At 68.9% G+C, this 225,606-nt stretch carries 215 protein-coding genes (2 of these 215 only partly in view); 103 read left to right on the top strand and 112 right to left on the bottom strand.

What is annotated here, in order from left to right:
* Positions 1–107: the start of an adenylate/guanylate cyclase domain-containing protein gene (locus ACEWX3_RS08915; protein ID WP_374159215.1), read on the bottom strand. It extends 1,015 nt beyond the left edge of the window; 107 of the gene's 1,122 nt are visible here — the first part of the coding sequence; its start codon is at positions 105–107; the stop codon falls past the left edge of the window.
* Positions 108–142: 35 nt separating this feature from the next.
* Between ACEWX3_RS08915 and ACEWX3_RS08910 the strand changes: the two genes are divergently transcribed.
* Genes ACEWX3_RS08910 through ACEWX3_RS08900 form a run of 3 tightly spaced genes read left to right on the top strand, consistent with a single transcriptional unit; the run spans position 143 to position 1,560 of the window.
* The gene (locus ACEWX3_RS08910; protein WP_374159214.1) at positions 143–634 is read left to right on the top strand and encodes a DNA-deoxyinosine glycosylase; all 492 of its coding nucleotides are present in this window, start codon (positions 143–145) and stop codon (positions 632–634) included.
* A 17-nt stretch (positions 635–651) separates the two neighbouring features.
* Positions 652–1,089 (top strand): HIT family protein, encoded by a 438-nt coding sequence (locus ACEWX3_RS08905; protein ID WP_221363137.1) that lies wholly within the window; start codon positions 652–654, stop codon positions 1,087–1,089.
* Positions 1,090–1,092: 3 nt separating this feature from the next.
* Complete coding sequence (locus ACEWX3_RS08900) at positions 1,093–1,560, top strand: nitroreductase family deazaflavin-dependent oxidoreductase (RefSeq protein WP_207066911.1); 468 nt, start codon at positions 1,093–1,095, stop codon at positions 1,558–1,560.
* Here the strand turns inward: ACEWX3_RS08900 and ACEWX3_RS08895 are convergent.
* Positions 1,557–2,606 (bottom strand): LLM class flavin-dependent oxidoreductase, encoded by a 1,050-nt coding sequence (locus tag ACEWX3_RS08895; protein ID WP_374159213.1) that lies wholly within the window; start codon positions 2,604–2,606, stop codon positions 1,557–1,559. The two genes, ACEWX3_RS08900 and ACEWX3_RS08895, sit on opposite strands and share 4 nt — an antisense overlap.
* 69 nt (positions 2,607–2,675) lie before the next feature.
* Entirely contained in the window at positions 2,676–3,557 is an 882-nt protein-coding gene (locus tag ACEWX3_RS08890; RefSeq protein ID WP_374159212.1) for a uracil-DNA glycosylase, read from the bottom strand.
* A 148-nt stretch (positions 3,558–3,705) separates the two neighbouring features.
* On the opposite strand from ACEWX3_RS08890, the gene ACEWX3_RS08885 reads away from it, so the two are divergent.
* Together ACEWX3_RS08885 and ACEWX3_RS08880 are read left to right on the top strand one after the other, a co-directional pair.
* Complete coding sequence (locus ACEWX3_RS08885) at positions 3,706–4,386, top strand: sensor domain-containing protein (protein ID WP_207066914.1); 681 nt, start codon at positions 3,706–3,708, stop codon at positions 4,384–4,386.
* Positions 4,387–4,881: 495 nt separating this feature from the next.
* Positions 4,882–6,156 (top strand): MFS transporter, encoded by a 1,275-nt coding sequence (locus ACEWX3_RS08880; protein WP_207066915.1) that lies wholly within the window; start codon positions 4,882–4,884, stop codon positions 6,154–6,156.
* Here the strand turns inward: ACEWX3_RS08880 and ACEWX3_RS08875 are convergent.
* A complete protein-coding gene (locus ACEWX3_RS08875) occupies positions 6,131–6,475 on the bottom strand; it encodes a hypothetical protein (protein WP_374159211.1) in 345 nt (114 codons plus the stop codon). The two genes, ACEWX3_RS08880 and ACEWX3_RS08875, sit on opposite strands and share 26 nt — an antisense overlap.
* Before the next feature lie 69 nt (positions 6,476–6,544).
* Between ACEWX3_RS08875 and ACEWX3_RS08870 the strand changes: the two genes are divergently transcribed.
* From ACEWX3_RS08870 to ACEWX3_RS08860, 3 genes are all read left to right on the top strand, one after another.
* Positions 6,545–7,906 (top strand): FAD-binding oxidoreductase, encoded by a 1,362-nt coding sequence (locus ACEWX3_RS08870; RefSeq protein WP_374159210.1) that lies wholly within the window; start codon positions 6,545–6,547, stop codon positions 7,904–7,906.
* Positions 7,907–7,979: 73 nt separating this feature from the next.
* Positions 7,980–9,221 (top strand): cytochrome P450, encoded by a 1,242-nt coding sequence (locus ACEWX3_RS08865; protein ID WP_374159209.1) that lies wholly within the window; start codon positions 7,980–7,982, stop codon positions 9,219–9,221.
* Entirely contained in the window at positions 9,221–9,808 is a 588-nt protein-coding gene (locus ACEWX3_RS08860; RefSeq protein WP_207066919.1) for a TetR/AcrR family transcriptional regulator, read from the top strand. Before ACEWX3_RS08865 ends, ACEWX3_RS08860 begins: the two co-directional genes overlap by 1 nt.
* Positions 9,809–9,844: 36 nt before the next feature.
* On the opposite strand, the gene ACEWX3_RS08855 is transcribed toward ACEWX3_RS08860, so the two are convergent.
* The 3 genes from ACEWX3_RS08855 to ACEWX3_RS08845 all read right to left on the bottom strand — a co-directional run bounded on the left by ACEWX3_RS08855 (position 9,845) and on the right by ACEWX3_RS08845 (position 13,494).
* Positions 9,845–10,561, bottom strand: a complete 717-nt coding sequence (locus tag ACEWX3_RS08855) for a siderophore-interacting protein (RefSeq protein WP_374159208.1) — start codon at positions 10,559–10,561, stop codon at positions 9,845–9,847.
* Positions 10,562–10,630: 69 nt separating this feature from the next.
* Positions 10,631–11,800: an acyltransferase family protein gene (locus ACEWX3_RS08850; protein ID WP_374159207.1), complete on the bottom strand. Its 1,170-nt coding sequence runs from the start codon at positions 11,798–11,800 to the stop codon at positions 10,631–10,633.
* Positions 11,797–13,494 carry a DEAD/DEAH box helicase gene (locus ACEWX3_RS08845; RefSeq protein WP_221362379.1) on the bottom strand — a complete coding sequence of 566 codons (1,698 nt, stop codon included), beginning with the start codon at positions 13,492–13,494 and terminating at the stop codon, positions 11,797–11,799. Before ACEWX3_RS08845 ends, ACEWX3_RS08850 begins: the two co-directional genes overlap by 4 nt.
* Before the next feature lie 86 nt (positions 13,495–13,580).
* On the opposite strand from ACEWX3_RS08845, the gene ACEWX3_RS08840 reads away from it, so the two are divergent.
* The 3 genes from ACEWX3_RS08840 (at position 13,581) to ACEWX3_RS08830 (ending at position 19,158) form a co-directional block, all read left to right on the top strand.
* Entirely contained in the window at positions 13,581–14,144 is a 564-nt protein-coding gene (locus ACEWX3_RS08840; RefSeq protein ID WP_374159206.1) for an LppP/LprE family lipoprotein, read from the top strand.
* Positions 14,145–14,260: 116 nt separating this feature from the next.
* The gene (locus ACEWX3_RS08835) at positions 14,261–17,752 is read left to right on the top strand and encodes a TM0106 family RecB-like putative nuclease (RefSeq protein ID WP_374159205.1); all 3,492 of its coding nucleotides are present in this window, start codon (positions 14,261–14,263) and stop codon (positions 17,750–17,752) included.
* Between the two features lie 11 nt (positions 17,753–17,763).
* Positions 17,764–19,158, top strand: a complete 1,395-nt coding sequence (locus tag ACEWX3_RS08830) for an NAD(P)/FAD-dependent oxidoreductase (RefSeq protein WP_374159204.1) — start codon at positions 17,764–17,766, stop codon at positions 19,156–19,158.
* 1 nt (position 19,159) lies between these two features.
* Here ACEWX3_RS08830 and ACEWX3_RS08825 read toward each other — a convergent pair whose 3' ends face one another.
* Positions 19,160–20,926: an MFS transporter gene (locus tag ACEWX3_RS08825; RefSeq protein ID WP_374159814.1), complete on the bottom strand. Its 1,767-nt coding sequence runs from the start codon at positions 20,924–20,926 to the stop codon at positions 19,160–19,162.
* 213 nt (positions 20,927–21,139) lie between these two features.
* The gene (locus ACEWX3_RS08820) at positions 21,140–22,411 is read right to left on the bottom strand and encodes a multidrug effflux MFS transporter (protein WP_374159203.1); all 1,272 of its coding nucleotides are present in this window, start codon (positions 22,409–22,411) and stop codon (positions 21,140–21,142) included.
* 179 nt (positions 22,412–22,590) lie between these two features.
* Here ACEWX3_RS08820 and ACEWX3_RS08815 point away from each other — a divergent pair, with 179 nt between their 5' ends.
* Both ACEWX3_RS08815 and ACEWX3_RS08810 read left to right on the top strand, forming a co-directional pair.
* Positions 22,591–23,334, top strand: coding sequence for a hypothetical protein (locus tag ACEWX3_RS08815; RefSeq protein WP_207066925.1), 744 nt, complete (start codon positions 22,591–22,593; stop codon positions 23,332–23,334).
* A gap of 278 nt (positions 23,335–23,612) precedes the next feature.
* Positions 23,613–27,416 (top strand): multifunctional oxoglutarate decarboxylase/oxoglutarate dehydrogenase thiamine pyrophosphate-binding subunit/dihydrolipoyllysine-residue succinyltransferase subunit, encoded by a 3,804-nt coding sequence (locus tag ACEWX3_RS08810; RefSeq protein ID WP_374159813.1) that lies wholly within the window; start codon positions 23,613–23,615, stop codon positions 27,414–27,416.
* A gap of 156 nt (positions 27,417–27,572) precedes the next feature.
* Here ACEWX3_RS08810 and ACEWX3_RS08805 read toward each other — a convergent pair whose 3' ends face one another.
* On the bottom strand, positions 27,573–28,013 hold the full coding sequence (locus ACEWX3_RS08805) for a RidA family protein (protein ID WP_374159202.1): 441 nt from the start codon (positions 28,011–28,013) through the stop codon (positions 27,573–27,575).
* A 65-nt stretch (positions 28,014–28,078) separates the two neighbouring features.
* Between ACEWX3_RS08805 and ACEWX3_RS08800 the strand changes: the two genes are divergently transcribed.
* Positions 28,079–28,573 (top strand): MarR family winged helix-turn-helix transcriptional regulator, encoded by a 495-nt coding sequence (locus ACEWX3_RS08800; RefSeq protein ID WP_374159201.1) that lies wholly within the window; start codon positions 28,079–28,081, stop codon positions 28,571–28,573.
* 9 nt (positions 28,574–28,582) lie between these two features.
* Here the strand turns inward: ACEWX3_RS08800 and ACEWX3_RS08795 are convergent, their stop codons facing one another.
* On the bottom strand, positions 28,583–28,939 hold the full coding sequence (locus tag ACEWX3_RS08795; protein ID WP_221362404.1) for a DUF732 domain-containing protein: 357 nt from the start codon (positions 28,937–28,939) through the stop codon (positions 28,583–28,585).
* 132 nt (positions 28,940–29,071) lie between these two features.
* Between ACEWX3_RS08795 and ACEWX3_RS08790 the strand changes: the two genes are divergently transcribed.
* Complete coding sequence (locus ACEWX3_RS08790) at positions 29,072–29,902, top strand: SDR family oxidoreductase (protein WP_207066929.1); 831 nt, start codon at positions 29,072–29,074, stop codon at positions 29,900–29,902.
* Between the two features lie 2 nt (positions 29,903–29,904).
* Here ACEWX3_RS08790 and ACEWX3_RS08785 read toward each other — a convergent pair whose 3' ends face one another.
* Entirely contained in the window at positions 29,905–30,711 is an 807-nt protein-coding gene (locus ACEWX3_RS08785) for a glycine betaine ABC transporter substrate-binding protein (RefSeq protein ID WP_374159812.1), read from the bottom strand.
* A 50-nt stretch (positions 30,712–30,761) separates the two neighbouring features.
* Entirely contained in the window at positions 30,762–31,970 is a 1,209-nt protein-coding gene (locus ACEWX3_RS08780) for an NADP-dependent malic enzyme (RefSeq protein ID WP_374159200.1), read from the bottom strand.
* A 130-nt stretch (positions 31,971–32,100) separates the two neighbouring features.
* On the opposite strand from ACEWX3_RS08780, the gene corA reads away from it, so the two are divergent.
* On the top strand, positions 32,101–33,198 hold the full coding sequence (gene corA / locus ACEWX3_RS08775; protein ID WP_374159199.1) for a magnesium/cobalt transporter CorA: 1,098 nt from the start codon (positions 32,101–32,103) through the stop codon (positions 33,196–33,198).
* Positions 33,199–33,302: 104 nt separating this feature from the next.
* Here corA and ACEWX3_RS08770 read toward each other — a convergent pair whose 3' ends face one another.
* The 3 genes from ACEWX3_RS08770 to ACEWX3_RS08760 form a co-directional block, all read right to left on the bottom strand.
* Positions 33,303–33,896: a suppressor of fused domain protein gene (locus tag ACEWX3_RS08770; RefSeq protein WP_374159198.1), complete on the bottom strand. Its 594-nt coding sequence runs from the start codon at positions 33,894–33,896 to the stop codon at positions 33,303–33,305.
* Complete coding sequence (locus tag ACEWX3_RS08765) at positions 33,893–35,086, bottom strand: sn-glycerol-3-phosphate ABC transporter ATP-binding protein UgpC (RefSeq protein WP_207066932.1); 1,194 nt, start codon at positions 35,084–35,086, stop codon at positions 33,893–33,895. Before ACEWX3_RS08765 ends, ACEWX3_RS08770 begins: the two co-directional genes overlap by 4 nt.
* Positions 35,087–35,226: 140 nt before the next feature.
* Positions 35,227–35,754, bottom strand: coding sequence for a general stress protein (locus ACEWX3_RS08760; protein WP_207066933.1), 528 nt, complete (start codon positions 35,752–35,754; stop codon positions 35,227–35,229).
* A 147-nt stretch (positions 35,755–35,901) separates the two neighbouring features.
* On the opposite strand from ACEWX3_RS08760, the gene ACEWX3_RS08755 reads away from it, so the two are divergent.
* Positions 35,902–36,549: a DUF4190 domain-containing protein gene (locus ACEWX3_RS08755; RefSeq protein WP_207066934.1), complete on the top strand. Its 648-nt coding sequence runs from the start codon at positions 35,902–35,904 to the stop codon at positions 36,547–36,549.
* Positions 36,550–36,566: 17 nt separating this feature from the next.
* Entirely contained in the window at positions 36,567–36,968 is a 402-nt protein-coding gene (locus tag ACEWX3_RS08750) for a DUF4190 domain-containing protein (protein WP_374159197.1), read from the top strand.
* Here the strand turns inward: ACEWX3_RS08750 and ACEWX3_RS08745 are convergent.
* Complete coding sequence (locus ACEWX3_RS08745) at positions 36,965–37,921, bottom strand: CoA ester lyase (protein ID WP_374159196.1); 957 nt, start codon at positions 37,919–37,921, stop codon at positions 36,965–36,967. The two genes, ACEWX3_RS08750 and ACEWX3_RS08745, sit on opposite strands and share 4 nt — an antisense overlap.
* A 26-nt stretch (positions 37,922–37,947) precedes the next feature.
* Here ACEWX3_RS08745 and ACEWX3_RS08740 point away from each other — a divergent pair, with 26 nt between their 5' ends.
* The 4 genes from ACEWX3_RS08740 (at position 37,948) to ACEWX3_RS08725 (ending at position 42,457) form a co-directional block, all read left to right on the top strand.
* Positions 37,948–39,243 carry a magnesium transporter MgtE N-terminal domain-containing protein gene (locus ACEWX3_RS08740; RefSeq protein WP_207066937.1) on the top strand — a complete coding sequence of 432 codons (1,296 nt, stop codon included), beginning with the start codon at positions 37,948–37,950 and terminating at the stop codon, positions 39,241–39,243.
* Positions 39,240–39,776 carry a DUF1003 domain-containing protein gene (locus tag ACEWX3_RS08735; protein ID WP_207066938.1) on the top strand — a complete coding sequence of 179 codons (537 nt, stop codon included), beginning with the start codon at positions 39,240–39,242 and terminating at the stop codon, positions 39,774–39,776. The genes ACEWX3_RS08740 and ACEWX3_RS08735 overlap by 4 nt, the downstream gene beginning before the upstream one ends.
* Positions 39,777–39,862: 86 nt before the next feature.
* A complete protein-coding gene (locus ACEWX3_RS08730) occupies positions 39,863–41,263 on the top strand; it encodes a lytic transglycosylase domain-containing protein (RefSeq protein WP_374159195.1) in 1,401 nt (466 codons plus the stop codon).
* Between the two features lie 57 nt (positions 41,264–41,320).
* Positions 41,321–42,457 carry an Mrp/NBP35 family ATP-binding protein gene (locus ACEWX3_RS08725; RefSeq protein WP_207068262.1) on the top strand — a complete coding sequence of 379 codons (1,137 nt, stop codon included), beginning with the start codon at positions 41,321–41,323 and terminating at the stop codon, positions 42,455–42,457.
* A gap of 102 nt (positions 42,458–42,559) precedes the next feature.
* Here ACEWX3_RS08725 and tatB read toward each other — a convergent pair whose 3' ends face one another.
* The 4 genes from tatB to sigE form a co-directional block, all read right to left on the bottom strand.
* Positions 42,560–42,985: a Sec-independent protein translocase protein TatB gene (tatB, locus tag ACEWX3_RS08720; protein ID WP_207068263.1), complete on the bottom strand. Its 426-nt coding sequence runs from the start codon at positions 42,983–42,985 to the stop codon at positions 42,560–42,562.
* A gap of 3 nt (positions 42,986–42,988) precedes the next feature.
* Entirely contained in the window at positions 42,989–44,476 is a 1,488-nt protein-coding gene (locus ACEWX3_RS08715) for a S1C family serine protease (protein ID WP_286183419.1), read from the bottom strand.
* Positions 44,477–44,575: 99 nt separating this feature from the next.
* Positions 44,576–44,971, bottom strand: coding sequence for an anti-sigma E factor RseA (gene rseA / locus ACEWX3_RS08710; RefSeq protein ID WP_207068265.1), 396 nt, complete (start codon positions 44,969–44,971; stop codon positions 44,576–44,578).
* 72 nt (positions 44,972–45,043) lie between these two features.
* Complete coding sequence (sigE, locus tag ACEWX3_RS08705) at positions 45,044–45,856, bottom strand: RNA polymerase sigma factor SigE (RefSeq protein ID WP_374159194.1); 813 nt, start codon at positions 45,854–45,856, stop codon at positions 45,044–45,046.
* Between the two features lie 179 nt (positions 45,857–46,035).
* Between sigE and ACEWX3_RS08700 the strand changes: the two genes are divergently transcribed.
* The 7 genes from ACEWX3_RS08700 to ACEWX3_RS08670 all read left to right on the top strand — a co-directional run bounded on the left by ACEWX3_RS08700 (position 46,036) and on the right by ACEWX3_RS08670 (position 52,862).
* Complete coding sequence (locus tag ACEWX3_RS08700) at positions 46,036–46,752, top strand: O-methyltransferase (RefSeq protein ID WP_374159193.1); 717 nt, start codon at positions 46,036–46,038, stop codon at positions 46,750–46,752.
* Between the two features lie 143 nt (positions 46,753–46,895).
* Positions 46,896–48,095 carry an IS30 family transposase gene (locus ACEWX3_RS08695; protein WP_374159811.1) on the top strand — a complete coding sequence of 400 codons (1,200 nt, stop codon included), beginning with the start codon at positions 46,896–46,898 and terminating at the stop codon, positions 48,093–48,095.
* Between the two features lie 285 nt (positions 48,096–48,380).
* Complete coding sequence (locus ACEWX3_RS08690) at positions 48,381–49,058, top strand: TetR family transcriptional regulator (RefSeq protein ID WP_374159192.1); 678 nt, start codon at positions 48,381–48,383, stop codon at positions 49,056–49,058.
* Positions 49,036–49,950 carry an ABC transporter ATP-binding protein gene (locus ACEWX3_RS08685; RefSeq protein ID WP_207068268.1) on the top strand — a complete coding sequence of 305 codons (915 nt, stop codon included), beginning with the start codon at positions 49,036–49,038 and terminating at the stop codon, positions 49,948–49,950. Before ACEWX3_RS08690 ends, ACEWX3_RS08685 begins: the two co-directional genes overlap by 23 nt.
* Positions 49,947–51,569 carry an ABC transporter permease gene (locus tag ACEWX3_RS08680; protein WP_374159191.1) on the top strand — a complete coding sequence of 541 codons (1,623 nt, stop codon included), beginning with the start codon at positions 49,947–49,949 and terminating at the stop codon, positions 51,567–51,569. Before ACEWX3_RS08685 ends, ACEWX3_RS08680 begins: the two co-directional genes overlap by 4 nt.
* Positions 51,566–52,240 (top strand): isoprenylcysteine carboxylmethyltransferase family protein, encoded by a 675-nt coding sequence (locus ACEWX3_RS08675; protein ID WP_221362362.1) that lies wholly within the window; start codon positions 51,566–51,568, stop codon positions 52,238–52,240. Before ACEWX3_RS08680 ends, ACEWX3_RS08675 begins: the two co-directional genes overlap by 4 nt.
* 19 nt (positions 52,241–52,259) lie before the next feature.
* Positions 52,260–52,862, top strand: coding sequence for a DUF4126 domain-containing protein (locus ACEWX3_RS08670; RefSeq protein WP_374159190.1), 603 nt, complete (start codon positions 52,260–52,262; stop codon positions 52,860–52,862).
* A gap of 86 nt (positions 52,863–52,948) precedes the next feature.
* Here ACEWX3_RS08670 and glgC read toward each other — a convergent pair whose 3' ends face one another.
* The gene (gene glgC / locus ACEWX3_RS08665) at positions 52,949–54,163 is read right to left on the bottom strand and encodes a glucose-1-phosphate adenylyltransferase (RefSeq protein ID WP_152518190.1); all 1,215 of its coding nucleotides are present in this window, start codon (positions 54,161–54,163) and stop codon (positions 52,949–52,951) included.
* 128 nt (positions 54,164–54,291) lie between these two features.
* Here glgC and glgA point away from each other — a divergent pair, with 128 nt between their 5' ends.
* Entirely contained in the window at positions 54,292–55,455 is a 1,164-nt protein-coding gene (glgA, locus tag ACEWX3_RS08660) for a glycogen synthase (protein ID WP_221362358.1), read from the top strand.
* 78 nt (positions 55,456–55,533) lie between these two features.
* Here glgA and ACEWX3_RS08655 read toward each other — a convergent pair whose 3' ends face one another.
* The 7 genes from ACEWX3_RS08655 to ACEWX3_RS08625 all read right to left on the bottom strand — a co-directional run bounded on the left by ACEWX3_RS08655 (position 55,534) and on the right by ACEWX3_RS08625 (position 61,346).
* A complete protein-coding gene (locus tag ACEWX3_RS08655) occupies positions 55,534–55,701 on the bottom strand; it encodes a DUF3117 domain-containing protein (protein ID WP_068532479.1) in 168 nt (55 codons plus the stop codon).
* A 153-nt stretch (positions 55,702–55,854) separates the two neighbouring features.
* The gene (locus ACEWX3_RS08650) at positions 55,855–56,481 is read right to left on the bottom strand and encodes a DNA-3-methyladenine glycosylase I (RefSeq protein WP_207068273.1); all 627 of its coding nucleotides are present in this window, start codon (positions 56,479–56,481) and stop codon (positions 55,855–55,857) included.
* On the bottom strand, positions 56,478–56,951 hold the full coding sequence (locus ACEWX3_RS08645; protein ID WP_374159189.1) for a DivIVA domain-containing protein: 474 nt from the start codon (positions 56,949–56,951) through the stop codon (positions 56,478–56,480). The genes ACEWX3_RS08650 and ACEWX3_RS08645 overlap by 4 nt, the downstream gene beginning before the upstream one ends.
* Before the next feature lie 33 nt (positions 56,952–56,984).
* Entirely contained in the window at positions 56,985–57,944 is a 960-nt protein-coding gene (locus ACEWX3_RS08640; RefSeq protein WP_207068274.1) for a glucosyl-3-phosphoglycerate synthase, read from the bottom strand.
* A complete protein-coding gene (gene folP / locus ACEWX3_RS08635; RefSeq protein WP_286183454.1) occupies positions 57,941–58,765 on the bottom strand; it encodes a dihydropteroate synthase in 825 nt (274 codons plus the stop codon). The genes ACEWX3_RS08640 and folP overlap by 4 nt, the downstream gene beginning before the upstream one ends.
* Positions 58,766–58,887: 122 nt before the next feature.
* On the bottom strand, positions 58,888–60,687 hold the full coding sequence (gene fadD6 / locus ACEWX3_RS08630; protein ID WP_374159188.1) for a long-chain-acyl-CoA synthetase FadD6: 1,800 nt from the start codon (positions 60,685–60,687) through the stop codon (positions 58,888–58,890).
* Positions 60,688–60,773: 86 nt separating this feature from the next.
* Complete coding sequence (locus ACEWX3_RS08625; RefSeq protein WP_286183424.1) at positions 60,774–61,346, bottom strand: TIGR00730 family Rossman fold protein; 573 nt, start codon at positions 61,344–61,346, stop codon at positions 60,774–60,776.
* A 29-nt stretch (positions 61,347–61,375) separates the two neighbouring features.
* Here ACEWX3_RS08625 and ACEWX3_RS08620 point away from each other — a divergent pair, with 29 nt between their 5' ends.
* A complete protein-coding gene (locus ACEWX3_RS08620) occupies positions 61,376–63,376 on the top strand; it encodes an AAA family ATPase (protein WP_374159187.1) in 2,001 nt (666 codons plus the stop codon).
* 73 nt (positions 63,377–63,449) lie between these two features.
* Positions 63,450–64,151, top strand: coding sequence for a type VII secretion target (locus tag ACEWX3_RS08615; RefSeq protein WP_374159186.1), 702 nt, complete (start codon positions 63,450–63,452; stop codon positions 64,149–64,151).
* Between the two features lie 77 nt (positions 64,152–64,228).
* Here ACEWX3_RS08615 and ACEWX3_RS08610 read toward each other — a convergent pair whose 3' ends face one another.
* The 5 genes from ACEWX3_RS08610 to ACEWX3_RS08590 all read right to left on the bottom strand — a co-directional run bounded on the left by ACEWX3_RS08610 (position 64,229) and on the right by ACEWX3_RS08590 (position 70,727).
* Positions 64,229–65,863: an ABC-F family ATP-binding cassette domain-containing protein gene (locus ACEWX3_RS08610; RefSeq protein ID WP_374159185.1), complete on the bottom strand. Its 1,635-nt coding sequence runs from the start codon at positions 65,861–65,863 to the stop codon at positions 64,229–64,231.
* A 119-nt stretch (positions 65,864–65,982) separates the two neighbouring features.
* Positions 65,983–67,047: a succinyl-diaminopimelate desuccinylase gene (gene dapE, locus ACEWX3_RS08605; protein ID WP_221362345.1), complete on the bottom strand. Its 1,065-nt coding sequence runs from the start codon at positions 67,045–67,047 to the stop codon at positions 65,983–65,985.
* Between the two features lie 84 nt (positions 67,048–67,131).
* Entirely contained in the window at positions 67,132–68,172 is a 1,041-nt protein-coding gene (locus tag ACEWX3_RS08600) for an aminotransferase class IV (RefSeq protein ID WP_374159184.1), read from the bottom strand.
* A 23-nt stretch (positions 68,173–68,195) separates the two neighbouring features.
* Entirely contained in the window at positions 68,196–69,704 is a 1,509-nt protein-coding gene (locus ACEWX3_RS08595) for an APC family permease (RefSeq protein ID WP_207068283.1), read from the bottom strand.
* A 102-nt stretch (positions 69,705–69,806) separates the two neighbouring features.
* Entirely contained in the window at positions 69,807–70,727 is a 921-nt protein-coding gene (locus ACEWX3_RS08590) for a LysR family transcriptional regulator (protein WP_207068284.1), read from the bottom strand.
* 79 nt (positions 70,728–70,806) lie between these two features.
* Between ACEWX3_RS08590 and dapD the strand changes: the two genes are divergently transcribed.
* Together dapD and ACEWX3_RS08580 are read left to right on the top strand one after the other, a co-directional pair.
* Positions 70,807–71,760, top strand: a complete 954-nt coding sequence (gene dapD / locus ACEWX3_RS08585; RefSeq protein ID WP_207068285.1) for a 2,3,4,5-tetrahydropyridine-2,6-dicarboxylate N-succinyltransferase — start codon at positions 70,807–70,809, stop codon at positions 71,758–71,760.
* 89 nt (positions 71,761–71,849) lie between these two features.
* The gene (locus ACEWX3_RS08580) at positions 71,850–72,818 is read left to right on the top strand and encodes a diguanylate cyclase (protein WP_374159183.1); all 969 of its coding nucleotides are present in this window, start codon (positions 71,850–71,852) and stop codon (positions 72,816–72,818) included.
* Here the strand turns inward: ACEWX3_RS08580 and ACEWX3_RS08575 are convergent.
* Both ACEWX3_RS08575 and ACEWX3_RS08570 read right to left on the bottom strand, forming a co-directional pair.
* On the bottom strand, positions 72,815–73,531 hold the full coding sequence (locus tag ACEWX3_RS08575; RefSeq protein ID WP_374159182.1) for a M15 family metallopeptidase: 717 nt from the start codon (positions 73,529–73,531) through the stop codon (positions 72,815–72,817). The genes ACEWX3_RS08580 and ACEWX3_RS08575 overlap by 4 nt on opposite strands.
* 41 nt (positions 73,532–73,572) lie before the next feature.
* Positions 73,573–74,991, bottom strand: coding sequence for an acyl-CoA synthetase (locus ACEWX3_RS08570; protein ID WP_374159181.1), 1,419 nt, complete (start codon positions 74,989–74,991; stop codon positions 73,573–73,575).
* Positions 74,992–75,024: 33 nt separating this feature from the next.
* Between ACEWX3_RS08570 and ACEWX3_RS08565 the strand changes: the two genes are divergently transcribed.
* The 3 genes from ACEWX3_RS08565 to ACEWX3_RS08555 all read left to right on the top strand — a co-directional run bounded on the left by ACEWX3_RS08565 (position 75,025) and on the right by ACEWX3_RS08555 (position 77,987).
* Positions 75,025–75,573: an NUDIX domain-containing protein gene (locus tag ACEWX3_RS08565; RefSeq protein ID WP_374159180.1), complete on the top strand. Its 549-nt coding sequence runs from the start codon at positions 75,025–75,027 to the stop codon at positions 75,571–75,573.
* Positions 75,574–75,736: 163 nt separating this feature from the next.
* On the top strand, positions 75,737–76,228 hold the full coding sequence (locus tag ACEWX3_RS08560) for a hypothetical protein (RefSeq protein ID WP_207068289.1): 492 nt from the start codon (positions 75,737–75,739) through the stop codon (positions 76,226–76,228).
* A gap of 97 nt (positions 76,229–76,325) precedes the next feature.
* Positions 76,326–77,987, top strand: a complete 1,662-nt coding sequence (locus ACEWX3_RS08555) for a nucleobase:cation symporter-2 family protein (RefSeq protein WP_207068290.1) — start codon at positions 76,326–76,328, stop codon at positions 77,985–77,987.
* An 83-nt stretch (positions 77,988–78,070) separates the two neighbouring features.
* Here ACEWX3_RS08555 and ACEWX3_RS08550 read toward each other — a convergent pair whose 3' ends face one another.
* The 3 genes from ACEWX3_RS08550 to fdxA are packed head-to-tail and all read right to left on the bottom strand — an operon-like array spanning position 78,071 to position 83,007.
* Positions 78,071–81,493, bottom strand: coding sequence for a proline dehydrogenase family protein (locus ACEWX3_RS08550; protein WP_374159179.1), 3,423 nt, complete (start codon positions 81,491–81,493; stop codon positions 78,071–78,073).
* 49 nt (positions 81,494–81,542) lie between these two features.
* The gene (gene dapC / locus ACEWX3_RS08545; RefSeq protein ID WP_374159810.1) at positions 81,543–82,646 is read right to left on the bottom strand and encodes a succinyldiaminopimelate transaminase; all 1,104 of its coding nucleotides are present in this window, start codon (positions 82,644–82,646) and stop codon (positions 81,543–81,545) included.
* A 37-nt stretch (positions 82,647–82,683) separates the two neighbouring features.
* Entirely contained in the window at positions 82,684–83,007 is a 324-nt protein-coding gene (gene fdxA, locus ACEWX3_RS08540; protein WP_152518213.1) for a ferredoxin, read from the bottom strand.
* Between the two features lie 280 nt (positions 83,008–83,287).
* On the opposite strand from fdxA, the gene ACEWX3_RS08535 reads away from it, so the two are divergent.
* Together ACEWX3_RS08535 and ACEWX3_RS08530 are read left to right on the top strand one after the other, a co-directional pair.
* On the top strand, positions 83,288–83,848 hold the full coding sequence (locus tag ACEWX3_RS08535; protein WP_207068292.1) for a PadR family transcriptional regulator: 561 nt from the start codon (positions 83,288–83,290) through the stop codon (positions 83,846–83,848).
* Positions 83,845–85,872, top strand: coding sequence for an FAD-dependent oxidoreductase (locus ACEWX3_RS08530; RefSeq protein WP_374159178.1), 2,028 nt, complete (start codon positions 83,845–83,847; stop codon positions 85,870–85,872). Before ACEWX3_RS08535 ends, ACEWX3_RS08530 begins: the two co-directional genes overlap by 4 nt.
* On the opposite strand, the gene ACEWX3_RS08525 is transcribed toward ACEWX3_RS08530, so the two are convergent.
* Entirely contained in the window at positions 85,790–86,530 is a 741-nt protein-coding gene (locus ACEWX3_RS08525) for a YitT family protein (RefSeq protein ID WP_374159177.1), read from the bottom strand. The genes ACEWX3_RS08530 and ACEWX3_RS08525 overlap by 83 nt on opposite strands.
* 60 nt (positions 86,531–86,590) lie before the next feature.
* On the opposite strand from ACEWX3_RS08525, the gene ACEWX3_RS08520 reads away from it, so the two are divergent.
* Entirely contained in the window at positions 86,591–88,036 is a 1,446-nt protein-coding gene (locus ACEWX3_RS08520) for a PLP-dependent aminotransferase family protein (RefSeq protein WP_374159176.1), read from the top strand.
* Between the two features lie 184 nt (positions 88,037–88,220).
* Positions 88,221–88,766, top strand: a complete 546-nt coding sequence (locus ACEWX3_RS08515) for a YceI family protein (RefSeq protein ID WP_374159175.1) — start codon at positions 88,221–88,223, stop codon at positions 88,764–88,766.
* 56 nt (positions 88,767–88,822) lie between these two features.
* On the opposite strand, the gene ACEWX3_RS08510 is transcribed toward ACEWX3_RS08515, so the two are convergent.
* From ACEWX3_RS08510 to ACEWX3_RS08480, 7 genes are all read right to left on the bottom strand, one after another.
* On the bottom strand, positions 88,823–89,287 hold the full coding sequence (locus ACEWX3_RS08510) for a DUF2231 domain-containing protein (protein WP_374159174.1): 465 nt from the start codon (positions 89,285–89,287) through the stop codon (positions 88,823–88,825).
* A gap of 9 nt (positions 89,288–89,296) precedes the next feature.
* The gene (locus ACEWX3_RS08505; RefSeq protein ID WP_374159809.1) at positions 89,297–90,208 is read right to left on the bottom strand and encodes a fumarylacetoacetate hydrolase family protein; all 912 of its coding nucleotides are present in this window, start codon (positions 90,206–90,208) and stop codon (positions 89,297–89,299) included.
* 141 nt (positions 90,209–90,349) lie between these two features.
* Positions 90,350–92,929, bottom strand: a complete 2,580-nt coding sequence (locus tag ACEWX3_RS08500) for a bifunctional FO biosynthesis protein CofGH (RefSeq protein WP_374159173.1) — start codon at positions 92,927–92,929, stop codon at positions 90,350–90,352.
* A gap of 114 nt (positions 92,930–93,043) precedes the next feature.
* The gene (locus ACEWX3_RS08495) at positions 93,044–93,481 is read right to left on the bottom strand and encodes a hypothetical protein (RefSeq protein WP_207068299.1); all 438 of its coding nucleotides are present in this window, start codon (positions 93,479–93,481) and stop codon (positions 93,044–93,046) included.
* Positions 93,482–93,596: 115 nt separating this feature from the next.
* Positions 93,597–94,448, bottom strand: coding sequence for an N-acetyl-1-D-myo-inositol-2-amino-2-deoxy-alpha-D-glucopyranoside deacetylase (gene mshB, locus ACEWX3_RS08490; protein ID WP_374159172.1), 852 nt, complete (start codon positions 94,446–94,448; stop codon positions 93,597–93,599).
* An 81-nt stretch (positions 94,449–94,529) separates the two neighbouring features.
* Complete coding sequence (locus ACEWX3_RS08485) at positions 94,530–95,465, bottom strand: DUF5996 family protein (RefSeq protein WP_374159171.1); 936 nt, start codon at positions 95,463–95,465, stop codon at positions 94,530–94,532.
* Entirely contained in the window at positions 95,462–96,187 is a 726-nt protein-coding gene (locus tag ACEWX3_RS08480) for a flavodoxin family protein (protein WP_374159170.1), read from the bottom strand. Before ACEWX3_RS08480 ends, ACEWX3_RS08485 begins: the two co-directional genes overlap by 4 nt.
* Positions 96,188–96,329: 142 nt before the next feature.
* Between ACEWX3_RS08480 and ACEWX3_RS08475 the strand changes: the two genes are divergently transcribed.
* The 3 genes from ACEWX3_RS08475 (at position 96,330) to ACEWX3_RS08465 (ending at position 100,790) form a co-directional block, all read left to right on the top strand.
* Positions 96,330–99,035, top strand: a complete 2,706-nt coding sequence (locus tag ACEWX3_RS08475; protein WP_374159169.1) for an AAA family ATPase — start codon at positions 96,330–96,332, stop codon at positions 99,033–99,035.
* 87 nt (positions 99,036–99,122) lie between these two features.
* Positions 99,123–99,512 (top strand): GNAT family N-acetyltransferase, encoded by a 390-nt coding sequence (locus ACEWX3_RS08470; protein WP_286183458.1) that lies wholly within the window; start codon positions 99,123–99,125, stop codon positions 99,510–99,512.
* Between the two features lie 27 nt (positions 99,513–99,539).
* Positions 99,540–100,790: a chloride channel protein gene (locus ACEWX3_RS08465; protein ID WP_374159168.1), complete on the top strand. Its 1,251-nt coding sequence runs from the start codon at positions 99,540–99,542 to the stop codon at positions 100,788–100,790.
* Between the two features lie 96 nt (positions 100,791–100,886).
* Here ACEWX3_RS08465 and ACEWX3_RS08460 read toward each other — a convergent pair whose 3' ends face one another.
* Together ACEWX3_RS08460 and typA are read right to left on the bottom strand one after the other, a co-directional pair.
* Positions 100,887–102,722 (bottom strand): ABC transporter family substrate-binding protein, encoded by a 1,836-nt coding sequence (locus ACEWX3_RS08460; protein WP_207068364.1) that lies wholly within the window; start codon positions 102,720–102,722, stop codon positions 100,887–100,889.
* Positions 102,723–102,803: 81 nt separating this feature from the next.
* Positions 102,804–104,705, bottom strand: a complete 1,902-nt coding sequence (gene typA, locus ACEWX3_RS08455) for a translational GTPase TypA (RefSeq protein WP_173012087.1) — start codon at positions 104,703–104,705, stop codon at positions 102,804–102,806.
* Positions 104,706–104,761: 56 nt separating this feature from the next.
* Between typA and ACEWX3_RS08450 the strand changes: the two genes are divergently transcribed.
* Both ACEWX3_RS08450 and ACEWX3_RS08445 read left to right on the top strand, forming a co-directional pair.
* The gene (locus tag ACEWX3_RS08450) at positions 104,762–104,929 is read left to right on the top strand and encodes a hypothetical protein (RefSeq protein ID WP_207068305.1); all 168 of its coding nucleotides are present in this window, start codon (positions 104,762–104,764) and stop codon (positions 104,927–104,929) included.
* 62 nt (positions 104,930–104,991) lie between these two features.
* Entirely contained in the window at positions 104,992–105,264 is a 273-nt protein-coding gene (locus ACEWX3_RS08445) for a hypothetical protein (RefSeq protein ID WP_152518230.1), read from the top strand.
* Here the strand turns inward: ACEWX3_RS08445 and ACEWX3_RS08440 are convergent.
* Complete coding sequence (locus tag ACEWX3_RS08440; RefSeq protein ID WP_221362323.1) at positions 105,258–105,683, bottom strand: (deoxy)nucleoside triphosphate pyrophosphohydrolase; 426 nt, start codon at positions 105,681–105,683, stop codon at positions 105,258–105,260. The two genes, ACEWX3_RS08445 and ACEWX3_RS08440, sit on opposite strands and share 7 nt — an antisense overlap.
* Before the next feature lie 25 nt (positions 105,684–105,708).
* Here ACEWX3_RS08440 and ACEWX3_RS08435 point away from each other — a divergent pair, with 25 nt between their 5' ends.
* Entirely contained in the window at positions 105,709–105,990 is a 282-nt protein-coding gene (locus tag ACEWX3_RS08435; RefSeq protein WP_207068307.1) for a 4a-hydroxytetrahydrobiopterin dehydratase, read from the top strand.
* Between the two features lie 198 nt (positions 105,991–106,188).
* Positions 106,189–109,176 (top strand): EAL domain-containing protein, encoded by a 2,988-nt coding sequence (locus tag ACEWX3_RS08430; protein ID WP_374159167.1) that lies wholly within the window; start codon positions 106,189–106,191, stop codon positions 109,174–109,176.
* A 2-nt stretch (positions 109,177–109,178) separates the two neighbouring features.
* Here ACEWX3_RS08430 and ACEWX3_RS08425 read toward each other — a convergent pair whose 3' ends face one another.
* Positions 109,179–110,408 carry a mannosyltransferase gene (locus ACEWX3_RS08425; protein ID WP_207068309.1) on the bottom strand — a complete coding sequence of 410 codons (1,230 nt, stop codon included), beginning with the start codon at positions 110,406–110,408 and terminating at the stop codon, positions 109,179–109,181.
* A gap of 139 nt (positions 110,409–110,547) precedes the next feature.
* On the opposite strand from ACEWX3_RS08425, the gene ACEWX3_RS08420 reads away from it, so the two are divergent.
* Positions 110,548–111,126: a hypothetical protein gene (locus ACEWX3_RS08420; protein ID WP_207068310.1), complete on the top strand. Its 579-nt coding sequence runs from the start codon at positions 110,548–110,550 to the stop codon at positions 111,124–111,126.
* A gap of 62 nt (positions 111,127–111,188) precedes the next feature.
* Complete coding sequence (locus ACEWX3_RS08415; protein WP_221362319.1) at positions 111,189–112,304, top strand: hypothetical protein; 1,116 nt, start codon at positions 111,189–111,191, stop codon at positions 112,302–112,304.
* A 7-nt stretch (positions 112,305–112,311) separates the two neighbouring features.
* On the opposite strand, the gene ACEWX3_RS08410 is transcribed toward ACEWX3_RS08415, so the two are convergent.
* Complete coding sequence (locus tag ACEWX3_RS08410) at positions 112,312–112,458, bottom strand: DUF1059 domain-containing protein (protein WP_152518237.1); 147 nt, start codon at positions 112,456–112,458, stop codon at positions 112,312–112,314.
* 49 nt (positions 112,459–112,507) lie between these two features.
* Between ACEWX3_RS08410 and ACEWX3_RS08405 the strand changes: the two genes are divergently transcribed.
* The gene (locus ACEWX3_RS08405) at positions 112,508–113,167 is read left to right on the top strand and encodes a nitroreductase family protein (RefSeq protein WP_221362317.1); all 660 of its coding nucleotides are present in this window, start codon (positions 112,508–112,510) and stop codon (positions 113,165–113,167) included.
* Between the two features lie 31 nt (positions 113,168–113,198).
* Positions 113,199–113,597, top strand: a complete 399-nt coding sequence (locus ACEWX3_RS08400; RefSeq protein WP_374159166.1) for a recombinase family protein — start codon at positions 113,199–113,201, stop codon at positions 113,595–113,597.
* A gap of 72 nt (positions 113,598–113,669) precedes the next feature.
* Here ACEWX3_RS08400 and ACEWX3_RS08395 read toward each other — a convergent pair whose 3' ends face one another.
* Positions 113,670–114,257, bottom strand: coding sequence for an HhH-GPD-type base excision DNA repair protein (locus tag ACEWX3_RS08395; protein WP_374159165.1), 588 nt, complete (start codon positions 114,255–114,257; stop codon positions 113,670–113,672).
* Between the two features lie 165 nt (positions 114,258–114,422).
* On the opposite strand from ACEWX3_RS08395, the gene ACEWX3_RS08390 reads away from it, so the two are divergent.
* From ACEWX3_RS08390 to ACEWX3_RS08355, 8 genes are all read left to right on the top strand, one after another.
* Entirely contained in the window at positions 114,423–115,259 is an 837-nt protein-coding gene (locus ACEWX3_RS08390) for a sulfite exporter TauE/SafE family protein (protein WP_221362315.1), read from the top strand.
* A gap of 133 nt (positions 115,260–115,392) precedes the next feature.
* Positions 115,393–116,619: a sensor histidine kinase gene (locus ACEWX3_RS08385; RefSeq protein WP_374159164.1), complete on the top strand. Its 1,227-nt coding sequence runs from the start codon at positions 115,393–115,395 to the stop codon at positions 116,617–116,619.
* Positions 116,616–117,443: a LytTR family DNA-binding domain-containing protein gene (locus ACEWX3_RS08380; protein ID WP_207068317.1), complete on the top strand. Its 828-nt coding sequence runs from the start codon at positions 116,616–116,618 to the stop codon at positions 117,441–117,443. Before ACEWX3_RS08385 ends, ACEWX3_RS08380 begins: the two co-directional genes overlap by 4 nt.
* Positions 117,436–117,810: a hypothetical protein gene (locus ACEWX3_RS08375; protein WP_152518244.1), complete on the top strand. Its 375-nt coding sequence runs from the start codon at positions 117,436–117,438 to the stop codon at positions 117,808–117,810. Before ACEWX3_RS08380 ends, ACEWX3_RS08375 begins: the two co-directional genes overlap by 8 nt.
* A complete protein-coding gene (locus ACEWX3_RS08370; RefSeq protein WP_374159163.1) occupies positions 117,807–119,561 on the top strand; it encodes a cation acetate symporter in 1,755 nt (584 codons plus the stop codon). The genes ACEWX3_RS08375 and ACEWX3_RS08370 overlap by 4 nt, the downstream gene beginning before the upstream one ends.
* A gap of 165 nt (positions 119,562–119,726) precedes the next feature.
* Entirely contained in the window at positions 119,727–120,077 is a 351-nt protein-coding gene (locus ACEWX3_RS08365; RefSeq protein ID WP_152518246.1) for a DUF485 domain-containing protein, read from the top strand.
* Positions 120,074–121,705 carry a cation acetate symporter gene (locus ACEWX3_RS08360; RefSeq protein ID WP_221362312.1) on the top strand — a complete coding sequence of 544 codons (1,632 nt, stop codon included), beginning with the start codon at positions 120,074–120,076 and terminating at the stop codon, positions 121,703–121,705. The genes ACEWX3_RS08365 and ACEWX3_RS08360 overlap by 4 nt, the downstream gene beginning before the upstream one ends.
* 114 nt (positions 121,706–121,819) lie before the next feature.
* Positions 121,820–122,974: an MFS transporter gene (locus ACEWX3_RS08355; RefSeq protein ID WP_374159808.1), complete on the top strand. Its 1,155-nt coding sequence runs from the start codon at positions 121,820–121,822 to the stop codon at positions 122,972–122,974.
* Between the two features lie 7 nt (positions 122,975–122,981).
* On the opposite strand, the gene ACEWX3_RS08350 is transcribed toward ACEWX3_RS08355, so the two are convergent.
* Positions 122,982–123,164: a DUF5302 domain-containing protein gene (locus ACEWX3_RS08350; RefSeq protein WP_221362311.1), complete on the bottom strand. Its 183-nt coding sequence runs from the start codon at positions 123,162–123,164 to the stop codon at positions 122,982–122,984.
* A 17-nt stretch (positions 123,165–123,181) separates the two neighbouring features.
* Positions 123,182–123,625, bottom strand: a complete 444-nt coding sequence (locus ACEWX3_RS08345) for a PPOX class F420-dependent oxidoreductase (RefSeq protein ID WP_374159162.1) — start codon at positions 123,623–123,625, stop codon at positions 123,182–123,184.
* Between the two features lie 57 nt (positions 123,626–123,682).
* Between ACEWX3_RS08345 and ACEWX3_RS08340 the strand changes: the two genes are divergently transcribed.
* Both ACEWX3_RS08340 and ACEWX3_RS08335 read left to right on the top strand, forming a co-directional pair.
* Positions 123,683–124,207, top strand: a complete 525-nt coding sequence (locus ACEWX3_RS08340; RefSeq protein WP_374159161.1) for a DUF1697 domain-containing protein — start codon at positions 123,683–123,685, stop codon at positions 124,205–124,207.
* Between the two features lie 25 nt (positions 124,208–124,232).
* A complete protein-coding gene (locus ACEWX3_RS08335; protein WP_207068323.1) occupies positions 124,233–125,057 on the top strand; it encodes a class I SAM-dependent methyltransferase in 825 nt (274 codons plus the stop codon).
* 37 nt (positions 125,058–125,094) lie between these two features.
* Here ACEWX3_RS08335 and ACEWX3_RS08330 read toward each other — a convergent pair whose 3' ends face one another.
* Positions 125,095–125,460, bottom strand: coding sequence for a GntR family transcriptional regulator (locus tag ACEWX3_RS08330; RefSeq protein WP_207068324.1), 366 nt, complete (start codon positions 125,458–125,460; stop codon positions 125,095–125,097).
* Between the two features lie 36 nt (positions 125,461–125,496).
* On the opposite strand from ACEWX3_RS08330, the gene ACEWX3_RS08325 reads away from it, so the two are divergent.
* Positions 125,497–126,210, top strand: a complete 714-nt coding sequence (locus ACEWX3_RS08325; RefSeq protein WP_207068325.1) for an NAD-dependent deacylase — start codon at positions 125,497–125,499, stop codon at positions 126,208–126,210.
* 43 nt (positions 126,211–126,253) lie between these two features.
* On the opposite strand, the gene ACEWX3_RS08320 is transcribed toward ACEWX3_RS08325, so the two are convergent.
* From ACEWX3_RS08320 to ACEWX3_RS08310, 3 genes are read right to left on the bottom strand one after another with little or no spacing between them, the layout of a single operon-like run.
* Complete coding sequence (locus ACEWX3_RS08320) at positions 126,254–126,886, bottom strand: class I SAM-dependent methyltransferase (RefSeq protein WP_374159160.1); 633 nt, start codon at positions 126,884–126,886, stop codon at positions 126,254–126,256.
* Positions 126,867–127,571, bottom strand: a complete 705-nt coding sequence (locus ACEWX3_RS08315; RefSeq protein ID WP_207068327.1) for a TetR/AcrR family transcriptional regulator — start codon at positions 127,569–127,571, stop codon at positions 126,867–126,869. The genes ACEWX3_RS08320 and ACEWX3_RS08315 overlap by 20 nt, the downstream gene beginning before the upstream one ends.
* Position 127,572: 1 nt before the next feature.
* Positions 127,573–129,882, bottom strand: coding sequence for an MMPL family transporter (locus tag ACEWX3_RS08310; protein ID WP_374159159.1), 2,310 nt, complete (start codon positions 129,880–129,882; stop codon positions 127,573–127,575).
* A gap of 176 nt (positions 129,883–130,058) precedes the next feature.
* Here ACEWX3_RS08310 and ACEWX3_RS08305 point away from each other — a divergent pair, with 176 nt between their 5' ends.
* Together ACEWX3_RS08305 and ACEWX3_RS08300 are read left to right on the top strand one after the other, a co-directional pair.
* On the top strand, positions 130,059–130,598 hold the full coding sequence (locus ACEWX3_RS08305) for a DoxX family protein (protein ID WP_374159158.1): 540 nt from the start codon (positions 130,059–130,061) through the stop codon (positions 130,596–130,598).
* Positions 130,599–130,705: 107 nt separating this feature from the next.
* The gene (locus ACEWX3_RS08300; protein ID WP_152518257.1) at positions 130,706–130,837 is read left to right on the top strand and encodes a hypothetical protein; all 132 of its coding nucleotides are present in this window, start codon (positions 130,706–130,708) and stop codon (positions 130,835–130,837) included.
* A 61-nt stretch (positions 130,838–130,898) separates the two neighbouring features.
* Here the strand turns inward: ACEWX3_RS08300 and ACEWX3_RS08295 are convergent, their stop codons facing one another.
* Genes ACEWX3_RS08295 through ACEWX3_RS08285 form a run of 3 tightly spaced genes read right to left on the bottom strand, consistent with a single transcriptional unit; the run spans position 130,899 to position 133,807 of the window.
* Positions 130,899–131,897, bottom strand: coding sequence for a nitronate monooxygenase family protein (locus tag ACEWX3_RS08295; RefSeq protein WP_207068330.1), 999 nt, complete (start codon positions 131,895–131,897; stop codon positions 130,899–130,901).
* Positions 131,894–132,646, bottom strand: a complete 753-nt coding sequence (locus ACEWX3_RS08290) for a 3-hydroxyacyl-CoA dehydrogenase (RefSeq protein ID WP_207068331.1) — start codon at positions 132,644–132,646, stop codon at positions 131,894–131,896. Before ACEWX3_RS08290 ends, ACEWX3_RS08295 begins: the two co-directional genes overlap by 4 nt.
* 42 nt (positions 132,647–132,688) lie before the next feature.
* A complete protein-coding gene (locus tag ACEWX3_RS08285) occupies positions 132,689–133,807 on the bottom strand; it encodes a CaiB/BaiF CoA transferase family protein (protein WP_374159157.1) in 1,119 nt (372 codons plus the stop codon).
* Between the two features lie 121 nt (positions 133,808–133,928).
* Between ACEWX3_RS08285 and ACEWX3_RS08280 the strand changes: the two genes are divergently transcribed.
* The 3 genes from ACEWX3_RS08280 to ACEWX3_RS08270 all read left to right on the top strand — a co-directional run bounded on the left by ACEWX3_RS08280 (position 133,929) and on the right by ACEWX3_RS08270 (position 136,971).
* Complete coding sequence (locus ACEWX3_RS08280) at positions 133,929–134,750, top strand: enoyl-CoA hydratase (protein ID WP_207068333.1); 822 nt, start codon at positions 133,929–133,931, stop codon at positions 134,748–134,750.
* Positions 134,751–134,901: 151 nt separating this feature from the next.
* A complete protein-coding gene (gene tet(V), locus ACEWX3_RS08275; protein WP_374159156.1) occupies positions 134,902–136,179 on the top strand; it encodes a tetracycline efflux MFS transporter Tet(V) in 1,278 nt (425 codons plus the stop codon).
* A gap of 72 nt (positions 136,180–136,251) precedes the next feature.
* A complete protein-coding gene (locus tag ACEWX3_RS08270; RefSeq protein WP_374159155.1) occupies positions 136,252–136,971 on the top strand; it encodes a maleylpyruvate isomerase family mycothiol-dependent enzyme in 720 nt (239 codons plus the stop codon).
* A gap of 15 nt (positions 136,972–136,986) precedes the next feature.
* Here ACEWX3_RS08270 and ACEWX3_RS08265 read toward each other — a convergent pair whose 3' ends face one another.
* Genes ACEWX3_RS08265 through ACEWX3_RS08255 form a run of 3 tightly spaced genes read right to left on the bottom strand, consistent with a single transcriptional unit; the run spans position 136,987 to position 139,431 of the window.
* Positions 136,987–137,703, bottom strand: a complete 717-nt coding sequence (locus ACEWX3_RS08265; protein ID WP_286183441.1) for a CPBP family intramembrane glutamic endopeptidase — start codon at positions 137,701–137,703, stop codon at positions 136,987–136,989.
* Entirely contained in the window at positions 137,700–138,848 is a 1,149-nt protein-coding gene (locus ACEWX3_RS08260; RefSeq protein ID WP_374159154.1) for an NAD(P)H-binding protein, read from the bottom strand. Before ACEWX3_RS08260 ends, ACEWX3_RS08265 begins: the two co-directional genes overlap by 4 nt.
* Positions 138,849–138,903: 55 nt before the next feature.
* Positions 138,904–139,431 carry a gamma carbonic anhydrase family protein gene (locus ACEWX3_RS08255; protein WP_152518265.1) on the bottom strand — a complete coding sequence of 176 codons (528 nt, stop codon included), beginning with the start codon at positions 139,429–139,431 and terminating at the stop codon, positions 138,904–138,906.
* A gap of 75 nt (positions 139,432–139,506) precedes the next feature.
* On the opposite strand from ACEWX3_RS08255, the gene ACEWX3_RS08250 reads away from it, so the two are divergent.
* A complete protein-coding gene (locus ACEWX3_RS08250) occupies positions 139,507–140,460 on the top strand; it encodes an SDR family NAD(P)-dependent oxidoreductase (protein WP_374159153.1) in 954 nt (317 codons plus the stop codon).
* 225 nt (positions 140,461–140,685) lie between these two features.
* Positions 140,686–141,435 carry a fasciclin domain-containing protein gene (locus ACEWX3_RS08245; RefSeq protein WP_221362295.1) on the top strand — a complete coding sequence of 250 codons (750 nt, stop codon included), beginning with the start codon at positions 140,686–140,688 and terminating at the stop codon, positions 141,433–141,435.
* Between the two features lie 85 nt (positions 141,436–141,520).
* Here ACEWX3_RS08245 and ACEWX3_RS08240 read toward each other — a convergent pair whose 3' ends face one another.
* The 4 genes from ACEWX3_RS08240 to ACEWX3_RS08225 form a co-directional block, all read right to left on the bottom strand.
* Positions 141,521–142,663 carry an acyl-CoA dehydrogenase family protein gene (locus tag ACEWX3_RS08240; RefSeq protein WP_207068340.1) on the bottom strand — a complete coding sequence of 381 codons (1,143 nt, stop codon included), beginning with the start codon at positions 142,661–142,663 and terminating at the stop codon, positions 141,521–141,523.
* 31 nt (positions 142,664–142,694) lie between these two features.
* Entirely contained in the window at positions 142,695–143,489 is a 795-nt protein-coding gene (locus ACEWX3_RS08235) for a crotonase/enoyl-CoA hydratase family protein (protein WP_374159152.1), read from the bottom strand.
* Positions 143,486–144,631, bottom strand: coding sequence for a thiolase family protein (locus ACEWX3_RS08230; RefSeq protein WP_207068342.1), 1,146 nt, complete (start codon positions 144,629–144,631; stop codon positions 143,486–143,488). Before ACEWX3_RS08230 ends, ACEWX3_RS08235 begins: the two co-directional genes overlap by 4 nt.
* A 91-nt stretch (positions 144,632–144,722) precedes the next feature.
* Positions 144,723–146,036 carry an acetyl-CoA hydrolase/transferase family protein gene (locus tag ACEWX3_RS08225; RefSeq protein WP_374159151.1) on the bottom strand — a complete coding sequence of 438 codons (1,314 nt, stop codon included), beginning with the start codon at positions 146,034–146,036 and terminating at the stop codon, positions 144,723–144,725.
* 153 nt (positions 146,037–146,189) lie between these two features.
* Between ACEWX3_RS08225 and ACEWX3_RS08220 the strand changes: the two genes are divergently transcribed.
* The 3 genes from ACEWX3_RS08220 (at position 146,190) to ACEWX3_RS08210 (ending at position 149,597) form a co-directional block, all read left to right on the top strand.
* Positions 146,190–147,296 carry an AMP-binding protein gene (locus ACEWX3_RS08220; protein ID WP_374159150.1) on the top strand — a complete coding sequence of 369 codons (1,107 nt, stop codon included), beginning with the start codon at positions 146,190–146,192 and terminating at the stop codon, positions 147,294–147,296.
* Positions 147,297–147,298: 2 nt separating this feature from the next.
* Entirely contained in the window at positions 147,299–148,672 is a 1,374-nt protein-coding gene (locus ACEWX3_RS08215) for an aldehyde dehydrogenase family protein (protein ID WP_374159149.1), read from the top strand.
* A 133-nt stretch (positions 148,673–148,805) separates the two neighbouring features.
* Entirely contained in the window at positions 148,806–149,597 is a 792-nt protein-coding gene (locus tag ACEWX3_RS08210; RefSeq protein ID WP_207068346.1) for a FadR/GntR family transcriptional regulator, read from the top strand.
* On the opposite strand, the gene ACEWX3_RS08205 is transcribed toward ACEWX3_RS08210, so the two are convergent.
* Positions 149,587–151,323 carry a DUF3556 domain-containing protein gene (locus ACEWX3_RS08205; protein WP_221362288.1) on the bottom strand — a complete coding sequence of 579 codons (1,737 nt, stop codon included), beginning with the start codon at positions 151,321–151,323 and terminating at the stop codon, positions 149,587–149,589. The genes ACEWX3_RS08210 and ACEWX3_RS08205 overlap by 11 nt on opposite strands.
* Positions 151,324–151,476: 153 nt before the next feature.
* Here ACEWX3_RS08205 and ACEWX3_RS08200 point away from each other — a divergent pair, with 153 nt between their 5' ends.
* Positions 151,477–152,334, top strand: coding sequence for a GAF and ANTAR domain-containing protein (locus tag ACEWX3_RS08200; RefSeq protein ID WP_374159148.1), 858 nt, complete (start codon positions 151,477–151,479; stop codon positions 152,332–152,334).
* An 88-nt stretch (positions 152,335–152,422) separates the two neighbouring features.
* On the top strand, positions 152,423–154,537 hold the full coding sequence (locus ACEWX3_RS08195) for a catalase (protein ID WP_374159147.1): 2,115 nt from the start codon (positions 152,423–152,425) through the stop codon (positions 154,535–154,537).
* A gap of 91 nt (positions 154,538–154,628) precedes the next feature.
* Here the strand turns inward: ACEWX3_RS08195 and ACEWX3_RS08190 are convergent, their stop codons facing one another.
* Together ACEWX3_RS08190 and ACEWX3_RS08185 are read right to left on the bottom strand one after the other, a co-directional pair.
* A complete protein-coding gene (locus tag ACEWX3_RS08190) occupies positions 154,629–155,156 on the bottom strand; it encodes a DoxX family protein (RefSeq protein WP_207068350.1) in 528 nt (175 codons plus the stop codon).
* A 58-nt stretch (positions 155,157–155,214) separates the two neighbouring features.
* A complete protein-coding gene (locus ACEWX3_RS08185; protein WP_221362280.1) occupies positions 155,215–156,654 on the bottom strand; it encodes a carotenoid oxygenase family protein in 1,440 nt (479 codons plus the stop codon).
* 66 nt (positions 156,655–156,720) lie between these two features.
* Here ACEWX3_RS08185 and ACEWX3_RS08180 point away from each other — a divergent pair, with 66 nt between their 5' ends.
* Positions 156,721–157,392: a TetR/AcrR family transcriptional regulator gene (locus ACEWX3_RS08180; RefSeq protein ID WP_221362279.1), complete on the top strand. Its 672-nt coding sequence runs from the start codon at positions 156,721–156,723 to the stop codon at positions 157,390–157,392.
* Positions 157,393–157,401: 9 nt separating this feature from the next.
* Here the strand turns inward: ACEWX3_RS08180 and ACEWX3_RS08175 are convergent, their stop codons facing one another.
* The 11 genes from ACEWX3_RS08175 to ACEWX3_RS08125 are packed head-to-tail and all read right to left on the bottom strand — an operon-like array spanning position 157,402 to position 169,750.
* Positions 157,402–158,691 carry a WS/DGAT domain-containing protein gene (locus ACEWX3_RS08175; protein ID WP_374159146.1) on the bottom strand — a complete coding sequence of 430 codons (1,290 nt, stop codon included), beginning with the start codon at positions 158,689–158,691 and terminating at the stop codon, positions 157,402–157,404.
* Positions 158,692–158,707: 16 nt separating this feature from the next.
* On the bottom strand, positions 158,708–159,490 hold the full coding sequence (locus tag ACEWX3_RS08170) for a hypothetical protein (RefSeq protein WP_374159145.1): 783 nt from the start codon (positions 159,488–159,490) through the stop codon (positions 158,708–158,710).
* Positions 159,487–160,266 (bottom strand): Mce protein, encoded by a 780-nt coding sequence (locus tag ACEWX3_RS08165; RefSeq protein ID WP_207068355.1) that lies wholly within the window; start codon positions 160,264–160,266, stop codon positions 159,487–159,489. The genes ACEWX3_RS08170 and ACEWX3_RS08165 overlap by 4 nt, the downstream gene beginning before the upstream one ends.
* Positions 160,230–161,690, bottom strand: a complete 1,461-nt coding sequence (locus ACEWX3_RS08160; RefSeq protein WP_221362276.1) for an MlaD family protein — start codon at positions 161,688–161,690, stop codon at positions 160,230–160,232. The genes ACEWX3_RS08165 and ACEWX3_RS08160 overlap by 37 nt, the downstream gene beginning before the upstream one ends.
* Position 161,691: 1 nt before the next feature.
* Positions 161,692–162,846, bottom strand: coding sequence for an MCE family protein (locus tag ACEWX3_RS08155; RefSeq protein ID WP_207068357.1), 1,155 nt, complete (start codon positions 162,844–162,846; stop codon positions 161,692–161,694).
* Positions 162,843–164,252, bottom strand: a complete 1,410-nt coding sequence (locus ACEWX3_RS08150; RefSeq protein WP_374159144.1) for an MCE family protein — start codon at positions 164,250–164,252, stop codon at positions 162,843–162,845. Before ACEWX3_RS08150 ends, ACEWX3_RS08155 begins: the two co-directional genes overlap by 4 nt.
* Positions 164,249–165,607 (bottom strand): MCE family protein, encoded by a 1,359-nt coding sequence (locus ACEWX3_RS08145; RefSeq protein WP_374159143.1) that lies wholly within the window; start codon positions 165,605–165,607, stop codon positions 164,249–164,251. The genes ACEWX3_RS08150 and ACEWX3_RS08145 overlap by 4 nt, the downstream gene beginning before the upstream one ends.
* On the bottom strand, positions 165,604–166,635 hold the full coding sequence (locus tag ACEWX3_RS08140; RefSeq protein ID WP_207067018.1) for a virulence factor Mce family protein: 1,032 nt from the start codon (positions 166,633–166,635) through the stop codon (positions 165,604–165,606). The genes ACEWX3_RS08145 and ACEWX3_RS08140 overlap by 4 nt, the downstream gene beginning before the upstream one ends.
* 29 nt (positions 166,636–166,664) lie before the next feature.
* Positions 166,665–168,128 (bottom strand): MCE family protein, encoded by a 1,464-nt coding sequence (locus tag ACEWX3_RS08135; RefSeq protein WP_152518288.1) that lies wholly within the window; start codon positions 168,126–168,128, stop codon positions 166,665–166,667.
* A gap of 3 nt (positions 168,129–168,131) precedes the next feature.
* Complete coding sequence (locus ACEWX3_RS08130; RefSeq protein ID WP_152518289.1) at positions 168,132–168,986, bottom strand: ABC transporter permease; 855 nt, start codon at positions 168,984–168,986, stop codon at positions 168,132–168,134.
* Positions 168,983–169,750: an ABC transporter permease gene (locus ACEWX3_RS08125; protein ID WP_152518290.1), complete on the bottom strand. Its 768-nt coding sequence runs from the start codon at positions 169,748–169,750 to the stop codon at positions 168,983–168,985. Before ACEWX3_RS08125 ends, ACEWX3_RS08130 begins: the two co-directional genes overlap by 4 nt.
* Positions 169,751–170,052: 302 nt before the next feature.
* Here ACEWX3_RS08125 and ACEWX3_RS08120 point away from each other — a divergent pair, with 302 nt between their 5' ends.
* Entirely contained in the window at positions 170,053–170,628 is a 576-nt protein-coding gene (locus ACEWX3_RS08120) for a TetR/AcrR family transcriptional regulator (RefSeq protein WP_374159142.1), read from the top strand.
* A gap of 12 nt (positions 170,629–170,640) precedes the next feature.
* Here the strand turns inward: ACEWX3_RS08120 and ACEWX3_RS08115 are convergent, their stop codons facing one another.
* Both ACEWX3_RS08115 and ACEWX3_RS08110 read right to left on the bottom strand, forming a co-directional pair.
* Positions 170,641–171,117 carry a VOC family protein gene (locus ACEWX3_RS08115; protein WP_207067015.1) on the bottom strand — a complete coding sequence of 159 codons (477 nt, stop codon included), beginning with the start codon at positions 171,115–171,117 and terminating at the stop codon, positions 170,641–170,643.
* 76 nt (positions 171,118–171,193) lie between these two features.
* Positions 171,194–171,799: a TetR/AcrR family transcriptional regulator gene (locus tag ACEWX3_RS08110; protein WP_207067014.1), complete on the bottom strand. Its 606-nt coding sequence runs from the start codon at positions 171,797–171,799 to the stop codon at positions 171,194–171,196.
* A 100-nt stretch (positions 171,800–171,899) separates the two neighbouring features.
* On the opposite strand from ACEWX3_RS08110, the gene ACEWX3_RS08105 reads away from it, so the two are divergent.
* Together ACEWX3_RS08105 and ACEWX3_RS08100 are read left to right on the top strand one after the other, a co-directional pair.
* Complete coding sequence (locus ACEWX3_RS08105) at positions 171,900–172,766, top strand: alpha/beta fold hydrolase (RefSeq protein WP_374159141.1); 867 nt, start codon at positions 171,900–171,902, stop codon at positions 172,764–172,766.
* Complete coding sequence (locus ACEWX3_RS08100; protein WP_374159140.1) at positions 172,763–175,720, top strand: aminotransferase; 2,958 nt, start codon at positions 172,763–172,765, stop codon at positions 175,718–175,720. The genes ACEWX3_RS08105 and ACEWX3_RS08100 overlap by 4 nt, the downstream gene beginning before the upstream one ends.
* Here the strand turns inward: ACEWX3_RS08100 and ACEWX3_RS08095 are convergent.
* A complete protein-coding gene (locus ACEWX3_RS08095) occupies positions 175,717–176,682 on the bottom strand; it encodes a hypothetical protein (protein ID WP_374159139.1) in 966 nt (321 codons plus the stop codon). The genes ACEWX3_RS08100 and ACEWX3_RS08095 overlap by 4 nt on opposite strands.
* Between ACEWX3_RS08095 and ACEWX3_RS08090 the strand changes: the two genes are divergently transcribed.
* A complete protein-coding gene (locus tag ACEWX3_RS08090) occupies positions 176,681–177,463 on the top strand; it encodes an adenylate/guanylate cyclase domain-containing protein (RefSeq protein WP_221362264.1) in 783 nt (260 codons plus the stop codon). The two genes, ACEWX3_RS08095 and ACEWX3_RS08090, sit on opposite strands and share 2 nt — an antisense overlap.
* Here ACEWX3_RS08090 and ACEWX3_RS08085 read toward each other — a convergent pair.
* Positions 177,460–177,633: a hypothetical protein gene (locus tag ACEWX3_RS08085; protein ID WP_207067009.1), complete on the bottom strand. Its 174-nt coding sequence runs from the start codon at positions 177,631–177,633 to the stop codon at positions 177,460–177,462. The two genes, ACEWX3_RS08090 and ACEWX3_RS08085, sit on opposite strands and share 4 nt — an antisense overlap.
* A 41-nt stretch (positions 177,634–177,674) precedes the next feature.
* Between ACEWX3_RS08085 and ACEWX3_RS08080 the strand changes: the two genes are divergently transcribed.
* From ACEWX3_RS08080 to ACEWX3_RS08070, 3 genes are all read left to right on the top strand, one after another.
* Positions 177,675–178,352, top strand: coding sequence for a guanylate cyclase (locus tag ACEWX3_RS08080; protein ID WP_374159807.1), 678 nt, complete (start codon positions 177,675–177,677; stop codon positions 178,350–178,352).
* Between the two features lie 115 nt (positions 178,353–178,467).
* Positions 178,468–179,106 (top strand): hypothetical protein, encoded by a 639-nt coding sequence (locus ACEWX3_RS08075; RefSeq protein ID WP_374159138.1) that lies wholly within the window; start codon positions 178,468–178,470, stop codon positions 179,104–179,106.
* A 57-nt stretch (positions 179,107–179,163) separates the two neighbouring features.
* Positions 179,164–179,421, top strand: a complete 258-nt coding sequence (locus ACEWX3_RS08070; protein WP_374159137.1) for a hypothetical protein — start codon at positions 179,164–179,166, stop codon at positions 179,419–179,421.
* 127 nt (positions 179,422–179,548) lie between these two features.
* Here ACEWX3_RS08070 and ACEWX3_RS08065 read toward each other — a convergent pair whose 3' ends face one another.
* The 3 genes from ACEWX3_RS08065 to ychF all read right to left on the bottom strand — a co-directional run bounded on the left by ACEWX3_RS08065 (position 179,549) and on the right by ychF (position 181,789).
* Positions 179,549–179,947: a VOC family protein gene (locus ACEWX3_RS08065; RefSeq protein ID WP_374159136.1), complete on the bottom strand. Its 399-nt coding sequence runs from the start codon at positions 179,945–179,947 to the stop codon at positions 179,549–179,551.
* A 104-nt stretch (positions 179,948–180,051) separates the two neighbouring features.
* On the bottom strand, positions 180,052–180,678 hold the full coding sequence (locus ACEWX3_RS08060) for an HNH endonuclease (protein WP_374159135.1): 627 nt from the start codon (positions 180,676–180,678) through the stop codon (positions 180,052–180,054).
* Between the two features lie 37 nt (positions 180,679–180,715).
* Positions 180,716–181,789, bottom strand: a complete 1,074-nt coding sequence (gene ychF / locus ACEWX3_RS08055) for a redox-regulated ATPase YchF (protein WP_207067005.1) — start codon at positions 181,787–181,789, stop codon at positions 180,716–180,718.
* A gap of 82 nt (positions 181,790–181,871) precedes the next feature.
* Between ychF and ACEWX3_RS08050 the strand changes: the two genes are divergently transcribed.
* Entirely contained in the window at positions 181,872–183,029 is a 1,158-nt protein-coding gene (locus ACEWX3_RS08050; protein WP_374159134.1) for a DUF6542 domain-containing protein, read from the top strand.
* Here the strand turns inward: ACEWX3_RS08050 and ACEWX3_RS08045 are convergent.
* Both ACEWX3_RS08045 and ACEWX3_RS08040 read right to left on the bottom strand, forming a co-directional pair.
* Positions 183,026–184,771, bottom strand: a complete 1,746-nt coding sequence (locus ACEWX3_RS08045; RefSeq protein ID WP_374159133.1) for a penicillin-binding transpeptidase domain-containing protein — start codon at positions 184,769–184,771, stop codon at positions 183,026–183,028. The genes ACEWX3_RS08050 and ACEWX3_RS08045 overlap by 4 nt on opposite strands.
* Before the next feature lie 100 nt (positions 184,772–184,871).
* The gene (locus tag ACEWX3_RS08040) at positions 184,872–185,888 is read right to left on the bottom strand and encodes a 4-hydroxy-3-methylbut-2-enyl diphosphate reductase (RefSeq protein ID WP_207067002.1); all 1,017 of its coding nucleotides are present in this window, start codon (positions 185,886–185,888) and stop codon (positions 184,872–184,874) included.
* Between the two features lie 53 nt (positions 185,889–185,941).
* On the opposite strand from ACEWX3_RS08040, the gene ACEWX3_RS08035 reads away from it, so the two are divergent.
* From ACEWX3_RS08035 to ACEWX3_RS08020, 4 genes are all read left to right on the top strand, one after another.
* Complete coding sequence (locus ACEWX3_RS08035) at positions 185,942–186,514, top strand: lipid droplet-associated protein (protein WP_207067001.1); 573 nt, start codon at positions 185,942–185,944, stop codon at positions 186,512–186,514.
* Between the two features lie 22 nt (positions 186,515–186,536).
* On the top strand, positions 186,537–187,805 hold the full coding sequence (gene xseA, locus ACEWX3_RS08030) for an exodeoxyribonuclease VII large subunit (RefSeq protein ID WP_374159132.1): 1,269 nt from the start codon (positions 186,537–186,539) through the stop codon (positions 187,803–187,805).
* Positions 187,792–188,004: an exodeoxyribonuclease VII small subunit gene (locus ACEWX3_RS08025; RefSeq protein WP_163678137.1), complete on the top strand. Its 213-nt coding sequence runs from the start codon at positions 187,792–187,794 to the stop codon at positions 188,002–188,004. The genes xseA and ACEWX3_RS08025 overlap by 14 nt, the downstream gene beginning before the upstream one ends.
* Positions 188,005–188,068: 64 nt before the next feature.
* Positions 188,069–189,181, top strand: coding sequence for an NAD-dependent epimerase/dehydratase family protein (locus tag ACEWX3_RS08020; RefSeq protein WP_374159131.1), 1,113 nt, complete (start codon positions 188,069–188,071; stop codon positions 189,179–189,181).
* A 1-nt stretch (position 189,182) separates the two neighbouring features.
* On the opposite strand, the gene ACEWX3_RS08015 is transcribed toward ACEWX3_RS08020, so the two are convergent.
* Complete coding sequence (locus ACEWX3_RS08015; protein ID WP_374159130.1) at positions 189,183–191,549, bottom strand: arylsulfatase; 2,367 nt, start codon at positions 191,547–191,549, stop codon at positions 189,183–189,185.
* Positions 191,550–191,601: 52 nt separating this feature from the next.
* Complete coding sequence (locus tag ACEWX3_RS08010) at positions 191,602–193,989, bottom strand: arylsulfatase (protein ID WP_374159129.1); 2,388 nt, start codon at positions 193,987–193,989, stop codon at positions 191,602–191,604.
* A gap of 273 nt (positions 193,990–194,262) precedes the next feature.
* On the opposite strand from ACEWX3_RS08010, the gene ACEWX3_RS08005 reads away from it, so the two are divergent.
* From ACEWX3_RS08005 to ACEWX3_RS07995, 3 genes are all read left to right on the top strand, one after another.
* A complete protein-coding gene (locus ACEWX3_RS08005) occupies positions 194,263–195,807 on the top strand; it encodes an arylsulfatase (RefSeq protein WP_207066996.1) in 1,545 nt (514 codons plus the stop codon).
* Positions 195,808–195,838: 31 nt separating this feature from the next.
* Positions 195,839–196,744: an HAD family hydrolase gene (locus ACEWX3_RS08000; RefSeq protein WP_374159128.1), complete on the top strand. Its 906-nt coding sequence runs from the start codon at positions 195,839–195,841 to the stop codon at positions 196,742–196,744.
* Positions 196,745–196,830: 86 nt separating this feature from the next.
* Entirely contained in the window at positions 196,831–197,718 is an 888-nt protein-coding gene (locus ACEWX3_RS07995) for a formylglycine-generating enzyme family protein (RefSeq protein ID WP_221362250.1), read from the top strand.
* 19 nt (positions 197,719–197,737) lie between these two features.
* Here the strand turns inward: ACEWX3_RS07995 and ACEWX3_RS07990 are convergent, their stop codons facing one another.
* The gene (locus ACEWX3_RS07990; protein ID WP_221362249.1) at positions 197,738–198,202 is read right to left on the bottom strand and encodes an SRPBCC family protein; all 465 of its coding nucleotides are present in this window, start codon (positions 198,200–198,202) and stop codon (positions 197,738–197,740) included.
* Between the two features lie 118 nt (positions 198,203–198,320).
* On the opposite strand from ACEWX3_RS07990, the gene ACEWX3_RS07985 reads away from it, so the two are divergent.
* From ACEWX3_RS07985 to ACEWX3_RS07975, 3 genes are read left to right on the top strand one after another with little or no spacing between them, the layout of a single operon-like run.
* Positions 198,321–199,106, top strand: a complete 786-nt coding sequence (locus tag ACEWX3_RS07985; RefSeq protein ID WP_374159127.1) for an SDR family NAD(P)-dependent oxidoreductase — start codon at positions 198,321–198,323, stop codon at positions 199,104–199,106.
* The gene (locus ACEWX3_RS07980) at positions 199,103–199,942 is read left to right on the top strand and encodes an SDR family NAD(P)-dependent oxidoreductase (protein WP_374159126.1); all 840 of its coding nucleotides are present in this window, start codon (positions 199,103–199,105) and stop codon (positions 199,940–199,942) included. The genes ACEWX3_RS07985 and ACEWX3_RS07980 overlap by 4 nt, the downstream gene beginning before the upstream one ends.
* A gap of 30 nt (positions 199,943–199,972) precedes the next feature.
* Positions 199,973–201,223 carry an AI-2E family transporter gene (locus tag ACEWX3_RS07975; RefSeq protein WP_374159125.1) on the top strand — a complete coding sequence of 417 codons (1,251 nt, stop codon included), beginning with the start codon at positions 199,973–199,975 and terminating at the stop codon, positions 201,221–201,223.
* Here ACEWX3_RS07975 and ACEWX3_RS07970 read toward each other — a convergent pair.
* Complete coding sequence (locus ACEWX3_RS07970) at positions 201,204–202,001, bottom strand: dienelactone hydrolase family protein (RefSeq protein WP_207066989.1); 798 nt, start codon at positions 201,999–202,001, stop codon at positions 201,204–201,206. The genes ACEWX3_RS07975 and ACEWX3_RS07970 overlap by 20 nt on opposite strands.
* Before the next feature lie 25 nt (positions 202,002–202,026).
* On the bottom strand, positions 202,027–202,758 hold the full coding sequence (locus ACEWX3_RS07965) for a DUF4245 domain-containing protein (protein WP_374159124.1): 732 nt from the start codon (positions 202,756–202,758) through the stop codon (positions 202,027–202,029).
* 54 nt (positions 202,759–202,812) lie between these two features.
* On the opposite strand from ACEWX3_RS07965, the gene glpX reads away from it, so the two are divergent.
* From glpX to ACEWX3_RS07945, 4 genes are all read left to right on the top strand, one after another.
* Positions 202,813–203,844 (top strand): class II fructose-bisphosphatase, encoded by a 1,032-nt coding sequence (gene glpX / locus ACEWX3_RS07960; protein ID WP_221362242.1) that lies wholly within the window; start codon positions 202,813–202,815, stop codon positions 203,842–203,844.
* An 82-nt stretch (positions 203,845–203,926) separates the two neighbouring features.
* Positions 203,927–205,336, top strand: coding sequence for a class II fumarate hydratase (locus tag ACEWX3_RS07955; RefSeq protein ID WP_207066986.1), 1,410 nt, complete (start codon positions 203,927–203,929; stop codon positions 205,334–205,336).
* Positions 205,337–205,557: 221 nt separating this feature from the next.
* The gene (locus tag ACEWX3_RS07950; RefSeq protein ID WP_207066985.1) at positions 205,558–205,734 is read left to right on the top strand and encodes a hypothetical protein; all 177 of its coding nucleotides are present in this window, start codon (positions 205,558–205,560) and stop codon (positions 205,732–205,734) included.
* Positions 205,735–205,953: 219 nt separating this feature from the next.
* On the top strand, positions 205,954–207,267 hold the full coding sequence (locus ACEWX3_RS07945; RefSeq protein ID WP_207066984.1) for an Nramp family divalent metal transporter: 1,314 nt from the start codon (positions 205,954–205,956) through the stop codon (positions 207,265–207,267).
* Between the two features lie 5 nt (positions 207,268–207,272).
* Here the strand turns inward: ACEWX3_RS07945 and ACEWX3_RS07940 are convergent, their stop codons facing one another.
* The 5 genes from ACEWX3_RS07940 to ACEWX3_RS07920 all read right to left on the bottom strand — a co-directional run bounded on the left by ACEWX3_RS07940 (position 207,273) and on the right by ACEWX3_RS07920 (position 213,417).
* Positions 207,273–207,941: a polysaccharide deacetylase family protein gene (locus ACEWX3_RS07940; RefSeq protein WP_374159806.1), complete on the bottom strand. Its 669-nt coding sequence runs from the start codon at positions 207,939–207,941 to the stop codon at positions 207,273–207,275.
* A gap of 104 nt (positions 207,942–208,045) precedes the next feature.
* Positions 208,046–209,344, bottom strand: a complete 1,299-nt coding sequence (locus tag ACEWX3_RS07935; RefSeq protein WP_207066983.1) for a PhoH family protein — start codon at positions 209,342–209,344, stop codon at positions 208,046–208,048.
* Between the two features lie 223 nt (positions 209,345–209,567).
* A complete protein-coding gene (locus ACEWX3_RS07930; protein WP_207066982.1) occupies positions 209,568–210,395 on the bottom strand; it encodes an acyl-ACP desaturase in 828 nt (275 codons plus the stop codon).
* Positions 210,396–210,458: 63 nt separating this feature from the next.
* Positions 210,459–211,925 carry a glycine hydroxymethyltransferase gene (locus ACEWX3_RS07925; RefSeq protein WP_152518328.1) on the bottom strand — a complete coding sequence of 489 codons (1,467 nt, stop codon included), beginning with the start codon at positions 211,923–211,925 and terminating at the stop codon, positions 210,459–210,461.
* A gap of 274 nt (positions 211,926–212,199) precedes the next feature.
* Entirely contained in the window at positions 212,200–213,417 is a 1,218-nt protein-coding gene (locus tag ACEWX3_RS07920) for a DUF885 domain-containing protein (protein ID WP_374159123.1), read from the bottom strand.
* Positions 213,418–213,448: 31 nt separating this feature from the next.
* Between ACEWX3_RS07920 and coaA the strand changes: the two genes are divergently transcribed.
* Entirely contained in the window at positions 213,449–214,387 is a 939-nt protein-coding gene (gene coaA / locus ACEWX3_RS07915; RefSeq protein WP_152518330.1) for a type I pantothenate kinase, read from the top strand.
* Between the two features lie 63 nt (positions 214,388–214,450).
* Here coaA and ACEWX3_RS07910 read toward each other — a convergent pair whose 3' ends face one another.
* The 4 genes from ACEWX3_RS07910 to ACEWX3_RS07895 all read right to left on the bottom strand — a co-directional run bounded on the left by ACEWX3_RS07910 (position 214,451) and on the right by ACEWX3_RS07895 (position 217,643).
* Positions 214,451–214,858: a hypothetical protein gene (locus ACEWX3_RS07910; protein ID WP_374159122.1), complete on the bottom strand. Its 408-nt coding sequence runs from the start codon at positions 214,856–214,858 to the stop codon at positions 214,451–214,453.
* Between the two features lie 125 nt (positions 214,859–214,983).
* Positions 214,984–215,400, bottom strand: coding sequence for a hypothetical protein (locus ACEWX3_RS07905; protein WP_207069385.1), 417 nt, complete (start codon positions 215,398–215,400; stop codon positions 214,984–214,986).
* A 90-nt stretch (positions 215,401–215,490) separates the two neighbouring features.
* Positions 215,491–216,840: a hypothetical protein gene (locus ACEWX3_RS07900; RefSeq protein ID WP_374159121.1), complete on the bottom strand. Its 1,350-nt coding sequence runs from the start codon at positions 216,838–216,840 to the stop codon at positions 215,491–215,493.
* 11 nt (positions 216,841–216,851) lie between these two features.
* Positions 216,852–217,643: a (2Z,6E)-farnesyl diphosphate synthase gene (locus tag ACEWX3_RS07895; protein WP_207069387.1), complete on the bottom strand. Its 792-nt coding sequence runs from the start codon at positions 217,641–217,643 to the stop codon at positions 216,852–216,854.
* A gap of 55 nt (positions 217,644–217,698) precedes the next feature.
* Here ACEWX3_RS07895 and ACEWX3_RS07890 point away from each other — a divergent pair, with 55 nt between their 5' ends.
* Positions 217,699–218,430, top strand: a complete 732-nt coding sequence (locus tag ACEWX3_RS07890) for a hemolysin III family protein (protein WP_374159120.1) — start codon at positions 217,699–217,701, stop codon at positions 218,428–218,430.
* 52 nt (positions 218,431–218,482) lie between these two features.
* Here ACEWX3_RS07890 and ACEWX3_RS07885 read toward each other — a convergent pair whose 3' ends face one another.
* From ACEWX3_RS07885 to mca, 4 genes are read right to left on the bottom strand one after another with little or no spacing between them, the layout of a single operon-like run.
* Positions 218,483–218,851 carry a nuclear transport factor 2 family protein gene (locus ACEWX3_RS07885; protein WP_152518336.1) on the bottom strand — a complete coding sequence of 123 codons (369 nt, stop codon included), beginning with the start codon at positions 218,849–218,851 and terminating at the stop codon, positions 218,483–218,485.
* 11 nt (positions 218,852–218,862) lie between these two features.
* Positions 218,863–220,854 carry a thioredoxin domain-containing protein gene (locus tag ACEWX3_RS07880; protein ID WP_374159119.1) on the bottom strand — a complete coding sequence of 664 codons (1,992 nt, stop codon included), beginning with the start codon at positions 220,852–220,854 and terminating at the stop codon, positions 218,863–218,865.
* A gap of 5 nt (positions 220,855–220,859) precedes the next feature.
* A complete protein-coding gene (locus ACEWX3_RS07875) occupies positions 220,860–221,111 on the bottom strand; it encodes a hypothetical protein (RefSeq protein WP_152518338.1) in 252 nt (83 codons plus the stop codon).
* Positions 221,112–221,120: 9 nt separating this feature from the next.
* A complete protein-coding gene (gene mca / locus ACEWX3_RS07870; RefSeq protein ID WP_152518339.1) occupies positions 221,121–221,990 on the bottom strand; it encodes a mycothiol conjugate amidase Mca in 870 nt (289 codons plus the stop codon).
* A gap of 130 nt (positions 221,991–222,120) precedes the next feature.
* Here mca and ACEWX3_RS07865 point away from each other — a divergent pair, with 130 nt between their 5' ends.
* The 3 genes from ACEWX3_RS07865 to ACEWX3_RS07855 all read left to right on the top strand — a co-directional run bounded on the left by ACEWX3_RS07865 (position 222,121) and on the right by ACEWX3_RS07855 (position 224,052).
* Positions 222,121–222,543, top strand: coding sequence for a DUF4307 domain-containing protein (locus ACEWX3_RS07865; RefSeq protein ID WP_173012090.1), 423 nt, complete (start codon positions 222,121–222,123; stop codon positions 222,541–222,543).
* A 247-nt stretch (positions 222,544–222,790) separates the two neighbouring features.
* On the top strand, positions 222,791–223,285 hold the full coding sequence (gene greA / locus ACEWX3_RS07860) for a transcription elongation factor GreA (RefSeq protein WP_152518341.1): 495 nt from the start codon (positions 222,791–222,793) through the stop codon (positions 223,283–223,285).
* A gap of 98 nt (positions 223,286–223,383) precedes the next feature.
* Positions 223,384–224,052, top strand: a complete 669-nt coding sequence (locus ACEWX3_RS07855) for a GPP34 family phosphoprotein (protein WP_374159118.1) — start codon at positions 223,384–223,386, stop codon at positions 224,050–224,052.
* A gap of 65 nt (positions 224,053–224,117) precedes the next feature.
* Here the strand turns inward: ACEWX3_RS07855 and ACEWX3_RS07850 are convergent, their stop codons facing one another.
* Both ACEWX3_RS07850 and ACEWX3_RS07845 read right to left on the bottom strand, forming a co-directional pair.
* Positions 224,118–225,308 carry a cystathionine gamma-synthase gene (locus ACEWX3_RS07850; RefSeq protein ID WP_374159117.1) on the bottom strand — a complete coding sequence of 397 codons (1,191 nt, stop codon included), beginning with the start codon at positions 225,306–225,308 and terminating at the stop codon, positions 224,118–224,120.
* A gap of 77 nt (positions 225,309–225,385) precedes the next feature.
* Positions 225,386–225,606: the 3' portion of an RDD family protein gene (locus ACEWX3_RS07845; RefSeq protein ID WP_207069392.1), read on the bottom strand. It continues 280 nt past the right edge of the window; only the last 221 of its 501 coding nucleotides appear in the window; the start codon falls outside the window, past its right edge; it ends in the stop codon at positions 225,386–225,388.

Raw genomic sequence — 225,606 nt, 5'->3', positions numbered from 1 at the left:
ACCCCCTGGTCGAGGAGCCAGCTGATCAGCTCGGCGCGCTCGACGCGCGCCTGCCCGTCCAGCCCGTCGAGCAGCCCGGACGCCTCGAGATCCCCATGGTCGGTCACGTGCCCAACCTACGTGGGTGCGCTACACAGGAGCGATGGCCTCACCGATCCTGAACAGCTTCGCCCCGCTGGTCGCCACCGGGGCGCGGGACCTGATCCTGGGCAACATGCCCGGTGTGCGGTCGCTGCAGGACCAGCAGTACTACGCGCACCCCCGCAACGCGTTCTGGGCGATCACCGCCGAGCTGTACGGCTTCGACGCGGCCGCACCGTATCCCGAGCGGGTCGACGCACTCACCGGCGCCGGGGTCGCGGTGTGGGACGTGCTGCGATCCTGCCGCCGGGTCGGCAGCCTGGACACCTCCGTGGAACCGGACAGCATGACGGCCAACGACTTCGGCCGGTTCTTCGCCGGCCACCCCACCATCACCCGGATCTGCTTCAACGGCGCTGCCGCGGAGAAGAACTACCGGCGCCTCGTCGCACTCCCCCACCCACCCGGCCAGCGACTCCCGTCGACCAGCCCGGCGCACACCGCGGCGTTTTCGGCCAAGCTCGCCGCCTGGCGAGCGGCGCTCACCGGATGACCGGCTACGGTGGCGGAATGTCCTGCGTGTTCTGCGCCATCGTCGCCGGCGACGCCCCAGCCGTCCGGATCTGGGAGGACGACGAGCACCTCGCCATCCTCGACATCAGGCCGTTCACGCAGGGACACACGCTGGTGATCCCCAAGCGCCACACCGTCGACCTGACCGACACCCCGCCGCACACCGTGGCGACCATGACCACCATCGGGCAACGCATCGCCAAGGCCGCGCGCGCATCCGGGCTGCACGCCGACGGCAACAACATCGCCATCAACGATGGTAAAGCCGCTTTTCAGAGTGTGTTCCACATTCATCTGCACGTGGTTCCGCGCCGCGACGGTGACAAACTGAAGTTCGCCAAAGGCATGCTGGTGCGCCGTGACCCCGACCGGGAACAGACCGGCCGACTGCTGCGCGAGGCCCTGGCGCGGATCGACGCCGACGAGAAGGAGTGACCCTTGAACATCACGCGCTGGCTCGAACAGAACATCGGCGTCCGGATGCTGATGCTGCATGACACGCTCTACAAGAAGAGCAACGGCCGCATCGGGCACCGCATCCCGCTGCCCGGCGTGCCGCCCAGCCTGCTGCTGCACACCGTCGGCGCCAAGACCGGCAAGCAGCGCACCAACACGCTGTCGTACTTCCCCGATCGAGGCGACTACCTCGTCGTCGCCTCCAAGGGCGGCGACCCCAAGGCCCCGGGCTGGTATCACAACCTCAAGGCCCACCCGGACATCGAGGTCAACATCGGTCCGCAGCGGGTCCCCGTCACCGCCAAGCCGGTACTGCCCGACGATCCCGACTACGCGCGCATGTGGGACAAGGTCAACGAACAGAACTCCAACCGCTACAACGGTTATCAGAAGCGCACGACGCGGCCGATCCCCATTGTGCGGTTGACACCCCGATCGAGCGGGTCTTAGAAGAGCTCCTTGGCCAGCAGCTCCAGCGTCGTCTCCCGCGCCGGGGCGGTGTCCGGGTCGGTGCCACGGAACGCGGCCGCCACCGGGTTGACCATCACCTCGTCCACCCCGAACCGCTCGGCCAGCGCCCGCAGTTGATCGGCGGCCTCGGCCGGCGCGCCGACGACGGCCTGGCGCCGACCCGCGTCGACCACCGCCAATTCGCGCGGACTGAGCTGCCGGGCCTCGGCGTCCTCGACCAGGTTCAGCGGGCCCAGCGGCTGCCCGGTGCGCAGCCGCGCCATCATCTGCAGGTTCGGCAGCAGCAACCGCTCCGCCTCCGCGGCGGTGTCGGCGACGGCGGCATTGACCGTCAGGAACGTCAGCGGTTCGGCCGCCAGGTCACTGGGGCGGAATTCGTCTCGGTAGGTCTGCAAGGCCTCCTCGGTGCCCTGGCCGGAGAAGTGGTGGGCGAACACGTAGGGCAGGCCCTTGGCCGCGGCGAGATGCGCCGAGTACATGGACGAGCCGAGCAGCCACAGCTTGGGTTCGGTGACCGCCGCGGGGGTGGCCTTGAGGATGTAGTTCTCCCGCATCAGGTCCCGGGGCAGAGGCACCCGCACCCCGGCGCTGCTCATCAGCGCCACCACGTCGTCGAGGTAGGACGGGAACGCCTCGATGTCACGGTCGTCACGGCCCGCAGCACCGCGCAGCGCCATCGACGTCACCGGATCTGAGCCCGGTGCGCGCCCGATGCCCAGATCGATGCGCCCGGGATGGGCGGCTTCGAGCAGCGCGAACTGTTCCGCCACCGCCAGCGGCGCGTGATTGGGCAGCATCACCCCGCCCGAACCGAGCCGCATCGTCGAGGTGTGGGCGGCCAGGTGGGCGATCAGCACCGGCGGGCTCGTCGCGGCCACCGCGGGCATGTTGTGGTGTTCGGCCAGCCAGTACCGCGTGTAACCGAGCTGGTCGGCGGTCTGGGCCAGCAGCGTCGTCGCAGCCACCGCATCCGAGGTGCTCTGGTCGGTGCGGACGGGGACGAGATCGAGAACGGAGAGACGCATTACTCGGTCAACGCCACGCGGCCGCACCCGTGTTCCCGGTGAATCGGGCGCGCAATGCGACACTGAGCGTCACTGTGCGCGCCCGATCCGCAGAGCAGTGGCGAAGATGTCGTCCATCATCGCCGGAGTCAACCGCCCGGTGAAGGTGTTCTGCTGGCTGGGATGGAAACAACCCAGCAAGGACAGCTCGCGCACCTCGCGACCGGAGCGTCCGGGCACCGTCACCGTCGTCAGTGCGCCGTGCCCGAACCGCGGCACGGGTGTGGGCACCACACCGCCGGCCCGACGGATCAGCGCCAGCGCCGACTGCCAGGCGAAGCCGCCGAGCGCGACGATCACCTGCGCCGACGCGCCGGTCAGCCGCCACTCGGCATCCAGCCAGGGCGCACACGTCGCCCGCTCGGCGGGCTCGGGCGCGTTGGCCGGAGGGGCGCATCGCACCGCAGCCACCACCCGAACGTCATTGAGTGTCAAGCCATCTGCGCTGTCGGCAGCGGTCGGCTGATTGGCCAGACCACTGCGATACAGCGAAGCGAACAGGAAGTCACCGGAGCGGTCCCCGGTGAAGACCCGGCCGGTGCGGTTGGCGCCGTGTGCCGCGGGCGCCAGGCCGAGCACCCACACCGACGGACGCACCGAACCGAGTCCGGTCGCCGGACGGCCCCAGTACGGTTCGTCGGCGTAGGCCTTGCGCTTACCGACCGCGACGTCCTCACGCCAGGTCACCAGCCGTGGGCACGCCCGACAGACCGATACCCGCGCATCGAGCTGGGCGACGGTTCTGGTGGATGCGGCCAGCTCAGCCACCTCGGCGGGCTCGGCAGCGACGGCCGTACGCGCGGTCGCCGGGTCCCCCGGCCAGCCCGAGCCGGGCCGTACCGGGGAGGTGAACAGCCGGCCGGTGCGGGGATGGGGCAACGCGGCTCCGGCGGTATCCGAGGAGCGACCCATCATTTGTTACCAAGAAGCACCGTTCATCGTTACCACGAAACGCCGTGGTCCTCGGCGTCGGGGCGAGACCGTTGGCGCACCATTGATCTCCAGGCTTTTCGTTGTTCCGGCGGGGGCGCCGGGCGATCAGGCTGATTGGGGAACACACATGCGACTGTCGACCGCCGCGATCGCGGGCCTCTGCCTTCTCGTCGCCGGCTGTGGCAACACGATCAGTAGCGCCGACACGGTGACACCGACGCGAACGACGATCCCACGTCCCCTCGTCGAGCGGGAGCTGGGCGGACTGCTGCTGCCACCGGAGCAGGTAGCCGCCGTGATGGGTACACCTGCGATGACAGTGACCGAGTCGAATGACGCGATGACCGACCACAGCGCGATCATGTCGCCGCCGGAATGTCTGGCGATCGACGGCGCCGCCGAAGCGCAGGTTTACGCAGACAGCGGATTTCGCGCCGAACGAGACGAGAGCCTCAACGACGGAGACGACTTCGCCCACTACGCGAAGCAGGCAGTCGTGCTGTTCCCGTATCTGGAGAAGGCCGCCGAGTTCTTCGACGTCTCCGCCGAGCGGTGGCCCGCCTGCCAGAACTACACCCACACCCAGAGTGGATCGCAGTGGACCGTCACCCACATGGCCAACGCCGACGGCGCGCTGACAGCGAACGCCGTCTACACCGAGGCCGCGGCTCCGGGATGGGCCTGCGGGCGGGCGTTGATGCAGCGCAACAACATCATCATCGACGTCAACACCTGCAGCGCCAATCCCGGTGATACGGCCCGCAGACTGGCCGATCAGATCGCCGCCAACGTCGACGCGGCCTGGTAGCGCTCTCGGCGGCGGTCGCGGCGGGCCATGGCGGTCACCGCGCTGGCCGTCGCGGTCACCGCGGCTGCCGGCCGAGGCGGCCGCGGCCAGCCGCGCCGCGCCGAGCGTGAATCCTCTGCGAAATCCAGGCCGCTTTTTCGCACGGAGCTCACACTCGGCGAGCCCCCGGGTACTGGCGAGCCCTCGCAGCTGGCGGCCGGCCGGAGGTTCAAGCTGGCGGCCGTAGGTCCGGGCCGCCGGCCGGAGGTTCAAGCTGGCGGCCGTAGGTCCGGGCCGCCGGCCGGAGGTTCAAGCTGGCGGCCGTAGGTAAAAGCCGCCGGCCGTAGGTAAAAGCTGGCAGCCCCAAGCCGGCAGCCGTAGGCCGGGCTGGCGGCGCCACCGGAAAGCAGGCGGCGGCGGGGCGCGACCCCGACGACGCCGCCAAGCACCGGCGGAGCCGCATGAAAACCGGTGGTGGCGGCGCCCGCTGCGCTGCTAGATTCCCGTCGATACGCCATGACCCCACGCGATGCGCCGTTGAGCAGGCGCGGTCCTCTGCTGCTGATCCTGTTCGCCGCGCTGATGGCGGGCACGGGCAACGGCATCTCGATCGTGGTGTTCCCGTGGTTGGTGCTGCAGCGCACCGGCTCGGCCCTGGACGCGTCGATCGTGGCGATGGCCGGGACGTTGCCGCTGCTGGCCGCGACGCTGATCGCCGGCGCGGCGGTCGACTATCTGGGCCGGCGGCGGGTGTCGATGATCTCGGACGCGCTGTCGGCGCTGTCGGTGGTCGCCGTGCCGGTGCTCGCGTTGCTGTTCGGCGCCGACGTCGTCAACGTGGCGGTGCTGGCCGTGCTGGCCGCCCTGGGCGCGTTGTTCGATCCGGCGGGCATGACCGCGCGCGAAACGATGCTGCCCGAAGCCGCCGCGCGGGCCGGCTGGTCCCTGGACCGGGCCAACAGCTACTTCGAGGCGGTGTTCAACCTGGCCTACATCGTCGGGCCGGGGATCGGCGGCCTGCTGATCGCGACGCTGGGCGGCATCAACACGATGTGGGTGACGGCGGGCACGTTCGTGCTGTCCATCGCGGCGATCTCGGTGCTGCGCTTGGAGGGTGCGGGCATTCCGGATCGCTCGGCGCTGACGGGCAGTGTGTGGGCCGGCATCCTCGAAGGGTTGCGCTTCGTGTGGCACAACCGGGTGCTGCGCACGCTGGCGGTCGTGGATCTGGTGGCCACCGGGCTCTACATGCCGATGGAAAGCGTGCTGTTCCCCAAGTACTTCACCGACCGTGACGAGCCCGCCCAGCTCGGCTGGGTGTTGATGGCGCTGAGCATCGGCGGTCTGGTGGGCGCGCTCGGGTACGCGGTGATGGCGAAGCTCATGAAGCGCCGCACCGTCATGTTGATCGCGGTGATCACCCTGGGCGCGGCGATGACGGTCATCGCGTTCCTGCCGCCGCTGCCGGTGATCCTGGTGCTGTGTGCGCTGGTCGGATTCGTCTACGGTCCGATCGCGCCGATCTACAACTACGTAATGCAAACTCGTGCACCCGCGCACCTGCGGGGACGCGTTGTCGGCGTGATGGGGTCACTGGCCTACGCCGCGGGCCCGCTGGGACTGATCCTGGCCGGGCCATTGGCCGATGGGGCCGGGCTGCACGTGACGTTTCTGGCGCTGTCGCTGCCGATGCTGGCGTTGGGGGTGGTCGCGGTGTTCCTGCCTGCGCTGCGCGACCTCGACACCCAACCGGCCGCGCCGGACGCTACAGCGGGCTCAGGTATTCCCTGAGGAATCCGCCGACCGCCCGCAGCCAGCGCCGGCCGGTCGGCTCGCCGAACCGCTCGACCAGATCGAGGTCGGCGATCACGTAACCGTCGGTCGCGCGGTACCACAGACCGACCAGGCACAGCTCGAGGGCGGCCATGGTGGTGACGGGCCCGGGCGCGATCGCATCCAGGCGCTCGTCGGCGACGAACGCCGGATACGCCGTGCCGGCGCTGTCGGCCGCGGCCCGCACATGGATCTCGAGCGCGGTGCCCGACAGATGCGCTGCGTGGCGCTTCCGTTTCAATGACTTCACCTGGGCGAAGACGACGCTGTCCCGCATGCGCCAAACCCTAGCCGTAACACCCCTGTAACACCGAATCGTCGCGCTCGGCTCTCTAGACTGGCGGCTGTGTCCGTGTTGCAGGAATTGATCGCCGCGCTACCCGACGGCACGGTCGTCACCGATCCGGACATTCTCGAGTCCTACCGGCACGACCGCGCCGCTGATCCGTCGGCGGGAACACCGATGGCGGTGGTCCGTCCGCGGCGGACCGACGAGGTGCAGGCCGTGCTGCGCTGGGCCAGCGCCCATCGCGTCGCGGTGGTCCCCCGCGGCATGGGCACCGGCCTGTCCGGCGGTGCGACCGCGCTCGACGGCGGCATCGTGCTGTCCACCGAGAAGATGCGGGACATCTCCGTCGACCCGGTCACGCGCACCGCGGTGGTGCAACCCGGCTTGCTCAATGCCGAGGTGAAGAAGACGGTGGCCGAGTACGGCCTGTGGTACCCGCCGGACCCGTCGTCGTTCGAAATCTGCAGCATCGGCGGCAACATCGCCACCAACGCCGGCGGGCTGTGCTGCGTCAAGTACGGGGTCACCACCGATTACGTGCTCGGGCTTCAGGTGGTGCTGGCCGACGGCACCGCGGTGCGTCTGGGCGGGCCACGGTTGAAGGACGTGGCCGGGCTGTCGCTGACCAAGCTGTTCGTCGGCAGCGAAGGCACTCTGGGGGTGGTCACCGAGGTCACGCTCAAACTGCTGCCCGCCCAACAGTCGGCCTGCACGGTGGTGGCCACGTTCGACTCGGTGGAGGCTGCGGCCAACGCGGTCGTCGCGATCACCGGCCGGATCCGGCCCTCGATGCTGGAGTTCATGGATTCGGTCGCGATCAACGCAGTCGAGGACAAGCTCCGCATGGGGCTGGATCGCCACGCGGCCGCGATGATGGTCGCCGCGAGCGACGATCGCGGGCCCGCCGGCGCCGAGGACGCCGCGTTCATGGCCGCGACGTTCACCGAACACGGTGCGACCGAGACGTTTTCGACCTCTGATCCGGATGAGGGCGAGGCCTTCGTGGCCGCGCGCCGGTTCGCGATCCCCGCTGTGGAGGCCAAGGGGTCGTTGCTGCTCGAAGATGTCGGGGTGCCGCTTCCGGCGCTGGCTGAACTGGTCAGCGGGGTGGCCAAGATCGCCGCCAACCACGACCTGGTGATCTCGGTGATCGCGCACGCCGGGGACGGCAACACGCACCCGCTGATCGTCTACGACCCCGCCGACGCCGCCATGGAGCAGCGCGCGCAGCTCGCATTCGGCGAGATCATGGATGTCGCGGTCGGACTGGGCGGCACCATCACCGGCGAACACGGGGTCGGGCGGCTCAAGCGCCCCTGGCTGGCGGGTCAGCTGGGCCCGGAGGCGATGGAGCTGAATCGGCGGATCAAGCAGGCACTCGACCCGGAGGGCATCCTGAACCCGGGCGCCGCAATCTGAGTCCCCCGCCCGGTTGGCGGCGATCTGGTCACCGCTATTGACACACATGCGCTACATGTCGTACCCATAAGACATGACAGCGATGTTGTCTCAAGACTCCCCGGCGCGGTTCCAGCTCGCCGATGCCAGCACCTGGCCGAACCCGTGGCCGATGTACCGCGCGCTGCGCGACCATGACCCCGTCCATCACGTGGTCCCCGATACCCACCCCGAAAACGACTACTACGTGCTGTCCCGGCACGCCGACATCTGGGCCGCCGCTCGTGACCACGAAACGTTCTCGTCGGCGAAAGGCCTGACGGTCAACTACGGCGAGCTGGACCTGATCGGGTTGGCGGACAACCCGCCGATGGTCATGCAGGATCCTCCGGTACACACCGAGTTCCGCAAGCTGGTCTCCCGCGGCTTCACCCCGCGCCAGGTGGAAGCCGTCGAACCGAAGGTCCGCGAGTTCGTCGTCGAGCGCATCGAGCGCATGCGCGCCCACGGCGGCGGGGACATCGTCGCGGAACTGTTCAAGCCGCTGCCGTCGATGGTGGTGGCGCACTACCTGGGCGTGCCGGAGGCGGACCGCGGAAAGTTCGACGGCTGGACCGACGCGATCGTGGCGGCCAGCACCGCCGAGGGCGGCGTCGGCGGCGCGCTCGGCACAGTCGGCGATGCACTCGGCGAGATGATGGGCTATTTCACCGCGCTGATCGAGCGTCGGCGCACCGAGCCCGAGGACGACACGGTCTCACATCTGGTTGCCGCCGGCGTCGGCGCCGACGGCGACATCTCCGGGGTGCTGTCGATCCTGGCGTTCACGTTCACGATGGTGACCGGCGGCAACGACACGACGACCGGCATGCTCGGTGGGTCGGTCCAGCTGCTGCACCAGCGCCCCGACCAGCGACGCCTGCTGGTCGAGGACCCCGGCCTGATCACCGACGCGGTCGACGAGTTCCTGCGGCTGACCTCGCCGGTACAGATGCTGGGCCGCACCGTCACCCGCGACGTCACCATCGGTGACGTCACCATCCCCGAGGGCCGTCGAGCGATGTTCCTCTACGGTTCGGCCAACCGCGACGAACGCCAATACGGCTCGGATGCCGGCGAACTCGATGTCACCCGGCGGCCGCGCAACATCCTGACATTCAGCCACGGCGCGCACCACTGCCTCGGCGCCGCGGCCGCCCGGATGCAGTCCCGCGTCGCGTTGACCGAACTGCTGGCGCGGATTCCCGAATTCACCGTCGACGAGGACGAGATCGTCTGGTCCGACGGCAGTTACGTGCGTCGCCCGCTGTCGGTCCCGTTCACGGTGACCGGCTGATGGCCGGCGACTGGCTCGCGGCGCGCCGCACCGAGGTGGCCGCCGACCGCATCCTGGACGCCGCGGGTGAACTGTTCGCCGAGAAGGAGGCGGCGTCGGTCGGCATGCACGAGATCGCCTCAGCGGCAGGGTGTTCGCGGGCGACGCTGTATCGCTATTTCGAGAACCGCGAGGCGCTCTACACCGCCTATGTGCACCGGGAGAGCTACCGCCTGTACCAGGAGATGACCGAGCAGATCACCGCGCTCACCGATCCGCGGGAGCGCCTCATCGAGGGCATCCTGGCGTCGTTGCGAAACGTGCGCGAAAGCCCGGCGCTGACGTCGTGGTTCGCCACCACCCAACGCCCGATCGGCGCGGAGATGGCCGAGAACTCCGAAGTGATCAAAGCGCTGACCGAGGCGTTCGTGATCTCACTGGGTTCCGACGGGGACAATCCGGCCGCGGTCGGCCACCGCGCCCGCTGGCTGGTGCGGGTGATGACGTCGTTGATGCTGTTTCCCGGACACGACGACGCCGACGAGCGGGCCATGCTCGAGGAGTTCGTCGTGCCGATCATGTTGCCGAGCCGACAGGCGCTTCCGTGAGCCCGGCAGCCCCGGCGCCCTCGTGCAGCCGGTCTGTCAGGCGACCCAGTAGGCCTGCGCCTTGATCGACTTGCGGGGGATCTTGTAGGTCTCGCGCAGCACCTTGGCGACCGCGCGGGTGGTGCGGTTGTCACAGGCGACCCACCCGAAGTGGTCGGCGGCGTCGAACGCGGCCGCTTCGACGGTCTGCACCAGCGCCGCCCCGGCGTCGCGCCGATCCACCCACGTCACCTCGGCGTTGCGGGCCACCGGAAGTTGTTTGTCGTCGTCGTGGGCGGCTTCGAGGAAGACCCGCGCGGGCGCGTCGCCGATCGCCGCGAGCAGCGAGTTGATCGCCGGAAGCGAGGCGGTGTCACCGATGATGACGTATCCGGCGGGACGTGGTTCGGGCAGCGCGAAGTGGCTGCCCAGCACGGTGACCTCGATCGTGTCACCCGGCTGCGCCTGTTCGGCCCAGCGCGAGGCCACCCCGTCGTGCAGCGCGAACTCGATCTCGACGGTGTCGGCGACCGGGTCGGGGTTGACCAGCGTGTAGCCGCGCTGGTGCAGCTTGTCGCCATCGGGGAACCACATCCTGATCCACTGGGTCGGATGTGGCGACCGGTCTTCCAGCAAGCCGCCGGCGGCGAAGCTCAGCCGTACATAGTGCGGGCTGACCTGGGTGCGTCCGGTGACGGTCAGCTCGTAGTCGCCCGCGCGGAGCAGCTTGAGCACGGCGCCCGCGAACCCGCGCGATTGCTTCGTATCCGTCATGGCACCTCGATTCTCACAGCATTTGTTAGGCGAGCTTAACCTAACTCAACGAGAGAGCGGGCGGTGCCGTCAGGCCCGGACGCGGGTGAACCGGTGCAGCAGCCACGCCAGTGGGATCGTCACCACCATCGTGCCCACGAACAGCCACCACACCGATCCGGTGTAGATCGGGTAGCGCACGATCTCCACCATCACCAGCTCCATCGTGATGAGGTGAATGAGGAAGATCTCGTAGGAGATCTCACCGAGGAAGACCATCGGGCGGCTGGCCAGCAGCCGGGCATACCAGCCGCGCGCGGTCCCCCCGTCCCGGCGCGGCCCCAGCGCGAGCGGCGCCACCACCAACGTGGCGATCACGGCATAGAACGCGGTCTTGGCCAGCGCCTCACGCAACTCGGCCGGCGAGGTCGTCGGCTCCCCCGCGATCGGTGTCGACGCGATGAAGTAGCACGCCACCGCCAGCGGCACGCACACCCACGCGTAGGCGCGCACCCCCATCGGCTGCAGCGCCGCGAGCGCCATCCCGCCGACGAACCAGGCCAGATAGCCGGGCAGCCACAGCCGCGCCCCGTCGGGCAGCCAGTCCACGCTGTGCACCAACATCAGCCAGGCCGGAGACACCAGGGCCAGCACCACCAACCCCGACAACAGCAGCCTTGGACGCCAGCGCCGCCGGCACAGCACCACGAGCAGCAGGTAGGCCAGCAGCGGGAGCACCACATAGAACGCGACTTCGACAGCCAGACTCCACATCTGCGTCAGCCCTTGGTGCAGAAAGGAATACAGGTAGTCGTCGGTGTAGATCTGGGTGAGCGTCAGGTTGCGGAACAGGCCCTCCCAGGTGTGGCCGGGGTTGGGTCCGGCCGTCCGGAAGTGGTAGACGAGGTAGGCCGCGACCACGGTGACGACATAGGCGGGCATGATGCGTCGGACCCGGTGCCAGGCATAGCGGCGCACCGACGGCGCCGGGCTTCCGGCGAAAGCGGCGTTCACCCACGGCGAGAACAACAGGAAGCCCGACAGCACGAAGAAGATCGGCACTCCGATCTCCATGCGCGAGTACACCAGACCGACGTAGCCCTGCGGGTACTTCCCGGTGGTGTACGCGGCATGGGTGAGCACCACCAGAAGTGCTGCCACCGCGCGGATTCCGGTCAGCGACGCGACCCGCCGCGAAGTGGTCACCGATTCCAGACCGCCGACATCGTCGACACCGGCAGGCCTGGACGGCACCGTCACTTCGACTTGGGCTTCCCCCGATGCGGTTTGGGGCCGCGGTCGGCTTGCAGGTTGATGAACTGGCCCTGGATCTTGGTGTGCTCGAGCGCCTTCAGCGTCTTCCTGGACAGTTCGGCCGGTAACTCGACCAGCGAGTAATCCTGCCTGATCGAGATGTGGCCGAAGTCGCTGCGGTGCAGCCCACCCTCGTTGGCGATCGCGCCGACGATGGCGCCGGGAGCGACCTTGTGGCGCTTGCCGACCGCGATCCGGTAGGTCGCCAGGTCGCTGCGCCTCTCCCGCGGACCGCGTTGCTCGCCGGAGCGGGCCGGCCGATCAGCGCGCTCACGCCTCTTCTCCGGCGGCGGTTCGGTCATCAGGAACTCTTCGCCGTCGCGGCTCTGCAGCGCCAGCGCGGCGGCAATGTCGGCCATCGGCACGTCGTGGTCACGTTCGTAGGTCTCGATGAGCTTGCGGAACAACTCGATACCCGGCGACGACAACGCCGCGGTGATCGAGTCGCTGAACTTGGCCACCCGTTTCTCGTTGACGTCGTCGACCGACGGCAGCTGCGATTCGACCAGCTTCTGCCGGGTCACCCGCTCGATGGCGTTGAGCAGGTGACGCTCGCGCGGCGTGACGAACAGCAACGCGGTACCCGACCGCCCGGCGCGCCCGGTCCGCCCGATGCGGTGCACATAGGACTCGGGATCGTGCGGGATGTCGTAGTTCAGAACATGAGAGATGCGTTCGACGTCCAACCCGCGCGCTGCGACGTCGGTGGCGATCAGGATGTCGATCGATCCGTCCTTGAGCGAGTTGATCGTGCGCTCGCGCACCGCCTGCGGGATGTCGCCGTTGATGGCGGCCGCCGAGAACCCGCGGGCACGCAGCTTCTCGGCCACCTCTTCGGTGGCCTGCTTGGTGCGCACGAAGACGATCATCGCCTCGAAGGGCTCGACCTCGAGCAGCCGCGTCAGCGCATCCATCTTGCGCGGCCCGGCCACCTGCACGTAGCGCTGGGTGATGTTCTCGGCGGTCTGGGTCTTCGACTTGACCGTCACCTCCACCGGGTCGTGCAGATACTTGGCGGTGATCTTGCGGATGCCCGGCGGCATCGTGGCCGAGAACAGCGCGACCTGCTTGTACTCCGGGGTGTCCGAGAGGATGCGTTCCACGTCCTCGGCGAAACCCATCTGCAGCATCTCGTCGGCCTCGTCGAGCACCAGGTAGTCCAGGTGCGAGAGGTCCAGGCTGCCCTTCTCCAGATGGTCGATGACCCGCCCGGGGGTGCCGACCACGATCTGCGCGCCGCGCTTGAGTCCGGCCAACTGGGGTCCGTAGGAGCTGCCGCCGTAGACGGGCAGCACGTTGACCCGCAGATGCGCGCCGTAGCGGCTGAACGCCTCGGCGACCTGCAGTGCCAGTTCCCGCGTCGGGGCCAGCACCAACGCCTGGGTGGCGCGGCTGTCGGTGTCGATCTTCGACAGGATCGGGATCGCGAACGCGGCCGTCTTCCCCGTTCCGGTCTGGGCGAGACCCACCACATCAGAGCCCTCGAGCATCGCGGGGATGGTGGCGGATTGGATCGGTGAGGGCGACTCGTAGCCGACGTCACCGACGGCCTGCAGCACCGCGGGGTGAATCTGCAGGTCAGCAAAGGTCAGGTCGCCGGCCAGATCGTCACTGTCGGGCGCCTCGTCAGAGGGCGTCATCGTGGGTGAAGTCTAGTGCCAATCGGCCGGCTCTCCCGCCGCGCGCCTTCTTCGGCGCCGTCGGGCGTCGGGTACGGTGCGCTGTTGTGCGGAGGACGGCGGTGATTGTGGCGGCGTCGGGCGCCCTGCTGCTGGCCCTCACCGGCTGCGGATCGGGAGATTCGACGGTGTCCAAGACGCCGGGACCAACGGCGCCGTCCCCGACGCAGGCCGACGCCCCTGCGCCGCCCCCGACGATCGACACCGCCGTCCCGGGCACCGCGCCCGCCGACGACCCGTGTGCGGTGAACCTGGCCGCCCCCGAGGTGGCCCGGGCCGTCTCCGAGCTTCCCCCCGACCCACGCAGCGGCCAGGGGTGGCGGGCCGAGCCGATGGCCGGCAACTACAACGAGTGCGCCCAGTTGTCGGCCGTCATCGTCAAGGCCAACACCAACTCCGAGAACCCGAACACCCGGGCGGTGATGTTCCATCTCGGCAAGTTCATCCCGACCGGCGTACCCGACACCTACGGCTTCAACGGCCTGGACAGCTCGCAGACCACCGGCGACACGGTCGCGCTGCAGTACTCCAGCGGCATGCCCGGCCTCGACAGCGTCGTCAAGTTCCGGTGGAACGGCAGCGGCGTGGAGCTGATCGGCAACACCGGCTGACTTTCTCGCCGCGCTGAAGTTCGCGAAAGAGGATTCCCGGCTGCAGATCAGGCCCAGATCACGACCAGGAATGCTGATCCGCGGGGGTGTCGGCGCGCTCCCCTACAGTGGCTCCCGTGTTCGTCGCCGGCGACAGCGGTCCTGTCATCTACAGCGCCTCCGACCTCGCCGCCGCGGCACGCTGCGAGTACGCGCTGCTGCGGTCGTTCGACGGGCGGCTCGGCCGCGGGCCCGCGGTGGTCGGCGATGACGAACTGCTCATCCGCACCGCCGAGCTCGGCGACGATCACGAGCAGCGCCACCTCGCCGGGCTGCGCCGCGACCACGAGGTGGTCGTCATCGGTCGTCCCGACTACACCGTCGCGGGCCTGATTGCCGCGGCCGAGCAGACGCTGCGCGCCATCGAGCGCCGCGCCCCGGTGATCTTCCAGGCCGCGATGTTCGACGGCCGCTTCGCCGGTTTCGCCGACTTCCTCGTTCTGGAAGACGGACCCGACGGCACACCCCGCTACCGGCTGCGCGACACCAAGCTGGCGAGGTCGGTCAAGGTGGAGGCGCTGCTGCAGATGGCGGCCTATGCCGAGACCCTGGCCGGAGCCGGAGTTGCGGTGGCCCCCGAGGTCGACCTCGTCCTCGGGGACGGCACCGCGGTCAGCTATCCCCTCGATGAGATCACGCCGGTGTACCGCCCGCGCCGCGACGCGCTGCAACGCCTGCTCGATACCCACCACGCCGGCGGCAGGCCGGTGGCCTGGGAGGACGACACCGTGCGGGCGTGTTTCCGGTGCGCCGAATGCGAGGCTCAGGTCCGGGCCACCGACGATCTGCTGCTGGTCGCCGGCATGCGGGTCAGCCAGCGCGCGCGGCTGATCGATGCCGGGATCACGACCGTGCACGACCTGGCGGCGCACAGCGGGCCGGTGCCGGAACTGGCGACCCGCACCGTGGCGGCGCTGACCGAGCAGGCCCGGCTGCAGGTGACCGACCGGCCCGACGGACTGCCGCCGTACCGCGTGGTCGACGCCCAGCCCTTGATGGTGCTGCCCGACGCGGACAAGGGCGACCTCTTCTTCGACTTCGAGGGTGACCCGCTGTGGACGGCCGACGGGCACGAATGGGGATTGGAGTACCTGTGGGGCGTGCTCAGCATCACCGATGAGTTCCATCCCTTCTGGGCCCACGACCGCGCCGAGGAACGTCAGGCGTTGTGCGACTTCCTGACCCTGGTGCGCAAGCGGCGCAAGCGTCATCCGGGCATGCACATCTACCACTACGCGGCCTACGAGAAGAGCACGCTGCTGCGGCTGGCCGGCCGCTACGGGGTCGGCGAGCAGGAGGTCGACGAACTGCTGCGCGACGGCGTGCTCGTCGATCTGTATCCCTTGGTGCGCAAGAGCATCCGGGTGGGTACCGAGAACTACAGCATCAAGAGTCTCGAGCCGCTCTACATGGGCAACGAGCTGCGCGACGGCGAGGTCACCACCGCGACGGCGTCGATCACCGAGTACGCCCGGTTCTGCGAGCTGCGCGACGCCGCAGACGCCGACGGCGCCGCGACGGTCCTGAAAGCCATCGAGGACTACAACCGCTACGACTGCCGCTCCACCCGTCGGCTGCGGGACTGGCTGATGGCGCGCGCCATCGAATCCGGGGTGCCTCCCCGCGGCCCGCAGACGATCGCGCGCGGCGCCGACACCGCCGACCCCGCCCCCGTCGACGACGTCGAGCGGACACTGCTCAAATTCGCCGGGGACGGCGTCGAGGCCCGTAATCCTGAACAGATCGCCGTCGCGATGTACGCCGCGGCCAAGGGCTTCCACAAGCGCGAGGACAAGCCGTTCTGGTGGTCACACTTCGACCGGGTCAACAATCCGGTGGAGGAATGGGCCGACAGCAGTGGCGTGTTCATCGCCGAGCGGCACGAGGTCGTCGCCGACTGGCACACCCCGCCGAGGGCGCGCCGTCCGCAGCGGCACCTGAAGCTGTTCGGCGGTATCGCCTCCGGTGAGCTGTCCCGCGAGATGTATGCGCTCTACGACCCGCCCGCACCGCCGGGGCTGGCCGACGATCCGGACCGCCGCGGCTTCGCCTCGGTGGCGGTTCTCGAGTCCGACGACCCCGACGTCCCCAGCGAGGTGGTGATCGTCGAACGCCAACCCAAGGACGGCGAGCCGTTCACCGCCGCGCCGTTCGCGTTGACGCCGGGACCGCCGATCAACACCGCGCCGCTGCAGGAGTCGATCGCGGTGGCCGCGGCGGCGGTGGCCGAGCGTCTGCCCACACTGGCCCCGTGCGCGGTGACCGACGTGCTGCTGCGGATCGATCCGCGGACCCGTAGCGGACACCCGTTGCCCCGCACCGGCGACATCGTCGCCGACATCACCGGTGCGCTGCTCGACCTCGACGACTCGTATCTGGCCGTGCACGGGCCGCCGGGCACCGGCAAGACGTACACCTCCGCCCAGGTGCTGGCGACGCTGGTCAACCGCCACCACTGGCGCATCGGGGTGGTCGCCCAGTCGCACGCCGTGGTGGAGAACCTGTTCGGCGACCTGCTGGCCGCCGGGGTCGCCGGGGACCGGGTCGGCAAGAAGCAGGCGGCCGGCGCGGCGTGGACCGAGCTGGGCCGAGACCAGTACGCGGAGTTCATCACCGGGCGCGACGGATGCGTCGTCGGCGGGACGGCGTGGGACTTCGCCAACGCCAACAGGATCGCACCGCAGAGCCTGGATCTGCTGGTCATCGAGGAGGCCGGGCAGTTCAGCCTCGCCAACACCATCGCGGTGTCCCGAGCGGCCCGCAACCTGTTGCTGCTCGGGGATCCGCAACAGCTGCCGCAGGTCAGCCAGGGCACCCACCCCGAACCGGTGGACGGCTCGGCTCTGGGCTGGCTGATCGACGGGCACCACACCCTGCCGCTGCGACGCGGCTACTTCCTGGACCGCTCCTACCGCATGCATCCCGACGTGTGCCGGGCCGTGTCACGTCTGTCCTACGACGGACGGTTGCGCTCGCACGACCAGGTCACTGCCGCCCGCCGGCTCGACGGGGTGCCGCCGGGGGTACAGGTGCTGACCGTCGAGCACACCGGCAACGCCACCGAGAGCCCCGAGGAAGCCGCGGCGATCGTCGCGGGGATCCGCGGACTACTCGGCGTGCCGTGGACCGACGAGAAGGGCACCCGGCCGCTGGGGCCGTCCGACTTCCTCGTCGTCACCCCCTACAACGCGCAGGTCGTCACCGTGCGTCGCCGGCTCGACGACGCCGGGCTCGGCGAGGTGCGGGCCGGCACGGTCGACAAGTTCCAGGGTCAGCAGGCCCCGGTGGTGTTCGTCTCGATGACCGCATCCTCGATCGACGACGTCCCCCGCGGGATCGCGTTCCTGCTCAACCGCAACCGCCTCAACGTCGCCGTCAGCCGGGCCAAGTACGTCGCGGTCATCGTCCGGTCAGCGCAGTTGACCGACTATCTTCCCGGCACCCCCGACCGGCTGGTCGAACTGGGCGCCTTCCTCGCGCTGGGAACCGCCGGCGCCGACACCACCGCTCTGCCCGACGTCACGCACGATCTCGCCGGGCGCCCGAATCCCGCCACCGCGTTCGGTTAGCGTGATGGCCCATGCCCGGCATCGAAGCTGACTACCTGGTCATCGGGGCGGGCGCCATGGGGATGGCGTTCGTCGACACACTGCTGACCGAAACGGACGCCACCGTCGTGCTCGTCGACGGCAATCTGCAGCCCGGCGGGCACTGGAACTGGGTCTATCCGTTTGTGCGGCTGCACCAGCCATCGGCTTACTACGGCGTGAACTCCGAGGCGTTCGACAACGAGGACGCCATCGACCGGGCGGGCCCCAACGAGGGCTTCTTCGAGCTGGCCACGGGTAACGAGGTGTGCGCCTACTACGACCGGGTGATGCGCCACCGGCTGCTGCCGACCGGGCGGCTGTCGTACTTCCCGATGGCCCGCTACCTGGGTGACAACACGTTCCGCACCCTCGGCGGACAGACCCACACGGTGACGGTGCGCCGTCGGGTGGTCGATGCGACCTATCTGCTCACCGAGGTGCAGTCGATGCGCTCGGCCCCGTTCGAGGTCGGTGACGGCGTCGACGTGGTCACCCCCAACGAACTGCCGAAACACGCCCGCGACCACGAGCACTTCACGATCGTCGGCGGCGGCAAAACCGGGATGGACTGCTGCCTGTGGCTGATGCGCAACGGCGTCGCTCCTGCGCAGCTGCGCTGGGTGAGGCCGCGCGAGGCGTGGCTGATGAACCGGGCCTACATCCAGCCGGGTCAGCAGTTCGCCAAGCAGATCCGGGGAACCATCAACACCCGGCTGGCCGCGATCACCGAGGCCGCCGACCTCGACGACCTGTTCGCCCGGCTGGAAGCCGACCAGAACCTGCTGCGCCTCGACCCCACGGTGCGGCCCACCATGTACCACTGCGCGATCGTGTCCCTCGGAGAGCTCGCCGAACTGCGGCGCATCGACGACGTCGTGCGACTGGGGCACATCGACCGGGTCGATGAGGGTCGGGTGGTGCTGCGCGGCGGCGAGATCGACGCACCGCCGCGGTCGCTGTACGTCGACTGCACCACTCCGGGCCTGCCCCGCCCTCCCTCGGTGCCCGTGTTCGCCGATCGGCACCTGACGCTGCAGAGCGTGCGGGGATGTCAGCAAGTGTTCAGTGCGGCGTTCATCGCCCATGTCGAGACCGCCTACGGCGACGACGCCGTCCGCAACGAGTTGTGCGAACCCATTCCGCATCCGGACACGCCGGTCGATTGGTTGCGGATTCTGGCCGCCGACAACCGCGCGCAGCTGCGGTGGCTGCAGGACCCCGAGCTGATGGATTGGCTGCAGTCGGCGCGACTCAACGTGCTACGCGACGTCATTCCCCCCATCCCGGACAAGCCGAGGATTCGCGAGAAGGCCATCGGCGCGCTGACGGCAGTGCTGGCCAAGACCAACGAACGACTCGACTCGCTGATGGACGCGGCTCGCTGACTCAGTCCGCTGCCCGCGAGTGCCTGCCGTAGCCGGTGGGTCCGTCACCGAGATCCTCCCGCTCGGCGGCGGCCAGCAGCTGCTCGGCGATGCTGCGCCATTCCGGCTGGTCCGCCGCCGTCGACCGAGCCGCGGGCGGCGCGCCGACCAGCGGTTCGGTGACCGCCTCGGTGACCGTTTCGTCGTCGCCGCCTCGGCCGTTGCCGCTGTGCCCGTCCCAGTGGACGAGGTACTCGACATAGTCGTCGTCATCGTCGGCGAACTCGCCATCGTCGGCATGGTCGACATGGTGGGCAGGGCCGGCAGGAGCGGCCAGGCCGGCAGGGTTTGCGAGGCTGGCAGGGTCGGCATCGCCGGAGTGGTCGGACCCGGGAACCGGTGTCGGTGTGGCGCGCGTGCGGACGAATCCCAGCAGGAACAGAGCCGCCACCACCCCGAACAACGCGACGAACGCCGGCAGCAGCATGGCCTGCGACATCGCCGCAGCGAACGGCGCGTGCAAGAACTCCGGCAGCTGGGCCGCCGCACCTTCCCCACGTGGCGCCGCATCGGCTCCACCCGGGATCTCGGCCGACAGTCGGGACGCCAGGAACGCCGCCATGCCGGCGCTGCCGAGCACCGACCCCACCTGCCGAGTGGTGTTGTAGACCCCCGAGCCGGCACCCGCCAGCTGCGGCGGCAGGTTGCGCGTGGCGGTGGCGGCCAGCGGTGACCAGATGAACGCCATCCCGATGCCCAGCGCGGTCAGCGGCAACACGAGTCGCCAGATGGGCGTCGTCGGGGTCATCTCGATGGACAGCCACGTCAACCCGATCGCGATCACGGAGAAACCGAATCCGACAACCGGGCGCGGATGGGAGCGATCGACGATGCGACCGACGAGCGGCGCCAGCACACCGGTCGCGACCGCCATGGGGGCGGTGAGCAGCGCAGCGCGGGTGGGCGTCAGACCACACACCGACTGGGCGTAGAACATCAGCGGCAGCAGCATCGACGTGGCGACGAAGCCGATGGTCGCGACACCCACATTGGACATCGAGAAGTCGCGGTCTCCGAAGATGACCAGCGGGATGAGCGGCTCACCGGTGTTGATCGACTGCCAGTACACGAACACCGCCATGGTCACCACGCCGACGGCGATGGTCCCCCAGATCCACAGCGGCCAGTCGAACGCCTGCCCTTCCTGCAGCGCGAAAACGATCAGGAACATGCCGACACCGGACAACACCACGCCGGGCATGTCGAAGCGGTGCGACACCGTGGGCAGGGTCGGGACCAGCCACACGGCCAGCACCAGGCCGACGATCCCGACCGGGACGTTGACGATGAAGATCCACTGCCAGCCCAGGTGATCGACCAGAACGCCGCCGGCCAGCGGACCGACCAGCGTCGCGACGCCTGCGGTGGCGCCCCACACGCTCATGGCCACCCCGCGGCGGTGCGGCGGGAAGATGCGGGTGATCACCGACAGCGTCTGCGGCGTCAGCAGCGCCGCGCCCACCCCCTGAACCACGCGCGCGGCGACCAGCATCCCGATGCTGCCGGACAAGCCACACCACAACGAGGCAGCGGTGAACACCACCAACCCCAGCAGGTAGACGTTCTTGGGTCCGTACCGGTCCCCGAGGCGGCCGGCCACCAGCAGCGGCACGGCGTAGGCCAGCAGATAGGCGCTGGTCACCCAGATCACTGCGTCGTAGTCGACGTTCAGGTGGGCCATGATCGACGGGTTGGCGACGGCGACGATGGTCGCGTCGACCAGGATCATGAAGAACCCGATCAGCAGCGCCCACAATGCGTGCCACGGGTCGGCGTCCCGGGCACGGGTGGCGGTGGTGTCGAGCAGCGGCAAGGTCGGCACGGAAGTCGGCGAAATCTCCAGCTAGAGGTCGAAGTACGCAGCGCAGGCCGCGAAATGGTCCGGCCCGACGCTACGGATCGGCGCGGGGCCCGACAAGTCGGTGAGCGTGGCGGCGGCGGGTCAGACGCGTTCAGTGTGGACGTCGGCAGCGCCGGCGGGGCGGACGCCCTTGTGCGCTCCGGTCAGCACCAGTGCCATCAGCGCGACGACGACGCCGGTGGCCATCACCGTCGCCATCGCGAACTCGTCATTGCCGAGCACACCGACGACGGGTGCGACGGCAGCGCCGAGACCGAACTGGGCCGCCCCGAGCAGCGCCGCGGCGGTCCCCGCCGCGTCGGGGTGGCGGGTGAGCGCGACCGCCGGTGCGTTGGGGATCACCAGTCCCATCGCGCCCAGGATCGCCCACACCGGCACGACGAATCCCGGCAGCCCACCGATCCCCGCGGTCGCCAGGCCCACGAACACCAGTCCCGACACCGACGCGGCGAACAACGCCCACACCATGATCTGCTGCGGGGGGAACCGGCGCAGGAGCACGACGTTGAACTGGGTCGAGCCGATCAACGCGATGGCCCCGGCGCCGAAGACGAGTGCGAACGTGCCCTGGCTCAAGCCGTAGCGACCCTGCAGCACGAACGAGGCGCCGGAGATGTAGGCGAACAGCCCGGACATGCCCAGCGCGGCCACGAGAACCAGGATCACGAACCGGACGTCGCGCACCAGCTCCAGGTAGGTGGCCAGGATGCCACGCACCTTCAGTGGTCGCCGGTGGCCGACGGCCAGCGTCTCCGGCAGCGCCAGCACGGCCATCACCAGCAGCGCACCGGCGAGCACGACCAGCGCGGCGAACACCCAGTGCCAGGAGGCGTGCAGCAACACCGCGGCGCCCAACGAGGGCGCGACCACGGGCGCCACTCCGAGCACCAGCATCAACCGCGACATCACGGTGGCCGCCACGGAGTCGGCGAACAGGTCACCGACGACCGCGATGGCGACCACCATGGCTGCGGCGGCCCCGACACCCTGCAACCCGCGGGCGATGCCGAGGACCGCGATGTTCGAGGCGAACAGGCACAGCAGCGAGGCCGCCATGTGCAGCAGGATTCCGGCGATCAGCGGTTTCTTCCGCCCCAGGGAGTCCGACAGCGGACCGACGATCAGCTGCCCCAGCGCAAGGCCGGCCAGCGTGCCCGTCAGCGTCAGCTGAGCCACCGAGGAGGACAACGACAGTTCGTCGGCGATCTTCGGCAGCGCCGGCAGGTACATGTCGATGGTCAGCGGGCCCAATGCGACGAGCAGGCCGAGGACGATGATCATCCGCGTCCGGCTCGGCTGGGCCGTCTGAGAGCGTTCGGGCTGCCTTTCGTCCACGTCCCGGAATGGTGCCATGAATATCGTTAGCGTCGCTTCCCAATATTTTCTTCCCGGTATCCCAGACAGTGACCGCGGTCACGTTCGGGCACCGGCTTTGCTGTGCCGATCGTTTCACCTGTAGCGGTTCAGGTGACAGGGACCAACCCGAGTGCCGTTAACCTGGTGATATCGCGCCGAAGGGAAGGGGCCTGCCGATGAGCGCCCGGTCACGCGCCAAGAGTCAGTCACCCGCGATCGATCAGGACGACCCCGGCGCGGCGGCCAAGGTCCTCTCGCAGATCCTGGAGCGCGGCGCGCGAGTGCAGGCGCCGGCCGTCAAGGCGTATGTGGCCAGGCTGCGCGCCGCCGATCCGAGTGCCACTCCCGCGGACATCGTCACCAGACTCGACAAGCACTACCGCGCAGCGGTCATGGCCAGCGGGGCCGCGGTCGGTTCTGCTGCCGCGTTCCCCGGCATCGGCACCTTGGTGGCGATGTCAGCGGTCGCCGGCGAAACCGTCGTCTTCCTGGAGGCGACTGCGGTGTACGTGCTCGCCGTCGCTGAAGTCCACGGCATCCCGGTCGACCACCGGGAGCGGCGACGTGCGCTGGTGCTGGCTGTCCTGGTGGGCGAAGACAGCAAGCGCGCCGTTGCCGACCTGATCGGCTCCGGCCGCACCAGCGGTGCATGGGTGTCCGACGGCGCGGCCACCTTGCCGCTGCCCGCGCTGTCGCAGTTGAACTCGCGGCTGCTGCGCTACTTCGTCAAGCGCTACACGCTCAAACGCGGGGCCATGGCATTCGGGAAGCTGCTGCCCGTCGGGGTGGGCGCCGTGGTCGGCGGCGTGGGCAACCGGCTGATGGCCAAGAAGATCATCGCCAACGCCCACTCGGCGTTCGGCACCCCGCCGGCACGCTGGCCGTCGACGCTGCATCTGCTGCCCGCACCGCGCCCCTGAGCGACCGCCTGCAGCGCTCGTTCACCCGCTCGACGGCATCAGTTCAGCCGCTCGGCGCCGACCCAGCGCCGACCACAATGACCATAAGGACGTTGCGTGGTCCGGCCGGAGGCAGAAGCGCTAGCCTTGTTACGGCGGAGACGCGGGACAACCGCACACCGGGTTGACAAGGGGTGGCCGGCCGCTGCGGGGCGCTGGCCAGAAGCGAAGAATTGAGGCGAATAGCAGCCGTGAGTTCACCTTCACCATTCGGTCAGAACGAGTGGTTGGTCGAAGAGATGTACCGCAAGTTCCGTGAGGATCCCTCATCGGTCGATGCCAGCTGGCACGAGTTTCTCGTCGACTACTCCCCCGAACCCACCGATGCCGCCCCCGGCAACGGCAAGCCCGCGACACAAGGGAACTCGGCGCCGACCGCTCCTCCCGAACCCGCGCCGGCGCCGGCCCCCAAGTCCGCAGGAAGCAACGGCACGTCGTCGTCTGCGTCGAAGCCCGCAGCGAAGCCGGACAGCAGGAAGGACGAGTCGAAGTCCACCTCCACAGCCGAGACGAAGTCCAAGTCCGAGGCCAAGCCGAAGAGCGAGAGCAAGTCCGAGAGCAAGTCCGACGCCAAGACCAAGCCCGCGGCCAAGCAGGACAACGCAGCGTCTGCCAAGGCTGAGCCGGCGAAGAGCCGGCCCGCAGCCGACGAGGACGAGAACCAGGTGCTGCGGGGCGCGGCCGCGGCGGTCGCCAAGAACATGTCCGCCTCGCTGGAGGTGCCGACCGCGACGAGCGTGCGCGCCATCCCGGCCAAGGCGATGATCGACAACCGCATCGTCATCAACAACCACCTCAAGCGGACCCGCGGCGGCAAGATCTCGTTCACCCACCTGCTGGGGTACGCGATCGTGCAGGCCGTCAAGCAGTTCCCGAACATGAACCGGCACTTCGCCGAGGTCGACGGCAAGCCCAACGCCGTCACACCGGCACACACCAATCTCGGGCTGGCCATCGACCTGCCGGGCAAGGGCGGTCAGCGGGCCCTGGTCGTGGCCGCGATCAAGAACTGCGAGACGATGACGTTCGGCCAGTTCATCGCGGCTTACGAGGACATCGTGCGCCGGGCCCGCGACGGCAAGCTCACCGCTGAGGACTTCTCCGGGGTGACGATCTCGCTGACCAACCCGGGCACCATCGGCACCGTCCACTCGGTGCCACGGCTGATGCAGGGCCAGGGCGCGATCATCGGCGCCGGCGCGATGGAGTACCCGGCCGAGTTCCAGGGCGCCAGCGAGCACCGGATCAATGAGGTCGGCGTCGGCAAATTGATGACGCTGACCTCGACCTACGACCACCGCATCATCCAGGGCGCGGAATCGGGTGACTTCCTGCGCACGATCCACAAGCTGCTGCTCGACGACGACTTCTACGACGAGATCTTCCGCGAGCTGGGCATCCCCTACGAGCCGGTGCGTTGGCGCATCGACAACCCGGATCCCATCGAGGACAAGAGCGCCCGCGTCATCGAGTTGATCGCGGCCTACCGCAACCGCGGTCATCTCATGGCCGACATCGACCCGTTGCGACTGGACAACACCCGCTTCCGCAGCCACCCCGACCTCGACGTCAACACCCACGGCCTGACGCTGTGGGACCTGGACCGGGAGTTCAAGGTCAACGGCTTCGCCGGGCAACAGCAGAAGAAGCTGCGCGACGTCCTGGGCCTGCTGCGCGACGCGTACTGCCGCCACGTCGGGGTGGAGTACACCCACATCCTCGAGCCCGAACAGCAGAAGTGGCTCGAGGAGCGCATCGAGGTCAAGCACGAGAAACCGACGGTCGCCGAGCAGAAGTACATCCTGAGCAAGCTCAACGCCGCCGAGGCGTTCGAGACGTTCCTGCAGACCAAGTACGTCGGTCAGAAGCGGTTCTCCCTGGAGGGCGCCGAGACCGTCATCCCGATGATGGACGCGGCGATCGACCAGTGCGCCGAGCACGGCCTCGACGAGGTCGTCATCGGCATGCCGCACCGCGGCCGGCTCAACGTGCTCGCCAACATCGTCGGCAAACCGTACAGCCAGATCTTCACCGAGTTCGAGGGCAACTTGAACCCGTCGCAGGCCCACGGCTCCGGCGACGTCAAGTACCACCTCGGTGCCACCGGAACCTACATCCAGATGTTCGGTGACAACGACATCGCGGTGTCGCTGGTGGCCAACCCCAGCCACCTCGAGGCGGTCGACCCCGTGCTCGAAGGCATCGTGCGCGCCAAGCAGGACATGATGGACGTCGGGGAAGAGCCCAACGGCTCGAACCAGTTCACCGTCGTGCCGATGATGCTGCACGGCGACGCGGCGTTCGCCGGACAGGGCGTGGTCGCCGAGACGCTGAACCTGGCGCTGCTGCGCGGCTACCGCACCGGCGGGACGATCCACATCATCGTCAACAACCAGATCGGCTTCACCACCTCGCCGTACGACTCACGGTCCTCGGAGTACTGCACCGACGTGGCGAAGATGATCGGCGCACCGATCTTCCACGTCAACGGCGACGACCCCGAAGCGTGCGTGTGGGTGGCCAAGCTGGCGGTGGACTTCCGGCAGAAGTTCAAGAAGGACGTCGTCATCGACATGCTGTGCTACCGCCGCCGCGGTCACAACGAGGGCGACGACCCGTCGATGACCCAGCCCAACATGTACGACGTCATCGACACCAAGCGCGGTGTCCGCAAGACCTACACCGAAGCCCTGATCGGCCGCGGCGACATCTCGATGAAAGAGGCCGAGGACGCGCTGCGCGACTACCAGGGCCAGCTCGAACGCGTCTTCAACGAAGTCCGCGAGCTCGAGAAGCACGAGATCGAGCCGAGCTCGTCGGTGGAGTCCGACCAGATGGTGCCCGCCGGAATGACCACCGCGGTGGAGAAGGCGCTGCTGCAACGCATCGGTGACGCGCACCTGGCCGCCGGCGAGGAGTTCAGCATCCATCCCCGCGTCAAGCCGGTGCTCGAGAAGCGCCGCGAGATGGCCTACGAAGGCAAGGTCGACTGGGCCTTCGCCGAGCTGCTGGCCCTGGGCTCCTTCCTCGCCGAGGGCCGGACCATCCGGCTGACCGGTCAGGACACCCGGCGCGGCACCTTCACCCAGCGCCACTCGGTGATCATCGATCGCAAGACGGGCAAGGAGTTCACGCCGCTGGATCTGCTGACTGTCGACTCCGACGGCAACCCGACCGGCGGCAAGTTCATGGTCTACGACTCGGCGCTCTCGGAGTTCGCCGCGGTGGGCTTCGAATACGGCTACTCGGTCGGCAATCCCGACGCGATGGTGCTGTGGGAAGCCCAGTTCGGCGACTTCGTCAACGGCGCGCAGTCGATCATCGACGAGTTCATCAGCTCCGGTGAAGCCAAGTGGGGGCAGCTCTCCGACGTGGTGCTGCTGCTGCCGCACGGCCACGAGGGCCAGGGCCCCGACCACACCTCGGGTCGCATCGAGCGGTTCCTGCTGCTGTGGGCCGAGGGATCGATGACAATCGCGATGCCCTCCACGCCGGCGAACTACTTCCACCTGCTGCGCCGCCACGGTCTCGACGGCATCCACCGCCCGCTGATCGTGTTCACCCCGAAGTCGATGCTGCGCAACAAGGCCGCGGTTTCCGACCTGAAGGAGTTCACCGAGGCCAAGTTCCGCTCGGTGATGGAGGAACCCACCTACGAGGAGGGTGACGGCGACCGCTCGAAGGTCACGCGCATCCTGCTGACCAGCGGCAAGTTGTACTACGAGCTGGCCAACCGGAAGAACAAGGACAAGCGCGACGACGTGGCGATCGTGCGGCTCGAGCAGCTGGCGCCGCTGCCCAAGCGGCGACTGGCCGAGACACTGGACCACTACCCCAACGCGAAGCAGTTCTTCTGGGTGCAGGAAGAGCCGGCCAACCAGGGTGCGTGGCCGACGATGGGGCTCACGCTCCCCGAGGTGCTGCCGGACAAGCTGACCGGCATCACGCGCATCTCTCGGCGCGCGATGTCGGCGCCGTCGTCAGGTTCGTCGAAGGTGCACGCCGTCGAGCAGCAGGAGCTGATCGACGAAGCGTTCGGCTGACCCGAGGCCTTTCCCTGCGAAGGCCGTTCCTGGCGAGGGCCTTTCCCCGGAAGGGCGCGCGTCTGCACGCCGACGCGCCGCGACCGCGCGGTCGCGGCCGGGGTGGCCAGCCGCGACCCATCCGCATGGTGACTTTCTGGTCAGGGCGCGGCTCGGCTAGGGCCTCGCTCCGAGGATCGCGGTGACCCGGATCTCCACGCGCATGCCCGGCGCGGCGAGCGCGGCGACACCGGTCTCGGTCCATATCGGTGCGTGGTCAGGCATCCACTTGCGCATCTGGGCGATCATGGCGTCGTTGTGCGCGTCGAAGATCGGGTCCGACCCGCTGGCCAGGTGATACGAATTCAGGTGGATCACGTCGCGCCAGGAGGCACCGGCGGTGGCCAGCGTCCGCTCGACGTTCTCGAAGGCCCGCGCGATCTCGTCTTCCAGCGAATCCGGAAAATTCAACTCGTCGTCCCAACCGCCCTGTCCGGAGATCTCGACCCGGTCCCCCACTCGCACCGCCTGGCTGTAATGCCGCTCCCTGCGCAACATCTCGCCGTACCCCGGCGTCACGAAGAACTCGACATCGTCAACTGACTTCACTTCATCCATGAAGTGAAAATACCCCGTATGACTTCACGTGTAAACTCATCTCCCGGCGACGGACAGGAGGCGCAATGCCAGGCACCGACGAACCGCGATGGCTCAGCCCCCAGGAGAAGGACGCTTGGACCAGCCTGATCTCGATGATCCTGCTTCTGCCCGGAAAGCTCGAAGCGCCGCTGCGGGAGGTCGACCTCACGCTGTTCGAGTACCTGACGTTGAGCCACCTCTCGGAAGCCCCCGACCGTCGTATCCGCATGAGCGAGTTGGCGTTCCTGGCCAACGGCTCGTTATCGCGGCTGTCGAATGTGGTCAAGCGTTTCGAGCAACGCGGGTGGGTCGTCCGCTCGCCGGACCCCGCCGACGGCCGCTACACGATCGCCGAACTCACCGGCGCCGGCCACCGCATCGTGGTCGATGCCGCACCGATCCATGTGAACTCTGTTCGCGAACTGGTGCTCGACCGACTCACCACGTCCGACAAGCAGGCCTTGACCCGGATCGCCGCCAAACTGCACGTGGTCAAGCGCAACACGGCCACCGGTAGCAGCTTGGAACCAGAAGCCTGACCCGATCGCTCAGCCCAGGAACGAGAACGGGCGCCCGTCGGTCAGCGCGGTCACGGCGCGGGGGCAGAAGATCTGGATCGCCAGACCGGTGAACATCGTCGCCGGCCCCAGCGGTCGGCCCAGCGCATCGGCAACGTCGGAGGCCACGTTGGCCATGTTCTGCCCCGGCTCGACCAGCATCGGGCACACCGCCTCCCCGACCCGCACCGCGGTGGCCGGGTCGATGCCACCCAGCCCGTAGTCGCCCAGCATCGCCAGGAACACGTCCGCACCGGTGTCGGCCTGCGCGGCAGGCGCCGAGACCGTCGCCGTGAGGGCGGTCGCCGCCAGCACGGAGGCGGCGACCGCGAGCTTGAAGCACGTCATACCGTTGATGTCGCCGGCACGGCCCACGGCATTACGCCGCGACCCACCCGGGCTTCGCCGGTACCCGCGGTACCGGCTAAACTGGGCGGCACTCAACACGCGTACAACAACGAGCAGCACGAGGGAGTGTCCATGGAAGGCTTCGCGGGAAAGGTCGCTGTCGTCACCGGTGCCGGGTCGGGTATCGGCCAGGCCCTGGCCATCGAACTGGGGCGCTCCGGCGCCCACGTCGCCATCAGCGACGTCGACACCGAGGGCCTGGCCGTCACCGAGAAGCGCCTCAATGACATCGGCGTACACGTCAAGTGCGACCGGCTCGACGTCACCGAACGCGAAGCGTTCCTGCTCTACGCCGACGCCGTCGCCGAGCACTTCGGCAAGGTCAACCAGATCTACAACAACGCCGGCATCGCCTTCACCGGTGACATCGAGGTCAGCCAGTTCAAGGACATCGAGCGGGTCATGGACGTCGACTACTGGGGCGTGGTCAACGGCACCAAGGCGTTCCTGCCGCACCTGATCTCCTCCGGCGACGGCCACGTGGTCAACGTCTCCAGCGTGTTCGGCCTGTTCGCCGTCCCGGGCCAGGCCGCCTACAACTCCGCGAAGTTCGCGGTGCGTGGCTTCACCGAGGCGCTGCGCCAAGAGATGGCGCTGGCCGGGCATCCGGTCAAGGTCAGCTGCGTCCATCCGGGCGGCATCAAGACCGCGATCGCCCGCAACGCCACCGCGGCCGAAGGCCTCGACCCCGGCGAACTCGCGAAGGCCTTCGACGCCAAGCTGGCCAGCACCACCCCGGAGAAGGCTGCCGAGGTGATCCTCGACGGCGTCCGCAAGAACAAGGCCCGAATCCTGATCGGCCGAGACGCCAAGATGTTCGAGATCGTCATCCGCGCTTTCGGACCGCACTACCAGTCGCTGTTCCCCAAGGTGGTTTCGCGGCTGGTCGGCCCGTCGCGCTGACGTCAGTTGCCGACGCCCAACGGATGCTCGTCGAGCCACCGGCCCGCGACCAGCCCCGGGTCGGCGCCCTCGGCCACTTGACGGCGCATGTCGGCCAGTGAGCCGGTGTCCAGCACACCCGCGATTTCGTTGAGCGCCAGCACCTGGGATTCGGTCAGCTCGTTGCGCCGGTACAGCGGGACGACGTTCTCGGCCCGCACCAGCGACGTGGTGTCGGCGAGCACCGCGACGTCCTCGGGGACATCCGGCGCGGCAGTGGTCGTCCACGCCGCGTCGACGTCGCCGGCCTGCAGCGCAGCGAACATCGCTGCATCGTCGGGGAATTCGCGCGGGTCGGACAGTCGACACGTGCCCAGCATCTGCGGAACCGACTGGCCGTCCACCGCGCCGACAGTGAGATCCGGGCAACGCGGCAGCACGTCGGACACGTCGTCGCCGGCCCACGTCTCGGCCGCCTGCTCGGTGACCGCCAGCGCGGGCTCGTCCTGCGCCGAGATCGTGTAGTCGCCGGCGGCGATCCCCTCGGGAAGTGACGACAGCAGGGTCCGGTAGACCTGCACCTCTGAGCGCGCCGGCGACTGGGGGTCGAGCCGGTGCAGCAGTCTGCCGGTGAAGACCGGCGCCACCGTGATGTCCCCCGAATCCAGCCCGCGCAACGGATCCTGCGCTTCCTGCACGTGGGCCGGGTTGCCGTAGAAGCGCAGCGCGGCGACGTACAGATGGGCCAGCACCTGCGACTCCGGATCCGACGACGCCCCCACGGGGATCGAGGGAGGCGGCGCCTGCCCTGCGCATCCCACCGCCAGCATCGCGACGAGCAATGCCAGGACCAGCCTCAGCCGGGCACTCCGGGTGCGGATCAGCCCGCCGACTCCTCGGACGCAGCGGCGACCGCAGCCGCCACCGCCGGACCCACCCGGGGATCCAGCGCGCTGGGCACGATGTGGTCGACAGCGAGCTCGTCACCGACCACCGAGAAGATCGCATCCGCGGCGGCGACCTTCATCCGTTCGGTGATGCGGCGGGCTCCGGCGTCCAGCGCCCCGCGGAACACGCCGGGGAAGGCCAGCACGTTGTTGATCTGGTTCGGGAAGTCGCTGCGACCGGTCGCGACCACCGCGGCATGCTTGCGCGCCGCATCCGGGTGGATCTCCGGATCAGGATTGGACAGCGCGAACACGATGCCGCCGGGCGCCATCGTCGCGATGATCTCCTCGGGGACGACGCCCGCCGACAGCCCCAGGAACATGTCGGCACCGTCGACGGCTTCGGCGATCCCACCCGTGCGACCACCGGGGTTCGTGCGCTCGGCGAGCTCGGCCTTGAACGTGTTCAGATCCGAGCGACCGGTGTGGACGATTCCCTTGGAATCCAACACCGTGACATCGGTGATGCCCTTGGCCAGCAGAATGTTCGCGCAGGCCACACCTGCCGCGCCGGCGCCGGAGATCACCACCCTCAGCTCGTGCATGTCGCGGTCGAGCACCTTGCACGCGCCCTGCAACGCACCGAGCACCACAATCGCCGTGCCGTGCTGATCGTCGTGCATCACCGGGCAGTCCAGCGCCTCGATCACCCGCCGCTCGATCTCGAAGCAGCGTGGCGCCGAGATGTCTTCGAGGTTGACCGCGCCGAACGTGGGACGCAGCCGGATCAGCGTTTCGACGATCTCGTCGGGATCCTTGGTGTCCAGCACGATCGGAATGGAGTCCAAGCCACCGAACTCCTTGAACAGCGCGCTCTTGCCCTCCATGACCGGCAGTGAGGCGGCCGCGCCGATGTCGCCGAGACCCAGCACCGCGCTTCCGTCGCTGACCACCGCGACCAGGCGATTGGCCCAGGTGTACTTGGCGGCCAGTGTCTTGTCGGCCGCGATCGCGCGACTGACCTGGGCCACACCCGGCGTGTACGCGATCGACAGCGCGCGCTGGGTGTCCAGAGGAGACTTCAGAGCCACCGAGAGCTTGCCACCCTCGTGCGCTGCAAAGATCTCGCTGTCCTCGATGACAACCTGGGGTGTGCGCACCTGCGGCGAGCCTTCGCGCGCGGTGACGACGTTATCAGCCACGGCCGTCAGGGTAACCGACCTCGGAATCTCACATCGATAGGTTCCCCCTCGGTGATCACGCCACGGCCACCGAGGTCCGCGCTATCAGCGCCGTCCCACCAGGGTGGACGGCATCGAATGGAGACACCACGTGCCGTCATTCCGTCCGCACACACCGTCCCTCGTCCGTCCAGGCGGCCGGGCACGCAGCGCCGGCCAGGACGAATCCGCCCCGGTGTCGGCGGCCATCAGCGACTGCGCCGTCTACGAGGACGGCTCCCGGTTGTCCGGTGAATTCGCCCCCGCCGCCGCACTGCAGCAGGTGCGCGAGGTCGAGACCGGCAGCGGAAAAGCGTTCGTCTGGGTCGCACTGCACGAACCCGACGAGGGTCAGATGCAGTCGATCGCGGACGTGTTCGGTCTGCACCACCTGGCTGTCGAGGACGCGGTCCACGCACACCAGCGGCCCAAGCTGGAGCGGTACGACACCATGCTGTTCCTGGTCCTCAAGACCATGAAATATGTGAAAGACGATCCGGCGGGCGGCTCGCGCGAGATCGTCGAAACCGGCGAGATCATGATCTTCGTCGGAGCGGACTTCGTCGTCACGGTCGGTCACGGCGAGCATTCCGACCTGGCCGCAGTGCGCAGGCGCCTGGAGGCAGCTCCCGCGTCCCTCGAGCTCGGGCCGTATGCGGTGATGCACACCATTGCCGACCACATCGTCGACTCCTACCTCGACGTCACCGACCTGATCGAGACCGACATCGACGCGATGGAAGAGGAGATCTTCTCCACCCAGGCGAAGACCGACATCGAGAGCATCTATCAGCTCAAGCGTGAAGTGGTGGAGTTACGTCGCGCAGTCGCTCCGCTGGCCACCGAACTGCAGCGCATCAGCGGCGAGCATGACGATCTGGTCGACGTCGAGATCCGCCGCTACATGCGCGACGTACTCGACCACACCATCAAGGCGTCCGAACGCATCGCCAGCTACGACGAACTGCTCAGTTCACTGGTGGAAGCCGCGACAGGCAAGGTCGCAATGCAACAGAACGTGGACATGCGAAAGATCTCGGCGTGGGTCGCCATCGCTGCCGCGCCGACGGCCCTTGCGGGGATCTACGGGATGAACTTCGAGAACATGCCCGGGCTCGACTGGGCCTATGCCTACCCGACGGTGCTGGTGGTGATGGCGGTGACATGCCTGCTGCTGTACCGGACCTTCCGGCACAACGACTGGCTGTAGCCGCTCACGCCGGACTGGCGGCCCGCCGCTCACGCCGGACTGGCGGCCCGCCGCTCACGCCGGACTGGCGGCCCGCCGCTCACGCCGGACTGGCGGCCCGCCGCTCACGCCGGACTGGCGGCCCGCCGCCGCGGGTCCGCCGTATCGACCCCGTCCTGCACCCACGCCTCCCGCATCGCGTCCGCACCTTTGAGCCGCACCCACGCCGCCTCTGTCTGAGTGATCGGAATCGCCGACAGGATCACCACCGGCGAAAGAGGTTCCGGCAGCACGACGTCGTCGATCGTGCTGCGCCCCAGAAGAAATGCCGTGAACGGGGCGCCCTGCCACAACGGCGTCTCGAGATCGATCAGCGAATCGGGTTCCAAGATGAGCCCCTCGACCGCGGGAGCGGCTGCCAGCACCGCGATGGAACGCGCCAACCCGACCGGCACCGGCCCCCGCAGCGCGACGACCACCTCGGCGCGCGGGCCGCGCACCGGATCGGTGATCAACTCGGCGGGATCCACCATCGGCTGCCTGGCGCAACCCAGCGAAACATACTGTGCCGCGCCGTCATCGGGGAGCGCGAACCGGAGGATGCCGAAACGTTCGGTGCCGAGGAACGTGACACTGGCCTCGTCGGGTTCGGCGAGCGCCCCGACGCGAGCGAAATGCTCGGTCAGGTGGGTGCGGACCTCGCCGAGGACGTCCGTCATCGCGGACCCGCCGCCCGGGTGAGGTTCGCCCCGGTCCGGGGATCGAAAACCATGACCGCAGCGGGGTCCAGCGCCAGTCGCATCGTGTCGCCGGCCCGAGCGGCGGACTGCGCCGGAACCCGGGCGACGAACTCGTTGCCGGCGGAGCCAGAGGCCAAAGACGCGAGCGCGGAATCGGCCGCCTCGGTCAGCTGGGCCGCCTGCACGGCAGGCCCGTCGGTGGTGAAGTACGCGTACTTGTCGGCGCCGAGTGACTCGACCATCTCGACCGTCACGTCGAAGCACAGCGCGTTGATCCTGGCGTAGGCGTCGATGACGTCGGCATCCTGCAGATGCTCGGGGCGCACCCCGGCGACGAGATCGTTGGCCGACCGGTGATCGCGGATCCGCTCGTAGGATTCGCCCGTGAGCGGAACCTCACCGAAGGGCAACCGCACCCCGAGGCCGGTCGCCGCGGCGGGGAAGAAGTTCATCGGGGGCGAGCCGATGAAACCCGCGACGAACAGATTGAGCGGATCCCGATACAGCTCATCGGGCGTACCGATCTGCTGCACCGCACCGGCTGACATCACCACGAGCCGGTCACCCAACATCATGGCCTCGGTCTGGTCGTGGGTGACGAAGACCGTGGTCGTGCCGAGCCGCTTCTGGAGGCGGGCGATCTCCGAACGCATCTGCACCCGCAATTTGGCATCCAGATTCGACAGCGGCTCGTCCATCAGAAACGCCTTGGGGCTGCGCACGATCGCGCGCCCCATCGCCACCCGTTGCCGCTGCCCACCCGACAACTGGTCGGGCTTGCGGTCCAGAAGATCAACCAGATCAAGGGTTTTCGCGGTCTGCTCAACCTTCTCGCTGATCTGCTCGCGCGCGAGTTTCGTCAACGTCAGCGGGAAGGCGATGTTCTGGCGCACCGTCAGATGCGGGTACAGCGCGTACGACTGGAACACCATCGCGATGTCGCGGTCCTTCGGCGCAAGGTCGTTGACCCGGCGGCCGTCGATCAGCAGGTCTCCGGAGGTGATCTCGTCCAGGCCGGCGATCATGTTCAGCGTCGTCGACTTCCCGCACCCCGACGGTCCCACCAGGACGACGAACTCGCCGTCGGCAATGGTGATCGACAGGTCTCTGACCGCCGCCACGCCGTCGGGATGAGTCTTGGTCACCCGATCGAGAACGATCTCAGCCATCGAGGGCACACCGTAGAGCGCGCGCCGCTGATTGCGCAACATCTTCGCAGCGCAACGCCCGTTCGGCGAACGAACAAGGGTGCGGAACCTGCCGAGGATCAGCGGCGCGCCGTGCGCAGACACGCACTGTCGCGGATGATTCAGAGAGTCAAGCGCGCCAGCAGATCACGTCCGCGCTCGGCGCTCTGCGGGTCGCAGAGCACGTCGTAGCGTCCGGCGACCAGCTGCATCGTCGAGCTGAAATCTCTTGTGCCCCGTGCCATCGCATACGGGATCGCGGAGGTGATGAGGCCGAAGAACACACCGGCGATCAAGCCGGTGATCAGCGCGCTCCACGGGTTGGGGCTGAAAAAGCCGAGAATCAGGCCGATGAACAGGCCCAGCCAGGCTCCGGTGAGCACACCGCCCCCGAGCACCTTGGGCCAGGACAACCTGCCGGTCACTCGTTCGACCTGCATCAGGTCGACGCCGACGATCGTCACCTGCTGCACCGGGAACTGCTGGTCGGACAGGTAATCGACGGCGCGTTGCGCCTCGGCGTAGGTCGGGTACGAGCCGATCGGCCACCCCTTGGGAGGAGTCGGCAGACCGACCGGGCGGCCCCGTCCGGCAGCGGGGACGCCCGAGGCCACACCGGGATTCTGTCCGGGTTGGAACGGGCTGGTCATCTCCTGCAACTCCTTCGCGTCAGCGGCGTCACCACAGTCTCTTCGACGGTCGCTGGGACCGTCCGCATTGTCAACGCCTGACGCGCCGCAAAGGTGCCCGAACCGACGAGCACCGCGCCCCGCAACTCTTAGGCTAGGTTGATCAGCATGACCAATCCGGACGACGACGCAGGCCGAAACGAGCGTTCCGAGCCCCCCGCCGGTGGATCTGAACCGCAGTTCAGTGGGCATGAAGCGGCCTCTGGCGAGGAGTCTCCCGCCCCCCGGGCCGATGACGACACACCGCCGGCATACAGCCCGCCGCCTTCGGGCTATTCGCAGTCGCCGGGCTATTCGCAGCCACCGGGCTATTCCGAGCCCTCCGGCTACTCGCAACCGCCGGGCTATTCACCATCCGGCTATCCGCCGCCCTCCGGCTACACCCCACCGCAGTCGTCCGGATATCCCCCGCCGTACGGCGACGCCGGCTCGCCGCCCTATCAGGGTTACGGTCAGCCGTCCTACCCGCCCCCGCCCCCCTACGGTCCGGGTGGTTACCCGTCGGCCGACCTGGGCTACGGCGCTCCGGTGTCCCGGGGAACCAATCAGCTCGCGATCGCGTCCCTGGTCGCGTCGATCCTCGGCGTGTGCTGCGGTATCGGCTCGATCGTGGGCATCGTGCTCGGCATCGTCGCGATCAACCAGATCAAGCAACGCGGCCAGGACGGGCAAGGTCTGGCCGTCGCGGGCATCGCGGTCGGCGCGGTGACTCTGCTGATCAGCCTGGTGTGGACGCTTTCGGTTCTCGCGAGCTGACGCAGCGGTGACGGGCGATGAGCGACCAGCGACCGCCTGACGGCTTCGACCGGCCGCTGGACTACCCGGAGGACGCCGGGTTACCGCCGCCGGTCTACCCGACACCCCACCCCGGGTTGCCCGGATCCGGTTACTACACGTCCTACCCCAGCTTCGGCGGGTATCCGCCGCAGCCACCTCCGGGCACCAACGGCAAGGCGATCGCCGCGTTGGTGTGCGCGGTGGCCGGGCTGGCGTGCTGCCTACCCGCGCTGGCCGGCCTGGTGCTGGGATTGATTGCGATGAACGACACCAGACGCAGCGGCCAGAGCGGACACTCGCTGGCCGTGGCCGCGGTCATCATCAGCTCACTCGCGATCGTGGGTTATTTCGTCTACGTGCTGGTGTTCGCCATGGTGTCGGGCCCGTCGACCGGTTAGGCGGGCGGGCTGAACCGCTCGCCGGAGCGCTGCATCCCCGCGGCGCGTCCCTGACCGGCGATGACGAGCGCCATCTTGCGGCTGGCTTCGTCGATCATCTCGTCGCCCAGCATCACCGCTCCCCTTGCGCCACCGGCGCGCGACGTGTGCCACGCGTAGGCCTCGAGGATCAGCTCGGCGTGGTCGTAGGCCTCCTGGCGGGGACTGAAGATCTCGTTGCCGGCCTCGATCTGGTCGGGATGCAGAACCCATTTGCCGTCGTAGCCCAACGCCGCCGACCGCCCGGCCACCCGGCGGAACGCAGCGACGTCGCGCACCTTGAGGTAGGGCCCGTCGATCGCGGCGACACCATGGGCGCGGGCGGACACCAGGATGCGCATCAGCACGTGATGGTAGGCGTCGCCGACGTCGTAGCCCGCGGGCTGCTCCCCGACCTCGAGGGTGCGCATGTTCAGGCTGGCCATCAGATCCGCGGGGCCGAGCACCAGCGCCTGCACGCGCGGCGCGGACGCGATCGCGTCGATGTTGGTCAATCCCCTGGCGTCTTCGATCTGCGCCTCGATTCCGATGCGCCCCACCGGCAATCCGTGGGTGGCCTCGAGTTGGCTGAGGAGCAGGTCGAGCGCGTGGACGTGGGCGGCTTCGGTCACCTTCGGCAGTACGACGACGTCCACCGAGGCACCGGCGCGCGCAACCACCTCGATGACGTCGGCGTGGGTCCAGGGCGTGGTCCAGTCGTTGACGCGCACGCCGCGCAGCTGGCCCGCCCATCCGTCCTCGGCCAGCGCTGCCGCCACCTGAGCGCGGGCTTGGCCTTTCGCATCCGGTGCGACCGCATCCTCGAGATCGAGAAAAACCTGATCGGCAGGCAGCGTTTTGGCTTTCTGGATCATCTTGGGGCTGCTGCCCGGCACGGACAGACAGGTGCGGCGGGGGCGATACCGGTTTTCCACACCAACACTCTCTACTCTTGACAACCATGGCATCGGTCAACCGGGTCTATGCGGCCCGACTCGCGGGGATGGTGGTGCTGGGCCCCGACGGCGAGTCGATCGGCCGCGTGCGCGATGTGGTGATCGGCATCAGCATCGTGCGCCAGCAGCCCCGCGTGCTCGGCTTGGTGATCGAGTTGCTCAGCCGCAGAAGAATTTTCATGCCCATTCTCAGGGTCACCGCGATCGAACCCGGAGCGGTGACCCTCTCCACGGGCAATGTCTCACTGCGCCGCTTCGCTCAGCGGCCCGGCGAGGTCCTCGTCCTGGGCCAGGTGCTCGAAACGCGGGTCCGCGTCGACGACCCGGACCTGACCCAGCTGGCCGGCATCGACGTCATCGTCGTCGACCTCGGCATCGAACAGACGCGCAAGCGCGACTGGATGGTCACGAAGGTGGCGGTACGCCCCCAGCGTCGCCTGGGCCGGCGCAGCAACGTCTACACCGTCGACTGGCAACACGTCCACGGACTGACCCCGTCCGGGCTCGCAATGCCCGACCAGGGCGTCGCCCAACTGCTGGAACAGTTCCAGGGGCAGCGTCCCATCGAGGTCGCCGACGCGGTGCGGGAGCTGCCGGCAAAGCGGCGTTACGAGGTGGTCAACGCCCTCGACGACGAGCGTCTGGCCGACGTGTTGCAGGAGCTACCCGAGGACGAACAGCTGGCGGTGCTCAAGCAGCTGCAGACCGACCGCGCAGCCGACGTGCTGGAAGCGATGGACCCCGACGACGCCGCCGACCTACTCGGGACCATGACTCCGGCCGACGCCGAGCAGTTCCTGCGCCGCATGGATCCCGAGGACTCCGAGGACGTCCGTCGTCTGCTCAGCCATTCGCCGAACACGGCGGGCGGCTTGATGACCTCCGAGCCGGTGGTGCTCGCCCCCGACACCACCGTCGCCGAAGCCCTTGCCCGCGTGCGTGATCCGGATCTCACCCCGGCGCTCGCGTCGCTGGTGTTCGTCGCGCGACCACCCACGGCGACCCCCACCGGACGGTATCTGGGCTGTGTGCATCTGCAGCGTCTGTTGCGCGAGCCCCCCGCGGCGCTGGTCAGCGGGATTCTCGACACCGATCTGCCCAGCCTGCGCCCGGAGGACTCGCTCGGAGCGCTGACGCGCTACTTCGCCGCCTACAACCTGGTGTGCGGTCCTGTCGTCGACGAGGAGAGCCATCTGGTCGGCGCCGTGTCGGTCGACGACGTCCTCGACCACCTGCTGCCTGACGACTGGCGCGAACGGGAAGCCGAACCCGTCATCGTGACTGCCGAGACGCCGACATGAGCGACTCGTCGGCCCGCCAGCGCCTGGACACTCCGCGAGTCTCTCGGTCCTTCGGTCCGCGCCTGGACGTCGAGGCCGTCGGCGCATTCAGCGAGAGCATCGCGCGGTTCCTCGGCACCGGGCGCTATCTGGCGATCCAGACGATGGTCGTCATCGCCTGGATCCTGCTGAACATCGGCGCCTTCGCCTGGCAGTGGGACCCCTACCCGTTCATCCTGCTCAACCTGGCGTTCTCCACCCAGGCCGCATACGCGGCGCCGTTGATCCTGCTGGCTCAGAACCGCCAGGAGAACCGTGACCGGGTCTCCCTCGAGGAAGACCGCCGGCGCGCCGAGCAGACCAAGGCAGACACCGAATACCTGGCACGGGAATTGGCCGCGCTGCGTCTGGCGGTCGGTGAAGTGGCCACTCGCGATTACCTCCGCCGCGAGCTGGAGGAGATCCGCGAGCTGATCGCCGACCTTCAGCCCGCCGCCGGCGCAGAACGGCCGAGCAAACAGCAGTCGGAGAAGCGGCCCAAGAAATCAGGGTGACGGCTGTGGCGATAGTTGTTACACAGCCGTGGCCCAATAGGTATGGTGGCGAAGTTCACAGGCGATCACACAGCTAGGACGGTTGAGTGCATATAGGGGGAGTCTCGGCCCTCCGAGCAGCGCGGCGCCGAGCAACCGACGTTGTCCGTATGCCGGTGTTCGGCGTCGCAGCGGTGATCACCCCCCTTGTGCTGGCCGGCGCGGTCGGCGGATCTCCGCCGTCGGCGCACGGCGGGGCAGCACGCGATTCGGCGGTCGTCCCCATGGCCGCGGTGGTGGCCGCCCCCGCCGACGACTCCGGCGCCTCGGTCGTCGCGGTGATGAAGACGCCGACCCCGCTGCGGGTCGCCGGTGTCACCGCATCCGCCCCGCCACCGTCGGCGGTCGTCAACGCCCCGGGCACCCTGCGCATCCCGTCGATGGCGCTGGCCGCCTACCGCAACGCCGAATCGATGATGGCCACCGCCTACCCGGGCTGCGGGGTCAGCTGGAATCTGTTGGCCGGTATCGGCCGAATCGAGTCGATGCACGCCAACGGCGGGGCCACCGACGCGCGCGGCACCGCCGTGCGACCGATCTACGGCCCGGCGTTGGACGGCACACTGCCGGGTAACGAAGTCATCGTGCAGAGCCGCTCGGCCGACCGGGTGGTGTACGCCAGGGCCATGGGGCCCATGCAGTTCCTGCCCGGCACCTGGTCGCGCTACGCCTCCGACGGTGACGGCGACGGCAAGGCCGACGTGCAGAACCTGTTCGATTCGTCCCTGGCCGCGGCCCGCTACCTGTGCAGCGGTGGCCTGAACCTGCGCAACCAGGGCGATGTGGTGGCCTCGATCCTGCGCTACAACAACTCGATGGCCTATGCGCGAAACGTACTCAGCTGGGCGGCCTCCTACGCGACCGGCGTCGTGCCCGTCGACCTGCCGCCGATCACCGGGCCGGTTCCGGAGCTGAGTCCGGCGGCCACCGCGGTCAACATGCACCTGCTCGAGGGCTCCCAGGGACTCGGTCCGGGGATGCCGCTCAATGCCACCGGGTTGCCCGCCGACGATCCGATGTCGCTGCTGCCGATGATGGGCCGCACCGACGCCGCCGGCCTGCTCAACACCAACGTCCCCGGTTTCGCACCAGGCCAGTCGCTGGGTCCGCTGCCCGGCCCCGCGCCCGAGGCGCCGCCCGAACCCGCACCGGCGCCCCAGCTGAGCTGGCTGCCGCCGTGGATGCAGCCCCAGCAGAAACAACCGGACTGCGCGGTGTTCTGCATCAAGGATTCCGTCCCGCCCGCGCCTGCGGCGGCGCCCGGCCCGGTGCCGCCGGGGCCGGCGGCCCAGCCGCTGCTGCCCCCGGGACCGGCCGCGCCACCACCGGCTCCGGGACCGGCCGCGCCGCCGCCGCCCGCTCCGGGCCCGATGCAGCTCGCCCCGCCCCCGGCACCGGCAGCGGGATTGCCGCCTGGTCTGGGGCCCGCCCCCGGCCCGGCCGGCTGAACCCGGCCCCCGGCCGAATTCGGGTCCGCACGGGTCGGCGGCCTAGACTCGACGGCGATGTCATCGAAGTCCTCAGTTCCCCATGACCTGGAATCGGCGGTCCGCGCCGCCCTGTCCAAGGTGGTCGACCCCGAGCTGCGCCGTCCGATCACCGAAGTCGGCATGGTCAAGAACGTCACCGTCGACAGCGACGACTCGGTGCATGTCGAGATCTATCTCACCACCTCTGCCTGTCCGAAGAAGACCGAGATCTCCGAGCAGGTGACCCGGGCGGTCAGCGACGTGCCCGGCACCGGTGCGGTGCGGGTGAGCCTGGACGTCATGAACGACGAGCAGCGTGCCGAGCTGCGCAAGCTGTTGCGCGGCGATTCGCGGGAACCGGTGATCCCGTTCGCCCAGCCCGGCTCGTTGACCAAGGTCTACGCCGTCGCGTCCGGCAAGGGCGGGGTCGGCAAATCCAGCGTCACGGTCAACCTGGCGGCGGCGCTGGCCGCACGGGGCCTCTCGGTGGGCGTGCTGGACGCCGACATCTACGGGCATTCGGTGCCCCGGATGATGGGGACGACCGACCGACCTACCCAGGTCGACTCGATGATCCTGCCCCCGATCGCCCACAACGTGCGGGTGATCTCGATCGCGATGTTCACCCAGGGCAACACACCGGTGGTGTGGCGCGGTCCGATGTTGCACCGCGCGCTGCAGCAGTTCCTCGCCGATGTGTACTGGGGTGACCTGGACGTGCTGCTGCTGGACCTGCCGCCCGGCACCGGTGACATCGCGATCTCGGTCGCTCAGTTGATCCCGGGTGCTGAGATCCTGGTGGTGACCACGCCGCAGATGGCGGCGGCCGAGGTGGCCGAACGGGCCGGCGCGATCGCGCTTCAGACCCGGCAGCGCATCGCCGGTGTCGTCGAGAACATGGTCGACGGTCCAGTCGTGAAGATGTTCGGCGAGGGCGGCGGCCGGCATGTGGCCGACAGCCTGTCGCGCTCGACGGGCACCGATGTGCCGCTGTTGGGCCAGGTGCCGCTGGATCCCGAGCTGGTGGGCGCCGGCGACACCGGTATCCCGCTGGTGCTCAGCGCCCCGAACTCCGCGGCCGGCCAGGAGTTGCACAAGATCGCCGACGCCCTCTCGAACCGCAAGCGCGGCCTGGCCGGCATGTCACTGGGACTCGATCCCGCCGGCCGCTGAGCCGCGCCGCAATCAAGCCGCGAGCCGCCGGCCGGTGAGGCACGCGGCAACCGAGCCGCGAGCCGCTGAGCCACGCACAACCGAGCCGCCGGCCGCGAACTTCTAGGTGGCGTCGGTGTCGAACTTCGTCGCCGCGGACGTGTCCGCCGGCGGCGTGACCGCGGCCGGGCCGGGGCCGGACTGAGGCTTTTCGGGCTTGTCGGGCCTCCCCGGCGCCTGGGCCTTCGGGTCGCCGTCGAACTTGCCGGTGAAGATCGAGTCGTCGCCGTCGAGCAGATGCTTGGTCAGCGCCGCGCGCGGCGTCATCCCCCGGAGCTTCTGCAACTCCGACAGCGGCTCGCGCAGGTCGTCGAACTCCGGGCCGAAATCCTGGCGCAGCTGGCTGGTGGCACCGGTGAGGTAGTCCCGTGCCTGCTTCACCGCGCCCGCCGTCCACCGGATGGCACCGGGTAACCGCTCCGGCCCGAGGATCACCAATCCGGCGATCACCAGGACCAACATCTCGCCCCAGCCGACGTTGGCGAACATGGGCTAGGTGCTGGTATCCGCGCCGGGCGTCACCGTCAGCGTCACGGTGCGGCCTTCCCGGACCACCTCGATGGGTGCCGGTTCGCCGATCTTGAGCTGACGGACGGCCACGACGAACTCGTCGGCGTCGGCGACCGTGCGGTCGCCGACCTTGACCACCACGTCGTTCTCCAGGATCCCCGCCTGCTCGGCGGGACCGCCGGCGGCGACGTTGGCGATCTGGGCCCCCTTGGCGAGGTCGTTGCTCACCGAACGGGCGGTGAGACCCAGCGTCGGATGCGAGATCTTGCCGTTCTCGATCAACGTCTCGACGACCTGCTTGACCTCGTTGACCGGGATCGCGAACCCGAGACCGCTGGCGCTGTCGGACAGCGACTTGCCGGCGGTGTTGATGCCGATGACCTCGGAGCTCATGTTGATCAGCGGCCCGCCGGAGTTGCCGTGGTTGATCGAGGCGTCGGTCTGCACGCCGTCGATGACGGTGTCGGTGTCCGAGCCGTCGCCCGACAGCGGCACGGGCCGGTTCAGCGCGCTGATGATGCCGTGGGTCACGGTGCTCCGCAGCCCGAGTGGGGCACCCGCGGCGATCACTTCCTCACCGACGGTGAGCTTGTCCGAGTCACCCATCCGGGCCACCACCAGGTTGTCGACGTTGTCGACCTTGAGCACCGCGAGATCGGTCTTGGGGTCGCGGCCCACCAAGTTGGCGGGGACCTCAGTGCCGTCGTTGAACACCACCGACATCTGGAACTTGCTGGGGTTGGTGGCGGCCTCGGAGATCACGTGGTTGTTGGTGACGACGTAGCCCCGTTCGTCGACCACGACGCCTGAACCCTGGGATCCCTCGGTGTCACTGGTCGCCTCGATCGTCACCACCGAATCGGCCACCGCGGCAGCGACCTCCGCGAACTCGCCACCGTGCACGGCGGGATCGTCGGTGGTCTCCAGGGTCACCTTCGACGTGGTGAACGCCTCGACGACCTCGGCAGTCTTGCGACCGACCCAACCGCCTGCGACACCGATGACCAGCGCCACGATCGCCAGCAACGCCAGCGCGGCGAAGGACACCCTGCCACCGAAGAGCACATCGCGGACGCCGAGCTTGCCGGCCGGTGCGCTCTGGACCTGCGGGCCGCTCGGGGCCAGCGCCGGGGTGCCCAGCCCGACGGGTGCGCCCGGGTTGCGCCACGGATCGTCGACGTCGTCGACCCCGCCCTCACGTTCGGCATCCAGCGCGCCGGCATCGGTGGGATGGCGCTGCAGCGAATCACCGCCCGCGTCCGGGCGTCCGAAGGCCTCGGCGAGCACCGGGTCGGGCGCCTGGTCCTTCGGGGTGTACTCACCCTGGTCGCGGTGTTGCTCGGCGTTCAGGAACGAGCCCTCGACGCCGGACGGCCGGCCGAACGCGCGCTGGGCCGCCGGATCGACCGGCGGACGCGACACCGGGCGCGGCTCGAGACGCTCCCGGCCGGTCTGGTCCAGATTGCTCACGGGTACATGATCCTTCTTTTGTCGCGGCACCTGCTCGCTCATGTTCACTCGGCGTCAGCAACCGTCGACGCAGGCCGCCGGCCGAAATATGTCTCTACCCTACCGGCGTCTGCGGCGAGCGCGCCGCGCGTCCTCAGCTAACGGCGACCCATCGTCAGCCTCAGGAGGCTCTACCGGTGAGTGGTTCGGGATCTGCGACAACAGTCCCAGCAACGAACTGGGCATGTCCACAGGAAGGGAGTCCCGCAACGCCGCGCGGGCCTGCCGCTGGGCATCGACCTCCATCGCGCAGTCCGGACACAACGACAGATGGTGCGCGGCGCGCAGGTGCGCACTCATGCGTAGCTCGCCGTCGACGAACGCGGCAATCGCCTCGATCGACAGATGCTCGGTGGATCCGAACTGGCGCGGACCGACGGGTGCGTCGCTCTGCGAGGCGAAATGCGACGGAAGCCAGGAGAAGGCGCGCCGGAAAGCGTGTCCGGGATCGAACATCGCCCAACTCCTCTCGGCTCGACAGGACTGCTTCGAATGTAGCGCGCCAAGCTGTGGGTCAGCGCATGCCACTCAGGCCGGGCGTGCCTCGTCGAACATCTGGCCGCTGGCGTTCGCCTGATGCGCCAGGTAGTCGCGCAACGCCTGGCGGCCGCGGTGGATGCGGCTGCGCACGGTGCCGAGCTTGACGCCCAGTGTCGCACCGATCTCTTCGTAGGACAGCCCTTCGATGTCGCACAGGACCACAGCGGCACGGAACTCGGGCGGCAGCGAATCCAGCGCCGCCTGCAGGTCCGGACCGAGGCGGGAGTCGTGGTAGATCTGCTCGGGATTCGGCTCGTCGGCGGGCACCCGGTCGTAATCCTCGGGCAGGGCTTCCATCCGGATTCGGCCGCGGCGGCGCACCATGTCGAGGAACAGGTTGGTGGTGATGCGGTGCAGCCAGCCTTCGAACGTTCCGGGCTGGTAGTTCTGCACCGACCGGAAGACGCGGATGAACGTCTCCTGGGTCAGGTCCTCGGCGTCATGCTGATTGCCCGAGAGGCGATAAGCCAGCCGGTAGACCCGGTCGGCGTGCTGGCGGACCAGCTCGTCCCAACTCGGCATCGCGGCGTGGTCGCCGGTGGCGTCGAACACCGCTGTTCCGGTCAGTTCGTCGGACGGCTCGACCCACTCGGCATCGGTGTACTGCTCCAGGTGCGCCATCGACACCGGGGCGGCAACGGATGAAGTCGCGGGGGCGGAGTTGGTGGTCGTCGGATCCTCCAGGTCGTGACGGTCGCGATCGTCCTCGGACGGCCGCTCGGTTCGCACAACACGGTGCAGCAGGGGGTTGTTCCCGAAGCGCCGGTGGTCACCGCGTGCGCTGGGTGCGCCGTCTGTCATGCGCTTACCGTCTCCCGTGCTGGTGTGCCAGGCATATGAGATAACTGAACATTTCCTGAGAACATTCGCTACCCCTTTTTTCACCTGCACAAACGGGTCACCGGAACCGGATATTTATCGCCGCCGGGGCCGGGCGTGTCGGGGTGTCGGCCGCCGCTCGCGCGCTCTACGCTGCGGGCATGTCCAGCACCGACGAGCCCGCCGCCGGCCCCCAGGAGTCTCAGGGGTCCCGAGAGGCCCGGGAGTCCCGGGAGTCCTCGGCCCCGGCGAGCCAGGCCGAGGCGATCGTCAACCACGCCGAGCACTCGATCTCCGAGGACGCCATCGTCGCTGCCGCCCGCGAGCGCGCAGTGGACATCGGCGCCGGGGCGGTCACTCCTGCGGTGGGCGCGCTGCTGTGCGTGCTGGCCAAGCTCACCGATGCGCGCGCCGTGGTCGAGGTCGGCACCGGCGCCGGCGTCAGCGGGCTGTGGCTGCTGTCGGGGATGCGCGAGGACGGGGTCCTGACCACCATCGACGTCGAGCCCGAGCACCAGCGCATTGCCAAGCAGGCGTTCACCGAGGCCGGGGTGGGGCCGGGCCGGACCCGGCTGATCAGCGGCCGCGCCCAGGAGGTGCTGACACGGTTGGCCGATGAAACCTACGATCTGGTGTTCATCGACGCCGATCCCGCGGATCAGCCGCAGTTCGTGGTCGAGGGCATTCGCCTGCTCCGTGAGGGGGGCGCGGTCATCGTGCACCGTGCCGCACTGGGCGGCCGGGCCGGGGACGCGTCGGCCAACGACGCCGAGGTCAGCGCGGTGCGCGAGGCCGCCCGGCTTATTGCCGAGGACGAACGGCTCACCCCGGTCCTGATTCCGCTGGGCGACGGCCTGCTCGCCGCGGTGCGCGGCTGAGCGACCGGCGCGGCTGAGCCCCGCTTGCCTGGTGCGCGGCTGGCGCTGTTGCGCCGCCCCTTGCGCCGAGCGTGAAGCTACTGCGCAGGATCCGCGGGCAGATTCATACGGTCATCGCAACATCCGTTGATCTGGAGGTTGTCATGCCCAGTGGTTATCCGCATCCGCGATCGACACGGCGGGAGTTGTTCGACCGCGTATGTCAGGGGGATCCCTTGATCCGGACGGCGCGAGAGATGGGCGTGTCGACGACCGCGGCGTGGCTGTGGTGGCGTGACGCTGGAGCGATGGAGCTTATTGCAGGCGGTAGCGGCGTGTGTGGGGTGGTCTATCCCGGGGATCCTCAGAGCCCCGGTGGGCGGGGGCATCGGCTCAGTTTGGATGAGCGCATCGCGATCATGCGTGGACTCGACCAGGGGCGGAACTGCGCCGAGATCGGCCGTCAGATCGGCCGCGATCGCACTGTGGTGTGGCGCGAGGTACAGCGGAACCGCAACACCGACGGCGATTACCACGCCCGCATGGCCCATGCCCGTGCCGCCGACAAAGCCCGGCGGCCTAAGGCGTTCAAGCTTGACGACCCCGCCTTGTGTGCAGCCATCGCGACGTGGATGGACGATGGTTGGAGCCCGAGGCTGATCGCCGCGATGTTGGCCCGCGAACACCCCGATGACAGGCTGGCACGGGTGAGCCACGAGACGATCTACCAGTGTCTCTATGTCCAGGGCCGCGGCCAGCTGCGCGCGGATCTCAACAAGTGCTTGTCGACCAAACGCGCCGCTCGCAAACCCCGAGGTCACACCGAGCGCCGCGGAAAGTTCAGTGACGTGATCACGATCAGCCAGCGCCCCGCCGCAATCGCCGACCGCGCCGTACCCGGGCACTGGGAAGGCGACCTGATCCTGGGTACCGGCTGTCGCAGCGCGATCGGCACCCTGGTCGAGCGCAGCACCCGTTTCACCATTTTGCTGCACCTGCCCAACGACCACACCGCTGACTCGGTGGCCACCGCGATGATCGCGGCCATGAACGAACTGCCCGCTCATCTGCGCCGCACCATCACCTGGGACCGCGGTGCGGAGATGGCCGGCTGGCAGAACATCAGCCTGCAACTGCAGGCCCCGGTGTATTTCTGCGATCCGCATTCGCCCTGGCAGCGCGGCAGCAACGAGAACACCAACCGACTGCTGCGGTTCTGGTTTGAGAAGGGCACCGACCTCAGCGGCTACACCAAAGCCGACCTCAAACAGATCCAAGACAAACTCAACACCCGCCCCCGACCCACCCTGGACCTCGACACCCCAGCCCAACGCCTGGCCGCCCTCCTTCACCAAGCCGCCTAAGCCGTGTTGCATCAACCACTTGACTTTGGGGCGGAATTTTCGCAGAGACTTCACGCTCGGCGAGCTCGCCGGCACCCGTGGCTGCCTGGCCGATCGGCGAGCCCGTCGGCGCCCGTGGCCGCCTGACCGATCAGCTGGCCCCCGTAGCCGGCTGACCGATCGATGGCCCCCGCGGTCGCCTCACCGATCGATTGGCCCCCGACCAGCTCGCCCGCGATCAGGTGGCCACCGACACCCGCGGAAGACCCTTGACCGCACGCTGAACGAGCGTTTAGTGTACTGAACATGCGTTCAGGCGACGATCTGACCGCGGTGGCGCGGATCCGGGACGCGGCCATCGAGACTTTCGGCCGCGAGGGCTTCGCGGTCGGGATCCGGTCGATCGCGGCGGCAGCCGGGGTGAGCCCCGCGCTGGTGATGCATCACTTCGGATCGAAAGACGGGCTGCGAAAGGCCTGTGACGAGCACATCGCCCGGACCGTCCTCGAATCCAAGACCGAGTCGATCCAGACCACCGACGCCGCGACATGGTTCGCGCAGCTGGCCGAAATCGAGGACTACGCCCCGATGATGGGCTATCTGGTTCGCAGTCTGCAGACTGGTGGCGAGCTGGCGAAAACGTTGTGGCGCACCATGATCGACAACACGGAACAGTACATCGAAGCCGGCGTGCGCGCCGGCACCGTCAAGCCGAGCGCCGATCCGCGGGCCAGGGCCCGCTTCCTGGCCATGACGGGCGGCGGGGCCTTCCTGCTGTACCTGCAGCTGCACGACGACCCGTCGGATCTGCGCGCCGTGCTCCGCGACTACAGCGAGGACATGGTGCTCCCCGCGCTCGAGCTGTACACCAACGGCTTGATGACGAGCTCGACGATGTACGAGGCGTTTCTGGCCAGACGCGAGCAGGGCCTTGCCTTCACACCGACAGAAAGGGATGACGATGGCCGACACCCACGGCGGTGAACTCGCCGTCGACATCCGGGGGCTGACCAAGTCCTTCGGACACACCAAGGCGCTCGACGGTCTCGACCTCAGCGTCGCCGCCGGCAGCGTGACCGGCTTCCTGGGCCCCAACGGGGCCGGCAAATCCACCGCGATCCGGGTGCTGCTGGGCCTGCTTCGCGCCGACCGGGGCACAGTGCGGCTGCTGGGCGGCGACCCGTGGCGCGACGCGGTGAACCTGCACCGCCGAATCGCCTACGTCCCGGGCGACGTGACGATCTGGCCCAACCTGACGGGCATGCAGGCCATCGACTTCCTGGCCCGGCTGCGTGGCACCGAGAACGTCGACACGAAGCGGCGTGACGACCTGATCGAGCGCTTCGAACTCGACCCGAGCAAGAAAGCCCGCACCTATTCGACGGGCAACCGGCAGAAGGTTGCGATCGTGGCCGCGTTCAGCACCGACAGTGAACTGCTCATCCTCGACGAGCCCACCGCCGGCCTGGATCCGTTGATGGAACAGCGGTTTCAGGAGTGTGTCCGTGAGGTGGCCGAGCGCGGTGCCGCCGTGTTGCTGTCCAGCCACATCCTCGGCGAGGTCGAAAAGCTCTGCGACACGGTGACGATCATCCGTGCGGGACGCACCGTGAAATCGGGGACCCTGCAGCAGATGCGTCATTTGATGGCGACCACTGTCTCCGCGCGCACCCGCGGCGATGCGCAACGGCTCCGAGACGCGGACTACGTCAGAGAACTCGAGGTCGACGACGGCCGGGTGCGGTTCGCGGTGGACCGTGGCGATCTGGACCGGGCGATGGCCGACCTCAGCGGACTCGGTATCGAGGACCTGACCGTGGCACCGGCCTCGCTGGAAGACATGTTCCTGCGGGAGTATCAGCGGGCGGGGTCATGAGCGCCACCGCCACCGCACCTACCCGGCCCCGACATCACGCCGCCCCGTCCGCGTCGCGCTGGACCGGCACAGCCCACCTGGTCAGGCTGGCGCTGCGCCGCGACCGCGTCCGACTGACGGTGTGGATCTCGGTGCTGACCGCGATGATGCTGTACACCCCGAACGCCCTGGAGCTCGCCTATCCCGACGAGGCGCAGCGGCGCACCCGCGTGCAACTTCTCCAGACGCCGGCCGGAATCATGATGGGCGGGCCGATGTTCGGCCGCAACGACACCGATCTCGGGGCGATGATGGCCAACGAGTTGATGCTGACGTTGATCGTTGCCACGTCGATCCTTGCCATCCTCACCGTGATTCGACACACTCGAGCCGAAGAAGAAAGTGGGACAGCCGAATTGGTGCTGGCGTCCCCGGTCGGCCGGTATGCCCGCACCACGGCCGCCCTGCTCGTCGTCGGCGCCGTGAATGCCGTGATCGCCGTGACGATGACCGCGGCGATGGCGGCCAGTGGCTTCGCCGTCGCGGACACCGCGGCGATGTGTATCGGCGTCACGGCCGTGGCCACCGTGTTCGGTGCAGTCGCCGCGGTGACCGCCCAGCTGTGGCGGGTCGCTCGGACCGCCAGCGGCGCGGCGATGGCGCTGCTTGCGCTGGCCGCGCTGATCCGAGGTGTCGGGGACGTCATCGACCATTCGGGAAGCGCGCTGAGCTGGTTCTCCCCCATCGCCTGGGCCCAGCAGATGCGCGCGTTCGTCGATCTGCGCTGGTGGCCGCTCGCTCTTCTGCTGGTGGTGACGGTTCTGCTGATCGCGCTCGCGGCCGTGCTCGAAGCGCGCAGGCAGTACGACGACGGCATCCTGGCCACCGGCGGGGAACGACCCGACGCGAAGCCGATCCGCGGCGTGACCGGTCTACATCTGGCGCTGCAGAGGGGCGCGCTGATCGGCTGGACGGTGGGCCTGTTCCTGGCGGGGTTGGCGTTCGGCTCGATGACCAAGTCGCTGCGCGACGCCGCGCAGACCAACGAGCTCATCGCGCGAATGCTGGCCGCGCAGGGCAACGACGGCATCTACACGACGATGTCGCAGTTCCTCGCCGCCGTCGCGGCGGCCTATGTGACCACCGCGGTGCTTCGGGTGTACTCCGACGAGCAGGCCGGGCTCGGCGAGTCGGTCCTGGCGGGCGCGGTGTCCCGTTGGTCCTGGCTGGTGGGTGCGGTCATGACCGCCGTCCTCGGCGGGACGGTGCTGATGTTCTTCGCGGGCCTGGGCAACGGCCTCGGCGCGGGCCTGACGATCGGCGAACCCCAGACGGTGGTGAAGCTGACGCTGGCCGGGCTGGCCTATGTGCCTGCCCTGGCGGTGATGGCCGCCGTCGCCGCGCTGGCGGTTGCCTTGCGCCGGACGTGGATCGGCTGGCTGGCCGTGACATTCGTGATCACGGCGCTCTACCTGGGTGCACTGCTGCGGCTGCCGCAGTGGCTGATCGACCTGTCCCCGGTCGGGCAGACCACCGTGCCCACCGACGTCCCCGTCGGCGCCATGGTCGTGATGGTGGCGGTGGCGGCACTGATCACGCTGCTGGCCGGCTCGACGTACCGACGCCGTGATGCCGCATGACGGCGCTGCGCGTCGCGACGTCGGCGATTCTCGGCCTGATGCTGTTCGCTGCCCTGGTTTTCGTGCCTGCCGGCACGCTCAGGTACTGGCAGGCCTGGGTTTTTCTCGCGGTCTTCGCAGTGTGCACGCTCGGGCCGAGTATCCATCTGGCCGTGCACTACCCCGCAGCGCTGGACCGCCGGATGAAGGTCGGCCCGACAGCCGAAACCCGGCCCGCGCAACGCCTCATCATCGTCGGAGCGTGGCTGATGTTCGTCCTGATCGTCGTGGTCAGTGTGCTCGACTGGCGGATGGGCTGGTCGAGCGTGCCGGTCTGGGCGGTGATCGTGGGCGACGTTCTGGTGGCCGCCGGCCTGCTGAGCACGCAGCTGGTGGTGGTCCAGAACAACTACGCCGGGGCCAGTATCCGGATCGAGGAGGGCCAGCCGCTGGTCTCGACCGGTCTCTACAGCGTCGTCCGACACCCCATGTACAGCGCAGCGCTGGTGATGACCGTCGGCATCCCGCCTGCGCTCGGATCGTGGTGGGGGCTGCTTGTGGTCGCCGCGACGTTCCCGCCGGTCTTCGTCGCCCGCATCCTCGATGAGGAGCGGGCACTGACCGCCGAACTTGCCGGATATCCGCAGTATCAGGCCCGGGTTCGCTACCGACTCGTGCCCGGGGTGTGGTGACGCGCCGCATACTGGTGTGATGGAACTGCTGACCGGCTTCGGGCTGGCGGCCGCGGGGTTGAACGCCTACATTCCGCTGCTCGCGCTCGGGCTGCTGGCCCGCTTCACCGACCTGGTGACGCTGCCGGCAGCGTGGGCCTGGCTGGAGAACGGCTGGGTCATGACGATCGTCGCGGTGCTGTTGTGCGTCGAGGTCGTCGCCGACAAGGTGCCCGCGCTGGATTCCGTCAACGACACCGTCCAGACGCTGGTGCGCCCCACCGCCGGCGGGATCGTGTTCGGCTCGGGAACGGCCGCGCAGACGTCGGCGGTCGCCGATCCGGGGGCCTTCGCGCAGTCGGGGCAGTGGGTTCCGGTGGCGGTGGGCGTGGCCGTCGCGCTGATGGTGTCGCTGACGAAGTCGACGGTGCGTCCGGCGGCCAATGTGGCGACGGCGGGCACCGCGGCGCCGGTGCTGAGCACGCTGGAGGACGTGGCCAGCGTGGCGCTGGTGTTCCTGGCGATTCTGGTGCCGGTGCTGGTCCTGGTGGCCGTCGTCGTGATGATGTGGGCGGCGGTGCGGGTGATCCGCAGGCGCCGAGGCCGCTCCCGCAGTGCGTCCGCCGCCGAGGCTCCTGGCTGAGCACCGGGCCTCCCGGCGTCATGCCCTGACTCGGCACACCACCTGCCGTACGTGCGGTCGGGGCGACCGCGCCCGGTTCCGGTGGGTCAGACCCAGACGCCTTTACCGACGGCCACGACGCCACCGGAGCTGACGGAGAAACGCTCCCGGTCCTTCTCGACGTCGACACCGACCATCTCGCCGGGGCCGACCACGACGTTCTTGTCCAGGATGGCGTGGCGCACCACCGCGCCGCGTCCGATGCGGGCGCCGGGCATGACCACGCTGCCCTCCACGATCGCCCCGTCTTCGACCACGACGTTGCTGGACAGCACCGAATTGCGTACCGACGCAGCAGAAATGATGCTGCCCGCACCGACGACGGACTCCTGCGCGGACCCGCCGTTGACGAACTTGGCCGGCGCCAGGTTCTCCGAGCTGCCCCGGATCGGCCAGCGCTTGTTGTAGAGGTTGAACACCGGGTGCACCGACACCAGGTCCATGTGGGCGTCGTAGAACGCGTCGAGCGTGCCGACGTCACGCCAGTAGGCGTGGTCGCGTTCCGTCGCGCCGGGGACCTCGTTGTCGTTGAAGTCGTAGACCGCGGCCATGCCGTCGGCGACCAGTCGCGGGATGATGTCGCCGCCCATGTCGTGGTCGGAATCGTCGTCCTCGGCGTCGGCGCGGATCGCGTCGATGAGCACCTTGGTGGTGAAGATGTAGTTCCCCATCGACACGAAGGTCTGGTCGGGGTCGTCCGGCGTCCCCGGCGGGTCGGCGGGCTTCTCGATCCAGCCGCGGATGCGGCCCGATTCGTCGGCGTCGATGCACCCGAACGCGCTGGCCTCCGAGCGCGGCGCCCGGATACCGGCGACCGTCGCACCGGCTCCGCTCTCGATGTGTGCCTGGACCATCTGCTCGGGATCCATCCGGTACACGTGGTCGGCGCCGAAGATCACGATGTAGTCGGGGTCCTCGTCGTAGATCAGGTTCATCGACTGATAGATCGCGTCGGCCGACCCGGTGTACCAGCGCGGCCCCAGCCGCTGCTGCGCCGGCACCGGGGTGATGTACTCCCCGGCAAGCCCCGATAACCGCCAGTTCTGCGAGATGTGGCGATCCAGCGAATGAGACTTGTATTGGGTGAGTACACAGATTCGCAGGTATCGGGCGTTGACGAGATTCGACAGCACGAAATCGATCAACCGATAGGCACCCCCGAAGGGCACGGCGGGCTTGGCTCGGTCGGCCGTGAGCGGGTACAGCCGCTTGCCCTCTCCGCCTGCGAGGACGATGCCAAGCACATGTGGCGCTTCCCTCATGCTGCCAACCTATCCGCACGTGGGGACAGGGGCCAGCCATTCGCTCTATTGGGCGGGGTGTCGGACTGTCCATCAAGACAATTGGGGATGCGGCGCGGCGCTCTTCGATACCGGCTACCGTCGACAGCATGCGGGTGGCGATGATGACTCGGGAATATCCACCCGAGGTCTACGGCGGAGCAGGAGTGCACGTCACAGAGCTCGTCGCTCAACTGCGGCATCTGTGCGAGGTGGACGTGCACTGCATGGGCGCTCCGCGGCCCGAGGCGACCGTCGCGCAGCCGGACCCTGCCCTGCAGGGCGCGAACTTCGCCCTCACCACGCTGTCGGCCGACCTGAACATGGTCAACGCCGCCTCGTCGGCGGCCGTCGTGCATTCCCACACCTGGTACACCGGCATGGCCGGGCACCTGGCGGCCCTGCTCTACGGCGTCCCGCACGTGTTGACCGCGCATTCGCTGGAACCGATGCGTCCGTGGAAGGCCGAGCAGCTCGGTGGCGGCTACCGGATCTCGTCCTGGGTGGAGAAGACGGCGGTCGAAGCGGCCGCCGCGGTTATCGCTGTCAGCTCCGGGATGCGCGCCGATGTGCTGCGTACCTACCCGGCGCTGGACCCGAACCGGGTGCACGTGGTCCGCAACGGCATCGACACCGACGTCTGGTACCCCGCATCCCCGCCCGACGACGGCTCGGTGCTGGCGGAACTCGGCGTCGACCCGTCCCGACCCATCGTCGCGTTCGTCGGCAGGATCACCCGACAGAAGGGGGTCGCGCACCTGGTCGCCGCCGCGCACCACTTCTCCCCCGACGTCCAACTGGTGCTCTGCGCCGGTGCGCCGGACACCCCGGAGATCGCCGAGGAGGTGTCCGCCGCGGTCCAGCAGCTCGCGGCCGCGCGCACCGGGGTGTTCTGGGTACAGGAGATGCTGCCGACCCACAAGATCAGGGAGATACTGTCGGCGGCAACCACATTCGTGTGCCCCTCGGTCTACGAGCCGTTGGGCATCGTGAACCTCGAGGCGATGGCCTGCGGCAGCGCGGTCGTGGCCTCGGATGTGGGTGGCATCCCCGAGGTGGTCGACGATCAGCGCACCGGAGTGCTGGTCCACTACGATCCCGACGACACCGAGAGCTTCGAACGCGGTCTCGCGGCCGCGGTCAACGCGCTGGTCGCGGAACCGCAGCGGGCCCGCGATTTCGGGGCCGCGGGCCGCCAGCGCTGCATCGACGAGTTCTCCTGGGCGCAGATCGCCGAGCAGACGCTACGGATCTACCAGCACGTTCTGACCTAGCTCTACTGACCCAGCCCGCCGGCAAGGCCCCACAGCAAAGAACCGGCCGCGCGCTACGCGACCGGTTCCTGCTTCGGGCTAGCTCGTGACGCCCCTCAGTTCCTCTCCGAGAGCGGCTGCCTCGTCCGGGGTGAGTTCGACCACCAGTCGGCCACCGCCTTCCAGTGGTACCCGCATCACGATGCCGCGCCCCTCCTTGGTTGCTTCCAGTGGACCGTCTCCGGTCCGGGGCTTCATCGCCGCCATCGAGTGCTCCCTCCACAAAGGCGTGCCCGTCTGGGCCCGGTCTGTTCCCGGAGCCGGCACTGCCCGCTCATCTGCCGCGGACAGCAACCGGCCTTGAACTGCTACAGAGTCTTATTGTTCCCTATCCTGGCCTGCTCGTGTGCAAAGACCCGCCTATAGCTGCTCCGATGGTGTTTCACCGAGGCGCGGAACCCAGCAGTCGGCGACATGATCGTCGACCATTCCGGTGGCCTGCATCAGGGCGTAGGCCGTCGTGGGCCCGACGAAGCGGAAGCCGCGCCGCTTGAGGTCCTTGGCCATCGCGGTCGACTCCGGCGACACTGCGGCGACACCGGCCAGATCGGCAGGCCGGTCGCGGGTGAGCCGGTCGGGTGGCGCGAACGACCAGAGCAGCTCGCTGAGGTCGACACCGGCGTCGGCGAGGTCGGCCACCACCCGGGCATTGGACACCGTGGCTTCGATCTTGGCCCGGTTGCGCACGATGCCGGTGTCGGTGAGCAGTCGCTCGATGTCACCGTCGGTGTACCGGGCCACCCGTTCGACGTCGAACCCGTCGAACGCGGCGCGGAAGTTGTCGCGCTTGCGCAGGATGATCAGCCAGGACAACCCGCTCTGGAACGCTTCCAGGCTCACCCGCTCGAACAGCGCCGCCGAGCCGTACAGCGGTCGGCCCCACTCGGTGTCGTGGTAGTCCCGGTAGAGCACGAAATCCTCTGCGGAAAGCCGGGATTGGTCGATCCAGCCGCATCGGACCCGGCGATCGTCAGTGACCGACGTCACCGGCCCTCCCACTCGGCGTCGGGCACCTGCACGTCCTCGACGTGGGAGGCGTCGTCGGCGTGCGAGACGCGGGACACGTGGGAGCCGTCGTCCACGTGGGAGAAGTCGTCGACGTGGGAGCCGTCGTCGACATGGGAGACGTCGTCACCGCCGAAGGTGGTGCCCGTCTCCGCGCCGAGGCCCTGCCGGGCGCGCACCGCGGCCAGCTCGCCTCTGAGCTGGTCGAGTTCGCGACCCAAGCGGTCGAGCACCCAGTCCACTTCACCGGCCTTGTAACCGCGCAGCGTCTGGGTGAACTTGAGCGCCTCGACGTCGGCGCCGGTCACTCCGGAGGCGGGCAGCACGGTCGCGGTGGTGGACTGCGGAAGCGGTGGTAACACTTCACCGCGGCCGAACAAGACGCTGCCGATGGCGAACAGCACGATGCCCACCAACACGAACACCACGAGGTAGAGCAGGACGAGGGTCACACGTCGATAGTGCCCGACGCCGCCGACACGGGGTCAGCGCGGGCGCAGCGTGTTCATCGGCGGGCGGTCTTCCAGGCAGACCTCCGAAGTGCGTGCGCTGTAGTTGTTGCCGTCGGCGAAGAACTGCGTGAGCCCCACGCCAGAGTCCTCGATGCCGCACCGCGACAGCAGGGTGGCGATGACCTGGCGGCTCATCGACGCCAGCTCGGTCAGCGGCCGGTTGCGGTGGGTCCGCACACCCAGATTCACCTGGGCCAGCGCGTCGAGGCCCAACCGGTCGTAGGCGTCGATCAGCAGGCCGATCTCCACCCCGTAGCCGGGCGCGAACGGTACCGCGGTCAACAGCTCGCGGGTGCCGGCGTACTCGCCGCCCAGCGGCTGGTAGAGGCAGGTCAGCTCGGGTCGCAGCGCCGCGAGCAGCGGGCGGGCCACCAGTTCGGTGACGCGGCCACCACCGTTGGCGTCCTCTTTGCCGCTGACCCGCAGCGGCCGCCGGTAGAAGCCCTTGACCAGGTGCACACCCTCGGTCGTCAGCAGCGGCCCCAGCAGCTTGGGCACGAACATCGGATCGGGATCGAGCAGATCGGAATCGACGAATGCGACGATGTCGCCGGTCGTGGCGGCCAGCGACCGCCACAGCACCTCACCCTTGCCGGGCTGCGTCTCGACCTCGGGTAGCGCGACCTCCCGGCTGACCACCCGCGCTCCGGCGGCGACCGCCCGGATCTCGGTGTCGTCGGTGGAGCCGGAGTCCAGCACGATCAATTCGTCGACGAGTCCGCCCAGCAGCGGGGTGATGGTCTCGACCACCCCGGCGACGGTTTCCTCCTCGTTGAGCGCAGGAAGCACGACGGAAACCGTGCGGCCCCGCTTGGCGGCCTCGAGCTCGGCGACCGTCCACGACGGGCGGCTCCAGCTGTGATCGGTCAGCCACCGGTGGTCGGCCACATCGTCGATGGCCAGTCCCGTGATTCGATCAGACAAGACAGTCATGCCAGTCCCCTCACCGTTCGTTTCGGCTGACGGGCGCCCTTGATTGACGCAACCATCTCCAGTACTCGACGCGTGGGTCCCACCTCGTGCACCCGGAACATCGCCGCGCCCTCGGCGGCGGCCATCGCCGTCGCTGCCAGGGTGCCTTCGAGGCGTTCGGTGAGGCCCACACCCAGAGTCTCCCCGACAAAATCTTTGTTGCTCAGCGCCATCAGGACGGGCCATCCAGTATTTACAAGCTCTTTTACGTGGCGCAACAAACTAAGACCGTGGTAAGTGTTCTTGCCGAAATCGTGGGTCGGGTCGATCAGGATGCCGTCGCGGCGGACCCCGAGTGCGGCCGCGCGCTCGGCGGCGGCGGTCACCTCGGCGATGACGTCGTCGACCACCCCTCGCTCGGAGATCCCGTAGTTGACGCGGAACGGCCGGGTGCGCGGCACCGCGCCCCCGGTGTGGGAGCAGACCAGGCCCGCCCCGAACTCCGCCGCGACGCCCGCCAGCTCGGGATCGACCCCACCCCAGGTGTCGTTGATCAGATCCGCACCCGCCGCGCAGGCCTGCTTGGCCACCTCGGCACGCCAGGTGTCGACGCTGATGAGCTGCTCGGGAAAGGTGCTGCGCAGCCACTCGATGAAGGGCACCACCCTTGCGATCTCTTCTGCGGTGTCGACGACCTCGCCGGGGCCCGCCTTGACCCCGCCGATGTCCACGACGTCGGCGCCGTCGGCGATGACCCGGTGGGCGGCCTCTTTGGCCGCCTCGTCGGTGAAGGTGGCGCCGCGGTCGTAGAACGAGTCCGGCGTCCGGTTCACGATCGCCATGATCAGCGCACGGTCACCGGCCACCGGCCGGCCCAGAAACGTCGACTCCACGCCATTCAGGCTACGTTCCGGCCGGACCCGTGGTTCCGGCCGGAATGCGCAGATCGCAGCGCTGGCGGGCGCTACTTGGGTTTCTTGCCCGAAGCGACCTCGTCGGGGTACTCGTCGTAGAACGGGACGTAGCCCTCGTCCTTGCCGGAGAGCACGTACAGCGGGTCGTCGATCGTGACGTCCTCGCTGTCGTCGTCATCGCCGCTGGCCTTGCCGTAACCTTCTTTACGCAGGTCGACCTTCTGGCTCTTGAACGTCGACGTGTGCGCCAACTCCGTCACCACCCGCACGAACAGCGGCACCGCGTAGCCGGGCAGCTTGTCGTAGGCGGCCTCGGCCAGCGCCTTGCCGTCGAGCTCGTCACCGTTCTTCAGCTGGATCGCGGCCATGCCGGCCCGACCACCCGCACCCGGCACCTCGACGCCGAAGACCGTCGCCTCCTCGATCTGCGGATGCGTGGAGATCGCCGCCTCGACCTCCGTGGTTGCGACGTTCTCGCCCTTCCAGCGGAACGTGTCGCCGAGCCGGTCGGTGAACGCGGCGTGCCCGAAGCCCTGCGCCCGCATCAGGTCCCCCGTGTTGAACCACACGTCGCCCTCCTTGAAGGCATCGCGGACCAGCTTCTTCTCGGTGGCTTCCTTGTCGGTGTAGCCGTCGAACGGCTGGAAGTTGCTGACCTTGGACAGCAGCAGACCCGGCTCGCCGTTCTCGACCTTGTGCACACGGCCGTCGGGACCGCGTTTCGGTTCGCCGGTGTCGTGGTCGTACTCGACGAATGCGATCGGGCTGGGACAGATGCCGGTCGTCTTGTCGATGTTGAAGACGTTGACGAACGCGGTGTTGCCTTCACTGGCCGCGTAGAACTCGCAGACCCGCTTGATGCCGAACCGCTCGGTGAACTCGTCCCAGATCGCAGGCCGCAACCCGTTACCGCAGATGACCCGCACCTTGTGCTGGCGATCCGTCGGCTTCTCCGGCTGGTTGAGCAGATAGCCGCAGATCTCGCCGATGTAGACGAACGCGGTGGCGTCGTAGCGGATGATGTCGTCCCAGAACTTCGACGCCGAGAACGACTTGCCCAGCGCCAGGGCCGCACCGGAGTTCAGCACGGACGACAGCGCGACCGTCAGCGCGTTGTTGTGGTACAGCGGCAGGCAGCAGTACAGCGTGTCGCTGCTGTTGAGCCGCAGTCCCAGACCACCGAACCCGGCCAGCGCGCGCAGCCAGCGGTAGTGGGTCATGACGCTGGCCTTCGGCATACCGGTCGTGCCCGAGGTGAAGATGTAGAAGGCCTTGTCCTTGGCCAGCACGGCATCGGTGGTGGCGGGATTCGTGGTGGGCGCCGTCGCCGACATCGTGATGACCTCGTCGACGGTCAGCAGGCCGCTGGTGTCCGCGCCGCTCTCGTTGATCTCGTCGATCAGGTCGACCTCGGCGACGACGACCTTGGCCTCCAACAAGCCGAAACTGTGCTTGAGCACCTCGCCGCGCTGGTGGAAGTTGATCATCCCCGCGACGGCGCCACACTTGACAGCGGCGAGCATCAGCAACACCGACTGGGGCGAGTTACGCAGCATGATGCCGACCACGTCGCCGTGCCCGACCCCCTTGGCCGCCAACACCGCGGCGTAGCGGTTGACGGTCTCGTTGGCCTCGCGGTACGTCAGCCGCTCATCGCCGAACTTGATGAACACGTGGTCGCCGTAGCTGGCCGCCCGGTCCTGGAAGATCTTGCCGATCGAGGTCTTGGCGGACGGCCGGGCACCGAACCCGGTGATCACTCCGCGCAGAATCGTCGGGGTGTCTTTGAGGAAGCCGGGAAGCTGTTTGGCGACGTCGAGGACTCCGACGCTGCGGCGCGCCCCACTCATTTCATCTGCCCATCGATACACGTCGTCATGTCGGTGCTTTCTTCCTCCGGTCGTTTGTCGGACACCTTAGTTGCGGCCGATGCGGGTCAGCGGGTCGGTGCGCACGCGGCCAGTGCGGCGTCCACGTCCTCGACGACGATGAGGCGCCGCAGCGCCTCGTCGGCGACGTAGCCGGTGTCCGCCAGCTGGCGCAGCCAAACCAGCAAACCCTCGTAATGCCCGAACGGGTCGAGCATCACGATCGGTTTCGAGTGCATACCCAAATACGCCGCTGTCCAGGCTTCGAAGAATTCCTCCAGCGTGCCGATGCCGCCGGGCAGCGAGATGAACGCGTCGGCGCGGTCCTCCATGACCTGCTTGCGTTCCCGCATCGTGTCGGTGACGACGAGTTCGTCGGCCTCGGTGTCGGCCACCTCGCGATGGACCAGCGCCTTGGGGATCACGCCGACGGTGTAGCCGCCGTGCGAGCGCGCGGCCGAGGCGACCGCGCCCATCGCCGAGACGTTGCCGCCTCCGGAGACCAGCGTCCAGCCTTGATCGGCGATGGCTTTGCCGAGCTGGTGGGCCAGGTCGAGCAACTCGGGATGCGTCGGGCTCGACGCGCAGTACACGCAGATCGCCCATTCGCGGTCGGGTTCTGGGGACGCTTCTCGGGACACACGGACAAACCTAGCCATACACTCCGGCGATGCCCGTGCGCGCACCGATCGGATGGGTGACCGGACGGTCGGATCCGGCACTCGAGTTCGTCGAACGCGGCGTGCATGCGCAGGCCGGGGCCGTGTTGGTCGGCCCGGCCGGCGTCGGCAAGTCGACGCTGGCCCGCCGCGCGGCCGAACATCTGTCGGCCGAATTCGACCGGGTGGACTGGGTGCTCGCGACGGCGTCGCCCCCGGACGTGCCGTTCGGGGCCTTCGAGCATCTGCTGGATGTGCCGGAATCCGGCAAAACCGCCTCGGTGTTGGCGACCGCTCGGCAGATCGTGGGCGACGGCAGGTTGTTGGTGATCGACGATGCGCATCATCTGGACGCGCTGTCGGCGGCTCTGGTCTACCAACTGGCGGTGAGCCGGGCGGTCCGCGTGGTGCTCACCGCCACTGTCGGACAGTGGCCGGTGCCGGCGGAGGTCGCCGCTCTGTGGCACGACGACGTCGTGGCGCGGGTGGACGTGACGCCGCCGGGCCATGAGGACAGCCGGCTGCGGGCGCAGGTCGATACGTTCGTCACCGGGCTGTCGAGCACGACCCGCCGCGTGCTGGAGTTCCTGGCGGTCGCGGATCCGCTGAGCCTCGAGGACGCCGCCGCGCTGACCAGTGCCCACGCTGTCGACGACGGCATTCAGGCGGGCGCCGTGATCATCAGCCAGGACGGGGTGCGCCCCGCGCATCCGCTGTTCGTCGACTCGGTGCGCGACCGGCTCGGCGGCCCGGACCTGCGACGCCTGCGGTCGGCGGTGGTGGGCCGCTTGTCGTCGGCACACCCGCGCGGGGTGGTGGGCCGGCTGCGGGTGGCCGCCCTGTCGATCGGCAGCGACAGCCCGCTCCCGGCGCCCGACCTGTGCGCGGCCGCCCGCGAGGCACTGCGGCTCGGCGACCTGGAACTCAGCGAGCGGCTCGCGCGGGCGGGGCTGGGCGGCGGGCACGACCTCGACGCCCGATTGACCGCCGGCTACGCGCTGGCGTGGCAGGGCCGCGGACGGGAGGCCGACGCGGTGCTCGCCGGTCTGGACCCCGCATCGCTGAGCGACGACGAACTGATCGCGTGGGCGCTGCCCACCGCGGCCAACCAGTTCTGGATGCTGTCAGAACCCGCGCGGGCGACCGCGTTCCTGCAGTCCATCCGCGCGAAGGTGGACGATCCGGCGGCACGCACCGCGGTGGACGCGCTGTCGGCCACGTTCGCGATGAATGCGGGCAACCTCGAGCTGGCCCGTGAGGTGGCCGAGCAGGTACTGGAATCCACTGACCCCGACGAGACCGCGGTCGGCTGGGCGGCGTCGGCGGCGGCGCTGTGCGCGGCGCGCACGGGCCGGTTCGACGACGTGGACGCCCTCGCCGAGCGCGCCGTCTCGGCGGGCCAACCGGGCCTGCTGCGCTTCACCAGCGGGTTCGGACAGACGACCGCGCTGCTGATGACCGGCGAGTCGGATCGCGCGCTGACGCTGGCGCAGCGGCTCACCGAGTTCGCCCAGCGCAGACAGCCCGGCCGCGCAATCGGCGAGGTCCTCACCGCTGACGTGCTGCTCGCCAGAGGTGAACTCACTCAAGCGGTCTCGCTGTTGCGGGACGCTGCAACCACGCTCGCGCCGACCGGATACTCGTGGGGGCCGCTGGCCTGGATGCTGCTTGCGCAGGCGTTGGGCCGGCTCGGCAGGCCGGCTGATGCGGGTAAGGCGCTGGCACGCGCCGAGGCACGACATGGCCTCAAGTCGATGCTCTTCGCCCCGGAACTGAGCCTGGCTCGCGCCGCGACACTGGCCGCCCAGCACGACACGCACGGCGCCGTCGAAGCGGCCCGAGCCGCGGTCAAGGCCGCGGAGCGGGGCGGGCAGACCGCGGTGGCGTTGCGGGCCGCCCATGTCGGTGCGCGACTCGGGGATGCGCGGGCCGGTGAGACGCTGGCCCGGCTGACCGGTGAGCTGGACTGTGCGTTCGGCCGCGATGCGCTTGCGGAGATCAACGGGTCGTGACGACGATTTGGTGATCGGGCGCCACGCCCGGCGGCCCTAGACTCGGTGCGGAGCAGGCATTGGGAGGCAAGTGATGGTCGAGCCGTTGTCGGTGGACACCGACGGTGTGCGTTCCCTCTCGGAAATCCACACCGGCGTGGCGACCGGGTTGGGGTCGCTGAATGCGGCGGCCCCGGGGTCCGCCGCCGTCGCGACCTCACACGGCACCATCGCCCATGCGGTGCAGACGGCACTGCAAGCCGCACTCGGTAGCCGCTCGGGCACCATGACGGCCACCCAGGACAGCGGCGCCCGGATCTCGGAACTCCTGCAGCAGGCGGCCGTGGCGTACGAACACGGTGACCAGCGCGGCGCCGCCGCCATCAAGGCCGCCGCCGAAGCGCTCGCCGACGGAGGACCGGCCGGGGCCGGCGCGGCCGGTAACGCCGGCGGCGCGCCCGGAGCCGGTGGGGCATCCGGAGCTGCCGTGTCGGGCTCCGACGCGGTCGGCCAGGTGGTCGGTCAACTCGGACAGCTCGGGCAGATGGGGCAGCAGCTCGGCGCGCCGTTGGCGGCGCTCGGACAGCCGTTGCAGCAACTCCCCCAGCAGGTCATGCAGGGTGTTCAGCAGGTCTCCCAGAGCACCGCGGCAGACACGTCGGAGGACAGCGGACCACCTGGAGCCGGCGACGCCGAACCTGCCGACGGCGCAGCGCCGGGGACGGAGCCGGGCACCGGTACCGCACCCGTCGAGTCCCCGGGTTCCGGCGCCGGTGAGGCCCGGCCCTCGACCTAGGTCGTCCCGGCGTCCCTGCGCCCCGGGCGTCCTCGTCGGCCCGGGTGTCCTGGCCGTCCCAGCCGTCCCAGTCGTCCCTACTCGTCCTGGCCGTCCTGGTCGCCGCCGGTTTCGCTGACCCGACCTCCGGTGAGCCGCACCCGCCGCTGCACCCCGATCCGGTCGAGGAACACCTCGTCGTGACTGACGACGATGAACGCTCCCCGGTAGGCGGCCAGCGCCGACTCGAGCTGCGCCACGCCGGCCAGGTCGAGGTTGTTGGTCGGCTCGTCGAGCATCAGCAGCTGTGGGGCCGGCTCGGCGAACAGCACGCAAGCCAGCGTGGCACGAAGTCGCTCCCCGCCGGACAGTGACCCGGCGGCGGTGTCGACGCTGTCGCCGCGAAACAGAAACTGCGCCAGCAGATGCCGCTGCCGGGTCAAAGACAGGCTCGGCGCCGCCGCGGCCAGGTTCTCCGCGACCGAGCGGCCGTCGTCGAGTAGGTCCAGCCGCTGCGACAGGTACGCGACCCGTCCGGCGGCGACGTGGACCTCGCCGCCCTCCGGCTCGATCTCCCCCATCAGCACGCGCAACAACGTGGTCTTGCCGGCCCCGTTCGGACCGGTCAGCGCGATCCGCTCCGGCCCCCGCACCGCGAATTCCACCTCGTCGAGCACCGCGCGACCGCCACGCGACACGCGTACACCACTGGCGTGCAACAGTGTTCGACCGGCGGGCACGGCGGTGTCCGGCAGGTCCAGCACCAGAGTGTCCTCCTCGCGTAACGCCCGCTCGGCATCGTCGAGTCGGTTCCGAGCGTCGTCGACACGCCGGGCGTGCACGCCGTCGCCCCGGCCTGCGGTCTCCTGGGCGCGACGTTTCATCGCCCCGGCCACGATCTTCGGCAGGCCGGCGTCGGAGAGTGTGCGCTTGGCGTTGCCGGCCTTGCGGTCGGCCCGCTCACGGGCCTGCTGACGCTGCCGCTTCTCTCGTTTCAGGTGCTGCTCGGCGCCGCGCACCGCCTCCGCGGCGGCGCGCTGAGCCTCGTCGACGGCGGCCAGATAGCCACTGAAATTCCCGCCGTAGGTGGAGATCCGGCCGTCGCGCAGCTCGGCGATACGATCCATGCGATCGAGCAGGGCGCGGTCGTGGCTGACAACCACCAACAACCCGGTGTAGTCGTCCAGCGCCGCGTCCAGTCGCTGGCGGGCAGCGGTGTCGAGGTTGTTGGTGGGTTCGTCGAGCAGCAGGATGTCGGGGCTTCGCAACAACTCTCGCGCCAGCCCGAGGCTGACCACCTCACCGCCGGACAGTGAGCGCAGCGATCGGTCCAGGCTCACGTCAGCCAGGCCGAGGCGGTCGAGTTGGGCGCGCACCCGCGTCTCGACATCCCAGTCGTCGCCGATCGCGGTGAACACCCGCTCGCTGGAATCACCGCCCGCCAGCGCCTCGAGTGCCTCGATCACCGCTGCCACGCCGAGCAACTCGGCCACACTGCGGTCATCGAGCAACGGAAGTGTCTGGGGCAGATAGCCGACGGTGCCGTCCACGACGATCGAACCGCTCGACGGCGCCAGTTCACCGGCGATGAGCCGCAGCAGCGCGCTCTTGCCGGTGCCGTTGCGGGCGACCAGGCCGGTACGTCCCGGGCCGGGCGCGAACGACAACTCGGTGAACAACGCGGTGCCGTCGTCCCAGCGCAGCGAGACGTCGGACAGGGTGAGAGAAGACATGCGGGAAGGCTCCGAGACAAGGGCGCGAGATGGCCCGGACGGGCGATTGGATGCGAGCTCCGGGGAACTATCCGGAGATGTCTTCTGCTCCCAGCATGGTTGTCACGTTATCGGCTTCGTCAACCGGTTAAATAGCGGCGCAGGGTCTCGGTGACGGCGCCGATCTGGGCGGCATCGACCCGTTCGTCGGCCCGATGGGCCAGGTTGGGGTCCCCGGGGCCGTAGTTCACCGCGGGCACGCCCAGCGCCGCGAACCGGGACACATCGGTCCAGCCGTACTTGGCTCGCACCGCCCCGCCTGCGGCATTGACGAGTGCCGCCGCTGCCGGTTTCGTCAGCCCGGGTAGGGCACCGGCAGCTGAGTCGGTGAGTTCGATGCCGACGTCGAGTCCGTCGAGGACGTCGCGGACGTGGTCGTAGGCCGCCTCGACGGTGCGATCGGGGGCGAAGCGGAAATTCACCGTCACCGACGCCGCGTCGGGCACCACGTTACCCGCGACACCGCCGTCCACGCGGACCGCCGACAACCCCTCGCGGTAGACGCAGCCGTCGATGTCGACCTCGCGGGCCTGATAGGTGTTGAGCCGGGCGAGCACGGGCGCGAGTTTGTGAATCGCGTTGTCGCCCAGCCAGGATCGGGCGGAGTGCGCCCGGGTCCCGGTCGCGGACACGATCACGCGCAGCGTGCCCTGACAACCGGCCTCGATGAAGCCACCCGAGGGCTCGCCGAGGATCGCGACGTCGGCCGCCAGCCACTGCGGCAGCTCGCGTTCGATGCGACCCAGCCCGTTGGCCGAGGCCTCGATCTCCTCGCAGTCGTACATCACCAGCGTGATGTCGTGGGCGGCATCGGCGACGGTGGCGGCCAGGTGCAGGAAGACGGCGTCGCCGGATTTCATGTCGGAGGTGCCGCAGCCGTGCAGCACCCCGTCCTCCAGCCGGCTGGGCAGGTTGTCGGCGGCGGGCACGGTGTCGACGTGGCCGGCCAGCAGGACCCGCGACGGCTTGCCGAAGTCGGTGCGGGCGAGCACCGCGTCGCCGTTGCGGACGACTTCGAAGCCGGTGGTCTGGGCGCGCAGCGCGGCCTCGATCTCGTCGGCGATGCGCTTCTCGTGCCGGGATTCGCTGGGGATGTCCACCAACGCCGCCGTCAGCGCGACCGGGTCACCGTGTAAGTCGAGCACAACAGACCACGGTAGCGGGTCGGCGCGCCACTTCCCCGGAGCCATCGACGGGGCCGGGAACGCCCGGCCCCGTCGGTGGCCTCGTCAGCCCTCGTAATCGATGGCCTCGATGAGCGGGGACGGCTCGTCCATCAGCGCCCAGAACCGGTCCCGGATCGCCACCGTCAGCGGCCCGGGCTGACCGGCACCGATCGCCTCACCGTCGAGGGTGTTGATGGGGGTGACCCCGCCTGCGGTGGTGACCGCCATGATCTCGTCGGCCTCGTAGAGTTCGTGGCTGGTGACGTCCCGCAGGGTCGCCTCGACACCCATCGAGTCGGCGATCTCGAACACCGTCTTGCGGGTGATGCCGGGCAGCGCGTTGCGCGACGGTGAGGCCAGCTTGCCGTCCTTGACGATGACGACGTTGAAGCCGGGGCCTTCAGCGACGCAGCTGTCGGAGTCCAGCAGGATCGCGGTGCGCGCGCCCCGATCCTTGGCTTCGAAGCTGGCCGCGGTCAGGTCGCCCCACTGGTAGTTCTTGATCGTCGGGTCGACGGTGTTGCGACCGGCCCGCCGCACGTGCCGGGGCACCACAGCGCTGGTGCCGAAGATCTGTTCGTGGGGCGGAAACGCCCACAGGTAGGGAATCGCGTAGATGTAGACCTGGTGGGTCAGCTTGGAAAGGTCTTTCTCACCCCGGCGGTTGCCGTATCCGCGGGTGACGGTCAGGTTGACGAACGACTCCCGCAGCTGTGACAGCGCCACACAGCGTTTGGTGATGTCCGCCAGTTCGGCCTTGGAGAGGCCGGCGTCCAAGCGCAGCTTGGAGGCGCCGTCGAGCAGCCGGTCGAGGTGGTCGTCGAGCCGGAAGATGTTGCCGTGCCACACATGGGCGACGGTGTAGGTGAGATCCGAATGACCGAAGCCGGTGTCGAAGATCGAGATCTTCGCCTCGGAGGCGGGCAGGTACTCCCCTTCGATCCACGCGACCCCGCCGGCGAACGGGCTCGAGCTGTCGAGTTCGTAGTCGCTGTACTGGATCACCGAACCGGGCGGGGTGTCTTCCCGGATGGCGCCGGGCTCCACGGCGACGAGGTTGGAGGAGCCGGCGTGCGAGGTGGTGAGGTCGGAAACAGAAGTCATGACAGGGTTGTCCTTTTCGTCGATCAGATGCCGTGGGTCTTGGCGAAGTGGGCGCCGGCCTCGCCCTGGCGGAGCCGGGACCGTAGCCCGGTCATCCACCAGATGGCCGCGACCACGACGATGCCGAGGAAGACCCACTTGTTGGAGGTGAACTGCGGGAGGAACAGCAGCGCGATCGCGACACCGATGAAGACCACCAGCGCCGTCACGTACAGCGGCAGCCGGAACCGGCCGAGGTCGAAGGTGCCTGGTTCGCCCTGCGGGATGGTGCCTCTGCGGTAGCCCACCAGCAGGCCGATGGTCTGCAGGATGTACACGGAGAAGAACAGCAGCGAGGCGATCCCGATGATGTAGTTGAACGCCTTCTCGTTGACCAGGGCCGACAGCAGCAGCACCGTGGACAGGCAGCCGAGTCCCAGGACGGCATAGGTGGGCGCCTTGCTCTTCGCCGAGACATGGCGCCAGACATGCGAGAACGGCAGCATGTTGTCGCGCGCCATCGAGTAGGTCAACCGGGTGGCCACCAGGATGTTGGCCAGCAGGCACGCCAGGATGTTCGTCAGGGCCACCGCGACAATGACTTTGGTGACCACCGGGCCGGCCTGTTGGGTGATGATCTCCTCGATCGGAGCCGCGGCGTTCGCCTCGACGGCGTCGACGTCGCGGATCGCGAGCACGAAGACCATGTACATCAGCAGTTCGATGACGATCGAGGCGACCAGCGCGCAGAACATCGTCTTCGGGACGACGAAGCGGGCGTTCTTGGTCTCCTCGGCCACGTCGGCGCCGGACTCCACCCCGATCAGGCCGAAGAACGGTCCGAGTGCGGCCGCCAGCCAGGCCAGCACGTAGGCGTCCTTGTCGCCGGCCTCGCCACCGGTGAACAACACCGACAGCGGCTGGTGGTTCTCCGGCGCCGAGAACGCGATGATCGCGACCAGCGCGGTGGCTCCGACGGTGATCACCAACTCCAGGCTGACGCCGATGTTGTTGACCATCGTGGCGAACCGCACACCGTAGATGTTGATGAGCACGCACACGAACACCACGGCGATCGCGACCAGGATCTGCGCGCTCTGGCTCATGCTCCAGCCGAACAGGCCACCGAGGTAGCCGGAGAGGATGAACCCGACACCGGTCATGCCGCACACCCAGCCCATCAGCGCGATCACGCCGGTGAACCAGGCCAGATTGGGGCCGTTGATCCGGCTGACCCACTGGTAGGAGTAGCCGGCCAGCGGGAGCTTGGCGGTCAGGTCGGCGGCGATGAACGCCCACAGCGCGAACACCGCACCGGCCAGCAGCAGCGTCCAGACGAACGGGCCGCCGGCGGTGAAGTAGCCGGCGCCGAAACCGGTGAACACCGCGGTGGTGGCGCTGATGGTGGCGAAGCCGATGGCGAACGAGGCCAGCGTGCCGACCGAGCGGTCCAGCTTCTGGGTGTAGCCCAGCTCGGCGAGCTTGGCGTCTTCGGCGTTCTTCCCGTCCTTCGGCGGTTGTGAATGAGTGGTTGCTGCCACTGCGTCAGTCATGGGCACTCCAGGTCAATGCGTGGGATCGGATACCTGAAGACAGAGAACAGTCATCCGTACGACAGCGGAAGTTCGATCATTTGATGTGGTGATAAACGCAGGTTATAAGTCCGCGTCCGGTGGCTCCCGATCACCGGTCTCCCCGAAATTCCACTGTGTTTGGACATGGCGGACCAGGGCCTCGGCCTGCGGACTGAGTACGGCCGGATGCCAGGCGAGCGCGGTGTGGCTCGGGGGACGGTCGGCGATCGGCACGTAGACGATCCCGGGCCGGTCGTAGAACCGGGCCACCGAGGACGTGGTGAAGCTGATCCCCAGACCGCGTGCGATGGCCGTCGTCTCTGCCTCGTATGTCGCCGCGACCGCCGCGATGTTCGGCGGCCGGTTACCGCGCACGTCCATGGCCAGCCAGTAGTCCCGCCAGCTACCCGCGGTCAGGGGCGCGCACACGATCGGGTCGTCGAGCAGTTCGGTGATGGCGACCTCGGATCGCTGCGCCAGTCGGTGATCGCGCGGCAGGCACGCCACCCACGACTCGGAATCCAGGATGAGCATGCGGTGCTCGGGCAGGTCCACGGGCGGGCGGATGATGGCGACCTCGGTGGTGCCGTCGGCGAGACCCGCGGTCGGATCGGCGAAGTCGAACTCGATGGGCTCCACCCTGACGAACGGATAGGCGGCCTCGAAGTGGCGGACCAGCCGGAACAACAGGTCGGCGCCCGTACCGATGAGGTAGCCGACCCGCAGCACACCCCGGCGGGTGCCCGACAGCATGACCAGGTTGTCCACCACCGCGTCGACACCGGACAGGGCCTGCCGCACCTGGGGCAGCCACGCCGCGCCGAGGTCGCTCAACGCGACCTCGCGGGTGTTGCGCCGGAACAGCACGACGCCGAACTGCTGCTCGAGTTGTTTGATCGCTGTCGACAGCGCGGGTTGGGTGATGAACAGTTTCTCCGCCGCCCGCCGATAGTTCAGCTCCTCGCCGAGGACGGCGAAATACCGCAGCTGGCGCAGCGTCACGTCGACGGTCGTGATGGGCCTCCTACCTGCTCGCGGACGGTGTGAAGCGATGCTAGGCGCACCGGTAACCTGAAGCACCGTGACTTCTGCATCTGGTGCATCTGGGATTGGGCTGGCGACGGTCGCGGCGGACGGATCGGTCCTGGACACCTGGTTCCCGGCTCCCGAACTCAGCGCCGACGGCCCGTCGGCCACGGTGCGGCTGTCGGTGGCCGAAGTACCCGACGACCTCGCCGAACTGGTCGGCACCGACGACGACCGCGGCGTCGAGGTCATCGCGGTGCGCACCGTGATCGAGTCGCTCGACGACAAGGCCGTCGACGCCTACGACGCCTACCTTCGCCTGCACCTGCTGTCGCATCGGCTGGTGCCTCCGCACGGGCTGAACGCCGACGGATTCTTCGGCGTGCTGACCAACGTGGTGTGGACCAACCACGGCCCCTGCGCCGTCGACGGCTTCGAGATCGTGCGCGCGCGGTTGCGCCGCCGTGGCCCGGTCACGGTCTACGGCGTGGACAAGTTCCCCCGCATGGTCGACTACGTGCTGCCGTCCGGGGTGCGCATCGCCGACGCCGACCGGGTGCGCCTGGGCGCGCACCTGGCGTCGGGCACGACCGTGATGCACGAGGGCTTCGTCAACTACAACGCCGGCACGCTGGGCAACTCGATGGTCGAGGGCCGTATCTCGGCGGGCGTCGTCGTCGGCGACGGATCCGACGTCGGCGGCGGCGCGTCGATCATGGGCACCCTGTCCGGCGGTGGCACCGAGGTGATCTCGGTGGGCCAACGCTGCCTGTTGGGTGCCAACGCCGGGTTGGGCATCTCGCTCGGGGACGACTGCGTGATCGAGGCCGGCCTGTACGTGACCGCCGGAACCAAGGTGCAGACCGGCGACGGTCAGACCGTCAAGGCCCGCGAGCTGTCGGGAGCGAACAACCTGTTGTTCCGCCGCAACTCGGTGACCGGGGCCGTCGAGGTCGTCAAGCGCGACGGCACCGGCATCACGCTCAACGAGGCCCTGCACGCCAACTGATCTCCCGCGGGCGCGGGAGATCACCCGCGAGCAGGCGTGGCGACGGCACGCTGTTGACGGTTCGCGCCGGCGCAGGCAGATTGAGCAACGTGTATCGCCCCACCTCCCTCGCCGGCGCAGACAGCGGCGGTCTGGGTGAGCAACGCACGCGATTGCTGCGAATCTATCTGGGCGCTACCACATTCCTGTATCTCTACGGTGTGGTGTTCACGTTGTTCCCGGTGCGCACCGATCTACGTTTCGCAAACCCGGCCGGCGGCATCGTCGCCATCGCACTCGGTCTGGCGGCGCTCGGGTGGCTCGCGTTCCGGCCAGATCGGGTGGCCCCGGCCATCGTCTGCGCTGTCGCCGCCACACCCCTGGTGATGGCGTTTCACGTCACCCTCACCGCCGAATACATGTGCCTGATCGCGCCGATGTTTCTGGCGATGTACCTGCGGGCCTTCTATCCACCCGGGCAGGCGTGGGCCATGATTGCTGCCCTCACGCTGGCCTGTCTGGTCGCCGTGGCTGTCGCGCCGGCCCCGCACGTCGGCGTGATCACCTTCCTCATCATCGCGGTGGCGATCGTCGGCGCTGCCGAGTCGTTCGGCGTGCTGATCCGGGCGATGTTCGCCGCCGCCTGCACCGATCCGCTCACCGGGCTGCTCAACCGGGCAGGCTGGGAGGTCGGAACGACGTCGCTGCTGAAGCGATTTCAGTCAGATCCGGTGACGGTCACCGTCGTCGCCCTCGACATCGACGGGCTCAAGACCCTCAACGACACCTACGGACATCTGGCCGGGGACCGTCGCATCACCGACTACGCCGACCACTGGAAGCACGCCCTGCCCCGGGACGGGGTACTGGCCCGTCTCGGAGGAGACGAGTTCGCCGCCTGCATCACCGGGGATCGCATCCAAGGATTCTTGGACGCGATCGAACGGCATACCCCTGAGGTCAGCGTCGGGGTCGCGACGCGGAGCTCTGTGGATGCCCGCGTCGCCGAGATGTATGCCGAGGCCGATGCCGCGCTCTACCGGAGCCGAGGCCGGCCGCTGCGCGACGAGCGCCGCTAGCCCGCGGCGTTGGGGAGCAGCGGGGGGCAGTTGCCGTACTGGTCGGTGGCGAGCTCGAAATGCCAGATCTCGTTGGCATAGATCTGGCACAGGCCGAACTGTCTGCCGTTGGCGATCAACCACATGTCGGCTTCGACCGGCGCGATGTCCACCGCCTGGCCGGTGACGTGCTTGGACACGTCGGGGCCGGCGACCAGCTCGGCCGCCGCGGCCACACTGCCGTAATTGCGCACGGCGTTGTCGAACAGCCTCTGCTGGAAACCTTTCGAGCGCCAGCCGGAGTTGACCCTGATGTCCACGCCCTGACTCTGGGCCGCACGGGCGGCATCCTGGACCGCCCGCAGCAGCGCCGGATCCAGTTGCGAAAGAATCGGATTGGAAACATCAAACGGCGAGAGCGTGGCGCCGTCGGGCAGCCAGCCGCCGGTGGTGTCGACAGCGGCGTCGCCGATGCGCAACGGATCTGACGGCACCGGGCCCCCGGGCGGTGGGGCCAGCGGTGCGAGTGGAGGCGTCAACGCCAGCGGCTCAGACGGCGACGGGGGCACCGGCGTCGGTGGTGGTGGCGTCACCGGAGGCTGTGGTGTCGCCGGCGGAGGTTGCTGCGGCGACTCCGGAGTGGCGTGGGACGGCGCGGCTCCGGTGGCGCCGACCGTCAACGCGACGCACAGCGCGCCGCCGACGGCAGCGAGCGCGCGCAGAATGCCGGACATGCGGGGCGCGTCGCGTGCAGACGCGCGCGGTCGCGGAGTCGTCAGAGCCATTGGGTGAGTTCCTTTTTCAGGACCTTGCCCATCGCGTTCCGGGGCAGGCTGTCGACGATGCGGACCACCCGGGGCCGCTTGTGCACCGACAGCTCGCGGGCGACGAACTCGATCAGTTCCTCGGGTTCGGCGTCACCGACGACGAACGCCACGATGCGCTGACCGAGATCCTCGTCGGGCGCGCCGATCACCGCGGCCTCGCGCACCCCGTCGTGACCGAGCAGCACGGTCTCGATCTCGCCGGCCCCGATCCGGAAACCGCCGCTCTTGATCAGGTCCACCGACTCGCGCCCGACGATGCGGTGCATCCCGTCACCGTCGATCGTCGCGACGTCACCGGTGTGATACCACCCGTCGTCTGACAGCACCTCGGCCGTGGCGTCGGGACGGTTGAGGTAACCGTCGAACAGCGTCGGGCTCGACACGTACAGCCGCCCGATCGACTCGCCGTCGTGTGCCACCTCACCGCCGTTCTCCGAGCGCAGCCGGGTCCGAACGCCGTTGAGCGGCAGCCCCACCGAGCCGGGTCGACGCTCCCCGTCCACCCGGGTGCTCAGTGTGATCAACGATTCCGTGCTGCCGTAGCGCTCCACCGGCTGGTGCCCGCTGAGTGCCGCCAGCCCGTCGAAGACCGGCACCGGCAACGCCGCGCTGCCGGAGACCAGCAGGCGCGCAGGAGCCAGCGCCCGCGCAGCGGCGCCGTCGTCGACGATGCGCGACCACACCGTCGGCACCCCGAACAGCAACGACCCGCCGTACTCCGCGACGGCGTGCGCGTAGGCCTCCGGCGCGGGTTTGCCGGTGTGCACGAAGCGGTTGCCGATACGCAGCGAGCCGAGCAGTCCGAGGACCAGACCGTGCACGTGGTACAGCGGCAAGCCGTGCACCAGGGTGTCCGCCGGCGTCCACTGCCAGGCCTCGGCCAGCATGTCGATGTCGGCGGCGATCGCGCGCCGACTCACCAGCACGCCCTTCGGCAACCCGGTGGTCCCCGAGGTGTAGATGATCAGCGCCGTCGCATCCAGCGACGGTTCGGCGTAGCGATGCCACGACCGGGCGTGCAGCCGCACCGGGATGTGACCGATACCGCCCAGGTCGTCGGGCTTGTCCCCCAGCCACGCCTGCGCGCCCGAATCGGTGAGGATGTGGCGGCGTTCGGCGGCCCCGACGTCGGCAGGCACGGGCACGACCGGCACCCCGGCGATCAGGCAGCCCGTGATCGCCAACACGGTGGCCGCGGTGGGCCGGGCCAGCACGGCGACCTGACGCGCGCCGGCCACCCGCTCGGCCACCGACGTCGCCGCCCCGACCAGATCGCTGCGGCTCAGGGTCACGCCGTCGATGCGCACGGCGTCGCCGATGTCGGCGCCGGCGGCGACGGCCGCGGGGTTCAGGGAGTCCAGCAGCACGGCAACTGAGGCTACTCCCCGCATACTGGGGCGGTGGATTCCATCCGAGCCGTCGGGTCACGTGAGGTGTATCGGAACAGCTGGTTGACGATCCGCGAAGACGACATCCGCAGACCGGACGGCAGCCCCGGCGTCTACGCGGTGGTCGACAAGCCGACGTACGCGCTGGTCATCCCCCGCGTGTCTGACTCCGACGGGGAACGCTTCCATCTGGTCGAGCAGTTCCGCTATCCGCTGGGCCTGCGGCGCTGGGAGTTCCCGCAGGGCACGGCGCCGGACCGCGCGGACCTCGACGGCACCGAGCTCGCGGCCCGGGAACTGCGTGAGGAAACGGGACTGCGGGCCGATTCGCTGACCGAGCTCGGGCTGCTCGACGTGGCCCCGGGCATGAGCAGCCAGCGCGGCCGTGTCTTCCTGGCCACCGGCATCACCGAGGGCCCGCACGATCGCGAGCACGAGGAGCAGGACATGCGCAGCGCATGGTTCGCCCGCAGTGAGGTGGAGCAGATGATGCGCGACGGTGTGATCACCGACGCGCAGTCGATCGCCGCGTGGACGCTGCTGCTGTTGGCCGGCGCCTGACGGCTGACACCGAAGCCCGTTCCCGGGGAACGTCATTGGCCCACCCGGGACCGAGACCAACCCGTGACGCAACCGTGGCCCAACCGGTCGTGTCGGGTGACGGTCCCGATGATCGGGGCAATTAGGTTGGGGTGGACATCTCTTGACTCGACGTGAGGTAACCATGCCCGCCCTCCGGACCGCTGTTGTCTGCGCGGCGCTCGTCGCCGCGGCCGGTGGGGTCACCGCAGGCCCGGCCCAGGCGGCACCGCTGTGGAGCGGTCGCTACACCGTGGTCACCTACGCCTCGGAGAAGATCGGCACCAGCGTCGCCGCCCGCCAACCCGAGCCCGACTTCAGCGCGCAGTACACGTTCAGCACCAGTTGCACCAGCACGTGTGTGGCGGTGGCCGGCGACGGCCCCGCGCCGACCAACCCCACCATCCCGCAGCCCAGCCGCTACACCTGGGACGGTAAGCAGTGGGTGTTCAACTACACCTGGCAGTGGGAGTGTTTCCGCGGGTCCGACGTCCCCTCCGAGTACGCCGCCGCGCGCTCGCTGGTGTTCTATGCGCCGGCTCCCGACGGCACCATGTACGGCACCTGGCGCACCGAGATCCTCGAAGGACTCTGCCGCGGCACCGTGATCATGCCGGTGGCGGCCTACCCCGCGTAATTCAACGGTCACACCGTCACAAAGCGGCAGAAACGCCCTTCTTCCAGGATGGGTCCACCGGTCGCGCTGCCGCGCGGCGTCTGACAGGTGGGGAGACATGGCGACGTTCACCAAGATCTTCAGTGAGGGCAGCCCCCGACCGCGCCCGGTCGACGAGATCCCCCCGCTGAGACGACTGCTGCCGCTCGGTGTCCAACACGTCCTCGCCATGTACGCCGGGGCGGTGGCGGTCCCCCTGATCGTCGGCGGCGCCATGGTCGGCGCCGGCCAGCTGCAGCAGTCCGACATCGTGCACCTGATCATGGCCGACCTGTTCGTCGCCGGGATCGCGACCATCATCCAGGCCGTCGGGTTCTGGCGGTTCGGGGTGCGCCTTCCGCTGATGCAGGGCGTGACGTTCGCCGCCGTCGGCCCGATGATCACCATCGGCCTCAACCACGGCGTCACCGCGATCTACGGCTCGGTGATCGCCTGCGGACTGTTCATGATGCTGATGGCGCCGGTGTTCGGCAAGCTCATCAGGTTCTTCCCGCCGCTGGTGACCGGCACCATCATCCTGATCATCGGGGTGTCGCTGATGCGGGTGGCGGCCGGCTGGTTCGGCGGCGGCACCGGCAACGGGGCCGATTTCGGCTCGCCCGCGTCGATCGGGATGGGGTTCTTCACGCTGGTGGTGATCATCGCGATCGAACGGTTCGCGCCGGAGAGCGTGCGGCGGGTGTCGATTCTGCTCGGCCTTCTTGTCGGCACCGTCGTCGCAGTGCCGTTCGGGATGACCGACTGGAGCCACATGGCCGATTACGGCTGGGTCGGCATCGTCACGCCGTTCCAGTTCGGCGTGCCGACGTTCGAGATCAGCTCCGTCATCGCGCTGCTCATCGTCGCGATCGTGATCATGACGGAGACGACCGGCGACATCGTCGCCGTCGGCGAGATCGTCGAGGAGAAGATCACGCCCCGCCGGCTGGCCGACGGACTGCGCGCCGACGGCCTGGGCACTGTCATCGGCGGGGTGTTCAACACCTTCCCCTACACCGCGTTCGCGCAGAACGTCGGGTTGGTCGCGATCACCGGGGTCAAGACGCGCCACGTCGCGACCGTCGCCGGCATCATCCTGGTTCTGCTGGGACTGCTGCCGAAGATGGCCGCGGTGGTGGAGGGAATCCCGCTGCCGGTGCTGGGCGGCGCCGGGGTGGCGTTGTTCGGGATGGTGGCCGCCAGCGGTGTGCGCACGTTGACGAAGGTGGCGTTCAACAACACCAACATCCTGGTGGTGGCGATCTCGGTGGGCGTCGCGATGCTCACCGAGGCCAAGCTGTACTACACCGACCGGGCGCTGGCCGAGGCACCTGTCAACGTGGCGCTGGACCTCTATCACCAGTTCCCCGACTGGTTCCAGACCATCTTCCACTCGGGGATCTCGGCGGGCGCGATCACCGCGATTCTGTTGAACCTGCTGTTGAACACCCGCCGCACCGAGGACGACGACGGCGACCTGGCCGCCTTCGACGCGCCCCGCGGCGCGCTGCCCGACCCCCGCGACGCGCTGCGCGCCGCGGACCCGTCCACCCCACCCGAGGAGCTGGAGGCGCTGGCGCACAAGGACTCCGGCCTGCACACGATCATCGTGACCAATCCGTCGACGTATGTGACGACGTGCGAGTGGATCCGGGCGCAGGGCAGTCCGCAGGTCGATCAGGTGTATCTGAAGTGGGACGCGGTGACCGAGGGCAGGTTCTCCCGGCGTAGCCGCGAGTAACCACAAGCCTCGTTCAGACTGCATCCAGCGCGGACTTGTGCGAGTGGACGCCGCGCTGAGCGCAGTCTCAACGCTTAAATGGGCTAGGGGAACAAGCCTTCGGTGAGGGCGGTCGGCGAGCCGAACCGGTGGGCGGTGATCGCCACCGCCTGCTCGCGCAGGAACGTCAGCAACTCGACACGGCCCGCCTCGACCACCGGGTGGGCGTAGAGCGCGACGTCGGGCCTGCCGTCGCTGGCCTCGGCGAAATCCGCTCTGCTGCCGCCGAGCAGACGCACCCGGGCCGGCGGATCGGTGCGCAGCACCGCACGCCACGCGTCGGCGTCGTCGACGCGATAGGTGACCCCGCACGACCGGAGCCGTTCGGCGACAGCGCCGTCGAGCGGCGCCGGCGTCGACACGGTCACGTCGGAGCCGGCGAGAAGACCCGCGCCGACGACCCGCAGCAGAGCCGCGAGATGGCCGTCCTCGGCGCGGACCGTCACCGGCACCGGCCGGTACCTGAAGACGTTGCGCTCGGCGGTCAGGCCCGAGACGTCACGGGCCACCCCGAACTCCTCCGACCAGGCCAGCGCGTCGGAGTGCAGCGACCTCGCCAGGAAATCACGATCGGCGTCGTCGAGAACGAAGTGCTCTGCGTGGTCGAGGAATTGGCGAAGTTCGCGACGGAGCTGCCCGCGCCTGGTCGCGGCCGCGCTGCGCCAATCACCGAGCCCGATCAGATAATTCGGGCCGCCCGCCTTCGCGCCGGGCCCCACCGAGGACTTCTTCCAGCCGCCGAACGGCTGCCGCCGCACGATGGCACCGACGATCGACCGGTTCACGTAGGCATTTCCCGCTTCGACGCGCTCGAGCCAGCGTTCGATCTCACCGCGATCGAGCGTGTGCAGACCCGCCGTCAGGCCGTAGTCGACCTGGTTCTGGATGGCGATCGCGTCGTCGAGGTCCGCGGCGTCGATCAGACCGAGTACCGGACCGAAGTACTCGGTGAGGTGGTATTCCGAGCCGCGACGGACACCGGTTTTCACGCCGGGCGACCAGAGCCGGCCGGTGTCGTCGAGGCTGCGCGGCTCGACCAGCCACTGCTCCCCCGGCGCCAGTTCGGTGAGCGCGCGCAGCAGCTTGCCGTCGGCCCGTTCGATGATCGGCCCCATCTGCACGGTCGGGTCGGCCGGATACCCGACCTTCAGGGACGTCACGGCGTCCACGAGCTGGTCGCGGAACCGCGCCGACCGCGCGACGGATCCCACGAGGATGCCCAGCGATGCCGCCGAGCACTTCTGACCGGCATGCCCGAACGCCGAGTACACCAGGTCTTTGACCGCCAGGTCGATGTCGGCGTGCGGGGTGATCACGATGGCGTTCTTGCCGCTGGTCTCGGCGAGCAGGCACAGCTCGGGCCGGAAGCTGCGGAACAGCGCGGCGGTGTCGAACGCGCCGGTGAGGATCAGCCGGGCGACGCGCGGGTCGGACACCAGCTGGGTGCCGAGGTCGCTCTCGTCGACGTGCACCAGTTGCAGCACGTCGCGCGGCACTCCGGCGTCCCACAGTGCCTGCACCATCACCGAGCCGCACCGGCGAGCCTGGGTGGCGGGTTTGATGATGACCGGGCTGCCCGCCGCGAGCGCGGCCAGTGTGCCGCCTGCGGGGATGGCGACCGGGAAGTTCCACGGTGGTGTCACGACGGTCAGGCCCACCGGCACCGCTGTCGCCCCGTCGACGTGATCGAGCTTCTCGGCGAGGCTGGCATAGTAATTGGCGAAGTCGACGGCCTCGGAAACCTCGGGATCGCCCTGGTCGAGGGTCTTGCCGGTCTCGGCGGCCATCACCTCGAGCAGTGCCGGTCGGCTGGCCTCGAGGCTCGCGGCCGCGCGGCGGAGGACGACGGCGCGCTGGGCGCCGGTGAGCGCCGACCAGTTCGCCCCCGCACGGACGCCGTCGGCGATGACCGAGTCGAGTGCGTCCGCGCCGGTGATGGTGTGCTCGTCCACCAGAGCCACCCCGGCGCTCGAGTCCGCAATGTGCCCGGTGATCGTCCGCCCCCACTCCCGGTTTCCGGGCAGCGCGGGATCGGTGTCGGCAACGTTGGAGAACGGCTCGCGCACCGCGGCCGACGGGTCGTCGCTGCGCCGGTCCTGGCGGCGCTTCGGCGACGGTACGTCGGTCATCGCAGCGTGGTCGTCGAGAGCGGCCAGCGACGCCACGAACCTGTCCTTCTCACGCTGGAAAAGTGCGTCGTCGCTGTGCAATTCGAACACCGCGGACATGAAGTTGTCCTGGCTGGCGCCCTCCTCGAGCCTTCGTACCAGGTAGGAGATCGCGACGTCGAAGTCCTGCGGATGCACCACGGGCACGTAGAGCAGCAGACCGCCGACCGTCCCGCGCACCGCCTCGGCCTGCGCCTCGGCCATGCCCAGCAGCATCTCGAACTCGACGCCGTCGCGGACCCCGCGGCGCCCGGCCAGCGTCCACGCGTAGGCGATGTCGAACAGGTTGTGACCGGCGACGCCGATCCGCACGTTCTCGGTGCGGTCAGCGTGCAGCGCGTAGTCCAGGACTCGCTTGTAGTGGGTGTCGGTGTCCTGCTTGGTGTCCCAGGTGGCCAGAGGCCAGCCGTGCAGTGACGCCTCGACGTGCTCCATCGGCAGGTTGGCCCCCTTGACCAGACGGACCTTGATGGCGGCGCCGCCCCGAGCCCGGCGGGCCCGGGCCCAGTCCTGCAGCCGGATCATCGCCGCCAACGCATCGGGCAGGTAGGCCTGGAGCACGATGCCGGCTTCCAGCCTCAGCAGCTCGGGGCGGTCCAGTAGTCGGGTGAACACAGCGAGCGTGAGCTCGAGATCGCGGTACTCCTCCATGTCCAGGTTGATGAACTTGCGCGTCGATGACGTGGCCGCCTGCGTGAACAGCGGCAGCAGGCTGGCTTCGATGTGGTCCACCGCTTCGTCGAACGCCCACGCTGAATGCGGCGGGACCGTCGCCGAGACCTTGATCGACACGTAGTCGACGTCGGGTCGCGCGAGGAGCTTCTCGGTGCCGCTGAGCCGGCGCTCGGCTTCGCGGCGGCCGAGCACCGCCTCGCCCAGCAGGTTGATGTTGAGTCGGACGCCGCGTTCGCGGATCCGGGCGATCGATCGGCCCAGCCGAGCGTCGGTGGCATCGACCAGCAGATGGCCCACCATCTCGCGAAGCGCCCGCTGCGCGATCGGGATGACGACACCGGGCGCGACGAGCGACGCCACCGCGCCGAGTCTGATCAGCAGGCGCAGATGCCAGGGCAGGAAGCGCGGCGAATGCCGGGCCAGTTCACGCAGGTTGGCCGCCGCGACGCGATGGTCGTCCGGGCGGATCACCCGGTCGACGAACCCGACGGTGAAGTCGAGTCCGGAGGGGTCGCGCAGCACGTCGGCCAGGCGACGCGCGGCAGGGGCCACCGGCCGGCCCGCGGCGTCGTCGAGCCAGTGCCGGACGAGATGTTCGACCTCCGCCACAAGCTGATCGTCCATCCACCCATGATGGTGCGAATCGGGCGCGTTGTGCGACGCTCCGGGTGTTTCAGCGCGCCGGATCTGCCAGTCGCTGCGCCGCCGCAGCGATCCGTTCATCGGTGGCGGTCAGCGCCACCCGCACGTGCCGGGCGCCCTGCGGTCCGTAGAACTCGCCGGGCGCCACCAGAATGCCCCGGTCGGCGAGCCAGGCCAGCGTCTCGCGGCACGGCTCGCCGCGGGTGGCCCACAGATACAGCCCGGCCTCGGAGTGGTCGACGGTGAATCCGGCCGAACGCAACGCCGGGAGCAGCATGTCCCGGCGGCGGGCGTAGCGACGGCGCTGCTGGTGTTCGTGCTCGTCGTCGTCGAGGGCAGCCACCATCGCGGCCTGGATCGGGGTGGGCACCATCATCCCGGCGTGCTTGCGCACGGCCAGCAACTCGGCCACCACGTCAGGGTCGCCGGCGACGAAGCCGGCACGGTACCCCGCCAGCGACGACGTCTTGGACAGCGAATGGATAGCGAGCAGCCCGGTGTGGTCACCACCGCAGACCTCGGGGTGCAGGATCGACACGGGCCGCGAGTCGTCCCACCCGAGCCCCAGGTAGCACTCGTCGGACGCGACGAGCACGCCCCGCTCCCGGGCCCAGCCGACCACTTTGCGCAGATGGTCGACGCCGAGCACCCGGCCGGTGGGGTTGCTGGGCGAATTGAGGAACACCAGCGCCGGAACGCTGGGGCCGAGCTGGGTCAACGAATCGGCCCGGACCGCACGGGCGTGGGCCAGCAGGGCCCCCACCTCGTAGGTCGGGTAGGCCAGCTCAGGCACCACGACGGTGTCGGCGGGCCCGAGGTCCATCAGGGTGGGCAGCCACGCGATCAGCTCTTTGGTGCCGATGACCGGGAGCACGGCGGCCGGGGTCAACCCGGTGATGCCGTAGCGGCGGTGCAGCGAGGCGACCATGGCCTGGCGCAGGGCCTGCGTGCCTGCGGTGGTGGGGTAACCGGGCGCCGAACTGGCCGCGGCCAGCGCCTCCCGGATGACCGGGGCCACCTCGTCGACAGGGGTGCCCACCGACAGGTCGACGATGCCGTCGGGATGCGCGCGGGCGGCCGCGGTCACGTCGGCCAGGGTGTCCCACGGGAAGACCGGCAGCGACGCCGACCTCAGTGAACGCCGGGTGACCTCGGACAACGGGGCGGGGCGCTCAGTCCTCACCCTGCGGAGGCATGTCCTTGACCACCTGCGGGTCGTTGTCGGTCTGGCCGACCTTGGACGCGCCCCCGGGTGAACCGAGCTCGGCGAAGAAGTCCGCGTTGATCTGCGTGTAGCCGCTCCACTGGTCCGGCACATCGTCCTCGTAGTAGATGGCCTCCACCGGGCACACCGGCTCGCAGGCGCCGCAGTCCACGCACTCATCCGGGTGGATGTACAGCATCCGAGCACCCTCGTAGATGCAGTCGACGGGGCATTCCTCGATGCACGCCTTGTCTTTGACGTCGACGCAGGGCTCGGCAATCGTGTACGTCACGGAACGTCTCCTCAAGTCCTCTCGAAATACCTGTCCAGTGGGCTGCTGTCCGGGCAGGGGCTTCGCTGGTCTCCCCAACAGTCTGGAGCAAGTATCCATGTCGGTTGTCGGACGGCTGTCTCAGTGTGCCCTAACTGCACGCGCAACCCTCAGTAAGGGTTGCGCGTGGTTACAGATACTAGACGTCGCACATACCCCGCGCCTAGTACCCACGCCGCTATGCATTCGGGTGCAGTGCAACTAGTTGCATAGGGATTCCGTCGACGCCTACGCTGCGCGGGTGGCGTTACCGCACGCGATCCTGGTGTCGCTGAGCGAGCAGTCCGGATCGGGGTACGAGCTGGCGCGGCGCTTCGACCGATCGATCGGGTTCTTCTGGGCGGCCACCCATCAGCAGATCTATCGGACGCTGCGAACGATGGAGAACGACGGCTGGGTGCACGCCACCGCCGTGACTCAACACGGCCGCCCGGACAAGAAGGTCTACACCGTGGCCGACGCCGGCCGCGCCGAGCTCGCGCGGTGGATCGGGGCTGCGCTGGTGGGCCGAGGCGGCTCGGTGGGCGATCACCGCATCCGCGATCTGGCCGTCAAGGTCCGCGGCGCGGCCTACGGCGACATCGCCGAACTGCGCGCACAGGTGAGCGCACTGCGCCGCGAACGCGCCGAGCTGTTGGACACCTACCGGGGTTTCCAGCAGCAGCAGTTCCCCGAGCCGGAAGCGCTGACCGGCGCCGAGCTGCACCAGTACCTCGTGCTCCGTGGCGGCATCCGGGCCGAGGAGAGCGCCGTGGGGTGGCTCGACGAGGTGACGACCGCACTGGAGGACAACAGAGCATGACCCAGCCCTATCCGCGTCTGCTCTCCCCGCTGGATCTCGGCTTCACCACGCTGCGCAACCGCGTGGTGATGGGATCCATGCACACCGGGTTGGAAGACCGCTCCCGTGACATCGGCCGGCTGGCCGAGTATTTCGCCGAGCGGGCGCGTGGCGGTGTCGGACTGATCATCACCGGCGGCTATGCCCCCAACCGGACGGGCTGGCTGCTGCCGTTCGCCGCCCAGATGACCTCGAGCGCCGATGCGCGCCGGCACCGGCGCGTCACCGCGGCCGTGCATGCGGCCGGGCCGGGGACCAAGATCCTGTTGCAGGTCCTGCACGCGGGACGCTATGCGTTCCATCCCTTTTCGGCGAGCGCCTCGTCGATCAAGGCGCCCACCACACCGTTTCGGCCGCGGCGGTTGTCCAGGCGCGGGATCGAGGCCACGATCGACGACTTCGCTCGCGCGGCGACGCTGGCCCGCGAGGCCGGTTACGACGGCGTCGAGATCATGGGTAGCGAAGGTTACCTGCTCAACCAGTTCCTGGCGCCACGGACGAACAGGCGCACCGACGCGTGGGGTGGCAGCGCCGAGAAACGCCGCCGACTTCCGGTCGAGATCGTGCGCCGCACCCGCGAGGCCGTCGGAGCGGACTTCATCATCTGCTACCGGTTGTCGATGGCCGACTTCGTCTCCGACGGCCAGAGCTGGGACGAGATCGTCACGCTGGCACAGGAAGTCGAGGAAGCCGGGGCGACGCTGATCAACACCGGGATCGGCTGGCACGAAGCGCGGGTCCCGACCATCGTGACGTCGGTACCCAACAGCGCGTTCGTGGGCATCACGCACGCCCTGGCCCAGCATGTCGCAGTCCCGGTCATCGCCTCCAATCGCATCAACATGCCCGAGGCGGCCGAGCAGATCCTCACCGACACCGACATCAGCCTGATCTCGATGGCCCGGCCGCTGTTGGCCGACCCCGACTGGGTGCGCAAGGCCGGCGCCGACGCTGCCGACGAGATCAACACCTGCATCGCCTGCAACCAGGCCTGCCTGGACCATGTGTTCGTCCACAAGACGGTGTCGTGCCTGCTCAACCCACGGGCCGGGCACGAGACCACGCTGACGCTGCAACCCACCCGCAGCGCCCGACGCGTCGCCGTGGTCGGGGCGGGTCCCGCGGGCCTGGCCGCCTCGGTGACCGCCGCGCAGCGCGGCCACCTGGTGACGCTGTTCGAGGCCAGTCCCCACATCGGCGGCCAGTTCGACCTCGCCCGAAGGATTCCCGGCAAGGAGGAGTTCGCCGAGACCATCCGCTACTTCACCCGCATGCTCGACAAGCACGGTGTCGATGTCCGGCTGGGCGTCCGCGCCACCGAAAGGGACCTGGCGGGATACGACGACGTCGTGCTCGCCACCGGGGTGACGCCGCGCATCCCCGCCATCGCGGGCATCGATCATCCGATGGTGGTGTCCTACGCCGAGGCGCTCACCGGCGCACCCGTCGGCCGGACCGTGGCCGTGATCGGCGCGGGCGGAATCGGATTCGACGTCAGCGAATTCCTCACCACGGCACACTCGCCCACGCTGAATCGCCGGGAGTGGCTGGCCGAATGGGGTGCGGTCGACCCCTGGGAGGCCCGCGGCGCGGTGACGACTCCGCTGCCCACCGCCGCGGACCGCGAGGTGTACCTGTTGCAGCGCAGCCCCGGCCCGCAGGGCCGCCGCCTGGGCAAGACCACCGGTTGGGTACATCGGGCGTCGTTGCGCGCCAAGGGCGTCCATCAGCTGTGCGGCGTCAACTACGAGCGTATCGACGACTCCGGGTTGCACATCAGCTTCGGCTCCGACCACCGCGACCCACGCCTGCTCGAGGTCGACAATGTGGTGATCTGCGCGGGGCAGGACCCGGTGCGCGATCTCGACGCGGCCTTGCGCCGAACCGGTTTGTGCGCCCACATCATCGGCGGCGCCGCCGAAGCGGTGGAGCTCGATGCGAAGCGGGCGATCGAGCAGGGCACCGTGCTGGCGGCGCGCCTGTAGATTCGGCGGCGGCCACGACAGGCACGGTCAGGTAGCGCAGGAAGAACTGGGTCAGCGGGCCGACGGCGAAGGCGAACACGACGGTGCCGAGTCCGACGGTGCCGCCCAGGACGAAGCCCGTCCCCAGCACCGAGACCTCGATGCCGGTGCGCACCCGGCGAAGTGGCCACCCGGTGCGCCGTGCGAGTCCGGTCATCAGGCCGTCGCGGGGGCCGGGTCCGAGTTGTGCGCCGACGTAGAGTGCGGTGGCCAGCGCGCACACCACCACGCCGGCGATGGCGTAGCCGCAGCGGGCGACCAGCGCGTCCGGCGTCGGAAGCAGCATCAGGTTGAGGTCGGCGAACGGCCCCAGCAGCACGGTGTTGAGGACGGTGCCCAGGCCGGGTTTCTGGCGCAGCGGTATCCACGCCGCCAGCACCGCGCCGGCGGTCAGGATGATGATCACGCCCAGTGTCAGCGGCAGGTGTCGCGCCACGCCCACGTGGAAGACGTCCCAGGGCGCCGCCCCGACCGCCCCCTCGATCATCAATGCGATCGACAGACCGTACAGCCAGAGGCCGATGACGAGCCGACTGACGCGTTCGGGCAGACGTCCGGCGGTGAGCTGTGCCAGCGGACCGAGATTGGCCAGCTGTGACTCGCTATTGGTTATTGCCATGCGGTCAGATTGCTCAGTATTGGCCTTTTGGTATATAGCCAATTGGGTAATACTGGCTTCGTGTCCACCACGATCAGCCCTGACCGTCTCGCCCGATTGGTGGGTGACTTCGACCGGGCCCCGGCCTACCGCGGCCTCTGCGAGGCACTTCAGGAACTGATCGGCGACGGGCGGATCCCGATCGGCACGCGGTTGCCCAGTGAACGCACCGTCACCGCCGCACTCGCGGTGTCACGGTCGACCGTCACCCGGGCCTACGCCGAGCTCGCGGCGGCCGGCTTCGCGGTGGCGCGGCAGGGGTCGGGTACTTTCGCCGCCGTTCCCGTGGACCGCCGCAAGGTCCACGACCGTGTCCGCCACCCGCTCGGCATGCCGTCGAGCGGCGACTCGGTGGATCTGAGTATCGCCGCGGGCGCCGCCACCCCCGGGACGATGACCGGCGTCGAGCGGGCGCTGGCCGCGCTTCCGTCGTATCTGGCCGAGGACGGCTATCTGCCGTCGGGACTGCCCGACCTGCAGTCGCGGGTGGCCGAGTCGTTCGCTGCCCGCGGGCTGCCGACCGAGCCCGAGCAGATCGTCATCACGACCGGCGCCCTGGCCGCCGTCGCCACCGTCGCCCGGGCGCTGACCCGGCCCGGCGACCGGGTGATGGTCGAGTCTCCGGTCTATGCCAATGCGATCGACGCTCTCCGCCTGGGCGGCGCCCGGCTGGTGAGCTCGCCACTGGCCGACCCGCTGGGCGATGCGGGGTGGGATCTCGACGGCGTCGATGCCACGCTGCGGCAGTCCTCACCGAAGCTCGCGTACCTGATCCCGGACTTCCAGAACCCGACCGGGTTCCTCATGAGTGAGGCCGACCGCGACCGCTACGGCGCCGCGCTGCGTCACACGCGCACCACGGCGATCGTCGACGAAACACTGCAGCCACTGTCGTTCACCGACGAGCCCATGCCCGCACCCTTCGCGTCGTTCGAGCCGTCGGCGGTCACGATCGGCAGCGCGTCCAAGGTCTACTGGGGCGGACTGCGGGTGGGGTGGATCAGAGCGCCGCGAGCTCTGGTCGATCGGTTGATTGCCGCCCGGGTGCGCGCCGACCTGGGCACGTCGCTGCTCGATCAGCTCGTCGTTGCCGAGCTCCTCGGCGCCGACGGCATCGTCGCGCAGCGTCGCGCCGAGTTGCGCAGCCGGCGCGACGTCCTGGCGGCCGCGCTGCACCGGGACCTGCCCGACTGGCGGTTCCGGGTCCCGCAGGGCGGATTGAGCATGTGGGTCCGGCTGCCGCACGGCAGCGCGACACGGCTGGCCGTCGAGCTGGAGCGGCACGGCCTCAAAGTGGCGCCGGGGCCGGTGTTCACCGTCGAAGGTGGCGCCGACGGGTGGCTGCGCATCCCGTTCGCGAAGCCGGAGGACGAGCTCGCCGGGGCGGTGCGGCTGATGGCCGAGGTGTGGCCGACCGTCTCCGGTGTGGCTGGCCGCACCCAGACCACCCGCACCCTGATCGCCTGACCACGTTTGTTCCGCCTGCGCGCGGGTCTGCACAGGACACGCCGGACCGACGTGGCTTTCACCGCGCTGTCGCGACCTCCGGCGGTGCAGTGTGCGCCACTCGGGAATGTAATCGGACCATGGTCCGTTTGATTGGGATGTACCCCGCCGGCCCATCCGGCTCCACCCCGAGAAAGAGACACCCATGACCACCGCCACCGCAGCACTGTCCACCGGCACCTGGACCATCGACCCGGTGCATTCCGCCGTCGGCTTCTCCGTACGCCACCTCATGGTGAGCAAAGTCCGCGGCGAGTTCGAAACGTTCAGCGGCACCATCACGGTCGGCGCCGACGGTGTGGCCTCCGTGCGCGCCGAGGTCGCCGTCGACTCCGTGAACACGCGTAACGACCAGCGCGACGCGCACATCAAGTCCGCGGACTTCTTCGACGTCGAGAACCACCCGGTGGCGTCGTTCACCTCCACCGGGGTACGGCAGAGCGGCGACCACTACGTCCTCGACGGCGACTTCACCCTCAAGGGAGTGACCAAGCCGATCTCCCTGGAGCTCGACTTCAACGGCGTCAACCCCGGCATGGGCCACGGCGAGGTCGCCGGCTTCGAAGCGTCAGTGGTCTTGAACCGCAAGGATTTCGGCATCGACATCGACATGCCGCTCGAGACGGGCGGCGCCGTCGTCGGCGACAAGGTCACGATCACCCTCGAAATCGAGGCCGTCAAGCAGGCCTGAGGCACGCAGCGTGACGCCACCGCGACGGTACCCGTCGTCGCGGTGGCGTCACGCCATCACTCCGAGATCACGCCCCACTTCGCCTCGGTGCCCGTATGACCGATCCGCACCACCTGCACCGTCGTCGCAACCCCGATCACGAGAGCGACAACCGTGACCACGACGGCGGTCAGCTTGGGGGTGGCGTCGGACCTGACGGTGCGCACATGCAGGAACGCGACCGCCAGCGCCATGACGAGCAGCGCGATCGAGAAGTAGATCATGGTTTCGCCACGTTCCTCGTGCGTCTCCAGAATCGCGCTGTGGGTGGGAAAGCTGTCGTACAACCACTCGCCGGCCGACGTGGTCAACGGCGTGAGCGCAAGGTTGACGGCCGCGAACGCGACGACGAGCCAGACGAATCGGCGGCGGGCGGCGGGCCACACGGCACACAGAATGCCGAGCAACGCAGTCAGCGGCGCCAGAACCACGATGGCGTGTACCAGCAGCGCGTGCGCGGGTAGGCCGGCGACAGTCGTCATGGTGTCTCCTCAACTACTCGAGATCGGGTGGCTGATTTCCCCGATCTGGTCGATGGCCAGCGTCAGCTGATCCCCGGGCCGCAACCAGTGCCCGGTCTCCATTCCGCTGCCGCCCGGCAGGGTGCCGGTGGCGAACAGCTCACCGGCGTAGAGGTGTTCGTCGCGGGAGGCGTGTGCGAGCAGCTCGCCGAGGGTCCACCTCATCCCGTGGCTGGACACGGCGCTGACGGCGTCGCCGTTGATCGCGACGAATCCGGTCAGGTCGTCGATGCGCGGCAGGATCTCGTCTGCGCTGACGGCGTGCACCGACATCGACGACGTGAAGTGCTTGGCTTTCTGCGGCCCCAACCCGGTCGCCATCTCCGCACGTTGCACGTCGCGGGCGCTGAAATCGTTGACGACGACGAATGCGCCGATGGCATCCAGCGCCTCGGCCGGCGCGGCATTGAAAAGCGGTGCGCGCAGGACGAATCCGATCTCCAACTCGTAATCCAGAGCGGTCGAGTACGAGGGGACGGCGACCGTGGTGCCGCTGGGGACGAAACTCAGATGGTTGGACATGTAATAGATCGGTTGCCGGTAGAACAGCGCCTTGGGCTTGAACAACGGAAACGGCTTCCTGGTCAACCGCTCGACGCCTTCGGCGGCCCTGGACTGGCCGGGATGGAAACGGCGCACCAATCCGCGCGCGGCGTCGACCGCGTGCTGTTCGTAGAGCATGAAATCGCGAAAGGACACCGGCTGGAACGGCAGCACATGGCCGGCCGCGTCGTGGTGTCGACGGGCCCTGTCCAACTCCCAGGCGGGGTCGAACACCGCGCCACCGAACACACCGGCATCAGCGCCCGAGGCCCACGACCCGTCGGATTGCAGTGACTGCAGCTCCAGCCGGTCGCCGGAGTACACCCGTCGCAGCTTCACCCTCAAAGTCATACCACCACGGGCATGCTTCCTGCGCGCAGTCGGCAGCTGCGACGGCGCGCAGAATGCCATGATTCGCGGCGCGCAGCGTTGCGCAAACTCGCGCCCTCGCGAAGACAGGCACGTGCTCGCGGAGAAGGCTCAGGCGGCCAGGGGTGCGTAGGTCGTGGTGCGCTGACGGGCCGGGCGGCCGATGCCCTCCGCGATCGCCGACAGTTCCTCGATGCTCTTGTAGGAGCCGAATTCCGAGCCGGCCATCCGCGAGATCGTCTCCTCCATCAAGGTTCCACCCAGATCGTTGGCACCGCCGCGCAGCATGACCTGCGTGCGCTCCACGCCGAGCTTCACCCAGCTGGTCTGGATGTTGGAGATCCTGCCGTGCAACATGATCCGCGCCAACGCGTGCACCGCCCGATTGTCGCGGTGCGTGGGGCCCGGCCGCGCACCGCCGGCCAGGTACAGCGGCGAGGACTGGTGCACGAACGGCAGCGGCACGAACTCGGTGAAGCCGCCGGTGCGGTCCTGGATGCCGGTCAGCACCCGCAGGTGCCCCACCCAGTGCCGGGGCGTGTCGACGTGTCCGTACATCATCGTCGAACTGGAGCGCAGTCCCACCTCGTGCGCGGTGGTGATCACCTCGATCCACTCCGAGGTGGGCAGCTTGCCTTTGGTGAGCACCCAGCGCACCTCGTCGTCGAGGATCTCGGCGGCGGTGCCCGGAATGGTGTCCAGCCCGGCCTCCCGCAACGCGGTCAACCACTCCCGAATGCTCGAGCCGCTCTTGGTCACCCCGTTGACGATCTCCATCGGCGAGAACGCGTGCACGTGCATCGAGGGCACCCTGGCCTTGACCGCACGCACCAGATCGGCATAGCCCGTCACCGGCAGATCGGGGTCGATCCCGCCCTGCATGCACACCTCGGTCGCGCCGGCGACGTGCGCCTGCCAGGCCCGGTCGGCCACCTCCTGGGTGGACAGCGAGAAGGCGTCCGCATCCCCTTTGCGCTGGGCGAACGCGCAGAACCGGCAGCCGGTGTAGCAGATGTTGGTGAAGTTGATGTTGCGGTTGACGACGTAGGTTACATCGTCGCCGACAGTGTCGCGGCGCAACGAATCAGCCAGCGCTGCAACAGCGTCGAGCGCCGGGCCGTCGGCGGTGGCCAACGCCAGGTACTCGTCGTCGGTGCAACCGGCGGGGTCACGTTCGGCGGAGCGCAGGGCGGCCAGCACATCGGTGTCGAGGCGTTCGGGCGCCCGGGCGGCCAGCTCGCTGACCTTCTCCCGGATGGCGTCCCAGTCACCGAACGCGCTGCCCAGGTCGCTGCGGGTCTCCGTCCGGCGCCCCTGGGAGTCGATCTCTTCGTTCAGGTCGACCCGGCCCAGCGATTCGGCTGCCTCGTCGGGTTCCTGCCAAGGACGACCGGCCGGGTTGATGTCGCGCGCGAACCCGGTCTGCGGGTCGGCCAGCGCCGCGACGTGGCCGGCCACGCGCGGATCGATCCAGGCCGCACCGGCGGTGACGTAGGGCGGTTGGGCGGTCAGCCGCTGGACCAGGTCGTAGCCCGCCTCGGCGGTGACCGCGGCCAGTTCGTCCAGTGCCGGCCAGGGCCGTTCGGGGTTGACGTGGTCGGGGGTCAGCGGCGACACCCCACCCCAGTCGTCGACCCCCGCACCGATCAGTGCCAGGCACTCCGCGCGTGAGACCAGGTTGGGGGGCGCCTGGATGCGCATCTTGGGACCCATCACCAGCCGCGTCACCGCCAGAGTGGCCAGGAACTCGTCGATGTCGGCGTCCGGCGTCGACGCCATCGCGGTGTGGTCCTTGGCCCGGAAGTTCTGCACGATCACTTCCTGCACGTGCCCGAACTCGCGGTGCACCCGGCGGATCGCGTGGATGGTGTCGGCCCGCTCGGCACGCGTCTCCCCGATGCCGACCAACAGGCCGGTGGTGAACGGAATCGAGAGCCGGCCCGCGTCGGCGAGGGTGCGCAGCCGCACCTCGGGATCCTTGTCGGGGCTGCCGTAGTGCGCCTCCCCCTTGGTCTCGAACAGCCGCCGCGAGGTGGTTTCCAGCATCATGCCCATCGACGGCGCAACGGGCTTGAGACGGGAGAGCTCCGACCAGCTCATCACCCCGGGGTTCAGGTGGGGCAGCAGCCCGGTCTCCTCGAGCACCCGGATGGCCATCGCGCGGACGTAGTCCAGCGTCGAGTCGTAACCGCGTTCGTCGAGCCACTGCCGGGCCTCGTCCCACCGCGCCTCCGGCCGGTCGCCGAGAGTGAACAACGCTTCCTTGCAACCGAGTTCGGCGCCGCGGCGCGCCACCGCCAGAATTTCGTCGGGCTCCATGTACATGCCCTTGCCCGCCGCGCGCAGCCGGCCCGGAACGGTGACGAAGGTGCAGTAGTGGCAGGTGTCCCGGCACAGATGGCTGACCGGGAGGAAGACCTTGCGCGAATAGCTGACCGGCAGGCGCCCGGTGGCCCCGCGCCGGCCGGCGGCCTCCAGGCCCGCGTCGCGGACACGGGCCGCGCTGACGCACAGGTCGGCGAGGTCGGCACCGCGCGCACCCATGGCGACTGCGGCTTCGTCGATGTTGAGGGCGACGCCGTCGCGGGCACGTCGCAGGACGCGCCGCATGGCGGCCGGACTGGCCGTCTCGACCTTCGGGGGTACCACCGGAGTGGGCAGCTGCGCGCCGTGCTGGGAGTTCAGAGCCACGCCTCTGTAACCCCACGGCTGTCGCGGATCATCCGCGCGTCTCACTATTTGAAACCGGTGCGCCTGGCATAGGGGTCACAGTAGTAGGAGTCCCCCGCTTCGGTGCGAGGCCCGTCAGCGGGCAACCGGCGGGCGCCGCAGTAGCAACCACCCCGCGGGCAGTGCACCCAGAACGAGGAGCAGCAGCAGCCCGTACTCCATGACACCGGGCCCGCCGAAGACGATGTCGTCACCCGGGCCACCCAGCGTGAAGACCCCGACAGTCGCCAGCCAGGCCCACAGCGGCAGCGCCGCCCAACGCGGCGAGGCGTGCAGTTGCAGCGCCGCCCACACCAGTGCCGCGTTGAGCAGACCGCTGAGCAGGGCACTGATCGGGATCCACACCGACCCCAGATGTACGGGAAGGAAGAAGATGGCCATCAGCGCCGACAGCACACCGTCGACCGCGAGCAGACCCAGCAGGAACGGCCGACGCCGATCCGACGCCGGCGGGGCGGCGGCCGTCAGGTCGGGATGCTGTCGAGCAGCGACACCAGCGAACCGACCACCCACTGGAAGTTGTCCAGCCGGTCCTGCCAGTGCTGCAGGTTGGGATCCAGGTCCGGGTCCATGTGTTTCCCTTCCGCGCGGGTTCGGTTGCCGGCAGCTTACCCGCCTCGATGGGAAGTTACCCCAGGCTCAGCCCGGCGAGCAGATCGGTTTCCCATCCGCGTCCGTCGCGCTCCCCGGTGGACCCGGCGGCCAGCGTGTAGAACTCGGTCGCTCCGACGGGCAACGCGACGCCGTTGGACAGCGCGCACGCCCGGCCGTCCGGGGACACCTGCACCTGGGTGGCGTGGGCGCGCAGCGCGGCGACCTTGGCCGACAGGTGCTCGGTGATGTCGAGCGCGGCGTCGATCGCGTCGTCGGGAACCCCGAACCAGATGTCGTCACCGCTGACCCGGGTCCATCCGGCGGGCACGTCGGCCAGCGCCGCCAACTCGGCGGCGATCGCCGTGGCCGACGTGACGGTCCAGTAGAACTTCGGCACCTCCCACTGCGCGGCGTCGACCGCCGCTGTCGTCACCCGGTGGGTGTGGATGTGGTCGGGGTGCCCGTAGCCCCCTTGCGGGTCGTAGGTGACGACGACATGGGGGCGCAGGTCGTCGATGGCCGCGGCCAGTGCGGCGGTCTGCTCGGCGACGTCGCCGTCGACGAAGCGCCGCCCGCGGCGCGGCGGCGTGTCGGCCATTCCGGAGTCGCGCCACCGGCCGGCACCGCCGAGGAAGCGGGGCTGATCCACACCGAGTTCGCGCAGCGCCGCGGTCAGCTCGGCGATGCGGTAGCCGCCGAGCTGGTCGGCGTGGTCGACGGCGAGCTGCGCCCACTGCTCCCCGATCACCTCGCCCTCTTCGCCCAGGGTGCACGTGATCACCTGCACCTGCGCACCCAGGGCGACGTAGCGGGCGATCGTCGCCCCGGTGGTCAGGGTCTCGTCGTCGGGGTGGGCATGGACGAACAGCAGCCGCGGGGTCTCCATGTCACCAGCTTGCCCTCACGCGGCGACCCTTGTGAGCCCCAGGGCGCCGCGCCGTCGACGAGCGATCGGACGCCGACCGGGTCAGCCGATCCGCGCGCCCGGCAACCGCGTCGGGTCGTCCTCCAGCGTTGCGCGGTCCCAGCCACCCAGCTCGGCGGCGGCCGCGTAGGTGCTGTGCAGGAATTCGGCGACCGCCCGGTCCGGGTCAGGGGCCGCCCGGGCGACCTCGTAGGGCAACAGGAACTGCTGGAAATCATTGCTGTAGAACGCGCCATCGGGGCCGACGGGCTGGTCGGCGAATCCCTCGGGGGCCGGGTAGGCGTAGGAGTAGAAGGCGCCTTCATCCCCGCCGCCGGGCCAGAAGCCGCAGCTGGACAGCTCATGCGAGTAGCCCTCGACCATGACCCAGTCCGCACAGTTGGGCGCTCCCCCGGGGTGCGGCGGCGCCGAGTTACCAGAGAAGCGGGTGCACGCCAGATCCATCGCACCCCAGAAGAAGTGCACCGGGCTGACCTTGCCGACGAAGTGCGACCGGAACTCGCCGATCGTGCGGTTGGCCTGGAGCAGCTGACGCCAGAACAGCGTGACTGCCTCGGCGTCGTAGGAGGCGTGCTCATGATCCTCGGCGAACGGGATCGCCGGGTCGACCTCGTTGGGCACCGCCCGGATCTGCGCCTCGATACCGAGTGCATCGAGGCGCTCCATCAGCCGGGTGTAGAACTCTGCCACCGACATGGGCTGCAACGGCAGACTCTCGACGCCCCCGTCGCTGCTTCGGATATCGAGTCGGTGGCTGATGAAGTCGAACTCGATCTCGAAGGCCCCACCGCGGTACGGGATCGTCGATGTCGTCAACCCGCGCGGGCTGACGTAGAGCGTTGTCTGCCACCAGTGGTTGAGCAACGGGGCGTGTCTCATCCGGATCTTGCCGACGATCTGCGTCCACATGTGCAGGGTGTCGCGGGTGGGGGTCCAGTCCGACACCCGCAGTGTCGGCCAGCTCGTGTTCGTGGTCATCGATACTCCGGATTCGCGTGGTCGGGGTGCGTACCAGCATCCCAGGCGGTGCGCTGATTGCCGTAGGCCGGAATCCCGCCGGCGGCGCGGAGCATGGACGCGAGGTGCATCAGGTTGTAGGTCATGGCCGCGATGTTGCGGTTGGTGAAGTCGTTCTCCGGGCCGCCGGACCCCTCGTCGAGGTAGGACGGACCGGGGCCGACCTCGCCCAGCCAGCCCGCGTCGGCCTGGGGCGGGACGGTGTACCCGATGTGCTGCAAGCTGAACAGGATGCTCATCGCACAGTGTTTGAGCCCGTCCTCGTTTCCGGTGAGCAGGCATCCACCGACCCGCCCGTAGTAGGAATACTGCCCCTGTTCGTTGAGGACGCCGGAGTAGCCGTAGAGCCGCTCGATGACCCGCCGTGTCACAGAACTGTTGTCGCCCAGCCAGATCGGTCCGCCGATGACGAGGATGTCGGCGGCCAGTACCCGCGGCAGCAGGTCAGGCCAATCGTCGCGCTCCCACCCGTGCTCGGTCATGTCAGGACGGACACCGGTGGCGATGTCGTAGTCCACGGCGCGCAACTGGTCCACCGCCACCCCGTTCGCCGCCATGATCGCCGCGCTGCGGTCGATCACGCCCTGGGTGTGGCTGAGGGTGGGTGAGCGGTTGAGGGTGCAGTTGACGTACAACGCGCGCAGCCCGGAGAAGTCGGGTCGGTCGCTGCGGGAGTCGGGCATGAAGTCCTTCCACGGACGTACGTTGACACGCGGTGCCGAGCCGGGGCTCTGGTGGCGCCGCCGTGCCCAGTGTCGGGCAACGCCGGTGGCGGCGAATCGGTCAGTGAATCGGTCGGGGCGCCGAGCGGCTACTTTCGGAGTCATGGAGCTGTTCGGGCGGCGGACCGAGACCGCGGCCCTGGACGGGTTGCTGGCACAGGCAGCCGGCGGCGCGGGATGCGGGCTTGTCCTGTGGGGTGAGCCGGGAATCGGCAAGTCCGCGCTGCTCGATTACGCCGTCGAGACAGCTGCCGCGGCGACGGTGCTGTGTTGCCGGGGCACCCGGATGGAGGCGAGTCTCGCCTTCGCGGCGCTACACGAACTGCTGTGGCCGGTGCGCGACCGGTTGGAGACGCTTCCGGCGCCGCAGGCCGCCGCCCTGCGCTCGGCGCTGGGGATGAGCGGCGAGCCGGCCAACCGCTTCCTGATCGGCGCTGCCGTGCTGTCCCTGGTCGCGGACCTGGCCCGGGAGGGACCGGTGCTCGTCGTGGTGGACGACGCGCAGTGGGTCGACGAGGAGACCGCTCAGTGCCTGGGCTTCGTCGCCCGGCGGGTGCGAACCGATTCGGTCGCGTTGCTGGTCGCTGCACACGAGGAACCCGACGCGGGCCCGTGGGAGGGCCTGGCGTCAATGGAGATCAAGGGCCTGGCCGACGATGACGCACGGTGTCTGGTCGACGCTGTGACACCGGATGCCGACGAGAGCCTGCGCCGCCGCACGGTCGAGATCGCGACGGGCAACCCACTGGCACTGCGCGAGCTACCCACCCTGAACCGGGACGAGGTGCTGCCCGGTGCGATCCCGGTCGGCCCCCGGCTGCGGCGCGCGTTCTGCGCGCGAGCCGACACACTGAAGCCCGCCACGCGTGCGCTGTTGCTGCTGGCGGCAGCGGAGGAGCGCGGCGACCGGCACCTCGTGCAGCGAGCGGGCGCAGGGTGGGGTGTCGATGCGTCCGCCTGGGAGGAAGCGCTGCGTTCCGGTCTGCTCGAGGCGTCGGGGGCGCAGGTACATTTCCGGCATCCGCTGATCAGAGCGGCCCTCTACGACGGAGCGCTGTTCGGCGAGCGCCAGGCCGCGCACCGGGCACTCGCTGCGAGCTTGCCGAGCAATGCCGTCGGAGAACGGGCCTGGCATCTGGCCGCCGCGGCAGACACGGCGGACGAGCACGTGGCGGAGCTGCTGGAACAGACGGCACAGGCATGTCTGCAGCGTGACGCGGGACCGACGGCGGCGCGGGCGCTGCAGCGCGCCGCGGAGCTGTCACCGGAGCGGGCCGACGCTGCGCGCCGGCTCGCCATGGCTGCGCGCGCCAGCTGGGGCGCCGGGAATGCCGGGGCAGCACAGAGATTGCTCGACGACGCGGAGCGCCTGGTCGGCCAAGAAGCGGTCGTCCGTCTGAGCGCTGGGCTGCGGGGAATCCTCGAGTTCAGCCACGGCGTGGTCGATCGAGCCCACCGCTACCTCATCGGCGACATGGCGGTCGTCGGCGGTGGTCGGGCTGCGGTGGAGCTGGGCGCGGTGGCGGTGCGGGCGGCATGGTCGGCCGGTCGGACCGACCTCCAACAGGACGCGCTGAACCGGCTGCTGTCGCTGCGCGCCGACGACGACCCGGACCTGTCGCCGGTCATGCCGGCGCTGCAGTCCTGGTGGGCGTGCTACGACGAGACCGGGGAGCTGGCCGGCTCCTCCCCCGGCGGGGGCGGCGACACGGTTGATCTGCTCGGCGTCGTCCCCTGGGCGCTTCTTCCGCCGACGCTGCTGGTGTGGGCCTGGGGAGCCGAGGGCCCGCTGAGAGACGTGCTGGGCCTGCAGGTCGCCGCGCTGCGGCGGCGCCAGGAGCTTCCCGCACTCGCGATGGCGTTGTCCCAGACGACGGTCCTGGACCTTTTCTCGGGCCGCTGGGACACCGCCGCGGCGGCCGCGGACGAGGCGCTACGGCTGGCCGAGGAGGTCGGCGCCGACCACGTCGCCACCCAATGCCGGCTCTCCCTGGCCAGGCTGGCGGCGGGCCGGGGCGACCGGGCCGTCGTTCTGGAGAACACCGAACGGGCCCTGCTCGGTTCGATTCCGCGGGGGGTCCGGGCCCTGAGCGCCTCGGCGTACTGGATTCGCGGGCGCGCTGCGCTGTTCAGCGGTCAGCCGCAGGAAGCCTTGCATCATCTGACGCCGCTCCACGAACCCGGTCACGATGCCGCGCACCGAACGACGGCCTTGCTGGCCGCGGTGGACACTGCCGAGGCGGCGGCGCAACTCGATCGTCTGGATGTGGTCGGGTCCGAGCTCACAGTGATGGACGCCTGGGTCCGACGGACCGGAGCGACCTGGGCCCGCGCGGCCGCACACCGGCTCCGCGCCCTCGCCGGATCCGATGCCGAGCCCCACTTCCGGGCGGCCCTCGACGCCGGCGCGGGTGACGACCCGTTCGAGCTCGCCCGCACCCGGTTGCTGTACGGGGAGTGGCTGCGGCGAGCGCGTCGGCGCGCGGACGCCCGCGAGCACCTCGGCGCCGCCGCCGAGACTTTCGGCCGGGTCGGCGCGACGCTGCTGCGGGACCGGGCGGTGCGCGAGCTCGACCTGGCCGGCGGGGCGGGCACCCATCAAGACGCGGCGGGCCTGACCGTTCAGGAGTTCCGCGTCGCCCGGCTGGCCGCCGACGGCCTGACCAACCGCCAGATCGCTGCGCAGCTGCTGATCAGCCACCGCACCGTCGGCCACCACCTGTCCAACGTCTATCTCAAGCTCGGGGTCACCTCACGCGCCGAGCTCGCCCGGGTCGACATGTCCGGCGATTTCCACCTTCGCGGATGACGGATTGGCTGCCCGATTCGCGGGAACGCACGCGCCCATAGCGTCGACCTTCGTGACCATGACCGAGGGATTGACCGTCCGGTGCGCGTGACCGACCGGACCGGCGCCGCAGTGACGATCAGATTCGACGACACGAGCCCGATCGGCGCCTACACCATCGGATTCGACGACGGGGCGCCGGTCGGCAAGGCCGAGTTCATGGATTCGCCAGTCCAGCGGGGCGAACGGATCTTCTTTCACACCGAGGTCGACGAGGAGTTCGGCGGTCGCGGCCTGGCCGGCCTGCTGGTGCGGGAGGCGCTCGCGGACAGCATCCGCCGGAATCTCACCCTGGTGCCGGTGTGCCCGTTGTTCGCCCGCCATCTGAAGGCCCACGGCGACGAGTTCGTGGCCGCTGGTGGCGCGTTCCGCCGCGCGAACCGTGACGACGTCGCACTGGTGACGCGGGTGGCCCGGGCCCGCCGGGACGGCACGTAGTCGCCAGGATTGGCATAGATTCGGCGCGTGCGACGACGTGCCGTTCAGTTCTGGTGCGCCATCGTCATCGTCGGGCTGCTCGCCGGGGTGGCTGGTGCGGCGACGACGCTGCTGCTGCACGCGATCGAACACGCCACCTATCACTACAGCCTGGGAACCCTGCTGTCCGGCGTGGAAGGCAGCGGCCACCTGCGCCGCGCGCTGGGCCCGATGCTCGGTGGCGCGCTGGCCGGGCTGGGTTGGTGGTGGCTGCGTCGGCAGCGCGAAGTTCCGACGTTGGGGGCGGCGATCCCCGAAGCGGTCGGCACCGGTGGGCCGCTGCCGCGGCGCGCATTGTCGATCGACGCCGCGTTGCAGGTACTGCTGGTCGGGTCCGGGGCGTCGCTGGGCCGGGAGGGCGCGCCCCGTCAGCTGGCGGCGTCGTGGGGGGATCTGGGTACGTCGAAGTTGGCGTTGACGGCCCGCGACCGCGACATCCTGCTCGCGTGTGCGGCCGGCGCCGGCCTGGGCGCCGTGTACGCCGTGCCATTGGGCGGGGCGTTGTTCGCCGCGCGGATCCTGATGGGCACGTGGCATCCCCGGGTGTTGGGCGTCGCACTGATCACCTCCAGCCTGGCGGTCGCGGTGGCGGCGCCGGTCACCCATTTCGAGCACGCAGTGCAGTGGCCTCAGGCCGACGTGTCGTATCTGTTCGTGTTCCTGGCTTTGGCCCTCGCGCCGCTGGCGGCGGCGGTCGGTTTGACGTTCGACGCGGTGATGGCCAACGCCCGTCCGACAGTGCAGCCGCGGTCCTGGCGGTTGATCCCGGCGATCGCGGCGGCCGGCTTGCTGACCGGTGTCTGCTCGCTGTGGCTGCCCGAGCTTCCCGGCAACGGCCGCAGCATCCTTCAGGTGAGCGTCAACAGCGGGCTCACCCTGGTCGCCGCGGTGGCGATCCTGGTGCTCAAGCCGCTGCTGACGGCGCTGTTCCTGCGGGCCGGCGCCGTCGGCGGGCTGATCACCCCGGCGTTGGCGACCGGAGCGGCGGCGGGGTCGATCGTCGCGCTGGCGCTCAACCAGTGGGCCGGGGCCGGGCTGAACGTCGCGGCGGTGTCGTTGACGTGCGCGGCCGGGGTGCTGGCGATCACGCAGCGATCACCGCTGTTCGCGGCGTTGTTCGTGTGGGAACTCGCCCGCCCGCCGCTGTGGCTGCTGGCGGTGTTCGGGCTGAGCGCGTGGGGCGCGCACGTGATCGCACAGCGGCGAGCCGCTAAAACAAACCCAGCGGCGAGCCGCTAAAACCGGCACAGCGGCGAGCCGCTAAAACAGACCCAGCGGCGAGCCGCTAAAACAAACCGAGCCGCGAGCCGCTGAAACAGACCCAGCGGGGAGCGGCTACTGACGGAGCTTGACCCACTCGCCGGCGTCGCCGACGATGCCGACGGGCACCGCCCCGCTCAGGCTGACGTTCCGCACGCTGGGCCCCGCGGCGACGATCGTGGTGTCCTGCAGGATCGGCAGTACCGCCGCCATGTCCCACAGCACCGGCTCGACGTCGTCGATCACCTCGCCGACGGGCCGGGCGCCACGCAGCGCCGCATCGATCAGCGGCTGGATGCTCGGATCACAGATCCCGGTGATGTTGCTCGGCGCCTGGATGAGTTCGTCGGATTCCGGGGCCGGCGCGGGCGTCACCGCGGTGGTGGTGCCCGGCGGCTCCGGAGGAGGCGCCGGCCTTGCCGGGGTGGTCGTCGAGGAGGCCGGTGTCCCCGAGGGCAGCGCCGTGGTGGTCGGCACGGGGGTGGCCTGCAGCGCCGGGCAGCCGTACCGCGAAGCCAGTGCGGTCGCCAGATCGCCGCCCGCCTGCCGCCACCCGACGACGGCGTCGACGGTGTTGTTGGTCAGCGCGTCACCGTAGAGAACGACAGGATCCAGCGCCGACACCGATGCGTCGATGCCCACCGAACGCAACTGGTCGGCGGCGGTGTTGGCAACGGCCGCCGACGTCGGATCGTCGTCGGCGACCCCGATCACCATCGTCAACGGCTCGCCGTCGCGGGTGAGCCTGCCGCGGTGGTTCTCCGGCGGGCCGGGGACAGGCGAGGGCGGGGCGGAGGTCTCGACCGAGTCGATCTGGTAGCCCTCCTCGACCAGCATCGACAGCGCTTCCTCCTGCGACATCGCCGGTGGGGCCGTGGGCACGTAGCCGGGATCGGACGGGGAGCGCACCTGGGCCTGCGCCAGCGTGACCGTGTTGTCGTCGCCGGCACCGACCGCGGCCAGCAGGTCCACGTCGAGCAGGCCGAGAATCGCTTCACGCACCCGGGTTTCGCCCAGCGCGGGCTGCCGGGCGCGCAGCGTCAGCTGCATGACGCGGGGGGTGACGATCCGCGCAGTGCGCACATCGGGGATCGCCGAGAGCTGCGCGAACGCCGCGGCGCCGCCGTGCACCTGCGCGACCTGGGTGTCGCCGTTGCGGATCGAGTCGGCCAGCGCGGCGGAGGCACCGGCACGGCGGAACAGGATCAGATCGGGTGTGGCGGGCTCACCCCAGTACCGGTCGTTGCGGGCCAGCAGGATCTCGTCGCGCTGCGGGTCGATCGTCTCGACGCGGAACTGCCCACCGGTGACGGGCATCGCGCGGGACAGCCCGGCGGCGAACCCGCCCGGGATGTCCTTGACGATGTGCGCCGGCAGGATGTCGTTGAACAGCTCCCGCCACGCCGGATAGGGCTGCGAGAACGTCACCACCGCGGTCTTGCCGCCTTCGACGGACTGCACCCCGGTGATCAGGTCGTAGCCTGCGGGATCCACGGTGCCGGGCTGGCTGACCATCTGGCGCCAGAGGTACCAGAAGTCGTCGGCGGCGATCGGCGCGTTGTCGGTCCACTGGGCTTCCGGCCGGATCTTGTAGGTGACGGTGAACGGGTCCTGGCTGGTGACCTCCGCGGATTCCAGCAGCGAGCTGTCCATCTCCCAGCGCGACCCCGTCGGCGTCCGGGGATCCGGGACGGGGCGGAAGGTGCTCGGCAGCACCAGCGAGCTGATCGCGGCGTTAACCGGCGACTGGTCAGAGAGCAGATGGGCGTTGAAGCCGGGGCCGATCGAGTCGATGCCCATGATGATCTGGGTGACCTTGACCGGCGGCGGTGGCGTCGACTCGGTGGTGTCGGTGCTCTGCGGGGCGGGCGGCGGGCTGACGGTGCAGCCGGACACCACGGCCAGCACCATCGGGATCACCACCAGCGCCGACCACCGGACGGCGCTGACGCGTCGCGGAGTCGTCGGCACGCTGTACAGGGTAGCTATCGACTATCCCCGCGCCTTGGCCCGAGCTTTGGCCCTGGCGCGCAGCGACGCGGTCAGCTCGACCTTGCGAACCCGCACGATCTCGGGAGTGACCTCGACGCATTCGTCGGAGGCGCAGAACTCCATCGCCTTCTCGAGGTCCAGCTCCAGCGGGCGGGCCAGGGTCTCGATGACGTCGGCGGTGGAGCTGCGCATGTTCGTCAGCTTCTTTTCGCGGGTGATGTTGATGTCGAGGTCCTCGGCGCGGGGATTGATTCCCACCACCTGGCCTTCGTAGGTGTCCTGACCGGGTTCGACGAAGAACTGCCCGCGGTCGGCGAGCTGGATCATCGCGAACGGCGTGATGGTGCCCGAGCGGTCGGAGACCAGCGACCCGGTGTGGCGGGCCCGGATCTCCCCGGCCCAGGGCCGGTACCCGTCGAACACGGCGTTGGCGATGCCGGTGCCGCGGGTTTCGGTCAGGAAGTCGGTACGGAACCCGATCAGGCCGCGGCTGGGGACGATGAAGTCCATGCGCACCCATCCGGCGGCGTGGTTGGCCATCTCCTCCATGCGGCCCTTGCGGGCGGCCATCAACTGGGTGATGGCGCCGACGTACTCCTCCGGGCAGTCGATGGTCAGTGCCTCGAACGGCTCATGCAGCTTGCCGTCGATGGTGCGGGTGACGACCTGCGGCTTTCCGACGGTCAACTCGAAGCCCTCGCGGCGCATCTGCTCGACGAGAACCGCCAACGCCAACTCACCACGGCCCTGGACCTCCCAGGCGTCGGGGCGGCCGATGTCGACGACCTTGATGGACACGTTGCCGATGAGCTCGGTGTCCAGACGGTTCTTCACCATGCGCGCGGTGAGTTTGTGCCCGGACACGCGCCCGGCCAGCGGGGAGGTGTTGGTGCCGATGGTCACCGAGATCGCGGGTTCGTCGACGGTGATGCGCGGTAGCGCGTGCGCATGTTCGGGGTCGGCGAGCGTGTCGCCGATCATGATCTCGGGGATGCCCGCGATCGCGACGATGTCGCCGGCTTCGGCGGTGTCGGTCGGGGTGCGCTCGACGCCGACCGTGCGGAGCAGCTCGGTGATCTTGGCGCTGGTGATGACCGGATGACCGTCGACGTCGCGCATCCATGCGACCTGCTGCCCCTTCTTGATCCGTCCCTTGTAGATCCGGATGAGGGCCAGACGGCCGAGGAACGCCGACGCGTCGAGGTTGGTGACGAGCGCCTGCAACGGCGCCTCGGGATCGCCCTGGGGGGCCGGGATGTGCTCGAGCAGCACGTCGAACAGCGGGTCGAGGTTCTCGCCGTCGGGATTCTCGCCGTTGGCGGGCTGGGTGGTGCTGGCGATACCGGCCCGCCCGGAGGCGTACAGCGTCGGCAGGTCCAGCGCCTTCTCGGCGGCCGCCTGCGCCTCGTCGTCGAGGTCGGAGGCGACGTCGAGCAGCAGGTCGTGGCTCTCCTCGACGACCTCGGCGATACGCGCGTCGGGCCGGTCGGTCTTGTTGACCACCAGGATCACCGGCAGGTGGGCGGCCAGCGCCTTGCGCAGCACGAACCGGGTCTGGGGCAGCGGGCCCTCGGATGCGTCGACCAGCAGCACGACACCGTCGACCATCGACAGCCCGCGCTCGACCTCGCCGCCGAAGTCGGCGTGGCCGGGGGTGTCGATGACGTTGATCACGGTGACACTGCCGTCGGCGTGCGCCCGGTGCACGGCGGTGTTCTTCGCCAGGATGGTGATGCCCTTTTCTTTTTCCAGGTCACCGGAGTCCATCAGGCGTTCGATCGCGTCGTCGCCGCGGTGGGTCAGCGCCCCCGACTGGCGCAGCATCGCATCGACCAGGGTGGTCTTGCCGTGGTCGACGTGGGCCACAATGGCGACGTTGCGAAAAGCGGGGCGTGAATTCACGCCGGTGATTGTCGCAGTGCACAGCGCCGATCGCGAAAACGAGAGAGACAGCTCACGTGAAGCCGAGCAAGCTCGCCGCCCAGAAACCGAAGAAGAAATGCTGCCGCAGCAAGCCCCGCTGCAAACGCTGCCCGGTGGTGATCAACAAGGTCCACAAAGCCGAGTTGAGCGGATTGCGCGGAAAGGAGCTCGAGAAGGTGTACAAGCGCGCACGGAAGTCCTGATCGCGAACTGTTTCCGGAGTACCGTCGAGGTATCCGTCAGGCGTGTTCTGGAGGTGCCGATCATGACGGTTTATCTGATCCCTACAGCGGTTCTCGTCGCGTTGCTGGCCGTGACGACGACGGTGGCCTTCTACCTCGGTCTGGCCAATTGGATCGGGGCGTTCTACGTGGTGCGCTGCGCGGCGTGCCATCACCTGACGTTCAACTCCCGCAACGCCCCACAGGCCTCGTGCCCGCAGTGTCGCCATCCGGTGCTCACACACCCGCTGCACGCGTTGACGCACCCGGCCGACCGGTCGAACGTGCGGGTCGTCGGCGACCGCCTGCACTACTGAGTCGACGTCTCGGCCTGGCCGGCGCTCTGCGCGGCGCACAGTGCCCGCGCCAGGTCGGGCAGCCACGCCCGGTCGGCCGGCACCCACGCCAGCGCGTCGAGTTCATCGGCGCGGATCCAGCGCAGCGCCCGGTGGTCGTGGGGTCGAAGCTCGCCGGCCTGGTGGGTGACGACGTAGGCGCGCATCGTCAGTGTCTCGCTGAGCGCCACGTCAGCACCCAGGCGCGCCCCGACCGTCACCTCGATGCCGAGTTCCTCCCGGAGTTCGCGGGCCAGGGCGGCGGCGTCGCTCTCCCCCGGATCCGCCTTCCCGCCGGGCAGCTCCCACAAGCCGGCCAGCTGCGGTGGTCGCGCACGCTGGGCCACCAGAAGACGGGCGGCCGAGATCAGCGCTCCGGCGACGACGATCTGTTGGGCCATCGACGCTGACGGTACCGTCGAGGACATGGCTGTGTTAACGGACGACCAGGTAGACGCCGCACTGCCCGACCTCGCCGGCTGGGAACGCGCTGACGGTGCGCTGCGACGTTCCATCAAGTTCCCCGCCTTCCTCGACGGCATCGACGCCGTGCGCCGGGTGGCCGAGCACGCGGAGGCCCAGGATCATCATCCCGACATCGACATCCGATGGCGGACAGTGACATTCGCACTTGTCACGCATTCTGAAGGTGGCATCACCGACAAGGACGTGCAGATGGCTCGCGAGATCGACGGGATCGTGGGCTGAGTTCTTAGCGTTGCCCCTGCCCGTGGGGGCATTGGGGCCGGGCCCATGGCAGAGCGCGCGCCCCCCCTGCGCGCGCCGGTCGGCATGCGCCCCGGAAGTGGATACCCCCGGGCGATTTGCCGAGTCTGCGAATAACCCCCCGAAAGCTTGATCTTGACCGCATCCTGGTGAGGGGCACCCGGGACCGAAGGGGGTGCGGTGGATCGACGTAGGAGCGCGCTCGCTCTGATCGCGTTTCCGCTGGCGTATGCATTTGCCGTATTCGCAGGTCGGGCCACCCGGCTCGGTGGTGGCGAGGTGGCCCTGGTGTGGCCGGCCGCGGCGGTGGCGGTCATCTGGCTGCTCGCGACGCGTCGTTGTGGGCAGTCACAACGACTCGTGCACGTGCTGCTGTTGGGTGCCACAACCTTCGTCGTGAACCTCGCGACGGGTGCTGCGCTGGCACTCAGCGCCTGGTTCGTCCTCGTCAACGTCGTTCTGGCCGTGGTGACGGTCTCGCTTCTCACCTCGCGGCGCGTCGATGTCGCGTTGCGCGATCCCGCGGATCTCGCGCAGTTGATCGGCGCCGTCGCAGGGGGGAGCTGCGCCGCGGCCGCCGTGGCGACGGTTTACCTGGGACCGCTCACTCAGGCGGCCCTCGGTGAGACGTTCGCGCTGTTCGCCGTGCGAAACGGCACCTCGGCGCTGCTGGGTGTCGCCCTCTATCTCCGCGTGCAGGACCTCACCTGGGCACGACCGAAGCTCAAGCCGAGACCCCGGGCGATCGCCGAGGCCCTGTTGACCGGCGCGGGCGTCGTGGCGGTGTTCCTCTGGAACTTCTGGCTGAACACCGGCATCCCGTTGGCCTTCCTGGCTTTGGTGCCCGCGACCTGGGTGGCGCTGCGCTACAGCACCACGGTCAGCACGGTGTTTCTCGTCTTCGCCGGTGTCTGGATCACCTTGGCCACCCTGTCGGACCGGGGTTCTCTGATCGTCGCGGACGTCCAGACACGTGCCCTGCTCTCGCAGGCCATGGTGTGCAGTCTGACGATCGTCGTGCTGGCGTTGGCGTTGTTCCGCGATTCGCGCGCACGACTGATCTCCGAACTCCGGATCGCCCGTGACCTGTTCGCCGGTGTGCTGAACGCCGCGTCCGAGCAGGCGATCGTCGGCACCGACCCGACGGGGCGCATCACCGTGTTCAACCACGGGGCGGAGCGACTACTCGGCTGGACCGAGGACGAGATGCTCGGACGACAACTGACAACTCTTCACCTCGCCTCCGAGATCCGCTCCCGGGCAGAAGAACTCGGCATCCCCGACGGCTTCGAGGTGCTGGTGCACAAGGTGGCGCCGGGCAGAGCCGAGGTGCGCGAATGGACGTTCGTACGCCGCGACGGGACCCATGCCGCCGTCAGTCTCGCCGTCTCTCAGATGACCGGCGAGGACGGCCGCTGCACGGGCTACATCGGCGTCGCCACAGACATCACCGAGCAGAAGGCCGCCGAGGTCGCACTGATGGAAAGCGAAGAGCGGTTTCGTCTCGCGTTCGACACCGCTCCGATGGGCATGTTCATGTTCGAGGTCGGCCCAGGTGGTTCGGGACGCATCACACGCTGCAATCAAGCCATGGCGAACATTCTGGGCCGCTCGACCGTCGACGTGCTGCGGTTGACGGTCCACGACCTCGACGGCAGCGAAAACCACAGAGAAGCAATCGGTTTGGGCGAACTCGCCGACCTCGAGGCCGGCGACACCTTCGACGAGGAGGCAGCGTTCCGGCGCGCTGACGGCTCGCTGCTGTGGGGTGCGGTGTCCGCCTCGGTCGTCGCTCCGCAGGACTCCCAGCCGTACGGCATCTGTCTGGTGGAGGACATCACCATCCGCAAGAGTGCCGAAGCTGAACTGCAGCGGCTGGCGTTGCATGACGGATTGACCGGCCTGGCCAACCGGCTGCTGTTCATGGACCGCATCGAGCGGGCCATGGTCGGTGCCGACCGCGACGACACCCGACGCGTCGGGCTGATCTTCCTCGACCTCGACGGGTTCAAGACCGTCAACGACACCTGGGGCCACGCCCAGGGTGACGAGGTGCTCAAAGTGGTGGCCAAGCGCATCGAAGCATCGATCAGAGCAGCCGACACCGCCGCCCGCCTGGGTGGGGACGAGTTCGTGGTGTTGTGTCCTGATGTCTCGAGCCTCGGCCAGCTGCAGCGGGTGGCCGACCGAATCCGGGAAGCGATCGGCCGACCTGTCGAGCTTGCCGACGGAGTGAGCTACAACCAATTGTCGGCAAGCGCGGGCGTGGTGATCTCGGAGCGGGAGAACAACGCCGAAGAGCTCGTCCAACGAGCCGACAGGTTGATGTACCACGCCAAGCAACTCGGCAAGGACCGCGTGACCATCGAGGATCCATCGCAGGATCTCGTTGCCCTGCGCGCGGCGGCACTGGTGCCCGAGTTGGGCAGAGCCGTGCAGCGTGACGAGTTCGTCGTGCATTTCCAGCCGATCGTCGACCTTCGCACGGGTGTCCCGGTGGCGGCCGAAGCCCTTCTGCGTTGGCAACACCCCCGGTGGGGGCTGCTCGCGCCGGACGAGTTCCTGTGCGCCGCCGAGACTTCGTCGCACATGCCCGCCATCGGACGACGCGCACTTCTGCTGGCATGCCGCCACGCCCAGCAGTGGACCGGCGCAATGGCTGATTCGGCGATGCACGTGAACATCTCGGGCAGACAGTTGGAAGTGGGCGACCTGCACGCCGACGTGCTCGACGCGCTCGAGAAGACCGGTCTCAGCCCGGACCGGCTCGTTCTGGAGCTGACCGAAACCCACGCCGGCCGGGCCGAGGATTCGGCCAAGGCCGACCTGGAGCGCCTGCGCCGAATGGGCGTGCTCATCGCGATCGACGACGTCGGCACCGGTTTCAGCAGCCTGGTCAGAATCCTCGATCTGCCGATCGACATCCTCAAGATCGACAAGCAATTCGTTCGTGGCCTGCCCGACGACGCTCGGTGCGAGGCGATCGTCAAGGCGATTCTGAGTATGGCGGCCAGTCTGCGCCTGACGGTCATCGCCGAGGGAATCGAGAAACAGGATCAGTGTGGCGAGCTCGTCGAGTGGGGTTGTGAACTCGGCCAGGGCTTCCTGTTCGGACGCGCGCAGGCTTCGGTGGAACCGCCCCCGTCACCGGCGACGTCGGTCTCCTGACATCAACCGCGACGTTGGGAAGAACGCCCATCTACCGCGACCCACGCCAGCGTCACCAGCGAGGCGACGGGGTAGATCAGCCCGGCCCAGGCCAGATACCAGGGGCGCGAGATCTCCCAGATCGTCGGCTGGGCAAAGCTCAGCAGCCAGGGCAGCCCGACCAGGGTGAGCGCCAGCCAGCCCCACCCGAGCACCCGGGCGCCGGGTCGACGGGCCAGTGGACCGTGCAGCAGCCAGATCATCAGCGGAATCACCCACACCCAGTGATGCGTCCACGAGATCGGCGACAAGAGCAGGCCGAACAACTGCACGATCACGATGGCGGCCAACCGATCCCGTGCACCACCGACCGCTCGCCACGCCAGCAGCGCCAGCGCCGCGGTCACCACGATCCCCGCCAGCACCCACGGCCCGTATCCGGCGTCATAACCGAGGATCCGCGAAATGGCACCCCGCCAGGACTGGTTGAACGACGTGCCGACCGGTCCGACCCGGTCCGCGTCACCGAGCAGGTCGGTGAAGTAATAACGGGCCTGGTCACCGACGACGAGCAGCGAGAGGCCGACCGTGGCGACGAACACGACGCCCGAGAACACCGCCGCGCCCCAACGCCGGGCGCCGAGGAAGTACAGACCCGACACCGCCGGCGTCAGCTTCACGCCCGCGGCCAGGCCCACCAGCAGGCCGGAGAGCCACCACCGGCTGCTGTACACCGCACCGAGCACGGCCAGCACCAGGACGACGTTGATCTGGCCGTAGTCGAACGTACTGCGAAGGGGCTCGGTCCAGATACCGACCGCCGTCCACAGCATTGCGACACGCCGGGCGTCGTGACAAGGCGCGACGGTCAGCAGGCGCTGGCTGGTCCGCACCACCCCGTAAAGCGCAGCGACGATGCCGAGTTGCCAGGCCAGCGCCAACAGCCCGAACGGCACCAGCGTCAACGGATAGAACACCACGGCGGCGAACGGCGGATAGGTGAACGGCAGCGGAAAGTCCGGGGTCTGGTCGGCGTAGACAAAGTCGTAGAGCTCGCCGGGCCGGCCCAGGGTGGCGGCGCCACCGACATAGACGTGCAGGTCAACGAAATTCGCGCCGGTGGGCACCAGATACGTCCACGCCAGTCGCGCGGCGATGCTCGCGATCAGCAGCAGCGGCGCTACGGCTGACAGCCGGGCCGCCAGAAGGGAGCCTGACGTTGCTGGGGCGGGTGCGGGGTCGTTGATGCGCACGACTCTAGCGACCGGTCACCATCCGCCTTCACCTCAGTAACGGTTCCATAAATGCCACACATGTCACTTGAGTAACTCCAGTAACAAGCTAGCTTCGGTTCAGGCGACCCAACCGTGCCACAACGAACTGGAGACTTTCATGCACCGCACCCGAAAACTGTTTGCAACAACGATGATCGCGGCGGCAGGAGCGGTGTCGGCCGCCGTGGCGCTCAGTGCTTCCGCTGCTGCTCAGCCGGCCCCGGCACCCGCGCCCGCGCCCGCACCGGCGGTTCCGGGCATGGACATGCTGCAGCAGCTGGTGAATCCGGCGGCGGCGTCCAGCCTGATCCAGACCTTCGCCAACGCCATCAGCCCCGCGTCCGCCGCGACGCCCGCGACCGCCCCGGCCACCGCACCCGGAGCAACCGCCTCGGTCACGCTGCCCCAGCCGGTCAACACACTGCCGGCCGTCGCCACCCCGGCCGCCGTCGCCACCCCGGCGACCGCGCCCGCATCGCCGCTGGCCGGCATCACCGACTCACTGGGTGTCCCCGGCAGCCTCGCCTCGCTGCTGCCCGCCGACAACCCGCTGGGCGGACTGCTGCCGACCGGCAACGCACCGGCAGCCGTGACACCGGCGGCCGTCGCGCCCGCGGCAACCGCGCCGGCACCCACCGGGCCCGTCGGCACGACCGATCCGCTGGGGCCGATGTCCCCGCTGTCGGCGCTGCCCTGATCGAGCCCCACACCAACCAGGCACATCAACGACAGCCACATCAAAGAAAGCAATGGGGGATCATGTCAACGATCAGGACGATGCTCACCACCGTCGTCGCCGTGGGCTCGTCAGCCGCGTTGCTCGGCGTGACCGGTGTCGCGCACGCCGACCCCGCGGCGGCGCCCCTGCCGATCGACGGCCTGCAGGCGCCCGGCCTGCCCGCGGTGCAGAGCCTCGGGCCGGTCATCCAGCAGGCGGCCGCTGATCCCACCAATGCTGCTTCGATGCTGATGGCCGCCGCCGCGGTGTTCGCCGGAGACTCGGCGGCTCCGCCGCCGTCCCGCGATGTCGCGTCGGCGGTCAACCAGTTCGTGCAGCCGGTGGCGCACGTGCCGGCCACCGGCGCGATTCCCGGCACGCAGGCGCACCTGCCCGCCGGTGTCGACCCGGCACACGCCGTCGGACCCGCACCGGAGGCGCTACCCGCGGCCGCGCCCGAGGTGGCCCACGCGCCTCAGCCCGAGGTGTCACCCCCAGGGCCGGCGCCGGAAGCGGCGGCGCCTGCCCCCGAAGCAGTCGCCCCGGCTCCGGCGGCCCCTGCCCCGGCTCCTGAGGCCCCGGCGCCGGCTCCTGAGGCGGTGGCCCCGGCTCCCGCTCCCGCGCCGGACGCCATCGCGCCGCCGCCGGCACCGGACGTCGCTGCAGCCCCGGTCGCGGCACCCGCACCCGCTCCCGGCTTCGGCCCGGACGCCCCCGTCAAGCAGGACTTCCTGTACCCGTCGATCAGCAACGGCTGCCTGGCCGACGGCGGCAACGTGCTGGCCACCGCGATCTCGGTGGCAGGACCGGCGAAGATCCCGGCTCCGGGACCCGGACCGGGCCAGACCGCCTACGTGTTCACCGCGGTCGGCACGCCCGGCCCGGCCGCCGAGCAGAAGCTGCCGCTGAACGTCACATGGGTGAACCTGAGCACCGGCAAGTCGGGCAGCGCGACGCTGAAGCCGCGGCCCGACATCAACCCCGAAGGTCCGACGACGCTGACCGCGATCGTCGACACCGGTTCGGGCAGCATCATGTCGACCATCTTCGGTCAGGTGACCACGACCGAGAAGCAGTGCCAGTTCATGCCGACCATCGGTTCGACGGTCGTCCCGGATGCCCTCGCCAACACGCCGGCGGTCGCGCCGCCGAACTGAAACAGGGTCAGTAGGCCATGAAGAGGATGGCGTCCCGGTCGTAGTCGCGGCCGGGATGCACCTGCGACAGGTGCTCTTGGGCCTTCTCCACGAGGTCGTCTTCATCCTTACCGGTGATCGCTTCGCCACAGGGGCAGTTCAGGTGAGTCTTCATGTGTTCACAATGGCACAGCCGTGGCCCGACCTTAAGCCAAGATTTCGGTATGGACCTCTACGACGTGATGCGTACGACGGGCGCCGTCCGACGATTCACCGATGATCCCTTGCCCGACGACGTGCTGGTCCGGATTCTCGACCACGCCCGCTTCGCGCCCAGCGGAGGAAACCGGCAAGGAGTGCATGTCATCGCGATCCGCGACACCGGCACGCGCGCGTCGCTCGGTGAGCTGAGCATGCCGGCCGCGCGTCGTTACCTCGCCCAGAAGCGCAACGATGAGGGCCCGTGGAACCCGCTGCGGCCCATGGGTATTTCAGCCGAGCAAGTCGCTGCCACGGAGGTGCCCGCGGACTTCACGGCCCCGCTGCTGACGTCGTCGGTGGTGTTGGTGATCTGTGTCGATCTCGCGGTGGTGGCTGCCGTCGACCAGGATCTCGACCGTGTCGGGGTCGTCGCGGGTGCGTCGGTGTACCCGTTCGTGTGGAACGTCCTGCTGGCTGCCCGCAACGAGGGATTCGGCGGGGTGTTGACAACGATGGCGGTAGCCGAGGAACCGCGGGTCAAGGCGCTGCTGGGGATCCCGGAAGGGCATGCGGTCGCCGCGGTGTTGCCGCTGGGCAGACCCCAGCGGCAGCCCACCCGGCTGACCCGTAAAACCGTCGCCCAGTTCGCCACCTGGGAGAGATTCGACGGCGCGGCACTGTGACGACGGCACCGTGTCGTGAGACCTTGGACAGGTGGCGATCACGCTGGGTTACGCGTTGAGTCATGCCAGCGCCTGCGCCGACCTCGACGAACAACTCGCCGAGCTCACCGCGGTGGGCGTCGACCCGCGACGGATCTTCACCGACAAGGCCGGCGGATCGAGCGACAAGATCCGCGCCGGACTGCTCGCCCTGCTCAGTTACGCCCGCGCCGGCGACGTCGTCATCGTGGTGGCCCTGGAGAGGCTGGGGCGCACGGCCGCCGAAGTTGCCCGGACCGTCAGCGATCTGAGCGCCCGGGGGATCACGCTGCGCTGCCTGCGCAACGGACTGGACACCGCCTCTGCGTCGGGGCGCATGGTCGCCGCCGTCCTCGGCGAACTGGCCATGCTGGACGCCGACGATTCCACCGAGTCTGCACAGAGATCGTGACGCGGCCCGTCTTGGCGATCTGGCCGCAGGCTCGGTGCCGAGGTTGTCTCTAGGCCTTCGCGGCGGTTGTCTCTAGGCCTTGGCGGCCTTGGCCTGCTTGGCGGCCGCTTTGGCTTCCTTCTTGTACGTGCGCACCTTCTGCAGTGAACCCGGTCCGGTCACGTCGGCCACCGACATGTTCGTCCCGGCCTTGCCGTAGTCCCCCGCCGCGGTCCGCCAGCCCTTCGGGGTGACGCCGTACTGCTTGCCGAGCAGAGCCAGGAAGATCTTCGCCTTCTGATCTCCGAAACCGGGTAGCGCCTTGAGCCGGCGCAGCACGTCCTTGCCGTCGGCGCCGTCGGACCACAGCGCCGCGGCGTTCCCGTCGTACTCGTCGACGATCACCTTGGCCAGCGCCTGGACGCGCGTGGCCATCGACCCTGGAAACCGGTGTATCGCAGGGGTTTGCGCACACAGTGCGGCGAACTTCTCCGGGTCGTAGTCGGCGATCGTCGCCGCATCGAAACCACCGATCCGGTCGGCGATCTTCTTGGGCCCGCCGAATGCGACCTCCATGGCGATCTGCTGGTCGAGCAGCATCCCGACGAGCAGTGCGAACGGATTCTCCTCCAGCAGCGCATCGGCGCTGGGTTCTTGCGTCAGACACAGCTTCCCAGTCATGGGTCAACCCTATCCGGCGCGAGCTGCACCCCTGCGGTTCCCAGCATGGGATCCGTAGATATTCGAAGCGGCGGGTTGCGAACGCTGTCACGATGACCTCATGGGTGGCCCAATCGTGGTCTCTCCGCCAGCCGCCGCGGATGACCTCACCGCGCGCGACCGTCGATGAGCGGCGCGGGGATCTACCTGATCTATCTTCTGGCCGGCACTGTGGCCGGACTGGTCTCCGGGTTGTTCGGGCTCGGCGGCGGTCTGACCATAGTGCCGGCCCTAGCGGTGGCTCTGCCCCTGCAGGGTGTGGTACCCGGGCATGTCATGCACCTCGCGATAGGGACGTCGCTCGCGGTCATGTTCTGCACTGCGCTCTACACGACCTTCTTGCGCAGTCGGTGCGGGGATCTGGACTGGGCGCTGCTCAGGCGACTGATCCTGCCGGTGATGCTCGGTACGGTCCTCGGCGCATTCGGCGGCGGGATGCTGCCTGGGACCGCCCTCCGCATCTTCTTCCTCTGTTTCGTCGGATACATGATCATTCGGGCACTCCGTCGTCGCCTCGTGGAATCGCGCACAGCACGCACCGGCGGCGCAATCGGCGAGGCGTCTCCTGTCGTGCCGTCCCGCGTGAGTCGGCTGGCTGCCGGAGTCACCACGGGCTTGACCGGTGCGCTGCTGGGTGCCGGCGCAGCCATCGTCACCGTGCCTTATCTGCAGAGTGCCGGATACCGGATACAACAGGCTTCCGCCATCGCTGCGGCGTTGTCTGCGGTGATCGGGATCGGTGCAGGAACTGGATATCTACTCGGCGGACTCGGGGCCGGCGAATTACCCGCGGGCTCCATCGGGTTCCTCTATCTCCCCGCGTTCGCGGGAATGGCGGTGGGCGCGCTTCTGGGTTCACCCCTCGGTGTGCGAATCTCGCACCGATTGTCCGAGTCCATCCAGTTCTGGCTGTTTCTCGCCTATCTTGTCATCGTTCTCGTCTCGATGTCGCTATCCGGATGAGCTGGCATTCAGGGCCGCCTTCAGCCATAGCGGGCCACCCGGGCAACATGTCGGCAGCTGTTGTCGAACAACCCGGGGCCATGCCACATCGCCGGATTAAGGTGACCAAAACCCGCAGGCGAGGAGCAAAGACATGTCCGGCGAGCTCGCGATCGCGCTGACGGCCGCGCTGATCCTGCTCGCGGTCGCCGCGGTGGTGCTCGCGGTGCGCACCCGCCGGGTGGTGGCCACCCCCACCGAGCGGGCCGTGCACGCGGCGCTGCACACGGCGTCTCTGGCGGCGCGGGCGCTGCGCCGCGGCCTGGACGCCGATTCGGCCGAGACCGCCGCACCGTTCCTGCGTGGGTTGACCGGAACCGATGGGCTCGCACTGTACGGCGGTGACGGCCAGCAACTCGCCCGAGATCCCGACGAGCATCCGATCTGGGACGCCGAGGTACTCGAGGCGTGTGACGGAGCAGCCCGGGAGGCGATCTCGGGTCAGCGCCGCGTGATGCTGCCGGCCCGGGTGTCTGCGGTGATCGCGCAACCGCTGCTCGACGAGGCGGGCGACCCGTTGGGGGTGCTCGTGGTGGTGACGACCCGCTCCCCCGCCCCCGGAATGCTCGGCGCGGTCGGGGAAGTCGCGCGTTACGCGGCCAGCCAGGTGGAACTGGCCGAACTCGATGCCTCCCGCGCCCGGCTCGACCGCGCCGAGGTGCTGGCACTGCGCGCCCAGATCAGTCCGCACTTCATCTACAACGCGCTCAACACGATCGCGTCGTTCGTGCGCACCGACCCCGACCGCGCCCGCGAGCTGATCCTGGAGTTCGCCGACTTCACCCGCTACTCGTTCCGCGCCGCCGGCCAGTACACGACGCTGGCCGACGAACTGCGCAACATCGACCGCTACCTGACTCTGGAACGAGCCCGATTCGGCAACTCGCTGAAGGTGACCGTGCAGGTGGCGCCGGAGGTGCTCAACGTCGTCGTCCCGTTCCTGGCGCTGCAGCCCTTGGTGGAGAACGCGGTCCGGCACGGCTTCTCGGGTCGCGGGGGCGGTTCGATCGAGCTGATCGCCCGCGACGAGGGCTCCGACTGCGTGATCACCGTCGAAGACGACGGGGTGGGGATGGATCCCGACGCGCTGCGGGCGGGGCCGAGTGATGCGCTGTCCGCAGGCATGTCGCCGCAGGAGGGAAACTCCGCCCACGTCGGCCTGACGAATGTCGACCATCGGCTGCGGGCAGCGTTCGGAAACGATTACGGTCTTGTCGTCGAGACGGCGATCGGTGCGGGCACGAAGGTCGTGATGCGGGTGCCGAAGTTCCGGTCCGGGGTGTGGGCCAGCGGAGGTGCGTTCGGGGTGGGCAGCCAATGACCAAGCCAGTGGGCAGGTCGGGAAGCAGGCTGCTGACCGTTCTCGCCGTCGACGACGAAGCGCCCGCACTCGACGAACTCGCCTACCTGCTGGACCGACACCCCGACATCGCCGAAGTCATCCGCGCCGGCGACGCCACCTCGGCCCTGCGCGAGCTCAACGCCCGCCGCATCGATGCCGTCTTTCTCGACATCAACATGCCCGGGTTGTCCGGGATCGAACTGGCCGGGGTGCTCGCCAACTTCTCCGAGCGGCCCGCCATCGTCTTCGTCACCGCGCACGACGACAAGGCCGTCGCGGCGTTCGACGTCGGCGCCATCGACTACCTCCTCAAACCGATTCGCGACGACCGACTCGACGAGGCGGTACGCCGCGCCGCCGGCGCGCAGACGGGCGAGGCGGGACCCGTCGAACCCGTCGGGGAGCCGGCCAAGGAACCCGAATCCGATGTGGTGCCCGCCGAAGTCGGCGGCGTCACGCATCTGGTGCCGCGCGACAGCATCGGCTGGGTGGAGGCCGAGGGCGACTACGCGCGCCTGCACTCGGCGTCGGGTTCGCACCTGGTGCGCATCCCGCTGTCCACCCTCGAAACACGCTGGCGCGACCACGGTTTCCAACGGGTACACCGCTCGTATCTGGTCGCGCTGCGCCTGGTCACCGGTCTGCGCTCGACCGACGGCGCGATGCTGGTCCGGCTGCGCGCCAACGGCGCCTCCCCCGCGGTCGAGCTTCCGGTCAGCCGACGCCAGGCCCGCGAGCTGCGGGACCGGGTGGTGCGCAACCCGATGCGCAACCTACGACCGGCGGGCGGCGCCGATGACTAGCGGCGAACGGCCACAGCGACAACGCGTGGTCCTGGCGCATCGCCGTGGCGCCCGCATGGTGCGCACTCGTGTCGAGGTGCACGAGCAGACCCAGGTCGGCGATGCTCTGGTGCGCGGCCTGATGCGGGCCCAGCTGGGTCTGGCGCTGCGGTTGGCGGCCGTGGTGGTGGTCCTGACCGGAGCCATCCCGTTGCTCAACGCGCTGTTCCCCGGCCTCGGCGCGATCACCGTGTTCGGCATCCGGTTGAACTGGCTGGTGCTGACCGTGCTGGTGTATCCGCTGCTCTACGGCATCGGCTGGTTCTACGTACGCCTGTCCGAACAGGCCGAGCGCGATTTCGTCGGCGTCGTCGACGCCGAGCTGTGACCGGCTCCCCGCTGACCGCGGCCGCGCTGCTCGTCGCAGCCGTGGCCACCGTCGCCATCGGCGCCTACGGTGTGCGTTTCTCCCGCACGACGTCGGACTTCCTCGTCGCGTCCCGCACCGTCGGATCGCAGTGGAACGCCGCCGCGATCTCGGGTGAGTACCTTTCAGCCGCTTCGTTTCTCGGCGTAGCCGGACTCATCGCCAAATACGGCGCCGACGCGCTGTGGTACCCCGTGGGATTCACCGCAGGGTATCTGGGTCTGCTGTTGTTCGTGGCGGCGCCACTGCGTCGCTCCGGCGCCTACACCGTGCCCGACTTCGCCGAATTCCGGCTCGGCTCGGCGCGGCTGCGCAAGGTCGCGATGCTCGTCGTCGTCGTGGTCTGCATCTTCTATCTGGTACCGCAGTACCAGGGCGCCGGGCTGGCGCTCAAGACGCTGCTGGGCACACCGGTGTGGCTGGGTCCGGTCGCGGTCGGGGCCATCGTCATCACCAATGTGGTCGCCGGGGGCATGCGGTCGATCACGTTCGTCCAGGCATTCCAGTACTGGCTCAAGCTCACCGCGATCGCGATCCCCGCGCTGGCGTTGACCGCGCTGTTCTTCAGCGACAACGGCGGCGCGGAGGGCTGGAAGCTGGGCGGCGCGCTGCCGCCGACGGTGCAGCAGGACACCACTGTCAGCATCGACACCGATGTCGTCGTCAGCGTCACCGAACCCGAGGGGGTCGCGGTGTCGGGCACGCTGGACGGCCGCGCGGTCGACGCGTCCGCCATCGGCGGCGCGGGTGATCACACGCTCGGGGCGGGCAGCACCCTGACGTTGGCGGCCGGCGCGGCGACGCCCGTGGTGGCAGGCGCGCCGAGCACCGGCGCCGACTGGATCGCCTCGGGTCGCGGCTTCGGTGGCCATCACCCGCTGTACCAGGTCATCTCGATCATGGTGGCCACGTTCCTGGGCACGATGGGACTGCCGCACGTGCTGGTGCGCTTCTACACCAACCCCGACGGGCGCGCGGCACGGCGCACCGCGCTGGCCGTGATCGCACTGCTGTCGCTGTTCTATCTGTTCCCGACGCTGATCGGAGTGTTCTCGAGGCTCTACGTCCCGCAACTGCTGATCACCGGCAACTCCGACGCCGCGGTGCTGCTGGCGCCCGCCGCGGCCATCGGCGGTCCGGTCGGGCAGGTGGTGGCCGCTCTGGTGGCGGCCGGGGCGATCGCCGCGTTCCTGGCCACGTCGTCGGGTCTGCTCGTCAGCTTCGCCGGGGCGCTGGCCACCGATGTGCTGCCCGGCCGCGTGCGCGACTTCCGACTGGCCGCCGTGGTGGGCGGGCTGATCCCGATTCCGTTGGCGCTGACCACCGCCGGCGGGCTGGAGTTGTCCCGCAGCGTCGGGCTGGCGTTCGCGGTGGCGGCCTCGACGTTGTGTCCCCTGCTGGTGCTCGGTATCTGGTGGCGCGGGCTGACAGCGCTGGGGGCCGCCAGCGGGTTGGCCGTCGGCGGGCTGCTCTCGGGGGTCACCGTCAGCGTCGCCGTGGCCGGAGGCGTGGACGAGGACATGTTCGGCGGGTGGCCGGCCGTGCTGATCGGCTACCCGGCCGCGGTCAGCGTGCCGTTGGCATTCGCGACGATGATCGTCGTCAGCTGGGCCACCAGAGCGAAGATCCCCGCCGACGTCGCGCAGATCTTCGCCCGGATGCACGTGCCGGAGCATCTGGGGATGGGGATCGAGCGGATGCCGCGGGGCTGAGCCGGCCGATTCCAGGCGGCGCCGTTCGTCGCCGGCGATCGACCGTTCACCGCACGGGCTCCCGACCTCACCGTGCAGGCACCGTCAGCCATAGATATGTGACTCACGTCTCAACTAGCTTCCTGACCAGAGCCTGTTCACACACAGCCAGGAAGTGAGACCACGGTGTCCGAAACCGACCTACCCATTCGCCCGGAGGCCATCAGCGGCGAGCGATACCTGCAGGTGCAGGCCAGCCCCGAGTTCCAGGAGCTGCGAAGCCGCCTGCGCCGCTTCGTCTTCCCGATGACGGCCTTCTTCCTCATCTGGTACGCCACCTACGTCCTGCTCGGGGCGTTCGCCCACGACTTCATGGCAATCGAGGTGTGGGGCAACATCAACGTCGGCCTGATCATCGGCCTGGGCCAGTTCGTCACGACGTTCCTGATCACCGGCCTGTACGTGCGATTCGCCAACCGTGAGCTCGATCCCCGCGCCGAAGCCATTCGCACCGAGTTGGAAAGCGAAGTCAAATGACCACTCTGCTCGCCCAGACCGAGACGGTCGGCAACACCGCCGCCAACATCGGCATCTTCAGCCTGTTCGTCGTCGTGACCATGGTGGTCGTCATCCGCGCCAGCAAGCGCAACGCGACGGCCGCCGAGTTCTTCACCGGTGGTCGCGGCTTCACCGGGCCGCAGAACGGCATCGCCATCGCCGGTGACTATCTGTCGGCGGCCAGCTTCCTCGGGATCGCCGGCGCGATCGCCGTGTACGGCTACGACGGCTTCCTGTACTCGATCGGCTTCCTGGTCGCCTGGCTGGTGGCGCTGCTTCTGGTGGCCGAGTTGTTGCGCAACACCGGCAAATTCACGATGGCCGACGTGTTGAGCTTCCGGCTCAAGCAGCGGCCGGTCCGGCTGGCTGCGGCCACCAACACGCTGACCGTGTCGCTGTTCTACCTGCTGGCCCAGATGGCCGGCGCCGGCGGTCTGGTCGCCCTGCTGCTCAACGTCAACTCCAGCGGCGGACAGGCCATCGTCATCGCCGTGGTCGGCGTGCTGATGATCCTCTACGTCCTGGTCGGCGGCATGAAGGGCACCACCTGGGTGCAGATCATCAAAGCCGTGTTGCTGATCGCCGGTGCGGGAGCGATGACGCTGATGGTGCTCGGCAAGTTCGGGCTGAACTTCTCCGAAATCCTCGGCGCCGCACAGTCGGCGATCAGTGGAAGCACCACCGAGGCCGTCGCCAACCGCGACGTGCTGGCCCCCGGCGCACAGTACGGCGGGTCGCTGACCTCGCAGATCAACTTCATCTCGCTGGCGATCGCGCTGGTGCTGGGCACCGCGGGTCTGCCGCACGTGCTGATGCGGTTCTACACCGTGCCCACCGCCAAGGAGGCCCGCCGCTCGGTGGTCTGGGCGATCGCGCTGATCGGCGCCTTCTACCTGTTCACCCTGGTGCTGGGCTACGGCGCCGCCGCGCTGGTCGGCCCGGACACGATCCTCGGCGCCGCGGGCGGAGTGAACTCCGCGGCACCGCTGCTGGCCTTCCAGTTGGGTGGGGTGGTGTTGCTCGGCATCATCTCGGCGGTGGCGTTCGCGACCATCCTGGCCGTGGTCGCCGGGTTGACCATCACCGCGTCGGCATCGTTCGCCCACGACATCTACGCCACGATCCGCAAGGGGCACACGGTGACCGAGGCCGAACAGGTCCGGGTGTCGCGTATCACCGCGGTGGTGCTGGGCGCGCTGTCCATCGGGCTGGGCATCCTGGCCAACGGCCAGAACGTCGCATTCCTGGTCGCCCTGGCCTTCGCGGTCGCGGCGGCGGCGAACCTGCCCACCATCGTCTACTCGCTGTACTGGAAGCGGTTCAACACCCGCGGCGCCCTGTGGAGCATGTACGGCGGTCTGATCTCGACCATCGTGCTGATCGTGTTCTCCCCCGCGGTGTCGGGTGGGCCGACGTCGATGTTCCCCAGCGTCGACTTCTCGTACTTCCCGCTGGCCAATCCGGGCATCGTCTCGATCCCGCTGGCATTCATCCTCGGCATCGTCGGGACCCTGACCTCGCCCGACGACGAGGATCCGAAGATCGCCGCCGAGATGGAGGTGCGTTCACTGACCGGCATCGGAGCCGAAAAGGCGGTCGCCCACTAGTCCCCTTCTGGGCGCCAGGCCAGGCTCGTCCCGCCGCCGCGGGGCGAGCCCGGTCTGTGTCCGGGAAAGTTCTGGGTACCCCTGCGCGTTGTGAGTCCCGTGCGCACGTATCCGATGGCCCTGCTCGCCTACGCGTTCACCGCGATCATGGCCGGCACCACGCTGCCGACGCCGATGTACGCGCTCTATGCCGAGCACCTGGACTTCTCGGTGCTGACGACGACGGTCGTCTACGCCACCTACGCCGGTGGGGTGCTGGTCGGGTTGCTGGCGTTCGGCCGGTGGTCGGACACCGTGGGCCGGCGTCCGGTGCTGCTGGCCGGGGTGGGGTTCGCGATGGCCAGCGCGGTGGTGTTCCTGTTCGCCGACTCGGTGCCGGTGCTGCTGGCGGGTCGGGTGCTGTCGGGCCTGTCCGCCGGGCTGTTCACCGGGACCGCCACCGCGGCGGTGGTGGAGGCGGCACCGCCGGTCTGGCGGGGACGGGCGCCGGCGGTCGCCACCGTGGCCAACATCGGCGGGCTCGGAGCGGGCCCGCTGCTGGCCGGCCTGCTGGTGCAGTACGCCCCGCATCCGTTGCAACTCAGCTTCGTCGTCCACCTCGTGCTCGCCGGGTTGGCCGCGGTAGCCGTGCTGATGGTGCCCGAGACCTCGCCACGCACCGGGCGACTCGGCGTCCAGCGGCTCGCGGTGCCGCCGCAGGCACGCGCGGTGTTCGTCGTCGCCGCGTTGGCCGGGTTCGCCGGCTTCGCCACCACCGGGCTGTTCACCGCGGTGGCGCCGTCGTTCCTGTCCGACGTCGTGGGCATCGACAACCACGCCACCGCGGGTGCGATCGTCTGCTCGATCTTCGCGTCGTCCGCGCTGGCGCAACTGGCCTCGCTGCGCGCCGACCCGCAACGGGCCGTGGCGTTCGGGTGCGCGGTCCTCATCGCGGGGATGGCGATCCTGGCGCTCGCGGTGCACGTCGCCTCGCTGACGTTGATGATCGCCGCGGCCGTCGTGTGCGGCATCGGTCAGGGAGTCAGCTTCGGCCGGGGGCTCGCCGCGGTCTCCGACTGCACCCCGGCCGACCGCCGCGCCGAGGTGACGTCGACGTACTTCGTGGTCGCCTACGTCGCTCTGTCGCTGCCGGTGATGGGCGAGGGTCTCGCCGCGCAGGCCTGGGGTCTGGACACCGCCGGGTTGACGTTCGCGGTGGCGGTGGCGGCGCTGGCCACCGGCTGCCTGGCCGCCATCCTCGCCCGCGAGACCCGGCGTGTCCGCGTGTGAGCCGCCGTTATCCGCTCTTGCGGCGGAATTCGCGGCGGTTCTCCACCGGGCCGTGTGAGCGGGGCTGTTTGGCGCCGCCGTCGCGGTGGGCGGTTCCGGTGGCGGACTTGGCGTTCTTGCGTTCCAGCGCCTCGCGGAACTTGCGCTTGGTGTCGTCGTCGCCGGTCTGTTCCTGACCTGTGGCTGTCATGATCGGATCCTAGTCGCTCAGCGCTTGCCCGGCGGCATGCCGTAGACATGTGAAATGGGCAGTGTCATCAGCACTCTGCGGTCGTCGACCATCGCTCGGCGGTAGTCGTCCCAGTCGGGGTGCTCGCCGGCCAGCTCGCGGTAGAGCTGCACCAAGCCGGCCACGGTGTCGTCCCCGGGCTCGGCCGCCGGTGGACTGAGCTGGGCGTCTCCCTCGGCGACCGCATAGGACCAGCCGTCGTCGGAGCTGACGTGCAGCGAGGCCCGCGCGTCGCGCCGCAGATTGCGAGTCTTGGCCCGCGGCTCGGTGATCGACACCGAGATCGTCAACGCACGCGGATCGAAATGGTAGGAGACGTTGGACAGCTGTGGTCGTCCGTCTCGTTTGATCGTGGCCAGCACGCCCAGGGAGTTCCCGGCGATCACGGCCAACAGCTTGTCGTCGAAGACATCGCGCGTCATGACACGAGACTAGAACGATCGCGGGTCTGGGATCATCGAACAGATGGAGCGGAGACGATGACGCGCTACGCCGCGTTCCTGCGTGGGGTCAACGTCGGCGGGGTCACCCTGAAGATGGCCGCCCTCACCGGGGCGCTCGAAGCGGCCGGGTTCACCGGGGTCAGGACGATCCTGGCCAGCGGCAACGTGCTGCTCGACAGCGAGGCGGACGCCGCCGCGGTCAGAGACCGGGCCGAGCGGGCGCTGCGGGACGAATTCGATTACGAGGCATGGGTTCTGGTCTACGGGCTGGACACCCTGGCGCAGATCTCGTCGGCGTACCCGTTCCCGCGGGAGGTCGACGGCCACCACTCCTACGTCACGTTCGTCAGCGATGACGACGTGCTGCGCGAGCTGGCCGAGCTGGCCCGCCGGCCCGGTCCGGGTGAGCGCATCGCCCCCGGCGACGGCGTCGTGTACTGGCAGGTGCCGCGCTCGGCGACCCTGCAGAGCGTCATGGGCAGGACAATGGGACGCAAGCGCTACAAATCCTCGACCACCACGCGCAACCTGCGCACGATCGACAAGGTCCTGCGGGGTTAGCCGCACCGACCGGCCGGGAGGGCCAATGACCGCCAAGCATTCCGCAGACCTGACCGGGGTCTCCGAGACCGCACTGATGACGCTGCAGGTACGGGCCTCGGAGGCGCGTCGGCCCGACGGGATCATCGACGACCCGATGGCCGTGCACCTCGTCGATTCGATCGACGTCGACTTCGGCAAGTTCGGCTACACCAAACGCCAGGACATGGCGCTGCGCGCGAAGGTGTTCGACAAGTACACCCGGCGCTACCTCGTCGACCATCCGCGTGCGACGGTGGTGGCGCTGGCCGAGGGATTGCAGACCAGTTTCTACCGGCTCGACGCCGCGGGTGTGGGCGACCAGTTCCGGTGGTTGACCGTCGACCTGCCGCCGATGGTGGAGCTGCGCCGCAAGCTGCTGCCGGCCTCGGACCGGATACAGATGTGTGCCCAGTCAGCCCTGGACTTCAGCTGGATGGACCGGGTGAACCCCGACGACGGGGTGTTCATCACCGCCGAGGGTCTGCTGATGTACCTGCCGCCGGAGGACGCGATGGCGCTGATCACCGCCTGCGCGGCACGGTTCCCGGGCGGGCAGATGATGTTCGATCTGCCACCGTCGGCGTTCCATGCGCTCGCGCGCCGGGGCATGCGGACGTCGCTGCGTTACCGGGTGCCGCCGATGCCGTTCACGCTGTCGGTCGCCGAGGCTGCCGAACTGGTCGACACCGTTCCGGGGGTACGCGCCGTGCACGATCTGCCCAGCGAAGCGCCGCGCGGGCGATTGCTCAGCGCGCTCGTCTGGGCGGTGCAGCGCACGCCGCTGCTGGACCCGGTGCGACCGACGGTGACGCTGCTGGAATTCGGCTGACGGCACGTCGTCCGTCGCAGCCTCAGCCCAACATTGCTCAGCCGAACGCGGCCTCCACGTAGCGCAACGCCTCACCCTTGTCCACGCCGAGGGCCCGCGCCGCGGACACGAACGTGTTCGCCGCGGTGGCCATCGCCACGTCCGCCGGATCCGACCGCGCCACGAAGGTGCCGAACCGGCCCCTGGTCTCCAACACCCCCGCTGCCTCGAGCTCCCGGTACGCGCGGGCGACGGTATTCACTGCCAGGTTGATCTGACCGGCCAACTCGCGCACCGTCGGCAGCCTGGTGCCCGGTTCGAGTTGACCGTCCCGGATCCCGCCGACGATCTGCGTTCTCAGCTGATCGAACAGCGGCCTGGCGGCGTTCGGATCCACGCGCACCCATTCCCCCAAATCGGCCACGTGCCCAGTATCACCCACAGCCGCTACTTTGGTGGGGTGCAGGTGACGGTATTCAGCGGTGCGGGCATCTCCGCCGAGAGCGGCGTGCCGACCTTCCGTGACGCCGAAACCGGGTTGTGGGCCGAGGTCGACCCCTACGAGATCTCCAGTTCGCACGGTTGGCGCGCTCACCCCGAGCGGGTGTGGGCGTGGTACCTGTGGCGCCACCACATGATGAGCGCGGTGGCACCCAACGACGCCCACCGCGCGGTCGCCGCCTGGGAGGACTACGCCGACGTCCACGTCGTGACCCAGAACGTCGACAACCTGCACGAGCGAGCGGGCAGCAACCGGGTGCACCACGTGCACGGCAGCCTGTTCGAATTCCACTGCGACCGGTGCCGTGCCGGCTATCTCGACGAGGTGCCCGACATGCCCGAGCCCGTGGCGACGGTCGAACCACCTCGGTGCGGCTGCGGTGGGCTCATCCGCCCGAACGTGGTGTGGTTCGGCGAGCCACTGCCCGACGACGCGTGGCAGCGGTCGGTCGATGCGGTGGTCAACGCCGACCTGGTGGTGGTGGTCGGCACCTCGTCGGTGGTCTACCCCGCGGCCGGGCTGCCCGAGTTGGCCGTCGCCAACGGCACGCCCGTCATCGAGGTCAACCCGGAACCCACGCCGCTGTCCGACAGCGCGACGGTGACACTGCGCGAGAAGGCGGCCAGCGCACTGCCCGGGCTGCTGCAGCGCCTTCCGGTGCTGTTGGGCTGACCTGCCCCTCGCCGGTTGCTGCAACGCGGCGACGCCGAGCGGGTCAGTCCGGCCGTACGGCGACGCCCATCGCGAACTCGGCGGCCGGCATCGGCACCCACGCGGGCATCACGCGCTCGCGGTGGGCGCCGGTGACCTGCAATCCCGCCGCGGCGATCGTCGACTCGGTGTCGCGGTGAGTGTGGCAGTTGCCCAGCAGCCGGGGCCAGAAGGTCGCGTCGACGAACTTCTGCAGCCTGCCCCGTCCCCCGCCTTCGGCGACATGTTCCAGGTAGCGCAATTCCCCACCCGGACTCAGCAGCGAATACAGTTGTCGGACAACCTGTTCGGGGTCATGCACCGAACACAGAACCAGCGAGCACACCACGGCGTCGAACGTCTGACCGTCGGTGAACTCCTCGACGGTCTGGCCGGTGACGGTGACGGGGACCGGCGCGGCGGCAGCGGCGCGCTCGGCCACGACGGCGAGCCTGCGCTCCGGTTCGACGGCCACCACCTCGGTGACCGTGGCGGGGTAGAACTCGAAGTTCGTGCCCGTTCCGGCGCCCACCTCCAGCACCCTCCCCGACAGACCTGCCAGGTTCTGCCGGCGTAGTCGCCGCAACGACTCGGGCTCCCGGCTCGACATCGTCTTCCACAACCGGGCGAAGAACGGATTATCGACTGCGTCGCTCATCGGCGGCCTCCTTCAACCAGTTCACCATGTCGGCCGCCGAGTCGGTGGCTGTGGTCCCGGTGGTGGCGACCAGGCCCAGACACAGGGACCGCAGCACACGGTCGGCGAACTCCTCGACGTCTCCCCATGGTAGGTAGGGCCGCGAGATCACCAGCGCGGCGACGCCGTGCACCGCCGCCCACATCTCGAGGGCCAGCGCGGTCGGGTCTGCGGGCGGATACAGACCGTCGGCGATCATCGCCTCCATCGACCCGCGGATGTGCAGGAACGCCGAACTGGTCAGTGCCACATCGACCTCGCCCCCGGGGTGACCGTGGCCCATGGTGGCGATCCGGTAGAGCTCCGGGTTGGCCAACGCGAACCGCACATAGGCCATGCCCTGGGCGCGCAGCACCTCGACCATCGGCACGTCCGGCCGACCCGCACCGTCCACCGCCTGCATCTGTTCGTCGAGCTTCTCGAAGTAGCGGCTGCACACCGCGTCCAGCAGCGCCTGCTTGTCGGCGAAATGCAGATAGATCGACGGCGGGGTCACCCCCACCCGCTGCGCCACGGAGCGGATCGAGACCGCTTTGGCGTCACCGGTTTCCAGCAGAAGACCGGTTGCGGCGTCGAGAATCTCCTCGCGCAGGTGCTCGCCGGCACCGCGGGCGGCGCGCCGACGCCGCAGTGGTGGCACACTCATCTCAGCCGACCCCCTTACCCGTGGGCATGCGGTGCCGCCCGGCCGATGCCGGTTCACCCGGCCGGTCGTCCTCGCCGCCCTCGCTCAGACCCACGCGGTTGTGCAGGGCCACCAGCGGCGCGGGCGCCCACCAGTTCCATCGGCCCAGCACATGCATGAACGCCGGCACCAGCAACATCCGCACCAGCGTCGCGTCGGCCAGGATCGCCAGGGTCAGCCCGAGCCCGAACATGCGCATGAACGCCACCTCGGCGGCGATCAGCGCCGCGAACGAAATCGACATCACCAACGCCGCGGCGGTCACCACCCGCCCGGTCCGGGCCAAGCCGAGGGCCACGCTCTCGTCGCTGCGGGCGTGGGCGTCGAGGTGGGCGGTGTCCGGTCGGTGGCCGGAGGCCAGCCAGTACTCCCGGATACGCGAGACCAGGAACACCTCGTAATCCATCGACAGCCCGAACGCGATGCAGAACAGCAGCACCGGCATGGTGGCCACCAACGTGCCGGTGGGGGTGGTGCCCAGCGCGCCGAGGTGGCCGTCCTGGAAGATCCACACCAGCGCGCCGAACGCTGCGGTCAGCGACAGCACGTTGAGCACCAACGCTTTCAACGGCAGCACGACGCTTCCGGTCAGCAGGAACAGCAGCACATAGGTGATGAGGGCGATGACGGTGAGCACCAGGGGCAGTCGTGACGTGATCGCCTCGGAGCTGTCCCGGTTTATCTGGGCCAGCCCGGTCACCAGCACCGGCACATCTCGGGGCGGTGCGACCGCGTGCAGGCGGTCGAGTTGGGTCTCCGAGGCGTCGGTGAACAGTGGCGCGGTGCTGCCGACGGTCAGGAACGCGCTGCCGTCGGCGAAGCCGGTCGCCGCGGCCGGTGGCGCGGTTCGGGACCCGTCGACGAAGGTGCCGCCGGGAGCGGACACCGACGAGACGTCGGGCACCCGGGACAGCTCGGCGGCATAGCCGTCCAGGTCGGCGGCGGTAAGCCCCTGGGTGTCGGGCAACACGATGGTCGCGTTCGTCGACGAATCCACCGCGAAGTCCTCACGCAGCTGATCACCGAGCTGGCGGGCCGACGCGGACTCCGGGAGCACGCGGTCGTCCGGGAACCCCCAGTTGGCGCCGAGGAACGGCGCGCCGAGCACCAGCAGCAACGCCACCACGGCGACCCCGATCGGGATCGACCGGCGCATCACGAACTTCGTCGACCGGTACCAGAACATCCGCTCGACCGGTTTGGGCGCCGGTTCGGGCCGGCCCAGCGCGCGCCGGAGGAGCCGGCGCACGTCCAGGGAATCCAACCGGTCGCCCAACAGCACAATGGCGGCCGGCGCGACCACGATCGCGGCGAACGCCGCGAACCCGACCACACCGATTCCGGCGTAGGCGAACGACTTCAGGAAGTACATCGGGAACAGCACCATCGCGATCAGCGACAACGCCACCGTCAGCGCCGAGAACAACACCGTGCGCCCGGCGGTCGCCATGGTGCGCACCAGCGCGGTGTCGGTGTCTTCGCCCGCGGCCAACTCGTCGCGGTAGCGGCTGATGATGAGCAGCGTGTAGTCGATGGCGAGCGCCAGCCCCATCGCGATCGACAGGTTCAGCGCGAAGATCGACACGTCGGTCACCATCGTGAACGCCCGCAGCACCGCCATCGAGCCCAGGATCGCGAACGCGCCGACGGCCAGCGGCAGCGCCGCGGCCAGCAGCCCGCCGAACACCCAGACCAGCACCACGAAGCTCAGCGGGATCGCGATCGCTTCCATGCGCAACAGGTCGCGCTCGGTCTGGGCGTTGATCTGGACGTAGGTCATGGCGACGCCGCCGGCCTGCACTGTCACCCCGTCGCGGTCGTGGACCAATTCGTCGGTGAGGGCTTTGGCGTGCTTCTGCGCTTCGCTTTCCCCGCCGGTGATTCCGGCGACGATCAGTCCGGTCTTGCCGTCCTCGCTGACCAAAGCCGGGGCGGCGGCCGGTGGCGCACTCCACGCCGAGGTGACGGCACCGACGTGCGGCGACTGCGCGAGCCGGTCGGCGATGTCGGTGCCGACCGCGCGCGCCGCCGGGGCCCGCACCCCGTCTTCGTCGGTGACGCTGATGATCAGCTCCATGTCGCCCTGATCGAATTCGTCGACCAACAGCCGGGTGGCCTTCGCCGATTCAGAGGTCGGGTCCTGAAATCCACCGGCGGACAGCGTGCCGGCAACCGGCACTCCGAAGATCCCGCAGGCCACCATCACCAGCAGGGCGACGACGAGGATGCGGCGCGGCGCCGCGATGGCCAACAGTGCGATGCGCTGCAACATCGGGGTCCCCCTTTGGTTACCGACGCAGGTTACCGGCGCTAAGTTATCAACGTTAAGTTGGTCGGTCAACGGGAGGGTTCACCGCCGCGCGATGACTTTCCGCACTCCGCGAAGTCGAGTCCTGCATGAACCTCGACTCCACGCGACGCGGTCCCACCGCCCTAAGCTCGTCGGTCATGGCGACAGACCTCACCGCACCCGCGCCCAACGCGGGCGTCGGCGGCTCCGTGGGATTGGCCATCCTTCGACTGGGCATCGGGGCGGCGGCGTTGCAGGCCGGACTGATCAAGGCCCTCGACTTCTCCACCACCGTGGGCTTCATGGCCGACGCGGGCTGGCGCCTTCCGGGGCTGGCCGCGTTCATGGTCACCGCCGCCGAGACGCTGGGCGGCATCGGTCTGCTGCTGGGGGCTCTGACCCCACTGGCAGCGTGCGCGGTGCTCAGCGCGATGTTGTGCGCGTGGGCCGTCAACGTCTCGGCCGGGGCCTTCTGGTCCGAGCCGTTCAACCTGCCGTTCCTGATCGGCGTCGGCGCGGCGGCGCTGTTGTTCGCCGGTGCCGGCCAGTTCTCGGTCGACGCTGGACCGCTGGCCCGCATCACCTGGTCGATGCCGGTACGCCTGGGGCTGGTGGGGCTTGCGGTGATCGCCGCGGTGGTGACGTGGGTCGCGCTCTACGGGGTGAACCCGATCCACCTCACGACGCCGTCGTCCTGATTGCTACCGGCCGGTAGACCGCGGACCCTACCCAGCGGTAAGGATTGCCACCAAACTCCGAATCGTGACTCAAAGAATCCTTAATCGCGCTGGTTACTGTTCAGTACATGTGGATCGACGACACCAACGCTGATGTCATCAAGGTTGACTTCGACGCGCTCTACCACGGAGATGTCCTGGTCGAGGGCGAGACCTCGGAGCAGCTCGACGACGAGATCACCCTCCCTACCGCAGTATGAGAAAACGCGCGCCCCGCGGGGCGCGCGTTCCTCGTTGATGCGGTTTGCCGCTGAGGTGAGCTCAGACCGTCGCCGACTGCGCTGAGGTGGCCACCATGCCGGCGAGCCGGCCGGTGATCAGGCCCTCGGCCTCGGTGACCATCCGGGACACCAGCTCGTGCACCGTCGGGATGTCGTTGATCAGACCCATCGCCGTACCGACCGTCCAGATGCCCGCGTCGGTGTCGCCCTCGTCGAACACCCTCCGGCCGCGCACGCCGGCCACCAGATCCTTGACGTCCTCGAACTGGCCGCCGTTTTTGAGGATGTCGACCACTTCCCGCGACACCACGTTCGACGCCACCCGCGCCGTGTTGTGCAGGCTGCGGAAGATCAGCTCCGTACCCCGCTCGTCACCCGCGACGATCGCCTCTTTGACGTTCTGGTGAATGCACGACTCGACGGTGCACATGAACCGCGACCCCATGTTGATGCCGTCGGCACCCAGGGCCAGCGCCGCGACCAGACCGCGAGCGTCGGCGAACCCACCGGAGGCGATCATCGGGATCTCGATCTTGTCGGCCGCGGCGGGGATCAGGACGAGGCCGGGGATGTCGTCCTCGCCGGGATGCCCGGCGCATTCGAACCCGTCGATGCTGATGCCGTCCACCCCGAGTGACTGCGCCTTGACCGCGTGCCGCACCGACGTGCACTTGTGCAGCACCTTGATGCCGTTGTCGTGGAACATCGGCAGGTGCGGCGCGGGGTTCGAGCCGGCGGTCTCGACGATCTTGATACCGGCGTCGACGATCACCTGCCGGTATTCGTCGTAGGGCGGGGGGTTGATCGCCGGCAGGATGGTCAGGTTGACCCCGAACGGCTTGTCGGTGAGGTCACGCGTCCTGGCGATCTCGTTGGCGAGGTCCGCCGGTGTGGGCTGGGTCAGCGCCGTGATGAAGCCGAGCGCACCCGCGTTGGCCACCGCGGCGACGAGCTCGGCACGGCCCACCCACTGCATGCCGCCCTGGGCGATGGGGTGCTCGACGCCGAACGTCTCGGTGAACTTCGTCCTGATGCTCATCGCGGCGCCATCCGGATCGCGCCGTCGAGGCGGATCGTCTCACCGTTGAGCATCGGGTTCTCCACGATGTGCGTGGCCAGCGCGCCGTACTCGTCGGGATCGCCGAGGCGGGCCGGGTGCGGAACCTGCTTGCCCAGCGAGGCCTGCGCCTCCTCGGGCAGCGAACCCAGCAGCGGGGTCTTGAACAGACCGGGGGCGATGGTGCACACCCGGATCAGCTCGCGGGACAGATCGCGCGCGATCGGCAGCGTCATGCCGACGACGCCGCCCTTGGACGCGGAGTAGGCGGCCTGACCGATCTGACCCTCGAACGCGGCCACCGAGGCGGTGTTGATGATGACCCCGCGCTCGCCGTTGATCGGCTCGGTCTTGGCCATGCGTTCGGCGGCCAGCCGGATCACGTTGAACGTGCCGATCAGGTTGACCTGGATGACCTTGGTGAAACCGTCCAGCGGGAACGGGCCGTCCTTGCTCAGCGTCTTGATGGCGTTGCCGATGCCGGCGCAGTTGACGTCGATGCGCAGCGGGCCCATCTCCTCGGCGGCGTCGAGCGCTGCGCTGACCTGCTCGGGGTCGGTGACGTTGGCTTCGACGAACTTGGCGCGCGCACCCAGCTCCTTGACCGCGTCCTCACCTTTGAGGTCGATCACGACGACGGATGCGCCGCGATCCAGCAGGCGTTTGGTGGTCGCCAGACCGAGCCCGGAGGCACCTCCGGTGACGACTGCTACGGCGTCCTTGATCTCCACAGATCGGTTCCTTTCTGTTACTTGACCGGTCCTATGCGGACGTCAAACCCATTCCCGCAGAACAGCTTCGGTGTCAGCGCCGGGAACCCCCGGGGGCTTGGGCGCCGACGGGACGGAGCGCGAGAACCGCGGAGCGGGCGCCGGATAGAGATAGCCGTTCTCGCGGTAGAACGTGTCGCGTTCGGTGTTGTGCGGCTCGGACTCCACCTCGGCGAACGACAGCACCGGCGTCACGCACGCATCGGTGCCGGCGAACACCTCGGCCCAGTGATCACGATCGTGGGCGGCGAACGCCTCGGTGAGACGGGCCCGCAGCTCCGGCCAGCGACCCATGTCGTTCTGCTCGGGCAGCTCCGCGCCGTCCAGGCCCAGCCCCTGCAGCAGCTGGGCGTAGAACTGCGGTTCGATCGCACCCACCGCGACATGCCGCCCGTCGGCACAGGTGTAGGTGTCGTAGTACGGGGCGCCGGTGTCGAGCATGTTCACGCCCCGCTCGTCGCTCCACATCCCCATTCCGCGGAACGCCCACATCATCATCGACAACACACTCGAGCCGTCGACCATCGCGGCGTCGACCACCTGGCCCTTGCCCGAGCGTTCCCGTTCCCACAGCGCCGAGAGAACCCCGACGATCAGGAACATCGACCCACCGCCGAAGTCCCCCACCAGGTTCAGCGGCGGGACGGGTCGCTCACCGGCCCGGCCGATCGCGTGCAGCGTGCCGTTGAGCGAGATGTAGTTGATGTCGTGACCGGCCTGCTGGGCACGGGGCCCGTCCTGACCCCAGCCGGTCATCCGGGCATAGATCAGCCGTTCGTTGACCCGGGCACAGTCCTCGGGGCCCAGCCCGAGCCGTTCGGTGACGCCGGGCCGGAAGCCTTCGATCAGCACGTCGGCCTTGGCGATCAGACCGAGCACCATGTCGCGGTCCTGCTCATCCTTCAGGTTGGCCGCCACCGAACGCCGGTTGCGCAACAGATAGTCGCCGCCGGGTTTGGTGGCCGGGCCGGCGCCCTTGCCGGGACGCTCGACGCGCACCACGTCGGCGCCCAGGTCGCCGAGGATCATGGCCGCATGCGGGCCCGGGCCGATGCCGGCCAGCTCTACGACACGTAGTCCGTCCAGAGGTCCTGTCGGAGCTCCCTGCTGGGGTCCAGTCATGCCTAACCGCCCTTCGTTGCGCCTGCTCGGTTGACCGCCGACATAGCTTACTTGTATAACCAAGTCGGACTGGCCGCGGGGCATCAGCTCGAGACGGCCCCCACGACAGCAGGGATGCCGCATGACCTCCACCGACGCATTCACCGGTACCTACGCCGGCATCGACGACCTCACCGTGACGCTGGACGGTGGCGTGCTGGTCGTGACGCTCAACCGGCCCGGCAGCCTGAACTCCCTGACCGCCCCGATGCTCGCCACGTTCGCCGACGCCCTGGAGAAGGCCGCCACCGACCCGCGGGTAAGGGTCGTGCGCATCGGCGGCGCCGGCCGCGGCTTCTCCTCCGGGGCGGGCATCAGCGAAGAGGACCATGCCAATCCCGGCGCGGCGGGGACACCCGCCGACGTACTCGACGCGGCCAACCGCTGCATCCGCGCGATCGTCAACCTGCCTCAGCCGGCCGTCTCGGTGGTGCAGGGCCCCGCCGCCGGGGTGGGCGTCTCGCTGGCACTGGCCTGTGACGTGGTACTGGCCTCGGACAACGCGTTCTTCATGCTCGCGTTCACCAAGATCGGGTTGATGCCCGACGGCGGCGCGTCGGCGCTGATCGCCGCCGCGGTCGGCCGCACCCGGGCGATGCGGATGGCCCTGCTCGCCGAACGCATTCCGGCGCCGGAAGCCTTCGAGTGGGGTCTGGTCAGCGCGGTGCATCCGGCTGCGGACCTCGACGCGGAGGTCGACAAGGTGATCGACACGCTGGTCGGCGGGCCCGCGGCGGCGCTGCGCAAGACCAAGGACGCGATCAATGCCGCGACGCTGACCGAACTGGAGAACGCGCTCGAGCGGGAGAAGAAGGGACAGCTGACGCTGCTGGAATCCGACGATTTCCGCGAGGGCACCCGGGCGTTCCAGCAGCGCCGGGCGGCGAAGTTCACCGACCGCTGACCCACCCTCGTTGAGGCTGCGCTGGCGGCGGATGTTCCCCGAGTAGGGCCCGCCGCCAGCGCAGTCTCAACGATTACGAGCGCGCCCACCGGTTCCGAGCACACCGAAAATCGCTCGACGGCAACACCGCTCGTCGGTCACCATCGAGGGCGTGAACACACCCGAGACGGTTCAACAGCCGGCGCACGCCGCCGGCTGGCGGGTGGTCGCACCCTTCAGGTTCCGCGAGTACCGGCTGCTGATGGCCGCGGTGACGCTGTCGATCTTCGCCGAGGGCATGTGGGCGGTGGTGATGGCCTTTCAGGTGATCGCGCTGGACGACGATCCGAGGTCGCTGTCGCTGGTCGCCACGTGCCTGGGCACCGGGCTGGTCGCCTTCGTGCTGGTGGGCGGACTGGCCGCCGACCGGTTCAACCAACGCACGATCATCATCGTGGTCGAAGCGGTCAACACCGTGATCGCCACCGCCGTTGCTGTGCTGGGAAGTACTGGCACACTGCAGATCTGGCACATGGCGGTGGCCGCCGGCGCTCTCGGCGTGGCCGCGGCGTTCTTCTTCCCCGCCTACAGCGCACTGCTGCCCCGGATCCTGCCGGCCGATCACCTGCTGGCCGCCAACGGTGTCGAAGGGGTGGTGCGGCCGGTGTTCCAGCGCGCTGTCGGGCCGGCCGTCGCCGGCCTGCTGGTGGGTGCGACGTTCCCGGCGCTGGGCGCGGTGGCTGTGGCGGTTCTGTTCGGTGCGGGTCTGGCACTGTTGGTGGCGACCCGACCGAGCTTGCGAGCCGTTGTCGCAGAACAGGATCGACCGCATCTGCTGCGCGATCTGCGGGACGGGTTCAGCTTCGTGGCGGGCACCCCGTGGCTGTTGTGGACGCTGCTGTTCGCCAGCGTGTTCGTGCTCGTCGTCCTCGGCCCGATCGAGGTGCTGCTGCCGTTCGTCGTGTCCGAGCGATTCGTGCACGGCGAGCGCGCCTTCGGATTGATCCTGGCCTGCTTCGGGATGGGCAGCGCGCTCGGCGCGGTCGCGGTGTCGTCACGACCGCTGCCCCGCCGCTACCTGACGGTGATGATGGCGGCGTGGGGCCTCGGTTCGGCGCCGCTGGCGATCATCGGTGTCACATCGTCGTTTCCGGCGATGGCTGCGGCCACGTTCGTCGTCGGGCTCACCGACGGCGCCGGCATGGTGATCTGGGGGACGCTGCTCATGCGCCGGGTACCCGCGGCGATGCTGGGCCGGGTGTCGAGCCTGGACTTCTTCGTGTCGCTGGCGTTCCTGCCTGTGTCGTTCGCGATCGCCGGCCCGCTGTCGACCGTCGTCTCGATGCAGACCATCTTCCTGGCGGCGGGGCTGGCGCCGATGGTGTTGGCGGCGGTGGCGGTCTGGGCGGCGAAGATGCGGCGCGACGAGCTCGCCCATCCGCTGACGTAGACGCCGAACATGACCGCAGCGCAGTGACATCGACGTCGCCCCCTCGATCGCCGGCGATACCATGCCCGAGCCATGAAACCCGTTGATCACCTCGTGTCCGTGCGACGCGACAGCTACCGCATCGCCCTTGCGGCTCAGGGGCGGCTCACCGAGACGGTGCCCAGCTGCCCCGGTTGGCACGTTGCCGATCTGGTCTGGCATGTGGGCGTCGTCCAGCTGTTCTGGCAGCTGGTCGCCCGTGGCGAACTGTCCGGGCCGCAGGAGTGGACCGAACCTGGCCGTCCCACCGACGACCAACTGCTGGCGTGGTTTCGCACGGGCGCGGAGACCGCGGTCGACGCCTTGGCCGGTCTGGATCCAGAACGGCCCGCCTGGACGTGGGGGCGTCGGCACGACGTGGGATTCATCTGTCGCAGAGTGGCTCAGGAGACCGCGGTGCATGGTTGGGACGCCCTGTCCGCCGTCGCGGCCGACGAGCCGATCGAACAGTGCATCGCCGCCGACGGGGTCGACGAGTTCCTCGACGAGGTTCTGCCCGGCCTCTCACCCGACCTGGCCGGTCCGGCGCAGACCGTCGGGTTGTGTGCCTCCGATGTCGGCACCGACTGGACCATCCGCGTCGGGGACGGCGCGGCCGAGCTGACACGTGGGAGCCTGGGCGCCGACGTCACCGTGACCGCCACCGCGTCGGATCTGTTGTTGCTGCTGTGGGGTCGCCGCCCGGCCGACGGCCTTCAGGTCGACGGCGAACCAGCTGCCCTGCAGCGTTTCCTGGCCCGGGCGCGGTTCTAGCCGTGGGATCGCGGTTCACACCCCGAACATCGGGGGCAGGGCGAGCACCATGATCAGGCCCCAGAAGAAGTGGGTCAGCATCGGTGCGAGCACGCCGCCGGTCGCACGGCGCTCGAGCGCGCACACCGTGCCCAGGATGATCGCCGCAAAGCCGAGCATCGGGTTGCCGGTCGCGGCGCCCGTGGCGATCACGTAGAGCACGGTGGAGACCAGCACGGGCCGGTACTTGGCCAACGCGGTGAACAGTGACCCGCGGAAGAACAGCTCTTCGGCCATTCCGTTGACGACCGTGATGAAGACGACCAGCCACAGCGGGCCGACGTTGGAGTACTCCAGCACCCGGGTGATGTAGTCGGCCACCGGAGGAATCTGCCGGCACACCAGCCCGCCGACGACGAACACCGCCCCCAGCGCCAGCCCGACCCCGGTACCGGTGATCAGGGGACGCTGGTTGCGGCCGCGGAAGTTGACGTGCCCGAGGTGCAGCGGACCCGAGACGAACGCGCCGAGGGCCCACACGGCGGCCAGGGCCAGCGTGAGCCAGATGAATGTCGCGTCCTCGGGTGGACGGCTCAGCGAATACCCCAGCAGCGATCCGCCGACCAGCAGGACGACTCCGACCATGATCTTGCGGCGCCTGATCACCGCCGGAGGCTCGTTGTACTGGGGCGCCTTCGTGCGGGCGATGTCGTACAGCTCGCCGGGCAGTCCGGAGCGGTCGTCCTGGGTCACGCCGGCCCGACCTTCGGTACCAGCCCGAGCATCGTGTCCACGCCGGTGCGCACGGCCGCGGCGACGGGGCCGGGGATCTCGTCGATCAACCCGAGGACCGGGTGCACCAGCGACGGCGTCACCGCACAGGCCAGGCGCCGCAGCCGCAACGCGTCGCCGCCGGCCCAGTCGGGATCGGTGTCGGCGAGGTGGTGCGGGTCGGCCAGCTCGTCGACGGGACGCCGGCGCGGGCTCGTCACCGACCGCCGGATGGCGTCCTCGACGCCGATCCGCCCGCCGGGCGGCTCGGGCACCCGTTCGAGCAGACCGTCCTCGGAGGCCATCATCGGGTAGTCGAGGGACTCCACGAGGTCACCGGCCAGGCCGCCGGGCACGGGCAGGATGATGCCGGTCACCTTCGAGACCAGCCCGGTGTCGATGCCGTGCACCGCCACCGGGGTGCGCCAGATGCCGGCAGCCTTCGCGTAGGTCCGCAGCAGGTCCCCGTAGGTCGTGGTCTCGGGCCCGCAGATGTCGTAGTTCCCGGCCGGCACGGTGTCGGCGTCGGCCGCGGCGACCAGGTAGTAGAGCGCGTCGCGCACCGAGATCGGGTCGATGGGGTTGGCCGACCAGTCGGGCATGGGCAGCAGCAGGAACCGGTCGGCGACGTAGCGCAGCATCTCGAACGACGTCGAACCTGCGCCGATGACGATCGCGGCGCCGAGCCACACCACGTCGGGTCCGCCGTCGACGTGCAGCGCGGCCGCCACCTCGGCGCGGCTGGTGAGATGCTCGGACAGCGAGTCGTCGTCGGGCACGAACCCGCCGAGATAGACGATGCGACGGACTCCGGCGGCCTTGGCCGCGGTGGCGACGTTCGCGGCGGCCCGGTTGTCGGCCTCCCGGAAACCGGGCTGCCCGATGCCGTGCACCAGGTAGTAGACGACGTCGATCGGCCCGGCCTGATCGAACGCGGCCCGGGCGGAGTCCTCGTCGTGGGCGTCCAGCGCGACCGTCGAGACGCGGTCGGACCAACCGAAGTCGGCGAGCCGGTCGGGGTTGCGGCTGGCGGCGACCACGTCATGGCCGTCGCTGAGCAACGCCGTGACGAGACGGGAGCCGATGTACCCGGTGGCGCCGGTGACCAAGGTGCGCACAGCTTTCACGGTACGGCTGTACCCGAACCCCTCAGAACAGAACCCGGGTGTGACCTACGTCGGATCAGGTGTCATCCGCGTCACGGTGGAGCTCGACCAGCTTCTGGTAGAGCTCCGCATTGGTCCGGATTCCGGCGATCTCGTCGTCGCTGAGTTCGCGCCGGACCTTGCCGGGCACCCCGGCGACCATCGAACCGGGCGGCACCACCGCGCCCTGGGGCACGACGGCTCCCGCCGCCACCAGCGATCCGGCGCCGATCGTCGCACCGTTGAGGACGACGGCGCCCATCCCGATCAGGCAGTCGTCCTCGACGGTGCAGCCGTGCAGCACCGCGTTGTGTCCGACGCTGACTCCGGACCCGACGCGGGCCGGGAATCCGGGGTCGACGTGAATGGTGACCCCGTCCTGGATGTTGCTGCCGGCGCCGATCTCGATGGGTTCGGCCTCGGCCCGCAGGATCGCGCCGTACCAGGCGCTGGCACGGGCCCCGAGGATCACGTGGCCCACGAGGGTGGCGTTGGGGGCCGCCCAGCTCTCGGGGTCCAGCTGGGGGCGGCGTCCGGCGACGGACAGGATGAGCGGCTGCGGCATGGCCGCCATCGTATGGGCGGCGATCGGACGGCCCCGCCGGGGGGAACCGCCGACGGTCCGTGCGATCCTCGCCTGATGACTTCAACAGCGACCGCTCTTGAGGTGGTCGACGGTGTCGACCTCACCGGCAAGACCTGTGTGGTGACCGGGGCGTCGTCCGGTCTCGGACGCGAGTCGACACGGGCGCTGGCCGCCGCCGGGGCGCACGTGATCCTGGCTGCGCGCAACGCCGACGACGTCGCCGACACCCTGACCTGGGTGCGCACGTCGGTTCCTGCCGCCGAGCTGTCCAGCGTGCACCTCGATCTGACCTCGTTGGCGTCGGTGACCGCGGCAGCCGCGGCGATCCAGGACCTCACCCCCGCGGTGCACGTCCTGATGAACAACGCCGGGGTGATGTTCACCCCGTTCGGGCGCACCGTCGACGGCTTCGAAACCCAGTTCGGCACCAACCACCTGGGTCACTTCGAGCTGACCCGCGCGCTGTTGCCGGTGCTGCTGGCCGCCGACGGCGCCCGAGTGGTCGTGCTGTCCTCGGAGGGACACCGCATGGGTGACGTCGACGTCACCGACCTGCACTGGGAACACCGTCCGTACGACAAGTTCGCCGCCTACGGCGCCTCCAAGACCGCCAACGTGCTGCACGCGGTCGAGCTGGACCGCCGGTTGCGCGACAGCGGGGTGCGGGCCTTCGCGGTGCATCCGGGCATCGTCGCGACGTCGCTGGCCCGGCACATGACCGCCGAGGATTTCGAGAGCCTCAACCGGGTGCCCCGAACCGGCCGGGACAAGCCGGCGCGGCGCCTGGATGTGACGAAGGACTTCACCACCCCCGACCGCGGGGCCGCGACCCAGGTGTGGGCCGCCGTCAGCAGCGACCTCGACGACGTCGGCGGGGTGTACCTGTCGGACTGCCAGATCGCCGCGGCCGCCCCGTACGCGGTGGACGAAGCCCGCGCGTTGGAACTGTGGGAGCTCTCGGAACAGATCTGCATCTCGGGTCGCCCGAGTCTGGGCTCGACGGTCTGAGTTTCGCGTGGACGGCTGAGAACAGCCGTCGGTAACGCCGCCGTGTCCGCGGCGCGATGAACAAGGAGGTGCGACGGAGCTGTCGCACCCTCGACCGGTGGAACACGCAGGTCAACGTGCTGAACACGGACCGCTACCGCGTTCTGCGGCGCTGCCTCGACTTGGCCGTGATCATTTCGTGCCCTTACCATGCCAGGCGACCTGACAAGCAGGAGGAACAGAATCGTGAAGTCCCGCACCAGCAAGACCATCGGTGTCGTAGCGAGCGCCGCCGCGATCGCGCTGTCGGTTCCGCTGGCTGTCACCGCCTACGCTGAGCCGACCACCCCGGTCGCGGAGATCCCCGATCCTCAGGGCCCCGAGTGCGGTGCCTTCAAGGAAGCGCTGCCCAACTGGAAGAGCCTGGCGAACCTGCCGGTCAGCAGCGCGCTGGCCAGCATCCCGCAGATCAGCACCTTCAACTCCGCCATCTCCGGCGGGCTGAACCCGGCGGTCGACATCACCGGCGTGCTCGACAACGGCCCGTACGTGGTGTTCGCCCCCACCAACGAGGCGTTCGCGGCGCTGCCTCCCGAGCAGCTCGAGGTGCTGCGCACCGATCCGGCCGTGTTGACCAGCCTGGTGTACTACCACGCGTTCCTGGGCCTGCTGGGCCCCGACGACGTCAAGGGTCAGCGCCCCACCCAGGAGGGCACCGAGGTCGAGGTGACCGGCTCCGGCGGCGACATCGCGGTCAACGAGACGACCAAGGTGGAGTGCGGCGGCATCACCGCGCAGAACGCCCGCATCTACATCATCGACCAGGTGCTGAACCCGGCCGACGCTCCGGCGCCGATCACCCCGGAGCCGACCACGTCGAGCGAGACCACCTCGACCGAGACGACCTCGACCGAGACGACGGAGACGACGGCTCCGTCGACCCCGCTGCCGGCGGAGAGCGCTCCGACGCCGACCCCGGCCGCCGAGGCGCCGTAGTAACTCAGCGGGCCGGCAGAACCCAGCAAGGACGGGGCGCGCACAGCAGTGCTGTGCGCGCCCCGTTCGCTGTGGAATCGTCCGGCTACAGGCCCAGGTCCCGGCCGATGATCTCCTTCATGATCTCGGTGGTGCCGCCGAAGATGGTCTGGATGCGTCCGTCGACGTAGTCGCGGGCGACCCGGTACTCCATCATGTAGCCGTAGCCGCCGTGCAACTGCACGCACTGGTCGACGACCTTCTTGGCGACCTCGGTGCCCCACCACTTGGCCTTGGCCGCCTCCACGGCGGTGAGTTCACCGTCGACGACGCCCTGCAGGCAGCGGTCGAGGTAGGTCTCGGTGACCTCGAGCTCGGTGTCCATCTCGGCCAGCAGGAACCGGTTGTGCTGGAAGCTGCCGATCGGTTGGCCGAATGCCTTGCGGTCCTTGGCGTATTGCACTGTCTGACGCCAGGTTTCGCGAGCCCCGGCGATCGCGGAGATCGCGATCGACAACCGCTCCGACGGCAGGTTCTGCATCAGGTGGTAGAAGCCGCGGCCCTCCTTGCCCAGCACGTTGGCGCCCGGCACCCGCACGTTCTCGAAATGCAGCTCGGAGGTGTCCTGGGCGTGCAGGCCCATCTTCTCGAGCTTGCGCCCCCTGGTGAAGCCCGGCATGTCCCGCTCGACCACCAGCAGTGTGAAGCCCTTGTGCCCGGCCTCGGGGTCGGTGCGGGCCACCACGACGACGAGGTCGCTGTTGATGCCCGACGAGATGAACGTCTTGGAGCCGTTGACAATCCAGTCGTCTCCGTCGCGCACGGCCGAGGTGCGGATACCGGCCAGATCGCTGCCCGCCCCGGGCTCGGTCATCGCGATGGCGATGATGGTCTCGCCGCTGGCGATACCGGGCAGCCAGCGCTGCTTCTGCTCGTCGTTGGACAGGTCCTTGAAGTACGGGCCGACGACGTCGTTGTGCAGGCTCAGCGCCGGCGCCGGAACGCCGGACTTGGCGATCTCCTCGTCGATGATCGCGTTGAACCGGAAGTCGTCGGTGCCTCCGCCGCCGTACTCCTCGGGCATGTTGAATCCGATGAGCCCGTGCTTGCCTGCGGCCACGTAGGCTGACCGGTCGACGATGCGGTCGGCCTCCCACTTCTCGGCGTTGGGCACCAGCTCGCTGTCGATGTAGCCCCGGACGGTGTCGCGGAACGCCTCGTGCTCGGCCTCGTAGATCGTTCGCTTCATGAGTTTCCTTCGCTTGTAAGGCTTACTGCGCCTACTTGGCTTTCCAGACCGGCTCGCGCTTCTGCGCGAATGCCAACGGCCCTTCTTTGGCGTCCTCGGAGTTGAAGACCACCGCCACCTCGCGCATCGTGCGTTTCCACCCGGGTTCGTCGGCAGCGACGACGGCGTCGTCGGCACCCACCGCGACGCGCTTGCTGGCCTGAACGGCCAGCGGGGCGTTGACGGTGATGCGCTGCGCCAGCGCCAGCGCGGCCTCCAACTCCGTTCCGTCAGGGACGACCTCGTTGATCAGGCCCCACTTCAGCGCGTCGCCGGCAGTGATGGGTTCACCGGTGAACATCATCTGCAGTGCCACCTTGCGCGGCACCTGGTCGACCAGGCGGAAAACCCCGCCGGCGGCAGCGATCAGACCCCGCTTCACCTCGGGCAGGCCGAATTTCGCGCTCTCGCCGGCGACGACCAGGTCACTGGCGAGCGCCAGTTCGGTGCCGCCGCCGAGTGCGGTGCCGTTGACCGCGGCGATGGTCGGCTTGTCGATGAAATGCCGGACGTAGCCGGCGAAGCCCCACTTGGGCTGGTCGGGGTGCCCGATGTTCTCGCCCCGGGACAGCGCCTTGAGATCGGCTCCCGCACAGAAGGACTTGTCACCGGAGCCGGTGACCACCACCACCCACACCTCAGGATCCTGCTGCGCTTCCTCGAGCGCGCCCCCGAGCGCGATACTGACCGCCGAGTTGATCGCGTTGCGCGCCTCGGGCCGGTTGATCGTGATGACCATGACGTTGCCCCGGCGCTCGACCAGAGCGCCGGGACTGTCCTGCGTCACAGCAGTTCCAGGATGGTGGCGTTGGCCTGGCCGCCGCCTTCGCACATGGTCTGCAGACCGTACTGGATTCCGTTGTCGCGCATGTGATACAGCAGCGTGGTCATGATGCGGGCGCCGGACCCACCCAGCGGGTGACCCAACGCGATGGCGCCGCCGTTGGGGTTGAGCTTCTTCTCGTCGGCACCGATGTCCTTCAGCCAGGCCATCGGCACCGGCGCGAACGCCTCGTTGACCTCGAAGGCGCCGATCTGGTCGAGCGACAGGCCCGACCGCTTGAGCGCCTTCTGCGTCGCCGGGATCGGCGCGGTCAGCATGATCACCGGGTCGGCACCGGCCAGGACCGCGGTGTGCACCTTGGCCAGCGGCTTGAGGCCGAGTTCCTTGGCCTTCTCGGCCGACATGAACAGCAGCGCGGCCGAACCGTCGGAGATCTGCGACGAGTTGCCGGCGTGGATCACGCCGTCCTCCTTGAACGCCGGCTTGAGCTGGCCCATCTTCTCCAGCGTGGTGCCGCGACGGATGCCCTCGTCCTTCAGGACGGTGTTGCCCTCGGCATCCTTGATGGCGACGATCTGGTCGTCGAAGGCGCCGGCATCCTGTGCGGCCCCGGCCTTTTCATGCGAGTCGAGGGAGAATTGGTCGAGTTGGGTGCGCGACAGGCCCCACTGCTCGGCGATCATCTCGGCGCCGAGGCCCTGGTTGGGGGTCTGGCTGTAGCGGTCCTTGAAGGCACCCGGGTACGGATTTCCGCCGTTGGCGAGCGACGAACCCATCGGCGTGCGCGACATCGACTCGACGCCACCGGCGACGACGACGTCGTAGTGCCCGGCCACCACCCCGGCGGCGGCGAAGTGCACCGACTGCTGGCTGGACCCGCACTGACGGTCGACGGTCACGCCCGGCACGGTCTCGGGCCAGCCTGCCGTCAGCAGCGCGGTGCGCCCGATGTCGAGCGCCTGCTCACCGGCCTGCATGACGCAGCCCCAGATGACGTCGTCGACCAGCGCAGGGTCGACGCCGGCCCGCTGGACGAGGCCGTTGAGCACCTGCGCGGACAGATCGGCAGGATGCACGCCCGACAGGCCACCGTTGCGCTTGCCGACGGGTGAGCGGACAGCCTCGACGATGACGGCTTCAGCCATGGAAGATCTCCTTCGAAAAATGTGGTACCCCGAACGTAAACGAACAAGGTTTACTAGGTCAACCTACTGGTTGGTAGGCGGATTCGGTAACTCAGCGCACCGGCGAGCGGCCGGCGGCGGCGCGGTCGGCCGCCTCGGCCAGTTCGTCGCGGAACCTCGGGTGGGCGATCTCGGCCAGCGCGTGACCGCGTTGCCGCACCGTCTTGCCTTCCAGCTCGGCGACCCCGTACTCGGTGACGATGACGTCGACGTGGTGGCGGGGCGTCGTGACGACGGCGCCGGGACCGAACCACGGCATGATCCGCGACACGAGCTCGCCGTCCTTGTCGTACGTGGACGGCAGGCAGATCAGCGAGCGGTCGGTCAGCTCGAGCCCGACCCCGGCCACGAAGTCCTCGGCGCCCCCGATCCCGCTGAATTGGTTCCCGGCGACGGTGTCGGCGACGACCTGGCCGTGGAGGTCGATCGCGAGCGCGCCGTTGATGGACACCATGGTGTGGTTGGCCGCGATGATCTCGGGCGCGTTGACGATCTCGACCGGCAGGAACGCCACATCGGCGTTGCCGTCCAGCCACGTGTAGAGCTCCGCCGATCCGAACGCGAACGTCGTGACGCTGACCCCGTCGAAGATCCCCTTCTCGTCGTTGGTGACCTTGCCCGCCCGGTGCAGCCGCATGCAGCCGTCGGTGAACATCTCACTGTGCAGGCCGTAGCCGCCGCCGTCCCCGTCTGCCAGCAGGGTCGCGATCTGACTGGGAATCGAGCCGATGCCGGTCTGCAGCGTGGAGCCGGGCCGGATGAACGCGACGGCGTGCTCGGCGATCGCCCGGTCGGCATCCGACGGCTCCGGTTCGGGGAGTTCGAGCGGGCTCTCCGAGGAGCGGATCAGGATGTCGATCTCGTCGACGTGCAGCGCATGCCGATGGTCGCCGTGCCCGAACGTGCGCGGATAGCCGTCGGACGCCTCGACGATCAGCAACCGGTCCGGGTCGGCTCCGGCGCGCCGTAGCTCGCCGGTCGTGCCGCCGGCGTGCAGCGCCAGCGAGCACCATCCGTCGGCGTCGGGGGCGGCGGCGACCGTCGTCATCACGCGGGGGCACTGGCGTTGCAGCAGCGGCCCGAAGCGGCGGAAGTCCGCCGGGGTGAACTCGATGTCGGCGCCCGAGTCGCGCAGCGCCCGCTCCAGCGGGCCGTAGAACCCCGACTGGTAGTGCACGCCGGAGCGGCCGAAGAGTTCGGTGCTCACCGCCAGCAGCGCCCCGTAGACGCGCAGATCGGCCCAGTCGGTCCGCTCGCCCAGCGCGCGCAGGAATCCGGGCGGTTGGCCGGGTCCGAGCGGAATGCCCAGCGTGTCGCGGCGATCGATGCGGGCGGCGGCGTCCTCGGCGGTGAGCTCCTGCGGCATGCAGCCAGCCTTCCACGCGGCGCAGCCGTCTCGTCCCCGATCCCGACCAACCCCGTGAGCGCCTGCCCGCTCCGCCGGGAATTCACCGGCCGGACAGCGGACGCTCACCGACGGTCCGCCGGCGCGCACCCGCAGCTGGGACACGATGAGCCGATGGCGTTCCCAGCCGCACGTCACGACCCGGTGCTCGACGTCCCGACAGCGACCGCACCCGAGCCGGGGGCGTACCTGCGCGCGGCGCTGGACTGGCATTTCAGCGCGGACACCGGGTCACCGTTCTGGCTGCGCATCGCCGAGACCCTGGATTTCGATCCGCGTGTCGAGGTGCGCGGCTACGACGACCTCGCCCGGTTCCCCGCCCTCGTCGACCGGTTGCGCGACGCCGCCGTCGAGGAACTCATCCCCCGCGGCTACGGGTGCCCCGCCCCGGTGCCGAAGGTGTTCGAGTCCGGCGGCACCACCGGTGCGCCGAAGCGCACCGCACAGCTGCCGGACTGGGTGGAGCAGGTCACCCGCTGGCAGGTCGAGGATTTCAGCGCCGGCGGCTTCGTCGCCGACGCCGGATTGCTGGCACTGGTGCCGGGCGGACCGCACGGCGTCGGCTATTTCGACCGCGCCGTGGCCGAGCGGCTCGGGGCGCCGTGCCACACCGTCGACCTCGATCCGCGCTGGGTGAAACGCCTGGCGGCGCGCCCCGACCGACGCTCGGCCGCCGTGGTCGGCGACTACGTGTCACACGTGCTCGACCAGGCTCGCCACATCCTGCGCTCGCAACGGGTGACGAACCTGCACGCCACCCCGCCGCTGCTGGAGGCCCTCGCCACCGACGCGGAACTGACCGATCTGGTGCGCCGGCGCATCCGCTTCATCCTGCTCAGCGGCGCGCACGTGGATGCCGACACCATGGACCTGTTCCGCGCAGTCTTCCCCGCCGCGGCCATCTCCATCGCCTTCGGCAGCACCATGATCCTGTCTCAGGCCGCCACCCGTATTGACGGCGACACAGCGATCTTCGATCCCCGCTCGCCCTACGTGGTGTTCTGGGTCGTCGACCCCGCCTCCGGTGAGCGGGTCGGCTACGGCGAGCGCGGGCAGGTGGTGATGCACCACATCAGCAAGGGCATGTTCATCCCCAACAACCTCGAACGCGACACCGCACTGCGGATGCCCGGCCCGGACGGCCAGATCGGTGACTCGCTGGCCGAGGTCGCGCCGGTGGCGGTGTTCGACGGCGAGCCGGTGATCGAGGGCGTGTACTGACCATGGCTGCAGCCCCTGCCGCACTCAATCTGGATGCGCTCGGGCCGGAGGGCGTCTACCGCACCCGGGCGCGCGAGGTCGTCACCGACACCGGCGGAGCTCCGGTGCTCGAGACGTCGGTGGCGCCGCGGCTGTACGTCACCCGAACGGTCGCCGCGCAGCGACGAGCCGCGCCGTTGCCCGTCAGCGAACGCGCCGCAGCGTTGGACCGCGCGGCCGAGCTGTTCACCTCGGCCACGCTCGCCGGGCTGGACTTCACCGACTACGTCGAGCTCACCTGCCGCATCACCGGATTGCCGATCGCCGTGGTCGAGACCGGTGCCCGCGCCGTCGCGTCGGCGGTGGCGACGACCTTCGACGCGGTGCGCGCGGCGCGGCCCGCCCGAACCGAACTGGACTGGCGCCACCAGAGCGAGGGCGCGATCTGGGCGCGGCGCGGCGAGGTGCTCGGTGTGCACGCCCCGGGCAACGCTCCCGGTGTGCACGGACTGTGGCCGCAGGCCCTGGCGCTGGGCTACCGCGTGGCGGTGCGGCCCTCGCGGCGCGAACCCCTGACCGCCCACCGGCTCGTGAGCGCGCTGCGGGCGGCCGGATTCCGGGACGTCGACGCCGGCTGTCTGCCGACCGGACACACCGGTGCCGACGACCTCGTGCGTGCGGTCGACCTCGCGCTGGTCTACGGCGGGCAGGATGTCGCCGACCGGTACGCCGACGACCCGACGGTGTTCGTCAACGGTCCCGGCCGCGCCAAGATCCTCGTCACCGCCGAGCAGGACTGGCGTGCCCACCTCGACGTCATCGTCGACTCGGTCGCGGCGCTGGCGGGCACGGCGTGTGTCAACGCCACCGCCGTGCTGTACGAGGGCGACGCCGGGCCGCTGGCGCGGGCGGTCGCCGAACGGCTCAGCGCGATGCCCGTGCTCCCTGCCGCCGACCCCCGTGCGGCGCTTCCCACGTCGGCGATCGGCAACGCCCGGGCAGTCGCCGACCGGCTGGCGCGCTGCGCGGTCGCGGCAGAGCCCATCCTGGGCGCCGAGCAGGTGGTCGCCGACCTGGGCGGTGGCGTCGCGGCGTTGCGGCCCGCGGTGCATCTGCTCGACTCACCGGACCCGGTGACACTCGGGACGGAGCTGCCGTTCCCCTGCGTGTGGGTGGCGGGGTGGTCGCGCGACAACGGACTGGCACCGCTGCGCGACAGCCTCGTCGTCACCGCGATCACCGCCGACCAGACGCTGCTCGACAGCCTGGCCCGGGAGCCGTCGGTGACCAATCTCTACTGCGGCGCCGTCGCGACCCACCACGGGGCCCCGCACATCCCGCACGACGGATACCTGGCCGACTTCCTGATGCGCAACAAGGGGTTCGCCCGCCGCTGAGCCTTCCCGCGCTCGCGCTGGCAGTATCTGGGGCTGACCGCCGGTTCCGTCCGATGCCGCCCGGTAACAGCCCCACATGGTTTACTGAGTTGCACAGCTTTGTGGCAGCGGAGTCGACCGGGAGGAGGGTGCCGTGGCACGCAGCACTCCCCTGGCCCCGATGATCGGCGCCGACGCCGTGGCGTCCCGCACCGCGGTCCGGTCCCCCAAGACGGCCGAGCTGGTCGCCGGGACCCTGCGCCGCATGGTCGTGGAAGGCCAGCTCAAAGACGGTGACTTCCTGCCCAACGAAGCCGAGTTGATGGCCCACTTCGGCGTCAGCAGACCCACGTTGCGCGAAGCGGTCCGGGTCCTGGAGTCCGAGCGTCTGGTCGAGGTGCGGCGTGGCTCGCGGACCGGGGCGCGGGTGCGGGTGCCCGGTCCCGAGGTGGTGGCCCGCCCGGCCGGCCTGCTGCTGGAACTGTCCGGCGCGACGATCGCCGATCTGCTCACCGCCAAGTCGGCGATCGAGCCGATGGCGGCCCGGCTGCTCGCCGAGACCGGCACGTCCGAGGCATTCGACGAACTCGAACAGATGCTGGCCGGCCTGGTGGCCGAGGACCACCAGTCCGACCGTCTCGCCGAATCGACCGGCGCGTTCCACCTGCGGGTCGTGCAGCTGTCGGGCAACGCGACGCTGGGCATCGTCGCCGGCATGCTCCACGAGATCACCGTGCGGCACACCGCGTTCGTATTCAACGAGCGCCGGCCGGTGTCGCGGGACGACTACGAGAAACTGATGCGGTCCTACCGCAAGCTGCTGCAGTTCCTGCGCGCCGGCGACGCCGACCGCGCCGAGGCGCACTGGCGCAAACACCTCGACACCTCACGCGAGTTGCTGCTCACCGGGCTGGAAAGCGTTCCGGTGCGCGACGTCATGGGCTGACCGACGACGACCACGTCACGTGCACCGGCACCGTGTCGTCCCACGGCTGACGCGTGACCATGTCGGCGACCATCACATAGCCACGCTCGAACTCGCCGGTCGCGGCGTCGACCAACCGGTACTCCTGACGCTGTTTGTGGATGGGCTGGGCGTCGAGCACCAGCACCCGCACCTCCCCGGGCTCGAATCGGCAACGCTTCTGCAGCGCGGCGATCAGCTGCTCGTTGTGCATGTGCCCGTCGCCGAAGTTCCATCCGATCGCGGTGCTGCAGATCCGTTCACCGTCGGTGAGCACGTAGTCGGCTTCGTCGTGACCGGCCATCAGGCGGTGCGCCAGCGTGAACATCGCGCGGCCGTGGGTGTTGAACGACCGGAAGGCGTACCCCATGTACTGGTACATCTCGGCGGTTTCCTTGCTGCCGTAGAACTTCTCCATCTGCGCGGCCGGCATGCTGGCAATGGCGACGAGACCGTTGTCGATCTTGACCGCGGCCGAGGGTTTGATGCACCACAGCGAGGTGTCCCAGTTGCCGGCGTAATAGCGCATACCCGGCAGGAAGGACACCTTGCGCGGGAACAGGTTTCCGATCACCACCGTGCCCGCCGACACCGCGAACAGCACCAGCGGCCAGGGGCTGTTGAGGTCACCGAGACCGATGCCGGCGTTGCCGACGAACAACGCCAGCACACTGAACATCATGAACACGTTCCACTCCAGCGGCACCCCCATCGGGATGGCCGACAGGATGCCGAAGTGGAAGCACAGCATCACGACCGCGGCGATCGCGGTGACCCAGCCTCCGTGGGAGAAGAACAGCACCAGCGGCACCAACATCTCGATGGCGGTCGAGAAGTGGGCCAGCCAGCGCGAGGCCCGGCCCGGACGCAGGTCGTCGGGGAAATGCTCGAAGAATCTGCGCTTGATCGAGCGGGGCCGGATCACCGGGTTGTTGCTCATCATCGTGGAGATGACGAACGGGAAGTGCTTGTTGAGTTTCGACGTCGCCGCACCCATCCAGATCACCAGGCACACGAGCTTGGCGGCCAGGACGATGTCGGCTCCACTGAACAGGAAGCACACCGCCAGCGCGCCGTAGACCTCGCCGCGGGCAGCGAGGAAGATCACCTTGTCGCGCAGGCCGGCGAGCGCCAGCAGCGACAGGATCGCCACCGTCTGCCAGACAGGCAGCACCCCGATGTCGGATCCGAGCTCGGGGATGGGTCCGGAGCCGTCGGAGAACAGGGCGACCACGAGCATCACCAGCAGCCCAGCGTAGAGCGCCACGTCGACCGGACCGCGGGTGTCACCGGAGGTCAGCGGCACCCGGGAGGGCCAGGGTGGCAACCGGATCGTGTTCGGCCGCAGCCAGTAGAGGATGGACCCCATCGGCGGGAAGAAGCGGTTGTTCAGCGGCCCGAATCCGCAGCCGAGACCAACGACCTCGAACAGCATCGTGTAGAGCACGACTTTCTGGTAGACGATCGGCTCGGCGTACCAACTACTGACGTTCGTGAATCCGTCTATCCCGGCGGTCGTGAGCACGATCAGCCACGCGCCCAGCACGTACAACAGAATCTTCAGCACGTAGAAGAGGTGCATGACGACCGGGGTGCCGAAGCCGACCTCGGCCCAGTGCCGGGCCATCGGCACGATCCTCTCGGCGCGCGTGCCCTTACTCCATTCGGCGTAGTCGACGACGGGCGCGTCCTGCTTGAGAAAACCCATGCAGGTCAGATTAGAACGTGTTCCAGTTCGACTGGGGGGAACCGCGCCAAAACGGCGTGAACCCGACCGCGGCGGGTCCGCGACGGGGTCTGTGACAATGGTCCGATGCCTGCTCCGCACGGGGGTCCGATGCCTGCTCCGCACGGGGGTCCGATGCCTGCTCCGCACGAGAGCCCGACGGCCGCTGCGCACGAAAGCCCGACGGCCGCTGCGCACGAAAGCCCGACGGCGCCCGCTGCGCACCAGACGTCAGGCTCCTCCGACGGCGCAGGGCCCGCCGATCCGCCGCACGCGTTCGCCGACGTGGCGGCACTGCTGGACCTCGACGACGCCCAGTTCGACACGCTCAAGGTGCTGGGCCGGGCGCTGCACGTCAACGAGGCCGACCTCACCCAGACGTTGGAGGCGATCCTGCGCTCGGTGACCTCGGTGATCCGGTGCGCCGATCACGCCGGGGTGAACCTGCTGGTGCGCGACCGCCTCGAACCGCAGGCCACCCTCGGGTCCGCACCACCGCGGTTGGACGCCCTGCAGCAACGCAGCGGTGTGGGGCCGTGCTTCGACGCCTCGCGCGAGCAGTGCGTGATCACCGTGGCCGACATGACCTGCGAATCCCGCTGGCCCGAGTTCGCGTCGACAGCACTCGAGTTGGAGGTGCATTCGATGCTGTGCGTGCCGCTGTGGGTCGACGACCGGCGGCTGGGCTCGGTGAGCCTGTACAGCGCGACGACGCAGGCCTTCGACGCCGCGGCGGCGCAACTGGCCGATCTGTACGCCACGCACGCTGCGGTGGCCCTCGCCGACGCGCAACGCACCGATCAGCTCAGACGCGCGATGGCCAGCCGCGACGTGATCGGGCAGGCCAAGGGCGTGCTGATGGAACGGCACCGCATCACCGGCGACGAGGCGTTCGAGATGTTGAAGCAGGCGTCGCGCCGAGCGAACCGCAAGCTCGTCGACATCGCCGAGAGCCTGGCGGTCACCGGCGAGCTACCGCAACCGTCTGATTGAACCGCGGACTTTCGGGTACAGGCCGGGGGCCGGATCTCCGCCACGCCAGACCCGCGGGCGGCCGGCACACGACGCAGGAAGTTCTTCCATGCCCCCTTCACGTAAACCATCGCAAGCTGCTCCCCGTCCGACCAGCGCGACCGGCGCCCGACTCGACGAAGTCGTCGACGGCCAGGATCCCCGCGCTCAGCAGGGCGAGTACCTCACCACCGCACAGGGTGTCCGGATCCCCGACACCGACCACTCGCTGAAGGCCGGATCACGCGGCCCGACCCTGCTCGAGGACTTCCACCTCCGGGAGAAGATCACCCACTTCGACCACGAGCGAATTCCCGAGCGCGTCGTGCACGCCCGCGGCGCCGCCGCGCACGGCGTGTTCGAGTCCTACGGCACCGCGGCATCGGTGTGCAAGGCCGGGTTCCTCGGCAAGAAGGGCACGAAAACCGATGTGTTCTGCCGCTTCTCAACGGTGTTGGGCTCGCGCGGCTCCGCCGACACCGTGCGCGACACCCGCGGCTTCGCCGTCAAGTTCTACACCGAGGAGGGCAACTTCGACCTCGTCGGCAACAACATGCCGGTGTTCTTCATCCAGGACGGCATCAAGTTCCCCGACGTGATCCATGCGGGCAAGCCGCACCCCGATCGGGAGATCCCCCAGGCGCAGTCGGCGCACGACACCTTCTGGGATTTCGTGTCGCTGCACACCGAAGCCACCCACCACGTCATGTGGAACATGAGCGACCGCGGCATACCGCGCTCGTACCGCACGATGGAAGGGTTCGGCGTGCACACCTTCCGGCTGGTCAACGCCGAGGGCGAGACCAGTCTGGCGAAGTTCCACTGGAAGCCGGTGGCCGGGGTGCACTCGCTGGTGTGGGAGGAGGCGCAGATCGCGGCCGGCTGCGATCCCGACTTCCACCGCCGCGACATGGCCGACGGCATCGACGAGGGGGCGTTCCTCGAGTACGAACTGGGCGTGCAGGTGATGCCCGACGACGGCTCGGAGACCCACTCCGGCATCGACCTGCTCGACCCGACGAAGATCGTCCCGGAGGAACTGGTGCCGGTGCAGCCGATCGGCAAGCTGACCCTCAACCGCAACCCCACCAACTACTTCGCCGAAACCGAGCAGGTCGCGTTCCACACCGGCCACTTCGTACCCGGCATCGAACCGACCAACGACCCGCTGATGCAGGCCCGCCTGTTCTCCTACCTGGACACGCAGCTGACCCGGCTGGGCGGTCCCAACTTCTCGCAGCTGCCCATCAACCGGCCGCGCTGCCCGGTCAACGACATGCTGCGCGACGGTATGCACCAGACGGCGATCCACACCGGCCAGGCGCCCTACCGGCCCAACAGCATCGACGACGGCGAGCCCGTCGTCGCCGGAGCCGACGAGGGCGGCTATGTGCAGACCCCGAGACAGGTGGACGGACCGGCGGAGCGGGCCCAGCCCGCGTCTTTCGACGACCATTTCACCCAGCCGGCGATGTTCTACCGCAGCCTCACCGAGGTGGAGAAGGTCCATCTCGTCGAGGCCTTCACCTTCGAGCTCGGCAAGTGCTACGAGCAGGGCATCAAGGAACGCCAACTGCAGGTCCTCGCCAACGTCGACACCCAGTTGTGCGAACAGGTGGCGGCCGGGCTGGGGCTGCCGGCACCGACCGGCAATCCGCCGGCCGACGTCGGCGTGTCGCCCGCGCTGTCGCAGATCGTGGACAGCCCTGGTCCGATCGACGGCCGCAAGATCGGCATCATCGCCGCGGCGGACTCCGATCTGGCGGGCGTCGGCGCGCTCACCGAGGCGATCGAGGACCGCAAGGCCAGCGTGCTGGTGACCGCCCCGTTCGGCGGTGTGCTGGAGTCCGGGCGGCACCAAGCGGTCATCGAGCGCACGCTGTTGACGGCGCGCTCCATCGAGTACGACGCGCTCGTCGTCGCCGACGGCACCCGGCCGACCGGCGACATCAAGTTGGTGTTGCTGCTGCAGGAGGCCTACCGGCACTGCAAGCCGGTCGCGGCGTGGGGTGACGGCGTCGAGGCACTCACCGCAGCCGGTATCGACCCCGACGCACCGGGTGTCCTGGTGGCGAAGAAGGTCGATAAGGACTTCGGCGAGGCACTGGCGAACATGGTCGGCCTGCACCGGGTGTGGGACCGGGCACCTGCCGTGATGGCCTCGAAGGTGGCGCCGGCGGACTGACGGCTGGCCGGGACCGGCCGCCGTCCCTGGCGGCCGGTCTCAGGCCCGGATCTGCGCAGGGGCCAGGCCCGGTCTGCGCAGACGGGCGGTCTCAGGCTCCGGTCTTGGCCGGCGGCCGGTAGAAGATCACCAGCTGACCGATGCCGCCGGCCAGGCCCAGGACCGCGGCGATCACCAGACCCCACCAGCCGTGCAGCAGGTCGTAGAAGCCGGTGCCGCTGAACAGCAGGTAGTCGAGGCTGAGCTTGCCGGCCCCGATCGTGGCCACCGCGACCGCGGACACCGCCAACACCAGGTTGTACTCCCAGCCCTCCTTGACGATGAAGAAGCCGTTGTCCTTGTGCACCGTCCATGCGGCCACCAGCATCAGCGCGACGAAGCCGGCCGCCGGCACCGGGGTGAGCAGGCCGACCGCCAGACCGAGGCCCGCGGCCATCTCGGTGGTGGCGGCGACACGGGCGTGGAACATGCCCGGCTTCATGCCCATGCTGTCGAACCAGCCGGCAGTGCCGCTCAGTCCGCCCTTTCCGAAGAACTTGTTGTAGCCGTGCGCGGCCATGGTCAGACCCAGCACGACCCGCAGGATGAGCACGCCGACATCGAGAGCAGTGTCATACATGCAACAGAATGTAGGCCATCTGTCACGTCGGCACCGACCTACCCCGGCTCTGGGCCCGTCAGTCGGCAGGCACCCAGTTGCCGTGGAAACCGGAGGGGACGCGGTGCGGCAGCGCGATGCTGGCGACCTCGTCGAGGGTCTGGGCGTCCAGGAACGCCAACTCGCTGCGGTCGGTGCGGCGATCGTAGACGAAGCCCATCAGCACACCGTCGTCCTCGGCGGCCTCCGGTGACGACGGCTGGAACACGAACTCACCCACCACCTTGTCGGCGCCGAAGGAGTGGGCCGTAGTGGAGCTGCCGACGAAATCGTGTTTGAGCAGGGTGTCACCGCCATCGCTGTCGCCGACGTAGGGCGCGTACCCGTAACGATGGCGCTTGCCGACGCGCCGCTCGTCGACGCGCGGGAACTCCTGGGGCCGGTCGTCGATCCGCGACTCCCGCACCTTGCCGTCGGCGAGGTCGACGGTCCACCGCTCCAGCGTGGGCGGACCCTCGTCGGGCCCGGAACGGTTGGTGTCGAACATCTTCGGATGACGGATGACGTCGAGGACGATGGTGGTGTCGTCCGCCTCGTAGGCGTTCATCGGGTGGAAGACGTAGCACGGCTCCACGTCGAACCAGCGCACATCACGGTTGCCGCCCTCGCGCGGCATCACCCCGATCCGGGCCGGATAGTTGGGGTCCCACGAGTAGGGGAAGCGGCGGTCCGACGAGGGGCCTTTCGGTCTGCGCGCGGCGAGCGGGTCCGGGATGCGGATCCGTCCGATCACCGCGGAGAGCATCAGCCGCGCCGGAAGCCGCAGGGCGCGAGGCACTCCCATGGTGGCCGCGGTCCGCACGTCGAAGGTGACCGGAAGATCGTAGAACACGACGTAGCGCTCGGTCAGGGAGAAGTCGTGCATCATCGGGCTGCCGCCGACGTCGATGTCCACGGTGCGCCGGGCACGGCCGTCGGCGCCGATCACGGAGTACTGCACGGTGTTTCCCCGCAGCATGCTGTAGGACACCGCGTGCAGTTCGCCGGTGTCGGGATCACGTTTGGGGTGCGCGGTGTAGCCGCCGGTCAGCGTGCCGTCGAAGTCGCACGGGCCGACGGTGTCCAGCTCCTCGGTCAGTTCGTAGTTCGCCACGCCGGCCTCGATCAGTGCGAGCGTCTTGCCCGCGTGTCCGATGACGTTGGTGTTGGCGCCGATTCCCGAGATCGCGACGTCTCCGGCCGGAACCGGCTCCCCCAGCGCGCGCGCCGCCTGCGGCCCCCGCACCCACCGGTTGCGATACCACTCGGCGCGCCCGTCGCGGATGCGGATTCCGTGCACCATGCCGTCGCCGATGAACCAGTGGTACAACGCGGGGTCGATCTCGCCGATCGGGTTCGGCCCGTTGCGCAGATAGCGGCCGTCGAGATAGCCGGGAAGGTGGCCGGTCACCTCGAGGTCGGTCAGCGTGTGCTCTTCGGCGATCGGAGCGAACACTCCGCTCAGATAGCGGTTCGTCATGCCCGCCTCCCTATAACAGCGTTATATACCGCCTCTGTATAACACCGTTATGGCACGATGACAACCATGAATGCGAAGGAGTCGTTGGTTGTGGCCGGCGTGCGGCTCCTGGAACGCGACGGCCTGGACGCGCTGAGCGCGCGCAACGTCGCCGCCGAAGCGGGCACCTCGACAATGGCCGTCTACACCCACTTCGGCGGCATGACCAACCTGGTCGACGCCATCGCCGTCGACGTCTTCGTGCGCTTCACCGCGGCACTGACCGAGGTCCCCCACACCGACGACCCGGTGGCCGATTTTCTCGCGATGGGGCTCGCGTACCACCGCTTCGCCCTGGCCAATCCGCAGCGCTACCAGCTGATGTTCGGCACCGCCGCACCGGCGTCGCTCACCCGGTTCCGGGCCGACCTGACCGTGACCGGCAGCGCGACCAACCGCAGCGAGCTCGCCGAATCGTTCGGGGCGCTGCGCGACGGCGTGCGCCGGATGATCGCCGCGGGCCGCATCCGGCCCGACGACGAGTTGGCCGTCGCGGGCCGGCTGTGGAGCGTCAACCACGGCGCGGTGCTGCTGGAGATGGCGGGCTTCTTCGGGCACGAAGGGCACGGGCTGACCCAGATCCTGGGCCCGCTGATCATCGACACGCTGGTCGGGATGGGTGACGAGAGAGCCGCCGCCACACAGTCGTTGGCGAGCGTGGTGGCCGCGCAACCCGCGGATGCCCAGCCCCTCAGCTAGCGGGTCCTCTCAGCTCGCGGGGCCCTCAGCTCGCGGGCCATTCAGCTCGCGGGCGAGGCGTTCGACGTAGGCGTCGACGTCGTCGACGGCGGATTCGGCGGCGTGGACGCTGACGGCCACGGTGTCGCCCAGCCCGTGCACGCCGTGTGTCAGGCCCATCATCGGTGACAGACCGGGGAACCCGGTGGTGAACAGCACCGGCGAGGTGCCGAGAACAAGGTCCTTCGCGCCCCGGTTGACGCTCGACACGACCGTGTTCCCGTTAGCCGTGTCGGACCGCACCGTCGGATCGAATTGCCTGACACCCCAGCGCAACAGCGGTGCCGGCACAGCCGCAAAGGCCGCGCTCGCGGTCACCATCGCCGGATGGTTGGCCCGCCTTCGGCGCTGGTGCAACTCGGCACTGATCGCCCGGCACCGGACGGCGAACGGCAGCTGCGGGTGCAGCCCGACGCCGACGTTGCCGAAGTGGTTGTGGGCCCGGCGTGGGCCCGCCTTGGCCATCGGCACCTCGGCGCCGAGTTGCGTGGTGTCCTCACCCAACTCCTCGAGATGCCCGGACAGCGCGCCCGCCACTGCGGCCAGCACGCTCACGGTCACGGTCGGGCCCGGCAGACGACGTCGGTCGCACAGCACCGTGCGGAGGTACCGCCGGCCCTCGGGCCGTGCGTTGCTGGGCAACACCGGCCGTGACTTCGCCTGCGGCGGAACGAGTCCGGCAGCGGTGTCGCCGACCAGCCTGCGGTGCGCCCGCGCCGCCGCAGCGGCCCGCCGCACCCAGGACCATTCCGGATGTCCGGCGACGTCGCAGGACGGGACCGGCGCGTCCCGGCCGAACAGCCAGGCCGCCAACGCCGCGGAGCGCTGTCCGTCGCCCAATGCGTGCGACATCTGCAGCACCGCCACCGCCCCGGTCGCGGTGCCCGGGCCGCGGAGTTCGGTGACCGTGGGAAAGACATGCAGACGCCATGGCGCCACCCGCGCGTCGAGCTGGTCGTCGCCGAGGTCGGCGATGGCGGCCAGACACGCCGACCACGACGCGTCGGCAGGCCGGTGCACCGTGAAGCGGTCGGCCTCTACTGCACACGGCTGCCACTGCGGGTACGTCCAGAACCCCGCCTCGGCGACCCGTACTGTCAGCGCGGCACATCCTCCGGCGCGGTTGCGGATCTCCTGTAGCGCCGACCCAGGATCGGCCAGTTCGCCGTCGAACGCGTAGACCAGGAACTGATCGTTCGGGATCGCCGATGCCATCCAGTACATCTGCGCGTCGACCGCTGCCAGCCGACGCGATGTCATGACAGCAGGATCCGGCCTACACCGGGTCGAACGCCGAGATCAGCCAGCGGCCGTCGACCTTGTCCAGGGTCACCCGCACGCTGGACGCCGTGTCGGTCGGCGGCTGCTGACCCACGGTGACGGTCTGGTTGACGAACAGCAGCACCACAGCGTGATCGGGGTCCGCCGACACCGGCGCCGCGGCCGGAACCGATGCCAGGGCGGCGATCTGCTGCTCCTTGGCGCCGGGGATGACCACATCGGTCGTCAGATCCGTGTAGGACTGCTGGAACTCGCCGGTCAGCAGATTGCGCGCCGCGCCGAGCTGCTGTTCGACGGTGTCCGGTGAGTACGACAGCAGCGCTATGGTGCTCTCGGTTGCGGCCTGCGTGGCGGCATCGGCGGCGTCTTCGGCGATGCGCGCGGAGTTGGCCTGCCACTTCAGGAAACCGGCGGTCAGCGCCAGCAGCAGGGCCAGCGCAGGCAACAGTCCGAACGCGACGACCTTCGACCAGGGCACCGCACGCTTCGGCGCAGGGGTCGCGACCGGCTCGGCGGGCGTGGCATCGCCGCCCTTCTCGTCACCGGACTCCCCGGGAGCATCCGTGGCATCGGCCTGCTCGGTGGCATCGGCATCTTCGGTGACGGCCTCTTCGGTGGCGTCAACCTGATCCGCGGCGTCGGCCTCTTCGGTGGATGCGGCCCGCTCGGTGGCGTCGGCCTGTCCGGCGTCAGTCGCAGCTGTCTGCTCGGCGCCGGTCGCGGTGCCGCCGCCGTCCTCGGTCGTGTCGTCCTTCTTGTCCTTGCTGTCCCCGCTCACGGCACAAACTCCACGTTCGACACCTTGGCCTCGTCACCGACCTTCTCCACTGAAATCCGCATCCGCCAGGCCCGCGGCGCCTGGTCGGGCGCGCCAGCGTTCGATGTGCGCACCGTGACCGCCACGAGCACCTGGGCCTCGTTGTCGGAGAACGACTCCAGGCCGGCCTCGGCGATGGTGCCCTCCGAGGTGGACTGGGCCTGCTTGACGACCTCCACGAACGGCTCGGCACGCCGCTGGAAGTCGTCGTAGAACGTGCCGGTCGCCGAATCGAGGATGCGCTGGACGTCGGCCTCGGCGTTCTCGTAGCCGATGGTCGTGAGGTTGAGGGCACCCTGACGCCCTACCTGCAGGTACAGGCTGCGCAGATCCTGCGTCTGCTGGGCCTGGTAGGCCTGGAAGCCGAGCCAGCCGGTCAGCCCCGCCAGCGCCACCACCGCGACGAGACCCGCGATGAGCGCGATCTTGACGTGCGACATCGGCGCGCGGGCCGGTGCGGCCTCGTCGGCGACAACGCCCTCGGCGTCGTCGGCCTCCTCGGTGCCCTCAGCCTCAGTGTCCTCAGCTTCGGTGTCCTCAGCTTCGGCGTCCTCGTCAGCATTGGTCGCAGTGGCGGCCTCGGCGGTGGCTGCTGACTCCGGCTTCCCCGTCTCGGGCACGTCGGAAGCGGTCGAATCGGGCTCGACCGCGCCGGATGCCTCCTTGTCGGTGGTCCCTGCCGAATCCGCCCTCGACGTCGTCAATTCCCCGTCGGGGGCAGCAGCATCGTCTGCCATGTTCGCTCCTCTGCGGCACTGTCGGCCAGATTGGACTGTGTGTACACCCGTCCGTCCGGTCCAACGTACGTGCCGCTCGCCGGGTCGTACTCCGCGGCCGCTATGGGTGGCGGCGCCGGAGCCGGTGGCGGAGCTGCGTCTGCAGGTGGCGAACCCGGCGGCAACTGGGGGACGTCCTGACCGGACAGTGTCGCGTTCGGGTCGCCCTTCCAGTTCCAGCCGTCGTTGAGCGGCACGTAGTTCTCGTCGCTTTCACACATCTTGACAGTCGGGGCCCGCTTGCCGGGCACCGTCTGGCACGGCAGGTTACGCGCGCCGCGGACGTTGAAGGGGCCGTCCTGTGGCACCCGGCAGTACACGTCGCCGGCGGGACGGTCCGGGTAGTCCTCGAATGTCGGCGCCCGCTGCTGCTGGGCCGGCAGGAACCCGGTGGTGCACGGCGGGGGAACGTTGAGGTTCAAGTTGAACACCAGCGAATCGCCCATGTAGTCCTGCTTGGTGCCGTTCTTGGGCACGCCGATCGCCTGGGTCACCGCGGTGCCCTGCGGCAGCAGCACCAGCAACTGCTCGAGGCCCGCCTGGTAGGCGACCGCGACCTCACCGGTGCTGACCAGGTTCGCCAACACGATCGGCAGCGTGGGCTGCAGTTCGTCGAACAGCGCCCGCACCTCTTCGGCCGCGCCCGGGCCCCGGTCGAGGATGCCCGCCACCGAGGCGTCCTCCTGCTGCAGCTGGCCGGTGATACCGGCCAGATTCCGGGCCCAGGCCTGGATCGAGTCGGAGGTGTCGGTCTGGGAGTTCAGCACGGGCTGAACGTCATCGACCAACGTCGTCAACGAGTCCAGGTTGTCCCGGGCGTCGATGGCCAGCGTCGTCGATCCGTTGACCAGCCGGCGCAACTCGGGCCCCAGCCCACCGACCGCGATGTACGCCTCGTCGATGACCGTGCGCAGGTTGTCCTTCGGGATCGCGGCGAGACCTTCGTTGGTGAGGTCGAGCACCGTGTTGACGTCGGGCGGCATCCGGACCCGGTCGACCGGGATCTCGTCGCCGTTGCGCAGTTCCGGTCCGTCTCCACTCTGTGGCAGCAGCTGGACGAACTGCTCGCCCACCGCCGACTGACTGCGTACCTCGGCGATCAGATCCGCCGGAATCGACACGCCCGAATCGAGCGACAACACCGCCGCCACACCGGTATCGGTCAGCGCCACGCTGTCGACGATGCCGACCTGCGAACCGCGGTAGGTGACGTTGGCCCGGTCGTAGAGGCCGCCGGTCTCGGGCAACTCCAGGGTGACGCGGTACTGGCCGACACCGAGCAACTGGGGCAACCGCATGTAACCGAACACCATGATCGCCACCGCCGTGAAGGCCACCACGGAGAAGATCGCCAGCTGGATCATCATCTGTCTGGTCACTCGCATGTCAACGCCCCTGGTCGAAACGGTACGGCGCGACCAGCGGGTTGCCCCCCGGCGGCGGAACGTTCTGGTTGCACGGGCTGGGCATCTGCCCGATCGTGCGGCCCCACTGCAACTCCAGCCAGGTCAGGTTGCACTCGAAGCGGGTGCCGGTGAAGAACCCCTGATCGATGCGCGACAGGGTCAGATCCACCACCAGTGTCAGGTTGGCGTAGTCGCCGCGCATCCAGTTGGTCAACGTCTCCTTCGGGAACGGGAACGTCGGCAGAAAGCTCAGGGCCCGCGTCAGGGCGGGTCCGGCATCGGCGAGCGACTGCAGCACCGGGCCGATGTCCTTCAGCTCGGCGACCAGGGATTCCCTGGTCTGGTTCACCGAGTCGGCGGCCAGCGCACTGAACCGTCCCAGCTGCACCAACGCCTCGGCGAGCGTCTCGCGCTGATCGCGCAGGACCGCCAACGCGTCCGGGATGGTCTGTAATGCCCTGTCCACCACGGGTTTCTGCTCGGCGATCTGCCCGACCAGATCGTTGAGGCTCTCCGCGGTGGCGATGATGTCGTCGGTCTGGTCGTCGAGGTGCCCGATCGCGATGTCGAGCTGTTCGATCAGGCTGCGCAGATCGTTCTCCCGCCCGGTGAACGCGGTCGACAACGCCTCGGTGATGTCCTGGATGTCGCCCAGCCCGCCGCCGTTGAGCAGCAGCGCGACGGCAGCCAGCGCCTGTTCGGTGGTCGGGTACGCCCCCGAGGACGCCAGCGGGATCAACGCGCCCTCGGTCAGGCGGCCCTGCGGCGCTTCGTCGGTGGGCGCGGACAACTCGATGTGCTGAGAACCCAGCAGGCTGGTCTGGCCGACCCGGGCGGTCGCGTTGGCAGGCAATACGACGTTGCCGTTCAGCGTCATGGTGACCAGCGCGTGCCAGCCCTGCCGTTCGATCTCCGAGACCGTGCCGACGTTGACGTCGCCGACGCGGACCCGCGAGTTGCGTTCGACGTTGTCGACGTCCGGCATCTGGGCCTGCACGGTGAACGATCCCGGCCCGCCACCCTGGGTGCCGGGCAGTGGGATCGAATTCAGCCCCTGCCAGCCGCATCCCGACAGCGTCAGCGCCATGGCCAGCGCGGCGACGCCACCCGCGCGCCGTGTCCTCGCCGCGGTCATGAGCCACCTCCCGGCGGAACCATCATGCCCATCAATCCGTCTGTCGGGTTGGTCGGCACCGCCTCGGCCGGCAGGAGGGGTCCGCTCACGGTGTCCGGAGTCGGTCCGCTCGGCGGGGGTACCGGAGCCGGCCCCGCCTCCGCAACATTGGTCGGCCCCGCCTCCGCTGGCAGCGGGGCGCTCCCCATCGGCGCCGGCTGACCGGCCGGTGCCGGACCGGCCGGCTGCGCCCCGCCAGGCGGGATGTAGTCCGGCCGCAGCCAGTCTTCGCTGTAGGTCAGCTCATTGGGCCGCGTCGAGGCGCCGACGAGCTGATTGATGCCCAACGGCAGGAAGTTGTACTGCCGGTTCTTGATGATCGGCGCCAGGTACTGCACACAGAGCTTGGCCGACTGTTCGGCACCCAGCCGGGACGCGGCCTGCACTGCGCCGCACAGGAACTGGATGGGGTTGGCGAAGTTGTTGATCTGGGGCACGCTGCTGACCGAGCCCTGGGCGGGCTGCCAGATGTTGACGTAGTTCTGGAACGTGTTGGGCGCCAGATGCAGGAACTGCTTGACGTCGTCGAGGCTGTCGTTGAGCGCCTGGGTGACCCCGGCCAGTTTCTCCGACGTGGTGCCCAGCGCGTCGCGATTGTCGGCGACGAAACTCTGCACCTCACCCACGGCGACGTTGAGGTCACGCACCGCGGTCGCGACCTCGTCGGGATCGTCGGCGAGCAGCCCGGTCACCGACGCCAGGTTCTGGTTGAGCTGACGCATCAGGTCGGTGCTGTCCTGCAGCGCCGACACCAGGGTCGCGAGGTTCTTGATCGTCGAGAAGATGTCAGTGCTCTTGTCACCCAGCGCCGAGAACGCCTGCGACAGTTTGACGACCGTGTCGCGGATGTTGGCGCCCTGTCCGCGCAGGTTGTCGGCGGTGGTGTTGATCACCGATCCCAGCGGGCTGACCCCGCCCGGCTCGGTCGGCTGCAGCGTCTCGCTGAGCACCTGCAACTGCCGGCGCACCTGGTCCCACTCGACCGGCACGGCAGTGCGCTCGATCGGGATCACGGTGTCGTCTTCCATCACCGGCCCGCCCGTGTAGGCGGGCGTCAGCTGGATCGCGCGCGAGGTCACCAGCGCCGGCGACAGGATCGCGGCGTTGGCATCCGCGGGGACGTCGTAGCGGTCGTCGTACCAGAACGAGATCTTCACCCGCTCGGGCTGAGGCTCGATCGAGACGATGCTGCCGACCGGCACCCCCAGGATGCGCACGTCGTCACCCTCGTAGATGCCGTTGCTGTTCTCGAAGTAGGCCACCACGTTCACGCGGTTGACCTTGTCGGTGGTGCGCACCAGCACCGCGACACCGGCGACCAGCAACGCGGCGAGCACGACGGCCACCCAGGTTCTGGGGTTTCTCATGGCGTGTCCTCCACCGGAACGAGCGGCGGTGCCTCACCCGGGGCCGGAACATAGATCGGGTTCGGTGTCGGTGACGGCGTGGACGCCAGGCCCGGCGGCGCCTCGGCCGGCGGGCCGGGCGGGGGTCCGCCCGGCGGGGGTGCCGGCTCGGGCTCACGGTAGGGGTAGCAGCCCGTCGGGCCGGGCAGCGGCAGACCGGGCGGGCCGCAACCCTGATCGCCCGGATTGCCGGTGATGGCGTCCGGCAACGTCAGATGCGGGTCGCCGCCCTGGCCGGTGCGCGGGTACGGCAACGGCATCGCCGGTGTGCCCGGCTGGCCCACCTGTGGGTCGCTGCGTTCCGAGGGCAACAGCACGTTGGGGTCCAGCCCCAGATCCGAGAACGCCACGTCGATGAACGGCTGCAGGAACTGCCCCGGCAGCAGGTTGGCGACGTAGGTCTTGAAGAACGGTCCCGCCGACACCGACTCGCCCAGTGACATCGAGTACGAGTTCAGCAGGCTCAGCGACTTCTGCAGCCGCTCTTTACGGTTGTCCAGAATCGTCAGCACGCCGTTGAGCTTGTCCAGCGCGGGCCGCAGGGTCGCGCGGTTCTCGCCGATGAAGCCTTGCAGTTGGGCGCTCAGCGCCGAGATGTTCGCCGAGATCTCATCGACGGCCGCACTCTGGGTCTGCAGCTCGGCCAGCAAGGCGTTGGTGTTGGCGACCAGGCTGACCACCTGATCGCTGCGTTCGGCCAGCACCGTGGTGGCCTCGTCGGCGTTGTCCAGCAGGCTGCGCAACTGCTCGTCGCGCTTGTTGAGGGTGTCGGAGAACCGCGCTACACCTTCCACCGCGATCCGCAGCTGGGGAGGAGTGTCGGCAAACGTCGCCGACAGCACCCGCAGCGACTCGGAGAGCTGGTCGGTGTTCAAACCGCTGATCGTGGTGGCCAATTCGCCCAGCGCGTCGGGCAGCTGGTACGGCGACCGCGTGCGGTCCAGTGGGATCGTCCCATCCTGTTGCCCGTCCCCGCGTGCGACCACCTCGAGGATCTTGGTGCCCAGCAGGCCTTTGGTCTTGATCGCGGCCTCGGTGCGTTCACCGAGGCGGATGTCGCTGTCGACGGTGAAGGTGACCAGCACGCGCGGGCCGTCGAGTTCGATGGATCTGACCTGGCCCACCCGGAAGCCCGAGACCTGAACCGCTGCATCGGTGTTCAGTCCGCCGGCTTCGGCGAAGTACGCGGTGTACTCCCGGCCGGTGTCGACGAAGGGCAACCGCTCGTAGTTCAGGGAGCCCAGCACGATCGCGGCGGTGAGGCCGAGGCCGATGCCGCCGATGAGCAGCTGGTTGCGTTCAGCGAAGGGCTTCATCGTGGCGCGCACCTCCCCGAGGACTGCCCGGCGACCTTCACGTACACCGGCTGGCCGCCCTTGCCGTTGAGCTTGAGCACGAGATCGCAGAGGTAGAAGCTGAAGAAGTCACCGTAGATGCCTTGGCGCGCCAGCACCTGGTAGGCATCGGGCAGCGTGTTGAGCAGATTGTCGAAGTACTCGTTGTCGGCGACCACGATCCCGGCGGTCCGGTCGGTCTCGTCGATCGTCTTCTTCAGCGGCGGGCGGGCTTCGGCGAGCAGGTCGGCAATGGTGCTGGCAGCCGCGTTGGTGTAGGCCAGACCGTTGGCGATCTCCGTCCCGCGGGCCTCGAGGCCTTCGACCAACTCCGACAGGGCCGTCACCGCCTTGCCGAACTGCTCGCTCTGGTCGCCGAGCGAACCGAGCACCGTGTTCAGGTTGACGATGACGTCGCCGATCAGCTGGTCGCGGTCGGCCAGCGTGCTGGTCAACGCCGCGGTCTGGGCCAGGAACGAGTTGATCGTGCCGCCCTGCCCCTGCAGCGCCGAGATCAACTGCCCGGACAGCGCATTGACCTGGTCGGGGTCCAGCGCCTGGAACAGCGGCCGGAACCCGCCGATCAGCGCGTCGAGGTCCAGCGCCGGCGAGGTGCGGGCCAGCGGGATCGTCTCGCCCCCGGCCAACCGCTCGGTGCCGCCCACGCCCTCTTCCAGCGCCAGGTAGCGACCACCGATCAGATCGTCGTAGCGGATGACCGCCCGGCTGCCCTCGGTGAGCACCACGGAGCGGTCGGCGTCGAACTCGACCAGCGCCGTCGTGTCGGGCTGGATTTCGACGTTCTTGATCTTGCCCACCTCGACGCCGGCGATACGCACGAAATCGTTTGTCTCCAAACCGGTCACGTTGACGAACTCGGCGCGATAGCTCGTGCGCTCCTCACCGAAACGTAGCTGGCCGAACACCGCGTAGAGCCCGAACACACCGAGCAGGCAGACAGCCAGGAACACACCGAGACGCACTGCGTCGCGTCGGATGTTGGCTGTCATCGGTTACCTCTCTCGGTCGGCGGGACGGTTCAGGGCGGGCCGGGTGCCGCCGGCACCGGCGGCGGCACATACGGATACGGCACCGCGGTGGGCTGCAACTGCATCGGATGTTCGACGATGAACGGCTCCGTGCCGGGTCGCGGTCCCGGGTCGCGCGGCGCGCCCGGCGGCGGCGCCGGCGGCAGCCCGGGCCACAGCGGGGTGCCGTCGGGCGCGTACAACTGCGCACCGTACGCGGGGGCGCCCGGATACGGGACCGGCCCGATCGCCGGACCGCCGAACAGATTCCGGATGCTCGGCGGCTCCGGCACCGCGCGGGTCACCGGCAGGTAGTTGGCGTAGGTCGGGAACGCGATGCCCGGGTTGGGGCGCCAGTCCAGACCACTGCCGAACCCGGTGTGGGTCACCAGCTGGCGGACCGGCCAGTTGTCGGCCACCACGGGCAGTGAGCCGCAGCCCGGCTTGCCGCCGGGACCACCCTTGGCGCCGATGATCGGCAGGTGGTTGGGGTAGCGGTACGGGTCGTCGCCGAACGACAGGCCGGTGTCGAACACGATGCTGCGGCCGTTTCCGCCGGGCGATTCGTAACCGCCGTTGTCGAGCAGGTGCTTGGCGCCGACCAGCAGGCAGGTGTATTCGGGGTTGTACTTGTAGAGCAGCTCGGTCGTGGGCTCCAGCACGTTGATCGCCTTGACCAGGTTGGCCTGGTTGGGCGCCAACAGGTTGATACCGCTGTTGGACAGTCCGAGCGTCGAGAGCAGCAGCGCATCGAGCTGGTCGGACTTGCTGACCACCGTGGCGCTGGTCGTACTCGCCGCATCCAAGGTGGACAGGATGTTCTGCGCCGCAGCACTGAACGTCCGGTTGAACGAGGTGAGCGCCTGCAGGTCGGCCCGGATGGTCTCGTTACGCGGATTGAGCTCCAGCAGAACCTGGTTGGCCGCTGTGGTGGCCTCGCCGATCCGTTCACCCTGGCCGCGAACGCCGTCGGACAGCGCCGACAGAGTGCTGTTGAGCTTGGCCACGTCGACCTGGTCGAGCACCTCGACGAGGTTCTCGAAGACGGTGTTGACCTCGGTGGTCACGTTGCGTGACTGCAGCACCTGTCCGGCTTCGAGGCGTTGGCTGCTCGGATCGCCGGGCATCACCAGGTCGACGAACTTGGCCCCGAACACCGTGGTGGCGCGGATCTGCGCCTCGACATTGGCGGGGATGTACTGCAATTGATCGTCGTCGATCTCCAGGCGCAGCGCCACCGGCGAACTCGATTCACCGGTGACCCCGATGTCGGCGACCCGCCCGACCGGCACGCCACGCAGCTTGACATCGGCGTTCTTCTCCATCACCAGACCTGCCCGGTCGGAGGTCAGGGTGACCGGAGTTGTGGACCGCAGCGACCCGGTGAACAGCGCATATGTCAACCAGATGGCGCCGGCGAGCACCGCAACCAAGATCAGTGTCCACCACCCGGGAGCCAGACCGTCGTCGTCCATCCCTCAGCCCGCCAGGTTGAAGTTGCCGGATTGTCCGTACACCGCAAGCGAAATCATCACCAGGACGAACGCAGACACGATCAGAGACGTACGCACCGCGCGGCCGACGGCCTCGCCGACACCCGCCGGGCCGCCGCGCGCACTGAAACCGTAATAGGTGTGCACCAGCATGATCACCACCGCGAGCGCCACACACTGGATGAACGACCAGAACAGGTCGATCGGGTTCAGGAACGTCCGGAAATAATGGTCGTAGACGCCGGTCGACTGACCGTAGAGCACGGTGGTGCCGAACCGCGCCGCCCAGAACGACGCCAGCACACCCACGCAGTAGAGCGGGATGACCACGAGCAGGCCGGCCAACACCCTCGTGGATGCCAGGTAGGCGATGCTGCGGATGCCCATCACCTCGAGCGCGTCGATCTCCTCGTTGATCCGCATCGCGCCCAGCTGCGCGGTGGCGCCGGCGCCGATGGTGGCCGACAACGCCACCGCCGTGGTCGCCGGCGCGATCAGCCGTACGTTGAAGAACGCCGAGGCGAAACCGGTGAGCGCTTCGACACCGATTTCGGCGAAGTCGGTGTAGCCCTGCACCGCCACCAACGCACCGGTCGTCACGGTCAGGAAGCCGACGATGGCGACGGTGCCGCCGATGACGATCAACGCCCCGGCGCCCAGGCCCATCTGGGCGATCAGCCGGATCAGCTCGATCCGGTAGTCCTTGAGAACCAGGCCGATCGAGCGCAGCGTGCGGCCGTAGAACTTCGCCTGCACACCGACGCTGTTCCAGGGGTCGGCCACACTGCGGAACCGGGCCTTGAGCCAGGGGAATTGGGAATGGGGCCGCGAAACCGTCACATCGTCACCTTGACCGCGACGGCGGTGGCCACGATGTTGATCGCGAACAGCGCCATGAAGGTGAACACCACCGTCTCGTTGACGGCGTTGCCGACGCCCGCCGGGCCGCCACCGACCGAAATGCCCTTGTAGCAGGCGATCAGGCCCGCAGAAAGCCCGAACAGTGCGGCCTTGATCAGCGCGATCGTGACGTCGAGCGCTCCGATGATCAGCGTCAGCCCAGCCGCGAAGGCGCCCGGGGAGACGTTCTGGATGTACACGGTGAAGAAGTACGCGCCCGCCAGGCCGACCAGGATAACCGTCGCCGACAACGCCAGCGACACCAACATCGCGGCCAGAACCCGTGGAACGACAAGAGCCTGAATGGGATTGACCCCCATCACGCGCAGTGCGTCGAGTTCCTCGCGGATGGTCCTGGCGCCGAGGTCGGCACACATGGCTGTCGCGCCCGCGCCGGCGACCACCAGAACCGTGACGATCGGCCCGATCTGGCGGACGGTGCCCAGCGCAGCGCCGGTACCGGAGAAGTCCGCGGCACCGAATTCGCGCAGCAGGATGTTGAACGTGAAGGTCAGCAAGACCGTGTACGGGATCGTGAGCATCAGCGTCGGCAGGATCGACACGCGCGCGACGAACCAGGACTGGCTGATGAACTCGCGCCACGCGAACGGTGGCCTGAACATCGCCACGAACGTGTCCAGCGCCATCGAGTAGAACCCGCCGACTGCGCGCACGGGTTTGGCAATAGCGTCGGAAGCGACCATCTAGCAGGTCCTCCCTCGTCTACACCACAACGCCATTGGCCCTCCGACCGACCGCCGTGCCTGGCTGTGGCTGAGGCTACATCTGCGGAGACGCCGGGAAACCGTATATCAACAAATTCTGACCGAGCAACACGAGACCGGTTGCGTGCGCTGACCAGCACCGGCCCCAGCATCTCCCCGTGTTCTGGGTGGAGCCGGCAAAGTCGGCGACGTCGTGGATCGGCGGCCCGGGGCGGCCGCTGCGCGCGCCGACTCGGCCTACCAGTCGCCGCCTCGGCCCAGCAGGACTAGCGTGGACGGCGATGTCGATCCCGATCCGACGCTTGACCACCACCGAGGCAATGCCGCAGCGCATCCTGGATGCAGCAACGGCGGCCTTCGCCGCACGCGGGTTCACCGGGGCCACGATGGCCGACGTCGTCGACGGGTGTGGGGCCGGCATCGGCAGCATCCACCGTCAGTTCGGCGGCATGCGCGATCTCTTCGTGGCGGCCTTCGACCGGCTGGTCGCCGACATCGACCGGGACGTCGCGGCCGCCACCGACACGAGCCGCGGCGACGACCCGGCGAGGTTCGCGGCCGCGACCCGCGCCTACCTGGGAGCGCTGTGGCTACACCGCGGCGTGGCGGTCGTGTTCAGTTCCGACGACGGTCCTGCCGGGTTCGCCCGCCTGCGCGAACGCCGCTTGTGCGACGCCCTGCGGCGCTGGACTCCCGAGGTGGCGGCGGATCCGTCACCGCAGGGTCAGCTGCTGCTACGGATGCTGGGCGCCATTCTGGCCGAGGCGTCGTCGTTGGTGATCCTCTGCGACAACGAGGCCGACGTCGCGCTGATCGGCGACGCGACGATCGAGGCGATCGACCGCCTCGTTCGGTGAGGGACCGCACCGTCATACAAGGGCGACCGCGGTCTCGAGGTCGGCGACGACGATCCTGCTCATCCCCAGCATCGCCCGCGCCGCCGCTTCGGCACGAAGCGGGTCGGGGTCACGCAGCAGTTCGTCGAGCCGCTCGGGCACGATCTGCCAGCTCAGCCCGAAGCGGTCCTTGAGCCAGCCGCACTGCGACTCCTGGCCGCCGCCGGCGAGCAGTCGCTGCCAGTAATGGTCGACCTCTGCCTGATCGCGGCAGTGCACCGTGAACGACACCGCCTCGGTGAAGGGAAACTGAGGTCCGCCGTTGATGGCGATGAACTGCTGCCCGTCCAAGGTGAACGTCGCGGACACCACCTCGCCGGGAGCCCCCGGCCCGGCGTCGGTGAACCGGTCGACTCGGTCGACCGACGAGTTCGGGAAGATCGCCGTATAGAACGCGATGGCGTCCTCGAGGTCGTTGTCGAACCAGAGCGAGGGGGTGATGGCGGGCATGGGGCCTCCTTGTCGCGGCGTCACGGGCTGTCCCCGTTGAGACCCCAACCGGCCTCGGTTCTCATCGCCGCGTGGCTCAGCCCGCGGTGACGGCACCTACTGCGCGCAGCGCGAAGTCCAGGACGCGGGCTTGAGCCTGCTTGAGCGCGTGCGCATCGTCGGGGTCCTGACCGGCCAGCACCCGCGAGGCCAGCGAACTGACCGCGACCGCGTCGATGTCGGGCTCGGTCAGCGGGAAGGAGCCGTCGGCACGGCCCCGGCACAGGATCGTGGTCAACGAGCGTTCCCGGTCGGCCTGGGCCCGCGCCCGGGTTTCCCGGTAGCCCTTGGCCGCTCGCACCTCGTCGGAGTCGATCACCGTCAGCTGCAGGCGGCGCTGCGAATCGGCGCACATGTCGAACATCTCCCCGATCCAGGCGGCCAACTGCTCGGCAGGAGTACCGAGAGCCGCCGCGGCGACGCGGTCCACGTCGGCGACCAACGCGTCGCATTCCTGGCGCAACAGGGCCAGGAACAGGTCGTCCTTGGATTCGAAGTGGCGGTAGAACGCCCGGGTCGAGACCTGCGCCCGACGCAGGATCTCCGACATCAGGATGGGCCCGGGATGCGGATCGGACAGACACCGATACGCCGCCTCGATGATGCGGCGGCGGTCGTCGCTGTGGTCTGCAGCGGGCTGCACGGAGCAGAATTCTAGGGAACCGGTGCCGTGTGGGACCCCGGATGGCGGCAAATACCCCGCTCGGTAACCTGACCGTCGGGGCAGGCCGAGAGGAACGTCGATGAACACAGGTCAGCTTGAGCCGACGACCAGGCGGTTTCACGGCTCCGACGGGCTCACCCTGGTCGCCGACGAGTGGAACGGCGCCGGGTCGGCGGCGCAGCGCTTTGGACCATCGGTGCTGATGCTGCACGGCGGCGGCCAGAACCGGTTCTCCTGGAAGAAGACCGGCCAGATTCTGGCGTCGCGGGGACTGCATGTGGTCGCGCTGGACAGCCGTGGGCACGGCGACAGCGACCGCTCCCCCGACGCGAAGTACACCATCGAGGCGCTGTGCGCAGACACGCTGCGGGTGATCGAGCAGATCGGCCGGCCGGTCGTGCTGATCGGAGCCAGCATGGGCGGGCTCACCGGCATCCTGGCTGCGCGTCAGGCCGGATCGCAGCTGGTCACCAAACTCGTGCTCGTCGACGTGGTGCCGCGCTACGAGAAGGACGGCAGCGCCCGCATCCGCGAGTTCATGTTCAGCCACGTCCACGGCTTCGACTCGCTGGAGCAGGCCGCCGATGCCGTCGCCGCCTACCTGCCGCACCGCGCCCGGCCCAGAAGCCCGGAGGGGCTGAAGAAGAACCTGCGACACCGCAACGGACGCTGGTACTGGCACTGGGATCCCGCGTTTCTGACCAAGCCGAACGAAGACCCGTTCGTGCGCGTCGAACTTCTCGAGCAGGCCGCCGTCGAGTTGGGCATCCCGATCCTGCTGATCCGCGGCAAGCTCTCCGACGTGGTCAGCGAGGAGGCGGTGGCCGACTTCCTCGACAAGGTGCCCACCGCGGAATTCGTCGAGTTGTCCGGTGCCGGCCACACCGCCGCCGGCGACGACAACGACGCATTCTCCGACGCCGTCGTCGAATTCGTGCTGCGGTGAGCACATCCGGGCCCGGGGGCTTCAACTTCCTCGAACATCCCGAGCTACCCGCTCCCGCGGTCAGCGACGCTCAAGCGAGCACGATCCTCGCCGAGCACTACGGCCTGCAGGCCGCCGTCCAATCGCTGGGCAGCCAGCAGGACAAGAACTTCCTGGCCCGCGGCGCCGACGGCAGCGTTCTGGGGGTGCTGAAGATCGCCAACCCGGTGTTCGGCGCCGTCGAGATCGAAGCCCAGGACCGCGCCGCCCGCCACATCGCCGAAGCCGAGCCGCAGTTGCGGATCGCGGTGCCGCTGCCCAACACGGCCGGCGCGGCGTGCACCGCGGTCGACGGCATGCTGGCCGGCACGGCCTACGTGCGTCTGTTGCGCCACCTCGACGGCGGAACGCTGGACACCGCCGGATACCTGGCACCCGAGCTCGTCGCCGGGCTCGGCGACGTTGCAGGCCGGGTGAGCCGGGCTCTTCGCGACTTCGACCATCCCGGTCTGGACCGGGTCCTGCAGTGGGACCTGCGCTTCGGCATGCATGTCGTCGACGCGCTGATCGAACACGTCGGCGACACCGGACTGCGGCAGCGGCTGCAGACCGCTGCCCGAGAGGCGTGGGACCACCTGGCTCCGCTGGATGACGCGCTCCCCCGCCAGGCCGCGCACATCGACTTGACCGACGCCAACGTCGTGCTCGGCGCCGCCCCGGGCACGGCCGACGACCCGCGGCCGGACGGGATCATCGACTTCGGCGACCTGTGCCGCACCTGGGCCGTCTCGGAGCTGGCGATCACGGCGTCCTCGGTGCTGGGACACCCCGGCGCGACCGTCACGTCGATCCTGCCGGCGGTCCGCGCCTTCCACGCTGTGCGCCCGCTCTCGCCCGTCGAGGCGGCAGCGTTGTGGCCGATGCTGGTGCTGCGCACCGTCGTCCTGATCGTCAGCGGCGCCCAACAGGCGGTCCTCGATCCGGACAACGACTACCTCACCGAGCAGGCTGACGCCGAGCGGCAGATGTTCGAGCTCGCCACCTCGGTTGCGCCACAAGTGATGAGCGCACTCATCGCCGCCGATCTCGGGCTGGCGTCAGCGCCGGCACCGCTACCCCCGGCGGCGCCGCTCATTTCCGAGGACCCAGCGCGGGTGCACACGCTGGACCTGTCCACCACGTCGGATCTCTACGACGACGCCTTCGACGACACCGGGGCACTGCGAGCCGGCGCCGAGGACGACTTCGCCGCGGCCGCACTGCACGACGGTGCGCGCGTCGTCGTCAGCCGGTACGGCGAGGCCCGCCTGAGCAGGGCACCCCGGCTGAGCCAGGACGCTCCAGCGGTGGTGGCCACCGGGGTCAGCCTCTGGACGACCCCCGGCACGGTGTTGAACGCTCCGTGGGACGGGGAGGCCCGCGAAGCCGGGCCGGGCGCGGTCACACTGCACACCGACCGCGTGGAGCTGACGCTGGCCGGGGTCACCGACGTCACGCTCGGCGCGGTCGGCCGCGGCCGGCAGCTCGCGCGGGTGGGCGGCCGGGTGGAGATCACCGCGCGCCCCGTCGGCGCGCCTTCGTCTCCCGCGTTCACCTCCGCCGAGTTGTGGCCCGGATGGTCGGCACTGACCCGTGATCCGCGGCCGCTGCTCGGGCTGCCCCCCGTCGACGGGGCTGACGGCGGCGACCTGCTGGCCCGTCGCGACGCGAGTTTCGCTCCCGTGCAGGAGTTCTACTACCGCACACCGCCGCAGATCGAACGTGGCCGGCGGCATTTCCTGATGTCGACGGCGGCCCGCAGCTATCTGGACATGGTCAACAACGTCACCGTGCTGGGACATGCCCATCCACGGATCGCCGACACCGCGGCGCGCCAGCTGCGCAAACTCAACACCAATTCGCGGTTCAACTATTCGGCTGTCGTGGAATTCAGCGAGCGCCTGGCCGCGCTGCTGCCCGACCCGTTGGACACCGTGTTCCTGGTCAATTCCGGTTCCGAGGCAAGCGATCTGGCGATCCGGCTGGCGACGGCCGCGACCGGACGGCGCGACGTCGTCGCGGTCCGGGAGGCCTACCACGGGTGGACCTACGGTACCGACGCGGTGTCCACCTCGACCGCGGACAACCCGAACGCGCTGGCCACCCGACCCGACTGGGTGCACACCGTGGAATCGCCGAACAGCTTCCGTGGCACGTATCGCGGGGCCGAGGCCAACCGCTACGCCACCGACGCGGTGGCACAGATCCAGGCGTTGGCCGCCGAGGGCCGGGCACCGGCGGCGTTCATCTGCGAGAGCGTCTACGGCAACGCCGGCGGCATGGCGCTACCAGACGGGTATCTGCAGCAGGTCTACGCCGCGGTCCGCGCGAGCGGCGGGCTGGCGATCTCCGACGAGGTCCAGGTCGGTTACGGCCGGCTGGGCGAATGGTTCTGGGGATTCCAGCAGCAGGACACGGTGCCCGACATCGTGTCGGTGGCCAAGTCGGTCGGCAACGGTTATCCGTTGGGGGCGGTGATCACCAGCCGCGCCGTCGCCGAGGCGTTCGCCGGGCAGGGGTACTTCTTCTCCTCCACCGGAGGCAGTCCGCTGTCGTGCGCGCTCGGGATGACGGTGCTCGACGTACTCGGTGACGAAGCGCTACAGGACAACGCCCGTCATGTCGGGGGGCACCTGAAGACCAGGCTCGAGGCGCTGGGCGACCGGCACCCGATCATCGGCACCGTGCACGGCTTCGGGCTGTACCTCGGTGTCGAGATGATCCGCGATACGGCGACATTGGAGCCGGCCACGCGGGAAACCCGGGCGGTCTGCGATCGCATGCTCGAACTCGGGGTCATCATCCAACCGACGGGCGACCATTCGAACATCCTGAAGACCAAGCCGCCGCTGTGCATCGACGTCGAGGCCGCCGACTTCTACGTCGACACCCTCGACCGGGCGTTGTCCGAGCTGCAGTTCGGCGTGTCGGGTTAACCGAGCAGCGGCACCCCTGCGACGGTGTCGTCGGTGAGGATCTCGAACATCGCCCGGTCACTGCTCAGTTCGGCTCGCTGGAAAGCTTTGCCCGCCAACTGGACTCGGCAGCTCGCGAGCGCCGAGTTGTAGCAGTACTTCACCCCGCCGTGGGTGTCGGGGTAGGTCAGACCGATCACGTCGCCTGCGACGGTGCTGATCTCACCTTCGATCATCTGCTCCCCCACCCGCGCACCGAACGTCCAGCTGAACGGGCGGTACCGGCCGTGGGTCTGCATGCTGCCCACGACCGAGCGGACGGCGAACTCGAGGCCGGCGTGGCGGAAGACGAACAGTGTCACGCCGGGCAACAGGACCGGCCCCACCCCGGCTCGCGCCGTGACGATCTCGAGTGTGGATTCCGGCGCTTCGTCGAATCCGCATACCTGCCCGTAGGCGTAGGCGGGAGTGTGCCTGCTGCCCCAGTTGTGGTTGACACTGCCGATCCAACCGTCCAGGTCGATGTCGAGATCCGGTGACTGCAGCCGACCGTCGAAGCGGGCCAGCGGATGTCGTACCTGAGTCTTGGCGGTCGGGAACCGGGCCCGGTAGGACCGCTCCGGCAGGACCCGCACCCCGGGCTGCCCGCCGGGCGTGATCGACAGATCCCAGCGGGTGCCGTCGGGCAGCACCCCGTGGGCGTGGGAGTCGTCGAGTTCCGTTCCGGCCAGTTGCGCGGTCCAGGGCTCGTCGGCGAAGTCCGCCGCCTCGATCGGATACGACTGCCTGATCGCTCGGTGACCCGACGGATCGAACACCATCACCCAGACGTCGGCGCAGGACTCACCGACCGTCGGCATCAACAACGTCTCGCGCAGCCACAGTGCTCGCCGGCCACCGGCTGCGTCGGCGCGAAGGAAGCGACTCTCGTAGAAGGGGGCCTTGCGGACGATCACGGGTCCAGCATCCAATACTGGGGCCATGACCGTTGCGCAGATCGCAGCATGGGTGCTGGCGGTGCTCGTCGTCGGTGAGGCCATCGCGCTGGCCGTCGTGGTGCGACAGTGGAGGGCCGCCGAACACGAGGCCGACGAGCTACGCCGCCGCCTCGACACCCGCAACATGCTGCTCACCGGGGGAAGCAAGGCCGTCAAGACGGTGTGGCAGACGGCCAACATCCTGCGCCGCGACGGACTCGGCGCGGCGGTGCGGTCCTCGATCGAGGAACTGGCCGACTGGGCCGAGGTGGAGCGCCCGGACCTGGCCCGGCTGGCGCCGGGCGGCCGGGTCGCGATCATGTTCTCCGACATCGAGGACTCCACCGCGCTCAACGAGCGGATCGGTGACCGGGCCTGGGTGCGGTTGATCGGCAAGCACGACAAGGCCGTGCGACGCCTCGTCGAGCGTCATGACGGATATGTGGTCAAGAGCCAGGGCGACGGCTTCATGATGGCCTTCGCCCACCCCGGTCAGGCGGTCCGCTGCGCCTGCGACATCCAGCGGTCACTGAGCAAGCGGCCCAATGACATTCGGGTGCGAATCGGGGTCCACAGCGGAAAGTCGGTGCTGCGCGGCGACGACCTGTTCGGCCGCAACGTGGCGATGGCCGCCCGCGTCGCCGGGCAGGCCGGGGGCGGCGAGATCCTGGTGAGCCAGGCGGTGCACGACGCACTCGATGACGGGGACACCGCCTTCGGCGCCGGCCGGGACGTGGAGCTCAAAGGGTTCTCCGGCACGCACCGGCTCTTTCCGGTCGAGGTCTAATCGCGCTTGTGCCCGGCCGCCTCGGCCTCGGTCAAGCGCTGGTGCAGACGCGCCCTGATGTCGTCGGGGGTGTAGGAGTTCCGTCGGCGCTGGTCGCGTGCCACCAGCGCCCCACCGGCCACGACACCCGCGACACCTGCCAGCCCGACCCACTTCCAGATCCCACGCATGCCGCCAGTCTGCATAAGCTGCGGGGGTGAAGCCAAGCACGGTGTCGCTGCAGCGCGCGCTGGAGGAAACCCGCACCGGTGACATCTGGCTGTTCCGCGGACGCTCCGGACCCGACCGGGCAATTCAGTCGATGACGAACAGCCCGGTCAACCACGTGGGGATGACCGTTGCGCTCGACGACCTGCCGCCGCTGATCTGGCATGCCGAACTCGGCGACAAGCTGGTGGACATGTGGACGGGCACCCATCACCGCGGTGTCCAGCTCAACGATCTGCGCGAAGCGGTCGAGCGTTGGGTGCACAGCTACGGGCAGCGTTGCTGGCTGCGCCAGCTCTCGCCCTACGCCAGCACAGAGCAGGAGGACCGGATGCTGCGGGTGATCGCCCGCATGGACGGCACCCCGTTCCCGTCCACCGCACGGCTGACCGGCCGCTGGATGCGGGGCAGGCTACCCACCGTCAGCGACTTCACTCGCGGAATCCCGTTCGTGCACAGAAAAGTTCGTGAGTCGGCGGATCGGCGCAAGCAACAGCAGTCCAAGACCGGGCTGGAGACCGCTTACTGTGCAGAGACCGTCGCCATCACCTATGAGGAGATGGGCCTCCTGCAGACCGAGAAGCACTACAACTGGTTCGACCCGGGGTCGTTTTGGAGCGGTGACACGTTGCCGCTTCGAGAGGGTTACCGGCTGGGCGCCGAAATCGCGGTGCTGACATGAGGCAGCCCGCGCCGGCCGCCTCGCGAAACGCCGCGCGAGATCACCCGATCGTGCAGGTCGTAGTGGTTTGCTGAGACGGCGCCCGCATTCGGCAGCGCAACGAGGGAGTGCAGGCATGCCGACGACCACCGATCAACCACCCGGCCAGGACACGTCCGGGGATCTCGCGGAGCCGAAGATGCGTAGTACCAGATGGTCGGCGATCGCCATCGTCTTGGCGTCGATCGCGACGCTGGTGATCCTGTTCGTGATGCTGAACTCGTCGAACGAACAGTCCGGCGAGGTGCGTTCCGTTCCTGCACAGCCGCAGACGTTCTCCCCCCAGTCGCAGCCGCCGGTGCCGCAGACGCGCCTCGACATCCCTCCCCCGCAAGCGGCGCCGCCGCCGGCGGCGGCGGCACCCAGTTCGGTGCCCACTGCGGCGCCCAGCGCGGCGCCGGTCATCGACGAGCTCGGTTTCGTCGATTCCGAGGCGCGCTGCACTGACGACGAGCAGGCGGTGGCGATCGCCCGCACCGAGACGGCGGCGGTGGTGATCTGCCGCGACGAGCAGGGCGACTACGTCTATCAGGGCGTGCGCCTCAGCGACGGCGCATCTCTGCGCCTGGACGACGTACGCACGATCCCGGCCGGGTTCGAAGCGCGCAACGGGGCGACCACCTACCGGCTGTCGGCCACGGAGCTGGTCGTCATCGACGGTGAGACGCTGTTCAGCCGCGACCCGGTCGTGGAGTACCGGGAGGCCAGACCGTAGGGTCACCGACGCTGGTTCGTGATCTCACCGCGACCAGCACCGGGAAGGCTCGACGTCATGTCTGCGGTGGGGATCGTCGTGCTGCTGGTGGCGGCCCTCGGGGTCGGCTATCTGGCCGGGCGCCGCTCCAATCCGCGCGTCCCGACGTGGCAGCAGCGAACCAGCCGGACGGTGCTGGGGCGTCAGGCGCTGATGCTGGCGCTGTTGATGGCCGTCAGCCAGGTCGAGCGATCGACGCAGCGGCGGCTGCGGCCCGCGATGCGCCGCGAGCCGGCGAGCTCCGTCAACCGGCTGCGCCGGTTGGCCCGTCGCTGAGCGGCGGCCCCGAACGCTACGCAATGTCAGCCTGGCAGCCCCATGATGGATATATATCCATGATGGCGCTCTCAGACCGACATTACGGTCGAGCAGCCGGTGAACCGAATCACCTCGCCGGTCAAAGTCATATACCGAACTTGGCGCGCGCCGCGTCAGTCACCGGGGTGAACAGGTTGACGAGGTTTCCATCGGGATCCCTGAACAACAACGCACGGTTTCCCCACGGCATCGTCGTTGGCTCGGTGACCACATCAGAGATCTGTTCGCGAAGGCGTTCGTACTCTTCATCGACGTCGTCGACGATGAACTCGACAATTGCGGTCCGGTTGGCAGCCGGCTCAGCAGATCCTTGCCCAAACAAGGCGACGGTCTTGTCGCTCCCGATGGCCAGCGCTCCGACGGCTGTCGGAATCTCGGCGAAGAGTTCGTTACCCCAGATGGCGGTGACGCCGGTGACCATCTCGTAGAAGGCGACCAATCGCTTCACATCGGCAGTGATGATGCGGATCGAAACCAATCTCATCGGGACTCTCCTCGGGGTGACACCGGATAATCGGCGGCTGGCCTCAGCGAGCCGAATGGTAGGTGCGCACCCCGACAAGTCGTCCCCGTGGATTCCTTCATTCGCTACACGTTGAACCGGAACTCGACGACGTCGCCGTCCCCATCTAGCGACACCTTGCTGGCCCTGTGCCATCGTCCGATGTAGGCACGGTGGGGCTCAGCTGCCTTCTGCTCCAACACGGTCGGGTTCGTCTCGAGATATTCGACCAGCCACCGCGACAACCCGTCCCACTCCGTGACGGCGCCAGGCCGATGCAGCTTCCAGCCGAGTTCTTCCAACGTCCATTGGGCCTTGGCCTGATTGCTCAGCATCGACGCTGTGACCCAGTTCGACTCGTCGTCAGGCCCGCCTCGACTGACGGGCACGCGATGATCGACCGTCGGGAACAACTCCCAGAAAGCGATGTGCGTCTCTGAGAGCTTTCCGTTCGGGTGTGTCGGGAAGTCGTCCCCGAGGACAACATGGAGGAGGCGGAGAACGCCGGGGTTAACGAGTCGGTTGCCCGTGTAGCGGTCGACGAAGCCGTCACGCATGAACAGCTTCATCTGCTGACCTATCGAGTACCGGCGGACGATCTTCTCTATTGGCTCGAACGGATAGCGCGACCTAAGGGTCTCTCTAGCAGAACCGGATTCCCCGTCCCTAAGAGCAGCGCATACCTCGGCCAGCACGCCAGCCTTTGATTCCATCCGCGCATCCCCTTGAAACTTGGCTGTAGCCTTGCCTCTACACGTTGAACCGGAACTCCACCACGTCCCCGTCGGCCATCACGTAGTCCTTGCCTTCCATGCGCACCTTGCCCGCGGCCTTGGCGGCGGCCATCGACCCGGCGGCCACCAGGTCGTCGAAGGACACGATCTCGGCCTTGATGAAGCCCTTCTCGAAGTCGGAATGAATGACCCCGGCGGCTTTGGGCGCGGTGTCGCCCTGGTGAATCGTCCACGCGCGCGCCTCTTTCGGGCCGGCGGTCAGATAGGTCTGCAGCTTCAAGGTGTGAAAACCGGCGCGCGCCAACGCATCCAGCCCGCGCTCGGTCTGACCGATCGACTCCAGCAGTTCGGCGGCGGACTCGTCGTCGAGCTCCTGCAACTCCGCTTCGATCTTGGCGTCGAGGAACACCGCATCCGCCGGCGCGACCAGCTCGCGCAGCTCGGCGACCTTGGCCTCGTCGGTGAGCACCGACTCGTCGGCGTTGAACACATACAGGAACGGCTTGGAGGTCAACAGATTCAGTTCCCGCAGCAGCGAGACGTCCGCGCCGGCGGAGAACAACGTCTTGCCGCTGTTGAGGACCTCTTGGGCGGCGACCGCCGCGTCGTGGACGGGCCTGCGGTCCTTGTGGGTGCGGGCCTCCTTCTCCAACCGCGGCACCGCCCGCTCCAGGGTCTGCATGTCCGCCAGGATCAGTTCGGTCTCGATGATCTCGATGTCGGACTTGGGATCGACCTTGCCGTCGACGTGCACCACATCGTCGTCGGCGAACACCCGCACCACCTGGCAGATGGCGTCGCTCTCGCGGATGTTGGCCAGGAACTTGTTGCCCAGGCCCGCACCCTCGGAGGCGCCCTTGACGATCCCGGCGATGTCGACGAACGTCACCGGCGCGGGCACGATCTTTTCCGAGCCGAAGATCTTGGCCAGCTCGTCCAGGCGGGGATCGGGCAGCGCGACCACCCCCTCGTTGGGTTCGATGGTCGCGAACGGGTAGTTCGCCGCCAGCACCTCGTTACGGGTCAGCGCATTGAACAACGTCGATTTTCCGACGTTGGGTAGTCCGACGATTCCCAGATTCAAGCCCACGGAGTCCACAGTCTGCCAGATGTGATCGCCACGCCCCCGTGCGCTGGCAGCGTCTGATTGCCCGAGCCGGTACGGTCGACGTGTGTCAGGACAGCGCGCGCGGCCGTCGGCGGCGGCCGACAACCGGTCTGCGCACCCCAACATCCCCGGTGTTCCGTGGTGGGGTGCCGTCCTGATCGCTGTCGTCGCGTCCGCCGCCGGATTCGCCGTCGACGCCGGTTCAGGCAATGGGGAACTGACGGCGGTGTTCGCCACGCTGTTCGTGCTCGGCTGCCTGGCCGCGGTGCTCGCGGTGCGGCGCAACGGGCTGTTCACCGCCGTCATCCAGCCGCCGCTGATCTTGTTCGTGATGGTGCCCGGCGCCTACTTCCTGATGCACCACGACTCGATCGAAGGTCTCAAGGACATCCTGATCAACTGTGGTTACCCGCTGATCGAGCGGTTCCCGCTGATGTTCTTCACCTCCGCCGCGGTGCTGCTGATCGGCCTCGCCCGCTGGTACCTCGGCCAGGCGTCTGGCCAGTCGACCGGCCGCGACGACACCGCCACCGCCGGCCGGTCCGAGCGTGGCGCGACGGCCAAGGCGGGGCGCCTGCCGGCGATGGTCGCCGCATTGTTCGCCGGCCGGTCCGCCAAGACCGCCGCGACAACGACGGCCGCCACAGCCGAGAACGCCGGAGGCGGGGCACCGCCGCGCCGCCGCCAGCAGGACCGTCGCTCCGCCTCAGCGCAACGCTCCGCATCCCGGTCGGCGCGCGGCGATCGCCAGCGCTCCAAGCCCGCCGCCCGCCGGCCCCGGCCCGACGAGACCGACATCATCGATCAGGTGGCCACCGACCGTCCGCGCCGACGCCGGCCACGTCCCGAGGACGCGCCGCCGCGCGATCAGCGGCGCCGGGCCAGGAGCGACTCGGCCCGCGAGCCCCGCCGGGCCGCGCCGAACAGCGACCGTCGGGTGCCGTACGACCGCGGCGAGCGAGGCGACCGTGAGCGTCCGCCGCAGCGGCGCAGCCGCTACAACGGCTACGAGGGGTACGAGACGTTCGGCGGTTATGACCGCTATGACCGCCCCGACCTCGGCTACGAACCTCGCCGTGAACCTCCCCAGCAGCGGGGCAACGGCACCCACCACCCGGTGTCGCGGGTGCGCTACCGGGGCTCGGACGACGCCGACGAACGCGTCGAACACCGTCGCCGTGCCCGCGAGAACGACGCCGACCGCTGGGAGTACGACATCTAGGCGACGGTCCGCAGGAACCGTCCCGCGGCGTCGACCGCCGGCGCCGAGCTGCCGGCGTCGCTGACGAACACCGCGAGCGCGAGGTCGCCGGCGATGCCGACGAACCAGCCATGCGCGTGCTGATCGTCGATGTATTCCGCGGTTCCGGTCTTGCCGAGCAGCCCGGGGATGTCCTGGAGCTGACTGGCGGTGCCGTCGGTGATCGTCTCGCGCATCATCGCCTGCACCTGGTCGTCGATCGTCGCGGGCAGCGGTTGCGGGGTGCGGTCGGCGACCCCGGGTTGTCCCTCGACGATGGCCGGTGCCGGTACCGAGCCGTGCGCCAGGGTCGCGGCCACCAGCGCCATGCCGAACGGCGACGCCGTGACCTGCCCCTGGCCGATGCCCTCCTCGACGCGCAGCGCCGACGAGTCCGCGACGGGCACCGAACCGGTGACGGTGGTCATTCCCGGTGCCACATAGTCGATGCCCAGGCCGAGCTGCGCTGCGGCATCGGTGAGCGCGTCCGGCGGGAGGTTCACCGCGAGCCGGCCCATCGTGGTGTTGCAGGACCGGGCGAACGCGGTGTGCAGCGGCACCTCGCCGAGGTCGAACTCGTTGTCGTTGGGAATCTGCCTGCCCTCGATGTTCTCGGTGCCGGGACAGTTGACGATCGTGTCCGGCGTGACCTGCCCGGCCTGCAGCGCCGCCGAGACGGTCACCGTCTTGAACGTCGACCCGGGCGGGTAGAGCCCGGTCAGGGCGATCGGCCCCTGCGCATCGGCCGGCGCGTTCTGCCCGACGGCCAGCAGGTTCCCGGTTGACGGCTGGATGGCCACGATGGCAGCCGGGGTGCCCAGCGGCGCCAGCGCGTCCTCGGCGGCCCGCTGCATGCCGATGTCGAGGGTGCTGGCGATGTCGCCGACGGGTTTGGCGTCCTGCCCGCCCACTCTCTGCGGACCGGCGGAGGTCTGGGCGGTGACGGCCCACCCGGCCGCGGCGTCGGTGCGTTGCTGCCACAGGTCGGCCAGCCCCGTCAGCGTGGGTGAGGTCAGCGCGCGGTCGGTGGCCAGCAGCCGCAGCTGGGGCCGCAACGTCACGCCGGGCAGTGCCGTCAGTGCGGCCTCGATCGGGGTGAGGTCCTCCTCACGCAACGTGACGGCCGTGACGGGTGCACCCGCGGCGGCCCCCACATCGGCAGCCAGGGACTCGGCGGTGATGGTCGGGGCGATCGGGTTCAGCAACGCGGCAACCGCGGCGACGTCGGCATCGGGTGCCAGGTCGACCAGCGTGACGACATGCTGGGTCAGCAGCTCGGCACCGGTACGGTCCAGCACGCGGGCAGCCGGTTGCGGCACCAGCGTCGAGTAAGCCAGCGGCCCGGCGTCCAACCCGGGCGCGACGACCGCCGGATCCCACCGGATCTTCCACTCCTGACCGTCGGCGGTTGCCTCGCCATCGGTGGTGTAGGTCCACTCGTGGGCGTCGTCGGGCCCGAACGTCCACGTCGCGCCGAGCGCGAACCCGCCTTCGGAGTCCACCGCACGCACCCGATCGGGCCGGAACGAGACGTCGCTGCCGAGACTGGCGAACAACTCGCCCAGCGTGGCCGACGCGGCTGCCGGGTCGGACGTCAGGTCGGCGGCGGCGTCGGCGTCACCGCGGCTCAGCGCCTCGGCGAAGGAGCGCACCGTCGCGTCGAGGCGGTCCTCGGCGTCGCTGCAGCCCGCGAGCACCATGGTGACCGCGAGGAGCAACGACATCGGCCAACGCGCGGCCGCCCCGACGTGTCGCAGACGCGCTCTTCTCGGATGTGTTCGGTGGGCGGATCTCACGTTCGACGAACGTACCCGCGCTCACTGACTAGTTACTGCGCGCCGGCCGGATCTCACGGGGCAGAGCGAACACCAGCGTCTCGTTGGCGGTGGTCACCGGCTGCACGACGTCGTAGCCGTGTTCGGCGAGGCGCTCGAGAACACCGCGAACCAGGATCTCGGGCACCGAGGCACCCGAGGTGACGCCGACGGTGGTCACGCCGTCGAACCAGGCCGGATCGACGTCGTCGGCGTAATCCACCAGGTACGAGGCGTCCGCGCCGGCACCGAGGGCCACCTCGACCAGCCGCACCGAGTTCGAGGAATTGCGCGAGCCGACGACGATGACCAGCTCGCATTCCGGGGCCATCGCCTTGACCGCCACCTGACGGTTCTGGGTCGCGTAGCAGATGTCGTCGCTGGGCGGATCCTGCAGCGTCGGGAACTTCTCCCGCAGCCGGCGCACCGTCTCCATCGTCTCGTCGACCGACAGGGTGGTCTGCGAGAGCCAGATCACCTTGTCCGGGTCACGCACGGTGACGCCGTCGACGGCGTCGGGATTGTCGACCACCTGCACATGGTCAGGCGCTTCACCGGCGGTGCCGACCACTTCCTCGTGGCCTTCGTGGCCGATCAGCAGGATGTCGTAGTCGTCGCGGGCGAATCGCTTGGCCTCGTTGTGGACCTTGGTGACCAGCGGGCAGGTGGCGTCGATGACCTGCAGGTCGCGCTCCTTGGCGTTGACGTGCACCGTCGGCGCGACGCCGTGCGCCGAGAACACCACGATCGCGCCCTCGGGCACCTCGTCGGTCTCGTCGACGAACACCGCACCGGCCGCGGCGAGGGTCTCGACGACGTGGCGGTTGTGCACGATCTCGTGGCGGACGTACACCGGCGCGCCATGCTTCTCCAGCGCCCGCTCGACGGTTTCCACGGCCCGGTCGACACCGGCGCAGTATCCGCGAGGTTCGGCCAGCAGCACCCGCTTGCCCGTGACGCCACCGGCGACCGAGCCCAGCGCACTCTGGCTGGATCCGGGGATCCCCATGTTGACAGTCGGTGGCATGGGTTCCAGGGTACTGACCGCCCCCGGTCGCCGCCCAGCCGTAGGCTGTGGCCATGGCAACTGCACCGTATGGGGTCCGGCTGCTCGTCGGGGCGGCGGCGACCGCCATCGAGGAAACCCGCAAGCTCCCCCAGACCATCTTGATGTATCCGATGACTCTGGCCAGCCAGGTGGCGTCGCTGGTGATGAAGGTGCAGCAGGATGTCGCCGTCCTGGTGATCAAGGGTGACGAGACGCTGGAGACGTTCTTCCCGCCCAAGGACGAGCAACCGGAATGGGCCACGTTCGACGACGATCTGCCCGGCGGTTCCGCCGAGGGGGGCGACGTGGTGGATCTGCCGGTGCGCGAGGGCGCCCGCATGACCGAGGGCCGGTATGCGCTGTTCAGCAGCGAGCCCGAGGCCCCCAGCGAGGCCGCGCCCGAACAGCCCACCCCTGCGGACGTGCCCGAGATCGTCACCGAGCTCGAGTACGAATCGCTGACCCTGGCGCAGTTGCGGGCCCGGTTGACGTCGCTGCGCATCGGCGATCTGGAGGCACTGCTGTCCTACGAGGAAGCGACCAAGGCTCGCGCGCCGTTCCAGACGCTGCTGGCCAACAGGATCACCCGCGCCTCCGCGAAGTGAGCGCCCCGGCGGGCTCGGCCCGATGACGGAGCCGCCGCAGGGGCAGTCGGCAGACAACCCCTTTCCGGTCCGCGGCGTCGCCATCCGTGTCGCGGGGTGGATCGACAAGCTCGGCGCGGTGTGGGTCGAGGGCCAGATCGCCCAGCTGACGCTGCGGCCGAACTCCAACACGGCGTTCATCACGTTGCGTGACCCGGCCGCAGACATGTCGCTGTCGCTGACCTGCCCACGGGACCTGGTGGTCAATGCCCCGGTGCGGATGACCGACGGCACCCAGGTGATCGTGTTCGGCAAGCCGAATTTCTACACCGGACGCGGCACGTTCTCCCTGCGCGTCAGCGAGATCCGGGCCGTCGGGATCGGTGAACTGCTCGCGCGCATCGAGCGGCTGCGCCGGCTGCTCGACGCCGAGGGCCTGTTCGATCCGCGGCTCAAGCGCCCGTTGCCGTTCCTGCCCGACACCATCGGGCTGATCACCGGCCGCGCGTCGGCCGCCGAGCACGACATCATGGCGGTCACCACCGGCCGCTGGCCGGCGGTGCGGTTTTCGGTGCGCCACACGGTGGTGCAGGGGCCCAATGCGGTGCCGCAGATCGTCGAGGCCCTCCGGGGCCTCGACGCCGACCCAGCCGTCGACGTCATCGTCCTCGCCCGTGGCGGCGGCAGCGTCGAGGATCTGCTGCCGTTCTCCGACGAGACGTTGTGCCGCGAGATCGCGCGCTGCAGGACGCCGGTGGTCAGCGCGATCGGCCACGAACCGGACAACCCGCTGTGCGATCTGGTCGCCGATGTCCGGGCAGCGACGCCGACCGACGCTGCCAAGCGGATCGTCCCGGACACCGGCGCCGAGCAGGCACTGGTCAAGGATCTGCGCTCACGCAGCGCACGGGCGCTGCGCAACTGGGTCAACCGGGAACAGCACGTCGTGACGCAGCTGCGCAGCAGACCCGTGCTGGCCCGTCCGCTCGAGGCGATCGACGCCCGCGGCGAGGAGATCCACCGCGCGCGGCGCACCGCCCGGCGCGACATCACCCGGCTGGTGGCAGCCGAGTCGGATCGGGTCGGGCACCTGGCCGCACGGCTGGCCACCCTCGGCCCGGCGGCCACGCTGGCCCGCGGCTATGCCGTGGTGCAGGGACTGCCCACCGACGGGCCGCCACATGTGCTGCATTCGGTGAACGACGCCCCCGCGGGCGCCCGGCTGCGTATCCGGGTGGCCGACGGGGCGCTCACAGCGCTCAGTGAAGGCGCAATCGACGACGAGCAGAGAGGCGCCGATGAAGCCTATTAGTGAACTCGGATACGAAGAGGCCCGCGACGAACTGATCGATGTCGTACAGCGCCTCGAGCATGGCGGCCTCGACCTGGACGCTTCTCTGGCGCTCTGGGAAAGAGGCGAAGAACTGGCCAAATGCTGTGAAGAGCACCTGGCTGGTGCGCGTAAGCGGGTGGAGCAGGCGCTGGCCGCCAAAGACGACGACGAAGGTTGACAGCGGAAGCATCCAGCTGCCTCGGTCTGGCAAATTGGAACACGTTTCAGTTAGGCTGCCCGGCATGGCTGATGCGACGCTGCAGACTGATCTGGGCCGGGTTCTGGTCACCGGGGGTTCGGGCTTCGTCGGCGCCAACCTGGTGACCGAGCTGCTGGAGCGGGGCCTGGAGGTCCGCGCCTTCGACCGGGTCGCGTCCCGGTTGCCCGAGCATCCCCGCCTTGAGGTGCTCGAGGGCGACATCACCGACACCGACGACGTCGCCGCCGCGGTCGACGGGATCGACACCGTGTTCCACACCGCCGCGATCATCGACCTGATGGGCGGCGGCTCCCCCTCCGGAGAGGCACGCCAGCGCAGCTTCGCGGTCAACGTCACCGGCACCGAGAACCTGGTGCACGCCGCCCAGAAGGCCGGTGTGCAGCGTTTCGTCTACACCGCCTCCAACAGCGTGGTCATGGGTGGCCAGGAGATCTCCGGCGGCGACGAAACCCTGCCCTACACCGACCGGTTCGCCGACCTGTACACCGAGACCAAGGTGGTGGCCGAGAAGTTCGTGCTGGGCCAGAACGGGGAGCAGGGGATGCTGACCTGCTCGATCCGGCCCAGCGGCATCTGGGGCCGCGGCGATCAGACCATGTTCCGCAAGGTGTTCGAAAGCGTCCTCGCCGGCCACGTCAAGGTCCTGGTCGGCAGCAAGGAGGTCAAGCTCGACAACTCCTACGTGCACAACCTGGTTCACGGATTCATCCTCGCCGCGCAGCATCTCGTGCCCGGCGGCACCGCGCCCGGCCAGGCGTACTTCATCAACGACGGCGAGCCGATCAACATGTTCGAGTTCTCCCGGCCGGTCGTCGAGGCGTGCGGCGAGCGGCTACCCACATTCCGGGTTCCGGGCCGACTGGTTTGGCTGGCCATGCGGGTATGGCAGTTCCTGCACTTCAAGCTCGGACTTCCCAAACCACTGCTGGAACCGCTTGCGGTGGAGCGGATCTACCTGGACAACTACTTCTCGATCGCGAAGGCGCAGCGTGACCTGGGTTACCAACCGCTGTACACCACCGAGCAGGCGCTCGAGCACTGCCTTCCGTATTACGTCGAGCTGTTCGAGCAGATGAAGGCCGCGGCCGGCGAACCCGTCGTGCACGCCGCCGCACCGACATCGCCGAAGGGCTGATCTACTGCTTGGCCATCGCGATGTTGAAACGGTCTTCCGGCTTGATGAGATGGTTCTGGCCGTCGCCGCCGAGGTCGATCTGCACCCATTCGATGGTGCCGGTGAACCGGTTGCCGGTGGGTCCGTAGTCCGGAGAGGCCGGTGAACCGGTGTCGCACCCGACGTCGCAGGCCTCGTCGGCGGAGAACGCCATCGGCTGGGTCCGCTCCACCCGCCCCCGGCCCACCTCGCGGCCGTCGTAATACAGGGTCACGTCACCACCCTTGCCCAAGCCGTCACCGTCGTAGCCGAACTCCATGCGCACCTGGTGTTTTCCCGCCGGAATCTCTTCGATTGCCGCAGTGACGAAGTAGTCGATCCCGAAGTAGTTGTAGCAGTACTTCAGTGTGTTCTCGTGCGCATACAGCGTCCACCCGCCGACGCTGCCGCCTTGGGTGACGATGACCCCGGCGGCGCCGGCCTCGGGTACGTCGAGGTTCGCGGTCACCGAGTGTGACTGGTTCTTCAGGTTCAGCACGCACCACTCGCTGACCCGCATGCCGTCGAACAGCAGCTGACTTTTTCCGCGGATGAGCTGGGGGCGTCCGGCGATATCCGGGTTGATGCGTTCGAAGCCGCGGTCGTCGAGCGGGACGACGTTGTACTTGGTCGCTTCGATCAGCCAGAGCCGCTGCAGTTCCGCGAGTTTCGCCGGGTTCTCGGAGGCCACATCGTGGGCCTGGGTCCAGTCCCCGGGCTCGTAGAGCTCCCAGACGTCATCGTCGAACGGGGGTGGGACATCGGCCTTCCACGGGGTGCGATGCTTGGTGACGGCCGTCCAGCCCTGGAAGTAGATGCCCCGGTTGCCCATCATCTCGAAGTACTGCACCTGGTGGGTTTCGGGGGCTGCGGCATCGTGCAGGGTCGCCATCATGCTGACACCTTCCAAGGGCGCCTGCGTGGTGCCGTTGACCGAGTGGGGCGCGGGCAGGCCGGCGGCCTCCAGGATCGTGGGCACGACGTCGATGACGTGGTGGAACTGGTCGCGCGTGGCGCCCTTGTCGGGCAACCCGTTCGGCCATGACACGATCGTGCCGTTGCGGGTGCCGCCCCAGTGCGAAGCGACCTGCTTGGTCCACTGATAGGGCGCGCACAGCGCGTGCGCCCACCCGACCGCGTAGTGGTTGTACGCCTCCGGAGTGCCGAATGCGTCGATCTTGGACAACAGGAACTCGGTGGTCTCGATGCCGGGAAGGCCGTTGAGCGTGGTCATCTCGTTGTAGCAACCGTTGACGGTGCCCTCTGCGGAGGCACCGTTGTCGCCGATGATGTAGTAGATCAACGTGTCGTCGAGCACGCCGAGATCGGAGATGGCGTCGACGACCCGTCCCACCGCGTGGTCGGTCTGCTCCAGGAATCCGGCGTAGATCTCCATCTGCTTGGCCAGCACCGGTTTGAGATCGTCGGGCATGTCGTCCCACGCCGGGATCTCGTCGTGCCGGGCGGTCAGCTCCGCATCCGGCGGCACCACGCCGAGTTCTTTCTGCCGAGCGAGAATTCGCTCGCGAAGCGCATCCCACCCGTCGTCGAACCTGCCGCGGTACTTGTCCGACCACTGCTTGGGCACGTGGTGCGGGGCGTGCGTGGCGCCCGGTGCGAAGTACATGAAGAACGGCTTGTCCGGCATCAGCGCCTTCTGCTGGCGCACCCAGGTGATCGCGTGGTCGGCAAGGTCATCGGTGAGTGTGTAACCCTGCTCCGGTGTTCGCGGCGGTTCGACAGCGGTGGTGCCTTCGTAGAGACCCGGGTAGTACTGGTTGGCCTCGCCGCCGACGAAGCCGTAGAAGTACTCGAAGCCAGAGCCGGTCGGCCACTGGTGGAAGGGGCCGACGGGAGTGACCTCCCAGCCGGGCACTTCGTGACACTTGCCGAACTGGGCGGTGGAGTAGCCGTTGAGCTTCAGCGTCTCGGCCACCGGTGCCTTGTCCTTGGGTCGGATGCTGTTGTTGCCCGGCGCCGAGGTGGCCATCTCGGTGATCGCGCCCATGCCCACCGAGTGGTGGTTGCGGCCGGTCAGCATCGCCTGTCGGGTCGGCGAGCACAGGGCGGTGGTGTGGAACCGGTTCAGCTTCACACCGTTGGCGGCCAGCCTCTCGGCCACCGGGGTGTCGCAGGGTCCGCCGAACGCCGACGACGCACCGAATCCGACGTCGTCGATCAGCACGATCAACACGTTGGGCGCACCCTTCGGCGGGCGAAGCTCGGTGATCGGGGGGTACGTGGTGTTGGGGTCCTTGGCGTCATAGGTGGTCAGCCCCACATGCCGAGGGTCGGGTATCGGCAGGTGCTCTCGGGCCAGATGCGGCTGCGCCTTGGCTGAGTCGGACATCTTGCGCTCCCTTCGGCTCCGCAGGTCGGTGACGTGCCCGCTGGGGGCACCATCAGTCCCGGGCGAACGCTGCGGCTGCTTCCTTTTCGAGGTCGAGGTACGCCTCATCGCTGACGTCGATCCCCACTCCCAGAATCGTTCCCCCGGTGAAGGTTCCGGGTGATCGGTACAGGCTGGAGACGTTGTCGCCGCTGTCGTAACCGACGCACAGCCCGTCACCGGACAGGGTGAACTTTCCGACCTGCGCGCGCATCGGCCCCTTGGCCGCGACCTTGTCGTCGACGTACAGCGTTGCGGTGCCGTGCGATTCGCCGTACTCACCCGCACTTTCCCGAATGAACTCCATTCCGAGGGCGTGCTTGCCGGCAGTGAGCTCCTCGGAGACGAACTCCTGCTCGGGCTTGATGCCCAGGAAGTTGTACACATAATGCAGTTTGCGATCTTTGATGAACAACGCGTGGCCGCCGAAACGTGAACCGTGCGCGAAGATCACGCCTTCCGCACCGTCGGTGATGTCAGTGATGTCAATGTCGGCGACGATCTTGTACGACCGGCCGCGGATGTTGACCGCGACGCCCTCGGGCACCGGCGCAGTGCCCGGGTAGTAGACGTAGCGGTTGCGGGTCGGCTCGGACTGGGGCCGTTCGGTGGTGAGCAGCTCGGTGGCCGAGCGGTCGTCGAGGGGCAGCACAAAGTTGGCGTCGGCTTCGGCGAACCAGGTCTTGATCAGCTCCTGCAGCTTGTCGGGGTGTTCGTCGGCGAGGTTCTTCGATTCCGAACGGTCTTCGTCGACGTGGTAGAGCTCCCAACGGTCCTCGTCGAAGTGGCCCGCCCCGCTCAGCGGGGCGTGGATCGCCGAGGCCTTCCAGCCGTTCTCCCAGATCCCCCGGGTCCCCAGCATCGTGTAGTACTGGCGCTTCTTGGTGGTCGGTGCGTCGGCGTCGTCGAAGCTGTACCGCATCGACACCCCGTTCAGCGGGTACTGGTCGACCCCACGGTAGGTGGTCGGCATCTCCAGGCCGACGGCGTCGAGGATGGTGGCGACCACGTCGGTGGCGTGGTGGTACTGGTGCCGCACCTCGCCCTTGGCCTTGATGCCGGCCGGCCAGTGGATCACCATCGGGTCGCAGGTGCCCCCGGAGAACTGCGAGTAGCGCTTGAACATCTGGAACGGCGTCGAGAAGGCGACGGCCCACCCGGTCGGATAGTGATTGTAGGTGTCCGGGCCGCCGAGGGTTTCCAGATACTTCATGTTCTCGGCCAGCTCGTCGGGGTAGCCGTTGAAGAACTTGTTCTCGTTGACCGACCCGTTCGGTGAGCCCTCGCCCGAGGCCCCGTTGTCGGCGCAGTAGAAGATCAGCGTGTCGTCCAGTTGGCCGGTCTGCTCGAGGTAGTCGACGACCCGCCCCACCTGCGCGTCGGTGTATTCCGAGAAGCCCGCGAACACCTCTGCCATCCGCGCGAAGAGCCTTTTCTCGTCGTCGTTGAGCGAATCCCACGGCCGGACCTGGTCGGCATCCACGGCAATGTCGTCGGGCATCGGGTTGAGCGGGGTCAGCTGCGTGCCCTCGGGCAGAATGCCCTTGTCCACCATGCGGGCCAGCACCCATTCGCGGTAGGCCTCGTAACCGTCGTCGAACATGCCTTTGTATTTGTCGGCGTACTCGGCCGGGGAATGGTGGGGCGCGTGGTTGGCTCCCGGGCAGAACCACATGTACCAGGGTTTGGACGGGTTGGTGGCCTGCTGGTCACGCAGCATCCTCAGCGCCTGATCGGCCATGTCCTTCGACAGGTGGTAGCCATCCTCGGGGCCGTAGGGCTGCTCGATGAACCGGTTGTCCTCCACCAGGTCCGGATACCATTGGTTCGTCTCGCCGCCCAGAAAACCGTAGAACCGGTCGAAGCCCTTCTGCAGCGGCCACTCCGAGCGGCTGCCGCCGCTGGCGACATCCTCTTCGGGCACGTTGTGGTTCTTGCCGACCCAGAAGGTGCTGTAGCCGTTGTCCTGCAGCACCTGCGCGACGGTCGCACATTCCACCGGAAGCCGGGCGGCCGAACCGGGAAAGCCGTTCGACGCTTCGGTGATCGCCGAGGAGCGGTTGACGTGGTGGTTGCGTCCGGTGAGGAAGCACGACCTCGTCGGCGAGCACAGTGCGGTCGTGTGCCACTGCGAATACGTCAGACCGTTGTCTGCCAGCCGTTGCATCACCGGCATCTCGATGCGACCGCCGTAGGGCGACCACGCCGCCAGCCCGGTGTCGTCATACAGCACCACGAGAATGTTGGGCGAACCTTCCGGCGCGCGCTTCAGCACATAGGGGGACCAATCGGCCACCGAGTCACGGACGTCCAGTTCGATCTTTCCGGCAAAGTCCTCGTTCACGTCGACACCCCGTCCCGCGCTCCGGTAGCACCCGTGTGCGCAAGCTTTACACAGCATCTGCGCTCGTGGTGGAACTCGCATGAACAATTGGTGACGTCCGACGGGGACTGGTCAAAAACCATACGGTTGAACAGCTCCCGGGGCAGGCAGCCCGGCTCACGTCAGCGATGCGAAGCGTAATAGCTGCTTCTCTACCGAAGTTGCAGGCACGAACAGCGCAGAAAATCGCCGACGACTCTGCGCGCCGATCCGCTGCCGCACCGAGCCCCGATGGCTAGGCTTCCAGGCGATCACGACTTCAGACACCGAGGCCGGAAGCGAGGCACACTCATGCCGAACGGGAAACCCAACATCCTGGTGATCTGGGGCGACGACATCGGGATCACCAACCTCAGCTGCTACAGCGACGGGCTGATGGGCTATCGCACCCCCAACATCGACCGCATCGCCGCCGAGGGCATGCGGTTCACCGACTCGTACGGCGAACAGAGCTGCACCGCCGGCCGCTCGTCGTTCATCACCGGCCAGAGCGTGTACCGCACCGGTCTGTCCAAGGTCGGGATGCCGGGCGTCGACATGGGCCTGTCCCCGGAGGACCCCACCATCGCCACGCTGCTCAAGCCGCTGGGCTATGCCACCGGTCAATTCGGCAAGAACCACCTGGGGGATCTGAACAAGTATCTGCCCACCGCGCACGGTTTCGACGAGTTCTTCGGCAACCTGTATCACCTCAACGCCGAGGAGGAACCGGAGCACCCGGACTACCCCACCGAAGAGGAGGCGCCGCGTCTGCGTAAAGCCCTCCTCCCCCGTGGCGTCATCAAGTCGTGGGCAACCGACGAGGCGTCCGACGAGGTCGACGAGCGCTTCGGCCCGCTGGGCAAACAGCGCGTCGAGGACACCGGACCGCTGACCAAGAAGCGGATGGAGACCGTCGACGACGAGACCACCTCCGCGGCCATCGACTTCATGAAGCGCCAGCACGAGGCCGACACCCCGTTCTTCGTCTGGATGAACACCACCCATATGCATTTCCGGACGCACACCAAACCGGAGAGCCTGGGTCAGGCGGGCCGCTGGCAGTCGCCCTACCACGACACGATGGTCGACCACGACAAGCACGTCGGCCTGCTGCTGGACTGCCTCGACGAACTCGGCATCGCCGAGGACACCATCGTCGTGTACTCCACCGACAACGGCCCGCACGCCAACACCTGGCCCGACGGGGCGACCACGCCCTTCCGCAGCGAGAAGAACACCGGATGGGAGGGCGCGTTCCGGGTGCCGGAGATGATCCGCTGGCCCGGCAAGATCCCGGCCGGAGTGGTGTCCAACGAGATCGTCCAGCACCATGACTGGCTGCCGACCTTCCTGGCCGCCGCCGGCGAATCCTCGATCGTGGAGAAACTCAAGCAGGGGCACACGATCGACGACAAGACCTACCACGTGCACATCGACGGGTACGACCTGTTGCCGTACCTGACCGGCGAGGTGGACAAGAGCCCGCGCCGCGGCCTGATCTACTTCTCCGACGACTGCGACGTGCTCGGTATCCGGCTGGACAACTGGAAGGTCGTGTTCATGGAGCAGCGTTGCCAGGGCACGCTGCAGATCTGGTTCGAGCCGTTCACCGAGCTGCGGGCGCCCAAGATCTTCAACCTGCGCACCGACCCGTTCGAGCACGCCGATGTCACGTCGAACACGTACTGGGACTGGTTCCTCGACCACGACTACATCGCGTTCATGGCCAATGCCCTGGTGCTGGAATTCCTGGAAACCTTCAAGGAGTTCCCGCCGCGCAAGGAACCGGCGTCGTTCACGATCACCAACGCCGTCGAGAAGCTCAACAACTACCTCGAGACCATCGGCGGCTGACAACTCGGCGAGCGAAGCGACGGGAGGTAGCGTGGCGGGGCTCGAGTCCTGGCACGACGGTGCGGCGAAGGCGGCGATCGTCGACTTCGTCGGTCGTGCCGTGCGCGACGTCGCACCGCAGGAGCGCGTCGCGGTGTTCGACAACGACGGAACGCTGTGGTGTGAGAAGCCGGCCTACATCCAGCTGGACTTCCTGGTCCGCCGGCTGGCCGAACAGGTCGCGGCGGACCCGTCACTGACCGACAACCCGGCCTACCGCGCGGCCGCCTCGGGCGATCTCGCGTGGTTCGGCGATGCGGTCACCCAGCACTACAATGGTGACGACTCGGCGTTGAAAGTGCTTGCCGGCGCGGTGTTGTCGGCCTATGCCGGTCTCACCGTCGAAGAGCACGCCGAGCGGGTCACTGCGTTCTTCGCCGACGCGACACACCCGACGCTCGGGGTTCCCTACACCGCATGCGGTTACCGTCCGATGGTGGAGTTGCTGCGGTATCTCGAGGACCACGGGTTCACCAATTACATCGCCTCCGGCGGCGGCCGCGACTTCATGCGCCCGATCACCACGCAGATGTACGGTGTTCCGCCCGAGCGGGTGATCGGAAGTTCGGTCGGGCTCGACTTCGTCGACGGCCACCTGAAAACCACCTCGACCCCGGAGTTCCTCAACGACGGACCGGTCAAGGCGGTGCGCATCTGGGGCCGGGTGGGACGGCGGCCGATCTTCGCGGCCGGCAACTCCAACGGTGACATCGCGATGATGGAATACGCGACCGCCGCGCCGCACCCCTCGCTGGCGCTGCTGGTGCGTCACGACGACGGCGAGCGCGAGTTCGATTATGTTGCCGGGGCGGAGAAGTCGCTGCAGCTCGCCGAAGCGAACGGCTGGACCGTCGCGAGCATGCGCAACGACTGGATAACCGTGTTCGATGGGGCGTGAGCATGTGACGTCGATGCCAAACCTCGTCGAGACTGCGTCAGCGGTGGCCGCTACTCGCACTTTCCCGCCGCCAGCGCGGTCTCGACGTGTCTGACGAGTTGCTGTGGGTGCCGACGCAGACCGCGATGCTGGGATCCGACCACCACTACCCGGAGGAGGCGCCGGCGCGCGAGGTCACCGTCGACGGCTTCGCGATCATGGCACACCAGGTGACCAACGCCGAGTTCGCCGAATTCGTCACGGCCACCGGCTATCTCACCGTGGCCGAGCGGCCGCTCGACCCTGCCGACTATCCGGGCGCGCCGCCGGAGAACCTGTACCCGGGCTCGATGGTGTTCCGTCGCACGACGGGACCGGTCGACCTGAGGCATCTCAGCCAGTGGTGGACCTGGACGCCCGGCGCGTGCTGGAACCACCCCCGGGGCCCGCGGTCCGGGCTGCGTAACCGCGACGACCATCCCGTCGTGCACGTCGCGTTCGAGGATGCGCAGGCGTATGCAGACTGGGCCGGGCTGGCGTTGCCCACCGAGGCCGAATGGGAGGTCGCGGCCCGGGGCGGTCTGCCGCATGCGACCTACACGTGGGGCGATGAGCCGGAGAAGCCCGGGCAGCGACTGGCCAACTACTGGCACGGCGAGTTCCCCTACCTGCCCGACACCGGGTACGGCCAGACGGCGCCCGTGGGCAGCTTCCCGCCCAACGGGTACGGCCTGTTCGACATGGCCGGCAACGTGTGGGAGTGGACCACCGACTGGTACGGACCGGCCCGCGACGACCAGCCCTGCTGCGCCGAAGACACCTACGACCCCGACCAGCCGGTCCAGGTCGCCCGCCGCGTCATCAAAGGCGGCTCGTTCCTCTGCGCGGACAGCTACTGCATGCGGTACCGGCCGGCCGCCCGCCGCCCGCAGCAGGTCGACACCGGGATGAGCCACCTCGGCTTTCGGTGTGTCAAACGCAGCGCGACCAGCTGAGCGCCGCGATTGTGTCGCCTCAAGCGGTTTCGGCGGTCTTCTTGATCGCGGCGAGCGTGACCGGCATCCCTTCGCGCGCGGCGTCGCTGCGCTTGGCGATCTCGGCCTCGGCTGTGTCGCCGAAAGCTTGGCGGAACCCGTCGACGCCCTTGGGCAGAAACTCCCACCACTGGGTCAGCTCGGTGCCCTCGCCTGCCGGTTCCAGGGTGAAGCCCCAATACACCCAGCCGTCGTTGACCTCCCAGGCGAACTTGCGGCCGGGCTCGGCGGCGACCACCTGGCTGCGCGTCTCCCAGGTGCGACCTGCGTCCTCGTTACGGCCGGTGAACCAGGCACCCACCTGAGGGCCGGCGCCCTCGTCCCACCAGCAGGCGCGACAGACGGGACTGAACTCACCCATCCTCGTCACGTCGGACACCAGTGCGTAGAGCTCGTCAGGCGGCACGGCCACCGTGATCGACTCCGATCTGTTCAGTTCGGTCACGCCCCCGAGTGTGCCAGTGCCGGTCTGCCGGCGCCGGAATCGGTCCCCCCTCTTGCGCATTGCCCGCCCGGATGTGAAGTTGGAACACGTTCTACTTCACTGTCGAAAGGCCGACCGGATGAGCAACAGTGGCGAGCGTCTGGCGGTGGTCGTCGGCGGGGCCTCCGGCATCGGATGGGCGAGCGCCCGTGCGCTGGCAGCGCACGGGTGCCGGGTGGTGATCGCCGACGTGAACGGCGATGCCGCGCGTGAGCGTGCCGCCGAGCTCGGCGCCCCTCACTCCGCCGCAGCCGTCGACGTCACCGACGAGACCTCGGTGCAGAGCCTGTTCGACGGCCTGTCCGATGGTCAAGGCACCCTCGACATCGCCGTCAACTGCGCGGGTTTCAGCAACGTCGGTCTCATCACCGACATGCCCGCCGAGGAGTTCCGCGCCGTCATCGACGTCTGTCTCAACGGCGCGTTCATCGTGTCCAAGCACGCCGGCCGGCACCTGCGCGAAGGTGGCTCGCTGATCCACATTAGCTCGCTCAACGGCAGGCAGCCGGCCGCCGGGATGAGCGCCTACTGCGCCGCGAAGGCCGGTCTGTCGATGCTGACGCAGGTGGCCGCGCTCGAGATGGGACCGCGCGGCATCCGGGTCAACGCCGTGGCGCCGGGCTTCGTGCACACCCCGCTCACCGCGGCTGCCGCAGCGGTCCCGGGCGTCGTCGAGGACTACGTCGGCAACACCGCGCTCGGACGGGCGGGCACACCCGAGGACATCGCCGAGGCGGTGCTCTACCTGTGCGCACCTGGATCGTCGTGGCTGACCGGCGAGGTACTCGACATCAACGGCGGCGCCCACCTCAAGCGCTACCCCGACGTGATGGGCCACGTCATGAAGCTGATGGAGCAGGCGTGAGCGTCGTCGGCAAGCAGGCCTTGGTGACCGGCGCCGGATCCGGCATCGGCGCCGCGCTGTGCCGCGCACTCGACGGCGCCGGCGCGCACGTGGTGTGCACCGACATCGACGAACCCGCCGCCGCGGCCACCGCGGCCGAGTTGAGTGCGCGCGCCCGGGCGGCGCGGCTGGACGTCACCGACGCCACCGCGGTGCAAGCTGCCGTCGACGACGTGGTGGCCCGCGCGGGTCGGTTGGACCTGATGTTCAACAACGCCGGGATCGTCTGGGGCGGCGACACCGAACAGCTCACCCTCGACCAGTGGAACGCCATCATCGATGTCAATCTGCGTGGTGTCGTCCACGGCGTCGCGGCGGCCTACCCGCAGATGCTGCGCCAGGGCCACGGCCACATCGTGAACACCGCCTCGATGGCCGGTCTGAGCGCCGCCGGCCAGATCACCAGTTATGTGGCGACCAAACACGCGGTCGTCGGGTTGTCGCTGGCGCTGCGATCGGAAGCGGTTCCCCGCGGGGTCGGCGTCACGGTCGTCTGTCCCGCCGCCGTCGAGACGCCGATCCTCGACAAAGGCGCCGTCGGCGGTTTCGTCGGTCGCGACTACTTCCTGCAGAACCAGGGCGGCAGGGCCTACGACGCCGACCGCCTGGCCCGCGACACCTTGCGCGCGATCGAGCGCAACAAGGCGATCCTCGTCAAACCGGCTGTCGCACACGCGCAATGGCTGTTCGCGCGGCTGACGCCGACGCTGATGAACCGTTTGGCCATGCGGTTTGTCACCGGGCAGCGGTCCCGCCAGACGCTCGGAGAGGCGTCCGGGCGCCCCGGCTCGGGTTAAGGTTGCGCTCGGCGGCCGACGGGAGGGCGCATGCGCGACGAATTGACGCTTACCCAGAAGCGTGCGCTGGTGGTGATGACGGTCATCGCGCTCGGCTTCGGGGCCTACTTCCTGCGGTCCTACGTCCTGCTGATCGCCATCGCGGCCGTGCTGGCCTATCTGTTCAACCCGCTGTACAGCCGGCTGCGGTCGAGGATGAACGTCGGTCTCTCCGCGACGGTGACGCTGCTGACGGCGATCCTGATCGTCGCGATACCGCTGACCGGTGTCGGCATCCTCGCCTTCATGCAGATCAGTCAGATGGTCGACTCGATCAGCCGGTGGGTTTCGGAAACGGATTTCACCGCACTGGCTCAGCGGCTGCTCGACTCGGCCAACGAGGTGCTGGCCCGCATCCCGTTCCTGGACGTCACGCTGACCCAGGACTCGGTGCGCGACGCGATGGCGACGCTGGGGCAGAACGGCGGCGAGTACGCGCTGAGTTTCCTGCAGGAGTCCGTCGGCAGCATCGCGTCGCTGGTGACCTCGGCGGTCATCTTCCTGTACGTGTTCGTGGCCCTGCTGACCAAGGGTGACCGCGTCCTCGATCTGTTCCGCGACCTCAACCCGTTGGGTGACAACATCTCCGACATCTATCTCGCCAAGATCGGCGCGATGGTCTCGGCGTCGGTCAAGGGGCAGTTCATCATCGCGGTCTGCCAGGGTGTGGCCGGCGCAGTGTCGATCTACCTCGGCGGCATCCACGACGCGTTCTTCATGTTCGTCATCTTCTTGACCGCACTGGCATTCATCCCGCTCGGAAGCGGAATCCTCGCCATCCCGCTGGGCATCGGAATGGCCTTGTTCGGCAACGTTTTCGGTGGCGTCTTCGTGGTGGTGTTCCATCTCGTCGTCACCACCAACATCGACAACGTGCTGCGCCCGCTGCTGGTGCCCAAGAGCGCCCACCTGCATCCGGCGCTGATGCTGCTCGCGGTGTTCGCCGGGCTGTCCATGTTCGGGTTCTGGGGCATCGTGCTGGGCCCGGTGCTGATGATCGTCATCGTCACGACGGTCAGCGTGTACCTGGTGGTCTACCGCGGCGCACCGGCCGAGTCGATCACCGGCACCCAGGCCGACGCCGGCGACGACGACGAGGCCCGCTCGGTGCCGTGGTGGCGCCGGATGCTGCCCGGAAAGCCGCGCACCCCGGCCGAACCCCAGCTCGAACACCAGTCCGAGTCCGCGTCCGAACCCACTGCCGAGCCCGGTCCCCAGGCCGCTACGTCAACCGAGAAGTGAGGAACTCCACGACGCGTTTGCGCGCCTCATAGGCCGGGTGGCCGTCGACCTCACGGACCTGGTCGGTCAGCACGGAGTGGGCCATGCGCCCGATACCGTCCGGGTTGCCTTTTCCGGAATCGATCTCGATGACCTCGAACGCGTCACCGAGCCGGCTCTTCAGCGTGGTGAACCGGTCACGCGGGGACATCGCGTCTTCGCTGAACCGCAGACCCATCACACACAGCCCCTCGGACGCGGCGCGCTGCTCGACGACCTTCAGTTCGGCGTCGGACACACCCGCGTCACGTCGCTGTTTCGGGGTCAGCGGCAACGGCAAGGACGGCTGGCTCATCACCGGGGCGAGCACGCTGTCGTCGACGGCGGCGGCCAACGCGAAACCCCCGGTGAAACACTGCCCGATCACGCCGACGCCCTTGCCGGGGGTCCGGTCGTTCAGGTCGCGGGCCAGCGCGCGCAGGTAGTGCGCGATCGGCCGGTCGGCGTTGGTGGCGAAAGCGGCGAACTCCTTGGCGACGCACCCCTTCAGCAGCGTGGGCACCGCCTTCGGCGACAGCGCCGGCGCTCCGGGGGTGCCGAACAGCGACGGCGCCGCGACGGTGAACCCGTTGTCCACCAGATGATTCCCGAGCGCCAGCACCCCGGGATGCAGGCCCGGCATCTCCGGGATCAACACCACACCGGGTCCCTCGCCCTTGCGGTACACGTCGTAGGTCAGCCCGTTGGCGGTGAACGGGGCCGCCGTCCAGCCGCTCAGATCCGATTCAGGGGCCGTCATGGCATCTCCGTTCGCCGGCTGGTCACTACGTCGCGGTCAATGGTGGCTGGGATTGCGTCGCCGCGGCAAGGGTCCGGAATTCCTCGGCGCTGCCGGCGCCGGTTATCGCAAGCTGCGCCGGCCCGGTCGGCCCGGGCACCCGCGCGGTCCACACCGGCTCGGCCGGTCGGCCACCGTCGCGCTCCCCACCCTGGTAGACCACCCAGGTGACGCCGTCGACGTCCTGCACCCCGGTGGGCACCAGCTCGGAACCGAACGTGGCCACCAGGGCGTCCTCGTCGGCGTTGCTCTGGGTCAGGCTGAGGTACATGCCGCTGGGCGCCAGGTAACCCACCCTGGAGGCGACCGCGCGAACCTGCTGGCCGGTCGCCGGGTCGGTGCGGCCGGCCTCGATGCCCTCGCGACTGCCCGAGTTGGCCTGCCAGCCCTCGGGCAGCTGGGGCAGGCGGATGGGGACGTCGAGCGCACCGGCGTCGGCCTGCAGTGCCGCACGGGCGTCATAGTCGGGGGCGGGGCCCGCGCCGGGGCCGGACGGGGCGAACGAGCACATGCCGAGCAGGCCGGCGAGCACCACGCACGCCAGCACCAGCGGCGCCATCGACCAGAACATGTCCCGGCCGTCCTGCAGCAATCGGGGCTTCTGCGGGCGCGGGCCCGGAAGGGCATATCCGGCTTCGGCACCGGCGGAACCTGCGGGTTCGGTCTGTCCGCCGGGCTCCCCGCCGACCTGCGGTCCCGGCTCGGGCGGCGTCGTCATGTCCCCCAGTATCCCAGCTCCCTGACCCGAACCCACTAATGGGACAATCTGGCCATGACAACGCCCTCGCGCCGGGAGGCCCCGGACCGCAACCTCGCTCTCGAACTCGTGCGGGTCACCGAGGCCGGAGCCATGGCCGCCGGCCGATGGGTCGGCCGCGGCGACAAGGAAGGCGGCGACGGGGCCGCCGTCGATGCCATGCGCGAACTGGTCAACTCGGTGTCGATGCGCGGCGTCGTGGTGATCGGCGAGGGCGAGAAGGACAACGCGCCGATGCTCTACAACGGCGAGGAGGTCGGCAACGGGGACGGCCCGGAGTGCGACTTCGCCGTCGACCCGATCGACGGCACCACGCTGATGAGCAAGGGCATGCCCAACGCGATCTCGGTGCTCGCCGTGGCCGAGCGCGGCGCGATGTTCGACCCGTCGGCGGTGTTCTACATGAACAAGATCGCCGCCGGACCCGACGTCGCCGACTTCATCGACATCACCTCGCCGATCGCGGCCAACATCCAGCGCATCGCCAAGGTGCGCAAGGCCTCGGTCTCCGACATCACCGTGTGCATCCTGGATCGCCCGCGTCACGAGCAACTCATCGCCGACGTGCGTGCGGCCGGCGCCCGCATCCGGCTGATCTCCGACGGCGACGTCGCCGGGGCGATCGCGGCGTGCCGGCCGGATTCGGGAACCGACATGCTCGCCGGCGTCGGCGGCACCCCCGAGGGCATCATCACCGCCGCGGCGATCCGCTGCATGGGCGGGGAGATCCAGGCGACCCTGGCGCCCAAGGACGACGAGGAGCGCCAGCAGGCGATCGATCGCGGCCACGATCTGAGCCGGGTACTGACCACGACGGACCTGGTGGCCGGCGAGAACGTGTTCTTCTGCGCCACCGGCGTCACCGACGGCGACCTGCTCAAGGGGGTGCGATTCTTCGGCGGCGGTTGTACGACGCAGTCGATCGTGATGCGATCGAAGTCGGGCACGGTCCGGATGATCGAGGCCTACCACCGCCTCTCGAAGCTCAACGAATATTCTGCAGTCAACTTCACCGGCGACATCTCCGCCGCCTACCCCCTGCCCTAGACCCCTCAGCTCTGGACCCTTCAGCTCTGGACCCCTGAGACCGACCCAGTCCCCGACCCCCACCGAGACGAACAGGGAGCACATGACCGACAAGGACGTCGAGTACCGGATCGAGCACGACACGATGGGCGAGGTGCGGGTGCCCAAGAACGCGTTGTGGCGCGCGCAGACCCAGCGGGCGGTGGAGAACTTCCCGATCTCGTTCCGGCCCTTGGAGCGCACGCAGATCCGCGCCCTGGGGCTGCTCAAAGGGGCATGCGCGCAGGTGAACAAGGACCTCGGCCTGCTCGACGCGGAGAAGGCCGACGCCATCATCGCCGCCGCCGCCGAGATCGCCGACGGCCAGCATGACGACCAGTTCCCGATCGATGTGTTCCAGACCGGCTCGGGCACCAGTTCGAACATGAACACCAACGAGGTCATCGCCTCGATCTGCGCGGCGAACGGGGTCACCGTGCACCCCAACGACCACGTGAACATGTCGCAGAGCTCCAACGACACCTTCCCGACGGCGACGCACATCGCAGCCACCGAAGCCGCTGTGCGTCACCTGATTCCGGCGCTGGAGACGCTGCACGAGTCGCTGACCTCCAAGGCCGGGCAGTGGCACACCGCGGTGAAGTCCGGGCGCACCCACCTGATGGACGCGGTGCCGGTGACGCTGGGCCAGGAGTTCGGCGGGTACGCCCGCCAGATCCAGGCCGGCATCGAGCGAGTCAAGGCCACCCTGCCCCGGCTCGGCGAGCTGGCCATCGGCGGCACGGCGGTGGGTACCGGTCTCAACGCGCCCGACGGCTTCGGCGAGAAGGTCGTGGAGGTGCTCAAAGACCAGACCGGCATCGCCGAACTACGCACCGCGGTGGACTCTTTCGAGGCCCAGGCGGCGCGGGACGGCTTGGTGGAGGCGTCCGGCGCGCTGAAGACGATCGCGGTGTCGCTGACCAAGATCGCCAACGACATCCGCTGGATGGGCTCGGGTCCGCTGACCGGCCTGGGCGAACTGCAGCTGCCCGACCTGCAGCCCGGCAGCTCGATCATGCCCGGGAAGGTCAACCCCGTCATCCCCGAGGCCGTCACGCAGGTCGCCGCCCAGGTGATCGGCAACGACGCCGCGGTGACCGTGGGTGGCTTGTCAGGCGCTTTCGAGCTCAACGTCTACATCCCGATGATGGCGCGCAACGTGCTCGAGTCGTTCACCCTGCTGTCCAACGTCTCGAAGCTGTTCGCCGCCAAGTGCATCGACGGGCTGGTGGCCAATGACCAGCGGCTGCGCGAACTGGCCGAGTCCTCCCCCTCGATCGTCACGCCGCTGAACTCGGCGATCGGCTACGAGGAGGCCGCCAAGGTCGCCAAGGAGGCGCTGAAGGACCGCAAGACGATCCGTCAGGCGGTCATCGACCGGGGCCTGATCGGCGACAAGCTCTCCGAGGAGGAGCTCGACAAACGTCTCGACGTGCTGGCGATGGCGAAGGTGAAAGACGACCACCGCTGACGCGGATCGCCCTCGCCAAATCGCGCAAAACGGCTGACGGATCGCCGGGACCGCAACAGAATTAGGGAAACACCCGATTCGACGTGGGGTCCTTGCGGCCTAGCGTCGAGTGGTCCCGATTCGCTCGAGGAGGCTCGGTGCCCGCTCCGCACGACATTGCTGCCACAACATCCACATCCGCCGCAACAGCCGCTTCTGGCACAGCAGCGACTTCTGGCGCATTGGTCACCACTGCGACCAGCCAGCCCGCGCTGCGCACGGGGTTCGTGATGCTGGGGCTGGCTTCGCTGCTCGACCTGTCCAAGGGCAGACACGGAGCAGGCGCCGACCGGGTGCTGGCGATGTCAGGCGCCGCGGCGGCGGGCTGGTACCTGGTCGAGTCTCGCCGGCGCCACTGACCGTTGCGCGCCATTGACCGTTCCGCGCCACTGACGGTTCGGTGTCACTGACCGTTCGGCGCTATCGACCGTTCGGTGTCACTGACCGTTCGGCGCTATCGACCGTCGGTGCCACTGACCGTTCGGTGTCGCGGTCGGGGTCCGGTCTGAGCGTCCTGACCCGGACGACTGGCCCCAGCCGCTACTTTGGTGCGATACCAGAGGGCGGGGGGCAGATCCATGGGTGGTGACCAACCGGTGCACGTCGCTACCGACGACGCACAGGTGCGACCGAGGTGGCGGTTCGTCGGCCCTGGGCTGGTGGTCGCCGCCACCGGTGTGGGGGCCGCCGACCTGGTGGCGACGTTGGTCGCCGGCGCCCGCTACGGCTACGCGCTGCTGTGGGTCGCGGTCCTGGGGGCGATCCTCAAGGTGATCCTCGTCGAGGCGGCCGGCCGCTACTCGCTGGCGACCGAGCGCAGCATCTTCGAGGGCTGGCGCAGCCTGGGCCGCTGGACCACCTGGTATTTCGCGCCGTACATCGTCATCTGGGGGTTCGTCTACGGCGCCACCGCGATGTCGTCGTCGGCGCTGCCGATCATCACGCTGTTCCCCGGCCTGGAGTTGCGTTGGGTCGCGATGATCTCGGGCCTCATCGGTCTGGCGATGGTGTGGTTCGGCAGCTACCTGGCCTTCGAGAAGGTCATCGCGGTGCTGGTCGGCGTCATGTTCGTCACCGTCGTCGGCGCGGCGATCGTCGCGGTGCCCAACGTCGGTCAGATCCTGCTGGGGCTGCGCCCGATCCTTCCGGAGGGTTCGGTGCTCTACGCGCTGGCGCTCGCCGGCGGCGTGGGCGGCACGATCACGCTCGCCGCCTACGGCTACTGGCTGCGGGAAAAAGGCTGGTATGCACCACGATTCATGAAGGTGATGCGCATCGACAACGGCGTGGCCTACCTGGTCACCGGCATCTTCGTGGTCGCGATGCTCATCGTGGGGGCCGAGTTGTTGTACTCGGCCAACGTCGCGGTCGCCACCGGCGACCGCGGCCTGCTGGACCTGGCCAACGTCCTCGACGACCGCTACGGCGACTGGTTCGGCAAGGTGTTCCTGCTGGGTTTCTGGTCGGCGTCGTTCTCGTCGCTCATCGGCGTCTGGAGCGGGGTGAGCCTGCTGTTCGCCGACTTCGTCGGTAATTTGCGGGGACTGCCGTCGGGCCACCCCGACACCCGCACGGGCGGAAAGCTGTTCAAGTCCTACCTGCTGTGGCTCACGTTCCCGCCGATGGTGCTGCTGTTCCTCGACGAGCCGCAGGCGCTGGTGATCACCTACGGCGTTCTCGGCGCGCTGTTCATGCCGTTTCTCGCCATCACCTTGCTGGTGCTGTTGAACAAGCGCCGCGACGGTGCGCTGCCGCACACCGAGGTGCCGGCCCGCTGGCGCAACGGCTGGCTGTCGAACTCGCTGCTGGCCTTGTGCGCGCTGCTGTTCGTGGCGCTGTCGATCAACGAGCTCGTCAACCGGGTGAAACCGTTGCTTCCCGGCGCAGGCTGACTGCGCTAGCCCGCGGCGTCGACGAGTTCGTCTGCCGGCGGGCCGTTGTCCCGACCCCCGTAGAGGCTGCCCGGTGGGCGCGGACCGAGCATCTCGGTGACCGTCACCAGGTGGTAGCCGTTCGCCTCGAGAACCGGGAGGAATTCGGCTACCACGTCGACCGTGGTGGCGAACGTGTCGTGAAGAAGAACCACCGAGTTGGGCCTGATCTGACGCAGCAGGACTTCGCGGGTGGCTGAGACATCGGCGTCGTTGATCCAGTCGAACGGCACGACGTCCCAATTGATCACCGCCAGCCCCTGCCGTTTCGCCTCGGCCAGCACCGCGTCGTCGATGGTGCCGCCGCCGGTGCGGGCCAGCGTGGGCCGCTGCCCCGTGGTCGCCTCGATGGCGTCGCTGGTGCCCGCGAATTGCGCGGCGATCTCCTGCGGCGACAACGTCGTCATGTCGGGGTGCGACCAGGTGTGGTTGCCGATCTCCATCCCCGCCCCGGCGATCCGCGCCGCCGCGGCCGGATCGGCGGCCACCTTGTCCCCGATCAGGAAGAACGTCGCCCGAGCGTGGTGCTCACCGAGGATCTGCAGCAACCGGTCGGTGTAGGGGCCCGGCCCGTCGTCGAACGTCAGCGCCACACACTTGACCGCCGCACAGTCGACGGGCTGGGCCGCCGCCATCGGGGCCGGCGCGACCGCCGCCGCGAGCGCCACGGCGAGCAACCCTCTGCGAATCCGGCGCGCCCAGGCACCCACGGTGTCGCGTTTCGCGCCGGATTCGCCGCTCAGGGCAGCCCGATCTCCTCGAGCATCTCCGTCACCAGCGCCGCGATCGGCGAACGCTCGCTGCGCAGCAGCGTGATGTGCGCGAACAGTGGGTGCCCCTTGAGCTTCTCGATCACCGCGGCCACCCCGTCGTGCCGGCCCACGCGCAGGTTGTCGCGCTGCGCCACGTCGTGGGTCAGCACCACGCGCGAACCGGTCCCCAGCCGCGACAACACCGTCAACAGCACGTTGCGCTCCAGCGACTGCGCTTCGTCGACGATGACGAACGAGTCGTGCAGCGAACGACCGCGGATGTGGGTCAGCGGCAATACCTCGAGCATCCCGCGGGACAGGACCTCCTCCAGCACCGCCGGGCTGGCCAGACCTTCCAGGGTGTCGAACACGGCTTGGGCCCATGGCCCCATCTTGTCGCTCTCACTGCCGGGCAGGTAGCCCAGGTCCTGCCCGCCGACGGCGTACAGCGGGCGGAAGACGACGACCTTGCGTTGAGTGCGCCGTTCCAGCACCGCCTCGAGACCGGCGCACAAGGCCAGCGCCGACTTGCCGGTGCCGGCCTTGCCGCCCAGCGACACGATGCCCACGGATTCGTCCAGCAGCAGATCGAGCGCGACCCGCTGCTCGGCGGAACGCCCGCGCAGGCCGAAGGCTTCGCGGTCACCGCGGACCACCTGCACGCGCTTGTCGGCGTTGACACGCCCCAGAGCGTGAGAGTTGGTGCCCAACAACCGGACTCCGGTGTGGCAAGGCAGATCGCGGGCGGCTTCGAGGTCGACGTCGCCGTCGGCGAACAACCCGTCGATGTCCTCGCTGGCGACGTCCAGTTCGGCCATACCGGTCCACCCGGAGGTGACGACGTCCTGAGCGTGGTACTCGTCAGCCGCCAGACCCACCGCGCCGGCCTTGACGCGCAGCGGAATGTCCTTGCTCACCAACGTGACCCGCTTACCCTCGGCCGCCAGGTTGGCCGCACAGGTCAGGATGCGCGAGTCATTGGTCTCGTTGCGGAAGCCGGCAGGCAACACCGAGGGGTCACTGTGGTTGAGCTCGACGTGCAGGGTGCCGCCGTCGTCCCCCACCGGGATCGGCTGGTCGAGACGGCCGTGCTCGAGGCGCAGGTCGTCGAACAGCCGCAGCGCCTGCCGGGCGAACCAGCCCAGTTCGTGATGGTGCCGCTTGGCCTCGAGCTCGCTGATCACGACGAGCGGAACCACCACCTCGTGTTCGGCGAACCGCATGATTGCCCAGGGATCGGACAGCAGCACAGAGGTATCGAGCACATAGGTCCGGCGATCAGTCACGGAACGCTCCTGGGGCATCCATGTTCATGTGACCCCACACGAACTCATCCGGTGGACACACAGCGGCCTCAGGACCGGGGCCGGTCCCTTGTCGTGTCGAAGTCGTGTCGAAACGATGTGGACCGCCCGGACAGCAGAGCATTTCGCTAGCCATCGGAACCGACGCTACTCCCGGTGCGTCACCCGCGCCCGACAGGCGCGCCGAGACGAAACGGCGTGCGCGTTACGAGCTGATGAACTGTGCCAGACGCGGTTCGTCGGCCAGTCCCCACGCAGCGATCCGGTCGGCGATGACGCGGGCCAGCGCCGCCTTGTCGAAGATGCCGGCCTCGGCGACGACCTCGATCTTGTCGCGGTAGGCATCGATGTCTCCGCCCACGACGTCCAACGCCGCGGCGCGCGCCGCGATGGCATCGATCGTCTCGTCCCGGCTGTAGGTCAGGCAGTGTGCGACCAGGTTGGCGAAGAACTCCTCGTGACGTTCCTCGTCCTTGGCGATCCGCCCGACCAGCCCCGCCAGCACCGGTTCGGAGAGCTGCGCCTGCAGGTTGCGGCAGAACACCGCGTGGGCGCGCTCGTAGTAGGCCATGAAGACCAGAGTCTCGATCTGGCTGTAGGAGTCCGCGCGGTAGCCCTTCATCACGTGCTCCACGCGCACGTCCTCGTTGGCGGCCGGATCGACCTCGCGGGTCACCACCAGGTAGTTGCGCAACGCGATGGCGTGCAGGTGCTCCTCGGCGGTCCAGCGCCCCAGCCAGCGGCCCCACTTGTCCTCGAGGATGAAGTGCTCGACGAGTTCGCGGTGGTAGCCGGCGAGGTTGTCCTTGGTGATGAGCAGGATCTCGAGGGCGTCGGTGACGTGCTTGGGCAGCGTGACCTGGGACGGGTCCCAGTCCTTGCCGTCGAGGAACGCGAAGTTCTCGCCCTTGTCGAAGGGCACGTAGTCATGGGCGTACCAGATGTCCTCGGTGTCGAGGTGCCGCCGCAACTCCTGCAGAACGACGGGCTCGAGTTCCAGGGTCAACGCGTTAGCGACAGGTTTCTGTGCCATGCAGTTACAGTAACCCAATTCTGTGGGAATCGTAAAATTCCCGCACTCGTGTCGCGGCGCGCCTCAGAGGGTCAGGCCGGGGTACAGCGGGTTGGCGTCGAGAAGCTCGGCCGCCGCGGCGCGCACCCGATCGGCGGTGCCCTCGCCCAGGATGTACTTCGCCTTGGACGGGCCGTTGGGCCCCGCCGCCGGCTGGGTGTTGCTCAGCACCTCGACGACGAGCTCGGCGACCCGATCGAACTCGTCAGCGCCGAACCCGCGGGTGGTCAGCGCGGGCGAGCCGAACCGGATGCCGCTGGTGTACCAGGCGCCGTTGGGATCGGCGGGGATGGCGTTGCGGTTGGTGACGATGCCCGAATCCAGCAGCGCCGACTCGGCCTGCCTGCCGGTGAGACCGAACGACGTGACGTCCAGCAGCACGATGTGGTTGTCGGTGCCGCCGGTGACCAGGCCGGCGTCCCGCTTGACGAACCCGTCGGCGAGAGCCTGCGCGTTGTCGGCGACGGCTTGGGCGTACTGCCGGAAGGCCGGTTGGCGGGCTTCGGCCAGCGCGACGGCCTTGGCGGCCATCACGTGCGACAGCGGGCCGCCGAGCACCATCGGGCAGCCCTTGTCGACCGCCGGGGCGTACTCCTCGGTGGCCAGCACCAGACCGCCCCGCGGGCCGCGCAGCGACTTGTGGGTCGTCGTCGTCACGACGTGGGCGTGCGGCACCGGATCCTCGTCGCCGGTGAACACCTTGCCCGCGACCAGACCGGCGAAATGCGCCATGTCGACCATGAAGGTGGCGCCCACCTCGTCGGCGATCTCACGCATCTTGGCGAAGTTGACCCGTCGGGGGTAGGCCGAGTAACCCGCGACCAGCACCAGCGGCTTGAATTCGCGCACTGCCGCGGCGACCGCGTCGTAGTCGATGAACCCCGTGGTGGGGTCCGTTCCGTACTGGCGCTGATGGAACATCTTGCCCGAGATGTTCGGCCGGAATCCGTGGGTCAGATGTCCGCCGGTGTCCAGCGACATCCCCATCAGCCGCTGGTTGCCCATCGAGTTGCGCAGCGTCTCCCAGTCCGCTTCGGACAGATCGTTGACGTGCTTGGCGCCCATCTCGGCCAGGCCCGGAGCCTCGATCCGGGTCGCCAGGATCGCCCAGTAGGCGACCAGGTTGGCGTCGATGCCCGAGTGTGGCTGCACGTAGGCGTACGGGGCGCCGAACAGCTCGCGGGCATGCTCGGCGGCCAGCGCTTCGACGGTGTCGACGTTCTGGCAGGCCGCATAGAAGCGATGCCCGATGGTGCCCTCGGCGTACTTGTCCGAGAACCAGGTCCCCATCGTCAGCAGCACGGCCGGTGAGGCGTAGTTCTCGCTGGCGATCAGCTTCAGTGAGTCGCGTTGATCGGCAAGCTCTTTGCGGGTCGCGTCGGCGATACGCGGTTCCACGCTCTCGATGACCTGCAGCGCAGCCCGGTAGGCCTCGCTCGCGGTGGCGGCGTACTCGGCACCCAGACCGGCGGTGATGGACTCAGCACTCATGCCCTCGAGCCTAGTCGGGGCGACGATCAAGCGGCGACGGAGGAGCCGCGTTGAGAAGTCCCGACCATCGGACCTAGTCGGGGCGACGATCAAGCGGCGACGGAGGAGCCGCGTTGAGGAGTCCCGACCATCGGACCTAGTCGGGGCGACGATCAAGCGGCGACGGAGGAGCCGCGTTGAGAAGTCCCGTGCCGCGAGAGTGCACACACGGTAGCGACGCTGGCCTCATCACGACAGGGAATGCACGTTCGCGGTCGTCTCGGCGCGGAAAAGCTCAGGCGGCCCGCAGCGACGACGGGATCAGCGGCTCGTCGAGCAGCCTGGTGAACCGTTCGGTCAGGTCGACCCCGGCCGGCCTGTCATCCAGCCAGCCCCGCAGCAGGCGGTAACCCTCGACGTAGGTGCTGGTGTAGGCGCGCCACAGCGGCGAGGACAGGAAACGCAGCATCTGACGTGCGCGTTCGTCGTTGACCAGCAGCCACTTCTTGAGGAACGCGACCACCTCGTCGACGTCGCGGTGCTCGTCGTGCAGCATCAGCGCGGCGTCCTGGCGCACATCGGCCAGTGCGGCTGTGGCCTCCGAGATCGCTTCGGCACGCTGGCCGTCGAAACGCAGGCCCAGATCGGCGTAGATGTCGCTCGCCCACGCGCCCCAGCCCGACCCCACGGCGGCATACAACGCGAGGTCGGCCAGCCCCTCGGCCATCAGGCACTGCGGGGTGTTGACCAGGAAGATCGTCTGCTCGGCCTGCCCTCTGCCCTCGACCAGCCCGGCTTCCTTGCGGCAGTGCTCGGTGTGGTGGCCGGGGTAGGACTCGTGGGCCACCAACCTCGGCAGGTTCGACATCTGCTGTTTGAGGTCGGCGTTGACGGCGACGGTGGATCGGTAGTCGCCGAGGTAGTAGTTGAATCCCGACCACGGCTTGTCGGTGACCACCTCGTAGGTGATGGTCTCGCGGGCCGGCAGCGGGAACGTCGCCCGGACCCGGTCGCGCAGCGCGCTGGAGAACGCGTGGATGCACTCTTCGAGCCGTGCCGGCGGGATCTCCTCGGCAGACCGGTGGGCCGCGATCCGCTCGGCGAGCGGTCCTCTGCCGCCGAGCGCCTCGTCGAGCCGGGCGTGGGCGTGGGCGTAGCGATCCGGGTCGCCCTTGCCGATCCGCACGTCGAAATACGCCTCGACCTCGTCGACGAACCCGACCTGCTCACCGGCGAACTTGCGCGCGGCGCAGGCCAGCGCCCGCAGGTGCGCACCGACGAACGCTGCCCGCGGCTCGTCGAGCCCGGCGGGCAGCTCAGCCTGCAGACGTTCGGCTTGGCGAACCAGCTCGGCGGGCTCGGGTCGCGCTTCGGCAGCCACACCGCGCCGCAGGGCGGGGTCACCGGTGAACGCGTCGACGTAGCCTTCCTCGATCCGGTCGAAGCGCAATCCGAGTTTCAGGTACTCCTCGATCAGGCCGGTCGGAGCTGGCGAAGGGATACCAGGGTCCATGCCGCCCCACGGTAGCTGCAAGACTGTGCGCATGGCGCGGCTGAGCGAACCCAGCCCCTACGTGGAATTCGACCGAACGCAATGGCGTGCACTCCGAATGTCCACTCCGCTGAAACTGACCGAGGACGAACTGGTCAAGCTGCGGGGCCTCGGCGAGAAGATCGACCTGCTCGAGGTCGAAGAGGTCTACCTGCCGCTCGCGCGTCTGATCCACCTGCAGGTCGCGGCCCGCCAGGCGCTGTTCGCCGCGACCGCCGAGTTCCTCGGCGAGCCGGTGCAGAACCCGGACCGGCCGGTGCCGTTCGTCATCGGTGTCGCCGGCAGCGTCGCAGTCGGCAAGTCCACCACCGCGCGTGTGCTGCAGGCGCTGCTGGCCCGCTGGGAGCATCACCCGCGCGTCGACCTGGTGACCACCGACGGTTTCCTCTACTCGAACGCCGAGCTGCAACGCCGCAACCTCATGCATCGCAAGGGTTTTCCGGAAAGCTACGACCGGCGGGCGCTGATGCGCTTCGTCACCGCCGTCAAGTCCGGCGCCGACGCGGTGTGCGCACCCGTCTACTCCCACCTGCTGTACGACATCGTCCCCGGCGAGAAGCAGATCATCGAGCGCTCCGACATCGTGATCCTCGAGGGGCTCAACGTGCTGCAGACCGGACCCGCGCTGATGGTCTCGGACCTGTTCGACTTCTCGGTCTACGTCGACGCGCGCATCGAGGACATCGAGGAGTGGTACATCTCCCGGTTCCTGTCGATGCGCGCCGGCGCGTTCGCCGACCCGGCCTCGCACTTCCACCACTACTCGACGCTGTCGGATGAGCAGGCGATGTTCGCCGCACGCGACATCTGGCACTCGATCAACCGGCCCAATCTGATCGAGAACATCCTGCCGACGCGGCCCCGCGCCACGCTGGTGCTGCGCAAGGACGCCGACCACTCGATCAACCGGCTACGCCTGCGCAAGCTGTAGTCCGGCCCCGCCGGCCTGTGGTCAGGCGCCGGCCATCGACGGTCAGGTCGTGGCGGTCTGAAGTCAGGCCTTGGCGATCCGCCGCACGCCCTGGTACTGCAATTCGGCCATGACCAGCGTGTAGACACCGGTGCCCAGGACCAGCACCACACCGGTCGTGGTCAGCGGCCACACATCGGCGAGCACCACCACCACGGTGAGCACGCTGAACAGTGCGTTTCCGACGGCCAGGACCACACCGGACGTCCGAACGGCCGGGCGCGCAGCCAGAGCCAGCACCGCGATGCCGAAGACCACGAAGAAGGCGCCCGTCGCGTATTCGACGGTCGGCGTGGTGCCCGACCACTCGGCGACCCGCGGAGCCAGGAGCAGCAGCGCAACGCCGGTCAGGCCGCTGATCACAGCGTCGGCGCGCATGGCGAAGCGCAGCAGCGAGTCGGTGGAGTGCGAGGTGTGGGTGGTGGCGGTCATGCGGATTGTTCCTTTCGGAGTGTGAGTTGCGGGGTCTGATCGCGGGGTGCGATCTGCTGGTGGACCGGTACCGGGGCCGACGCCGTAACCTCTTGCGGGCCGGCCCCGGACCAGTCATGAGGGGGTCACGCCAGACGGCGCACCCCGAGGTACTGCAACCCGGCGAAGCCGAGCGTGAGCACGACGAACACCGCTGCGGCGGCCACGCCGAATCCGGTCAGCGGCAACCAGCCGGCGCCGAGCACGAGTGCGGCCCCACCGGCGAACGCGACGTTGCCGGCGAGCACGGCCTGCCCGACGCGGCGCACGGCGCGCACCCGGGTAACGGTGTAGAGCAGTGCACCGTAGCCGACCAGGGCGGCGCCGAAGAGCCACCCGGTGGTCGCGGTCAGCCCCGTCAGCGGGGCCAGCGCGTCCGCGGCCATCGCGACGAACAGGCCCAGCCCGGCGCACAGTGTCGCGTCGGCGCGCAGCGCGAATCGCAGGAGTTGGTCATCGGCGCCCGAGGAGACCGGGACGGTACCGGTGGTGAAGGCGGTCATGTCTGCGATGGTTCGCCGAGACCGCTGCCAGATCGACACCGTCTGCTGCCAGTTGCTGCCAACCGCAGGTCAGCGGCACCTCGGCCGCACTCAGCGGGTGGAGACGAGGTTGCTGCGCAGGTCCGTGGCGATCACCCGCGCGGCCGCGTTCTGCCAGTTGTGCAGCGACCGCTGCGGCACGTCGGTGACCAACCACTGCCACGCCTGGCGGGCCACCGGGTCAAGTCCGGCCGCTGTCGCGTTCTGTGCGTAGGCCCGCACCCCGACGACGTACGGGAAGTACAGCGAGTTGTAGTGCCGCCACTGTTCGGTGGTGCCGAACTCACCGCCGTCGCGCGGCTTGAGGCCGGCGATCCGCTCGGCCAGCAGAGCCCTGAGCTCGTTGGCCCGCTCCAGCGGCTGATCGGGCGCGCCGCGACGGGCCAACCGCTCGTCGATCACCGGCAGTGCGGTCAACGGGCTGGCGACCAGCTTGGACAGATCGCCGTAGTGCCCGAGAGCGCGCCGGGTGACCCGGACGAAGGTCTCGGAGTCCATGTTGTCCAGCGGGCTGGCTGAGCGCCGCGGCAACGCCGCCTCGGTGCCACGCAACGCCGCCCGGTCGGCACGCAGTTCCGGTGAGCGGGAGAAGGCGAGCCGGTCGAGCAGCCCGGCCAGCGGATCGGCGAGCACGTTGATCGCGATCGCCACACCGAGGCTGGTGAACAGCAGCACCGTCAGCGTGGTGCTGCTCCCGGCCACCGCGATCCCGATGAGCACCTGCCCGCCGAACAGCACCGCGGCCAGCGTCGTCCCGGCGAACGACCGCAACATGTCCTTGCGCAGCGCATGTCCCTCGTCGAAGGCGTCTCCAATGGCCACCGCCACCCCGAGCAGTGCGATGTCGACGCCGGTCGAGGCCAACGCCAGCCAACTGGGCACCAGCCCGAGCGGGATGATCAGGATCGCGTTGCCCAGCGCGAAGAACAACGTCGCGACGATGACGAAGCCCACCACCGGGCGGGGCTGCGCACGCCGGGCCACGGCGTGGATCAGCGCGGCCAGCACCGGTACCGACAGTGCGGCGAACATGACCCAGTGCCCGAGCCGCAACGGGCCGTCGACGTCGCCGGCGAGCGCGGCACCCGTCACCGCCACGGCGGCCACGGCCGCGACGAGCCCCGCGGGCCCGGCCCGGCCGCGCCAGCTGTCGCGCGGGCGCGACAGTTCGAGCAGTACCGCGAGCCACGCGAGGCCCGGCAGCGCGACCAGATAGATCTCGACACGACTCAGCAGCGCAGACTGGCTCACCAGCCGGACCGCATCCAGTGCCACCACGAGCGCGAAGCTGGTCAGTCCGACCGCGGCGAGCACCAGGACCGGCTTGCGGGGGTCGCGCGCCAGCAGATACAGCCCCAGCCACCAGCTCAGTGCGAAGACCAATCCGGAGAGCGCAACCACGACCGCCGTCCTCAGCGCCCGTAGCGTCGATGCCTGGCGCTGTAGTCGCGCAGCGCTCGCAGGAAATCCACCCGGCGGAACTCCGGCCAGTACGCCTCGGTGAACCACATCTCCGAGTAGGCGCTCTGCCACAGCAGGAAGCCGGACAGCCGCTGCTCCCCCGACGTGCGGATGACCAGGTCCGGGTCGGGCTGGCCCGAGGTGTAGAGGTTCTCCGAGATGGCCTCGGCGGTAACGGCTTCGATCAGCTTCTCCCCGGAGACGCCGTTGGCCAGCTCCTTGGCCAGCAGCCCTCGGACCGCGTCGACGATCTCCTGCCGGCCGCCGTACCCGACGGCGACGTTGACGTGAAAGGCGCCGCCGTTGCCGTCGGTGGACTGCACCGCGTCACGCAGCCGGCGGGCCGGTTCCTCTCCGAGCAGCTCGAGATCACCCATGGTTCGCACGCTCCACTGGTTCGCCGGGGCGCAGATCTCCTCGACGACCTCGGTGATGATCTCGATCAGCGATGCCAGTTCCTGCGGGTCGCGCTGCAGGTTCTCGGTGGACAACAGGTACACGGTGGCCATCTCGATGCCCGCCTCGTGACACCAGCGCAGCATCTCGGCGATCTTGTGTGCACCGGCCCGGTAGCCGTAGCTGACGTCGTTGTGGCCGAGCTCACGCGCCCAGCGCCGGTTGCCGTCACACAGCACCGCAATGTGGCGGGGCAGCTCGGATTTCGCTGGTGCCAGCCCCTGACGCAGCCGCATCTCGTAGAGCCGGTACATCGGCTCCTTGAGTCGCCGCGGAATGAGGTCCACGATGGTCCAGACTACTGTGAGGCGGGGAAACCCAATGCCAGTCAGCGGAGGTGACGTGCCGACATCTGTCGATCCACGGGGTACCGCCGATACCCCGCGAGAGCCCGAGGATCTGCCCGAGGCGGTCGTCGAAGGCGTTGCGCAATTCCTGGGCAAGCCACGGTTACGCGGCTGGATTCACGTGTACGCCGCGGTCATCTCGGTCATCTGCGGCGCCACGCTGGTCGCGGTGTCGTGGTCGCTGGAGTCTTTCCGTGCCGGGATCGCCACGCTGATCTACACGCTGACCATCGTGGCGATGTTCGCCGTCAGCGGCACCTATCACCGGGTGCATTGGACCTCGACGACGGCGCGCACCTGGATGAAGCGCGCCGACCACTCGATGATCTTCGTGTTCATCGCGGGCAGCTACACCCCGTTCGCGTTGCTGGCGCTGCCCGAGACCGACGGAATGGTGCTGTTCTGGATCGTCTGGGGCGGCGCGCTGGCCGGGGTGGCGCTCAAGATGCTGTGGCCGTCGTCGCCGCGCTGGCTGGGGGTCCCGCTGTACATCCTGCTGGGCTGGGTGGCGGTCTGGTTCATCGGCCCGATCACCCACGGCGCCGGGGTGGCCGCAGTGGTGCTGCTGATCGTCGGCGGAGCGCTGTACAGCATCGGCGGCGTGCTCTACGCCCTGAAGTGGCCCAATCCGTGGCCGACCACGTTCGGGCATCACGAGTTCTTCCACGCGTGCACCGCGGTTGCGGCGATCTGCCACTACATCGCGATGTGGTTCGCCGTCTTCTGAGCGAATCGGGCGCGCTGAAGCACCGCCGGTGGCGCCGAACGCGCCGAATTCGCTAGAGCTGGGTGACGTTCTGCGGGCCCCAGTAGGCCTTCATCGACGTGATCATGCCGTCGCCGTCGAACGTCATCACCTCGATGGGTTCGATACGCATCGCACCGCCGACGGTGATGGCGAACATGAACGCCGCCTCGTGCCCGCCGGCACGGAACGACAGCAGCTCGGTCGTGACCTCCGCGCCTTCCATCACCTTGTAGAACCCGGCGATGGCCTGACGCCCGATGTGCACTTCGCCGCCGCCGACGGGATCCTCGAGCGTGGCGTCCTCGGCGTAGAGGGCGGCCACGTCGTCGGCGTTACCACGGGCGGCGGTGTCGAGGTAGCGCTGGACGAAACCTTGCAGGACATCGGGCTCGAAGCTCATGTGCGGCCACGCTACACGGAGCCTCCGAGCGCGGCAGCCAGATCCTCGGCGGTGGTGACCGGGAGGTCACAGGTCCGTCCCCGGCAGATGTATGCCGCGTCCGCGTCGCCGACGCGGGGGCGCTCCCGCAGCAATTCGGTGGATCCCGCCGGGCCGCCGATCACCACCGCCCCACCGGGGGCAACGGCCCGGGCGACCGCCAGCAACGCCGAGTCGGCCGAGTCGCACGCGACGGCGATCTGGATCGGCCCGCGCACCGCTGCCTCGGCGACAGCCAGCCAGTGCCCGCCCGAGCGCGGGGCGCGGTCGAGCACCACCGCCGCGCCGGCCACTGTGGCCTCCGCTGCCGCGGCGTACCTTTCGGCCGGCCCGCCCGGGGCCAGGTGCGCCGCCATCTGCAGTGCCTCGGCCATCAGCGACGCGCCGGCCGGGGTGGCGCCGTCGAGCGGGTCGGCGGGCCGCGACACCAACTGCTCGGCGTCGTCGGCGACGTCGAACCAGCGACCGTCCCGGGCGGGATCGGCGAAGTGGTCGAGCGCGACGTCGAGCAGCGCCATCGCCTCGTCGAGCCAATGGGGTTCGGACTGCGCCTGATAGAGCGTCATCAGCCCGGCGGCCAGCGCGGCGTGGTCTTCGAGGATGGCCGCGCTCGCGCCCACCACGCCGCCCAGGCTGGCGCGGCGCAGCCGCCCACCGACGACATGCAGATCCAGCACCGAGCGCGCGCAGTCGGCGGCCGCTGCCAGCAGAGCGGGGCGCCGCAACGCGAACCCCGCCTCCACCAGAGCCGTGATCGCCAGACCGTTCCACGCGGTCACCACCTTGTCGTCGCGGCCGGGTTGCGGCCGCTGCGCCCGAGCCGCCAGCAGCGCCGCCCGCACCCGGTCGAATCGGACCGGATCCGCGGGGTCGCCGCGCAACTGCAGCACCGACGCGCCGCGCTCGAACGTGCCCGTGGATGTCACACCGAAAAGCGTTGCCGCCCAGTCTCCGTCGTCGACGCCCAGAATCTCGTGGAGCTGATCGACGGTCCAGCTGTACGTCAGGCCTTCGACCCCTGCGGCGTCGGCGTCCAGCGACGACACGAACATGCCGTCGGCACGCAGCTCGTCGAGCATGAAACATGCTGTCTCGCTGGCGATCCGATGCGCAAACGGGTCACCGCTGCGACGCGCCCAGTGCGCGTAGACCCGCAACAGCTGGGCGTTGTCGTAGAGCATCTTCTCGAAGTGCGGCACCACCCAGGCGGCGTCGACGCTGTAGCGGGCGAAACCGCCGGCCAACTGGTCGTAGAGACCACCGCGGGCCATCGCCGAACAGGTGCGCTGCACCGCGGCCAGCGGAGCGGGGTCTGCAGTGCGTTCGTGGTTGCGCAGCAACGCTTCCAGCAGGGCCGAGGGTGGGAACTTGGGGGCCGCGCCGAAACCACCATGGACGGTGTCCTCGTCGGCGAGCACCGCCGCGACGGCCCGGTCACACAGCTGCGGCTCGACCGGCGGGCCCCCACCCGGAAGTCCGGAAGCCATGGCTCGCAGTTCGGCACTGATGTGGTCGCCGGCCTGTTCGACCTCGGACCGGCGGGTGCGCCACGTCTGCGCCACCGCGGCCAGCAGCTCCAGGAAGGCCGGCTTCGGGTAATAGGTGCCGCAGAAGAAGGGCCGACCATCCGGGGTGAGGAAACAGGTCATCGGCCAGCCGCCCTGACCGGTCAACGCCACCGTGGCGTTCATGTACACCGCGTCGAGATCGGGGCGTTCCTCGCGATCGACCTTGATGCAGACGAACTGCGCATTCATCGCTTCGGCCACCTCGGTGTCCTCGAAGGACTCGTGCGCCATCACATGACACCAGTGACACGCCGCGTAACCGACGGACAGCAGGATCGGCACGTCGCGCCGGGCTGCCTCGGCCAGCGCCGCACCGGACCACTCCTGCCAGTGCACCGGGTTCTCGGCGTGTTGGCGCAGGTAGGGACTGGTCGCCGAAGCCAGGGCGTTGGACATCGGCCTCAGTGCGGGTCGCGGTTGGAGTCCTCAGCCGACCCGGTGTTCTGCGGATCATCGTCACCGAAGGACTTCGGCAGCCGGCGCAGGTGCTTGTTCATCGACCACACCAACAGGAAGACGCTGATCAGCAGCAGGATCACCACGATGAGGCCGACCGGGCTGGCCTTGCCGAAATCCGGCCCGGTCTGGCGCGGTCCGTCCTGGGCCAACAGACCGGTCGTCAGCTCGACGCCCAGCGTCAACAGATCACTCACAGCTCTTCGTCACCGTCCCTCGATTCCGGCGAACAGATCGGTCTCGGGCAGCCGTACCGGCACCCGCGACCGCGCCAACTCGAACTCCTCGGTCGGCCACAGTCGATGCTGCCATTCCAGCGGGGTGGTGAAGAAGAAGCTGTTCGGGTCGATCTGGGTGGCATGAGCCAGCAGCGCTTCATCACGCTGGGCGAAGTACTTGGCACATTCGATGCGCGTGGTCACCCGCTTGCCGAGCAGATCGTCATCCGGATCCCACTTCTCCAGCCACTTGGCGAACGGTCCCTCCTGCCCGTGTCGGACGAACTCGTCCTGCAGCACCTGCATGCGCTGACGCAGGAAGCCGTGGTTGTAGTACAGCTTCTGCACGTTCCACGGCTCCCCGGCAGTGGGATACAGCCGGTGGTCGGCGGCCGCCTCGTAGGCGGCGACCGACACCTGGTGGCACCGGATGTGGTCGGGGTGCGGATAGCCGCCGTTCTCGTCGTAGGTCGTCATCACGTGCGGCTTGAAATCCCGGATCACCTGCACGAGCGCCTCGGTCGGCACCTCCAGCGGCTCGAGGGCGAAACAGCCCTCCGGCAGCGGCGGCAGCGGGTCACCCTCGGGCAACCCCGAGTCGACGAAACCGAGCCAGTGGTGCTCCACCCCCAGGATGGAGGCGGCCTTGGCCATCTCGTCCCGACGGATCTGCGGCATCCGGCCATGAACCTCGGGGATGTCCATCGCCTTGTTGAGGATGTCGCCACGCTCGCCGCCGGTCAGTGTGACGACCATGACGCGCACGCCCTCGTCGACGTAGCGCGCCATCGTCGCCGCGCCCTTGCTGGACTCGTCGTCCGGGTGCGCGTGTACGGCCATCAACCGCAGTTCGGTCAACCTGTTCCCTCTTAGCTGTTCACTTGGCAGGACAGTCGCGCTGGAAATCACGCTACGGTGCAACCGCGCCAACTGGATTTATAGTTCCAGTCCTAGTACACCCATCCGACCGACGGGCATGCAAAACGAGATGATCGAACGTCCCGAAGCCCGCTACGGGCGTCAGCGCCTCGACCGGCGCACCCGGCGCTGGATCGCCATCGGGCTGACCGTGCTCGTCGTGGTGCTCGGGGTGGCGATCGCGGCGGTGGCGTTCAGCCGGTTGGGGTCCGCCGAGGTGGAGGGCGAACTCGGCGGTTACCGAGTTCTCGACGATCAGACCATCGAGGTGACGATGAGCGTCACGCGCGAGGACCCGTCGCGGCCGGTGGTGTGCATCGTGCGGGCCCGCTCCTACGACGGCACCGAGACCGGACGACGCGAACTGCTCGTCCCTCCAGCCGAGGAGTCGACGGTGCAGGTGACGACCCTGGTCAAAACCAGCGCTCCGGCCGTCGTCGGGGACGTCTACGGGTGCGGCACCGAGGTGCCGTCCTACCTGGTCGGCGGCTGACGCAGCAGATACCCGGCCAACTGCCGACAGCGAAATCGTGACGTCCGGGTATCCCCCCGGTGCTATCATCGATCGATACACGGTTCCTGCTGGAGCCGTGTATTGCTGCATATTGGGTCCTCAGCCGGAGCCTGAGCTCTGGTTGAACGCGACTGTGGCGGCAATACACGTACGACAGCTCCCGGTGCCGTGTCACGACCTTCTTACGCGACAGGCGCGGAAGCAACAACGACAGGAGCGCGACGACATGACCGACACCCAGGTGACCTGGCTGACCGAAGAGTCCTACGACCGCCTCAAGGCCGAGCTGGACCAGCTGATCGCCAACCGCCCGGTCATCGCCGCCGAGATCAACGACCGGCGCGAGGAGGGTGACCTGCGCGAGAACGGCGGTTACCATGCCGCCCGCGAAGAGCAGGGCCAGCAGGAGGCCCGCATCCGCCAGCTGCAGGAGTTGCTCAACAACGCCAAGGTCGGCGAGGCGCCGAGCCAGTCCGGCGTCGCGCTGCCCGGTTCGGTGGTCAAGGTCTACTACGACGACGACGAGTCCGACTCCGAGACGTTCCTGATCGCCACCCGCCAGGAAGGTGTCAGCGACGGCAAGCTGGAGGTCTACTCCCCCAACTCGCCGCTCGGTGGAGCCCTGATCGACGCGAAGGTCGGCGAATCGCGGTCCTACACCGTCCCCAACGGCAACACCGTCAAGGTGACGCTGGTCAGCGCCGAGCCCTACCACGGCTGATCGGGCCGGCTGATCGGGCCGGCTGATCGGGCCGGCTGATCGGGCCGGCTCCCCCGGGCCGCCGGGGCCCGGCCTGCTCAGCGACTGACCTACACGTCATGGGGCACATCGCCGAAGATCTCTTCCTTCTGCTGCTGGACAACGCGTCGGCGCAGCCGAGCCTGGACCGGCCGCGCCGTGACCACGTCCTCGGCGCGGCCGTTCTGCTCGATCTCGCGCATGCCGGACATGTCCGCCCAGCGGTCCCCGGTGACCCGGTTCCGGACGGCCGGCTGGTCGCGCTGGCCTCGGCGACGCCGCTCGACCCGGTGACCCGGCCGGGACGCGAGCTGCTGGCCGCCCGGGCGCTGCGGCCCGACACCGCGATCAAGAAGCTGGGCCGACACAGCGAGGACCGGCTGGTAACCCACCTCGAGCAGCTGGGCCAGATCCGCCGCGTCGACACCGGAAGCGCGCTCCGCCGCGGTCACATGCTGCCGTTGACCACCCGCGACCGGGTGGGCCCGGCGCGTACGGCGGTACTGAGCGCGCTGTTCGACCGCACCCCGCCGGCCCCGGTGACCGCGGCGGTCATCACGCTGTTGCACGCCGTGGACGGGCTGGGCACGCTGCTCAGTCTCAACGACCGCGGCTGGCGGTGGGTGCACGCCCGCGCCGGGGAGATCGCCGGCGGCAGCTGGGTCGACGAATCCCCGACGACGGTGGCGGAGGTCAACCTGGCGGTGACCGCGGCGGCCGTCCGCCAGGCGCTGGCCCGGCTGACCTGACGGACCCCTGGCTGCCGACAGCCCGCTTGGGTGCCGACAGCCCTCGGGCTGGACCGCCGGGACCCCTAGGCCAGCGCGGCCAGCGCCTGCTCGATGTCGCCGAGCAGGTCGGCGACGTCCTCGATGCCGACCGAGAGCCGCACCAAATCGTCGGGCACCTCGAGTTGCGAGCCCGCCGTCGAGGCGTGTGTCATGGCGCCGGGGTACTCGATGAGCGATTCGATGCCGCCGAGCGACTCGGCGAGGATGAAGATCTCGGTGTGGGCACAGAAGTCGCGCGCTGCCTGGGGACCCCCGCGCAGCCGGACCGACACCATGCCGCCGAACCCGCTCATCTGCCGCGCGGCCACCTCATGGTTCGGGTGCGACGCCAGCCCCGGGTAGAGCACGGTGTCGATGGCGGCGTGGCCCTGCAGGAATTCGACGATGGCCGCGGCGTTGTCGCTGTGCCGCTGCATCCGCAGCGGCAGTGTCTTGAGTCCACGCATCGTCAGATAGGCGTCGAAGGGACCGGGCACCGCGCCCGCGCCGTTCTGCAGGAACGCGAACGCGTCGTCGAGCGCTTCATCGTTGGTCAGCAGGGCTCCGCCGACCACATCGGAATGCCCGCCGATGTACTTGGTGGTCGAGTGCAACACGATGTCGGCACCCAGGGGCAACGGCTGCTGCAGCGCAGGTGAGGCGAAGGTGTTGTCCACCAACACTTTCACCTCGCCCTTGCCGGCCTCCGATGCCACCGCGCAGATGCCCGCGATGTCGGCGATCGTCAGCAGCGGGTTGGTCGGGGTCTCCACCCAGATCAGCTTCGTGCTGGGGGTGACGGCCTGACGCACCGCGTCCAGGTCCGACAGCGCCACCGCGGTGTAGCTGATCCCCCACTGGGTGAACACCTTGTCGATCAGCCGGAACGTGCCGCCGTACGCGTCGTCGGGAATGACGACGTGGTCTCCCGGCCGCAGCACCGCTCGCAGTGCGCAGTCGGTGGCCGCCATCCCGGAACTGAACGCCCGGGCGTAGTCGGCGAGTTCGACCGCGGCCAGCGACGTCTCCAGCGCGGCGCGGGTGGGGTTGCCGGTGCGCGCATACTCGAAGCCGCCGCGCAGCCCGCCCACGCCGTCCTGGGCGAACGTCGAACTCGCGTAGATCGGGGCGTTGACCACACCGGTGGCGGGATCCGGCCGATACCCGGCGTGGATGGCCTTGGTGGCCGGACCGTAGGCGCGGTAGTGGTCGGCTGCACTGCGCTTCTCACTCATGGTCGATCAGGGTAGCCGGGACGGCCCGGCGCGGAACCGGGCGGCGGTGGGCAACCGCGGCACCCGGCATGGCCGGATCACCGGCGATCCGCTGCCTGCGGTGCGACCGGCACACACACCGTGGACATCACCTTGTCCGCCAGCGTCTGGCGCCTGGTGTCGACCAGCGGCAGGGCGTACCCCGCAAAGCAGGGGACGGCGTCGACCACGTGGAGCAGCTGGCGGAGCACCGATCGTCCGACCCCGATGGGCTGCGACGTCCGTTCACCTACCACCGTGAACTTCATCAGCGACTTGC

Source organism: Mycobacterium sp. G7A2 (assembly GCF_041902445.1).
Classification (GTDB): Bacteria; Actinomycetota; Actinomycetes; order Mycobacteriales; family Mycobacteriaceae; genus Mycobacterium.
Note: the sequence above shows the minus strand (reverse complement) of the source record. Positions and strands in the feature narration are given on the sequence as shown.

What these genes read in the sequence shown, in the direction of transcription:
- ACEWX3_RS08310 (WP_374159159.1), bottom strand. Translation starts at nt 129,882, where the DNA reads ATGTTGCAGCGCATCGCACTGTTGGCCATCGCGGCGCCGCGCCGCATC.
- ACEWX3_RS08140 (WP_207067018.1), bottom strand. Translation starts at nt 166,635, where the DNA reads ATGACAGCCAACATCCGACGCGACGCAGTGCGTCTCGGTGTGTTCCTG.
- rseA (WP_207068265.1), bottom strand. Translation starts at nt 44,971, where the DNA reads ATGTTCGATCCCGGACACGCTTTCCGGCGCGCCTTCTCCTGGCTTCCG.
- xseA (WP_374159132.1), top strand. Translation starts at nt 186,537, where the DNA reads ATGACGGAGCCGCCGCAGGGGCAGTCGGCAGACAACCCCTTTCCGGTC.
- ACEWX3_RS08220 (WP_374159150.1), top strand. Translation starts at nt 146,190, where the DNA reads ATGGCGTTCCCAGCCGCACGTCACGACCCGGTGCTCGACGTCCCGACA.
- ACEWX3_RS08095 (WP_374159139.1), bottom strand. Translation starts at nt 176,682, where the DNA reads ATGGCCCCAGTATTGGATGCTGGACCCGTGATCGTCCGCAAGGCCCCC.
- ACEWX3_RS08875 (WP_374159211.1), bottom strand. Translation starts at nt 6,475, where the DNA reads ATGCGGGACAGCGTCGTCTTCGCCCAGGTGAAGTCATTGAAACGGAAG.
- ACEWX3_RS08740 (WP_207066937.1), top strand. Translation starts at nt 37,948, where the DNA reads ATGGCATCGGTCAACCGGGTCTATGCGGCCCGACTCGCGGGGATGGTG.
- ACEWX3_RS08155 (WP_207068357.1), bottom strand. Translation starts at nt 162,846, where the DNA reads ATGACCGCGGCGAGGACACGGCGCGCGGGTGGCGTCGCCGCGCTGGCC.
- ACEWX3_RS08595 (WP_207068283.1), bottom strand. Translation starts at nt 69,704, where the DNA reads ATGACTGACGCAGTGGCAGCAACCACTCATTCACAACCGCCGAAGGAC.
- ACEWX3_RS07945 (WP_207066984.1), top strand. Translation starts at nt 205,954, where the DNA reads ATGGGTGGTGACCAACCGGTGCACGTCGCTACCGACGACGCACAGGTG.
- ACEWX3_RS07855 (WP_374159118.1), top strand. Translation starts at nt 223,384, where the DNA reads ATGGGGCACATCGCCGAAGATCTCTTCCTTCTGCTGCTGGACAACGCG.
- ACEWX3_RS08675 (WP_221362362.1), top strand. Translation starts at nt 51,566, where the DNA reads ATGACGGCGCTGCGCGTCGCGACGTCGGCGATTCTCGGCCTGATGCTG.
- ACEWX3_RS08345 (WP_374159162.1), bottom strand. Translation starts at nt 123,625, where the DNA reads ATGACGCGCGATGTCTTCGACGACAAGCTGTTGGCCGTGATCGCCGGG.
- ACEWX3_RS08045 (WP_374159133.1), bottom strand. Translation starts at nt 184,771, where the DNA reads ATGTCGTTGCTCCTCGCGGTCACCATGGTGCTCGCGGGCTGCAGCGAC.
- ACEWX3_RS08120 (WP_374159142.1), top strand. Translation starts at nt 170,053, where the DNA reads ATGTCGATCCCGATCCGACGCTTGACCACCACCGAGGCAATGCCGCAG.
- ACEWX3_RS08415 (WP_221362319.1), top strand. Translation starts at nt 111,189, where the DNA reads ATGTCAACGATCAGGACGATGCTCACCACCGTCGTCGCCGTGGGCTCG.
- ACEWX3_RS07865 (WP_173012090.1), top strand. Translation starts at nt 222,121, where the DNA reads ATGATCGAACGTCCCGAAGCCCGCTACGGGCGTCAGCGCCTCGACCGG.
- ACEWX3_RS08760 (WP_207066933.1), bottom strand. Translation starts at nt 35,754, where the DNA reads ATGACCAGCCCGTTCCAACCCGGACAGAATCCCGGTGTGGCCTCGGGC.
- ACEWX3_RS08215 (WP_374159149.1), top strand. Translation starts at nt 147,299, where the DNA reads ATGGCTGCAGCCCCTGCCGCACTCAATCTGGATGCGCTCGGGCCGGAG.
- fadD6 (WP_374159188.1), bottom strand. Translation starts at nt 60,687, where the DNA reads ATGAGTGGGGCGCGCCGCAGCGTCGGAGTCCTCGACGTCGCCAAACAG.
- tatB (WP_207068263.1), bottom strand. Translation starts at nt 42,985, where the DNA reads ATGTTCGCCAACGTCGGCTGGGGCGAGATGTTGGTCCTGGTGATCGCC.
- ACEWX3_RS08905 (WP_221363137.1), top strand. Translation starts at nt 652, where the DNA reads ATGTCCTGCGTGTTCTGCGCCATCGTCGCCGGCGACGCCCCAGCCGTC.
- ACEWX3_RS08250 (WP_374159153.1), top strand. Translation starts at nt 139,507, where the DNA reads ATGACTTCAACAGCGACCGCTCTTGAGGTGGTCGACGGTGTCGACCTC.
- glgA (WP_221362358.1), top strand. Translation starts at nt 54,292, where the DNA reads ATGCGGGTGGCGATGATGACTCGGGAATATCCACCCGAGGTCTACGGC.
- ACEWX3_RS08230 (WP_207068342.1), bottom strand. Translation starts at nt 144,631, where the DNA reads ATGGCTGAAGCCGTCATCGTCGAGGCTGTCCGCTCACCCGTCGGCAAG.
- ACEWX3_RS08205 (WP_221362288.1), bottom strand. Translation starts at nt 151,323, where the DNA reads ATGGGTTTTCTCAAGCAGGACGCGCCCGTCGTCGACTACGCCGAATGG.
- ACEWX3_RS07930 (WP_207066982.1), bottom strand. Translation starts at nt 210,395, where the DNA reads ATGGCACAGAAACCTGTCGCTAACGCGTTGACCCTGGAACTCGAGCCC.
- ACEWX3_RS08480 (WP_374159170.1), bottom strand. Translation starts at nt 96,187, where the DNA reads ATGCCCGACTCCCGCAGCGACCGACCCGACTTCTCCGGGCTGCGCGCG.
- ACEWX3_RS08005 (WP_207066996.1), top strand. Translation starts at nt 194,263, where the DNA reads ATGCCGAACGGGAAACCCAACATCCTGGTGATCTGGGGCGACGACATC.
- ACEWX3_RS08160 (WP_221362276.1), bottom strand. Translation starts at nt 161,690, where the DNA reads ATGCGAGTGACCAGACAGATGATGATCCAGCTGGCGATCTTCTCCGTG.
- ACEWX3_RS07850 (WP_374159117.1), bottom strand. Translation starts at nt 225,308, where the DNA reads ATGAGTGAGAAGCGCAGTGCAGCCGACCACTACCGCGCCTACGGTCCG.
- ACEWX3_RS08525 (WP_374159177.1), bottom strand. Translation starts at nt 86,530, where the DNA reads ATGGCAATAACCAATAGCGAGTCACAGCTGGCCAATCTCGGTCCGCTG.
- ACEWX3_RS08185 (WP_221362280.1), bottom strand. Translation starts at nt 156,654, where the DNA reads ATGACGAACCGCTATCTGAGCGGAGTGTTCGCTCCGATCGCCGAAGAG.
- ACEWX3_RS08655 (WP_068532479.1), bottom strand. Translation starts at nt 55,701, where the DNA reads ATGGCGGCGATGAAGCCCCGGACCGGAGACGGTCCACTGGAAGCAACC.
- ACEWX3_RS08435 (WP_207068307.1), top strand. Translation starts at nt 105,709, where the DNA reads ATGGCTGTGTTAACGGACGACCAGGTAGACGCCGCACTGCCCGACCTC.
- ACEWX3_RS08750 (WP_374159197.1), top strand. Translation starts at nt 36,567, where the DNA reads ATGAGCGACCAGCGACCGCCTGACGGCTTCGACCGGCCGCTGGACTAC.
- ACEWX3_RS08855 (WP_374159208.1), bottom strand. Translation starts at nt 10,561, where the DNA reads ATGACGGATACGAAGCAATCGCGCGGGTTCGCGGGCGCCGTGCTCAAG.
- ACEWX3_RS08475 (WP_374159169.1), top strand. Translation starts at nt 96,330, where the DNA reads ATGGAGCTGTTCGGGCGGCGGACCGAGACCGCGGCCCTGGACGGGTTG.
- ACEWX3_RS07910 (WP_374159122.1), bottom strand. Translation starts at nt 214,858, where the DNA reads ATGACCGCCACCACCCACACCTCGCACTCCACCGACTCGCTGCTGCGC.
- ACEWX3_RS08380 (WP_207068317.1), top strand. Translation starts at nt 116,616, where the DNA reads ATGACCAAGCCAGTGGGCAGGTCGGGAAGCAGGCTGCTGACCGTTCTC.
- ACEWX3_RS08165 (WP_207068355.1), bottom strand. Translation starts at nt 160,266, where the DNA reads ATGGCAGACGATGCTGCTGCCCCCGACGGGGAATTGACGACGTCGAGG.
- ACEWX3_RS07985 (WP_374159127.1), top strand. Translation starts at nt 198,321, where the DNA reads ATGAGCAACAGTGGCGAGCGTCTGGCGGTGGTCGTCGGCGGGGCCTCC.
- ACEWX3_RS08090 (WP_221362264.1), top strand. Translation starts at nt 176,681, where the DNA reads ATGACCGTTGCGCAGATCGCAGCATGGGTGCTGGCGGTGCTCGTCGTC.
- sigE (WP_374159194.1), bottom strand. Translation starts at nt 45,856, where the DNA reads ATGACAGACGGCGCACCCAGCGCACGCGGTGACCACCGGCGCTTCGGG.
- ACEWX3_RS08440 (WP_221362323.1), bottom strand. Translation starts at nt 105,683, where the DNA reads ATGGCCCAACAGATCGTCGTCGCCGGAGCGCTGATCTCGGCCGCCCGT.
- ACEWX3_RS08695 (WP_374159811.1), top strand. Translation starts at nt 46,896, where the DNA reads ATGCCCAGTGGTTATCCGCATCCGCGATCGACACGGCGGGAGTTGTTC.
- ACEWX3_RS08865 (WP_374159209.1), top strand. Translation starts at nt 7,980, where the DNA reads ATGACAGCGATGTTGTCTCAAGACTCCCCGGCGCGGTTCCAGCTCGCC.
- ACEWX3_RS08150 (WP_374159144.1), bottom strand. Translation starts at nt 164,252, where the DNA reads ATGAGAAACCCCAGAACCTGGGTGGCCGTCGTGCTCGCCGCGTTGCTG.
- ACEWX3_RS08765 (WP_207066932.1), bottom strand. Translation starts at nt 35,086, where the DNA reads ATGGCTGAGATCGTTCTCGATCGGGTGACCAAGACTCATCCCGACGGC.
- ACEWX3_RS08670 (WP_374159190.1), top strand. Translation starts at nt 52,260, where the DNA reads ATGGAACTGCTGACCGGCTTCGGGCTGGCGGCCGCGGGGTTGAACGCC.
- ACEWX3_RS08355 (WP_374159808.1), top strand. Translation starts at nt 121,820, where the DNA reads ATGGCCCTGCTCGCCTACGCGTTCACCGCGATCATGGCCGGCACCACG.
- ACEWX3_RS08420 (WP_207068310.1), top strand. Translation starts at nt 110,548, where the DNA reads ATGCACCGCACCCGAAAACTGTTTGCAACAACGATGATCGCGGCGGCA.
- ACEWX3_RS08085 (WP_207067009.1), bottom strand. Translation starts at nt 177,633, where the DNA reads ATGCGTGGGATCTGGAAGTGGGTCGGGCTGGCAGGTGTCGCGGGTGTC.
- ACEWX3_RS07975 (WP_374159125.1), top strand. Translation starts at nt 199,973, where the DNA reads ATGCGCGACGAATTGACGCTTACCCAGAAGCGTGCGCTGGTGGTGATG.
- ACEWX3_RS08445 (WP_152518230.1), top strand. Translation starts at nt 104,992, where the DNA reads ATGACGGTTTATCTGATCCCTACAGCGGTTCTCGTCGCGTTGCTGGCC.
- ACEWX3_RS08575 (WP_374159182.1), bottom strand. Translation starts at nt 73,531, where the DNA reads ATGTCCGGCATTCTGCGCGCGCTCGCTGCCGTCGGCGGCGCGCTGTGC.
- ACEWX3_RS08015 (WP_374159130.1), bottom strand. Translation starts at nt 191,549, where the DNA reads ATGTCCGACTCAGCCAAGGCGCAGCCGCATCTGGCCCGAGAGCACCTG.
- ACEWX3_RS08600 (WP_374159184.1), bottom strand. Translation starts at nt 68,172, where the DNA reads ATGACTTCTGTTTCCGACCTCACCACCTCGCACGCCGGCTCCTCCAAC.
- ACEWX3_RS08830 (WP_374159204.1), top strand. Translation starts at nt 17,764, where the DNA reads ATGCCCGGCATCGAAGCTGACTACCTGGTCATCGGGGCGGGCGCCATG.
- ACEWX3_RS08105 (WP_374159141.1), top strand. Translation starts at nt 171,900, where the DNA reads ATGAACACAGGTCAGCTTGAGCCGACGACCAGGCGGTTTCACGGCTCC.
- ACEWX3_RS08890 (WP_374159212.1), bottom strand. Translation starts at nt 3,557, where the DNA reads ATGGGTCGCTCCTCGGATACCGCCGGAGCCGCGTTGCCCCATCCCCGC.
- ACEWX3_RS08735 (WP_207066938.1), top strand. Translation starts at nt 39,240, where the DNA reads ATGAGCGACTCGTCGGCCCGCCAGCGCCTGGACACTCCGCGAGTCTCT.
- ACEWX3_RS08405 (WP_221362317.1), top strand. Translation starts at nt 112,508, where the DNA reads ATGGACCTCTACGACGTGATGCGTACGACGGGCGCCGTCCGACGATTC.
- ACEWX3_RS08225 (WP_374159151.1), bottom strand. Translation starts at nt 146,036, where the DNA reads ATGCCGCAGGAGCTCACCGCCGAGGACGCCGCCGCCCGCATCGATCGC.
- ACEWX3_RS07970 (WP_207066989.1), bottom strand. Translation starts at nt 202,001, where the DNA reads ATGACGGCCCCTGAATCGGATCTGAGCGGCTGGACGGCGGCCCCGTTC.
- ACEWX3_RS08680 (WP_374159191.1), top strand. Translation starts at nt 49,947, where the DNA reads ATGAGCGCCACCGCCACCGCACCTACCCGGCCCCGACATCACGCCGCC.
- ACEWX3_RS08555 (WP_207068290.1), top strand. Translation starts at nt 76,326, where the DNA reads ATGGCGACGTTCACCAAGATCTTCAGTGAGGGCAGCCCCCGACCGCGC.
- ACEWX3_RS08025 (WP_163678137.1), top strand. Translation starts at nt 187,792, where the DNA reads ATGAAGCCTATTAGTGAACTCGGATACGAAGAGGCCCGCGACGAACTG.
- ACEWX3_RS08880 (WP_207066915.1), top strand. Translation starts at nt 4,882, where the DNA reads ATGACCCCACGCGATGCGCCGTTGAGCAGGCGCGGTCCTCTGCTGCTG.
- ACEWX3_RS08190 (WP_207068350.1), bottom strand. Translation starts at nt 155,156, where the DNA reads ATGTATGACACTGCTCTCGATGTCGGCGTGCTCATCCTGCGGGTCGTG.
- ACEWX3_RS08075 (WP_374159138.1), top strand. Translation starts at nt 178,468, where the DNA reads ATGCCGACGACCACCGATCAACCACCCGGCCAGGACACGTCCGGGGAT.
- ACEWX3_RS07905 (WP_207069385.1), bottom strand. Translation starts at nt 215,400, where the DNA reads ATGACCGCCTTCACCACCGGTACCGTCCCGGTCTCCTCGGGCGCCGAT.
- greA (WP_152518341.1), top strand. Translation starts at nt 222,791, where the DNA reads ATGACCGACACCCAGGTGACCTGGCTGACCGAAGAGTCCTACGACCGC.
- ACEWX3_RS08885 (WP_207066914.1), top strand. Translation starts at nt 3,706, where the DNA reads ATGCGACTGTCGACCGCCGCGATCGCGGGCCTCTGCCTTCTCGTCGCC.
- ACEWX3_RS08510 (WP_374159174.1), bottom strand. Translation starts at nt 89,287, where the DNA reads ATGACGACTGTCGCCGGCCTACCCGCGCACGCGCTGCTGGTACACGCC.
- coaA (WP_152518330.1), top strand. Translation starts at nt 213,449, where the DNA reads ATGGCGCGGCTGAGCGAACCCAGCCCCTACGTGGAATTCGACCGAACG.
- ACEWX3_RS08825 (WP_374159814.1), bottom strand. Translation starts at nt 20,926, where the DNA reads ATGATCCTGGTCGACGCGACCATCGTCGCCGTCGCCAACCCGTCGATC.
- ACEWX3_RS08040 (WP_207067002.1), bottom strand. Translation starts at nt 185,888, where the DNA reads ATGCCACCGACTGTCAACATGGGGATCCCCGGATCCAGCCAGAGTGCG.
- mshB (WP_374159172.1), bottom strand. Translation starts at nt 94,448, where the DNA reads ATGGAGACCCCGCGGCTGCTGTTCGTCCATGCCCACCCCGACGACGAG.
- glgC (WP_152518190.1), bottom strand. Translation starts at nt 54,163, where the DNA reads ATGAGGGAAGCGCCACATGTGCTTGGCATCGTCCTCGCAGGCGGAGAG.
- ACEWX3_RS08295 (WP_207068330.1), bottom strand. Translation starts at nt 131,897, where the DNA reads ATGAGCATCAGGACGAAGTTCACCGAGACGTTCGGCGTCGAGCACCCC.
- ACEWX3_RS08020 (WP_374159131.1), top strand. Translation starts at nt 188,069, where the DNA reads ATGGCTGATGCGACGCTGCAGACTGATCTGGGCCGGGTTCTGGTCACC.
- ACEWX3_RS08200 (WP_374159148.1), top strand. Translation starts at nt 151,477, where the DNA reads ATGCCTGCTCCGCACGAGAGCCCGACGGCCGCTGCGCACGAAAGCCCG.
- ACEWX3_RS08640 (WP_207068274.1), bottom strand. Translation starts at nt 57,944, where the DNA reads ATGACTGTCTTGTCTGATCGAATCACGGGACTGGCCATCGACGATGTG.
- ACEWX3_RS08790 (WP_207066929.1), top strand. Translation starts at nt 29,072, where the DNA reads ATGGAAGGCTTCGCGGGAAAGGTCGCTGTCGTCACCGGTGCCGGGTCG.
- ACEWX3_RS08125 (WP_152518290.1), bottom strand. Translation starts at nt 169,750, where the DNA reads ATGGTCGCTTCCGACGCTATTGCCAAACCCGTGCGCGCAGTCGGCGGG.
- ACEWX3_RS08860 (WP_207066919.1), top strand. Translation starts at nt 9,221, where the DNA reads ATGGCCGGCGACTGGCTCGCGGCGCGCCGCACCGAGGTGGCCGCCGAC.
- ACEWX3_RS08305 (WP_374159158.1), top strand. Translation starts at nt 130,059, where the DNA reads ATGGCGACAGACCTCACCGCACCCGCGCCCAACGCGGGCGTCGGCGGC.
- ACEWX3_RS08815 (WP_207066925.1), top strand. Translation starts at nt 22,591, where the DNA reads ATGAGCGCCCGGTCACGCGCCAAGAGTCAGTCACCCGCGATCGATCAG.
- ACEWX3_RS08755 (WP_207066934.1), top strand. Translation starts at nt 35,902, where the DNA reads ATGACCAATCCGGACGACGACGCAGGCCGAAACGAGCGTTCCGAGCCC.
- ACEWX3_RS07925 (WP_152518328.1), bottom strand. Translation starts at nt 211,925, where the DNA reads ATGAGTGCTGAGTCCATCACCGCCGGTCTGGGTGCCGAGTACGCCGCC.
- ACEWX3_RS08285 (WP_374159157.1), bottom strand. Translation starts at nt 133,807, where the DNA reads ATGACTGGACCCCAGCAGGGAGCTCCGACAGGACCTCTGGACGGACTA.
- ACEWX3_RS08180 (WP_221362279.1), top strand. Translation starts at nt 156,721, where the DNA reads ATGAATGCGAAGGAGTCGTTGGTTGTGGCCGGCGTGCGGCTCCTGGAA.
- ACEWX3_RS08195 (WP_374159147.1), top strand. Translation starts at nt 152,423, where the DNA reads ATGCCCCCTTCACGTAAACCATCGCAAGCTGCTCCCCGTCCGACCAGC.
- ACEWX3_RS08795 (WP_221362404.1), bottom strand. Translation starts at nt 28,939, where the DNA reads ATGACGTGCTTCAAGCTCGCGGTCGCCGCCTCCGTGCTGGCGGCGACC.
- ACEWX3_RS08145 (WP_374159143.1), bottom strand. Translation starts at nt 165,607, where the DNA reads ATGAAGCCCTTCGCTGAACGCAACCAGCTGCTCATCGGCGGCATCGGC.
- ACEWX3_RS08530 (WP_374159178.1), top strand. Translation starts at nt 83,845, where the DNA reads ATGACCCAGCCCTATCCGCGTCTGCTCTCCCCGCTGGATCTCGGCTTC.
- ACEWX3_RS08620 (WP_374159187.1), top strand. Translation starts at nt 61,376, where the DNA reads ATGCCCGTGCGCGCACCGATCGGATGGGTGACCGGACGGTCGGATCCG.
- ACEWX3_RS08350 (WP_221362311.1), bottom strand. Translation starts at nt 123,164, where the DNA reads ATGACAGCCACAGGTCAGGAACAGACCGGCGACGACGACACCAAGCGC.
- ACEWX3_RS08725 (WP_207068262.1), top strand. Translation starts at nt 41,321, where the DNA reads ATGTCATCGAAGTCCTCAGTTCCCCATGACCTGGAATCGGCGGTCCGC.
- ACEWX3_RS08390 (WP_221362315.1), top strand. Translation starts at nt 114,423, where the DNA reads ATGAGCGGCGCGGGGATCTACCTGATCTATCTTCTGGCCGGCACTGTG.
- ACEWX3_RS08690 (WP_374159192.1), top strand. Translation starts at nt 48,381, where the DNA reads ATGCGTTCAGGCGACGATCTGACCGCGGTGGCGCGGATCCGGGACGCG.
- ACEWX3_RS08385 (WP_374159164.1), top strand. Translation starts at nt 115,393, where the DNA reads ATGTCCGGCGAGCTCGCGATCGCGCTGACGGCCGCGCTGATCCTGCTC.
- ACEWX3_RS08785 (WP_374159812.1), bottom strand. Translation starts at nt 30,711, where the DNA reads ATGCTGGCGGTGGGATGCGCAGGGCAGGCGCCGCCTCCCTCGATCCCC.
- ACEWX3_RS08395 (WP_374159165.1), bottom strand. Translation starts at nt 114,257, where the DNA reads ATGACTGGGAAGCTGTGTCTGACGCAAGAACCCAGCGCCGATGCGCTG.
- ACEWX3_RS08010 (WP_374159129.1), bottom strand. Translation starts at nt 193,989, where the DNA reads ATGCTGTGTAAAGCTTGCGCACACGGGTGCTACCGGAGCGCGGGACGG.
- ACEWX3_RS08065 (WP_374159136.1), bottom strand. Translation starts at nt 179,947, where the DNA reads ATGAGATTGGTTTCGATCCGCATCATCACTGCCGATGTGAAGCGATTG.
- ACEWX3_RS07940 (WP_374159806.1), bottom strand. Translation starts at nt 207,941, where the DNA reads ATGGCGGCGGCCCAGCCCGTCGACTGTGCGGCGGTCAAGTGTGTGGCG.
- ACEWX3_RS08115 (WP_207067015.1), bottom strand. Translation starts at nt 171,117, where the DNA reads ATGCCCGCCATCACCCCCTCGCTCTGGTTCGACAACGACCTCGAGGAC.
- ACEWX3_RS08615 (WP_374159186.1), top strand. Translation starts at nt 63,450, where the DNA reads ATGGTCGAGCCGTTGTCGGTGGACACCGACGGTGTGCGTTCCCTCTCG.
- ACEWX3_RS08805 (WP_374159202.1), bottom strand. Translation starts at nt 28,013, where the DNA reads ATGGATGAAGTGAAGTCAGTTGACGATGTCGAGTTCTTCGTGACGCCG.
- ACEWX3_RS08820 (WP_374159203.1), bottom strand. Translation starts at nt 22,411, where the DNA reads ATGGCACCATTCCGGGACGTGGACGAAAGGCAGCCCGAACGCTCTCAG.
- ACEWX3_RS08240 (WP_207068340.1), bottom strand. Translation starts at nt 142,663, where the DNA reads ATGAAGCGAACGATCTACGAGGCCGAGCACGAGGCGTTCCGCGACACC.
- ACEWX3_RS08550 (WP_374159179.1), bottom strand. Translation starts at nt 81,493, where the DNA reads ATGGACGATCAGCTTGTGGCGGAGGTCGAACATCTCGTCCGGCACTGG.
- ACEWX3_RS08610 (WP_374159185.1), bottom strand. Translation starts at nt 65,863, where the DNA reads ATGTCTTCTCTCACCCTGTCCGACGTCTCGCTGCGCTGGGACGACGGC.
- ACEWX3_RS08300 (WP_152518257.1), top strand. Translation starts at nt 130,706, where the DNA reads ATGTGGATCGACGACACCAACGCTGATGTCATCAAGGTTGACTTCGAC.
- ACEWX3_RS08895 (WP_374159213.1), bottom strand. Translation starts at nt 2,606, where the DNA reads ATGCGTCTCTCCGTTCTCGATCTCGTCCCCGTCCGCACCGACCAGAGC.
- ACEWX3_RS08070 (WP_374159137.1), top strand. Translation starts at nt 179,164, where the DNA reads ATGTCTGCGGTGGGGATCGTCGTGCTGCTGGTGGCGGCCCTCGGGGTC.
- ACEWX3_RS07880 (WP_374159119.1), bottom strand. Translation starts at nt 220,854, where the DNA reads ATGTCCAACGCCCTGGCTTCGGCGACCAGTCCCTACCTGCGCCAACAC.
- ACEWX3_RS08255 (WP_152518265.1), bottom strand. Translation starts at nt 139,431, where the DNA reads ATGCCGCAGCCGCTCATCCTGTCCGTCGCCGGACGCCGCCCCCAGCTG.
- ACEWX3_RS08360 (WP_221362312.1), top strand. Translation starts at nt 120,074, where the DNA reads ATGACCACTCTGCTCGCCCAGACCGAGACGGTCGGCAACACCGCCGCC.
- ACEWX3_RS08845 (WP_221362379.1), bottom strand. Translation starts at nt 13,494, where the DNA reads ATGACGCCCTCTGACGAGGCGCCCGACAGTGACGATCTGGCCGGCGAC.
- ACEWX3_RS08340 (WP_374159161.1), top strand. Translation starts at nt 123,683, where the DNA reads ATGACGCGCTACGCCGCGTTCCTGCGTGGGGTCAACGTCGGCGGGGTC.
- ACEWX3_RS08800 (WP_374159201.1), top strand. Translation starts at nt 28,079, where the DNA reads ATGCCAGGCACCGACGAACCGCGATGGCTCAGCCCCCAGGAGAAGGAC.
- ACEWX3_RS08315 (WP_207068327.1), bottom strand. Translation starts at nt 127,571, where the DNA reads ATGAGTGTGCCACCACTGCGGCGTCGGCGCGCCGCCCGCGGTGCCGGC.
- ACEWX3_RS07920 (WP_374159123.1), bottom strand. Translation starts at nt 213,417, where the DNA reads ATGGACCCTGGTATCCCTTCGCCAGCTCCGACCGGCCTGATCGAGGAG.
- ACEWX3_RS08270 (WP_374159155.1), top strand. Translation starts at nt 136,252, where the DNA reads ATGAAACCCGTTGATCACCTCGTGTCCGTGCGACGCGACAGCTACCGC.
- glpX (WP_221362242.1), top strand. Translation starts at nt 202,813, where the DNA reads ATGACAACGCCCTCGCGCCGGGAGGCCCCGGACCGCAACCTCGCTCTC.
- ACEWX3_RS08335 (WP_207068323.1), top strand. Translation starts at nt 124,233, where the DNA reads ATGACCGCCAAGCATTCCGCAGACCTGACCGGGGTCTCCGAGACCGCA.
- ACEWX3_RS07885 (WP_152518336.1), bottom strand. Translation starts at nt 218,851, where the DNA reads ATGAGCTTCGAGCCCGATGTCCTGCAAGGTTTCGTCCAGCGCTACCTC.
- ACEWX3_RS08375 (WP_152518244.1), top strand. Translation starts at nt 117,436, where the DNA reads ATGACTAGCGGCGAACGGCCACAGCGACAACGCGTGGTCCTGGCGCAT.
- ACEWX3_RS08910 (WP_374159214.1), top strand. Translation starts at nt 143, where the DNA reads ATGGCCTCACCGATCCTGAACAGCTTCGCCCCGCTGGTCGCCACCGGG.
- ACEWX3_RS08175 (WP_374159146.1), bottom strand. Translation starts at nt 158,691, where the DNA reads ATGACATCGCGTCGGCTGGCAGCGGTCGACGCGCAGATGTACTGGATG.
- ACEWX3_RS07965 (WP_374159124.1), bottom strand. Translation starts at nt 202,758, where the DNA reads ATGACGACGCCGCCCGAGCCGGGACCGCAGGTCGGCGGGGAGCCCGGC.
- ACEWX3_RS08280 (WP_207068333.1), top strand. Translation starts at nt 133,929, where the DNA reads ATGACCTCCACCGACGCATTCACCGGTACCTACGCCGGCATCGACGAC.
- ACEWX3_RS07955 (WP_207066986.1), top strand. Translation starts at nt 203,927, where the DNA reads ATGACCGACAAGGACGTCGAGTACCGGATCGAGCACGACACGATGGGC.
- ACEWX3_RS08700 (WP_374159193.1), top strand. Translation starts at nt 46,036, where the DNA reads ATGTCCAGCACCGACGAGCCCGCCGCCGGCCCCCAGGAGTCTCAGGGG.
- ACEWX3_RS08515 (WP_374159175.1), top strand. Translation starts at nt 88,221, where the DNA reads ATGACCACCGCCACCGCAGCACTGTCCACCGGCACCTGGACCATCGAC.
- folP (WP_286183454.1), bottom strand. Translation starts at nt 58,765, where the DNA reads ATGGCGATCGTGAACCGGACGCCGGACTCGTTCTACGACCGCGGCGCC.
- ACEWX3_RS08035 (WP_207067001.1), top strand. Translation starts at nt 185,942, where the DNA reads ATGGCAACTGCACCGTATGGGGTCCGGCTGCTCGTCGGGGCGGCGGCG.
- ACEWX3_RS08320 (WP_374159160.1), bottom strand. Translation starts at nt 126,886, where the DNA reads ATGAGCGACGCAGTCGATAATCCGTTCTTCGCCCGGTTGTGGAAGACG.
- ACEWX3_RS08135 (WP_152518288.1), bottom strand. Translation starts at nt 168,128, where the DNA reads ATGGACGACGACGGTCTGGCTCCCGGGTGGTGGACACTGATCTTGGTT.
- ACEWX3_RS08560 (WP_207068289.1), top strand. Translation starts at nt 75,737, where the DNA reads ATGCCCGCCCTCCGGACCGCTGTTGTCTGCGCGGCGCTCGTCGCCGCG.
- ACEWX3_RS08460 (WP_207068364.1), bottom strand. Translation starts at nt 102,722, where the DNA reads ATGGTGCTGGCCGTGGTGTCCGGCTGCACCGTCAGCCCGCCGCCCGCC.
- ACEWX3_RS08060 (WP_374159135.1), bottom strand. Translation starts at nt 180,678, where the DNA reads ATGGAATCAAAGGCTGGCGTGCTGGCCGAGGTATGCGCTGCTCTTAGG.
- ACEWX3_RS08770 (WP_374159198.1), bottom strand. Translation starts at nt 33,896, where the DNA reads ATGACGGACGTCCTCGGCGAGGTCCGCACCCACCTGACCGAGCATTTC.
- ACEWX3_RS08685 (WP_207068268.1), top strand. Translation starts at nt 49,036, where the DNA reads ATGGCCGACACCCACGGCGGTGAACTCGCCGTCGACATCCGGGGGCTG.
- ACEWX3_RS08410 (WP_152518237.1), bottom strand. Translation starts at nt 112,458, where the DNA reads ATGAAGACTCACCTGAACTGCCCCTGTGGCGAAGCGATCACCGGTAAG.
- ACEWX3_RS08485 (WP_374159171.1), bottom strand. Translation starts at nt 95,465, where the DNA reads ATGACCACGAACACGAGCTGGCCGACACTGCGGGTGTCGGACTGGACC.
- ACEWX3_RS08810 (WP_374159813.1), top strand. Translation starts at nt 23,613, where the DNA reads ATGTACCGCAAGTTCCGTGAGGATCCCTCATCGGTCGATGCCAGCTGG.